172 protein-coding genes, 4 tRNA genes, 2 pseudogenes and 1 riboswitch are annotated in these 195143 nt (G+C 60.2%); of the genes and pseudogenes, 65 read left to right on the forward strand and 113 right to left on the reverse strand.

Features of this window, described 5'->3' with window-relative positions; genetic code table 11:
* The 7 genes from ACB039_RS10135 to ACB039_RS10165 all read right to left on the reverse strand — a co-directional run.
* Positions 1-1749: retention module-containing protein (locus ACB039_RS10135; protein WP_371165581.1), on the reverse strand; the 1749-nt coding region annotated here is incomplete at its 3' end.
* A gap of 269 nt (positions 1750-2018) precedes the next feature.
* Complete coding sequence (locus ACB039_RS10140) at positions 2019-3944, reverse strand: EAL domain-containing protein (RefSeq protein WP_371165582.1); 1926 nt, start codon at positions 3942-3944, stop codon at positions 2019-2021.
* 3 nt (positions 3945-3947) lie between these two features.
* Positions 3948-4718, reverse strand: a complete 771-nt coding sequence (locus ACB039_RS10145) for a transglutaminase-like cysteine peptidase (RefSeq protein ID WP_236544861.1) — start codon at positions 4716-4718, stop codon at positions 3948-3950.
* A 99-nt stretch (positions 4719-4817) separates the two neighbouring features.
* Positions 4818-6149 carry a TolC family outer membrane protein gene (locus tag ACB039_RS10150; RefSeq protein WP_005328118.1) on the reverse strand — a complete coding sequence of 444 codons (1332 nt, stop codon included), beginning with the start codon at positions 6147-6149 and terminating at the stop codon, positions 4818-4820.
* A gap of 35 nt (positions 6150-6184) precedes the next feature.
* Entirely contained in the window at positions 6185-7600 is a 1416-nt protein-coding gene (locus ACB039_RS10155; RefSeq protein ID WP_041205981.1) for an HlyD family type I secretion periplasmic adaptor subunit, read from the reverse strand.
* Positions 7593-9737, reverse strand: coding sequence for a type I secretion system permease/ATPase (locus tag ACB039_RS10160; protein ID WP_218409100.1), 2145 nt, complete (start codon positions 9735-9737; stop codon positions 7593-7595). Before ACB039_RS10160 ends, ACB039_RS10155 begins: the two co-directional genes overlap by 8 nt.
* A 371-nt stretch (positions 9738-10108) precedes the next feature.
* Positions 10109-11044, reverse strand: a complete 936-nt coding sequence (locus ACB039_RS10165) for a TIGR01212 family radical SAM protein (RefSeq protein ID WP_371165583.1) — start codon at positions 11042-11044, stop codon at positions 10109-10111.
* Between the two features lie 612 nt (positions 11045-11656).
* Here ACB039_RS10165 and gltB point away from each other — a divergent pair.
* Entirely contained in the window at positions 11657-16114 is a 4458-nt protein-coding gene (gene gltB, locus ACB039_RS10170) for a glutamate synthase large subunit (protein ID WP_263684753.1), read from the forward strand.
* A gap of 12 nt (positions 16115-16126) precedes the next feature.
* Complete coding sequence (locus ACB039_RS10175; RefSeq protein ID WP_218409102.1) at positions 16127-17542, forward strand: FAD-dependent oxidoreductase; 1416 nt, start codon at positions 16127-16129, stop codon at positions 17540-17542.
* Positions 17543-17620: 78 nt separating this feature from the next.
* Here the strand turns inward: ACB039_RS10175 and ACB039_RS10180 are convergent, their stop codons facing one another.
* Both ACB039_RS10180 and soxR read right to left on the reverse strand, forming a co-directional pair.
* Positions 17621-18199 (reverse strand): O-methyltransferase, encoded by a 579-nt coding sequence (locus ACB039_RS10180; RefSeq protein ID WP_043130220.1) that lies wholly within the window; start codon positions 18197-18199, stop codon positions 17621-17623.
* Between the two features lie 56 nt (positions 18200-18255).
* A pseudogene (gene soxR, locus ACB039_RS10185) lies at positions 18256-18641 on the reverse strand (redox-sensitive transcriptional activator SoxR).
* Between the two features lie 72 nt (positions 18642-18713).
* Here soxR and ACB039_RS10190 point away from each other — a divergent pair.
* Positions 18714-19694 (forward strand): questin oxidase family protein, encoded by a 981-nt coding sequence (locus ACB039_RS10190; protein ID WP_043130219.1) that lies wholly within the window; start codon positions 18714-18716, stop codon positions 19692-19694.
* On the opposite strand, the gene ACB039_RS10195 is transcribed toward ACB039_RS10190, so the two are convergent.
* The 5 genes from ACB039_RS10195 to ACB039_RS10215 form a co-directional block, all read right to left on the reverse strand.
* Positions 19691-20125, reverse strand: coding sequence for a hypothetical protein (locus tag ACB039_RS10195; RefSeq protein WP_043130217.1), 435 nt, complete (start codon positions 20123-20125; stop codon positions 19691-19693). The genes ACB039_RS10190 and ACB039_RS10195 overlap by 4 nt on opposite strands.
* Positions 20126-20167: 42 nt before the next feature.
* Positions 20168-21208 carry a M35 family metallo-endopeptidase gene (locus ACB039_RS10200; protein ID WP_043130216.1) on the reverse strand — a complete coding sequence of 347 codons (1041 nt, stop codon included), beginning with the start codon at positions 21206-21208 and terminating at the stop codon, positions 20168-20170.
* Between the two features lie 321 nt (positions 21209-21529).
* The gene (locus tag ACB039_RS10205) at positions 21530-22168 is read right to left on the reverse strand and encodes a DUF2913 family protein (RefSeq protein ID WP_043130213.1); all 639 of its coding nucleotides are present in this window, start codon (positions 22166-22168) and stop codon (positions 21530-21532) included.
* Positions 22169-22250: 82 nt separating this feature from the next.
* Complete coding sequence (locus tag ACB039_RS10210) at positions 22251-23546, reverse strand: DEAD/DEAH box helicase (protein WP_005328097.1); 1296 nt, start codon at positions 23544-23546, stop codon at positions 22251-22253.
* A 268-nt stretch (positions 23547-23814) separates the two neighbouring features.
* Entirely contained in the window at positions 23815-24465 is a 651-nt protein-coding gene (locus ACB039_RS10215; protein ID WP_042648944.1) for a DedA family protein, read from the reverse strand.
* Between the two features lie 347 nt (positions 24466-24812).
* On the opposite strand from ACB039_RS10215, the gene ACB039_RS10220 reads away from it, so the two are divergent.
* The 3 genes from ACB039_RS10220 to ACB039_RS10230 all read left to right on the forward strand — a co-directional run bounded on the left by ACB039_RS10220 (position 24813) and on the right by ACB039_RS10230 (position 27549).
* Positions 24813-25778 carry a hypothetical protein gene (locus tag ACB039_RS10220; protein WP_371165584.1) on the forward strand — a complete coding sequence of 322 codons (966 nt, stop codon included), beginning with the start codon at positions 24813-24815 and terminating at the stop codon, positions 25776-25778.
* 216 nt (positions 25779-25994) lie between these two features.
* A complete protein-coding gene (locus tag ACB039_RS10225; RefSeq protein ID WP_043130210.1) occupies positions 25995-26621 on the forward strand; it encodes a topoisomerase DNA-binding C4 zinc finger domain-containing protein in 627 nt (208 codons plus the stop codon).
* Positions 26622-26643: 22 nt separating this feature from the next.
* On the forward strand, positions 26644-27549 hold the full coding sequence (locus ACB039_RS10230) for an NERD domain-containing protein (protein ID WP_317842380.1): 906 nt from the start codon (positions 26644-26646) through the stop codon (positions 27547-27549).
* A 66-nt stretch (positions 27550-27615) separates the two neighbouring features.
* Here the strand turns inward: ACB039_RS10230 and ACB039_RS10235 are convergent, their stop codons facing one another.
* Positions 27616-28722, reverse strand: a complete 1107-nt coding sequence (locus tag ACB039_RS10235; RefSeq protein ID WP_371165659.1) for a DUF1615 domain-containing protein — start codon at positions 28720-28722, stop codon at positions 27616-27618.
* A gap of 353 nt (positions 28723-29075) precedes the next feature.
* Here ACB039_RS10235 and ACB039_RS10240 point away from each other — a divergent pair, with 353 nt between their 5' ends.
* Positions 29076-30119 carry a sterol desaturase family protein gene (locus ACB039_RS10240; RefSeq protein ID WP_043130206.1) on the forward strand — a complete coding sequence of 348 codons (1044 nt, stop codon included), beginning with the start codon at positions 29076-29078 and terminating at the stop codon, positions 30117-30119.
* Positions 30120-30164: 45 nt separating this feature from the next.
* Here the strand turns inward: ACB039_RS10240 and leuA are convergent, their stop codons facing one another.
* From leuA to dapB, 4 genes are all read right to left on the reverse strand, one after another.
* Entirely contained in the window at positions 30165-31823 is a 1659-nt protein-coding gene (gene leuA / locus ACB039_RS10245) for a 2-isopropylmalate synthase (protein WP_371165585.1), read from the reverse strand.
* Between the two features lie 523 nt (positions 31824-32346).
* Positions 32347-35571: a carbamoyl-phosphate synthase large subunit gene (gene carB, locus ACB039_RS10250; protein ID WP_005328082.1), complete on the reverse strand. Its 3225-nt coding sequence runs from the start codon at positions 35569-35571 to the stop codon at positions 32347-32349.
* A gap of 16 nt (positions 35572-35587) precedes the next feature.
* Positions 35588-36724 (reverse strand): glutamine-hydrolyzing carbamoyl-phosphate synthase small subunit, encoded by a 1137-nt coding sequence (gene carA / locus ACB039_RS10255; protein ID WP_371165586.1) that lies wholly within the window; start codon positions 36722-36724, stop codon positions 35588-35590.
* A 668-nt stretch (positions 36725-37392) separates the two neighbouring features.
* Positions 37393-38205 carry a 4-hydroxy-tetrahydrodipicolinate reductase gene (gene dapB, locus ACB039_RS10260; RefSeq protein WP_041206990.1) on the reverse strand — a complete coding sequence of 271 codons (813 nt, stop codon included), beginning with the start codon at positions 38203-38205 and terminating at the stop codon, positions 37393-37395.
* A 321-nt stretch (positions 38206-38526) separates the two neighbouring features.
* Here dapB and ACB039_RS10265 point away from each other — a divergent pair, with 321 nt between their 5' ends.
* The 4 genes from ACB039_RS10265 to serA all read left to right on the forward strand — a co-directional run bounded on the left by ACB039_RS10265 (position 38527) and on the right by serA (position 43014).
* Entirely contained in the window at positions 38527-39873 is a 1347-nt protein-coding gene (locus ACB039_RS10265) for a Na+/H+ antiporter NhaC family protein (protein ID WP_005328073.1), read from the forward strand.
* 234 nt (positions 39874-40107) lie between these two features.
* Entirely contained in the window at positions 40108-40704 is a 597-nt protein-coding gene (locus ACB039_RS10270) for a 5-formyltetrahydrofolate cyclo-ligase (protein WP_005328071.1), read from the forward strand.
* Between the two features lie 171 nt (positions 40705-40875).
* The gene (gene rpiA, locus ACB039_RS10275) at positions 40876-41529 is read left to right on the forward strand and encodes a ribose-5-phosphate isomerase RpiA (RefSeq protein ID WP_005328069.1); all 654 of its coding nucleotides are present in this window, start codon (positions 40876-40878) and stop codon (positions 41527-41529) included.
* Between the two features lie 252 nt (positions 41530-41781).
* Positions 41782-43014, forward strand: coding sequence for a phosphoglycerate dehydrogenase (gene serA / locus ACB039_RS10280; protein WP_317842376.1), 1233 nt, complete (start codon positions 41782-41784; stop codon positions 43012-43014).
* Between the two features lie 84 nt (positions 43015-43098).
* Here serA and ACB039_RS10285 read toward each other — a convergent pair whose 3' ends face one another.
* Positions 43099-43479: a diacylglycerol kinase gene (locus ACB039_RS10285; protein ID WP_005328065.1), complete on the reverse strand. Its 381-nt coding sequence runs from the start codon at positions 43477-43479 to the stop codon at positions 43099-43101.
* Positions 43480-43619: 140 nt separating this feature from the next.
* Between ACB039_RS10285 and ACB039_RS10290 the strand changes: the two genes are divergently transcribed.
* Positions 43620-44684 (forward strand): 3-deoxy-7-phosphoheptulonate synthase, encoded by a 1065-nt coding sequence (locus ACB039_RS10290; protein ID WP_371165587.1) that lies wholly within the window; start codon positions 43620-43622, stop codon positions 44682-44684.
* Positions 44685-44861: 177 nt separating this feature from the next.
* Here the strand turns inward: ACB039_RS10290 and ACB039_RS10295 are convergent, their stop codons facing one another.
* The 3 genes from ACB039_RS10295 to ACB039_RS10305 all read right to left on the reverse strand — a co-directional run bounded on the left by ACB039_RS10295 (position 44862) and on the right by ACB039_RS10305 (position 47458).
* The gene (locus ACB039_RS10295) at positions 44862-45647 is read right to left on the reverse strand and encodes an ATP-binding cassette domain-containing protein (protein WP_371165588.1); all 786 of its coding nucleotides are present in this window, start codon (positions 45645-45647) and stop codon (positions 44862-44864) included.
* Positions 45634-46641: a vitamin B12 ABC transporter permease BtuC gene (btuC, locus tag ACB039_RS10300; RefSeq protein ID WP_371165589.1), complete on the reverse strand. Its 1008-nt coding sequence runs from the start codon at positions 46639-46641 to the stop codon at positions 45634-45636. Before btuC ends, ACB039_RS10295 begins: the two co-directional genes overlap by 14 nt.
* An 85-nt stretch (positions 46642-46726) precedes the next feature.
* Positions 46727-47458, reverse strand: coding sequence for a substrate-binding periplasmic protein (locus tag ACB039_RS10305; protein WP_371165590.1), 732 nt, complete (start codon positions 47456-47458; stop codon positions 46727-46729).
* A gap of 112 nt (positions 47459-47570) precedes the next feature.
* Here ACB039_RS10305 and ACB039_RS10310 point away from each other — a divergent pair, with 112 nt between their 5' ends.
* The 3 genes from ACB039_RS10310 (at position 47571) to glgC (ending at position 50664) form a co-directional block, all read left to right on the forward strand.
* On the forward strand, positions 47571-47927 hold the full coding sequence (locus ACB039_RS10310) for a DMT family protein (RefSeq protein ID WP_005328056.1): 357 nt from the start codon (positions 47571-47573) through the stop codon (positions 47925-47927).
* Between the two features lie 54 nt (positions 47928-47981).
* Positions 47982-49121 (forward strand): type IVa pilus ATPase TapW, encoded by a 1140-nt coding sequence (gene tapW / locus ACB039_RS10315; RefSeq protein ID WP_171276387.1) that lies wholly within the window; start codon positions 47982-47984, stop codon positions 49119-49121.
* A gap of 271 nt (positions 49122-49392) precedes the next feature.
* Positions 49393-50664: a glucose-1-phosphate adenylyltransferase gene (glgC, locus tag ACB039_RS10320; protein ID WP_041205992.1), complete on the forward strand. Its 1272-nt coding sequence runs from the start codon at positions 49393-49395 to the stop codon at positions 50662-50664.
* A 101-nt stretch (positions 50665-50765) separates the two neighbouring features.
* Here glgC and ACB039_RS10325 read toward each other — a convergent pair whose 3' ends face one another.
* From ACB039_RS10325 to ACB039_RS10335, 3 genes are read right to left on the reverse strand one after another with little or no spacing between them, the layout of a single operon-like run.
* Complete coding sequence (locus tag ACB039_RS10325) at positions 50766-51008, reverse strand: FeoC-like transcriptional regulator (RefSeq protein WP_371165591.1); 243 nt, start codon at positions 51006-51008, stop codon at positions 50766-50768.
* 43 nt (positions 51009-51051) lie between these two features.
* Complete coding sequence (gene feoB / locus ACB039_RS10330; protein WP_371165592.1) at positions 51052-53322, reverse strand: Fe(2+) transporter permease subunit FeoB; 2271 nt, start codon at positions 53320-53322, stop codon at positions 51052-51054.
* A complete protein-coding gene (locus ACB039_RS10335) occupies positions 53319-53546 on the reverse strand; it encodes a FeoA family protein (RefSeq protein WP_171276390.1) in 228 nt (75 codons plus the stop codon). The genes feoB and ACB039_RS10335 overlap by 4 nt, the downstream gene beginning before the upstream one ends.
* Positions 53547-53666: 120 nt before the next feature.
* On the opposite strand from ACB039_RS10335, the gene ACB039_RS10340 reads away from it, so the two are divergent.
* The 7 genes from ACB039_RS10340 (at position 53667) to ACB039_RS10370 (ending at position 59235) form a co-directional block, all read left to right on the forward strand.
* Positions 53667-53996 carry a translation initiation factor gene (locus ACB039_RS10340; protein ID WP_371165593.1) on the forward strand — a complete coding sequence of 110 codons (330 nt, stop codon included), beginning with the start codon at positions 53667-53669 and terminating at the stop codon, positions 53994-53996.
* Positions 53997-54240: 244 nt separating this feature from the next.
* Positions 54241-54798, forward strand: coding sequence for a TMEM165/GDT1 family protein (locus ACB039_RS10345; protein WP_041205993.1), 558 nt, complete (start codon positions 54241-54243; stop codon positions 54796-54798).
* A 205-nt stretch (positions 54799-55003) separates the two neighbouring features.
* Positions 55004-55942, forward strand: a complete 939-nt coding sequence (locus ACB039_RS10350) for a DUF2157 domain-containing protein (RefSeq protein ID WP_371165594.1) — start codon at positions 55004-55006, stop codon at positions 55940-55942.
* Positions 55943-56035: 93 nt separating this feature from the next.
* Positions 56036-57043 (forward strand): DUF4401 domain-containing protein, encoded by a 1008-nt coding sequence (locus ACB039_RS10355; protein ID WP_371165595.1) that lies wholly within the window; start codon positions 56036-56038, stop codon positions 57041-57043.
* Between the two features lie 216 nt (positions 57044-57259).
* The gene (locus tag ACB039_RS10360; RefSeq protein WP_042648949.1) at positions 57260-57757 is read left to right on the forward strand and encodes a GDYXXLXY domain-containing protein; all 498 of its coding nucleotides are present in this window, start codon (positions 57260-57262) and stop codon (positions 57755-57757) included.
* Positions 57758-57951: 194 nt separating this feature from the next.
* A complete protein-coding gene (locus ACB039_RS10365; RefSeq protein WP_371165660.1) occupies positions 57952-58704 on the forward strand; it encodes a substrate-binding periplasmic protein in 753 nt (250 codons plus the stop codon).
* A gap of 252 nt (positions 58705-58956) precedes the next feature.
* Complete coding sequence (locus ACB039_RS10370) at positions 58957-59235, forward strand: hypothetical protein (RefSeq protein ID WP_371165596.1); 279 nt, start codon at positions 58957-58959, stop codon at positions 59233-59235.
* A gap of 111 nt (positions 59236-59346) precedes the next feature.
* Here the strand turns inward: ACB039_RS10370 and ACB039_RS10375 are convergent, their stop codons facing one another.
* Together ACB039_RS10375 and ACB039_RS10380 are read right to left on the reverse strand one after the other, a co-directional pair.
* Positions 59347-59634, reverse strand: coding sequence for a hypothetical protein (locus tag ACB039_RS10375; protein ID WP_371165597.1), 288 nt, complete (start codon positions 59632-59634; stop codon positions 59347-59349).
* 131 nt (positions 59635-59765) lie between these two features.
* Positions 59766-60779, reverse strand: coding sequence for a GGDEF domain-containing protein (locus tag ACB039_RS10380; RefSeq protein ID WP_371165598.1), 1014 nt, complete (start codon positions 60777-60779; stop codon positions 59766-59768).
* 1499 nt (positions 60780-62278) lie between these two features.
* On the opposite strand from ACB039_RS10380, the gene ACB039_RS10385 reads away from it, so the two are divergent.
* Positions 62279-63541 carry an AAA family ATPase gene (locus ACB039_RS10385; protein ID WP_371165599.1) on the forward strand — a complete coding sequence of 421 codons (1263 nt, stop codon included), beginning with the start codon at positions 62279-62281 and terminating at the stop codon, positions 63539-63541.
* Positions 63538-64377: a DUF4435 domain-containing protein gene (locus tag ACB039_RS10390; protein ID WP_371165600.1), complete on the forward strand. Its 840-nt coding sequence runs from the start codon at positions 63538-63540 to the stop codon at positions 64375-64377. The genes ACB039_RS10385 and ACB039_RS10390 overlap by 4 nt, the downstream gene beginning before the upstream one ends.
* 129 nt (positions 64378-64506) lie before the next feature.
* Here ACB039_RS10390 and cysS read toward each other — a convergent pair whose 3' ends face one another.
* Complete coding sequence (gene cysS / locus ACB039_RS10395; RefSeq protein ID WP_371165601.1) at positions 64507-65883, reverse strand: cysteine--tRNA ligase; 1377 nt, start codon at positions 65881-65883, stop codon at positions 64507-64509.
* A gap of 190 nt (positions 65884-66073) precedes the next feature.
* Between cysS and ACB039_RS10400 the strand changes: the two genes are divergently transcribed.
* The 4 genes from ACB039_RS10400 (at position 66074) to ACB039_RS10415 (ending at position 68370) form a co-directional block, all read left to right on the forward strand.
* On the forward strand, positions 66074-66571 hold the full coding sequence (locus ACB039_RS10400) for a peptidylprolyl isomerase (protein ID WP_005330899.1): 498 nt from the start codon (positions 66074-66076) through the stop codon (positions 66569-66571).
* Positions 66561-67274, forward strand: a complete 714-nt coding sequence (locus tag ACB039_RS10405; RefSeq protein ID WP_371165602.1) for a DUF4269 domain-containing protein — start codon at positions 66561-66563, stop codon at positions 67272-67274. Before ACB039_RS10400 ends, ACB039_RS10405 begins: the two co-directional genes overlap by 11 nt.
* Positions 67271-67999 (forward strand): UDP-2,3-diacylglucosamine diphosphatase, encoded by a 729-nt coding sequence (gene lpxH, locus ACB039_RS10410; protein ID WP_371165603.1) that lies wholly within the window; start codon positions 67271-67273, stop codon positions 67997-67999. The genes ACB039_RS10405 and lpxH overlap by 4 nt, the downstream gene beginning before the upstream one ends.
* A gap of 122 nt (positions 68000-68121) precedes the next feature.
* Entirely contained in the window at positions 68122-68370 is a 249-nt protein-coding gene (locus tag ACB039_RS10415; protein WP_042649749.1) for a GlsB/YeaQ/YmgE family stress response membrane protein, read from the forward strand.
* A 207-nt stretch (positions 68371-68577) separates the two neighbouring features.
* Here ACB039_RS10415 and ACB039_RS10420 read toward each other — a convergent pair whose 3' ends face one another.
* From ACB039_RS10420 to ACB039_RS10480, 13 genes are all read right to left on the reverse strand, one after another.
* A complete protein-coding gene (locus ACB039_RS10420; RefSeq protein ID WP_371165604.1) occupies positions 68578-69201 on the reverse strand; it encodes a glutathione S-transferase family protein in 624 nt (207 codons plus the stop codon).
* Between the two features lie 329 nt (positions 69202-69530).
* Positions 69531-70238, reverse strand: coding sequence for an Ig-like domain-containing protein (locus ACB039_RS10425; RefSeq protein ID WP_371165605.1), 708 nt, complete (start codon positions 70236-70238; stop codon positions 69531-69533).
* Positions 70239-70969: 731 nt separating this feature from the next.
* Positions 70970-71056, reverse strand: a tRNA-Leu gene (locus tag ACB039_RS10430).
* 40 nt (positions 71057-71096) lie between these two features.
* Positions 71097-71170 (reverse strand) — tRNA-Cys (locus ACB039_RS10435).
* A 35-nt stretch (positions 71171-71205) separates the two neighbouring features.
* A tRNA-Gly gene (locus tag ACB039_RS10440) sits at positions 71206-71281 on the reverse strand.
* Between the two features lie 181 nt (positions 71282-71462).
* Positions 71463-72017, reverse strand: coding sequence for a CDP-diacylglycerol--glycerol-3-phosphate 3-phosphatidyltransferase (gene pgsA, locus ACB039_RS10445; RefSeq protein WP_041206001.1), 555 nt, complete (start codon positions 72015-72017; stop codon positions 71463-71465).
* 293 nt (positions 72018-72310) lie between these two features.
* Positions 72311-74164: an excinuclease ABC subunit UvrC gene (uvrC, locus tag ACB039_RS10450; protein ID WP_171268862.1), complete on the reverse strand. Its 1854-nt coding sequence runs from the start codon at positions 74162-74164 to the stop codon at positions 72311-72313.
* A gap of 111 nt (positions 74165-74275) precedes the next feature.
* Positions 74276-74920, reverse strand: a complete 645-nt coding sequence (gene uvrY, locus ACB039_RS10455) for a UvrY/SirA/GacA family response regulator transcription factor (RefSeq protein WP_041206003.1) — start codon at positions 74918-74920, stop codon at positions 74276-74278.
* A gap of 210 nt (positions 74921-75130) precedes the next feature.
* Positions 75131-75880, reverse strand: a complete 750-nt coding sequence (gene kdsB / locus ACB039_RS10460) for a 3-deoxy-manno-octulosonate cytidylyltransferase (protein WP_270823797.1) — start codon at positions 75878-75880, stop codon at positions 75131-75133.
* The gene (locus ACB039_RS10465; protein WP_005331987.1) at positions 75877-76077 is read right to left on the reverse strand and encodes a Trm112 family protein; all 201 of its coding nucleotides are present in this window, start codon (positions 76075-76077) and stop codon (positions 75877-75879) included. Before ACB039_RS10465 ends, kdsB begins: the two co-directional genes overlap by 4 nt.
* Positions 76078-76230: 153 nt before the next feature.
* Complete coding sequence (gene lpxK / locus ACB039_RS10470) at positions 76231-77226, reverse strand: tetraacyldisaccharide 4'-kinase (protein ID WP_317842359.1); 996 nt, start codon at positions 77224-77226, stop codon at positions 76231-76233.
* Positions 77226-78995, reverse strand: coding sequence for a lipid A ABC transporter ATP-binding protein/permease MsbA (gene msbA / locus ACB039_RS10475; protein WP_371165606.1), 1770 nt, complete (start codon positions 78993-78995; stop codon positions 77226-77228). Before msbA ends, lpxK begins: the two co-directional genes overlap by 1 nt.
* A gap of 116 nt (positions 78996-79111) precedes the next feature.
* On the reverse strand, positions 79112-81367 hold the full coding sequence (locus ACB039_RS10480) for a DNA internalization-related competence protein ComEC/Rec2 (protein ID WP_371165661.1): 2256 nt from the start codon (positions 81365-81367) through the stop codon (positions 79112-79114).
* 28 nt (positions 81368-81395) lie between these two features.
* Here ACB039_RS10480 and ACB039_RS10485 point away from each other — a divergent pair, with 28 nt between their 5' ends.
* The 3 genes from ACB039_RS10485 (at position 81396) to ACB039_RS10495 (ending at position 84025) form a co-directional block, all read left to right on the forward strand.
* Complete coding sequence (locus tag ACB039_RS10485; protein WP_005331307.1) at positions 81396-81914, forward strand: DUF2062 domain-containing protein; 519 nt, start codon at positions 81396-81398, stop codon at positions 81912-81914.
* The gene (locus ACB039_RS10490) at positions 81908-82402 is read left to right on the forward strand and encodes a DUF2062 domain-containing protein (protein ID WP_371165607.1); all 495 of its coding nucleotides are present in this window, start codon (positions 81908-81910) and stop codon (positions 82400-82402) included. Before ACB039_RS10485 ends, ACB039_RS10490 begins: the two co-directional genes overlap by 7 nt.
* A 117-nt stretch (positions 82403-82519) precedes the next feature.
* Positions 82520-84025 carry a helicase HerA-like domain-containing protein gene (locus tag ACB039_RS10495; protein ID WP_371165608.1) on the forward strand — a complete coding sequence of 502 codons (1506 nt, stop codon included), beginning with the start codon at positions 82520-82522 and terminating at the stop codon, positions 84023-84025.
* A gap of 160 nt (positions 84026-84185) precedes the next feature.
* On the opposite strand, the gene ACB039_RS10500 is transcribed toward ACB039_RS10495, so the two are convergent.
* The 3 genes from ACB039_RS10500 to ACB039_RS10510 all read right to left on the reverse strand — a co-directional run bounded on the left by ACB039_RS10500 (position 84186) and on the right by ACB039_RS10510 (position 87703).
* Positions 84186-85376: an amino acid aminotransferase gene (locus ACB039_RS10500; protein WP_371165609.1), complete on the reverse strand. Its 1191-nt coding sequence runs from the start codon at positions 85374-85376 to the stop codon at positions 84186-84188.
* Positions 85377-85521: 145 nt separating this feature from the next.
* A complete protein-coding gene (locus ACB039_RS10505; RefSeq protein ID WP_371165610.1) occupies positions 85522-86463 on the reverse strand; it encodes a hypothetical protein in 942 nt (313 codons plus the stop codon).
* 202 nt (positions 86464-86665) lie between these two features.
* The gene (locus ACB039_RS10510; protein ID WP_182788479.1) at positions 86666-87703 is read right to left on the reverse strand and encodes a porin; all 1038 of its coding nucleotides are present in this window, start codon (positions 87701-87703) and stop codon (positions 86666-86668) included.
* 385 nt (positions 87704-88088) lie between these two features.
* Between ACB039_RS10510 and dinG the strand changes: the two genes are divergently transcribed.
* The 3 genes from dinG (at position 88089) to ACB039_RS10525 (ending at position 91935) form a co-directional block, all read left to right on the forward strand.
* Positions 88089-90161: an ATP-dependent DNA helicase DinG gene (gene dinG / locus ACB039_RS10515; protein WP_139751177.1), complete on the forward strand. Its 2073-nt coding sequence runs from the start codon at positions 88089-88091 to the stop codon at positions 90159-90161.
* A gap of 144 nt (positions 90162-90305) precedes the next feature.
* Positions 90306-90965, forward strand: coding sequence for a DUF2057 family protein (locus ACB039_RS10520; RefSeq protein WP_371165611.1), 660 nt, complete (start codon positions 90306-90308; stop codon positions 90963-90965).
* Between the two features lie 73 nt (positions 90966-91038).
* Positions 91039-91935 (forward strand): histone deacetylase, encoded by an 897-nt coding sequence (locus ACB039_RS10525; RefSeq protein WP_371165612.1) that lies wholly within the window; start codon positions 91039-91041, stop codon positions 91933-91935.
* Between the two features lie 172 nt (positions 91936-92107).
* Here ACB039_RS10525 and ACB039_RS10530 read toward each other — a convergent pair whose 3' ends face one another.
* Complete coding sequence (locus ACB039_RS10530) at positions 92108-93256, reverse strand: MFS transporter (protein WP_139751180.1); 1149 nt, start codon at positions 93254-93256, stop codon at positions 92108-92110.
* 240 nt (positions 93257-93496) lie between these two features.
* Entirely contained in the window at positions 93497-94447 is a 951-nt protein-coding gene (gene ylqF, locus ACB039_RS10535; RefSeq protein ID WP_371165613.1) for a ribosome biogenesis GTPase YlqF, read from the reverse strand.
* A 326-nt stretch (positions 94448-94773) separates the two neighbouring features.
* On the opposite strand from ylqF, the gene ACB039_RS10540 reads away from it, so the two are divergent.
* The 8 genes from ACB039_RS10540 to ACB039_RS10575 all read left to right on the forward strand — a co-directional run bounded on the left by ACB039_RS10540 (position 94774) and on the right by ACB039_RS10575 (position 103410).
* Entirely contained in the window at positions 94774-96165 is a 1392-nt protein-coding gene (locus ACB039_RS10540) for an alkaline phosphatase (RefSeq protein WP_371165614.1), read from the forward strand.
* Positions 96166-96188: 23 nt separating this feature from the next.
* Positions 96189-97556 carry an alkaline phosphatase gene (locus ACB039_RS10545; RefSeq protein WP_371165615.1) on the forward strand — a complete coding sequence of 456 codons (1368 nt, stop codon included), beginning with the start codon at positions 96189-96191 and terminating at the stop codon, positions 97554-97556.
* Between the two features lie 50 nt (positions 97557-97606).
* Positions 97607-98290 carry a hypothetical protein gene (locus ACB039_RS10550; protein ID WP_371165616.1) on the forward strand — a complete coding sequence of 228 codons (684 nt, stop codon included), beginning with the start codon at positions 97607-97609 and terminating at the stop codon, positions 98288-98290.
* An 83-nt stretch (positions 98291-98373) separates the two neighbouring features.
* Positions 98374-99108: an ABC transporter substrate-binding protein gene (locus ACB039_RS10555; protein WP_193354199.1), complete on the forward strand. Its 735-nt coding sequence runs from the start codon at positions 98374-98376 to the stop codon at positions 99106-99108.
* Between the two features lie 226 nt (positions 99109-99334).
* Positions 99335-99730 (forward strand): nucleoside diphosphate kinase regulator, encoded by a 396-nt coding sequence (gene rnk, locus ACB039_RS10560; protein WP_041206035.1) that lies wholly within the window; start codon positions 99335-99337, stop codon positions 99728-99730.
* A gap of 216 nt (positions 99731-99946) precedes the next feature.
* A complete protein-coding gene (gene uhpA, locus ACB039_RS10565) occupies positions 99947-100537 on the forward strand; it encodes a transcriptional regulator UhpA (RefSeq protein WP_005329071.1) in 591 nt (196 codons plus the stop codon).
* Positions 100534-102054, forward strand: a complete 1521-nt coding sequence (gene uhpB / locus ACB039_RS10570) for a signal transduction histidine-protein kinase/phosphatase UhpB (protein ID WP_371165617.1) — start codon at positions 100534-100536, stop codon at positions 102052-102054. The genes uhpA and uhpB overlap by 4 nt, the downstream gene beginning before the upstream one ends.
* Positions 102055-102075: 21 nt before the next feature.
* Entirely contained in the window at positions 102076-103410 is a 1335-nt protein-coding gene (locus tag ACB039_RS10575) for an MFS transporter (protein ID WP_182788467.1), read from the forward strand.
* A gap of 10 nt (positions 103411-103420) precedes the next feature.
* On the opposite strand, the gene ACB039_RS10580 is transcribed toward ACB039_RS10575, so the two are convergent.
* On the reverse strand, positions 103421-104548 hold the full coding sequence (locus tag ACB039_RS10580) for a GGDEF domain-containing protein (RefSeq protein WP_371165618.1): 1128 nt from the start codon (positions 104546-104548) through the stop codon (positions 103421-103423).
* A gap of 480 nt (positions 104549-105028) precedes the next feature.
* Between ACB039_RS10580 and ACB039_RS10585 the strand changes: the two genes are divergently transcribed.
* From ACB039_RS10585 to ACB039_RS10605, 5 genes are all read left to right on the forward strand, one after another.
* Positions 105029-105829: a transporter substrate-binding domain-containing protein gene (locus tag ACB039_RS10585; protein ID WP_171276417.1), complete on the forward strand. Its 801-nt coding sequence runs from the start codon at positions 105029-105031 to the stop codon at positions 105827-105829.
* 97 nt (positions 105830-105926) lie between these two features.
* The gene (locus ACB039_RS10590; protein WP_171276418.1) at positions 105927-106886 is read left to right on the forward strand and encodes an amino acid ABC transporter permease; all 960 of its coding nucleotides are present in this window, start codon (positions 105927-105929) and stop codon (positions 106884-106886) included.
* On the forward strand, positions 106870-106992 hold the full coding sequence (locus ACB039_RS10595; RefSeq protein WP_371165619.1) for a hypothetical protein: 123 nt from the start codon (positions 106870-106872) through the stop codon (positions 106990-106992). Before ACB039_RS10590 ends, ACB039_RS10595 begins: the two co-directional genes overlap by 17 nt.
* Positions 106976-107719 (forward strand): amino acid ABC transporter ATP-binding protein, encoded by a 744-nt coding sequence (locus tag ACB039_RS10600; protein WP_041206038.1) that lies wholly within the window; start codon positions 106976-106978, stop codon positions 107717-107719. Before ACB039_RS10595 ends, ACB039_RS10600 begins: the two co-directional genes overlap by 17 nt.
* Positions 107720-107918: 199 nt before the next feature.
* Positions 107919-108758 (forward strand): sterol desaturase family protein, encoded by an 840-nt coding sequence (locus tag ACB039_RS10605; protein ID WP_263684700.1) that lies wholly within the window; start codon positions 107919-107921, stop codon positions 108756-108758.
* Positions 108759-108820: 62 nt separating this feature from the next.
* Here ACB039_RS10605 and ACB039_RS10610 read toward each other — a convergent pair whose 3' ends face one another.
* The 12 genes from ACB039_RS10610 to ACB039_RS10665 form a co-directional block, all read right to left on the reverse strand.
* Complete coding sequence (locus tag ACB039_RS10610; protein WP_371165620.1) at positions 108821-110221, reverse strand: basic amino acid/polyamine antiporter; 1401 nt, start codon at positions 110219-110221, stop codon at positions 108821-108823.
* Between the two features lie 9 nt (positions 110222-110230).
* Positions 110231-111133 (reverse strand): homocysteine S-methyltransferase family protein, encoded by a 903-nt coding sequence (locus ACB039_RS10615; RefSeq protein ID WP_371165621.1) that lies wholly within the window; start codon positions 111131-111133, stop codon positions 110231-110233.
* Positions 111134-111395: 262 nt separating this feature from the next.
* Complete coding sequence (locus ACB039_RS10620) at positions 111396-111938, reverse strand: hypothetical protein (protein ID WP_162627170.1); 543 nt, start codon at positions 111936-111938, stop codon at positions 111396-111398.
* Between the two features lie 19 nt (positions 111939-111957).
* Positions 111958-112113: a hypothetical protein gene (locus ACB039_RS10625; protein ID WP_307764459.1), complete on the reverse strand. Its 156-nt coding sequence runs from the start codon at positions 112111-112113 to the stop codon at positions 111958-111960.
* The gene (locus tag ACB039_RS10630) at positions 112110-112268 is read right to left on the reverse strand and encodes a hypothetical protein (protein WP_371165622.1); all 159 of its coding nucleotides are present in this window, start codon (positions 112266-112268) and stop codon (positions 112110-112112) included. The genes ACB039_RS10625 and ACB039_RS10630 overlap by 4 nt, the downstream gene beginning before the upstream one ends.
* Positions 112265-113587, reverse strand: coding sequence for a hemolysin family protein (locus ACB039_RS10635; RefSeq protein WP_371165623.1), 1323 nt, complete (start codon positions 113585-113587; stop codon positions 112265-112267). The genes ACB039_RS10630 and ACB039_RS10635 overlap by 4 nt, the downstream gene beginning before the upstream one ends.
* Before the next feature lie 192 nt (positions 113588-113779).
* Positions 113780-114490 carry a phosphate signaling complex protein PhoU gene (phoU, locus tag ACB039_RS10640; RefSeq protein WP_139751100.1) on the reverse strand — a complete coding sequence of 237 codons (711 nt, stop codon included), beginning with the start codon at positions 114488-114490 and terminating at the stop codon, positions 113780-113782.
* Positions 114491-114580: 90 nt separating this feature from the next.
* Positions 114581-115399: a phosphate ABC transporter ATP-binding protein PstB gene (gene pstB, locus ACB039_RS10645; protein ID WP_005328825.1), complete on the reverse strand. Its 819-nt coding sequence runs from the start codon at positions 115397-115399 to the stop codon at positions 114581-114583.
* Positions 115400-115509: 110 nt separating this feature from the next.
* Complete coding sequence (gene pstA, locus ACB039_RS10650) at positions 115510-117159, reverse strand: phosphate ABC transporter permease PstA (protein WP_106886380.1); 1650 nt, start codon at positions 117157-117159, stop codon at positions 115510-115512.
* A gap of 51 nt (positions 117160-117210) precedes the next feature.
* Positions 117211-119448 carry a phosphate ABC transporter permease gene (locus ACB039_RS10655; RefSeq protein WP_371165624.1) on the reverse strand — a complete coding sequence of 746 codons (2238 nt, stop codon included), beginning with the start codon at positions 119446-119448 and terminating at the stop codon, positions 117211-117213.
* A 205-nt stretch (positions 119449-119653) separates the two neighbouring features.
* Positions 119654-120193 carry a tRNA adenosine(34) deaminase TadA gene (gene tadA, locus ACB039_RS10660; protein ID WP_371165625.1) on the reverse strand — a complete coding sequence of 180 codons (540 nt, stop codon included), beginning with the start codon at positions 120191-120193 and terminating at the stop codon, positions 119654-119656.
* A complete protein-coding gene (locus ACB039_RS10665; protein WP_371165626.1) occupies positions 120190-120381 on the reverse strand; it encodes a hypothetical protein in 192 nt (63 codons plus the stop codon). Before ACB039_RS10665 ends, tadA begins: the two co-directional genes overlap by 4 nt.
* A 224-nt stretch (positions 120382-120605) precedes the next feature.
* Between ACB039_RS10665 and ACB039_RS10670 the strand changes: the two genes are divergently transcribed.
* The 4 genes from ACB039_RS10670 to aceA all read left to right on the forward strand — a co-directional run bounded on the left by ACB039_RS10670 (position 120606) and on the right by aceA (position 124779).
* Positions 120606-120682 (forward strand) — tRNA-Pro (locus ACB039_RS10670).
* Between the two features lie 258 nt (positions 120683-120940).
* Positions 120941-121081 carry a hypothetical protein gene (locus ACB039_RS10675; RefSeq protein ID WP_163135121.1) on the forward strand — a complete coding sequence of 47 codons (141 nt, stop codon included), beginning with the start codon at positions 120941-120943 and terminating at the stop codon, positions 121079-121081.
* Between the two features lie 703 nt (positions 121082-121784).
* On the forward strand, positions 121785-123392 hold the full coding sequence (gene aceB, locus ACB039_RS10680) for a malate synthase A (protein WP_371165627.1): 1608 nt from the start codon (positions 121785-121787) through the stop codon (positions 123390-123392).
* A 73-nt stretch (positions 123393-123465) separates the two neighbouring features.
* Positions 123466-124779, forward strand: a complete 1314-nt coding sequence (gene aceA, locus ACB039_RS10685) for an isocitrate lyase (RefSeq protein ID WP_111910109.1) — start codon at positions 123466-123468, stop codon at positions 124777-124779.
* Between the two features lie 110 nt (positions 124780-124889).
* On the opposite strand, the gene hda is transcribed toward aceA, so the two are convergent.
* The 3 genes from hda to upp all read right to left on the reverse strand — a co-directional run bounded on the left by hda (position 124890) and on the right by upp (position 127492).
* Entirely contained in the window at positions 124890-125591 is a 702-nt protein-coding gene (gene hda, locus ACB039_RS10690) for a DnaA inactivator Hda (RefSeq protein WP_371165628.1), read from the reverse strand.
* Between the two features lie 102 nt (positions 125592-125693).
* Complete coding sequence (locus ACB039_RS10695) at positions 125694-126722, reverse strand: DUF2066 domain-containing protein (protein WP_371165629.1); 1029 nt, start codon at positions 126720-126722, stop codon at positions 125694-125696.
* 143 nt (positions 126723-126865) lie between these two features.
* Positions 126866-127492 carry a uracil phosphoribosyltransferase gene (gene upp, locus ACB039_RS10700; RefSeq protein ID WP_371165630.1) on the reverse strand — a complete coding sequence of 209 codons (627 nt, stop codon included), beginning with the start codon at positions 127490-127492 and terminating at the stop codon, positions 126866-126868.
* A gap of 175 nt (positions 127493-127667) precedes the next feature.
* Here upp and purM point away from each other — a divergent pair, with 175 nt between their 5' ends.
* Entirely contained in the window at positions 127668-128705 is a 1038-nt protein-coding gene (gene purM, locus ACB039_RS10705; RefSeq protein WP_106886372.1) for a phosphoribosylformylglycinamidine cyclo-ligase, read from the forward strand.
* Positions 128706-128713: 8 nt separating this feature from the next.
* Positions 128714-129352 carry a phosphoribosylglycinamide formyltransferase gene (gene purN / locus ACB039_RS10710; RefSeq protein WP_371165631.1) on the forward strand — a complete coding sequence of 213 codons (639 nt, stop codon included), beginning with the start codon at positions 128714-128716 and terminating at the stop codon, positions 129350-129352.
* Positions 129353-129472: 120 nt separating this feature from the next.
* On the opposite strand, the gene ACB039_RS10715 is transcribed toward purN, so the two are convergent.
* The 5 genes from ACB039_RS10715 to ACB039_RS10735 form a co-directional block, all read right to left on the reverse strand.
* The gene (locus tag ACB039_RS10715; protein ID WP_226172269.1) at positions 129473-130234 is read right to left on the reverse strand and encodes a Nif3-like dinuclear metal center hexameric protein; all 762 of its coding nucleotides are present in this window, start codon (positions 130232-130234) and stop codon (positions 129473-129475) included.
* Positions 130235-130376: 142 nt separating this feature from the next.
* Entirely contained in the window at positions 130377-131711 is a 1335-nt protein-coding gene (locus ACB039_RS10720; protein ID WP_139751088.1) for a sigma-54 dependent transcriptional regulator, read from the reverse strand.
* 55 nt (positions 131712-131766) lie between these two features.
* On the reverse strand, positions 131767-132801 hold the full coding sequence (locus tag ACB039_RS10725; RefSeq protein WP_043128822.1) for a PAS domain-containing sensor histidine kinase: 1035 nt from the start codon (positions 132799-132801) through the stop codon (positions 131767-131769).
* A 105-nt stretch (positions 132802-132906) separates the two neighbouring features.
* Positions 132907-134328 carry a sigma-54 dependent transcriptional regulator gene (locus ACB039_RS10730; RefSeq protein WP_371165662.1) on the reverse strand — a complete coding sequence of 474 codons (1422 nt, stop codon included), beginning with the start codon at positions 134326-134328 and terminating at the stop codon, positions 132907-132909.
* Between the two features lie 244 nt (positions 134329-134572).
* A complete protein-coding gene (locus ACB039_RS10735) occupies positions 134573-135421 on the reverse strand; it encodes a DUF2726 domain-containing protein (protein WP_371165632.1) in 849 nt (282 codons plus the stop codon).
* A 270-nt stretch (positions 135422-135691) separates the two neighbouring features.
* Here ACB039_RS10735 and ACB039_RS10740 point away from each other — a divergent pair, with 270 nt between their 5' ends.
* The 3 genes from ACB039_RS10740 to ppx all read left to right on the forward strand — a co-directional run bounded on the left by ACB039_RS10740 (position 135692) and on the right by ppx (position 139830).
* Positions 135692-136204, forward strand: coding sequence for a glycine cleavage system protein R (locus tag ACB039_RS10740; RefSeq protein ID WP_106886366.1), 513 nt, complete (start codon positions 135692-135694; stop codon positions 136202-136204).
* 76 nt (positions 136205-136280) lie between these two features.
* Positions 136281-138350, forward strand: coding sequence for a polyphosphate kinase 1 (gene ppk1 / locus ACB039_RS10745; RefSeq protein ID WP_371165633.1), 2070 nt, complete (start codon positions 136281-136283; stop codon positions 138348-138350).
* A complete protein-coding gene (ppx, locus tag ACB039_RS10750) occupies positions 138340-139830 on the forward strand; it encodes an exopolyphosphatase (protein WP_371165634.1) in 1491 nt (496 codons plus the stop codon). Before ppk1 ends, ppx begins: the two co-directional genes overlap by 11 nt.
* 58 nt (positions 139831-139888) lie before the next feature.
* Here the strand turns inward: ppx and mgtE are convergent, their stop codons facing one another.
* The 14 genes from mgtE to ACB039_RS10820 all read right to left on the reverse strand — a co-directional run bounded on the left by mgtE (position 139889) and on the right by ACB039_RS10820 (position 154492).
* Complete coding sequence (gene mgtE / locus ACB039_RS10755; RefSeq protein WP_371165635.1) at positions 139889-141232, reverse strand: magnesium transporter; 1344 nt, start codon at positions 141230-141232, stop codon at positions 139889-139891.
* Positions 141233-141356: 124 nt separating this feature from the next.
* Positions 141357-141526: riboswitch (M-box (ykoK) riboswitch) on the reverse strand.
* A gap of 180 nt (positions 141527-141706) precedes the next feature.
* Positions 141707-142915, reverse strand: a complete 1209-nt coding sequence (gene flgL, locus ACB039_RS10760) for a flagellar hook-associated protein FlgL (protein WP_371165636.1) — start codon at positions 142913-142915, stop codon at positions 141707-141709.
* Between the two features lie 3 nt (positions 142916-142918).
* Positions 142919-144907 (reverse strand): flagellar basal body rod C-terminal domain-containing protein, encoded by a 1989-nt coding sequence (locus tag ACB039_RS10765; protein ID WP_371165637.1) that lies wholly within the window; start codon positions 144905-144907, stop codon positions 142919-142921.
* A 3-nt stretch (positions 144908-144910) separates the two neighbouring features.
* Positions 144911-146023, reverse strand: a complete 1113-nt coding sequence (flgJ, locus tag ACB039_RS10770) for a flagellar assembly peptidoglycan hydrolase FlgJ (RefSeq protein WP_218409221.1) — start codon at positions 146021-146023, stop codon at positions 144911-144913.
* Between the two features lie 46 nt (positions 146024-146069).
* Positions 146070-147167 carry a flagellar basal body P-ring protein FlgI gene (locus ACB039_RS10775; protein ID WP_041206051.1) on the reverse strand — a complete coding sequence of 366 codons (1098 nt, stop codon included), beginning with the start codon at positions 147165-147167 and terminating at the stop codon, positions 146070-146072.
* Positions 147168-147228: 61 nt separating this feature from the next.
* The gene (flgH, locus tag ACB039_RS10780) at positions 147229-147900 is read right to left on the reverse strand and encodes a flagellar basal body L-ring protein FlgH (RefSeq protein ID WP_041206052.1); all 672 of its coding nucleotides are present in this window, start codon (positions 147898-147900) and stop codon (positions 147229-147231) included.
* 26 nt (positions 147901-147926) lie between these two features.
* Positions 147927-148715: a flagellar basal-body rod protein FlgG gene (gene flgG, locus ACB039_RS10785; protein ID WP_005329779.1), complete on the reverse strand. Its 789-nt coding sequence runs from the start codon at positions 148713-148715 to the stop codon at positions 147927-147929.
* A gap of 14 nt (positions 148716-148729) precedes the next feature.
* Entirely contained in the window at positions 148730-149476 is a 747-nt protein-coding gene (flgF, locus tag ACB039_RS10790; RefSeq protein WP_005329778.1) for a flagellar basal-body rod protein FlgF, read from the reverse strand.
* 146 nt (positions 149477-149622) lie between these two features.
* Positions 149623-150999, reverse strand: a complete 1377-nt coding sequence (gene flgE, locus ACB039_RS10795) for a flagellar hook protein FlgE (protein ID WP_139751078.1) — start codon at positions 150997-150999, stop codon at positions 149623-149625.
* Between the two features lie 10 nt (positions 151000-151009).
* Positions 151010-151753 (reverse strand): flagellar hook assembly protein FlgD, encoded by a 744-nt coding sequence (locus ACB039_RS10800; protein ID WP_042648969.1) that lies wholly within the window; start codon positions 151751-151753, stop codon positions 151010-151012.
* A gap of 105 nt (positions 151754-151858) precedes the next feature.
* Complete coding sequence (gene flgC, locus ACB039_RS10805; RefSeq protein ID WP_005329775.1) at positions 151859-152278, reverse strand: flagellar basal body rod protein FlgC; 420 nt, start codon at positions 152276-152278, stop codon at positions 151859-151861.
* Positions 152278-152676 (reverse strand): flagellar basal body rod protein FlgB, encoded by a 399-nt coding sequence (gene flgB, locus ACB039_RS10810; protein ID WP_005329774.1) that lies wholly within the window; start codon positions 152674-152676, stop codon positions 152278-152280. The genes flgC and flgB overlap by 1 nt, the downstream gene beginning before the upstream one ends.
* A gap of 62 nt (positions 152677-152738) precedes the next feature.
* The gene (locus ACB039_RS10815) at positions 152739-153563 is read right to left on the reverse strand and encodes a protein-glutamate O-methyltransferase CheR (protein WP_005329773.1); all 825 of its coding nucleotides are present in this window, start codon (positions 153561-153563) and stop codon (positions 152739-152741) included.
* A gap of 17 nt (positions 153564-153580) precedes the next feature.
* Entirely contained in the window at positions 153581-154492 is a 912-nt protein-coding gene (locus ACB039_RS10820) for a chemotaxis protein CheV (RefSeq protein WP_371165638.1), read from the reverse strand.
* 237 nt (positions 154493-154729) lie between these two features.
* Between ACB039_RS10820 and flgA the strand changes: the two genes are divergently transcribed.
* The 3 genes from flgA to ACB039_RS10835 all read left to right on the forward strand — a co-directional run bounded on the left by flgA (position 154730) and on the right by ACB039_RS10835 (position 156163).
* Positions 154730-155335, forward strand: a complete 606-nt coding sequence (flgA, locus tag ACB039_RS10825; protein ID WP_371165663.1) for a flagellar basal body P-ring formation chaperone FlgA — start codon at positions 154730-154732, stop codon at positions 155333-155335.
* Between the two features lie 94 nt (positions 155336-155429).
* Positions 155430-155750 carry a flagellar biosynthesis anti-sigma factor FlgM gene (flgM, locus tag ACB039_RS10830; protein ID WP_371165639.1) on the forward strand — a complete coding sequence of 107 codons (321 nt, stop codon included), beginning with the start codon at positions 155430-155432 and terminating at the stop codon, positions 155748-155750.
* Positions 155747-156163 carry a flagella synthesis protein FlgN gene (locus ACB039_RS10835; RefSeq protein WP_005329757.1) on the forward strand — a complete coding sequence of 139 codons (417 nt, stop codon included), beginning with the start codon at positions 155747-155749 and terminating at the stop codon, positions 156161-156163. The genes flgM and ACB039_RS10835 overlap by 4 nt, the downstream gene beginning before the upstream one ends.
* Before the next feature lie 33 nt (positions 156164-156196).
* Here the strand turns inward: ACB039_RS10835 and yfcE are convergent, their stop codons facing one another.
* On the reverse strand, positions 156197-156751 hold the full coding sequence (yfcE, locus tag ACB039_RS10840) for a phosphodiesterase (RefSeq protein ID WP_371165640.1): 555 nt from the start codon (positions 156749-156751) through the stop codon (positions 156197-156199).
* A 10-nt stretch (positions 156752-156761) separates the two neighbouring features.
* Positions 156762-158399, reverse strand: coding sequence for a peptide ABC transporter substrate-binding protein (locus tag ACB039_RS10845; RefSeq protein WP_371165641.1), 1638 nt, complete (start codon positions 158397-158399; stop codon positions 156762-156764).
* A 298-nt stretch (positions 158400-158697) separates the two neighbouring features.
* Here ACB039_RS10845 and ACB039_RS10850 point away from each other — a divergent pair, with 298 nt between their 5' ends.
* Entirely contained in the window at positions 158698-159600 is a 903-nt protein-coding gene (locus ACB039_RS10850) for a DMT family transporter (protein WP_005329750.1), read from the forward strand.
* A gap of 181 nt (positions 159601-159781) precedes the next feature.
* Here ACB039_RS10850 and rsuA read toward each other — a convergent pair whose 3' ends face one another.
* Positions 159782-160474: a 16S rRNA pseudouridine(516) synthase RsuA gene (gene rsuA, locus ACB039_RS10855; RefSeq protein WP_182788412.1), complete on the reverse strand. Its 693-nt coding sequence runs from the start codon at positions 160472-160474 to the stop codon at positions 159782-159784.
* A 173-nt stretch (positions 160475-160647) separates the two neighbouring features.
* On the opposite strand from rsuA, the gene ACB039_RS10860 reads away from it, so the two are divergent.
* Entirely contained in the window at positions 160648-161835 is a 1188-nt protein-coding gene (locus tag ACB039_RS10860) for an HD-GYP domain-containing protein (RefSeq protein ID WP_182788410.1), read from the forward strand.
* Here the strand turns inward: ACB039_RS10860 and ACB039_RS10865 are convergent.
* Complete coding sequence (locus tag ACB039_RS10865; RefSeq protein ID WP_005331455.1) at positions 161832-162020, reverse strand: hypothetical protein; 189 nt, start codon at positions 162018-162020, stop codon at positions 161832-161834. The genes ACB039_RS10860 and ACB039_RS10865 overlap by 4 nt on opposite strands.
* 215 nt (positions 162021-162235) lie before the next feature.
* Between ACB039_RS10865 and ACB039_RS10870 the strand changes: the two genes are divergently transcribed.
* Positions 162236-163129: an EamA family transporter gene (locus ACB039_RS10870; protein WP_182788408.1), complete on the forward strand. Its 894-nt coding sequence runs from the start codon at positions 162236-162238 to the stop codon at positions 163127-163129.
* A 137-nt stretch (positions 163130-163266) separates the two neighbouring features.
* Positions 163267-165072: an extracellular solute-binding protein gene (locus ACB039_RS10875; RefSeq protein WP_182788871.1), complete on the forward strand. Its 1806-nt coding sequence runs from the start codon at positions 163267-163269 to the stop codon at positions 165070-165072.
* Positions 165073-165159: 87 nt separating this feature from the next.
* On the opposite strand, the gene ACB039_RS10880 is transcribed toward ACB039_RS10875, so the two are convergent.
* On the reverse strand, positions 165160-165552 hold the full coding sequence (locus ACB039_RS10880; protein WP_005331447.1) for a DUF2750 domain-containing protein: 393 nt from the start codon (positions 165550-165552) through the stop codon (positions 165160-165162).
* A gap of 94 nt (positions 165553-165646) precedes the next feature.
* Positions 165647-166204 (reverse strand): hypothetical protein, encoded by a 558-nt coding sequence (locus ACB039_RS10885; RefSeq protein WP_182788407.1) that lies wholly within the window; start codon positions 166202-166204, stop codon positions 165647-165649.
* A gap of 248 nt (positions 166205-166452) precedes the next feature.
* Here ACB039_RS10885 and ACB039_RS10890 point away from each other — a divergent pair, with 248 nt between their 5' ends.
* On the forward strand, positions 166453-166701 hold the full coding sequence (locus tag ACB039_RS10890; RefSeq protein ID WP_139434838.1) for a TIGR02647 family protein: 249 nt from the start codon (positions 166453-166455) through the stop codon (positions 166699-166701).
* Here the strand turns inward: ACB039_RS10890 and ACB039_RS10895 are convergent.
* The 7 genes from ACB039_RS10895 to ACB039_RS10925 form a co-directional block, all read right to left on the reverse strand.
* Entirely contained in the window at positions 166688-166984 is a 297-nt protein-coding gene (locus ACB039_RS10895; protein WP_283942512.1) for a hypothetical protein, read from the reverse strand. The two genes, ACB039_RS10890 and ACB039_RS10895, sit on opposite strands and share 14 nt — an antisense overlap.
* A 95-nt stretch (positions 166985-167079) precedes the next feature.
* Positions 167080-167289 carry a cold-shock protein gene (locus ACB039_RS10900; RefSeq protein ID WP_005331438.1) on the reverse strand — a complete coding sequence of 70 codons (210 nt, stop codon included), beginning with the start codon at positions 167287-167289 and terminating at the stop codon, positions 167080-167082.
* Between the two features lie 205 nt (positions 167290-167494).
* Positions 167495-168595: a dihydrolipoamide acetyltransferase family protein gene (locus ACB039_RS10905; RefSeq protein ID WP_182788405.1), complete on the reverse strand. Its 1101-nt coding sequence runs from the start codon at positions 168593-168595 to the stop codon at positions 167495-167497.
* 94 nt (positions 168596-168689) lie between these two features.
* The gene (locus tag ACB039_RS10910; protein ID WP_182788403.1) at positions 168690-169676 is read right to left on the reverse strand and encodes an alpha-ketoacid dehydrogenase subunit beta; all 987 of its coding nucleotides are present in this window, start codon (positions 169674-169676) and stop codon (positions 168690-168692) included.
* Complete coding sequence (gene pdhA, locus ACB039_RS10915) at positions 169669-170766, reverse strand: pyruvate dehydrogenase (acetyl-transferring) E1 component subunit alpha (RefSeq protein ID WP_371165642.1); 1098 nt, start codon at positions 170764-170766, stop codon at positions 169669-169671. Before pdhA ends, ACB039_RS10910 begins: the two co-directional genes overlap by 8 nt.
* Positions 170767-171027: 261 nt before the next feature.
* A complete protein-coding gene (gene astE / locus ACB039_RS10920) occupies positions 171028-172044 on the reverse strand; it encodes a succinylglutamate desuccinylase (protein WP_103244600.1) in 1017 nt (338 codons plus the stop codon).
* 272 nt (positions 172045-172316) lie between these two features.
* Positions 172317-172526 carry a DUF1127 domain-containing protein gene (locus ACB039_RS10925; protein WP_010675316.1) on the reverse strand — a complete coding sequence of 70 codons (210 nt, stop codon included), beginning with the start codon at positions 172524-172526 and terminating at the stop codon, positions 172317-172319.
* A 523-nt stretch (positions 172527-173049) separates the two neighbouring features.
* On the opposite strand from ACB039_RS10925, the gene ACB039_RS10930 reads away from it, so the two are divergent.
* A complete protein-coding gene (locus ACB039_RS10930) occupies positions 173050-173943 on the forward strand; it encodes a DNA replication terminus site-binding protein (RefSeq protein ID WP_371165643.1) in 894 nt (297 codons plus the stop codon).
* A gap of 93 nt (positions 173944-174036) precedes the next feature.
* On the opposite strand, the gene ACB039_RS10935 is transcribed toward ACB039_RS10930, so the two are convergent.
* The 18 genes and pseudogenes from ACB039_RS10935 to ACB039_RS11020 all read right to left on the reverse strand — a co-directional run.
* Complete coding sequence (locus tag ACB039_RS10935) at positions 174037-177873, reverse strand: DEAD/DEAH box helicase (RefSeq protein ID WP_371165644.1); 3837 nt, start codon at positions 177871-177873, stop codon at positions 174037-174039.
* Between the two features lie 205 nt (positions 177874-178078).
* The gene (locus ACB039_RS10940) at positions 178079-178732 is read right to left on the reverse strand and encodes a YceH family protein (RefSeq protein ID WP_182788396.1); all 654 of its coding nucleotides are present in this window, start codon (positions 178730-178732) and stop codon (positions 178079-178081) included.
* Between the two features lie 174 nt (positions 178733-178906).
* Positions 178907-179365, reverse strand: a complete 459-nt coding sequence (locus tag ACB039_RS10945) for a glycine zipper 2TM domain-containing protein (RefSeq protein WP_371165645.1) — start codon at positions 179363-179365, stop codon at positions 178907-178909.
* Between the two features lie 176 nt (positions 179366-179541).
* Positions 179542-181248: a Wzy polymerase domain-containing protein gene (locus tag ACB039_RS10950; protein WP_371165646.1), complete on the reverse strand. Its 1707-nt coding sequence runs from the start codon at positions 181246-181248 to the stop codon at positions 179542-179544.
* 99 nt (positions 181249-181347) lie between these two features.
* Positions 181348-182430 carry an LPS O-antigen chain length determinant protein WzzB gene (locus ACB039_RS10955; RefSeq protein WP_371165647.1) on the reverse strand — a complete coding sequence of 361 codons (1083 nt, stop codon included), beginning with the start codon at positions 182428-182430 and terminating at the stop codon, positions 181348-181350.
* Between the two features lie 110 nt (positions 182431-182540).
* Positions 182541-183593 (reverse strand): UDP-N-acetylglucosamine--undecaprenyl-phosphate N-acetylglucosaminephosphotransferase, encoded by a 1053-nt coding sequence (gene wecA, locus ACB039_RS10960; protein ID WP_371165648.1) that lies wholly within the window; start codon positions 183591-183593, stop codon positions 182541-182543.
* A 413-nt stretch (positions 183594-184006) separates the two neighbouring features.
* Positions 184007-184446 (reverse strand): annotated as a pseudogene (locus tag ACB039_RS10965) (transposase).
* On the reverse strand, positions 184373-184660 hold the full coding sequence (locus tag ACB039_RS10970; protein ID WP_371165664.1) for a transposase: 288 nt from the start codon (positions 184658-184660) through the stop codon (positions 184373-184375). Before ACB039_RS10970 ends, ACB039_RS10965 begins: the two are co-directional and overlap by 74 nt.
* 231 nt (positions 184661-184891) lie before the next feature.
* On the reverse strand, positions 184892-185788 hold the full coding sequence (locus tag ACB039_RS10975) for a glycosyltransferase (protein ID WP_371165649.1): 897 nt from the start codon (positions 185786-185788) through the stop codon (positions 184892-184894).
* A 2-nt stretch (positions 185789-185790) separates the two neighbouring features.
* Positions 185791-186927, reverse strand: a complete 1137-nt coding sequence (locus tag ACB039_RS10980; protein ID WP_371165650.1) for a glycoside hydrolase family 99-like domain-containing protein — start codon at positions 186925-186927, stop codon at positions 185791-185793.
* Entirely contained in the window at positions 186917-187765 is an 849-nt protein-coding gene (locus ACB039_RS10985; RefSeq protein ID WP_371165651.1) for a glycosyltransferase, read from the reverse strand. Before ACB039_RS10985 ends, ACB039_RS10980 begins: the two co-directional genes overlap by 11 nt.
* 14 nt (positions 187766-187779) lie before the next feature.
* Positions 187780-188802: an EpsG family protein gene (locus tag ACB039_RS10990; protein ID WP_371165652.1), complete on the reverse strand. Its 1023-nt coding sequence runs from the start codon at positions 188800-188802 to the stop codon at positions 187780-187782.
* The gene (locus ACB039_RS10995; protein WP_371165653.1) at positions 188799-189722 is read right to left on the reverse strand and encodes a glycosyltransferase family A protein; all 924 of its coding nucleotides are present in this window, start codon (positions 189720-189722) and stop codon (positions 188799-188801) included. The genes ACB039_RS10990 and ACB039_RS10995 overlap by 4 nt, the downstream gene beginning before the upstream one ends.
* A gap of 73 nt (positions 189723-189795) precedes the next feature.
* On the reverse strand, positions 189796-190947 hold the full coding sequence (locus ACB039_RS11000; RefSeq protein ID WP_371165654.1) for a polysaccharide pyruvyl transferase family protein: 1152 nt from the start codon (positions 190945-190947) through the stop codon (positions 189796-189798).
* Between the two features lie 53 nt (positions 190948-191000).
* Positions 191001-192365, reverse strand: coding sequence for a Coenzyme F420 hydrogenase/dehydrogenase, beta subunit C-terminal domain (locus ACB039_RS11005; protein ID WP_371165655.1), 1365 nt, complete (start codon positions 192363-192365; stop codon positions 191001-191003).
* A 16-nt stretch (positions 192366-192381) separates the two neighbouring features.
* A complete protein-coding gene (locus ACB039_RS11010; protein ID WP_371165656.1) occupies positions 192382-193899 on the reverse strand; it encodes a lipopolysaccharide biosynthesis protein in 1518 nt (505 codons plus the stop codon).
* 102 nt (positions 193900-194001) lie between these two features.
* On the reverse strand, positions 194002-194550 hold the full coding sequence (rfbC, locus tag ACB039_RS11015; protein WP_371165657.1) for a dTDP-4-dehydrorhamnose 3,5-epimerase: 549 nt from the start codon (positions 194548-194550) through the stop codon (positions 194002-194004).
* A gap of 49 nt (positions 194551-194599) precedes the next feature.
* Positions 194600-195143, reverse strand: a 544-nt coding sequence (locus ACB039_RS11020) for a sugar phosphate nucleotidyltransferase (RefSeq protein ID WP_371165658.1), incomplete at its 5' end; no start/stop codon positions are given.

Raw genomic sequence — 195143 nt, forward strand, 5'->3', positions numbered from 1 at the left:
CGTCTCCGTGTTGGCCGCCGCATTGGACCCGTCCGGATTGAGGCCCGACTCGTACACCTGGTGGTCCGGCCCCGTCGCCGCTGCCGTCACCACGCTCGAGCTGTCATCCGCCCCCTTGATGTTGATGGTCAGCTTGGCAATGCTCTCATCCCCATCCGCATCCTTCATCGTGTACCAGACGTCGTAGCTCAGGTTCGAGCCCGCCGTCAGCGCCTGCGTGGCCGCCTTGCTATTGTCCAGCACATAGGTCCAGGCGCCGGTGACCGGGTCCTGGGTAAAGGTACCGTAACTGTTCAGCGCGGCGACCGCCGCTCCGTTGTCATGCCCGCTCGCGCTCCACCCCACGAACACCGCCGGGGTGTCCGCCCCGCCAGCGTCGTTGCTCAGCACGTTGCCATTCAGGCTGCCCGCCACATCCTCGGTCAGGGTCCCCCCTGCGTCATTGGCGGCCGTCGGCACATCGTCGAGTATCACCACATCCAGGCTGGCGCTGGTGCTGTCGCCATCGCTATCTGTCAGTACAACATTGAAACTCTCGGTCAGAGCCGTGTCATTGGCAGGCTGGTTGTGGGTCTCGTTATCGCTCAGGGTGTAGCTGTAAGCCACCGTGCCGGCGCCTGTCACCGGGTTGTAGCTGATACCTGTCACCAGCAACTGATTGCCCAGAGGGCTTGGGATCCCCTGCGGGAAACTGGTGATGACCTGGCCGTTACTGATCAGTACCACGCCACCCAGAGCCAGGCTCTGGATACCATCTGCCGCATTGAAGGTGAAGACACCACTCTTGGTCAGGTTCGCAGTATCCGGGCTGCTGCCATCTGCCAGTGCAGCTTCATTCAGGACAATCTCACCACCGTCTACTTGCAAACCTTCCAGGGAAACGGGTTCATCCACGGGAGTAATGGTAACCGTCAGTATGGAGACATCCGTATCGGCACCATCGGTCACAACGTAGTTGACCGGAGGCACTGATCCTGAGTAGTTCAGGGCCGGCGTAAAGGTATAGGAGCCATCGGCATTGATGATGAGGGTGCCTATCCCGTCCAATGAACTCTCGACGCCAGCCGAAATACCGGTGTTGCTGCCCCAGCTATAAGAGACAATCGACGCATCGAGCGGGCCATCCGAGTTGCTGCTGTTGGTCAGCAGGTTGCCACTGATGGCTTGGTCTTCCTGGGTGACGGCAGACTCATCCAGATCATCAAGATCATTCTCGGGCAGGAGATCGTCTTCCTGAAGGACATTCTGCTCAGGCAAGGTGTCATAGCTGGTATCGAATCCGGCAGCGGCAATGGTTGCATCACCAATACGATCGATGACGACAAAGCCGCCGTTGCCGCTGGCTCCCGCTACCCCGCCGATGCCACCGCCGCCACCCGCTGCAGGTGCCCCGCCGGCTGCCGCAGCCTCAAAGTTTTGAGTCGGGTCGACCCCTTGCAAGATGGATTGTTGCAAGGCCGCAATTTCCGGCGACACCTCTGGCGAGCCCGCCTGACGATTGGCGACCGATGAGGAGGGTTGTCCATCGGCGGGAATATCCGGGCCAGCAGGGGCTGCATCGGCCGGAGCCGGGCTGTCATCGTAGGGTGCCAACATCAATTTGGCATCGTCGGCAATATTGAGTCTGGCTCCCGGCTGCAATATCTCGCCAGGCTGGAGAGGACGGCTGCTGCCATCGGCAAGCAGGATCTGAACATTGCCTTCTACGGAAGAGACGACGACGGTTTTGTCGATGATTTGGGTGCGCATATCCATTGCTCCAGGGTGACAGATCTTGATGCCTACACTCTAGATGCGCGTCCATCAGGCTTCAGTTGCAAAAATGTACAACATTGAATCTGTTTGGCTTCATCCGATGCAGCGAATCGAATGAATTTTTTTTACACAGGTAAATCAATAAACTAACAACACATTTTTCAGACCTTCTGCATACTCATCGAACAAAAGCTCCTCCATATATTCTAAATAGATATAAAAAAGGGCCCTTATTGGGGCCCGTTTCAGTATAGGGGTATGACTCACGGCAGTGGGAATGCCGGATGAACGAAACCCTGATAACCGTCTATGTGCAGACGGGCCAGCATCTCAACCTGCTGTTGATCCTCCACTCGGGTGGCAATGGTCGTTACACCCGCATTGTGGGCCGCCCTGCAGACCGCGGCCAGGAAGGACGTATCCGCTCCCGGCTCCATGATCTGGCTGGTATAGCCATGATCAACCTTGACGTAGGCAGGGGCCAGCTCCTCCAGATACCCAAGGGACTGGAAGTGGCGACCATAGTGATCAACCCCCCACAGGAAGCCATGCTCTCGCAGCACATCGACCAGGTTGGTCACATGCTGCTTGTGTTTCATGATGGCGGCCTCTGGGATCTCGAACAGCAGTTTATCCTTCAACTCGCCGTTCACGGCCAGATAGCCTCTCAGCCAGGTCAGGAACTCATCCGAGCAGAGTGATCCTGCGGTAATATTGACCGCCAATACCAGCTCGGATTGCTGCTTGAACAAGGGCAAGCAGGCCTCCAGTATGGTCTTGTCAAACTCGGCGCCCATCTGGAACTGCTCGATGGCAGGCAAGAACTGGCCAGCGAAGTAGTCGCTTCCATCTCGCGAGATGGCAGCGAACAGCTCGGCATGCAGGCGTGTGCCATCATCGAAGCGACAAGCAGGCTGTGCCTTGAAGCGCCACAGGTTTCTGGCCATTGCATCCTGCACCAGATCACGCCAGGCGAGACGTCCCATCAAACCTTGATCCGCGCCCCCTTCCATGACGACGGCACCCCGTCGCTCGTTGCGGGCCTTGCCCAGCGCATTGTCCGCCTTGGTCAGCAGGGCAGAGAGATCATCATTGCCATCACGACCGGCGATCCCGACCACGGAGAGTGCACCGCTCTCACCCATGGGATTGACCACCAGATCGGCGATACGGCTATTGATCAGCTCCGCCAGCTCCTTGAGTTGTGACAGATCATCGGTAGGGCATAGCAAGGCGTATTCGGTAGCCGAAATCCGGGCCAGCGCCGCACCATCCCAGCCATCCAGCAACTCTCTGAGCACCTGGGCGATGGATTTGACCATGTTGTCCCTCGCGGCAAACCCTTCTTCACGATAGAGATCGTCCAGCATGTCGACGGCCACCAACATGACCCCCCCCTGTCCCGCCTCGGCGATCCAGGCATTGACCTGCCCCACGAAGTAGGAACGGTTGCCAAGCCCGGAGACTGCATCCACATAGACGCGGGCGCGCAGATTCTCGGCTTCATCGGCCTGCTCCTTGAACTGCACCGCCAGCTTGCTCGAGAGGGTATTGATGGCCTGCACCACCTGTTTCAACTCGCGACTCTTGGGCTCGGGAATGGTGTGCCCGAAATGGTGAAGCTCTATCTCGACCGCCTGATCGCAAATGAGCTTGAGCGGTTTGAGCAGGTAGTTGAGTGCCCGCATCAGCAGTATGGTGGTGATCAGGAAGCCCACAAGGAACCAGGTCGCCAGCTCGCTCATCCCCTTCCAGAGCTCGTAGTAGGCCTGTCCCGGATGGCCCACGATCTTCAGCTTGCCCAGTTGCAACCAGCCCGACGTCAGAATGGATTCGTTGGATACCTCAGGGAAGAGGCTCAGCCCGATGAACCACTGCGGCACCCCTTGAATGTTGCTGCTGTTCTCGAGTTCGATGACATCCTTGGAAGCCAGCAGATCCAGGCGAACCAACCGATAGTAGCCACCGTCGAACACGGCCTTCATGACGGATTCGGCACTCACCTTGTCCCCGTTCTCTAGATAAGGTGTCAACGCCAGACCCAGGGCAGTGGAGGTGTTGATGACGGTAGTTTCCTGCTGCTGCGCCAGATAGTTGCGAGTCGAATTGAACTGTACCCAATAGGTGGCAGCAAACAGCAATCCGAACAGTAACAGCATGGTTGCCAATAGTTGTCTGTAGAGCGTCATAGGTTAATCATCCAAATTCACCACAGGCCGAGCCAATCGCCCTGAAGTCATGCGATTGCGTAAGTCAGTCCATAATCCCAAGCGGGATGATTGCCCGGCCAGTTCCCCTTGACCACGCGCCTTCATCAACCACAAGTGACTACCGTTAAAGCTGTAAATTGGCATCAGATCCGCCCGCTGATTGGCCGGGCGAATGGCGCCGACAATATTGTCCAGAATGAGAGGGACTGATGCGGGCGTTTCATAATAGGCAACAACCATATGAAACTGGTTATAATCCAATGCCTTGACATATACCATCCGCATTTTTTCATCCGGAATGCCAAGTTCAAGCAGCGTAAAGTACTTGGAAATGCTGAAGTCTTCACAATCTCCACCAGCCGCCCCCAAAAACTCCAGCGGGGTCGCCCAATAATCCTTCTTGTGCCACAGCTTGATGTCATCGATAAATTGCATCTGATTGAAAAACTGGTTCACCTTCTCCAGCTTCTGCCGCTCTGCCAGACCCGCAGTCCGGCTCTGAAGGGCCAGAGTGCGCCAGCTGGTGACTCGCTTGCCTGCACGAGGGCCATACGTCTCCTCCGCCCGCTTGACCAGCGTCAGATCTTCTGGTGACAAAGGCTGGCTGGCGCTTAGCAGCAGAGGGATCGACAACAGAACCAGCCATAGCAGGTGGAGCCGCCAACGTTGCACGGGGCGGATGGACCATGCTGGCCAAAAGAGCCTGAAGCTCCCAGCCTTGTACCACGATGTCACATGTTTCCCCTGCGGCATTCCATCGCAATCTTCAGTTGAAAACCAGATTTATAAAAGAATGACTGCAGCAAGCTGCAGCCATTTTTTCTGACTGAGATGGCATCAGCACGATAACCATCAGTTGTTGTTGGCCTGCCACTCGGCGGGCGGCTGGACATTCATGGCATTGAGCAGTCCCCCGGTGGCATTGAGGATACGGTAATCCGCCAACAGGGAATCATACTCGGCCGTGATGTAGCTGCGACGGGCCTCGAACAGTTCGTTTTCCGTGTTCAGCACGTCCAGCAAGGTCCGTTGTCCCAGACCAAACTGCTTCTTGTACGCCTGTACGGTGTCGTAGCTGGCGTCCACGTGCTCTTTCAGGAAGACCTTCTGCTTGGCCAGCGACTCCTTGGCATTCCAGGCGAGGCGGGTTCCCTCTTCCACCTGACGGAAGGCGTTCAGGTGAATATCTTTTGCCTGGGAATAGAGTGCCGAGGTGGCCTTGCTTTCTGCCAGATCGGAACCACCACGGAACAGGTTGTAACGCATCCGGACCATGGCGGTAAGATCGTCGTTACGCCCCTTGACCGCATCGATATCCTCGTTCCAGTTCTGATCCACCTCGAAGGCCACATTCGGGTAGAACCCGGACTTGGATCCTTCATGCTGATACTTGGCTTCTTCGATGTCTTGCAGAGAGGACAACAGGGTCGGGTGAACCTCGGTAGCCGTCTTCAGTGCATCTTCCAGGGTGGCGGGGAGTAACTGGCTGTTGGGGGCCGGTAGCACCAGATCCTTGGGCACTTCGTTCACGACACGGATGAACTCGCTCTCGGCATCCCGGTAGTTGTTCTCTGCCGCAGCCTGGTTGGAGTAGGCCCGCGCAACACGCCCATCGATCTGGGTCTGGTCCGCCGTCGAACCAAGACCGGAATCGGTCCGTTTCTGGATGTCGCTACGGATCTGCTCGTGGGTTTCGAGGTTCTGCTTGGACAGTTCCAGGATCTCCTGCTGACGCAGCATGTTGAGGTACACCTCGGCCACACGCAGCGCCGTGTTCTCCGCCTCGGAGATCATGGCAAGACGCTGGGCCTGGGCGGCGGCATCGGTCCGTGCCACGTTGCTGCTGACATCGAAACCGTCAAACAGCATCTGGCGCAGGCTGATCCCGGCCTCCTTGCGGGTCATGGAATCATCGATCGTCTGCGAGTTGGCGCCCGCCGCACGGGTCGAGGGGCTGTCGGTCTTCTCGTAACCCACGCCGCCACGTAGATCGATGGTGGGATAGTAGCCGCCCTTGGCTCCATCATGCTGATACAGTCGTGCCTGATAGAGATCAAAAGCTTCCTTGATTTTCGGATGGGTAGCCAGTGACTGTGCCACTGACTGTTCCAGTGTTTGTGCCTGGCTCAGGCCCGGGAACAGTATGGTGCCACTAACCAGCATGGCAACAATCGTCTTCTTCATGGTATCTCCAGTCATGTTGTTTTTAGATTGTTGGCTTATCGTTCTCTCAGTGCCGACTGCTTAGCCCTCAAGATGGGTTTCAGCAAGTAGTCTAGGACACTCTTTTTACCAGTAATAATATCTGCACTGGCTAACATACCGGGGATGATGGGAAGTGCGTTAAGCTCATCGCCCAGATAACTCTTCTCGGTGCGCACCCGAACCAGATAGAAGGAGTTGCCCTCCTCATCCTGGATCGAGTCGGCGCTTATCTGCTCAACCTTGCCATGTAAACCTCCATAAACAGTGAAATCATAAGCGGTTATCTTGACCACGGCCTCCAGCCCGGGTCGCAGGAACGCGATGTCCTTGGGTGATACTTTGGCTTCCACCAGCAAGGTATCTTCCAGCGGCACTATCTCCATCAGATCCATGCCCGGCTGAACAACCCCGCCCAGAGTATTGATCTTGAGCTTCTTGATAGTGCCCTTGAGAGGTGCAATTACGCTGGTGCGATCGACCCTGTCTCGCAGACCGACCTGGCCCTCTGACAACTGGCTCAGCTTGCCCTGGCGTTCATTGAGCTCGGTCTGGGAGTCCGCTCTGAACTTCAAGGCAATATCGTTGCGTTTGGAGATGGTTTCCCGCAGCACGGAGTTGAGTTTGGGGATGAGCAACCGGTTGGCTTCCAGCTCTCCCTGCATCTCGTTGACCTGCCGTTCCAGTTTGATTAGCTCCACTTGGGGAACTATACCCTCTTTTGCGAGAGGCCGACTGATGTTCAGCTCCTGACGGGCCAAATCTACGCTGCGGCTCACTGTCCTGATCTTGGCATTGAGCTCTATGGTCTCCTGCTCCTTCTGCTCGATCTGCTGACCGAGTATGTAGAGCTGGTTGTTCAAATTGTTGAGCCTCTCGTCCTGTACCGACTTTTCACGGGCCACGTATTCCGCAAAGACATTTTCGAATCCTTCGGGGAAGACGATGGGCTGCTTGTCGATGACCACCTGCTCACGCCAGCCGAGGTTGGGTTCTCGCTTTACCACCACACTGCGAATCTCGGCACGCAGGCGGGCGATGTCGCCCTTGAGGATCACCAGCTCCTGTTCACGCTCGCGAAAGTCCGACTTGAAGCGGGTATCGTCGATGCGCAGCAGAGGCTGCCCCTTTTCGACTATGTCCCCCTCCTTGACGAAGATCTCCTTGACGATCCCCCCTTCCAGGTTCTGGATCACCTGCAACTGGCGAGATGGGATCACCTTGCCCTGGCCGATGGTGACTTCGTCAAGCTCGGCCCAGGCTGCCCAGACAATGGCGCTCATGAAAAACAGGAAACAGGCCCAGAGCAGCACCCTGGCGCGGGTTGGTGTGCTCAGCAAGACAGCGGCGGCACCGTCGTCGACATACTCGAGGTGCTCGGGAGCGGGCAACACCTTGTCTGATGCCGTTCTCTTGAACCAGTTGTTAGCCATTGGCCGTCTCCTGCACCCGCACCTTGCCTTCCTTCAGTTGTTGCAGCACCGCCTCTTTGGGGCCGTCAGCCACTATCTTCCCCTGTTCCACGACGATGACCCGGGAAGCCACATCCAGCATGGAGGTCTTGTGGGTGATGAGGATCAGGGTAGTTTCGGGCCCCAGCCTTGCCAGCTCCTGCTTCACATGCATCTCTGACTGGTTGTCCATGTTGGACGTGGGCTCATCCATCACCAGAATGGGCGGATCGTTGAGCAGGGCACGGGCCAGTAAAATGGCCTGACGCTGACCACCGGAGAGCTGGCGCCCACCCTCGCCTATCTGCCTGTCCAGCCCATTGGGATCCCGATTGGTAAAGTTGGTGACACCGGCCCGCTTGGCGGCGCGAACCACCCGGGCATCGTCTACCAGCGGGTTGCCCAGCATGATGTTGTCTCGCACCGAGCCAAAGAACAGGGTCACATCCTGCGGCACACAGCCGATATTGCGGCGGATGGCGGCAGGCGGCAGTTGATCCAGCTCGAAGCCATCGAGGCGCACCAGACCATCAGTGGGTCGGTAGAGTCCCATCAACAGCTTCTCCAGGGTGGTCTTGCCCGCCCCTATCCGGCCTATGATGGCGACTTTTTCCCCCGGCTCGATACGCAGGTTGATGTTGTGCAGGGTGCTGCTTTCCATGCCCGGGTACTTGAAAGAGACGTTCTCGAACTCGATACGCCCCTGGATGACAGGATGGTGGATGTACTGCCTGCCCTCCTCCTGCTCGCCCGGCGTCATCATGATCTTCTCTAGGATCTCCAAGGCAGACTTGGCCTGGTTGTAGCGGGTCGACAGCACGGAGAGCTGCACCATGGGTGCGATGGCGCGGCTGGACAGCATGACTGCAGCAATCATGCCTCCCATGGTCACCAGCCCTTCGGAAATCTGGTAGACCCCGACAATGACCAGTCCTACGGTCACCACCTGCTGGATATAACTCGCCAGAGAGGACATGGAGTTGGTGATGCGTCGTGTTTGCACACCCCAGGTCGAAATGTGGGACACCGCCTGCTCCCAACGATGCTGGAACATGCTCTCTGCGCCGAAAATCTTGACGGTCTCAAGGCCGGATATGCTCTCGATCAGGTTGGCATTCTTCTGGGAAGCCAGGCGAGAGCCCTCCTCAATGGACTGCTTGAGGGGTGCCTGGATGTAGAAGCTGTAAGCCACCAGGATCAGCATGGCGACGATGGGCACCACCACCATGACACCGGCAAACAGCCAGATGATGAAGAGGAAGAAGACCGCAAACGGCAGATCAATCAGGGTCGATACGGTGGCGGAGGTGAAGAACTCCCGCACCGATTCAAACTCCTGCAGATGCTTGGCAAACGCCCCCGTCGAGGCCGGGCGGGACTCCATCTTCATCCCCATGACCTTGGCAAAGATCTTGGCCGACAGCAGCACGTCCGATTTCTTGCCGGCAATATCGATGAAGTAGCTGCGCAACTGGCGCATCACGAAATCGAAGGTGAACACTACCATGGCCCCCACCGCCAGCACCCAGAGGGAGTCGAATGCCAGGTTGGGGACTATCTTGTCGTAGACATTCATGGTGAACAGGGGGCTGGCCACCGCAAAGAGGTTGATGAGGATGGAGGCAATCAGCACATCGCGATAGATGCCGCGGGATTCAAACAACGTGCTCCAGAACCAGTGACCATCCCGGGTCTCCAGCACCTTGGGGGAGCGCTCATCGAACTTGAACTGCTTCTTGACGAAGAACAGCCGGCCATTGTATTCGTCGCCCAGCTGGGCGGTGCTGACCCACTGCGCCGCGTCACCGGCCTGGGGGAAGATGACCTTGGCCTGGCTCCTGTCCTTGCTCCATTCCAGCAGGATGCAGGCGCCGCCATGGCGCGTCTGCAAGACGCAGGGCAACAGCAGGGGGGATATCTGTTCGAGTGGCTGGATGACCTCACGGGCGGACAGACCGCCACGTTCGGCAGCGCGGCTGAAGAGTGCCGTGCTCAGACGGCCCGAGACCAGTGGCAAACCCGTTGTGAGGGCATCCTGGCTATTGGGCACACCATAAAAACGGGTCAAAAAGACCAGGCACTCCAGTAGCTCATCTATATGGCTGGTTTCTGCTTGCATAGCATCCTGTCAAAACATGATTCAGACGGTTGTCGCAGGGAATACATCACCCGGAACCCGGTGGCGACCTGTGAACGCAGAGCAGCTTCCATCATCGCGAACCGACAACCCAATTAGCGCACTGAGCAGTGACATCGAATATCATCGCCAGACTCGCACATCGTCAAGCCGGAACGAAAGGAGCCAAGCACGTCATTTAATAACGGCAAGGGGGGCGAGATATCCTGCCGGGTACATTAATTACTAAAGAGTTATTGATAACAATATCTTTTTCAAGCCGACCATCTTATCAAGGCGACTTGAACGAAACTATACTGCAAAGACTGAATTTCATCTAATAACCCTCTGTTTTTTTAATGAAATTAGAGTCGTCACTGATGAGCACAAGCGAGTGAGAAGGGTCGGCCCAACGCACTCCCCTGTGGGCCGGTTCGAGCCAGCTCAGTGGCAATCTCAGCCATGGCGATCCAGCGATTCTCGCACCAGGCAGGCGCCAGCAGGGTCGGACGGCGGGCCGACGCCGAGATCCTGTGATAAACCACCTCGGGCGGAGTCTGCTGGATCATGGCAACCGCCGCTTCGACATATTGCTCCAGGCTCAAGACGTCGAGCCGCCCCGCCTGCCACGCCTTGCCAAGGATGCTCCCCTCCACCACATGGAGCGGATGCAGCTTGATCCCCTCGATCCCGGTCGCAACGATGCGATGCAGAGTATCGAGACTGTCCATCGGCACCTCACCGGGCAAACCGACAATCAGATGGGCACAGACCTTGATGCCCCTTGCGTGGGCCCGGCTAACCGCGTCTTCATAGGCGGCGTAGCCGTGACCCCGGTTGATCCGTTGCAATGTCTTGTCATTGGCGCTCTGCAGCCCCAACTCCAGCCATACCTCGTAGCCACGGGCCTGATACCCCGCCAGCAGATCCAGCACCGCATCCGGCACACAGTCTGGCCTGGTACCCACGCAGAGCCCCACCATGTCGCTGACCGACAGCGCCTCCTCATACATGCGTTGCAGGTACTCCACCTCGGCATAGGTGCTGGTATAGGCCTGAAAGTAGGCGAGATAACGCTTGGCACGGGTCACTTCGTCCCGGCGGGCCAGCAATTGCTGCACCACCGAGAGCTGCTGGGCCGACTCGTCGGCAAAAGAAGAAACATTGCAGAAGGTGCAGCCGCCGCGGCCCAGGGTGCCATCCCGGTTGGGGCAGGTGAAGGCGCCGTGGATGGAGAGTTTGTGGATTTTCTGACCGTGGCGCTGCTTGAGATCCTGGCCGAATGTATTGATGAGTTCGTGTAACTGCATGACACCTCCAATATGAGCTGTCATTGTACTGGCACGGGCCCCACGCCAGACTGAGCTGGATCAAGCCGTCCCGCCGCCAAAAATCATATAAATATTCACATTGCGTGCGATAAATACCCACAGACAGGATTTTAAGGTTACTTTTGGAAACCACTGGCCTCATACAAAGAGGGAAAACGGAAGCAATTCATCCCCTCTAACCAGCTGTTAGTACTGAAAAAATCTCCCATAGCCCGCATACAAATAAATGCAAGATGCAGGATCCTGAAATGTGATCCCCGCCCACCCCTGACGGAATGGATTGGTAAAATTACTACAGTTCAGTGACGCGAAGCAGTCAACCACCAAACTCTCCATTATCAGCCCAATAAACTTTAAAAAATTAAATTAATAGATTTTTATATAGATAAAATCGAATTGAATCTCTAAAACCCGTATTTTGTTATGGCAGTGTAACATTGCAAACAAGCGGGATGTCCAATTGACCTTGCTCGAAAATCCCATTAGTTTGGAGATTCGCCACCTCAGGCGGACGGAACCACAAGAGCCAATCGCAATTTATGCAATCTGTTGATGACAGTGCGATGGAAGGCCGAGCAAGGGAGAAATGCAATGTCACTATATGATCCAAAGCTGGAGAGGGATAACTGTGGCTTCGGCCTGTTGGCCCACATGGAAGGGGAAGCCAGCCACAAGCTTGTCCGTCTCGCGATGTCAGCCTTGGCTCGCATGCAGCACCGCGGCGGCATCTCCGCCGACGGCAAGACCGGCGACGGCTGCGGCCTGTTGCTGCAAAAACCCGACAGCTTCTATCGCGCTGTCGCCGAAGAGAAGGGATGGCACCTGGGCCGCAACTATGCGGTGGGCATGTTGTTCCTCAACCCGGATCCCGTATTGGCCCAGCAGACCCGCGACATCATCGACGAGGAGCTGGAGAGAGAGACCCTGAGTCTGGTCGGATGGCGCAAGGTGCCCATCGATACCAATGTGCTCGGTCCCATCGCCAAGGCCTCCCTGCCCAGCATCGAACAGGTCTTTGTCAACGCGCCGCCAGGCTGGGTCGACAAGGATCTCGAGCGCCGTCTCTACATCGTGCGCCGCCGTATCGAGAAACGCATCAGCGATGACTACTTCTATGTGGTCAGCCTCTCCAACCTGGTCACCGTCTATAAAGGACTGTGCATGCCGGTGGATTTGCCGCGTTTCTATCTGGATCTCGCCGACATCCGCATGCAGGCAGCCATCTGCGTGTTCCACCAGCGTTTCTCCACCAACACCAGCCCGCGCTGGCCGCTGGCGCAGCCATTCCGCTACCTCGCCCACAACGGCGAGATCAACACCATCGCTGGCAACCGCCAGTGGGCCAAGGCGCGCAGCTACAAGTTCGCCACTCCGCTGATCCCGGATCTGCAAGAGGCCGCCCCCTTCGTCAACACCACAGGGTCGGATTCCTCCAGCCTCGACAACATGCTGGATCTCTTCCTGGCAGGTGGTATGGACCTGTTCCGCGCCATGCGCCTGCTGATCCCGCCTGCATGGCAGAAGCACCCGAACATGGATGACGACCTGCGCGCCTTCTATGACTTCAACTCCATGCACATGGAGCCCTGGGACGGCCCGGCCGGCATCGTCATGACCGACGGCCGCTACGCCACTTGCGCGCTGGACCGCAACGGCCTGCGCCCGGCCCGTTACGTCATCACCAAGGACAAGTTCATCACGCTGGCCTCCGAAGTGGGTACCTGGGACTACACCCCGGACGAAGTGCTGGAGAAGGGCCGGGTCGGCCCGGGCGAGCTGTTCGTGGTGGATACCAGCAACGGCAAGATCTGGACCAGCTTCGAGATCGATGACGATCTCAAGAGCCGCCACACCTACAAGCAGTGGATGGACAAGCACTGCAAGCGACTGGTGCCGTTCGAGCAGATGGATGACGCCAGCACAGGTGCACGCGAATTCCCGGACGATCAGCTAAAGACCTATCAGAAACTGTTCGGCTACTCCTATGAGGAGCTGGATCAAATCATCCGCGTGCTCGGCGAGAATGGCCAGGAGGCGGTGGGTTCCATGGGGGATGACACCCCGATGGCGGTGCTCTCCTCCAGCCAGCGTACCCTGTACGACTACTTCCGCCAGATGTTCGCCCAGGTGACCAACCCGCCCATCGACCCGCTGCGGGAAAACCACGTCATGTCGCTGGCCACCTGTATCGGCCGCGAGCAGAACGTATTCAACGAGACCTTCGGCCACGCCCACCGGGTGCTGTTCCAGTCGCCTATCCTGCTCTACTCCGACTTTCACCAGCTGTTGGCACTGGAAGGGGAACACTACCGCCATGCGGTGCTGAGCCTCAACTACCTGCCCGAAGAGGGGCTGCAGGCGGCCCTCGAGCGCCTGTGCAACGAGGCGGCCGACAAGGCGCGCAATGGCACCGTGCTGCTGGTGCTGTCGGACCGGGACATCAGTGCCGACACCCTGCCCATCCCGGCCGCCATGGCGGTGGGGGCGGTGCAGCGCACCCTGGTGGACAACAACCTGCGCTGCGACGCCAACATCCTGGTGGAAACCGCGAGCGTGCGCGACCCGCACCACTTCGCCGTGCTGCTGGGCTTTGGCGCCACCGCCATCTACCCCTATCTCGCCTACGAAACCCTCGCCAAACAGGTAGAAGAAGGCGTGCTCAAGATGAGCCTGCGCCAGGCCATGCTCAACTACCGCAACGGCATCAACAAGGGCCTCTACAAGGTGATGTCCAAGATGGGCATCAGCACGGTGGCGAGCTACCGCTGCTCCCAGTTGTTCGAAGCCGTGGGGCTGTCCAGCTCCGTGGTCGAACTCTGCTTCCGCGGCGTATCGAGCCGCATTCAGGGAGCCGACTTCACCGACATCCAGCAGGATCAGGTCAATCTGGCGCGCCAGGCCTGGCTCGGCCGCAAGCCCTTGACCCAGGGTGGTCTCTTGAAATTCGTCCACGGCGGCGAGTACCACACCTACAACCCGGATGTGGTGCAGACCCTGCAGGTGGCGGTGCGCTCCGGCAACTACGCCGATTACAAGGAGTACGCCCGCCTGGTGAACGAGCGCCCGGTGGCGACCCTGCGCGATCTGCTGGTGCTCAAGCAGGGCACCACCCCGGTGGCGCTGGAGCAGGTTGAGCCCGCGGCCAAGCTGTTCCCCCGCTTCGACTCCGCCGCCATGTCCATAGGCGCGCTGGGCCCCGAGGCCCACGAGGCGCTGGCGGTGGCCATGAACCGCCTCGGCGGTCAGAGCAACTCCGGCGAAGGCGGCGAGGATCCCAAGCGCTTCGGTACCGAGAAGAATTCGCGCATCAAGCAGGTGGCGTCCGGTCGTTTTGGCGTCACTCCCCACTACCTGATGAACGCCGACGTGGTGCAGATAAAAGTGGCTCAGGGCGCCAAGCCCGGCGAGGGTGGCCAGCTGCCCGGTGACAAGGTGACGGCCCAGATAGCCAAGCTGCGCTACTCCGTACCCGGCGTGACCCTGATCTCCCCGCCGCCCCACCACGACATCTACTCCATCGAGGATCTGGCCCAGCTCATCTTCGACATCAAGCAGATCAACCCGGACTGCCTGGTGTCGGTCAAGCTGGTCTCCGAACCCGGCGTCGGCACTATCGCCTGCGGCGTGGCCAAGGCCTACGCGGACTTCATCACCGTCTCTGGCTATGACGGCGGTACCGGCGCCAGCCCGCTGAGCTCGGTCAAGTATGCCGGCTCCCCCTGGGAGCTGGGGCTGGCCGAAACCCAGCAGGCCCTGGTGGCCAACGGCCTGCGCCACAAGGTGCGCCTGCAGGTGGATGGCGGTCTCAAGACCGGTCTGGACATCATCAAGGCGGCCATCCTCGGCGCCGAGAGCTTTGGTTTTGGCACCGGCCCCATGGTGGCGCTCGGCTGTAAATACCTGCGCATCTGCCACCTGAACAACTGCGCCACCGGCGTTGCCACTCAGGATGAGAAGCTGCGTCGCGAGCACTTCACCGGCCTGCCGGAGATGGTGATGAACTACTTCAAGTTCATCGCAGAAGAGACCCGCGAGCTGATGGCCGAGCTTGGCGTCACCCAGCTCACCGATCTCATCGGTCGTACCGATCTGCTGGAAGCCCTGCCCGGCCTCACCGCCCGTCAGGCCAAGCTGGACTTGTCTGGCATTCTGGCAAGCCCGGTGGCACCGGCAGGCTCCAGCCTGTTCAGCCAGCAGCACAACCCCACCTTCGACAAGGGGCCGCTGAACCTCAAGATGGTGGAGGATCTGCTGGAGGCGGTGGAAAACATGAGCGGTGGCGAATTCCGCTACGACATCCGCAACACCGACCGCTCCGTGGGGGCGCGCCTCTCTGGCGAGATCGTGAAACGCCACGGCAACCAGGGCATGGCCGCCGATCCGGTCAAGGTGCACTTCAACGGCACCGCAGGCCAGAGCTTCGGCGTCTGGAACGCGGGTGGCCTCGAGATGATACTCACGGGTGACGCCAACGACTACGTGGGCAAAGGGATGACAGGCGGCAAGCTGGTGGTCAAACCCCACGTCGGCGTGGCGTTCAAGTCCCACGAGGCGGCCATCATAGGCAACACCTGCCTCTACGGTGCCACCGGCGGCAAGCTCTACGCCGCAGGCACCGCGGGTGAGCGCTTCGCGGTGCGCAACTCAGGGGCGCTGGCGGTAGTCGAGGGGATTGGCGACAACGGCTGTGAGTACATGACCGGCGGCATCGTCACCGTACTCGGTACCACTGGCGTCAACTTCGCGGCAGGCATGACAGGGGGCTTTGCCTACGTGCTCGACGAGTGCGGCAACTTCGCCAAGCGCACCAACCCCGAGCTGGTGGAACTGCTGGACGTGGCGGATCTTGCCATCCATCAGGAGCACCTGCGCGGCATCATCACGGCGCACCTCAACGAGACAGGCAGCTCGCGCGCCGAGGAGATCCTGGCCAACTTCGACTCCTATGTGCCCAAGTTCAGGCTGATCAAGCCCAAGTCCAGCGACGTCAAGTCCCTGCTTGGTCACACCAGCCGCTCTAGTGCAGAACTCAGAATCCAGGCGCAATAAGGAGGGAACCCTATGAGCCAGAACGTATTCCAGTTTATCGATGTCCAGCGGGTCGACCCGCCCAAGAAGCCGCTCAAGATCCGCAAGATCCAGTTTGTGGAGATCTACGAGCCCTTCAACCAGGCCCAGGTCGGCATGCAGGCGGATCGCTGCCTCGACTGCGGCAACCCCTATTGCGAGTGGAAGTGCCCGGTGCACAACTACATCCCCAACTGGCTGAAACTGGCCAACGAGGGGCGCATTCTGGAGGCGGTGGAGCTCTCCCACCAGACCAACAGCCTGCCGGAAGTGTGTGGCCGCGTCTGCCCGCAAGACAGACTCTGTGAGGGTGCCTGCACCCTCAACGACAGATTCGGCGCCGTGACCATAGGCAACATCGAAAAATACATCACCGACAAGGCGTTCGAGATGGGCTGGCGCCCGGATCTCTCCAAGGTGGTGAAGACCGGCAAGCGGGTTGCCGTCATCGGTGCGGGCCCGGCCGGCCTCGCCTGTGCCGATGTGCTGGCGCGCAACGGCGTCACCCCTGTGGTGTTCGACAAGTACCCCGAAATCGGCGGTCTGCTGACCTTCGGCATCCCCTCCTTCAAGCTGGAAAAAGAGGTGATGCAGCGCCGCCGCGAGATCTTCGAGGGGATGGGCGTTGAATTCCGTCTCGAGACCGAAGTGGGCCGTGACGTTACCTTCGCAGACCTCCTTGGCGAGTTCGATGCTGTCTTCCTCGGGGTCGGCACCTACAAGTACATGAAGGGCGGCTTCGAGAACGAAACGGCCCCCGGCGTGTACGACGCCCTGCCCTACCTCATCTCCAACGCCAACCGGCTGCTGGGTTTCGAGAAGGCCCAGGCCGATTACATCGACTTCGCCGGCAAGCAGGTGGTGGTACTCGGCGGTGGCGATACCGCCATGGACTGCGTCCGTACCGCCATCCGTCAGGGGGCCGACCGGGTGATCTGCGCCTACCGCCGCGATGCCGAGAACATGCCAGGCTCCAAGCGAGAGGTGAAGAACGCCCAGGAGGAAGGGGTGGAATTTATGTTCAACCTTCAACCGGTGGGCGTCGAGCTGGACGCCCAGGGCCGCACCTGCGGCATCAAGGTGGTGAGCACCGAGCTTGGCGCCCCCGATGCCAACGGCCGTCGCAATCCGGTGGTGATCGAGGGTTCCGAGCAGGTGCTGGCCGCCGATGCGGTGGTGATGGCGTTTGGCTTCCAGCCCAACCCCCAGCCCTGGATGGCGGAACACGGCATCGAGCTCGACAACCGGGATCGCATCAAGGCTCCCGAGCAGGCCGAGCATGCCTTCCAGACCAGCAACCCCAAGGTGTTCGCCGGTGGCGACGCAGTGCGCGGCTCGGATCTGGTGGTGACCGCCATCTACGAGGGCCGCAAGGCCGCCGAAGGGATCATGGACTACCTGGCCGTGTAAACTGCCGGTTAAGGTCTCAAGCAAACAGCCCCGCCAATGCGGGGCTGTTCTTTTATGTCTCACCCAGGGTGACAGCCCCTAGCGCCTCACAGCCAAAAACTCCCCCTTGCCCACCGGTACCAGGGCGGTCAGGAAGGCCGGATCCTGCGCCACTTCTGCCATCCAGTCGTTCATCTCCTCCCGGTGGGAGATGGCGTTGTCCACCACCAGCAGGCCGCGAGGGGCAAGCAAGCGTTGGATCTCGGGCCACCAGGCCTGGTAGTGCCGGCGATCGGAGTCGAGGAAGATAAGCTGATAAGCGGCCGCTGGCAGGGTGGGCAGCAGCGTGCCTGCCTCGCCTGCCAACTGCTCAATCCAGAGTTCGAGCCCCGCACGCTGGAAGTTATGCGCCGCCAGCGCCAGCTTGCCCTCGTCCCGCTCTATGGTGGTGACCCTGCCACCCAGCCTCTTGACCGCCTCGGCCAGCCAGAGGGTGGAGTAGCCGTTGGAGGTGCCGATCTCCAGCACGGCGTCGGCCCCCCTCGTCTGCACCAGCAGCGCCAGCAGCTCACCGGTATCCCGGGTGATGTTGAGCATCTTGTGGCCGCGAGCCTGCTGCTCGCCGTCATTTTGTGCGCCAAAGCGCTCCAGCTCCCGTTTGAGTTGTTCCAGTTCCATGTTTCCTCCTTGAAAGTCATCCAGGCTGACCCGGCACTGCCCATGGCCTTCGCGGTTCAATCGGTGACGGGGGGCAGATCCCCCAGCAAATAACGGGGGCCGCAGCCCCCTGAGACGGCTTGGTCCTGCGGGTTGTAGAGAGCGCAGTGCTCCAGCGACAGACAGCCACAGCCGATGCAGGCAGTGAGCTTGCGCTTCATCAGTTGCAGGGCGGCTATGCGGCTGTCCAACAGCGTTTGCCACTGGCCGGCGATCCGCTCCCAGTCGTGGCGATCCGGCGTGCGACCATCGGGCAACCCGCTGAGAGCACCCGCTATCTCGTCGAGGGTGAGGCCCATCCCTTGCGCCACCCGGATAAAGGCGATGCGGCGCAGCACATCCTGGGGGTAGAGACGCCGGCACGTTTGGCTATCTGGCCTATGGCCAGCCATTTGCGATCCATCTTCGTCCTTGATCTCAAGTTAACTTCAACTTGCATAATCCTGTCTCCCCCGACAAAAGGAGTCAAACGATAATGGATCATCTCTACCCCCTGCTCGATGCCAACCAGACCTTCGCCCTCAATGGTCGCGGCACCACCAACCACTGTCCCATGGCGCTGCATGCCCTGCACGAGATGGGGGCCAGCCCCCGGCAGTTGCAGCGCTTCTTTACCCATTGGCAGACCACTCAAGCCCTGCCCGCCGGGGTGGGCAACCAGGGTGAAGAGGAGGAGACCCGGTTCGTGGCACTGCGCCAGCAACTGCTGACCCGATTCGCCGAAGAGGGTTGGCTGCCATGCTTCAAAGAGCTGCTGGTGCAGCGTTTCTCCCCGGCAGGCGGCGCCTTTCATCCCCTCATCCGCTTCGCCTGCGCGCTGGAAAACGGCCACTTGGGGGAACAGGCGGCAGCGCTGGCCGCCTGGCAGTGCAAGGCCCTGATCCTGCCAACGGGGACGGGCGCCCCCTGCCGGGACGTCACCCGCCTGCTGGCGGGGCTGGCGGCCCATTGGGAGGGATCGCGCTGGCAGGGAGAGTGGATCACCGCACGCCTGCGGCAGGTGGCAACCGATCCCCGCTGGCCGGAGTCGCTGCCGCGCAGCCTCGATGATGGGGAAGATGTGCTGGCACAGCTGGCCGAGGCCGCTCTGCCCCTCTACTGGCAGACCGGTAACTTCACCGTCTTGCATATGGTGACCGGCAGCCGGGCCGCCGCCATCATCGCCCGTCACCTGCCGGATGAGCTGAAGGACGCCTGGCAGAGCCTGATGTGGCAGGCGGTGGCCGCCGCCTACATCACAGTCGGGGCTCCAGGGTTGCAGACCCAGCGCTGGCCGGATACGACCGGGCTGGATTGGGCGCAGGTGTTGCCGCGGGCAATCGAGAGCCTGGATGACCATGTGATCAAGCTGGTGCACTGTTGCTGGCGGGAGCAGACGCACTCACCCCATTATCTGGCGGTCGCCGCCCGCGCGGTGGGGTTGCTGGACGCGGCGTCTCAACCTCAACGCCCCTAAGGCGCTACTACCCGGATAAAATCGATGGCGGGACAGCTTGGCGCCAGACCCCGGGTCAGCGCCAGCGGCTGGACACGGTAGCTGAGCCGGTAGCTGCCCGGCTGCGACAGATCGTAGGCCTGCGCCAGATCCGCATCGGCATGGCTCTGCTCCCCCGGTCCCAGCAGGAGGAAGTCGCCATCACCGGGCGCGCCACGCTTGGCAAGCGGTCCCCGGTAAGGCAACGGCCTGCCATCTCGGGTGAGGTCGATGGCATCGGCAAACCACCCCTCGAAGGGGGTGAACCAGGTCAATACCTCGAGTGGCTCCCCCCCCTTGTTGGTCAAGGTCATCACCAGGGGCAGTGGCTCGTTCACCCCGCTCTCGGCGCTGACCGACAGTTCGCACTGCAAGGGGGCCAGTGCCAGGGTGGTGAGCAGGAGTGTCATCATGGTGCCTCCGTCAAAAAAGGGGCCATTCGGCCCCTTCACAGATTAATTTTCGCTCGGGGTATTCTCGGCGAAGTATTCGTGGTTGTCGGCGTTGTTCAGCGCCTTGACCGGATCCGTGCTCGCCAGATTGCGGGCATTGGTCTGACCGTATCCCAGATCGTCGGTGCCCGCCACCACGTTGAAGTGGCTCAGCTCGTGGACTATGGTGCCTGCGCGGGAATCTGTCCCGGTGACGGGCGCCGTCCAGAAGCTCTTGCACAGGTAGACCTTGTAGGGCTGATCCGGATAGACGTAGGCAAAGTAGCTCTGTTTGCAGCCGCAGTCGAAGGTGAGCGGCTTGTTGTCGATGGCATCCTTGATCTTGCTGAAGTGGGTCTCAGCCTGGTTCCAGCGAGAGGCGTCATAGGCGCCAAACCAGCTGCGGTAACGCTGGCCATCGGGCTTATCCACCGCCAGGTAACTGCTGGAGTTGTTGGTAATGCCGCTGGCGGCATCGAGCGCGGTGAGGATGTCGCTCTTCTGGGTGTTGCTGCAACGGCCGCTGAAGCTGACCGAGGCGGTCACCGCCTGGGGCTCGGCTACCGCCGCCTTGGCGAGCACCCGATCGTCAGCCACCCCTTCCACCCACAGGGTCACGACATTGGATTCGCTCCCCTGGGCCTGCTTGGCCTTGGCGGCCTTCGCCCCCTGTGGCAGCGTCGGCAGCCGGTAACGGATGCTGTACTGGCCCTGGGCGCTCATGTCGTAGAGACCGGAAACCTCGGCCTGCAGCGTCAGGCTCTGGCCTGCCTTGAGCAGCTGGAAGTCCTTGTCGGTTGGCGCCGCCCGCTTGATCAGGGCCCCCTCGTAGCCGACCTTCTCGCCGTCGCGCTCAACCAAAAACAGGGGGGCATCTTCGCTACCCGGCAGCTGCCACTTGAGCAAGCGGATGGGCTTGTCACCCGTGTTGGTCAGGGTCAGGTTGACACGCACATCGTCGGTGCTGCCCTCCACCAGAGTGAGCCTGGCGTCGAGCCCGGCGGCGCAGAGCGGAGAGGCCAGCACGCTGGCCAGCAGCAGGGCAAGGGGGGTTGCTTTCATCATGTTTCCTCATTCATTGAGTAGCGCCATCAGGCGGTTTGCTTCCATATGGCCCTCTTTGGGGCCAAACCACCCTAGAGCAGAACGTCTGCGTCACCATCTCACCATATGGGTGACGTCCCCCATCAGAGGGGGACGGGCGGACAAACCATTCAAATGCGACAAAAATAGCCGACTGCCGCACCAGGGCAGCACACAGGTATGGGCCCCCTTCCCGTCGCTCACCCAGCCGTCATGGCCTGTCCCGCTGACGGTCAGCCATAAAAAACCCCGGCACGGGGCCGGGGTGATAAGGCGGGCATGGGCGTCCGCCCGTGATAAGGCTCAGGCCTCTGCCAGGAGCGCCAGGGCGGGCTGGGCATTGCCCGGCACCAGCCGGTAGGCCTTGTGGTGCTTGACCAGGGTGCTCTTCTTGTCACCCTGGCTCAGCAGCAGCCCCAGCTTGAAGGCCGCCTCGGCCAGCTGCTTTTCATCCCCGCGCACATAGAGGGTAAGAGGCTTTACCAGCTCTCCCCCCTCGATATGGCCCAGATACTCGCTGGCGGAGATAACCAGGCTGGACTGGCCCTGGCTCAGCAGCCGCTGCCTGGCGCTCAGTTCGCTGTCGGTAAACACCAGCCAACCCGCGCTCTCCAGCTCGGCGACCAGGGTGGCGAGCCTGGCGCCCAACTGCCCGGGCTCAGCCATGGCCCTGCCGTACTGGCAGACGATGCGTGAAAGCAGCCCCTTGAGATCGGCCCCGGCCCCCAGGGTGCGACCCAGCTGCACCCAGGCTTTCAAATCCTCCATCACCAGGCGGGAGAAGCGTTTCTCCTTGAGGGAGTCCGCCATCCAGGTGCAGAGGAAGTGGCTCTCTTGCGCCGGGGTGCGCTTGCCCGCCTTCTGCTCTGCGGTGCGGGCCAGCTCGGCCAGGCTCTGGGTGGCCATGTCGAGCAGGGCCTCATTGTAGGTGCTAAGGGTCATGGGCGATCCTCGGGTTGAAAACAGAGATGGCAAAGGCGCCCATGGCGCCTTTGCGGTTCAATAGAGAGGGTGGTCGAGGCCCTTACTTGCCCTGGCGGGGTTTCTTGGCGGCCGCCAGACGCTTGAGACGCTGACCCTGCAGCTTGGCTTCGGCCATCACCTGGGCGGCGGCGTTGTCTTCCCGCTGCGGGCGCTTGCCGAAACGGCGGCGCTCCTGCAACTGCTTGATCAGCTCGTCACGGCTGCTCACCTCGTAGCCCGGCACCATGATGCGGCGGATCTTCTGGCCGATCAGCGCCTCGATCTCCAGCAGGGTACGCTCCTCTTCACGGCTGACGAAGGAGACGGCCATGCCGCTCTTGCCGGCGCGGCCGGTACGGCCGATGCGGTGGACATAATCTTCCGCCAGGAAGGGCAGATCGTAGTTGACCACGTACTGCAGATCCGGGATGTCCAGACCACGGGCGGCCACTTCGGTGGCCACCAGCACCCGCACCTTGCCTTCCATGAACTCGCGCAGGGCGCGGCGACGGCTGCCCTGGGCCTTCTCGCCATGGACCACGGCGGACTTGATGCCATCGAGGTTCAGCTCTTCCACCAGCACGTCACAGCTCTCGCGGGTACTGGCGAACACCAGCACCTGTTGCCAGTTCTGCTTGCCGATGAGCTCGGAGAGCAGCTCGCGCTTGCGCTTCTGCTCCACCGGATAGACGGTGTGGCTGACGGTATCGGCGGTGGAGTTCTGCTTGTTGACGCTGATGATCTGCGGTCTGTCCAGCATCAAGTTGGCCAGCTTCTTCACGGCGTCGGAGAAGGTGGCGGAGAACAGCAGGTTCTGACGAGTCTTGCTCACCGCTTGCAGGATCTGCTGCACATCGGCACTGAAGCCCATGTCAAGGATGCGATCCGCTTCGTCCAGCACCAGGGTCTCGACACCGGAGAGGCTGAGGTTGCAGGCGGTCAGGTGCTCGAGCAGCCGGCCCGGGGTCGCCACTATGATGTGCGCCCCCGCCTTGAGTTTGCGGGCCTGCACATCCTGCTTGCCACCGCCGACCAGGGTCAGCACGCTGATGTCCAGATACTTGGCGAAGTCGTTGATGTTGCTCGCCACCTGGGCGGCCAGCTCGCGAGTCGGGGTCAGGATCAGCACCCGGGCGTTGGAAGGCTGGGCCGGGGCCGGGTTATCCACCAGACGTTGCAGTATGGGCAGCGCAAAGGCTGCCGTCTTGCCGGTCCCGGTCTGGGCGCTGGCCAGCACGTCGCTGCCACGGCGGATGGTCGGGATCGCCTGCTGCTGCACAGGGGTCATCTCCTGATAACCGCACTCTGAGACGGCACGCAAAATCTCGGGGGCAAAATCGAACGATTCAAATCTCATAATGGGTTCCTGTGTTCCAGCTGAGCTGTAGTTGGCTTAAGTGGCCTGGGCCGGCGTGTGGCACGGCCTCGGCGAGGCTTGGGGCCAAGGACGGCTGGGTCTGACATGACATCAGAAGATGAGCCGGAAAATGGCGGGCGCGAAGTGTAACAGATAGGCATCAGGATTTCCGCCTCAAATGGCCTGTATTTTTACGCCACCAGAGCGAGTCGCCTGACCAGGGCGGTCGGGGACAAGGGACGAGCGGCAGGCCCGTCCCTTGAGCAACTCAGCGCGCTCTCTTGGCCGAGCGCTTGAACAGCCGCATGCCGATGGCGGCCACGGCGATGACGAAGAGGGCGAAGGAGGTCACCAGCAGACACTTGGTCAACAGTTCATGGTGGTCAGCCAGCAGCGGCGTCGCCATCATGAACTTGCCGACCATGCTGAGGGCCAGGGCCCAGAGGAAGGCGCTGGCAAAGCTGGTCATGGCCACCCGCAGCAGGTTCAGGCGGGAGATCCCCATCAGCATGGGCGTCAGCACCCTGACGAAGGGGATGAAACGGGAGACGAACATGGCCCAGAAGCCATAGCGATCGAGCAGCCGGGAGGCGCGGGGCAGGCTGCCCTCCGGGATAACCCGCTCCACCTGGCCCATGAAGCGGGTGCCATGAAGTGCATGGCCCTGCCAATACGCCATCACGCTGCCGACCCCCGCGGCCAGGGGCAGATAGAGGAACACCACCTCGGGCCCGAGCACCCCCATGCCCACCAGACCACCGGCCAATAGCACCAGGCTGTCCCCCGGCAGGGGCAGAAACACGAAGCTCGATTCGAGAAAGAGGATCACCACCAGACAGGTGACGAGCAGACCGACTGCCTGCAGTTGTATTAATTGCTCAAAGTCCTGATGCCATATGGCAAGCAGCATGTCCTGCATCTGGTATGACTCCCATCAACGTAATGCGCATCCGTCATGACGGCCCGTAGGCCCGGTCTGGCTACCCCTCCCTGGTACCGCCCCCATATGTTCCTGCGGGAGGCCCGTTATACACCCGGGGAACTGAACAATAAATTAATGTCTGCCATTTATGTGGATACACCGTCATCCGGCACCGGCAACCCGGTGCGCTGACGGCAAGGTGCTCTCGCCACAGGCGTCCCGTCCTGCGCCACAAAACGGCAAAGAATATAGTCAGTTGGCGCCGAGGTGGGCTGCCATGACGATGGAAAAACCGTTACAGTGTAAGGACTCCTCAATGGACGAGGAGGTACACGGAGCTAGGTATGGTGCATCCCCCCTCTTCTCATTTTCATGCAGGCATACTGCTGCTGGCCGGGCTTTCACTCTGCAACCAGGCCGCTCACGCCAATGATGAGACCCTCATTCAACAGCGGGCCAACGCGGTGGTCTCATTGATGAGCTTCACCGTGGTACCGGACATCACCGCCAGCAACCTGGACATCGGCAGCGGCACCAACGAGCAGTCGGCGCTGACCATCACCCAGCTCGGTGGCGGCGCCACCATGAGCGAGGGCTTTCCCATCTATCTCGAGGGCACCCTGGGGTACAGCCGCTACGATCCCCAGTTCGTGTTCACCGACGGCAACGAGACCCGCACCATCCCCGTCAAGTGGAACAGTCTGAGCGCCACCGGCGGCATAGGGTGGGATTTCAGCCTGCACCGCGATCGCTTTGGCGGCAATCTGGTGCTGCGCCCCATCGCCAACTTCACCCTGGGCACCGTGGCGAGCGATCTGCGCATCGGCGCCGCCCTGATCGAATACAGGACGGGCAGAAACCTCGACTTCCTCGATGGCGGCAACCTCAACGTCTATGGACTGGGGGGATCCCTCATGCTCGACTACGAGCTCTTCTCCAAGTCCCAGGACATCGACGCCGAGCTGCGCTACTCCTATCAGCATCTGCAAAGTTTCACCGGCACCGCCGACAGCGTCACCGGCCAGGCCGAGGCGGAGAACCTCGGGCTCTACCTGCGTCGCCGGGCACCGCTCTTCACCTGGACCCTGCTGGATCGCCCGCTGCGCTATGTGCTGGAGGGCGCCAGAACCGAGTACCTGGGAGAGCAACGAGGCCTGCTCGGCTTCAACAGCCTCAACTCCCTGGGCCTTGGCCTCGAGCTCGACAGCAGCAAATACGACATCTTCATCACCCGCACCCGGCTGGTGGCCCGCTATATGTTCAGCCACAACACCAGCGGCTACTCCATCGGGCTGGCGATGAGTTTCTAACGCGGCATGGCGACATGACCCGTCCCCATATCCAAATCTCTGACTGAACGCACATTTGACTCAATTGCCGCTATCAGGCCCCACCTGTATCTCCTAGCATGGTGATGCGGGACGGCGATGGAGACGTGAAGCAGATCCATACCGAGGATTGAGGTCAGGCTTGCTGCCTACTGTGACCAAAGAACACATGAGATTGCCAAGGATAGGGAGCTTGTTATGGCCAAATTTCTGAATACCAGCGCAACCAACTATTTCCTCGAGGAGCTGATAAAGGATGCCAAGGAGCGGTTAATTCTGATCAGCCCCTTCCTCAAGCTCAATGACAGGATCAAGGAGCTGCTGACCGACAAGAACCGGCTCAAGATCGATGTCCGTATCGTCTACGGCAAAAGCGAACTCCAGCCGGAAGAGATCAGTTGGCTCAAGGAGCTCACCTATATCCGCACCAGCTTTTGCAAGAACCTCCATGCCAAGTGCTACCTCAATGAAGAGATGTGCATCATTGCCAGCCTGAACCTCTACGAATTCAGCCAGGTAAATAACAACGAGATGGGCGTCTTGATTCTGCGCTCGGACGATGGAGAGCTCTACCGCGATGCCTATGCCGAAGCACAGCGGATCATCCGGATCAGTGAAGAGGTTCGCATATCGCTGGAAAGAGTCGCCAACAACAGTGACGAAAGCGAAGCTGCGGTGGTCAATGCCGGGCCAGCACCAACCTGCCCCAAATGCGGTACCACAATGGTATTGCGAACCAGCAAGCGGGGAGATACCAAAGGCAACTCATTTTGGGGCTGTCCGGGATACCCCAAGTGTCGAAGCCTGATTTCTATCGAGGGTTAACCCTCAATGAAGGAAGAGTGAAATGGACGTCACTGCCATTATTTACCCTTTGCTCGGCCAGCTCTGGTATCTGCTGCCACTGCTGTTGATCGCGACGCTCGTCAAAAGCCCCTGGTTCAAGGGCATGATCGGGGAGTGGCTTATCAACGTCAGCATCCGGCTCTTTCTCGACCAGCGGGAATATCACCTGCTCAAAGATGTGACCCTGCCCATCCCCCAGGGCAGCACCCAGGGCAGCACTCAGATCGACCATGTGCTCGTCTCCCGCTTCGGGATATTCGTGATTGAGACCAAGAACATGAAGGGCTGGATATTCGGCAATCCGGCCCAAAAGAACTGGACCCAGCAGATCTATCGCCGCAAGCACAGCTTCCAGAATCCCCTGCACCAGAACCATCTGCACATGATGACCCTCAAATCCCTGCTGGGGGTGGCGGATCATCAGCTCCACTCCGTCATCTACTTCATTGGCGACTGCACCTTCAAGACCCCCATGCCGGACAACGTGATGAACCGCGGGCTGATCCGCCATATCAAAGGAAAAACCACCCAAGTATTGGCCCCTGCCGAGGTCACGCAAGTGGTCGAGACCATCCAGCAAGGGCGGCTGGTGGCAAACTGGCAGACCCGCAGGCAGCATGTGGCCCAGCTAAAGGCGCGTCATGGCGAATCATCACGCAAGCCGTTTTCCACCAAGGCAGTGCCTGACGAAAAGGGCGCTGCGCCCTCCCCTGTCACCATCCAACCGCTCGGTGATCCGAGTCCGCCTTGCCCCAGATGTGGCAATGCCATGGTCTTGCGTACCGCCAGCCGGGGAGAAAACAGAGGCAATCAGTTTTGGGGATGCAGCGGATACCCAACATGCCGGGGGATGCAATCCCTTGAGAAGACGCGCCATGGCGCGGCGACACAGGACAGCAGAGCCTGACCCCTGAACATGCAGTTGGAACTGAAACAAGGGCGGCCACTTGGCCGCCCTTGTTGTCTCTGACTGTCAGCGAATGGTCGCCATCTTTCTGACACAGGCCTGCTCCCTGTCATCCACCCGCTTGGCGAACCACGCGGTGGTGAGGTTGCGGGTGATCTTGGGGCTCTTCAGCTGGATGCCGGGCAGCACGGCGCGGGGCTGCCGTTTGCCCGCCTGCCGGTCAGCCAGGGTGAAGACCCGATGATAGAGGTCGGTCTTGGCAAAATCGGCACTGTCCCCCTTGAGCAGGCTCTGGTGGATGGCCTGCTTGCTCATGTTGACGCGGCTGGCGATGCTGTGCACCGCGAGCTCGGTCTTGCCGGGCAGATCTGAGTCGTAGCGGACCAGATCCCCGTCCAGGGCCAGGGGCTTGCCGCTGACCCGGCTCACCGCGGCCTGGAAGGCGGCGTTGCGGCTCGCATACCAGCCCGCATTGAAGTCGACGAAACGGTAGAGGGTGTCCGGGTAGTCAGCGGGATAACCGAAGATATGTTTGGTGCCAAACCAGATGCCGCCCCGGCGGGTGAACACCTCGTGGCGGATGGACTCCTTGACCGGATAGGGATAGCCGCGGGCGTTGGCCTCGGCGAAGGCGATGCTGACCTGCATGGGGCCGCCGGTGCGCACCGGATTGAGGTTGCCAAACAGCTGCTTGCCCATGGGCACGGCGCCTATCATATCCTCGAAGATCTCGCTCATCTCCCGCTCGGTGCGAAGGGCATCGATGCGCGCGGCATAGCTCTTGCCAGTGGGAGACTTGATGGAGAGCGCCGTGCGCACCACGAATTCGGGGATCAGCAGCTTGGCGGCCCTGGCGTTGATCTCCTTCCAGGCTATCTTGCCAAGACCGGGCACCACGGGATCCGCCTGATAGGTGGCCTCCTGCTCCGCCACCGCCAGCACTGAGCAGACATTGTGGTCGCTCACCGTCAGCCCCTGGGTGCTGAGCGCCGTCACCACGTCGTTGGCCCAACCCGGCTTGTCCTGCACCTGGCGCGGCAGGAAGCGCACGATGCGGGTCTTCATGTCCGCGGGCTTGCGCGGCTGCATGGCTTTGGGCTGGTTGGCGATGACGGCCGCCTCCTCGACAGGAGCGGTCGGTTCACTGGCACAACCCGCCAGCAACACGGCCATCAGCAGCGGCAGGGGGATCAGGGCGCGCGCAGAAGAGACAACACGAGAAGGAGAGGCAAAACAGGGAGAGAATGTCATGAAGGCTTCCGATAGAGAGCGGGGGCCGGGCCCTCATTCATCACGGATGAAAGGCCCCGAACGCAAACAGGTGCCCATTGTAGAGGATTGGCTCGCCCGGCTAAAGCCTCCAACTCGAGCTTGGGCCAGCACCGGGGAATAGGGCGTAGCGGCATGACGACAGGTGGCGTGAGCCTGTGCACAGGTCCCATCTGCCAAACCTCGAACAATGGCTTTTATTGATAGTCATTTCTATTTAGAATGCCGCCGACCGACACGCCCGCGGCATGGAGCCCATGGACAAGCTGACCCCCCTCTTCGACCCCCTGCAGCGACTGCTGATCACCCCGCTCTGGCAGAGTCTGTCGGGGCTGTTCGATCTCAACGGGCGCCTGGGCTTTGTTTTCCTGCTGATCTCGGGCACCGTCGCCTACCTGCTCTATCTGCACCGCCGTCGCCAGGGAGATCCCGAAACCCGCAGCTTTCGCCACTTCCTGGGGGGCCGGGCCGTCTGGTTGCACCCCTCGGCCCTGCTCGATTACCAGTACTACCTGGTGCGCGCCCTGCTGCACGTGGCGGTGATCCTGCCTGTCCTGACCCTGCTTCACCCCTGGCTGCTGCAAACCGGGGACGTGCAATCGGCACTGACCCGGCTCTGGGGTGAGCGCCCGAGGCTCGCCGAGGCGAGCTGGCTGATGATGCTCTATGGCCTGGGGGTCTTCCTCATCAGTGACTTCGTCCATTACTGGCTGCACCGCGCCTTTCACAGCCGCTGGCTGTGGGAGTTTCACAAGGTACACCACAGCGCGACCGTGATGGTGCCGCCAACGGCGAGCCGCATCCACCTGGTGGAGAAGCTGTGCGAGATGCTGGTCAAGGGGAGCTGCCTCGCCCTCTACGGCGGCATCTTCCATTGGCTCTGTGGCGGCACAGTGCGCCCCTACACCCTGTTTGGCATCAGCTACCTGGTGCTCATCTTCAACGCCCTGGCCGCCAACCTGCGCCACACCCACATCTGGCTCTCCTTCGGCCCCAGGCTCGAGCACCTGCTCAACAGCCCGGCGCAGCACCAGATCCATCACAGCCGGGATCCCCGCCACTTCAACCACAACTTCGGCACCAATCTCTCCCTCTGGGACTGGTGGTTCGGCACCCTCTATGTGACCAGCAGCCAGCCCGAGCCGCTCTCCTTCGGGGTGGGCCCGAGAGACAACGAACGCTACAGCCGGTTAAGTGCCCTGATCCTGCGCCCCTTCCTGGTGACGGTGCGCAAGATCTGGCGTGCCCTGCCCCGCCCCCGCAAGCCGCAAGCCGCTGGTGGATTGAGCAAGGCCCCATAAAGCACAACGCCACCCTGAGGTGGCGTTGTTGTTGGCGGACATGGCTCAGGCGCTTTGGCGCAGGGCGCGGATCTGGGCGGCGCCGTTGATCACCGCCTGCAGGGAGGCGTTGACCACGTCACGGCCGATGGCCACCCCGCACATGCGGGTACCGTCGACACTCAGCAACACATAGGCGGCGGCGCGGGATTCGGTGCCGGCGCTGAGGGCATGTTCGGAGTAGTCGAGCACATCTATGTGCATGCCGGTCTGGCGCTCCCAACCGTTGACCAGCGCAGTGATGGCCCCCTCCCCCTCACCGCAGAGCTGCAAGCTGCCATCCGGGGTCTGCAGCTCGAGGCGCAGGGTCTCCTGGCTGTCGTGACCGAGCTGGAAGCGGCCGATACGATAACCGTGCAGCGGCTCGAGGTAATGCTGTTCGAACAGGGCGCGGATCTGCTCCGGGCTGATTTCGCTGCTGCTCGCCTCAGCCTGGGCCTGGACCCGACGGCTGAAGTCGATCTGCAGCCAGCGCGGCAGTTGCAGGCCGAGGTCGCGCTCCAGCAGATAGGTGACCCCTCCCTTGCCGGACTGGCTGTTGATGCGGATCACCGCCTCGTAGCTGCGACCGAGATCGGCAGGATCGATCGGCAGATAGGCCACGTCCCAGTATGCATCGGGCTTCTCGGCCGCCAGAGATTTGCGAATCGCATCCTGATGGCTGCCGGAGAACGCCGTGTAGACCAGCTCGCCAGCATAGGGGTGGCGCGGGTGCAGGGCTATCTGGGTGCAGGCCCCCACGGTCGCAACTATGGCATCCATGTCAGAGAGATCCAGCTCGGGATCGATGCCCTGGCTGTAGAGGTTCATGGCCATGGTGACGATATCCATGTTGCCGGTACGCTCGCCGTTGCCAAGCAGGGTGCCCTCGATGCGATCCGCCCCCGCCAGCACCGCCAGCTCGGCCGCCGCCACCCCGCAGCCCCGATCGTTGTGGGTATGGATGGAGATGCTCACCTCGGGGCGCGCCCTGAGGTGGCGGCAGAACCACTCCACCTGATCCGCAAACACGTTGGGGGTGCTCACCTCCACGGTGGCGGGCAGGTTCAGGATCATGGGGCGGGAGGCCGATCGCCACTGGTCGATGACGGCGTCGCACACCTCCACCACGAACTCCACCTCTGTGCTGCTGAAGCTCTCGGGGGAGTACTGGAAGCTCCACTCGGTGCCTGGGTTGCGGGCCGCGTATTCCCGTACCCAGCGCGCCCCCTGCACGGCGATGGCCTTGACCCCTTCCCGCCCGGTGTTGAACACATAGTTGCGCTGGGTCGGGTTGACCGAGTTGTACACATGAACGATGGCCCGCTTCGCCCCCTTGAGGGACTCGAAGGTACGGGCGATGAGATCTTCCCGGGCCTGCACCAGCACCTGGATGGTGACATCCTCCGGAATGAGATTGCGCTCGATGAGTTCGCGCACGAAGTCAAAGTCCGGCTGGGAGGCGGCCGGGAAGCCCACCTCGATATGCTTGAAGCCGACATGAATCATCAGCGCCCACATCTGCAGCTTCTGGGCCACCGTCATGGGCTCGACCAGCGCCTGGTTGCCGTCCCGCAGATCCACGGCGCACCAGAGCGGCGCGCGCTCAAGCACCCGATTGGGCCACTGTCTGTCAGCCAACGCAATGACGGGGGCCGGGCGGTATTTGCGATGATCGAAGCTCATATTCAGATTCCCTTGGCAGATATGCTGAGGCGCCAGGCGACCGGGCAGGTAACAGAGGGAGCAAGAAGGGGGAGCGGGCTGGCGCGATAACGCTGGCCCTGACTGGCAGTGCGGCGGTAACCCCACAACCGGTTTCCATTGGCCCCTTCTGGTGGAAGGGGCCGACCAGGCTGGCGCGATAACGCCGGCCCTGATCCTCTCGCAACCCTCTGACACTGAATGCTTGCCGGTGCGGACGACCTTGTTTGCTCACGCATGTGATGAGAAACCAGTATAGGGAGGCGCTCGGGGTGAGTGATTGCGAAGATTGTTGTCAATGGCACAAAATAGGCAATTTATGATTGAATTAAGCCAATTTAAGGGGGTTTATCACCCTTGCTTCTCGCTGTTTACGCCACCCCGTGCATGAGGAGCCGATGCGCCCGGGATCCGCCGCCCCCGCCAAAAGAAACACCCCGCCATCGCTGGCGGGGTGTTGTCAGGCTTGCATCCAGGGCCGTAAGCCACCCTGGCCGCGCGCACCTTAGCGGTGCTTGACCCTGTGGTGCAGCTCCTGCACCGAGTTCACGTTGGCGGTGGCATCGACGCTGATAGCCATGCAGGTGGCGAAGGCCGCGTGCAGCGTGGTGGTGTAGGCCACCTTGTGCTGCAGGGCGCCGCGGCGCAGCTGCTTGGAATCCTGAATCGCCTGACGGCCCTCGGCGGTGTTGACGATGTAGGTGTACTCGCCATTCTTGATGCGATCCAGAATGTGCGGACGGCCTTCATGCACCTTGTTCACCAGACGCGGGTTGATGCTCGCTTCCCCCAGGGTCACGGCAGTGCCGTGGGTGGCGTCGAGCTCATAGCCCAGCTCCAGCAATTTGGCGGCCAGGTTCACCACCCGCTCCTTGTCGCCGTGACGCACGGAGAGCAGGGCGCGACCTTCGCTCGGCACCTGGTGACCGGCACCCAGCTGGGCCTTGGCGTAAGCCTCGGCAAAGCTGCTGCCCACCCCCATCACCTCGCCGGTGGAGCGCATTTCCGGCCCCAGCAGCGGGTCGACACCCGGGAACTTGGCAAACGGCAGCACCACTTCTTTGACCGAGTAGTAGGGCGGGATGATCTCGGTGGTGAAACCTTGCTCCTGCAGGCTCTGACCGGCCATAACCCGGGCGGCGATCTTCGCCAGCGGCGCACCGGTGGCCTTGGAGACGAAGGGCACGGTACGGGCGGCACGGGGGTTCACCTCGATGAGGTAGATCTCGTTGTCCTTCACCGCGAACTGCACGTTCATCAGGCCGACCACGCCGAGCTCCAGCGCCAGCTTGCGCACCTGCTCACGCATCTCGTCCTGGATGGCCTTGGACAGGGTGTAGGGCGGCAGGGAGCAGGCGGAGTCACCGGAGTGGATACCGGCCTGCTCGATGTGCTCCATGATGCCGCCGATGACCACGTCAACGCCGTCACAGATGGCGTCCACGTCCACCTCGGTGGCGTCGTCCAGGAAGCGGTCCAGCAGCACCGGCGACTCGTTGGAGACACTCACGGCCTCCGCGAAGTAGCGACGCAGATCCTGCTCGTCATAGACGATTTCCATGGCGCGGCCACCCAGCACGTAGGAGGGGCGAACCACCAGCGGGTAAGTGATGCGGGCGGCGACCTGCACAGCCTGCTCCAGCGCAGTGACGGTGCCATTTTCCGGCTGCTTGAGGCCAAGGCGCTCGACGGCGGACTGGAAGCGCTCGCGGTCTTCGGCACGGTCGATGGCATCCGGGCTGGTGCCGATGACAGGCACGCCGTTCGCTTCCAGGGCACGGGCAAGCTTGAGCGGAGTCTGACCGCCGTACTGGACGATGACGCCTTTCGGGTTTTCGACGCGCACGATTTCCAGCACGTCTTCCAGGGTCACCGGCTCGAAGTAGAGACGGTCGGAGGTGTCGTAATCGGTGGAGACGGTCTCCGGGTTGCAGTTGACCATGATGGTCTCGTAACCGTCTTCGCGCAGGGCCAGGGCCGCGTGCACACAGCAGTAGTCGAACTCGATGCCCTGACCGATGCGGTTCGGGCCGCCGCCGATGATCATGATCTTGTCGCGATTGGTCGGCGCCGCTTCGCACTCCTCGTCATAGCTGGAGTACATGTAGGCGGTGTTGGTGGCGAACTCGGCGGCGCAGGTATCGACCCGCTTGTAGACCGGGAAGATGTTGTGGCGGGCACGGGCCTTGCGTACCTCGCCCTCGGCCACGCCGAGGATCTTGGCCAGACGGGCGTCGGCGAAGCCCTTGCGCTTCAGGGTGCGCAGGAAGTCGGCGTCCAGGCCGGCCATGCCGCGCTCTTTCACCTGCTCTTCCAGCTTCACCAGCTCTTCAATCTGCACCAGGAACCAGGGGTCAATCTTGGTCAGCTTGAAGATGCCGTCCATGGAGAGACCGGCGCGGAACGCATCGGCGATGTACCAGATCCGGTCGCAACCGGCATCCTGCAGCTCGTGGCGGATGCGGGTCAGAGAGTCGGGGGTATTGAGATCCACCATGGGGTCGAAGCCGGTCTTGCCGGTCTCTAGGCTGCGCAGGGCCTTGTGCAGGGACTCCTGGAAGTTGCGGCCAATGGCCATCACTTCACCCACGGACTTCATCTGGGTGGTGAGACGGTCGTTGGCACCGGCAAACTTCTCGAAGTTGAAGCGCGGGATCTTGGTGACCACGTAGTCAATCGCCGGCTCGAAGGAGGCCGGGGTGCGACCGCCGGTGATGTCGTTCATCAGCTCGTCCAGGGTGTAACCGATGGCGAGCTTGGCGGCGATCTTGGCGATGGGGAAACCGGTCGCCTTGGAGGCGAGCGCGGAGGAGCGGGACACCCGCGGGTTCATCTCGATGATGACCATGCGGCCATCTTTGGGATTGATGCCGAACTGGACGTTGGAGCCGCCGGTCTCGACGCCGATCTCGCGCAGCACCGCCATGGAGGCGTTGCGCATTAGCTGGTACTCCTTGTCGGTCAGCGTCTGGGCTGGCGCGACCGTGATGGAGTCACCGGTGTGGATGCCCATGGGGTCGAAGTTTTCGATGGCGCAGACGATGATGCAGTTGTCGTTGCGATCCCGCACCACTTCCATCTCGTACTCTTTCCAGCCGATCAGGGACTCATCGATGAGCAGCTCCTTGGTCGGGGAGAGATCCAGGCCGCGCTCGCAGATCTCGACGAACTCTTCGGTGTTGTAGGCGATGCCGCCACCGGAGCCACCCATGGTGAAGGAGGGACGGATGATGCAGGGGAAGCCGACCATCTGCTGCACCTTCCACGCCTCTTCCATGTTGTGGGCGATGCCGGCGCGCGGGCACTCCAGGCCGATGCTCTTCATGGCGATGTCGAAGCGACGACGATCTTCCGCCTTGTCGATGGCATCGGCGGTGGCACCTATCATCTCCACACCGAACTCGGCCAGCACGCCGTGCTTCTCCAGATCCAGCGCGCAGTTGAGCGCGGTCTGGCCACCCATGGTGGGCAGCACCGCATCCGGACGCTCTTTCTTGATGATCTCGCGCACCACTTCCCAGGTGATGGGCTCGATGTAGGTGGCGTCCGCCATCTCGGGGTCGGTCATGATGGTGGCCGGGTTGGAGTTCACCAGGATGACGCGGTATCCCTCCTCGCGCAGAGCCTTGCAGGCCTGGGCGCCGGAGTAGTCGAATTCGCAGGCCTGACCGATGACGATGGGGCCGGCGCCGAGGATCAGGATGCTCTGTAGGTCGTTACGTTTTGGCATGGCTCTCTTTATCCTCTTAGGCGCGATACTGCTTAATCAATTCAATAAAGTGGTCGAACAGACCGGCACAGTCGTGGGGGCCCGGGCTCGCTTCGGGGTGACCCTGGAAGCTGAAGGCTGGACGATCGGTGCGATGTATGCCCTGCAGGGAGCCGTCGAACAGGGAGACGTGAGTGGCACGCAGGCACTCCGGCAGGCTGTTCTCGTCCACCGCAAACCCGTGGTTCTGGGCGGTGATCATGACGGTGTTGTCGTCCAGGCTCTTCACCGGGTGGTTGGCACCGTGGTGACCGAACTTCATCTTGACTGTCTTGGCGCCGGAGGCCAGACCCAGCAGCTGGTGACCCAGGCAGATGCCGAACACCGGGGTGTTGGTCCCAAGGAAGGTCTTGATGGCCTCGATGGCGTAGTCGCACGGCTCGGGGTCACCGGGGCCGTTGGAGAGGAAGATGCCATCCGGGTTCATCGCCAGCACCTCGGCGGCCGGGGTCTTGGCCGGCACTACTGTCAGGCGGCAGCCGCGGTCCACCAGCATGCGCAGGATGTTGCGCTTGACGCCAAAGTCGTAGGCCACCACGTGGTACTTGAGCTCATCGGCCGCCGGGGTGACGTGCCCCTTGCCGAGCTGCCAGCTGCCTTCAGTCCAGCTGTAGGATTCGCTGACGGTCACTTCCTTGGCCAGGTCCATCCCCTTCAGACCGGGGAAGGCGCGGGCCTGGCTCAGGGCATGGGCTTCATCGAGCTGCTTGCCGGCCAGGATGCAACCGGCCTGGGCACCCTTCTCCCGCAGGATGCGGGTCAGTTTGCGGGTGTCGATGTCGGCGATGCCAACGATGTTGTGAGACTTGAGGTAATCGGAGAGGGATTGCTGATTGCGGAAATTGGAGGCAAGTATCGGAAGGTCCCGGATGATCAATCCCTGCGCGTGGATTTGACTGGACTCTTCATCTTCGCTGTTGGTGCCGGTGTTGCCTATATGGGGGTAAGTGAGGGTGACTATCTGACGGGAATAAGAGGGATCGGTGAGGATTTCCTGATAGCCCGTCATCGACGTATTGAAAACCACTTCACCAACGGGACATCCCTCGGCGCCTATCGACACGCCTTTGAACACAGTTCCATCTTCCAGCACTAGCAATGCAGTGTGATTCAAGACAACCTCCAGTTATTTAGCTTTAAATTCAGCAATTTACCTGGGTGTTGCGGGTCCGGACGCTGTTTGAAACAGGGCTCAAACCCGGCAGATTTCTGGCAAATTGGGCGCATTCTACTTAAAAACGATCTCATTTCAACGTCTTTTCTCGTTTGAAATGCATCTAAATTCAATAAACAAGCAACATTACCCATTATCTATGCACTGAGGTGCTTTGCAACCCCCTCCCCAAAAAGAAAAGCCAAAACCCGAAACAAAAGCACACACCCATGCCACCCAGCAGACAAAAAACGATATTTTATCGTTAATAAACAGACAAGTACGAATTTAAAAAACAAACAACTCAAGCCAAAAAGTGCCATTTGGCGATAGAAAACTGACTACTAAAAATAGAAAACGTTTTTCTTTGATTGCATTTTTAGTCTGTTTGACCGGATGTGAAAAAAGCGGGCTGCAGGGAAAATTGAGACCCAATCCCGTTACCCTCTGATGACATTTTTGTCGCAGGAGTGTGGCGCAGAAATAGGAAGGGGGAGATTTAGGCTGGTTCACCACAAAAGCGGTGCTTAATGCTCATTTTTACAAAAACCATAAACAAGACCCCGGCGAGCCGGGGTCTGACAACCAGAGTGAGGAGAGGAGAGCCCTGGTCAGGCTCCCGCTACACCCTATTTGAGGTCGAGTACGTCCTGCATGTCGTAGAGACCCGCCCCCTGCTGGCCGAGCCACTTGCCTGCCCGCACGGCGCCATTGGCAAACGTCAGGCGGCTCGAAGCCTTGTGGCTTATCTCCACCCGCTCGCCGATGTCGGCAAACATGACGGTGTGCTCCCCCACCAGATCTCCGGCGCGGATGGTGGCAAAGCCGATGGTGTTGCGATCCCGCTCGCCGGTGATCCCCTCGCGGCCATAGACGGCGCACTCTTTGAGATCCCGGCCCAGGGTTTTCGCCACCACTTCCCCCATGGAGAGCGCGGTGCCGGATGGCGCATCCACCTTGTGTCTATGGTGCCCCTCGATGATCTCGATGTCGGTGTACTCCCCCATCACCTTGGCGGCCTGTTCCAGCAGCTTGAACACCAGGTTGACGCCGACCGAGTAGTTGGACGCGAACACGATGCCGATCTGCTTGCCCGCCTCGTGCAGCGCGGCCTTGCCTGCGTCGTCGAAGCCGGTGGTGCCTATCACCATCTGCTTGCCGTGGGCCAGGGCGAAGGCCAGGTTGGCCAGGGTCACCTCGGGACGGGTAAAGTCGATGATGAGATCAAACTCATCGCGCACCTTGTCCAGGCTGTCGCTGATGACGACCCCAAGCCGACCCAGGCCATTGAGTTCACCCGCATCCAGGCCTATCACGGCAGAGCCAGGTCGCTCCAGCGCCGCACCGACCACCACGCCCTCGGCGTTGGTGATGGCCTCCAGCAGCACCTTGCCCATACGACCATTACAGCCCATCACGGCCACACGGATCGGATTGTCCATCTCCACCCTCTCATCTCTTTATTTTGGAAAGAGACCGTTTTACCAGCCCGCGCCGGCTTTGAAAAGCCCTCCGTGGCCGTCGTCTCGGCGCCGCCATATCAACAATAAATATCGGAAAAGTCCGAATAATTGACGGATTTAATCAGCACATCAGAATCACAAAAGAAAAAGACTTATCCATCTGGACGTCTATCTTGACCGAATGCCCCCGACTCACTATTGTGAGCCCCCCATAGCGGCAGGATGCCTACCCTGTGTCCGAGCATACCCGGGCCAACACAGGCTGCGACAGGAGGTCATTGTTCAAGTTTCGAGGAACACATGATCCAGACCCAACCCAGTGCCAGAGCCCTGCTGCCCCTTCTGGTCTTTCTTGCTCTCTTCATCGGTACCGGCACCTGGCTGACCCTGCAGGGGGTCGAGTTTGCCTTCTACCAGTTGCCCGCCCCCGTGGCCGCCCTGCCCGCCGTCATGCTGGCGCTGATGCTGGGCAAGGAGGGCTTCAACAAGAACCTTGAAACCTTCTTCAAGGGGGTGGGTGACAGCAACATCATGGCCATGTGCCTCATCTATCTGCTGGCGGGCGCCTTCGCCACCGTGGCCAAGGCCACCGGCGGGGTGGATGCCACCGTCGCCCTCGGCCTCTCCCTGATCCCGGGCTGGTTCCTGCTGCCGGGGCTCTTCCTCATCTCCGCCTTCATTGCCACCGCCATGGGCACCTCCATGGGCACCATAGGGGCAGTGGCACCCGTAGCCCTCGGCGTCGCCCAGGCCACCGGCATAGACCCCGTACTGATGGCGGGCACCATTCTCTCCGGCGCCATGTTCGGCGACAACCTCTCCATCATCTCGGACACCACCATAGCGGCGACCCGCAGCCAGGGCTGCGAGATGAAGGACAAGTTCCGCGAGAACGTCAAGATTGCCGCCCCCGCCGCCGTGCTGGTGATCCTGCTCTACCTGCTGCTGGGCTCCACCGGTGAGGCCCCCGCCGCCAACGCCAGCGCTGACCTGCTCAAGGTGATGCCCTACCTGCTGATCCTGGTGCTGGCGCTCGGTGGCATGAACGTCTTCGTGGTGCTCGGCCTTGGCATCCTGGCCGCCGGTGGCGTTGGGCTTGTCGGAGGCTATCCCCTCGGCCAGTTCAGCAAGGACATCTATCAGGGCTTCACCAGCATGCAGGAGATCTTCCTGCTCTCCATGCTGATCGGCGGCCTCGGCGCCCTGATGGAGCGCCAGGGGGGGCTGGCCTGGATCAGCGCACGCATCGCGGCCCTGATCGCCCGCTTCACCCGTGCCCACGACGGTGAGCAAAACGAGAAGGCGGCCGAGCTCGGCATCGCCGGTGTGGTCGGGCTCACCAACCTCTGTACCGCCAACAATACGGTTGCCATCATAGTGGCGAGCAAGGTGGCCCGGGACCTGGCAGAGCAGCACGGGGTCACCCCGCGCCGCGCCGCCTCGATGCTGGACATCTTCTCCTGCGTGGTACAAGGCCTCATCCCCTGGGGTGCCCAGGCGCTGCTGCTCGGCTCCATCTTCGCCCTCTCGCCGCTCTCGGTCGTGAGCATGAGCTTCTACCCCATGGCGCTGGCCCTGGCCGCCCTCGTCGCCGTCTTTATCAAGCATCAGGTGCGCGGCGGCGCCGATCATCGACAAGTCGCCTGATCATCACCTTCTACCACTCAGACCTGGGGCTGGCCGCCATAGTCGCGGCGTTCGTCAAGCACCAACTGCGCACGGCGACCGAGCCCTCTCCCCAGAGCTGAATCAGGGCCCTCGCTGGCCGGGGACTATCCCGTCGTCCCCGGCCAGATCCCGGCACCGTCCCTTCCCCGCTTTTCATCCCGATGGCCCCTTGTTAAGGTAACCCAGCCCTTTAGTTCCACCACAGGAGCCCCCATGTCCGATACCCAGCCCGAACGCCAAAGCCTGCGCCAGCTCATCCGCCAGCGCAGAAAGAGCCTGAGTCAGGCCGAGCAGCAGGCGGCGGCCCAGCAACTGGTCACGCGCTTCCAGGAACACCCCGAGATCCAGGGGGCCAGACGCATCGCCCTCTACCTGGCCAATGACGGCGAGCTCGATCCCCTGCCCGCCATTCACTGGCTCTGGAGCCAGCGCAAGGAGGTCTACCTGCCGGTGCTGCACCCCTTCACCCCGGGTCACCTGCTCTTCTTGCGCTACACCGCCACCAGCCCCATGACCCGCAACCGCTATGGCATCGCCGAGCCCGAGCTCGATGTGCAGCAGGTGCTACCCCACAGCATGCTGGATCTCATCTGCACCCCGCTGGTGGCCTTCGATGCCGAGGGCAACCGGCTCGGCATGGGAGGCGGCTATTACGATCGCACCCTGGCCTGCTGGCACGAGCACGGGCTGGGTCCAAGGCCGCTGGGTCTTGCCCACGACTGCCAGCAGGTGGAGTCAGTGCCCCAGGCGCAGTGGGACGTGCCGCTTCCCCAGATCATCACCCCCGCCCGCTGCTGGCGCTTCTCCTAGCAAGTTTTGCCCTGCTGCCGGGGGGCTGACCCCTCTTCCCCCTCCCCTTGGCTCAATAAACAGGCAAACGATTTACATCTTGGGGCTTTTTGCCCCGGAACGTGACCGCCATGGTCGCTCTGGGCAGGATGCTTGGATATAATGCGCCCGCTTTTTCCATAAGGATCCATCATGACTCAAGATGAAATGAAGAAGGCGGCCGGTTGGGCTGCGCTCAAATACGTGGTACCCGGCACCATAGTCGGGGTGGGCACCGGCTCTACCGTCAATCACTTCATCGACGCACTGGCGACCATGAAGGACGAGATCAAGGGCGCGGTATCGAGCTCCATCGCCTCTACCGAGCGCCTCAAGGGGTTCGGCATCCCGGTGTTTGATCTCAACGACATCGATGCCCTCTCCGTCTACGTGGATGGCGCCGACGAGATCAACGGAACCCGCGACATGATCAAGGGGGGCGGCGCCGCCCTGACCCGCGAGAAGATAGTCGCGGCCGTGGCCGACCAGTTCATCTGCATCATCGACAACACCAAGACAGTCGAGGTGCTGGGCCAGTTCCCGCTGCCGGTGGAGGTGATCCCCATGGCCCGTGAATACGTGGCCCGCGAGATCAGGAAGCTTGGTGGCAACCCGGTGTGGCGTGAGGGTGTGGTGACCGACAACGGCAACATCATCCTGGACGTCAAGGGCATGGCCATCACCGATGCCAAAGGGCTGGAAGTGCAGCTCAACGCCATCGTGGGCGTGGTCACCAACGGCCTGTTCGCCCATCGCGGCGCCGACGTGGTACTGATTGGCACGCCAGAGGGCGTCGTCACGCAATAAGGCTGACTGCGGGAGGGAACGCGGGTCACCAGACCCCCATTATTACCCCCGCGAATGGACAACGGCGCCTGATGGCGCCGTTTCTATTTATCCCTCAATGGCTTGTAGCAACATCGCTGCAAAAAACGTTGATAACTTCAAAGAATTTGACTTTCGTCACAAATATTCCCTCTCCCAAACGTTTTTGCTACTTTACGGTTTTCTTCACACTGCAAGCCTGAGCGCATTTTTCAAAACAATAGAGGGAACGTCATGACAGCCAAGTTTTCGCTGGACAAGGATAAGATCAAGGTACTGCTGCTGGAGGGAGTGCATCCCAACACGGTGGAGACCTTTCGGGCAGCCGGCTACACCAATGTTGAGTATCTGAAGACCTCCCTGTCGGAAGAGGATCTGGTCGAACGTATTCGTGACGTGCATTTCGTGGGCCTGCGTTCACGTACCCAGATCACCGAGAAGGTGCTGGATGCCGCCGGCAAGCTGGTCGCCATCGGCTGCTTCTGCATCGGCACCAACCAGGTTTCCCTGGATGCCGCCCACGTGCGTGGCATTCCCGTCTTCAACGCCCCCTTCTCCAACACCCGCTCCGTGGCCGAACTGGTACTGGGGGAGATCCTGCTGCTGCTGCGCGGCATCCCCGAGAAGAACGCCAAGTGCCATCGCGGCGTCTGGGAGAAGCTCGCCAACCGTTCGGTGGAAGCCCGCGGCAAGAAGCTCGGCATCATCGGCTACGGCCACATCGGCACCCAGCTTGGCATCATCGCCGAGATGATCGGCATGAAGGTCTACTACTACGACATCGAGAACAAGCTCTCTCTGGGCAACGCCATCCAAGTACCGAACCTGGTGGAGCTGCTCAACATGTCTGACGTCATCAGCCTGCACGTGCCGGAGACCGCCTCCACCAAGGATCTCATCGGCGCCGAGCAGCTGCGCATGATGAAACCGGGCGCCATCTTCATCAACGCCTCCCGCGGTACCGTAGTGGACATCGACGCCCTGGCCGACGTCATCAAGAGCGGTCACCTCTCCGGTGCCGCCATCGACGTCTTCCCGAGCGAGCCCAAGTCCAACGACGAGGAGTTCCTGACCCCGCTGCGCGGCCTGGACAACGTGATCCTGACCCCCCACATCGGCGGTTCGACGCAAGAGGCCCAGGAGAACATCGGTCTGGAAGTGGCCAACAAGCTGGTCAAGTACTCAGACAACGGCTCCACCCTCTCCGCCGTCAACTTCCCGGAAGTCTCCCTGCCGGGCCACAAGGGTTCCAGCCGCCTGTTGCACATCCACCGCAACCAGCCGGGCGTGATGAACCAGATCAACCAGATCTTCGCCGACGAGGGGATCAACATCGCCGGCCAGTACCTGCAGACCAGCAGCGAGATCGGCTATGTGGTGATCGACGTGGAAACCGAGCACAGCGAGAAGGCGCTCTCCCGTCTCAAGGAGATCAACGGCACCATACGTGCCCGGATCCTGCACTGATGCCCTGAGCCCAGCGCCAGGCCAGCAAAAAGCCCGTCTCGATGACGGGCTTTTTTATGTCAGGAGAAAGGTTGCTCTCGCAAGCTACCACCAGCCGAGCAGATTGCGGCCAATCAAGGCGCCCCACACCAGGGCATTGAGGGCCAGCGCGATGAAGACGGCAGCGGAACCGAGATCCTTGGCGCGCCCCGATAGCTCGTGATGCTCGGAGCCGATGCGATCCACCACCGCCTCGATGGCGGAGTTGAGCACCTCGACGATCACCACCAGCCAGCTGATGCAGATGAGCAGCAGGATCTCGTTGAGGGAGTTGCCGAGCCAGCCGGCCAGCGGCATCAGAGCCAAGACAAGCACCAGCTCCTGGCGGAAGGCCGCCTCGTTAATCCAGGCCGACTTGAGACCCTTCATGCTGTAACCGGTTGCGTTGATGATACGGGTAACCCCGGTCGCGCCTGGCTTTGCCACGATAACTACCTCATTTGAAATGGCTTTTAGGCTCACATCCTATCAGAGCCGCCCAAGGTTTCCATCGGGAGAGTTTTGCTTTATTTTATTCCCTTGCATTTCGGCATCCCGCCCCCTTATTCACTCGAGAATTGAGTCGTATGTCCATTCACACCGATGAATTGCGCACCCGTCGCCTGGAGTCCCTGATCACTCCGAGCGAGCTGGCGCACGCCTTCCCGTTAAACGACACCGTCGCCCAGAACCTGCTGGATGCCCGCCACGATGTAGAAGCTATTCTGGCCGGTGAGGATCAGCGCCTGCTGGTCATCGTCGGCCCCTGCTCCATCCACGATCCGGCCGCCGCCCGTGAATACGCCCAGCGCCTCAACACCCTGCGCGAGCAATATAAAGAGAGCCTGTGCATAGTGATGCGCACCTACTTCGAGAAGCCGCGCACTATCGTCGGCTGGAAGGGACTCATCAACGATCCGCGCCTCGACGGCAGCTTCGACGTGAACGAGGGGCTGAAGCTGGCCCGCCAGCTGCTGGTGGACATCAACGAGATGGGCATGCCCACCGCCACCGAATTCCTCGACATGGTGACCGGCCAGTACATCAGCGACCTCATCACCTGGGGCGCCATAGGTGCGCGCACCACAGAATCTCAGGTGCACCGCGAGATGGCCTCCGCCCTCTCCTGTCCGGTGGGCTTCAAGAACGGCACCGACGGCAACACCCGCATCGCCATCGATGCGGTGCGCGCCTCCCGCCACAGCCACATCTTCTATTCCCCGGACAAGGACGGCAAGATGACCATCTACCGCACCGCCGGCAACCCCTATGGCCACGTGATCCTGCGCGGAGGCCACAGACCCAATTACGACACCGCCAGTGTCGACGAGGCGTGCGAAGCGCTGGCCGACGTGGGCCTGCCCGAGCGGCTGGTGGTGGATTTCAGCCACGGCAACAGCATGAAGGATCACCGTCGCCAACTGCTGGTGGCACAGGACATCTGTGATCAGCTGCGCCGCGGTCGCACCGGCATCGCCGGCATCATGGCCGAGAGCTTCCTGGTGGAAGGGCGTCAGGACGTGGAGAACGGCTGCGCCGCCACCTTCGGCCAGAGCATCACCGATGCCTGCCTCTCCTGGGAAGACACCGAAACCCTGCTGGCCATGCTGGCCGAGGCGGCGGCTGTGCGTCTGAGCAAACAGCTGGTTTGAACAACTAAACGTTCTGCTCAGCGATACAAAGGGCCAGACATCCCGGATGTCTGGCCCTTTGATTTTCCCGGTAAACGTTGAGTCTCAGGGCTGGTTAGCCGCTTCGCGCTATCCAGCCCGGGCGCTCCTTCTCCCTTCTCCCCTCTCGGGAGAAGGGTCGGGGATGAGGGGGCAGCCTCACAGGCTCGGCATAAACCAGACCCGGCCCGCCGCCTCGACGCGATCCGTCTTGATCTGGAACACCCGCTCCAGCAAGGCTTCGTCGATGACATCCACGCCCCCCTCACTCACCACCCGCCCTTGTTGCAGACAGAGGATGCGATCCGCCCAGTCGATGGCCAGGTTGATGTCGTGGATGGCGATCACCACCAGCAGGCCTTGCCGGGAGAGGCGCTTGAGCAGCCGCAGCAGGGCCAGCTGATGGTGCAGATCCAGTCCCGCTAACGGCTCGTCCAGCAGCAGCACCCGCCCATCGGTGTTGAGACCTGGCCACAGTTGCAGCAGGGTGCGGGCGATCAGCACCCGCTGCTGCTCCCCGCCGGAGAGGCGGCTGAAGTCCCGCGCCAGCAGGGCATCGAGCTCCAGCGCGGCGCAGATCTCGGCCACCGCCCTCCCCTGTGCCTCGGGCAACCCCTCCTCATCCAGTCCCAGACTCAACACCTGGAACACCGGAATATGGAACAGCTGGGGCTGGCGCTGGGGCAGCATGGCGCGGCGCCTGGCAAGCTCGGGCCAGCTCAGGTCGGTGAGCACTTCGCCACCCAGCAGCACGGCGCCTTCGGCGGGCAGAATGCCGGCCAGGGCGCCGAGCAGAGTCGACTTGCCGCTGCCGTTGGGGCCGAGCAGCGCCACCAGCTGGCCCCCCGCCCAGGCAAGATCCAGGGGGGAGAGCCGCGCGGGGATCCCGAGGGCCCGCGCCTCCAGCAGCCAGAGGGGATCGGAGGAGGACTTAACGGGAGACATCGGCATCTTGCCTCAGCAGCAGGTAGATGAAGAGCGGCGCTCCCACCGAGGCGGTGATGACGCCGATGGGCAGCTCACCGGCCTGAAGGGCCGAGCGCGCCACCAGATCGGCACCGAGCAGCAGGGCGCCGCCTCCCAGCGCCGAGGCGGGCAGCAGGAAGCGCTGATCGCTGCCGCCGCACAGTCGCAGCAGGTGAGGCACCACCAGGCCGACGAAGCCGATGACACCGCACAGGGACACCGCCACCCCGGTGAGCAGGCAGACCGCCAGCACCAGCCGCACCCGCATGCGGTCCACGTTCATCCCCATCAGCCTGGCCTGGGTCTCCCCCAGCAGCAGTTGTTGCAGTGCCCGGCCCTGCCAGCAGAGCCAGCCCAGGGTCAGCGGCAGCACCAGCCACCACCAGGCGAGCTGCTGGCTGCCATAAGAGAGGCTGCCCATCATCCAGAACATGAATTCCCGCAGGGAGCCGTCGTCGGCAAAATACATCAGCCAGGTCATGGCCGCATTGGTGAGAATGCCGATGGCCACCCCGAACAGCAGCAACCGGGTGTGGCCGAGCCGGGCCCGGCGTGCCAGGTGGATGAGCAACATGGTGACCACCAGGGCGCCGCCGAAGGATGCCAGGGATAACCCCCAGCCCGGCAGATAGACGCCGAGGGACTTGGCTACCGCCATCGCCATCATGGCGGCGAGACCCGCCCCGCTCGAGACGCCGAGCAGGCCGGGCTCGGCCACAGGGTTGTGCAGCATCACCTGCAACACGGCGCCACCACAGGCGAGCGCCGCCCCCGCCAGCAGGGCCAGCAGAGCGCGCGGCAGGCGCAGCTCCAGCAAGATGCGCAACTCCAGCTCCCCCAGAGGCTGCCAGGGCAGCAGCACGAACTCCCCCAGGGCAAGGGAGAGCAGAAAGAGGGAGAGCACGAGCAGCGACAGGGCGATCAGCCAACGGCGCTGCCAGCGCTGCTGACGATGGATGAGAGCGAGATACACGCGGGATCCCCGAAATGAGACAGCTGCCGCCCCGACCCGGGGCCAGCAGGAAAGCTGCATGATAACAGCGCGTTACCACCCAAGGTCAAGGCTGGTAAGGCTTGGCCAGCGTCGCGACCTCGCCGCTCTCCACCATGGCCTGCAACGCCTGCGCCAGCACAGGCCCGAGCGCATGATGAGGTGAGTGCTTGCTCATGCCCAGATAGAGCACCACGGGATGGGGCGGGCGGTAGTCCGCCTTCATGAGGCCGGCGTCGTTGCGCTGGCTCAGGGCGTAATCCACCTGGCAGTCGGTGCCTATCATCAGGGACAGATGGCCCCGTTCCACCATGCGCAGCAACTGATCCTCGGTCGGCACCCCATGCTTGTCGAGCTGGCTGTCATCGTCGAAGGGGGTGAAATAGGCCGAGTTGAGCACATAGCCTATCTCTCGGCCACGCAGATCAGCGTAGGTTTTCAGGGGAGCCACCGCCGCCGCCTTGCCGTAGAAGGCCGGCCGGCACTGGTAATAGGGCGGTTGCAGGTAATCGATGAAAGCTGCCCGCTCTCGCGTATGGGCCAACCCTATCATCAAGTCCGCCTGACCGGTTTGCATCTGCTTGAGTGCCCGTCCCCAGGGCACCCGTTTGAGGGTGAGCGCGATGCCGCTGCGAGCCTGCAACTGGTGCAGAATGTCGATATCCAGACCATGGAACTCGTCGTTCTGCACGAGCATGCGAAACGGGGGCCAGACATCGGTCACCACCGTCAGGGTTGGCGCCCCTTGCACCCAGCAGGCAAACAACAGACCAAGCACTCCCCAGCTTGTCTTGCCCATCCAGTTTCAACCTTCTGTTGCCACATCCTTGTGGCATAAAAATACCCTCAAGCCCCACTTATGGAAACCCATGGAGTCGAGATAAAATGCATTGATTTCAAAGGAGAACCTAATGAACCCTATCATGACCAGTATCGGTCTGCTGATCTGCAGCAACGTCTTCATGACCTTCGCCTGGTATGCCCATCTCAAGAGCATGAACCACAAGCCCTGGATCATCGCCGCCCTGGTGAGCTGGGGTATCGCCCTGTTCGAGTACCTGCTGCAAGTGCCCGCAAACCGTATCGGCCACACCGTGCTGACGGTCGGTCAGCTCAAGATCCTGCAGGAGGTGATCACCCTCACCGTGTTCGTCCCCTTCTCCATCTTCTATCTGAAGGAAGACCTGAAGTGGGACTACCTCTGGGCGGGCCTGTGCATCCTGGGCGCGGTGTTTTTTGTGTTTCGCGAGAAACTGACCGGTGCCTGAGGCTGTACACTCAAGCACATTGATCCCCCATCCCTTTGAGTGACGAGGCAACACATGGAATTGCGAGACATGCTACAGATCCTGGCCAAGCAGGATGGCTCCGACCTCTATCTCTCCACCGGGGCCCCCCCCTGCGCCAAGTTCAATGGCGCCCTGCGCCCCTTGAACGAAGTGCCGCTCGAGCCCGGCGAAGTGGCCAGGATCGCCGCCGATCTCATGGACTCGGAGCAGAAGCAGCAGTTCGAGAAGGAGCTGGAGATGAACCTCGCCATCTCCCTGCCCCAGATAGGCCGGTTTCGGGTCAACATCTTCAAGCAGCGCAACGAAGTCTCTCTGGTGGCGCGCAACATCAAGACCGAGATACCCCGTTTCGAGGATCTCAAACTCCCCCCGGTGCTGCTCGACACCATCATGGAGAAGCGCGGCCTGGTGCTGTTCGTCGGCGGCACCGGCTCGGGCAAGTCCACCTCGCTCGCGGCCCTCATCGACCATCGCAACCGCAACAGCGGTGGCCACATCATCACCATCGAGGATCCGGTGGAGTTCGTCCATCGCCACCGCAAGAGCATCATCAACCAGCGAGAGGTGGGGGTGGACACCCGCAGCTTCCACGCGGCCCTGAAGAACACCCTGCGCCAGGCACCGGACGTCATCCTCATCGGTGAGATCCGTGACCGGGAGACCATGGAACATGCGCTGGCCTTCTCGGAGACCGGGCATCTGGCCATCTCCACCCTGCACGCCAACAACGCCAACCAGGCGCTGGACCGCATCATCAACTTCTTCCCCGAGGAGCGCAGGCCCCAGCTGCTCAACGATCTTGGCAACAACCTCAAGGCCTTCGTCTCCCAGCGGCTGGTGAAGACCACCGAGGGCGGCCGCCGGGCGGCGGTGGAGGTCATGATCGGCACCCACACCATTCGCGATCTCATCAAGCGCGGCGAGTTTGGCGGCCTCAAGGATATCATGGAGAAATCCAGGGCCCTTGGCATGGTCACCTTCGACAGCACCCTGTTCGATCTGGTGGTGGAGGGGGTGATCGACGAGGAGGAGGCGGTCAAGAACGCCGATTCCCAGAACAACCTGCGCCTCAAGATCAAGCTGTGGAAGGAGAAGGGGCAGATAGGCAACAGTGCGGAGGCCAGCGGCTGGAGCCTGGAGCCCAGCAAGGATGAGAACAACGATATCTTCTAGTCAGGCGCGACCCCTCCCCCGCTGAGCACACAGCCGCCCTCGCGGCTGTGTGCTCAATGACCGCGCGGCCGATGCCTCTCCTCTGCACTCACCTCTTTGCCCTTCATCCGGCCACAGGGTGAGCCATCCCCCCGGAGCAATGACGCTCGCCACATAAATGACAAAAAAATCAACTTAAGCCCAAGCCCTGCCATCAATGTGGTTGAAAACCCTTTCAAACGGGCCTCAAAAGAGGCACCATTGATGAGGTATATCAATAAAGGGGTATTCAATGTTGTTACAACCAGCCAACACAGCAAGGTCCAGACAGTTATTGAACGAGACCATGGCGTTGGTGTTAGCCGGGGGGCGAGGCAGTCGGCTCCAGCAGTTGACAGACAACAGGGCAAAACCGGCCGTGCATTTTGGCGGCAAGTTCCGCATCATCGACTTCGTCCTCTCCAACTGCATCAACTCCGGGATCCGCCGGATCGGCGTGGTCACCCAGTACAAATCCCACAGTCTGCTGCGTCACCTGCAATCAGGCTGGTCCTTCCTGCGCTACCAGATGAACGAATTCATCGAACTGCTGCCGGCCCAGCAGCGCATTGACGAAGTCAGCTGGTATCGCGGCACCGCCGATGCGGTCTACCAGAACATGGACATCATTCGCGAGCACGGCCCCAAATACGTGGTGGTGCTGGCGGGCGATCACATCTACAAGATGGATTACGCCGCCATGCTGCTCGATCACGTCAACCTGGGCAGCCGGGTGACCGTGGCCTGCATCGAGGTGCCGCGCCGCGAGGCCCGCGCCTTTGGCGTGATGGCGGTGGATGAGAGCCGCAAGATCAACGCCTTCGTCGAGAAGCCCGCCGACCCGCCCGCCATGCCGGGCAAACCCGACACCGCGCTGGCCTCGATGGGGGTCTACATCTTCGACGCCGACTACCTCTACCAACTGCTGGAAGAGGATCTCGCCAACGAGCAGTCCCACCACGACTTTGGCATGGACGTGATCCCGCGGGTGGTCAAGGAGGGTACCGCCTATGCCCATCCGTTCAGCCTCTCCTGCGTCGGCTGCTGCCCGCAGAAGCGTCCCTACTGGCGCGACGTGGGCACGGTGGACTCCTTCTGGGAGGCGAACATGGATCTCGCCTCGGTGACGCCCGAGCTCGACATCTACGATCAGGACTGGCCCATCTGGACCAGTCAGAGGATGACGGCCCCCGCCAAGTTCGTGCAGGATCAAAACGGCCAGCACGGCATGACCATCAACTCCCTGTTCGCCGGTGGCACCATCGTCAGCGGCTCCTTTATCGTCAGCTCTGTGCTGTTCACCAACGTGCGGATCGACTCCTTCTGCACCCTGGATCAGGCGGTGATCTTCCCCGGGGTCGAGATCGGGGCCGGCTGCCGGTTGCGCCGGGTGGTGATCGACAAGGGCTGCACCCTGCCCGAAGGCCTGGTGGTGGGCGAAAATGCCGATGAGGATGCCCGCCGCTTCTACCGCTCCGAGCAGGGCATAGTGCTGGTCACCCAGGAGATGCTGGCCAGGCTGTGATGGCCCGGATGGCCCTCCCCGCCAAGACAGCAAGAGACACAACAAGAGACCCGCCATCGGCGGGTCTCTTGTTGTCAGCTGACGCTCTCTGGCGACAGTGCTCAGCGCTGCTGTACCAGGCCTATCCGGCCTGGTTCGCACCACTCGAACATCACCTCCTCGCTCTTGCCGCAGCAACTGCCGCCGCACGCCCGGGTCTCCCGTTTGGTCACGCGGCCCTTGCGCATCCAGACGCCGAGCATGGCCTCCACCGCATCCTCCGAGGTGTGGAAGTGGCGTGCCAGCTCCCGCCGGCTCACCCTCTGCTGCGCCGCCAGATAGTCACCCAGCTCTCGCAATATCATGGCGTGACCTCCCCCTGATGGGTCAATCTGCTCTTCTGCGCCGTCACAGGGTCACCACCTTGCGGGCGACTATGTCCCCGTGGCGGCGGCCAAGCCACCACAGCAGCACCAGGGAGATCCCGTAGCTCAGGGTCCAGAACAGGCTCTGCTCGGGGTGAGCGGCGAAGGTCGCCAGCTGATAGAAGAGGGTGGCGCACATGAAGGCCATGTAGTTGCACCAGGCGGCGGTGAACAGGGCCCATTGACGGCCGGTCTCACGTACCAGGGCGCCCATGGCGGCGGCACAGGGCATGTAGAGCAGCACGAACAGCAGGTAGGCAAAGGCACCGGCCGCCCCGTCGAAGTGGGTCTGCATGTTGCCATAGGTGGAGGTGTCCACCTCCTGGGCCTCGGCGGCCGCCTGCTGATCTGCCAGCTCCCCGACCCTGAGCCCCATGGGATCGGCGGGATCGATGTCCGCCAGGTTCGCGGGAATGGTGGCCAGCGCCTCCTTCAGGCTGCCCAGCAGGGAGTATTCACTCGCCTCCTCGTCACCGGCGCCGCCGGCGTAGAGGCTGTTGAGGGTGGCGACCACCGCCTCCTTGGCGAAGATGCCGGTCAGGATGCCGACCGTGGCCTGCCAGTTGTCGTCACGGATACCGATGGGATGCAGCACCGGCGTCACCGTCTGGCTGAGCTGGCTCAACACCGAACGCTCCTGATCCTGGTTGCCGAAGCTGCCGTCGGTACCGAGCGAGTTGAGCACGCTCAGCACCGCCACCATCAGCACTATGGTCTTGCCCGCGCCGAAGATGAAGCCCTTGAGTTTTTGCCAGGTACGCAGTCCCACATCTACCGGACGGGGCCACTCGTAGTCCGGCATCTCCATCACCATGGAGTCGCTCTTGCCCGGCAGCAGAGTGCTGCGCAGGAAGAGGCCGGTGAGCACCGCCACCAGGATGCCGAGCAGGTAGAGACCAAACACCAGGTTCTGGCCGGATTCGGGGAAGAAGGCCACCGCGAACAGGGCATAGACCGGCAGCCGGGCGCCGCACGACATGAAGGGCGCCATGGCCGAGGTCATCAGCCTTTCGCGCTCCGACCCCAGGGTGCGGGTCGCCATCACCGCAGGCACGGTGCAACCGAAGCCCATCAGCATGGGAACGAACGCCTTGCCGGGCAGCCCGAGGCGGCGCATCAGGGCATCCACCACGAAGGCGGCGCGAGCCAGGTAGCCCGAGCTCTCCAGCACGGCGAGGAACAGGAAGAGGCAGCCCACCACGGGGATGAAGGTCGCCACCGTCTGCAGGCCGGCGCCGACGCCGTCCGCCAGCACGGCTCCCAGCCAGTCGGGGGCCGCAGCCAGCCCCAGCAGGTGGTGCACCCCGTCCACGAACAGGGCGCCCCCCAGGATGTCGAAGAAGTCGATGAAGGCGCTGCCCACCTTGATGGCGAACATGAACATCAGGTACATCACCAGCAGGAAGAAGGGGATGCCCACCCAGCGGTTGAGCAGCGCCCTGTCCAGCCACTCGCTCTGGGCGACCGTGAGCTTGCCCTGCTGACGGCACGCCTGCTGGCTCCAGTGGTGGATGTGGCCATAGCGCAGATCAGCCAGTTGCAGATCGATGTCCTGGGCGTGGTGGGCACGGCTCACCACGTTGCCAGCCGCCGCCTGCTGACCCGCCGCCAGGGTCTCCTGCATGGCGATGTCCTCCTCCAGCAGGCGCAGGGCACGGCCACGGTCGCTGAGGTGATGAGGGGCAAGCAGGGTCTCGAGCTCGGCGATGTCGGCTTCCAGCGGCTGGCCGTAATCCAGCACCAGGACGGGCTGGGGCTGGCCGATGAACCGGTGGATCTGCTCCTTGAAGGCCGCCACCTGCTGGCGATTGTGGGCCGACAGCGACACCACCGGGCAACCGAGCGCCTGGCCGAGCAGCCCCTCGTCTATGGTGATGCGGCGCTTTTGCAGCAGATCCATCTTGTTGAGTACCACCACCATGGGCAGGCCCAGCTCCCGCAGTTGCAGGGTGAGATAGAGGGAGCGCTCCAGATTGGCGGCGTCGATGACGTTGAGCAGCAGGTCCGGCTGCTGGCCCTGCACGAAGCGGCTGGCGATCTGCTCGTCCAGGCTCGCCTCCTGATTGGCCAGGGAGTAGATGCCGGGCAGGTCCATCAGGGTGTAATTCTGCCCCTTGGCGGAAAATTCGCCCATCTTCTTGTCGACGGTGACCCCGCTCCAGTTGCCCACCTGCTGGCGGGCACCGGTCAGGGCGTTGAACAGCGAGGTCTTGCCGCTGTTAGGGTTGCCGACGGTTACCAGGGAGTAGTTCATACCGGTTCGACCTCGATGTGCTGGGCCAGGCTCTTTTGCATGGAGAGGCAGATGCCCTGGCACTGGACCTGGAGCGGATCCCCCAGGGGGGCCGCCCGCAGATAGAGGATCTCGGTCTGGGGCAGCAGCCCCATCACCATCAGCTTGCGTCGCAAGGTACGGCCAAGCTGGTTCATGTTCTTGATGCGAGCACGCTGCCCCGGCGACAACTCTGTGAGTACCATGACGGGCTCCTGAAGTTAAACAAGAATAATTCGCTTTTAGTGGGAGGGATTATAAGCTGTGCCCCCAACATTTATTTGCGTAAAATCAAACTCCGCTTAGCTAACCGACAAAGTATTGCCATGAGTCACGACAACAACAGCCGCCTGGTCTACAGCACGGACGGCGGTATGATCAAGGAATCCGCCCCCACCCAGAGCGCCTCCCCCTTCCCCGCCGACGGCACCGTGCGCATCCGGCGCGAGACCAAGGGGCGCAAGGGCGCCGGGGTCATTACCATCCACGGTGTGCCAGCCGACCAGCAGAAAACCATCGCCACCCTGCTCAAGAAGAAGTGCGGTACCGGCGGCGGCCTCAAGGAGGGGGTCATCGAGATCCAGGGGGATAAACGGGACCTTATCAAGGCCGAGCTGGAGAAGGCCGGTTTCAGCGTCAAGCTGGTGGGCGGTTGATCTGCTTGTCTCTCCCGCACTTTTTCCCTAGAATGCCGGCTCCCATCGAGGGGGAGTAGTCTCGCCACGGGTTCCGACCCGGTGCGCGATCCTGATCAACATACTTGGTGCCAACTCACCATGGTCAGGATGATCCGGGCAATGCCGGATTTGACAAGACCTTTGACGGGCCAGTGCCAATACCGGGGACGGATGGCGCAGGCTTGTCTTTGGTTTATAACAATTCCGTCCCCCGGTCATATTTATGGAAGCCTTGTTAACCTCAACCCTGAGCGTGGCCATCGCCGAGATCGGCGACAAGACACAGCTCCTGGCGTTGCTGCTCATCTGTCGTTTTCGCAAACCCTGGCCCATCATCGCCGGCATGCTGGTCGCCACCCTGCTCAACCACGCGGGTGCCGCCTGGATAGGGGAGTTCATCAGTCGCTGGATGGATCCCAAGGTGATGACCTGGCTGGTCGCCGGTGCCTTCATCGCCATGGCGGTCTGGATCCTGGTGCCGGACAAGATGGACGATGAAGAGAGTTCCCTCGACAAATACGGTCCCTTCATGGCCACCTTCGTGCTGTTCTTCATCGCCGAAATCGGCGACAAGACCCAGATAGCCACTGTGCTGCTGGCGGCCAAGTACGACTCCCTGACTCAAGTCATCACCGGCACTACCATCGGCATGATGCTGGCCAACGTACCCGTGGTGCTGCTTGGCAAGCTGGGTGCCGACAAGCTGCCCCTCAAGGGGATCCGCATCGCCTGCGCCATCCTCTTCGTGGGTCTGGGCGCCAGCACCCTGATCTTCGTCTGACGCGCCAGCAACGAGAGGATAGGATGGGCGTGAGCACTCACCCATATCCCCGTCTGCCCGCCATCAGAGCCCCCTCCTCCCGGTCGGGGCTTTTTTGTTGCCCCTGCCCTGCCCCTGTCGCTTCAGCGCCAGCGGGGTCTGCCCCGGGGCACGGCGCCGTGCCATAATGCCTTACTATTCAGGCACGACGGCTTCAGGAGCCCCCATGCACCTCACCTCAAGACAGACCTTGCTCGACTGGGTCAGACGCGGTCGTCTCCCCCGGGAGTCATTGCCCGCCGCCCTCGCCCTCTGCGATCTGCCCCCGGCCCCGGTGCGCTGGCAGTGGCTGTTCGACAGGCTGCTGCTCTGGCTCGGCTGCCTCTGCCTCGGGGCGGGCCTGGTGTTCTTCGTCGCCTTCAACTGGCAGGCGCTGGGCCGCCTCTCACGCCTCGCCCTGCTGGAGCTGCCCCTGCTCGCCATGCTGCTGGTGCTCTGGCGCAAGCCCCTGGCCGACACCCCGCGCCAGGCCCTGTTGCTGGCCCTGGCCCTCAACATAGGCGCCCTGCTGGCCCTGGTGGGTCAGACCTACCAGACCGGTGCCGATCCCTGGCAGCTCTTCGCCACTTGGGCCCTGTTGTTGCTGCCCCTGGCGGCGCTCGGCAGAAGCCCGCTGCTCTGGACCCTCGCCTGGCTGCTCGGCCAGCTGGCGCTGGTGCTCTACTGGCGCCTCGGCCTCATCGATCTCTTCTTCTCCTTCAATGAGGAGGCCCTCGGCTGGTGCCTGACCCTGCTCAACGCCGCCCTCTGGGGTCTGCTCATCCTGACCCCCGCGCGTCTGGGGCTCATGCCCTCCTGGCTCCCGGGGCTGGCCGCCGGGCTCGGAGTCACTCTGCTGGCCCTGCTGGCGCTGTTCGATGCTGCCTCCCCCTGGGTCTGGCCTGCCTGGCTCGCGTGGCTTGGCGCCGCCTACCTGCGCTGGCACCACAGATTTATCGCCGGGCTCGCCATGGGGTGTCTGAGCCTTATCGCCATCACTCTCGCGGCGCTGGGCAAGTGGATGGAGCCGGACATGAACGGCTTTTTGCTGCTATCCCTGATCGCCATCGGCCTCTCGGTCCTCGCCAGTCGCTGGCTGCAACAACAACGGAGGTCCCATGCCTGAGCCGATCCTCTGGTCACCCCTGCTGGCCATCCCATCGCCATCGGACTTTCATGGTCATGGCCAGCCGCTGGCTGCAACAACAACGGAGGCAGCATGTCTGATCTGAGTCCTTGGGAGAGGCTGCGGGCCGCCCATCTGGTGGAGGGCGACGCCCCTCAAGACGAGCAGCCGCACTGGTCGAGCCGTTTCCTGCTCGGCATGGTGGGCTGGCTGGCCGCCCTCTTCCTGCTGTTCTTCCTGTTCATGGCCTTCGAGAGCCTGATCCGCGAGCCAAACCACGCCCTCGTCATGGGCACCCTGCTGATGGCCGCCGCCCTCGGCCTCAACCGCCTGGCCCGGCGTAGCGATCTCTGGGATCAGTTCGTGCTGGCGCTCGCGCTCGCGGCCGATGCCTGGCTGCTCTATGGTCTCATCGACCAGATTGACCCCCACTCGGCGCCACTCTGGCTGGGACTAGCCCTGCTGTCGCTGGCCATCGCCGCCCTGTTCGAGCACTGGCTGGTTCGCCTGTTCCACAGCTTCGCCACCGCCATTTTGCTGACCATGGGGCTCGCCTGCCTCGGCCTGCAACTGCTGGCCCTGCCGCTGGTGATGGCCGCCCTCACCTTCTGCTGGCTGCAGGCCGAGCGCGACCCAGAACGCCACTCGCTCTATGAATCCCTCACCCTGGGGCTGGCACTCTCCCTGCTGGTGCTGGGTCGACTGCATCATCCCCTGTGGGACGGCGGCGCCAGCGTGCTCGACGAGCTGGGCCACTCCCGCCTGCCGCTTATGCTCAATCCCCTGCTCTGCGCCGCCCTGCTGCTCGCCGTCATGGTCCGCCTCAAGCTGCCGCTGCTATACGGCCTGCCGCTGGTGGTGATCAGCGCCCTCATCCCCGGCATGGGGGCCGGCGCCCTGGTGCTGGTGCTCGGCTTCTATGCCGCCAGTCTCGGGCTCATGACCCTGGCCGGCTTGCTGTTGCTCGGCTTTGGCTCCCTCTACTACTACGATCTCGGGCTGACCCTGATGACCAAATCCTGGCTGCTGCTGGGCTCGGGTGCCCTGCTGCTCGGCGCCCGCCAGTTGTTGAACATCCTCGGCAAGGAGATCGCCTCATGAGATACCCTGGCCTCTTGCTGACCCGCCTCGCCACATTGCCGGGCTCCAGCCCCCTGTTGCTCGGCGACGACCAAGGGTTCAAACACCAGCGTGGGAGTATCCCCTCATGAGACGCTTTGCCCTCTTGCTGACCGGCCTCGCCACACAGCCGGACTCCGGTCCCCGGTTGCTCGGCGATGACCAAGGGCTCAAACATCTGCATGGGAGTATCCCCTCATGAGACGTCTTGGTTTCTTTCTGACAGGCCTCGCCATCCTGGTGGGCATCAATGTCACCGTCTGGCGTTTCGAGCACGCTATAAGCAGCGGCGAGACCGTGCTACTGGAGCTGGCCCCGGTCGATCCCCGCTCCCTGATGCAGGGGGACTATATGCGCCTGAGTTACGCCCTTGCCCGCCAGTTGGGGAGTCCGCATCAGGAGGGCGCCGCCGCCCAGATCCTGGTCATCCGCCTCGATGAGCAACAAGTGGCGCAGCGCGTGGAAGGGGGCAGAACCGACGCCCTGGCCCCGGACCAGCGGCTGCTGCTGGCCCGCTGGCAGCAGGGCCAGTGGCGGATAGGGCCGGATGCCTTCTTCTTCGAGGAGGGGACGGGCGAGCAGTACGAGCAGGCGCGCTACGGCGAATTCCGGCTGCAGCCGGACGGCGGGACCCTGCTGGTCGGCCTGCGGGACGAGGCGCTCAAGCCCATAGGCCACACCCGTCCGGCCTGGTGATGCGCCATCCGGGGAGCGCATTCCCGCCTCCTCTCTTGCGCCGCACCGGGGGGCAGCCGCGGTTGTTCGCCCCCTCGGGTGGCGAAACCCCGTGGCTTGACAACACTTGAAGCTGGGCACTCGGCAGCAGGACGGTCAGGATGAGAACAGGGATGCCAGGGATCACACGCACGCTCGGGGGCACCATCACGGGCATGGCCGCCCTGCTGGCGACACTCTGGGGCGGGCCGGGGGAGATGGGAAAGGCCAACGCCAGCCCGGCCCTTGGCAAGCTGCATTACCTCAGCGAAGAGTACAAACCCTATAACTTCACCGGGGAAGATGGCACCCCCAGCGGCTTTGCCATCGAGCTGCTGCACCTGGTGTGGCAGAAGACGGGCACGCCGCCCCAGGCGATCAGCATCCTCCCCTGGGCCCGGGGCTACTACCTGCTGACCCAGAAGCCCAACGTGGTGCTCTTCGCCACCGCCCGCACCGAGGCGCGGGATCCCCTGTTCAAGTGGGCCTGCCCCATCGGCTATGCCGAAATCGTGCTGATGGGGCTGGCCAGCCATCCCCTCAAGCTCACCCGGCTGGAAGATGCCCAGCAGCACACCATAGGCGCCGTGCGTGCCGACGTAGGGGAGCAGTTGCTGCTCAACAACGGCTTCGACGAGCAGAAGATAATGACCGCCAACCGCCTTCCCCAGGCCCTGCGGATGCTCACCTCGGGCCGGGTCGACCTCATCTCCAGCAACAAGGCCACCTTGATGGATCTCATCCAGGCCCAGCAGCTGGATCCCGCCCAGTTCGAGGTGCGCTGGGTGCTGAGCTCCGAGCAGTTCTGCTTCGCCTTCAGCCACCCGGTGGACGATGCCCTGGTCAAGGAGTTCCAGCACGGCCTGACCCAGGTGCTGGCCAGCAGCGAGTTCCAGCGGATCCAGCACAAGTACTTCCCGATCCCCTGACGTTCAGCGCCACGACAAGGAGCCGGGATGGGCTCCTCTCTTTTTCTGGGCCTGGCATGCCCGCCACGCCCTTCTCGGCCGCTCCCCGCCTCGACGGCCGCTGGCTCCCTCACAAACACCATGGAATGTCAGACGCTGATCACCACAAGGGGTGACGCGGAGCGTCCCGGCTCCGTAAAATGGTGCCGGGAGCCTGTTGGCCCCACTCTCCCGGTGCAGATGGCACTTTGTTTGGACATATCAGGACTGAACATGCATAAAACAGTGAAGTGGTTGATGGGTGCCTCGGTGTGCGCCCTGTTGATGGCGTGCGGCGGCGACAAGACCACGGGCAAGGCCTGTCTCGGCGCCAACAATGACTCTCTGGTGGAGGGGATGCAGGACAAATGCAAGGCGGGTGACACGGTTGCCACCAAGCACCCGGCCTATTTCTGCGACTTCAACTACGCCGTCGCCTACAACAGTTACAACTCCGCCATCTGCGTCTACTCGGGGGCATTGAAACCGGAGCGCACCACCGAGAAGTCATAGCTAGGCAGGCTCACCGGGAGGTCGCCATCAGGCCGCAGAGCCAGGGCCCGGATTGCCGGGGCCCGTCGGGCAAAGAGAGACGCCATGGCGGCGCCCCTTATTTGAGCCACATCATTTGACCCGCATCAGGCGGTGGCGCTGCCCGCCAAACTCCAGCTGGACTACCTGGGATCGCGCCATGGCATCGACCCGGGCCAGCATCTCGGCGCTGTAGCCCTTGCGGTGCATCCACTGCATGGGCTCCTCGAAGCTGCCCTCGTTGACGATGAAGGTATCGGTGTAGGCATCCTTGATGATGCTGACCACCCAGATGCGCTGCTGAAACTCCGAAAGTTCCGCAAAGAGGGTGGCCATTTTCGCCGCCAGGGCGCGGAGCTGGCCGATAACGCGGTTTGCCATGGTAGAGGGTGCCTGTGTTGAGGAAGACGCATCCTAGCATCCCGGGCGCGGGGGCAACAATGCGCGGCATCAAGGGCGCGGAACCTGGCCTCATTCCCATGGGCCGGGGCGCCCTGGATGCAAGGTTCCCGTCACCCCAGCGCGCGGCGCTGGCGCTTGACTTCATACATGCTCGCATCGGCCTGGCGCAGGGCCTCGTCCACGCTGGTGTGCGCCGGATCGACCGCCACCACTCCCACGCTGGCCCCGGGGTAGTGCAGCACCCGGGACTGGATCGGCAACTGCAGCACGCTGTGCTCGAACAGCCGATGCCGGAAGCGTTGTACCGCCGCCTCGAGCGTCTCCTCCCCCGGGATCGGGCCCATGCCCACGACGACGAACTCATCGCCCCCCATCCGCGCCAACATGTCGCCACGACGCAGGGCCGACCCCAGCTGACGCGCCATGGTGGTCAGCAGCCGATCCCCCGCCTCGTGACCGTGGGTATCGTTGATCTGCTTGAAACCGTCGAGATCGATAAAGGCGATGAGCACAGGGTGCCCGGCCCGATCCGAGAGGGAGAACAGCCGGGTCAGCTCCTGCATCAGGGCCCGGCGGTTCGGCAGCCCGGTCAGAGGATCGCAGAGCGCCTGGCGTGACAGCTCGTCGTTGGCCCGCTGCAACTGCAGCAGCAATTGCTCTCGCTCCACATGCTCGGCGATAAGCCTCGCGAAGAAGGCAACCAGCTCCTCGGAGCCGGCTACCAGGGGTTTTTGCTCGGCGCTGGCGCCACACAGGGTGCCGTAGAGCGCGCCGGACGAGGTGCGCACCGGGCTGCTCAGATAGGTGCGAATGCCCATGGCCCTGGCCGCCTGCGAATCCCCCCAGCACTCGGTGACGTTGTCGGTAAACAGGCGCCCCTCATCGATGGCCCGCCGGCACAGGGTATCGCTCCAGTCCACCGCCGCCCCCTCCGGGATCTGCAGCCCGGCCACGTTGCGGGCATAACGGATATGCTGGGTGCTCTGCCCGACATCGATCTCGGTAAGATAGGTCGACTCCAGCCCGGTCACCGCTTCGAGCATCTCCAGCAGGGGCCGGGTCAGGCTCTCCAGATCCCGCGCCGCCGTGACCCGCTCCGACAGGGTCTGCAATATCTTGTCCATGCCTCTCTCCACTACCTGCATGTGATGGGCGACCACCTTAGCCAACCCGGGGCACGCCAGACAAGTGCGAGAAAGGGGTAGGCCGGGGAAATACCACCCCGTTCACACTTTGGCGCGCCCACCGCCACGGTCTGACGCCTCGCCCCGCCCTTGGCGTGCGGCCGTAACTTTGAACCAGCGCAAAAAACCTGTCGATTCTGACACTTGAGTCAGCAATATCCATGGATCGGGCCCCGTCGGCTCCGTAGGATGGGGGTGGGTGCCCGTTGGCCCCTTTTCATATGCCAGGGTCAGCGGCGCATTGTGGTAGCGACAGCCAGGGGCGGTAGCGTCGTTGGCGGATGCCAGCCCGGCATCCCGCGCCTCGGCAAGGTGCGAGGGTTCCACCCTCGATGGGGTTTCCGACGACCCCGTGACAAGTAGGGTCGAGTAGGGTCGATTAGCGAAGCGTAATCGTCCGCGGTAACAATCCCCTCTCCCCTTGCGGGAGAGGCGTAGGGTGCAATAAGCGCAACGCATTACACCAGGGTAACAATTCCCTCTCCCCTTGCGGGAGAGGCGTAGGGTGCAATAAGCGGAGCGTATTGCACCACGGTAACCATCCCCTTCTCCCCCTGCGGGAAAGGCGTAGGGTGCAATAAGCGGAGCGCATTGCACCACGGTAACAATTCCCTCTCCCCTTGCGGGAGAGGGTTAGGGTGAGGGGTTGGGTAACTTGGGCATGGCTTCGCCATGCAGGACACGAGGGCGCAGCCCTCGACGGGGTTTCGGCTTGATCCCCTCTCCCCTTGGGGGAGAGGGCTGGGGTGAGGGGTTCGGTAACGTCATTGCCCTGCAACAAGGTATTGGCATGGCTTCGCCGTGCAGGACACGAGGGCGCTGCCCTCGACGGGGTTTCGCCCGCCCTTCGGGCTTGGGCGAGTGACTTTTCTTTGCGTGGCCAAAGAAAAGTCACCAAAAGAAAGGCCACCCCCGCTTGTTCGCCCTCCTGCGTCGGGTGCCCTCGGTTCCCCCCTTTGTCCAACGGCACGCGCCGATGGACTTTGACCTTCGCCATCCCTGGCGTCGGTCAAAGTCCGCTGCGGACATCCTTGTCCTTGCGCCAAACCGGGCCGAGCGTTGCTCGTCCAATTCCGGTTTGGCCCCTGGCACAGCGGCGCTCGCTCGGCGTCCTGCCTCGCGGCCTGGACAAACGGGCTCACCTCGGCGAACAACAGGGGGGAAGACCTACTCTTAGCACCACAGAGTACATACTAGATACAAATAATCTGCTAACACCGATCACCTCTGTGAGATGCCCTAAATAAAATCAGCTTATATAGATAAAGATAAAAAACTGTCATTTAACAAAGCATCAAGTAATCCCCATCCAGTTAATGACTCCCAACACTATTGCAACGCAAATATTTCAGCGAAATATCACACACTAAAAATGCTACTAAAACTCACAATAAAAAATCATAAAATGTCTCAGCAGACTTAATTTAATAGAGGGTATTATGTATAAAATAAAATCGATAAAGATATCTGGGTTTTGGGGAGAGCATACCCTTGAGGCTGATTTTTATAGCACTGTCAATGTAATTATTGGTAGAAACGGCTCAGGTAAAACCACATTCATGAGTATTCTTCATGCCATTTTAACTGTAGATATTGAGTGGTTATACGGTTTCGAATTTTGCGACGTAGAAATAAAACTCATCGCTGGCAAAAGGTCAAAAACCATAAGAGTAAAGAAATCCATATCTGACGAATTCAGATTCCCTCTCGTTGAATACTATATCTCTAGAAGCAAATATACATTACGTGTTGTGGGTCCAGAAGACAATATTCCCTTGCACTTCAGAAGAAGAATCGCTGAAGAGTCAGAACTGATAAGAAATACTATGGGAGAACTTGTAAATATTACAACCCTGTCCGTATATAGAATTAAAAAAGACTATGATCAGAATCGCAGGGACCGACAGGAATTTAAAAACATATCTCCTGTAGATTTGATTTTACAAGACTTAGTTCAGCGATTAACGACATACCAACTTGAATTATCTGATAAAGCAAGAGCTGTGTCATCTCACTTGCAGAGAAAAGTATTAACATCACTTTTATATACAGGAGAAAGCGAACAGAGAACTGGGTTCACATTGAATTTTGATAAAAAAACCGAAAAAGACAATCTAATTAGCGCTTATAGACAACTTGGAATACTTGATAATAAGGTCCGTAACGACATCAACAATCATATCGAGAAAGTTGCGGAAAGTATCGCAAGGATGCGAGTTTCCCTTCAAAATGCAGACAAAGATGCACCAATTGACTTTGATTTCGGACCTTTAGAGAAAGTTAAACAAACAAGCAACGTAGTTCGCATGTCATTAGATGCCGAAAAAGAAGAGAAAGAGATATTTAAACAGCGAGATGATTTTTTAAAAATACTTAAAACTTTCATTACTGACAAAACATTTGAATTTAAAAATGGTCACTTAACAGTTAAGCGAAATGGTGATATTCCTATTGAGAAGCTCTCATCAGGCGAAAAACAGCTGATAATTTTATTTGCTGAAGCTTTACTCCAGCGCCAAGCTCCATATATATTCATTGCCGATGAACCTGAACTTTCCCTCCACATAACTTGGCAAAGGGAAATATTGCCAGCAATAAACCAATTGAATCCAAATGCACAGCTGATTGTTGCAACTCACTCACCAGAGGTCGCAGGTAAATACTCTGACAAGCTCATCGATATGGAGGACCTACTTAAATGAGTGATGTTGAGTATTCTAAAGATGCCGTAAATGTTCTAAATAGATTCCATAGATGTAAAAAGCTGGTCTATGTTGAGGGGGACGATGACATACTTTTCTGGGAAACATTATTCCAACACTTCAAATTGGCAGATATAAAAATAGAAGTGAAAGACGGTTCTAGTGAACTGGACAAATACACCGAACGATTAATATCTGAAGACTTAAACATTATCATTGCGAGGGACTCAGATTACAAAGTACTATCAGGTAAAATACCAAAGCACAACCGAATAATTACAACCTATGGATATTCTATTGAAAACACTCTATATCTCCCTAGGTCAGTTATAGAAATAACCAAGTTATGGATTAGAGATAGCTCACTTGAGAGCTCGATATTTGAGCAGTGGATGAGTGGTATCTCTCAACATTTGGAAGAGTTAATTAGTTTTGACGTTGCAAATGAGTATTACGAACTCTATATAGACGTTATTGGTGATAACTGCACTCGCTACATGAAGACTCAGTCATGCGATAATTTAGATCTAAATAAGGTCGCCGCTCATATCAAAAAGCTAAAGCCCCAATTTAGTAATGAACAAATAACATTTGCATCCGAACTGATATCAAAATCAGGAATAGATTTAAATGAGATCATGAGAGGGCATTTTTTGCAATCCGCTGTATTAAAATTCATTAGCAACCAAATAAATAAAAAAGGATTGAGTTACAAGCTATCACACTCTGCATTGTACACAAATGCAATCCAAGAATTAAAAACCACTTTTGATTACACCCATAAACATTTTGAACACTATTCAAGCTCAATCACTAAGTTAATTGAATACCCTTAATCACCCAGCTTGAAATGTTAAATTTTATTCTCGAAACGGCTATTATTATTTATACCGTAAAAAAAACCGCAGCCCAGGGCTGCGGCTTTTTATTGGTTTAACCTGTTGGCACCAACAGGGCCACCGCCCTTATGCACGGCGCCAGCTGGTCTTGCCGGCGCTGTCTTCCAGCACGATTCCCATCTCGGTGAGACGAGCTCTAGCTGCGTCGGCGGCTGCCCAGTTCTTGTCGGCACGGGCCTGATTGCGCTGGGCGATCAGTTGCTCGATCTCGGCCACTTCGTCGTCCGCTTCATTGCCCTTGAGGAAGGCGTCCGGGTCTTGTTGCAGTATGCCGAGCACGGCGCCCAGTTCACGCAGGCGGGCACCCAGGCCAGCGGCGACAGCGATGTCTTCGGCCTTCTGGCGGTTGATCTCGCGCACCAGGTCGAACAGGGCGGAGTAGGCTTCCGGGGTGTTGAAGTCGTCGTCCATGGCATCGACAAAGCGGGCCACCTGCTCGTCGCCACCGGCGGCGGCAGCCACCGGCAGGTCGCGCAGGGCGGTGTACATCCGCTCCAGGGCGGCGCGGGCCTGCTTCAGGTTATCTTCCGAGTAGTTGAGCTGGCTGCGGTAGTGGCCGGACATCAGGAAGTAACGCACGGTTTCGGCATCAAAATGGGCCAGGACGTCGCGGATGGTGAAGAAGTTGCCAAGGGACTTGGACATCTTCTCCTTGTCCACCATCACCATGCCGCTGTGCATCCAGGTGTTGACGTAGTCGCCACCGTGGGCGCAGCAGGACTGGGCGATCTCGTTCTCGTGGTGGGGGAACTGCAGGTCGGAACCGCCGCCGTGGATGTCGAAGTGGTTGCCAAGGTGCTTGGAGTTCATGGCGGAGCACTCGATGTGCCAGCCGGGGCGACCCGGGCCCCAGGGGCTGTCCCAGGTCGGCTCGCCGGGCTTGGACATCTTCCACAGCACGAAGTCCAGCGGGTTGCGCTTGGCTTCGACCACGTCGACCCGGGCGCCGGCCTGCAACTGCTCCAGATCCTGGCCGGAGAGCTTGCCGTAGTCGGCGAAGGACTCGACGATGAACATGACGTCGCCATTGTCCGCCACGTAGGCGTGCTCTTTTTCCAGCAGGGTTTCGACCAGGGCGATGATTTCACCAATGTGCTGGGTGGCGCGGGGTTCGATGTCAGGGCGCAGCATGCCGAGGGCGTCGAAGTCCTGGTGCATGTCGCCGATCAGGCGTTCGGTGAGATCGTCGCAGGTGACCCGAGTCTCGGCGGCGCGCTTGATGATCTTGTCATCCACGTCGGTGATGTTGCGCACATAGGTGAGATCGTAACCGGCGTAACGCAGGTAGCGGGCCACCACGTCGAAGGAGACGAAGGTGCGGCCGTGGCCGATATGACAGTGATCGTAGATAGTGACGCCACACACATACATGCCCACCTTGCCCGGGTGGATAGGTTTGAATTCTTCTTTTTGACGAGTGAGTGTGTTGTATATCTTCAGCATCTTATGACCACTGCCTGTGAGTAAAATGGTCTGACATTCTAACCGCATCCGGTGGAGAAAACGAGGCAGAAAAAGCGCCGGATCCCCCATGCCATCTATGCCGCAGGCCCCTGATGGGCTAGAATTGCCACCACTTTATGCCATACACCTGCGGGCACCTCATCGCCCGCATCAAATGAAAGGACATATCATGGTTACTCTGCACACCAACCACGGCGACATCACTCTGACCCTGAACGCGGAAAAAGCCCCCGAGACCGTGGCCAACTTCCTGCAATACTGCCGTGACGGTCACTACGACAACACCATCTTCCACCGCGTCATCGACGGCTTCATGATCCAGGGCGGCGGCTATGCTCCTGGCTTTGAAGAGAAAGAGACCCGCGCCCCCATCAAGAACGAGGCGGCCAACGGCCTGTCCAACAAGATTGGCACCATCGCCATGGCCCGCACCAGCGAGCCGCACTCCGCCAGCGCCCAGTTCTTCATCAACGTGAACAACAACGACTTCCTGGACTTCAAGTCCGCCACCACCCAGGGCTTCGGCTACTGCGTGTTCGGTGAAGTCACCGCTGGCATGGACGTGGTCAACAAGATCAAGGGCGTCAAGACCGGCAACTCAGGCCGCATGCATCAGGACGTACCGGTTGAAGACGTGGTCATCACCAAGGTCACCCTTGCTGACTGATTGTTTTCTACTGCGTAGCGATGAAACTGCGGCCCCGGCCGCAGTTTTTCCATCTGCGCAGGCCAGCCCTGCCAACTGGCGCCGCCTCGACTATCTGGCCCGGGGCAATCCCCGCCAGCGCTCCGCCCACGCCCTGCTAAGCAGTGGTGTGTGGGATACGCTGGGGCGCCTGTGCCAGGACGTGGCCCTGGTGAGCACGGTCGCCATCGGGCTCGACCTGCCCGGCAGCGATCTCGACATCCTCTGCCAGCACCCGGACCCCGCGCGCCTCGCCGCCCTCTTGCGTGAGCAGGGCTGGACGGTCAGGGGCAAGGGGAACCAGGTGTGGCTGATGGAGCAGACCCTGACCGGCCCGGACCAGGCGCGCTGGCCGGTGGAGCTCTATGTCACCCCGGCCCGGCTTGAGACGCTCAACGGCTGGCGTCACCTCAGCCTGATGGCCGCCCTGCTGGGGCACTTTGGCCACGACTTCCATCAGGCCGTGCTGCGTCTTCGCCTCGGGGCAGGGCTCAAAGGGGAGGCCGCCATCTGTCGTCTGCTAGGGCTTTGCGGCGATCCTTACGTCGCGCTGCTGACCCTGGAGGGGCGCAACCTTGCCGAGCTCCACTGGCAGGCACGATCCCTGAGCGACTCGCCCACGCCGGCAGGCACCCCTGCCCCCCTTTGCCCGGATCCCTTCAAGAGCACTCATCCCACATCATGAGCACCCTTTTTATCAGTGACCTTCACCTGTGTGCCCAGCGGCCCGACATGACAGCCGCACTGGTGCGTTTTCTCGAGCGCGATGCCCCCAAGGCCGATGCCCTCTATGTGCTGGGTGATCTGTTCGAATTCTGGATTGGCGACGACGATCCCAACCCGCTCCACCACCAGGTGGCCGAGGCCTTCCTGGCCCTGAGCCGGCAGAACGTGCCCATCTACTTCATTCACGGCAACCGCGACTTCCTGCTGGGCAAGGCCTTTGCCAAACGGGCGGGCATGACGCTGCTCGGCGACCCCTGCGTCATCGATCTCTACGGGGAGCGGGTGCTGCTGAGCCACGGGGATCTGCTCTGCACCCTGGATCTCGGCTATCAGAAGTTTCGCCGCATCACCCAGCAGAAATGGCTGCGCTGGCTCTTCCTGCGCCAGCCGCTCACCCGCCGCCAGGTCATCGCCTGCAAGATGCGGGGCCAGAGCCAGATGGAGAATGCCGGCAAGCCCCAGACCATCATGGACGTGACCCCGGCGGCGGTCGATGCCCTGCTGCGCCAACACAGCTGCCGCCTGATGATCCACGGCCACACCCACAGGCCCGCCGTCCATGACTTCATGCTGGACGGCAAGCCGGCGCGGCGCATCGTGCTGGGAGACTGGTTCGAGCAGGGATCGGTGCTGAGCTGCTCTCCGCAGGGCCAGCGGCTCGAGAGCCGCCCCCTCCCCGAGTGACGCCTTGCCAGCGGAGATAAGGGGTGCCCTTATGACCACTTACGCCCCCCCCTCTTTGGGCAGGAGGCAACACTGAACCCTGCATATACTCTGTGTCTGTGCACACACATGAGGACGAGATGATGGGATTTCTGACCTGGGTGGTATTGGGATTGATCGTCGGCATCCTGGCCAAGTGGATCATGCCTGGCAAGGATGGGGGCGGTTTCTTCATGACGGTGATCCTGGGGGTCGTCGGCGCCATGGTGGGGGGCTATGTCGGCACTCTGCTCGGCATGGGAACGGTGACCGGCTTCAACCTGCCGAGCATCCTCATCGCCACCGTCGGTGCCTTGATCGTGCTGTTTGTCTACAACAAGATCCGCAGCTGACCTGCCTCCCGACACACCTCGTGTACGCCCCTCGCGGGCCAGGATCCGAAACCCCGTGTTTCGGATTTTTTATGGGCGAGCCGCACCTTTTGCCCCGATGCCCGCTAACAGGGCAAGTCGCCCAGCCCAGGGCCCGGGGTTCTGGCGCGAAGCGCTGACCTGTCAAGGTTGGCAGGTGCGGCACTGCGGTCGATCTTGCGCTGCCGCTTATGGCATCCCGTTATTGCCATACAGACAGAAGCCGGGGCGCTCGCTCAAGCGCACGTAGTAATCGCTCACCGCCGCGAGTGGCGGGCGTTCGAAGGGCGTATGGAACCAGCGATTCACCGACAGGCCGATGGGAATGTCCGCCAGCGAGAAGCGGCTCCCGGCCACATAGCCGCCAGTGACCTCGAGCTGCCTGTCCAGGATCTGCATGTACCTGGACCACTCGGCACAACTCGCCTCGATCGCCTGGCTGTCCTGATGGGCGGAGGAGATCCTCACCAGCGACATGAAGGCGTAGATCCAGGCGCGATTCAAGTCCGATGCCTGCCAATCGATCCACTGATCGACCATCGCCCGCGCCCGCGCCTCGGCGGGATAGAGCGAGCCGTCACCATAGCGCGTCGTCAGATATCGGATGATGCTGTTGGATTCCCACAGGGTGAAGTCTCCATCCCGGATGACCGGCACCATGGCGTTCGGGTTCAACGCCAGAAACTCGGCGCTCCGGGTGGACTGGAAGCCACTCCCCCACTCCTCCCGCTCGAAAGGGAGATCCAGCTCGGCGCAGGTCCACAACACCTTGCGCACATTGATTGACGACGCCTTGCCCAAGATCCGTAACATCGCTTCGCCCTCCCGTGGAAAAGATCGAGCTTCCATGAAGCACACCGTACCGGTCAAGGGAGAAAGCGACGGCCGTGGCACCCATTTCTGTCCGTCATCACCATCCACGTCATGACGCCGTTGCTTGGCCCGGCCATGCCTTGGCAACCTTGGGGGACCCAGTGAGCAGGATGGAATGATGGGCGGAGCGCATCAGCAGTGCCCCCTTGGTACAGGCGGGGCCCGGTAACGCGAGGTGACACAGGGAGGATGAGGGAAAAGAGTGGCAGAGCCGGCGCCCTGCCGTCATGGTCACACTGGTAGGCGATTACCCGTTACCACAACGCCAGTCACGGAGTCACGGTCAAGTCTGCGGTGGCAGAGAAGTTCTGCCCATTGAGCATCCCGCTCGCGCTGACAGTAGTGGCCCCCGCGCCGACGGCGGTCGCGACCCCTTTACTGCCGATCGTGTTGCTGACGGTGGCGACGGCCTCATCACTGCTGCTCCAGCTCAGGGCCGGGTTGTAGGTCAGATCGATGATGCTGCCATCGGAGAGCGTCGCCTTGGCGGCAAAGACGGTCATGACTATCGGTTGTGATGCCGAGGGCGGCATGCTGGTGGCGATCGCCGGGGTAAGGGTCAGATCGGAGACAACGGCATCTGTCACCTCCAGTTTGGCGCTTGCCTCAAAGACCCTGCCATTCCCGGTCCCTGTGGCCTTGATGCTGGCTATCCCGGCCCCCACGGCAGTGGCACGCCCCGTCTCGTCGACGGTGGCAATGCTGGCATCACTGCTGCTCCAGTTCACGGTCACATCGGCTGCGGCCTCCGCGGTCGAGCCATCGCTCAGGGTGACCTGGGCAATCAGTTGTTGTTGTAATCCTGCCGGGATACGGCTCTCCGAGGGGGTGACTTGCAGGCTGGTGATCTGTGCTGCGTCTGTTCCATTACCTCCGCCGCTCCCACTGGGCACGGGCACCATGGTTTCGGTATCACAGCCACCTAAAAACAGCGTCCACGTGCTGAGGAGCACGTATCTCATCTTGAGCACACTCATAATGGATTCCTTCAGGTTTGTGTTCGTTCAATTTTCGTCCCCGTCTGGTCTGGCTTTGTTGAAGTTCAATCGAGAGGTTCCTTGGTGATAAAGCGCCAAGCGTACGACAGCTTCCGCCGCTGCGCGCGCAAGGGGTGGCGCAAAAAATGAGGCTATCCGGACATAACGACCCCGCTCAACAATCGGTTGCTGATGCCCTCCTAGCCAACCGAATCCCCCCTTTTTCCAGTGAAATCGTGGCCCAGCCACGGCAGTTGCATGCTATCAATTTGATTCGGTGGGAGCAGGCGGGATCGAGACAGCGGTAAGAGCCGTAGGCAATGGCAAGCAGGCACAGCCTCGAATAAGGCTCCATTCCCCATGCCAAGTTCGCAGCCGACGTCTAAGTATTTTTTCTTCTATCCAACCATCTCTTCCGACGATATTGCATTGGATAGCCCCAGATGGGGCGAAAACGAGATGAGGGTGACACCGGCTCGAGGATGACGGCGGGATCACGCGGTCGTGTCCGCCACAAGGCCAGCCCGATGAGCAGAGGCCCGGACCGTTAATCCAGATGGTAACCCCCCATCGACTCGGCATTGACCCTTGGCTACGGCTGGGCTTCGGGAGCTACGGGGAGTAAAGCTGGCATACCTGCCGAAATAAGGCCGTGTGGACCAAGTGTGGGCATTGACGCAAAAACAAAAAGGCCACTATCGCTAGTGGCCTTCGTAAGTCTTTGATTTTAATGGTGCCTGAGGCCGGAATCGAACCGGCACGACGCGAACGTCGAGGGATTTTAAATCCCTTGTGTCTACCGATTTCACCACTCAGGCACCGCAATCGGTATCAAGTCCGCGTACGGGCTTGTCAATATGGAGGCACGTTCCGGAGTCGAACCGGACTAAACGGATTTGCAATCCGCTGCATAACCGCTTTGCTAACGCGCCATGCAAAAGAGAGTTGGCTCTCGATTGTCTGAATTTGGAGCGGGAAACGAGACTCGAACTCGCGACCCCGACCTTGGCAAGGTCGTGCTCTACCAACTGAGCTATTCCCGCATTGGTCTGGCTGACTGCCTGACTACGAGAACGCATTCTAGCGATGTTCCTCGTCCAGTCAACCAAAAACATTTAATACGCTGATCGTTCGGGCATTTTTTGCCCTTCCCCCACATTTTTGCCACTCATGGCCGTTTCCCGGCCCCAACGGCAAGGAAACAACCATTTGCCCATGGGCAGACTAGAAGCGGGAGTGGTAGGTCAGATCGCCCCAGGCGGCCTTCATGTACTGGAACATGGACCAGAACGTCAGCACGGTGGCGACATAGAGCAGCACGTAGGAGAGCCACACCATCCAGATGTCGTACTGCCAGATGAGGCCGGTCAGCGACACCATCTGGATCATGGTCTTCCACTTGCCAATCCAGCTGACCGCCACCGAGGAGCGCTTGCCGAGCTCAGCCATCCATTCGCGCAGGGCGGAGATGATGATCTCACGGCCAATCATGGTCATGGCCGGGATGGTGACCCAGATGGTGTTGTAGTGTTCGACGATGACCACCAGGGCCGCGGCCACCATGATCTTGTCGGCAACAGGATCGAGGAAGGCGCCGAAGGCGGTGGACTGGTTCAGCTTGCGGGCGAGATAACCATCAAACCAGTCGGTCGCGGCCGCCAGGATGAAGACAAGCGCGGCAGCCAGGTAGGACCACTGATAGGGAAGGTAGAACAGGATGACGAAGACGGGGATGAGCAAAATCCGAAAAAACGTCAGCAGGTTAGGAATATTTGTCATTATTTTCAGCCACTTCTTGTATGCCGCTACATGGTAGCCCCAAGCCGATCACCGTTGCAACCGGACAGGCGCCCGCCTTGGTCTATTAATCCATCAATAACCTCAGGATGCATGCCATTATGGCATTTGCGGGCCCCCTGCGTCACGGCTCTTGTGCGGCCGGAGCCGGTTTGCGGGATCCACATCAACTGCAAGCCACTCTGGGTTGCCCTGGTCAGACCCACTCCTGACTGATGCCGGATATCCGATTGCTCCGAACGCCGCCAACCCGGAATAAGCCTTTTTATTCAGGGTTAGAGCGAGTGCAGGGCGTCGTGGATGGACTGGGCAAGCTCCTGGCTGATGCCGGGCACCTTGGCGAGCTCGTCCACCCCTGCCTTCTTTACCTCCTGCAAGCCGCCCAGATATTTGAGCAGCGCCTGCCGCCGCTTGGGCCCCACCCCCGGGATATCTTCCAGGGTACTGGTGGTGCGGGCTTTCGCCCGTCTCGCGCGGTGGCCTGTGATGGCAAAACGGTGGGATTCATCGCGAATGTGCTGAATGAGGTGCAAAGCGGGCATATCTGCCGGCAGGTGCAGCTCTTCGTGGCTCTCCCCTAGGATAAGGGTCTCCAGCCCCGCCTTGCGGGTCACCCCCTTGGCGATACCCACCAGCAGCGGGTATTTGCCACCCAGAAACTCCAGCTGGCGCGCTAGGATCTCCTCGGCGCGGCGCAACTGGCCGAGACCACCATCGATAAACAGCACGTCAGGCACCTTGTCCGGCTCCTGCTGCTTGCCAAAGCGCCGCTCCAGCGCCTGCTCCATGGCGGCGTAGTCATCCCCGCCGGTGATGCCGTCGATATTGAAGCGCCGATACTCGGAGCTGAGCGGTCCCTCCCGGTTGAACACCACACAGGAGGCCACGGTGCGCTCCCCCATGGTGTGGGAGATATCGAAACACTCCATGCGGGCGATGGGACGCTCCAGCTCCAGCAGCTCCTCCAGCTGGTCGTAGCGGGCGGTGATGGTGCTCTTGTGGGCGAGGCGCGAGCGCAGCGCGGTCTGAGCATTGATGGAGGCGAGCTTGATGAAGCGGGCCCGCTCGGCGCGGGTACGGCTCTGCACCCGCACCTTGTAGCCGGCGGTCTGGCTCAGGGTCTCGGCAATGACATTCTCGTCTTCAAGCGCCACGTCCAGCAGCACCTCGCTCGGGATCTGCCGCCCCCCCTGCCCCGACAGATAGAACTGCAGCAGGAAGGATTGCACCACTTCGTCGAGGGGGGTATCGGCCGGCACTTTCGGGAAGTAGCTGCGCGAGCCCAGCACCTTGCCCTGACGGATGAAGAGCACGTGGATGCAGGCGGTTCCCTGTTCGAAGGCCACCCCCACCACGTCGAGCTCGTCCAGCACGTTGCCGCTCACCGACTGCTGCTCGGTGACCCGGCGCAGGGCCTGGATCTGATCCCGGTAGCGGGCCGCCTCCTCGAAGCGCAGATCGCCGCTGGCGGACTCCATCTTGCCGACCAGCTCTCCTATCACCTGCTGGTTCTTGCCCGCCAGGAACAGCTTGGCCAGCTCCACCTGCTGGGCATATTCGGCCTCACTCACCAGCCCCGCCACGCAGGGGCCGGCGCAGCGCTTGAGCTGATAGAGAAGACAGGGACGGCTGCGGTTGGCGTAGACTGCGTCTTCGCACTGGCGCACCGGGAAAATCTTCTGCATCAGGTGCAGGCTCTCGCGCACCGCACCGCCGGAGGGGTAAGGGCCGAAGTACTCCCCCTTCACCTTGCGGGCACCACGATGCACACCGATGCGCGGGTGCTGGTGCGCCGTGATGATGATCCAGGGGTAGGACTTGTCATCCCGCAGCAGCACGTTGTAGCGCGGCTGGTACTGCTTGATGAGGTTGTGCTCGAGGATCAGCGCCTCTGTCTCGGTGTGGGTGACCGTGACCTGGATGTCGGCGATCTGGCGCACCAGGGTGCGGGTCTTGATGCTGTCGACATTGGTGCGAAAGTAGGAGGCGAGCCGCTTTTTCAGATCCTTGGCCTTGCCCACGTAGATGACGGTACCGCCGCCGTCGTACATGCGGTAGACGCCGCTCTGGTGGGTAACGGCGCTCAAGAATGCCTTGCTGTCAAAATGGGGCTCGGAAGAAAAGGTCATCGGCAACTCGACTCACGGATGAATGCAAAAAGACGGGGAGAGCATACTGCGCCGGGGCGGCAAAAAGCAAAAAGGCGGCACAGGCCGCCTTTGATGGCTACACGCCGCCCGTTACAGGGTGTCGGCATCCAGCATGCCATAGCGAATGGCCAGGTGGGTCAGCTCCACGTCACCGTTGATGTTCAGCTTGCTGAACAGCCGGTAGCGGTAGCTGTTGACCGTCTTCGGGCTCAGGTTCAGTTGCTCGGAGATGTCGGTCACCTTCTGCCCCTTGGTGATCATCATCATGATCTGCAGCTCACGCTCGGAGAGGGACTTGAAGGGATTCTCGTCCGCCGAGGCAAACTGGCTGAGGGCCATCTGCTGGGCGATTTCGGGGGAAATGTAACGCTGGCCGGAGTGCACCAGGCGAATGGCGTGGATCATCTCGTCCGGCGCGGCCCCCTTGGTGAGATAACCGGCGGCCCCCGCCTGCATCACCTTGGTGGGGAACGGATTCTCGGAATGAATGGTCAGCACAATGATGCGCACATCGGGCCGGATCCGCAGGATCTTGCGGGTCGCCTCCAGGCCGCCGATGCCCGGCATGTTCATGTCCATCAGGATCACGTCAGGGTGATGCTGCCGACAGAAGGCCACGGCGGTTTCCCCGCTCTGTGCCTCGCCCACCACCTTGATCCCGCGGACATCTTCCAAAATGCGTCTTATCCCTGTACGCACCAACTCATGATCATCGACCAGGAATACATTAATCACCCAAACACCCCGTTTTTTATCTCGTTATATGCCAGTTAGGGTTAACACGGCGTCTTGCATCATAACCAAACTCGTTGATTTGGCAAACCATGGCCGGGAAAAGTTTGAAAGCGCTCGTAAAAGCCGTTTTAAATCAAATTATTATATAAATAATCAACGAAAAAACGGCGCCTGAAGGCGCCGTGTCGGTCAACTTTCGTGCAGCCAGCCTCAGTTGGCCAGCAGGGCACGCACCTTGTCGAGATCGGTCTGGGTATCCACCCCGACCGGGGGGGCCTCAAGCGCCTGGGCCACGTGGATCTTCTCCCCGTACCAGAGCACCCGCAGCTGCTCCAGCGCCTCGACCTGCTCGAGCGCGCTCGGCGCCCAGTCCACGTAACGCTGGATGAAACCGGCGCGATAGGCATAGATGCCGATGTGGCGCTGATAGTGATTGCCAATCTGCTCATGGCTCTTGGCAAAGCGATCCCTGTCCCAGGGAATGCTGGCGCGGCTGAAGTAGAGGGCGTAACCATCCTTGTCCGTCACCACCTTGACCGCATTGGGGTTGAACGCCTCTTCGGCATCCTTGATCGGCACCGACAGGGTCGCCATCGGCGCCGTGGCAGCGGCCAGATTGTCCGCCACCTGACGGATGATGACGGGCGGAATGAGCGGCTCATCCCCCTGCACGTTGACGATGATGGTATCGGCGGCAAAGCCGTAGTGACGGCACACCTCGGCCAGTCGCTCGGTGCCGGACTGGTGATCCGGTGAGGTCATGCACACCTCGACGCCGGTTGCCTGCAGCGCCTGCCGCACCCGCTCATCGTCGGTGGCGACGATCACCCGATCGGCGCCCGATTGCAGGGCCTTCTCCACCACGTGCTGCACCATGGGCTTGCCATGGATGTCCGCCAGCGGCTTGCCCGGCAAGCGGGTCGAGGCGTAACGGGCCGGAATGACGACGACGAAACTCATGGCTTCAGCTCTTCCAGGGGCAGATGACGCGCCCGGTTCTCCAGGAGGACGGGGATCCCCTCCTCCAGGGGATAGGCCAGTCTGTCGAAACGGCAGATCAGCTCATGGGCAGCCTTGTCCGATTGCGGTTGATAGTGCAGCTTCCCCTTGCAAACCGGGCAGGCGATGATGTCGAGCAATTTGATATCCAGTGCCAAAACGAAACTCCTTCAACGATGTCGAGCAAGCGACGATCTCGGACGGGCTAGGCTGCCGAGCAGTTTAATGTTCCATCGCCGGAGCCGGAACCCGGCTCCTTGCAACGGCGCCGCACGAGCGATGACGTCGTGCAGGCGATGATCTTGCGCCATTCAATGTGCATGGTCAGGGCCGGGTGCCTGCAGCGGGGTCAACCGCTGCAGCAGGGTATCGAGCAGGGCGGCGGGCAACTCGGCGCTCACCGGCAGATACCACCAGTGCGGCGGCGCGAAGGCCCGGCACTTGACCGCATCCTTCTCCGTCATCAGCAGGGGGCGCGCACCGAAGCGGGCGAGCAGCTCATCCCGATCAAAGGCCTGATGATCCGCATAACCGACACGCTCTGCCAGCTCATAACCGAGTCCGGTCAGGGTGGCAAAGAAGCGGGGAGGATGGCCTATGCCCGCCAGTGCATCCACAGGTCCGGTGAGAGGCGCCTCGAGGGGCGCATCGTCGCACACGCGGTGCGGCGCGGCCGCCACCAGCGCCATGGGGTATTCCCCCTGGGCCGGAGTGCCACCGTTGCAGATGATGGCATCGACCCGCTTGAGGCGAGTCATGGGTTCGCGCAGCGGCCCCATGGGCAGCAGGCAGCCATTGCCGAAGCGCCGGGCCCCATCCACCACCACCAGTTCGATGTCCCGGGCCAGGGCATAGTGCTGCAGACCGTCGTCGGTGATGATGATGTCCACCTCGCCGCTTTGCTCCAGCAGCCGTACCGCATCGGCGCGCTTGGGCGCCACCACCACGGGGCAGCCGCAGCGCCTTGCGATGAGCACCGGCTCATCCCCCGCCTGGGCGGTGGTGCTCTGCTTATCGAGCCGATAAGGGTAATGGGGCGCCTTGCCACCGTAACCCCGGCTGACCACGCCGGGGCGCCAGCCACGGGCTTGCAGCTGTTCTACCAGCCAGACCACCACAGGGGTCTTGCCGTTGCCACCGACCGAGATATTGCCCACCACGATCACCGGCAGGCTGGCGCGATAGGTGCTGAACCAGCCACGCCGGTAGGCGAAGCGGCGCCCGCCGCTGACGAGGGCAAACAGCAGGGCCAAGGGGGCCAGCGCCCAGCGCCAGCCACTCTTGCCGTACCAGAGACGCTCCAGCATCAGCCCTTGTTGCTCACAGCGACGTTGCCAAACTGAATGGCCCGCAACTGGGCATACGTGCCCTGTTGGGCCATCAGGGCGTCATGGTTGCCGCGCTCGACGATATGACCCTCGTCGATCACCAGGATCTCGTCCGCCTTCTCGATGGTGGAGAGACGATGGGCGATCACCAGGGAGGTGCGCGCCTTGCACAGCTCGTCGATGGCCGCCTGGATGTGGCGCTCGGACTCGGTATCCAGTGCCGAGGTGGCCTCGTCCAGCAGCAGTACCGGGGAGTCACGCAGCAGGGCGCGGGCGATGGCGATGCGCTGGCGCTGACCACCGGACAACGAAGCGCCATTCTCGCCGATGACGGTGTCATAGCCTTCCGGCATCTTGCGCACGAACTCGTCGGCATGGGCGATGCGGGCGGCATGCTGGATCTCTTCCCGGCTGTACTTCTCTTCTGCCGCATAGGCAATGTTGTTGGCCACGGAGTCGTTGAACAGGTGGACATGCTGGGAGACCAGGGCGTACTGCTTGCGCAGCTCGCTCAACTTGTATTCACGGATGTTGACGCCGTCCAGCAGGATCTCCCCTTGCTCTATGTCATAGAAGCGGGTCAAGAGGCTCGCGATGGTGCTCTTGCCGGAGCCGGAGCGACCCACCAGGGCCACGGACTTGCCCGCCTCCACCTTGAAGCTGATGTTGTGCAGCGCCGGGGTATCCTTGGTCGGGTAGGTGAAGGTGACGTTGCGAAACTCGATCTCCCCACGGGCCCGCTCCAGGGTGCGGGTGCCTGTGTCCTGCTCCGGGGTGGAGTCCAGCAGACCGAACAGGCTCTGGCAGGCGGTGATGCCGCGCTGGAACTGGTTGTTCACGTCGGTCAGACTTTTCAGCGGCTTGAGCAGCATCATCATGGAGGTGACCATGACGGTGAAGGTGCCCGCGGTCAGGGTCGCCTTGACCGAGTCTATGGTCGCCACGTAGAGGAAGACCGCCAGGGCAACCGAGGCCACCATCTGGACTATGGGGCTGCCGATGGCGTCGGCCGCGACCATCTTCATGGTCTGCTGGCGCATCCGGTTGCTGACGGTGAAGAAGCGCTTGTCCTCCACCTGCTGGCCACCGAACATCAGCACCTCTTTATGGCCCTTGAGCATCTGCTCGGTGGAGGTGGTGATGTCACCCACCGCCTGCTGGATGTGACGGCTGATCTTGCGAAAACGACGGCTGATGAGACCGATGAGCACACCCACCACTGGGCCGACCACCAGGAAGATCACCGACAGCTGCCAGGAGTGCCAGAACATCAGGCCGAGCAGGCCGATGACAGTCGCCCCTTCCCGCACCAGGGAGACCAGGGTCGAGCTCGCGGCAGAGGAGACCTGACCGGCGTCATAGGTCACCTTGGAGAGCAGGTTGCCGGTATTCTGGCGGTCGAAGAAGCTCATGGGCATGGCCATCAGGTGGCTGAATACCTGCTGCTGCAGCCGCATCACCACATGGTTGCCGACCCAGGCCATGCAGTAGTTGGAGAGGAAGGCGGCACAACCGCGCAGGGCGACGATACCGAGCACGAAGAAGGGCATCCACTTGAGCACGCTGCTGTCGTTGCCGTTGAGGCCCTGATCGATGAGCGGCTTGATGGAGTAGACGAAGGTGGTATCCACGGCCGCATAACCCAGCATGCCGATGATGCCGCCCACCAGCCCCAGTTTGCGATCCCGGACATAACCGAGCAGGCGTTTGAAGACAGGCCAGCTCTCTTGTGAGGTTTCTTGTTGCATGAATAGCCGTTAATAAGGGAAATGACGGGGTATTCTAGCCAAAGCGCAGGATTACACCAAGCGTTGCCATCGCCCCAGCCCAATCCCAAAGAGAAATGACAGCTGAGGGAGTGGCCCTAGCGCCATAACCTGGGTTGCCACCAGTGGCCATTGCGCCTGTACCAGGGGCCCTGCTCGCGCTCGGCCCGGATCTCGAGCCCTCCCTCCCCCGCCTCGATCAGGATGGCGCCATCCTGCCCCGTCACCCATTGACGGGCCCCCTCGTATCTAGCCACCACTTCGGGGCGGGGAAACTGCCACTGGTTTCTGTCGCCAGCGCTGTGGATGACGACATCCGGGTTCACCGCCGCCACGAAGCCCGGGGTCGAGGAGGTGCGGCTGCCATGGTGAGGGCTCACCAACACAGTGCTGGAGAGGGTGCTGATGTCAGCACTGGAAAATGTGCTGGCGAGCTCCTCTCCTTCTCCCTTCTCTTCCAGGGCCAGCAGGCGGCGCTCCGCCCCCTGCTCTATGTCACCGCTGAGCAGGATGCGATGCCGGCCGTCGCTTATCTGCACCACGCAACTGTCGTTGTTGCGCCCCGCCCCCGGCCGCTCGGGCCAGAGCACGCGCACCTCCAGCCCCTGCCAGTGCCAACGCTGACCGCGGCGACACAGCGCAGTGCTGTGGGAGAAGCCGAACGAGGAGAGCTCGCGGCGCACCGGCATCGCCTGCAGCATGGCGCGTCGATTGCCCGCATGATCCCTGTCCTTGTGGCTGATGATGAGGGCATCGAGCACCCGCACATCGAGGCGGCTCAGCACGGGCAGTATGGCGGCCTCCGCCATGTTGTAGCCGCCGGGGTAGCTATTCCCGGTGTCATAGAGGATGCCGCGCTCGCCACGGGTGACGAGCACCGACAAGCCCTGCCCCACGTCCAGCACCCGCACCTGCCAGGGAGTGGGAGCAGGCCAGGCTCCCAGCAACAGGGCGGCCCCCACCGGGAGCAGCAGACCGCGCCCTCCCGGCAACAGCCAGGCCCCCCACAGCAGCACCAGCAAGGCGCTGACGGGCATCAGCCAACCGGGGACAGGCCACCAGAGCTGCAGATGGTCCGCCAGCAGGCCGAGCCCCCACAACACCCACATCAGCCCCAGATCGGACAACCAGAACAGGGCATGAGCCAGGGCGGTGGAGAGCGGCGCCAGCAGCACGCCGATCAGCGCCAGTGGAATAATGCCAAGGCAGAACAGCGGCAATGCCAGCAGATTAAGCAGGAGCGCCAGCGGAGCCATGCCCTCGAACAGCAGCAGTTGCAGGGGCAGCAGCCCCAGTAGCAGCAGGATCTGCAGCCGCACCAGTCCGGGGCGCACGTGCAGCAGGCTCGCCAGCAACAGCAGGGCCACCGCCATGAAGGAGAGCCAGAAACCGGCCGAGTAGAGGGCGAAGGGATCCCAGAGCACGAGCACCACGAAGGCCCACAGCCAGATGCGGTGGCTGGGCCAGTCCCGTTTCAACCAGCGCAGCAGGCTCCACACCAGCACCATGATGAGGGCCCGCTCGGTCGCCACCGCAAATCCCGCCAGCCAGCTGTAGACGGCAGCAAACAAGAGGGAGACCAGAATGGCCCCCCGCAGCCCCAACAGCCGCCCCAGCCACCAGCCGAGCACCGCTACCAGGGCGATATGCTGGCCCGAGATGGCGATGATGTGGGTCAGGCCGCTGCCGCGAAACAGATCCCACTGGGCATCCGTGATGCCCCCCTGCTCCCCGAAGCTGAGCGCCGCCAGCAAGGGGGCCTGCTCCAGCCCCTGCCAGGCGCTGCTGGCCATGGCCAGCCAGCGCTCGCGCATCCCGGGGGCCGCCCCCTGGACCTCGATGAGACGGCGCAGGTTGCCGGTCGCCGTGATCCCCTTGCCAAGCAGCAGGCGCCGCCCGTCCATGCCCGCCTCGTTGGCCAGTCCATGGGCGGGCTTGAGGGAGCTCACCAGGGTGATGCGACTGCCGGCCGGCAAAGGGGGCAACCCTTGGTAGGCGTTGATCCTGACGAGGGGGGATATCGCGAGGGGCTGCTCGTCCAGCGTCTCGACCCGCAGCAGCAGGCGGGCAAATTTATCTCGCGGTTTATCGCCCGAGGACTCCGTACTTTGCACCCGTGCGGTTATGATGTGGCTGGTCTGTGTCTCCAGCTTGTCCAGCCAGGCCAGCCGATACTGCAGGTTCAGCTGCATCCAGAGCACGCCGAGCACCAGAAACAAGAGCCGCCAGTGACGGCCATGGGCGAGCAGGATGGCGAGGGCCAGCAGCGCGCCGCCCCATGCGCTAGAGGGTAACCAGGGCCAGAGCAGTGAGGAGCTTGCCCCCAGGGCAAACGACAACAGACGCAGATCCATGGAGCAAGTATTTAGCAAGGTTTCAAACATGCCCAAACGACTCATAAAACGCTGGCTGCCCGATCAGGACAAGCTCAAGGAACACAAGCACTTGCGGCTGTTCGGCAAGCTGCTGCTCGATGCCAACCTCTGGCACCTCAACCGCCGCTCCGCCGCCGGTGCCTTCGCGGTCGGCCTCTTCATGGCCTGGATCCCCCTCCCCTGCCAGATGCTGCTGGCGGCCGGTGGCGCCATCCTCTTTAGGGTCAATCTGCCCCTCTCGGTCGCCCTGGTCTGGCTCTCCAACCCAGTCACCATGCCGCCGCTGTTCTATGGCGCCTATCTGGTGGGCTGCCAGTTGCTCGGCCACCCCGCCCAGCACATCGATATCCAGTTCACCTGGGCATGGCTGGTCTCGGTATTTGAAACCCTGGCCCCGCCGCTGCTGCTGGGATCTCTGGTGCTCGCGCTCTTGAGTTCGCTGCTGGGTTACACCCTCATCCGCACCTTCTGGCGCATCAATACTGTGCGCCAGTGGCAGAAGCGCAAGGGGGCGCGGGCATGCTGAGCCGCTGGCTGGTCCGTATCAAGATAAACCCCGACACCCTGCGCCAGCAGAAGTGGTTCGCCCTGTTTGGTGAGCGCCTGCTTACCCCCGCCCTCTGGCAGGGCGGCACCCGGGCACTCAGCGGCGCCGTGGCGGCCGGCCTCTTCGCCAGCTGGATCCCCGTGCCCATGCACTCCCTGGTGGCGGTCGGACTGGCGCTGGCATTTGGCCTCAACCTGCCGCTGGCCCTGCTGGCGGTCTGGTTCAACAACCCGCTGACGCTGCCCTTCATGTACCTCTGGGCCTATCGCACCGGCTGCCTGGTGCTGCACCAGCCCCCTGAGCCGTTTCACCTCACCTGGTCATTGCACTGGCTGGAGCACGAGGCGGCAACCCTGGTGCCCCCCTTCCTGCTCGGCAGTCTGTTGCTGGCGGTGCTGACCGCCGCCACCGGGGCCCTGCTCACCCTGTTGACGCTGCAGCTGGCCAGGCTGAGCCGCGCCCGCTGAGCGGCATCCTGGCTCGCCACAGGGCGCCATTCACCCCGCCTTGCCATCGTTTGGCTCTGCCACCACACTCCTTATAGCCCTCAGCTTGCCGCTGCCTGCCAAGACAAGGAGTTCACCATGGCCCAACCACTGACGCTGGCCTATGCCAATGGCCAACCCATCGCCCTGCTGCCCGCCATGGCCAACCGCCACGGCCTCATCACAGGCGCCACCGGGACCGGCAAGACAGTCACCCTGCAGGTGCTGGCAGAGGGGTTCTCCCGCCTCGGGGTGCCGGTCTTTCTGGCGGATGTGAAGGGGGATCTCAGTGGCCTTGGCGCCGCCGGCACCCCGTCGACCAAGCTGGATGCCCGGCTGGCCCAGCTCGGCATTCCGACTCCCGCCTTCGCCGCCAGCCCCACCCTGTTCTGGGATCTCTTCGCCGAGCAGGGGCACCCGGTGCGAGCCACCATCTCCGATATGGGGCCTCTGCTGCTGGCCCGTCTGCTCGGCCTCAACGACACCCAGAGCGGGGTGCTGGAGCTGGTGTTCAAGGTGGCAGACGACGAGGGCCTGCTGCTGCTCGATCTGAAAGATTTGCGCGCCATGGTGCAGTTTGCCGGAGTCAACGCCAAATCCCTCACCACTCGCTATGGCAATGTGTCCACCGCCTCCATCGGCGCCATCCTGCGCAACCTGCTCACCCTGGAGAGCGCGGGAGGGGACCACTTCTTCGGCGAGCCCATGCTGGACATTCAGGATCTGCTGCAGACCGACGGGGCCGGCCACGGCCACATCAATGTGCTGGCGGCCGGCAAGCTCACCCAGTCCAGCCGGCTCTATGCCTGCTTCCTGCTCTGGCTGCTCTCCGAGCTGTTCGAGCAACTGCCCGAGGTGGGGGATCCCGATAAACCCGTGTTGGTGTTCTTCTTCGATGAGGCACATCTCTTGTTCAACGACGCCCCCAAGGCGCTGCTGGAAAAAATTGAACTGGTGGTGCGCCTCATCCGCTCGAAAGGGGTCGGCGTCTACTTCGTGACCCAGAGCCCGGCCGACATTCCCGACAGCGTGCTGGGGCAGCTCGGCAACCGGGTGCAGCATGCCCTGCGCGCCTTTACCCCGAGCGATCAGAAGGCGGTGCGCATCGCCGCCAACACCCTGCGCGCCAACCCGGCCTTCGACGCGGCCGGCGTCATCACCGAGCTCGGGGTGGGCGAGGCCCTGGTCTCCCTGCTCGATGAGAAGGGGCGCCCCTGCGTGGTGGAGCGCGCCTTCATCGCCCCGCCCGCCAGTCGCATAGGTCCCCTGAACGACGCCGAGCGGCAGGTCCTGATCCAGGGGTCAGTGCTCCACGGCAGATACGAGACTCGCGAGGATCGTGAATCCGCCTTCGAGCGCCTCAATGGCGGGGCACCAACCGCCTCAGCTGATGTCCCCCAGACCCCGTCGGAGCAGGGTGGCGGATTGCTCGATGCCCTCAACGGCATCCTGTTCAGGCGCACAGGCCCGCGCGGTGGCCAGCATGACGGCGTGGTGCAGACCGCCGCCAAGAGCGTGGCCCGCACCCTGGGCAACGAGGTGGGTCGTCAGTTGGTACGGGGGGTGCTCGGCTCTCTGCTCGGGGGCAGCAAACGGCGCCGATGATGCCGGAAAACAGGCATGAAAAAGCCCGCCAGAGGACACCTGGCGGGCTTTTTATCGAGCGGGAGCAATGCAATTGACGCGGATGATCCCTTCTTCTCTCTTACAACGCCTCGACAATGGCATCACTCGGGAGATCGCACTCCCGCAACCCTCACTGTCCTTACAGCACCTTGGCGATGGCATCGCACAGGGGATCTATGTTGGCTCGGGTAATACCGGCCACGCTGATCCGGCCGGAGCCGACGATATAGATGGCAAACTCGCTCTTGAGACGCTCCACCTGATCCTTGGAGAGACCGGAGAAGGAGAACATGCCGTTCTGCTCGCGGATGAAGCTGAAGTCCTGGCTCACACCGAGGGCAGCCAACTTCTCTACCAGCAGTTCGCGCATCTCGCGAATACGCACCCGCATTGCCGCCACCTCTTCCACCCACTCGGCATAGAGGGCCGGATCGCTGACGATGGTAGTCACCACGGCGGCGCCGTGTGACGGCGGGTTGGAGTAGTTGGCTCGGATGACGGTCTTGACCTGGGTGAAGGCCACATCGGCAATCGCCTTGGTCGCGCTGACCAGGGTGAAGGCACCGACCCGCTCGTTGTAGAGGCCGAAGTTCTTGGAGAAGGAACTCGCCACCAGCAGCTCGTCATGGCACTCGGCGAAGATGCGCAACCCTTCGGCATCTTCCTCTATACCACGGGCAAAACCCTGATAGGCGAAGTCAAACAGCGGCAGCCAGCCGGCGGCGGCGCTCTGTTTGGCCAGGGCGCGCCACTGATCAGCTGTGGGGTCAATGCCGGTCGGGTTGTGGCAGCAGCCGTGCAGCAGCACCAGATCGCCGGCCTGCGCTTCGCAGAGCGAGGCCTGCATGGCGGCAAAGTCGAGACCCTTGGTCGCCGCATCGTAGTACTTGTACCACTTGACGGTGAGGCCGGCGGCCTGGAACACGCTGACGTGGTTGGCCCAGGTGGGATCGGAGATCCAGATGGTCTTGGCCAGACCGTTGCGCACCACGAACTCGGCGGCGATGCGCAGGGCACCGGTACCACCCGGTGCCTGGGCTGTCTTGGCGCGGCCGCTGGCGACCAGGGCGGAGTCCTGCCCGAACAGCAGTTGCTGTACTATGCGGCCATATTCGATATTGCCTTCAATACCGAGGTAGTTCTTGGTCTTCTCGTCGGTGAGCAGCTTCTGCTCGGCTTTCTTGACGCAATGAAGGATAGGAGTGGCACCGGTCTCATCCTTGTAGATCCCGACCCCCAGATTGATCTTGTGGCTGCGAGAGTCGGCACGGAAGGCTTCGGTCAGGCCCAGGATCGGATCCGCTGGGGCGGCAACAACCTTTTCAAACATGGTATTCCCTGTATTCCGTTGAGTTCGTTGGCTGGCAAAGTAGATTGGCAAACAAAAGCGCCCCTTTGGCGAGCGCTCCGTCAACTCTTTATACCACTGCCTTCCATAGGGGAAAACCGCTTTCTCAACGGGGATGGCGGCCCCGTCAGCCGATGGCATGCCAGCCCGATGCCAGGGCACACACCTCGGCCGACAAGCCGCGGTTGGACTCCACCAGATCGCTGCACCACACCCGCAATGGACGGGGGATCCGGCTCGGCTCCCAGGGACGCGCGTCCTGCAGAGGGGCGGCATAGGCCTCCTTGATGGGAGCCAGATCCCGGGGCAGCCACCAGCTTGCCGGGCGCCCCAGCCGCTGGGCCAGCGCCTGCACCCGATCCACCCCGGCAGGGTCGAGAGCGGTGAGATGGCTCCACAGCACATTGGGCGGCAAAGCGGCCACCACCTGCTGCAGGGCTAGGGAGGCCGATGGGGGTGCCCACACCAGCAAGCAGCCTGACTCAAGAAGAAGCTCGGCAAAGGCGCCGACGCTGTCGGTGGTGATCACCCGCTCGATATTCCCCTCCCCCCACAGGATCTTGCCAAGATCCGCAAGGGTACGCTCAGGCAGGGCCACTTCACCGAGGGCCTGCAGCCAGGGCGCCGCGTCGATCAGGGTACCGCTGCTAAAAAAGAGGCTGAATGGCTGGGCGGAGCGCAGGCGCAACAGCTGATCGGCACAGAGCCGAATGCCCTTGTCCTCAAAGTCGATCTGCTCGTTGGGGGTGAAGTTCACATCTGACTTGCGATAGAGCGCCGCCAGCACCCGCTCGTTAACCTGCTCCCCCAACTGCCAACCCTGAGCATGAAGCCACTCCTCGGGCTCGGGGGGAGCGGTGGCGATCTCGGCCAGCATCAACTCACGGGTGAGATAGCGCCGTCCGGCCGGTGTGAGCTCATAGCTATTGCTGCCATGGGCGAGCAGCAGCTGGTTATCCTTGAGCAGACCCATCAGCGGTTGCCACTGGCGGCCACGGATCACCACAGGCGAGTGGCCCAGCAACTGCTGCGCCAACGCCCGCCACTCGGGGTGACTGAAATCGATCACACGCATCCTTCCCTGTCGGCAGACCATCTTTCAACGAATTGAATAATCTAGCGATTTACGAGGGGGGAGCCAAGGGCGGAAAAGAGACAACGTGACCTGGCGCAGGGCCAAACGGCGGGGAATGAGGAAGGTGAAAGACAGATAAAACAAAACGGCCAAGCAAGCTTGGCCGTTTATCAACTAAATCCGTACTAAGACTGGATTAGAAGTTGTATTGCAGGGCAACAGTGAACTCGTCGTCCTTGTCATTGATACCCTGAATCTTGTACTCAGTGTATGCCTTGAACTTGGAAGTGAAGTTGTACTGAACACCCAGCAGGGTTTCGTCAACGATGTCTTCGTAGGAAGAACCGGAAGAGTTGGACAGCACCTTGCCTTCGGCAAAGTTGTAGCCAGCCAGGAAGGTCCAGGCGTCTACGTTGTAGGAGGCAGCCAGCTCGTAGCCACGGCCCTTGTCCTTGTTGCTACCTTGGGTGGTGTTGTCGTAGCTCAGGTCACCCTGGGTGTACATACCAGCGAAGTAGAAACCGTTGATGGCGTAGTGTGCGCCCAGGGCCCACTCTTTCTTGTCGCCAGAAGCGCTGGAAGCGGTGCTTTCCAGGTCGGAGTAAGCGTAACCGGCATTCAGGCCCAGACCGAAGTCGAAGTCATAACCGGCAGCAGCGGCGTAGCCGTAGTTGCGCTTGGCGTTCGGACCATAGATGGCGTCTTCTTTGATGCCTTGACCGATGTCAGTAACCTTGACGGCTTTGTCATCGTTGGTCTGATAGGACAGTTTGCCCTTGAAGCCACCGAAGGTGTTGGAGTAGATGATCTGGCCTTCTTGACGACCGTCATAGAAGTTACCTACGTCACCCCATTCGTTGAAGATATCGGTCGGCTCCAGCACGTCGTAGAACGCGGTGTCGGTCTGGCCGAAGATGATCTTGCCGTACTGGGTACCGTCGAAACCGACGTAGATGTGACGGGAGTCAAACTTGTTGGCGGAGTTCTCAGCAGAAACTTGCCATTCGGTCTTGGCGATACCGGACCAGGTGTTGTTCAGTGCAACTTTACCGGACCAGCCCAGACGGGAGGAACCAACCAGTTCTGCGTCGGTGTCGTCGTGCTCGCCGTACATGTTGGCTTGTACACGGCCGTAGATATCAAAGGAAGTGCCGTCTTTGTCATAAACGACTGCGGCGTTAGCGGCAGATGCGAACAGAGCCGGGATAGCGATAGCCAGAATTGTCTTTTTCATAGTTGTTTCCAATGCCTACTGTAATTAAACACTAAGTCCTTGTTATTCCCTGTGTTAGCGATGTTCTTTGCATCACTATGCCGCCGAGACTATCACCGGGTTTTACGATCCGCAACGAAAAAACTTGGAACTTTTTGAGAAAACCATAGTCATAGGGAAAAAATTGTGAGCTGAATCCCATATTGTTTGCCCTCCTAGGGAAAACGTTTACAGCGATACTCGCTGCCTGAATCGCCCTTTTTTGGTGGTTTATTGCACGTGCCGCTCACCCCATAACATAAGTGCGGAACCTGACCCCTAACCCCTGCCTCGCCTTGCCTCGACCCAGGGCGCCTGTTGCGGGTATCCTGTGGCCATTCATCCCAGACACGGCCACGCCCCATTCATGCTATCGACTCGCCTCAAAGCCACCATTCGCAATACCTATCGACAGATTGCCGATGGTTTACCCGGTTTTGTGCCGCGCAAGGAGCAGAATTTTCTGGTGGCCGAAATCGCCAAGACGCTCACCGGTGAGTATGAGAAGAGTCGCCGCATCCTGGTGGCCGAGGCGGGCACCGGTATCGGCAAATCCCTCTCCTACGCCCAGGGCGCCATCCCTGTGGCACGGCTCACCCAGAAGAAACTGGTGATCTCCACGGCCACCGTCGCCCTGCAGGAACAGCTGATCCACAAGGATCTGCCGTTCTATCATCGCCACAGCGAGCTGCCGTTTCGCTTCATGCTGGTCAAGGGGCGTCAGCGTTACTGCTGTGAACATCTGCTTGAACAAGCGGCAAGCGGCGCCGAGATGGCCAATTTCGAACTCGACTTCGGTAGTTTGAGCAAGCACAAGCCGTCAGATTCTGACAAGGAACGCTATCAGGCGCTGTGGCAGGCCTACACCGAGGGGAAGTGGGACGGGGACAGGGACAACTGGCCCAAGCCCATTCCGGATCTGTGTTGGGATCGCATCGCCGCCGATCGCCACAGCTGCAACAAGGCGCTCAGCCACCATCAGCACTGCCCCTTCCACCGTGCCCGCAACGACATGGACGCTGCCGACGTGCTGGTGGTCAACCATGCCCTGCTGCTCTCCGACCTCACCATGGGCGGCGGTATCATATTGCCGCCGCCGGATGAGTGTATCTATGTGCTGGATGAGGCTCATCACCTGCCGACCATAGCCCGGGATCACGGTGCCGCCTCGGCCAGCATCAAGGGGTCCCGCCGCTGGCTGGAAAAACTGGTGCAGAGCGCCGGCAAGCTGGCCAGGGCGCTGAACAAAGAGAGCTTGATCGACCCCCAGCTCAAGCTGCAGGATGCCCTGGCCTCCCTGCAGCCGGATCTCAAGGCGCTGGAGCAGTGGCTCGCCGGCAACGATCACCTGTTTGGCAGCGAGCAGCACCACAGATTTGCCGAGGGGGTCCTGCCCGATCCCCTGCCCATGCTGGCCGAAAACTTGAAGGAGGCGAGCAAGAAGGCGCTGCGGGCGCTGGACAGGATGCAGGGCGCCATCGGCGAGGCACTCAAAGACGGCGAAATCCGTCGCAAGGAGGCCGAGCCCCTGCTGGCGGAGAGCGGCTTTCACCTGCAGCGGCTGGAGAGTTTCTGCGCCCTGTGGGAGATGCTGAGCCGTCATGTGCCGTCGGGCAAGACACCGCTGGCCCGTTGGATGGCCAGGAGTGAGGATGGGGACATCTGGCTGCACGCCTCCCCCATCGAGGTGGGTTATCTGCTGGAAGAGTGGCTCTGGTCCCGCTGTCTGGGCGCCGTGCTGGTCTCGGCCACCCTCACCGCTCTCTCCTCCTTCAGCTATTTCCGCCACCAGGTGGGGCTCAAAGAGCATGACGGCACCCGTTATCTGCGCCTGCGCTCTCCTTTCGAGTACCACAAGGCCGAGCTTTATCTGCCAAAAATGACCCATGAACCGAGCGCTCCCGGCTTTACCCAGGAGCTGGTCGATACCCTGCCCCGTCTGCTGGCGGGCAAGGAGGCGAGCCTGGTGCTCTTCTCCTCCTACCGCCAGATGAACGAGGTGGCAGTGGGGCTGCGGGCCAAGGGCCTCTCCCTGCTGGTACAGGGGGAAGCGTCGCGCAACGCTCTGCTCACCCTGCACAAACAGAAGTGCGACGGCGGTCAGGCCAGCATATTGTTTGGTACCGGCAGCTTCTCGGAAGGGCTGGACCTCCCCGGTCACTACCTCACCAACCTGGTGATCACCAAGCTGCCCTTCGCGGTGCCGAACTCCCCGGTGGAAGAAGCGACCGCCGAGTGGGTCGAAAAACGCGGCGGCAACCCCTTCTTGCAACTGACGGTACCGGAGGCGTCCCGCAAACTGATCCAGGCCTGTGGTCGTCTGATCCGCAAGGAAGCCGATCGGGGCCGGGTAACCATTCTCGATCGGCGCCTACTCACCAAGCGCTACGGCAAGGGCTTGCTCGATGCGCTGCCCCCTTTCACCCGGCGTATCGAATGAGGCATGTCGGGTTTATTTGACAGATGCGTCAGCAAGCTGACTGCCGGGCGGCTCCATAAACGGCTATTGCTGCTGTGGGGCAAACCTGTAAAAATGAGCCCCTATTTTTCAGTGGGCAATCGCCTGACTGTTCAAGGAGATGAAATGAAACTGACTGTTCTGGTGCCGGCCCTGGCTGGTCTGTTGTGGGCAGGTAGCGCCCTGGCTGATAGCCAACTGGAAATAAGCAATCCCTACGTGGTCCAGCTGATCGATGGCGAGTCCATCAATCCCAAGCTGCTGGACAAGAGCAGCAGCTTCCCCATCAGTGCCGGCAAGCACCAGGTGGTGGTAGCCTTCGAAGGCAACTACTCCAGCCGCAGCGAGATCAAGCTGGTGACCGCCGAGCCCCTGGTGATCAACTTCACCGCTGGTGACAACCAGAAGCTGGTGCTGGATTTCAAGAAGCCCCGTAACGAATCTGAAGCCCAGCAATTCGTGAAACAGCAGAAAGTCGTGCTCAAGGACAAGGTCAGCGGTCAGGCCCTGGCCAGCGAACAGTTCATCATGCCAAAAGTGGGTGGCTTCCAGCTGACCCGTGACTATCAGCAGGAGCTGCTGAAGATGGGCAAGGCCTTCAACCAGCCAGCCACCGTTGCCGTCTCCAGTGCTGCCGTGATGGCCGCCGCCAGCGCGCCGGTCGAAGTGGCGCCGAGCAAGGCTCAGAGCAATCCGGAAGCCCTGACCCAGCTGCAGAGCTGGTACAACAAGGCCGATGCGGAGACCCGCAAAGCCTTCCAGATCTGGGTGATCCAGCAGCAATAAGGGCGCAGCGCGTCGCTTTATGCATAGAGGGGAGCCTGGCTCCCCTTTTTCATATCAGTTCGGGCCTATTGCCATGTCCCTGCGCATCTTCTACCACCCCTATTACTCCTCCCTGACGCTGCCCGAGCGCCACCGCTTTCCCCTGGCCAAGTACCAGGCGCTGTTTGAGCACCTGGGCAGTCTAGGTTATCCGCTGGCAGAGGCCGCGCCCGCCACGCCTGAGCAGATAAAAAGAGTGCACGACGCCGGCTATGTGGAAGCGGCCCTTGCCGGCACCCTGGATGACGGCGCCATCCGCAGGCTCGGTTTTCCCTGGTCACCCATGCTGATTGAACGCACCCTGCGCTCGGTCGGGACCACCGTCGCCGCCAGCCGTCACGCCCTCGAGCAGGGCTGCGGCCTGCAGATCTCCGGCGGCTACCATCACGCTCACAGGGACTTTGGCAGCGGCTTCTGCCTGTTCAACGATCTGGTGATAGCGGCCCGGGCCTGCCTCGACGAGGGGCGCTGCGAGCAGGTGCTCATCGTGGATCTCGATGTCCACCAAGGAGATGGCAGCGCCGCCCTGTGCACGGGGAGCCGGGACATCATCACCCTCTCCCTGCATGGCGAGCACAACTTCCCCCACCACAAACCCGCCTCCCATCTGGACTTCGCCCTGCCAAGCGGCATGCAGGACGACGCCTACCTCGAGACCCTGAGCCAGGCGCTGAATCTGGCGCTGCGCCTCTACCGCCCCGATCTCATCCTCTACCAGGCCGGGGTCGACGTGCACCAGGCCGACGAGCTCGGCTACCTCTCCCTGAGCGACGCCGGGGTGCGTCAGCGGGACGCCATGGTGTTTGACTGTGCGATAAGCAACGGTCTGCCCATCGCCGCCGTACCGGGAGGCGGTTATCGGCGCGACTGGCGGCAGTTGATCCCGCTGCACCTCTCCCTGTTCGAAGAGGCGAAAAAACGCTATGGCTAGCGCCCCTTTTCCCCTCGCCAGCCCCTGATAACAACAAGGCGGCCCCGGGGCCGCCTCTTCTTATATAGGGCACAGCTGCTATAGGGCACAGCTGCGTTTTGCAGTGCCTGTCACCAGAGACAGGACAGCGTCATGCCTGGCGCTCGGCGTCCCTTCCCATCAGACACAGCCATCAGGCATGGGCCACCGGCGTCGGATGCTCACTCATGGGGCGCAGCAACATCAGCAGATAGATGAAGGACACGCTGGCGATCATGATAAACAGCAGGTTATCCGAGTAGTGCTGCATCAAGAGCGCGGTATAGGCAGGGCCCAGCAGGCTGCCTATGGTGTAGCTCAGCAGCAGCGCCTGATTCATCGCCACCAGCTGATGCTGCTCGACCCTCTCGCAGGCCCAGGCCATGGCCACCGGATAGAGGGTAAAACCGGCGGCGCCCAGGATGAAGAGCGCCGGTCCCATCGCCAGGTTGCCGAGCATCGCCAAGGCGCCCAGGATGACCACCAGCACCTGCATCCGCAGTACCGGCAAACGACCGAACCTGTCTGCCAGACGGCCGGCGGGCCACTGCCCCAGGATGCCGGCGCTCACCATCACCGCCATCCAGTAACCGATACCGGCATCACTCACCCCCTGATGGTTCAGGTAGAGCGGCATCAGGCCATAGAGCGACCCCAACACGATGCCGGAGATGATGCAGCCATTGACCCCAAGGCGCGCCTGACGCAGGCGCAGCATGGGCCACACCCGGGTTGCCCCCTGCGGCTCCCCCTGCTCGCTGACAATGCGGGTGAACAAGAGCGGCAGGATAGCGGCCAGTACCAGGCCAGTCACCCAGGGCAGCACATCCATCAGCGCGGTCGGCAGCGTGCTGACCAGCAGTTGCCCGAGCACAGTCCCCAGGTAATAGACCATCATGTAGGCGGCGAGCAGACGCCCCCGGTTGCGCGCGTTGCCGCTGCACATCAGCGCACTCTCCACCACCACCCAGATCATGGCGCAGCCGATGCCGGCGATGAAGCGCCAGGTGAGCCAGCTCCAGAACCCCAGGGTGACTCCTAAGCCCACACAGCCTGCGGCAAAGATCAGGGATGCCAGGTAGTAGCTGCGGTTGAACCCGGCGCGTTTGATCAGCGCCCCCGCCAGCAGGGTCCCCAGCAGGTTGCCGCAAAAATAGGCGGAGCCGACCATGCCCACCTGCCAGGTCGGAAGCTGGTCATGGGCGAGCCAGAGCGGCACCAGGGTATTCAACACCGCGATGGCCAGGGTCAACAGCAGCAGGCCACAGAGCAATAACAGCACTGGCCGGGAGTATGTGGTCATGGATAAAACCGTGGGGAGAGTCAAAATGCGAGCGCATCATGCCACTGCCAAAGCCATTGTCAATCGGCGCTGAGCCGTGGCGGTGGTGTTTTTCTGCGCGCAGACTCTACAGCCTGGATCTGAGCCGCGAGGTGCCCGCTGGCGGCCAAGGCGCTCCGCCATTTAGGCCGATACCCTGTCCATTGAAAAACGAAGAGGCGACCCCGGGGTCGCCTCCTCTTTCTACCAGCACAATAGACGCTATTTCTGACGCTTTCTGGCGTACTTGCGACGGGCCCGCGCCTGGCGCTCCTCTTCTCGCTCGGCCTTCTCCTTGGCCTTCTGCTCCGCCTCCTCGGCCGCCAGCACGATCTCGGCGCTCACCATCTCCGGGGTCTCCAGGGAGATGCGCCCCAGCATGCCTGAGCGGAACTCGTTGACCAGGATCTCGGAGGCCTTGTGCAGATCCGCCAGGCCGCCCTTGCGCATGAAACCGCGCTGGCGGGCGATGAGCTCCAGCAGCTCGATCTCGGTTTCCGGCAGCTCGCTCAGCTGGTAGCGCGCCTTGATGCGCTCCGGGTAGGCCTTGATGAAGTAATCGGCGGCGAACATGGCGATGTCGGCGTAGTCAAACACCGTGTCCTTGATGGCCGCTGTGATGGCCAGCCGGTAGCCACAGGAGGGCGGGTTGAGCTTGGGCCAGAGGAAGCCCGGGGTATCGGTCAGGATGACGTTGTTGTCCAGCTTGATCCGCTGCTGGGACTTGGTCACCCCCGCCTCGTTGCCGGTCCGGGCGATGATGCGCCCCGCCAGGGTGTTGATCAGGGTGGACTTGCCCACGTTGGGGATGCCCATGATCATGGCCCGCACCCCGCGTAGGTCGAAGTTGCGCTCCGGCAGCATCTCGTGGCACAGGGTCAGCAGCGCCTTGATCTTCTCCGGCTCCTGCTGGGTCAGGGGCAACGCCTTGATCCCCTTCCCTTGTTCCATGTGCGCCACCCACAGCTCGGTGATCGCCGGATCGGCGAGATCCGCCTTGTTCAGCACCTTGATGACGGGAGTATCCCCACGCAGCTCGGGCACCAGGGGGTTCTCGCTGGAGAAGGGGATGCGGGCATCGAGCATCTCGATGATGACATCGACCTGGGGCATGACCTCGGCAATTTCTTTGCGGGCCTTGTGCATGTGGCCGGGGAACCAGTTGATGGACATATCCGTTACTCTCTCATTGGGGATGCGGGCTCCCGCTGGGGGCTGCGGGCGCCTGGTGATGCGCCAAACCGCTGGCACTCATCGCAAGGGGGCGCATTTTACCTGCTGCGGCCCCGATTTGACAGGCCATTGTGGCCACGGGCGTGCATGGCAACAACACTGGTGCCACCACGGCCGGCGACGGCAGAGGCCCGAACAGCAATCAATAACTCATTGATACAACATAACATTTATCTGTCACCTTCACCGTATTGTCATCCAGACTCACTAAAAGTGTCATCTGCCCCCTCTAGGCTGCGCTCAGGTTTTACAAGGAGCGAACCCCAATGAGAAACATGGCAGGACTTGCAGTGATGATAGGCGCCACCCTGGTCGCCGGCTGCAACTCCAACAATGACAGCAGCACCCCAGAGCCCAGCGCCAAAAACGTCATCTTCTTCCTCGGCGACGGCATGGGCCTCAACACCCTGACCGCCGCCCGCATCTACGGCGTCGGGGAAGAGGGCAGCCTCACCATCGACACCCTGCCGGAGACGGCCTTCATCAAGACCTTCTCCCACGACGCCCAGGTCACCGACTCGGCCCCCTCCATGGCGGCCTACATGACCGGGGTCAAGAGCAACAACGGCGTCATCAGCATGGACAGCGACGCCACCTATGAGAGCGACTGCAGCAAGAGCGCCGGCAAGCCGGTCACCACCCTGCTGGAGCTGGCCAAGGCCGACGGCCGCGGCACCGGCGTGGTCACCAGTACCCGGGTGACCCACGCCACCCCGGCCGCCACCTATGCCCACATCTGCAACCGGGATCTGGAAAATGACATCGCCGCCCAGCTGGTGCCGGGCGGTGCTGGTTACAACGGCGCCCTGAAAGAGGGGCTGGACGTGGTGCTCGGCGGCGGCAGCAGCTTCTTCTTGCCCAAGGCCGACAAGGGCAAGCGGGAGGACGGCCGCAACCTCATCGACGAGATGCAGGCCAAGGGCTACCAGTTTGCCAGCACCCTGGACGAGCTGAACCAGGCCGAGGCGGGCAAGCCGCTGCTGGGGCTGTTTGGTTCGAGCCACATGAAATATGACCTGGACCGGCCTGCCAGCGAGCCGTCGCTGGCCCAGATGACCCTGGCCGCGATCAAGCAGCTCAAGGATAAAGAGAAGGGCTACTTCCTGATGGTGGAAGGGGGTCGCATCGATCACGCCCTGCACGACACCAACGCCAAGCGCGCCCTGCAGGATACCCTCGCCTTCGACGACGCCATCAAGGCCACCCTGGACGAGGTGAAGAAAACCGACCCCGAGCTGAAAAACACCCTGATCGTGGTCACCGCCGACCATGACCACACCCTGGTACTCAACGGGTACGCCAAGCGCACCGGCAAGACCACGGCCGGCAACCCCGGGGTGCTCGGGCTGGTGAAGAACTACGAGACCGGCGAGCCGAGCAAGGACAGCGACGGCATGCCCTACACCATCATCGGCTTTGGCAACGGCTACAACCGGGTGGATGGCCCGCGCAGCAGCGTGGCGCCGCTCGACGATGCCACCGTCTCGGCCGACGACTATCACCAGGAGGTGGTGGTCAAGGTGGGCGAGATCGGCAACGAGACCCACGGCGGCACCGACGTCTTCCTCGGCGCCATAGGCCAGGGAGCTGACAGCTTCCACGGTTCACTCGATAACACCGCCGTGTTCGGCAAGGTCAAGGCTGCGGCCAAGCTGTGAGGATCATTCCCGTGAGAAAAATCATGAACAAAACCCTGGTGTGCACCGCCCTGTTCGCCACCCTCGGCGGCCTGTCCCAGGCCCAGGCCAGCGACGCCAAGAACGTCATCCTCTTTATCGGCGACGGCATGGGCCCCAGCGTGCTCACCGCCACCCGCCTCTACAAGGTGGGAGAAGAAGGCAACCTCGAGATCATGTCGCTGCCACGCAGCGCCCGCATCAAGACCTTCTCCCACGACGCCCAGACCACGGATTCGGCCCCCTCCATGGCGGCCTACACCACCGGCGTCAAGATGAACAACGAGGTGATCGCCATGAGCAGCGACACCAAGGCCGTGGCACCGTCCAAGGATGCCAACGGCAACAAGGGCATCAACAACTGCACCGGCGACAACGGCACCCCGGTGCCGACCATACTCGAGCTCGCCAAGGCGGCGGGCAAATCGGTCGGGGCCGTCACCACCACCGAGCTGACCCATGCCACCCCGGCGGCTACGTACGCACACATCTGTCACCGGGATGCCGCCTACGCCATCGCCGAGCAGGCGGTGCCGGGCGGGGCCGGCTTCAACGCCGCGCTCGGGGACGGGGTGGACGTGCTGATGGGGGGTGGTGCCAATCACTGGACCCCCTACAGCGCCAGCAACAAGAGGGGCAGAGCCGATGGCCGGGATCTCACTGCCGAGCTCGGTGCCCAGGGCTATCAGTACGTCACCACCCAGAGCGATCTCGCCAAGATAGAGAGCGGCAAGGTGCTGGGTCTGTTCAGCGCCAAGTCCCACCTCGACTACGAACTGGACCGCGTCGCCAAGGGGGCGGCCAATACCCAGCCGTCCCTCTCCGAGATGACCGCCAAGGCGATCGATCTGCTCAGCCAGAACAGCCAGGGCTACTTCCTGATGGTGGAGGGAGGCCGCATCGACCACGCCCTGCACGCCACCAACGCCAAGCGTTCCCTCACCGATGCGGTGGCACTGGACGAGGCGGTCAAGACGGCGCTGGGCAAGGTGGATCTTGCAGATACCCTGATCGTGGTCACCGCCGACCACGATCACACCATGACCATCAACGGCTACGCCGCCAAGGGCAACCCTGTGCTGGATCTGGTGAAAAATGGCGACGGCTCGACCCAGAACGACGTGGATGGCAAGCCCTTCACCACGCTAGTGTTCGGCAACGGTCCGAACCGAGCTGACGTGCGCCCCACCCTCACCAGCGACCAGGTGATGGCGGACGACTACCTGCAGGAGACCGGGGTCAAGCTCGGCTCCGAGACCCACGGCGGCGGCGATGTGATGCTGTTCGCGGATGGCGCTGGCAGCGGCCGCTTCAAGGGCACCCTCGACAACACCCTGGTGTTCGGCAAGCTCAAGGAGGCGCTCGGTCTGTAAGGCACAGGGCCCGGTGTCACGCCGGGCCCTCTCCTGACGAGCGATCACCCATGATGCGATTGTTACTTTCGATATGGCTCCTTGGCTGTACCCTCTCCTTTCCCCTGCTGGCCGATGAGGCACCCGATCTGGCCGCCCGCATCCGCTATCAGGACAGGATCACCGGCAGCGATGGCATAGCCCGGGAGAGCGTCTGGCAGGAGAAGTGGCTGCGAGTGGGCAACCAGGTGTGGAGCCAGCGGCTCATCCCTCTGCCCCTTGCCCGAGCCTACCACGCCACTCACGACGCCACGCCCGGCCACAAGCACTTTACCCACCAGATGGCGGCGCGCTGGGTCACCCTGGATGACGGGGGCGACCTGCAACTGCGCTACGCCGACGCCTGGCACAACCAGCTGGTGGAGGTGCCGCCGGAAGAGTATGGCCAGGTGGCCTTCAAACCGGATTGGGAGCGGATCCGCTACCTCGTCAACCCGGCCCTGCTGCAGGAGATGACCCCGCTCGATGAGCAGGCACCCGAGCAGGCCCGCTGGTACGAAAAGCGCGAGGGCAAGCAGCGCACCCGCATCCTCTGGTCGAGCCGCTGGCAGTTGCCGCTGGTGGTGGAGTCGGCGAGCCTCGACGGCTACCGCAGCTACCGGATGGAGGTGACCCTCAAACCCCTGCCAAGGCAGTTGCCCTGGCAGCAGCTGGGCGGCTACCAGACCCTGGATCTGCGCGACTTCTTCGACTGACCCATCCTCTTCCCCCAATGGGTTGGCTGACTTGGGGTAACGGGATGTTACACTCTGTGTACTCATCCCTGACCCGGCCTTCTATGCGTCTTCCCCTACTGCTTTTATTCTGCTGCGCCCTTCTCTTCCCGGGCCCCGGCGCCCACGCCGTGGTGGTCCTGGCCGCAGACGTTCCCCCTTATGTCATCCGCTCCCAGCAGGGGGCCCCGAGCGGCATGGCCATCGAGGTGCTGGAGGAGGCGGCCCGCCGCCTTCAGGAGCCGCTGGAGATCGAGCTGATGCCGCTGGCTCGTGCCCTCAGTCAGACCCGCCACCGACCGGATGTGCTATTGCTGCCGCCGGCCAGAAATGCCCAGCGCGAGCCTCTGTTCCTCTGGATTGCCCCCCTGCTGGAGGAGGCCTTCGTACTGGTCAGCCACCGCCAGCACCACCCGGCCCCCCTCTCCGTCAAGGAGGTGGCCGGCCTGACCCTGGGGGCCTTGCGCGGCTCTCATGGTCAGAGCCTGATCCAGCCTCTGGAGGAAGTGACCCGGGAGCTGGTCACCGAGGAGGTCAGCAACGCCAGCAAGCTGGCGAGGGGTCGCATCCAGGGCTGGGCGGTGGCCTGGAATACCGCCCGCTACAACCAGCAGCGGGCTGGCTTGCCCCTGGCGGATCTGGTGCGCGGCGACACTTTGCAACAGAGCGCCCTCTATCTGGCCGCCAGCCCGCTGTTTCCTGCGGCAGAGGCGCTGCGCTGGCGCAAGGCGATTGAGGGAATGCGCGAGGATGGCAGCCTGGCACGCATCCTCAAGCAGTACGATTATCAGGCGCCCTGACACCGGCCGGGCATTTGCCAAAGCCATTCAGAATGGTTATGGTATCCCCATGAAAGCGCTCATGATTTTTTCCAGCCTGCTCACACCCCGTTGAGCCCCCGCCCTCGCCCCTGACCGCGAGTCGCTCGGGGGCATCGCGTTTGCGATCTATTCTCACAATCCGAACCCTTTTTCGACCAGCTTGCCCGTCATCCTGGTCCTGTCAGCCATTGATAAGGAATACCCAATGCAACAGCCTCATCTCGTCATCTCCAGCCTGGATCTGGATCGCATCGAGCAACTGCTCGGCAACCACCCGCAACACCTGGCCCTGCAGGAGGAGCTGGACCGCGCCGAGATCCGCGACCCGGCCGACATGCCGCCGGACGTGGTGACCATGAACAGCACGGTGCGCTTCAAGATGCAGAACAGCGGCAACGACTTCTGCCTGACCCTGGTCTACCCGAAGGACGTGCAGGGGGACGAGTCGAAGATCTCCGTGCTGGCGCCGGTCGGCAGCGCCCTGCTGGGATTGAAGGTGGGTGACAGCATCGCCTGGCCGGGCCCGGCCGGGCGCACCATACAGGTGGAGATCCTGGAAGTGGTCTATCAGCCGGAGCGCGCGGGCGAGCTGCACCGCTGACCGGGCCGGGGACGCTCTGCCCGCCACCGAGACGAGCAGAGCGTACCCTTCCTTTTATTGCAGCCCGTGTATTGCCGCCCGCGCCCCATGCCCAGACAGGCCGTGCATCGCCGCCTCATCCTGTTCAGACGTTCTCCTCCCCCTTGAGCCAAGTGGCGAGCGGGAGTATCTTGTTGGCCGCGCCAGCGCCCTGGCCGCAGATTTCAGGCTGACATCATGATAAAGATTGCCCTCATCGACGATCACCAGATCGTCCGCTCCGGCTTTGCCCAGTTGCTCAATCTCGAACCCGATCTGCGGGTGGTCGCCGAATTTGGCTCCGCCGCCGACGCCCTAGCCGGGTTGCCCGGCAGCGGGGCCCGGGTCTGCGTCTGTGATATCTCGATGCCCGACCAATCGGGGCTGGAGCTCCTCAAGCAGCTCCCATCCGGCCTCGCGGTAGTGATGCTCTCGGTCCACGACAGCCCGGCCCTCATCGAGCAGGCGCTGCAGACCGGTGCCAAGGGATTTCTCTCCAAGCGTTGCAGCCCGGATGAGCTGATCGCTGCCGTGCGTACCGCCGCCCAGGGGGGCTGCTACCTGACCCCGGATATCGCCCAGAAGCTGGCCAACAGCAGCCGGGATCCCCTCACCAATCGGGAGCGGGAGATTGCCCAGTTGCTGGCCCAGGGGCTGGAGGTGAAGAGCATCGCCGAGCAGCTCGGTCTCTCCCCCAAGACGGTGCATGTGCACCGCGCCAACCTGATGGACAAGCTCAAGGTCAGCAACAACGTCGAGCTGGCCCACCGCATGCTGGACAGCTGGTGATCTCCCGTTTTGCCAGCTATGTCGCCATCGCGCTGGCGGTCAGCTTCATCTTTGCAGCCGGCTGGTTTTGCCTCTGGAGCATCAGCCTGCATCTGGCGGGTGGCCCGGCGCTGGCGGTGCTGCTGTTCCCCTTTGGCCTGCGCCTCGGGCTGCTGCTGCAAAGTCCCGGCCACTACTGGCCGCCGCTATTATTGTGCGAAGGGCTGTTGCTCTACTGGCTCAATCTGGAGGTGGGGCTGCCCCACTGGCCATGGCTGGTCGCCGGCAGCCTGCTCACCCTGTTGCCGCTGTTCATTGCCCGTCACCAGCAGGTACGCAACGACTGGCAACAGTTGTTGCTGCTGCTCGCCACCGTCACGGCGGCGGCGCTGTTGCAAGCCCTGCTCTGGCATCTGGCGGGGGAGGATGGCCTCTCGGCACTGCTGCTCAGCCTGACCGGCGGTCTCACCCTCACCTCCACCTGCATGCTGATCTGGCACTACCTCACCCGCGCCACCTGGGTGCCGCTGGGGCCTGCGCTGGTGGATCAACCGGTGGACTGGCGTTTTCGCCATCTGGTCTGGTACCTGCTGCTGTTCGTATTGAGCCTCTGGCTGCAACTGGGGTTGCCCAACTCGCTGGTGCGCTTCACGCCGTTTTGTCTCGCCATCCCCATCATCGCCATGGCGTGGCGCTACGGCTGGCAGGGGGCGCTGCTCGCCACCCTGATGAACACCATAGCCCTGTTGGCGAGCCAGGCCTGGCATGATCATCCCCTCGACCTGCTGCTCTCCCTGCTGGCCCAGAGCCTCACCGGCCTGCTGCTCGGCGCCGGGATCCAGCGCCAGCGCGAGCTCAATCAGGCGCTGACCCGCCAGCTCGCCCACAATCGCCAGCTCACCGAGCGGCTGCTGGAAACCGAGGAGAGCATCCGCAAGGAGGTGGCGCGCGAGCTGCACGACGATATCGGCCAGACCATCACCGCCATTCGTACCCAGGCCGGGATCGTGCGCCGGCTCGCCCCCGACAATGCCGGGGTGGGCCAGAGCAGCGCCCTGATCGACACCCTGTCGCTCGGGATCTACGACGCGGTGCGCGGCCTGCTCGGGCGGCTACGCCCGCGCCAGCTCGACGACATGACCCTGGAGCAGGCGGTACGCAGCCTACTGCGGGAGCTGGAGCTGGAGCGCCGCGGCATCGTTACCCGGCTGGAGTGGCAGCTGGCGGATGGGGATCTCTCCGATGCCCAGCGGGTCACCCTGTTTCGGGTCTGTCAGGAGGGGCTCAACAACGTGGTCAAACATGCCAACGCCCACTCGGTCACCATCCGCGCCCGGGCCAGCGGCGAGCAGTTGCAACTGGTGCTGGAAGATGATGGCCGCGGCCTGCCACAGAGTCGCCCGCAGCAGGGCTATGGCCTGCTCGGCATTCGCGAGCGGGTGCAGGCGCTCGGGGGCAGTCTGCAACTCTCCTGCATCCACGGCACCCAGCTGACGGTCAACCTGCCCAGTCGCAGACGGGAGGAGAGTCATGACTGATCACCACCAGAGGGCCAGCCTGTGCTGAGTTTTATGAGAAGCGCGCCACCTCAGCCACTCATTCGTGATCAGGCCGAGATCGACGCCACCTATCGTCACTGGCGGCTGCACCTGCTGCTGACCATGTATCTGGGCTACGCGGTCTTCTACTTCACCCGCAAGAGCTTCAACTTCGCCATGCCGGACATGCTGGCGAGCGGCATGCTGGACAAATCCGACATCGGCATGCTCTGGACCCTGTTCTACATCACCTACGGCTGTTCCAAGTTCTTCTCCGGCATCATCAGCGACCGCGCCAACCCACGCTACTTCATGGGGATTGGCCTGATGGCGACCGGCGTCATCAATATACTGTTCGGCCTCTCGTCGGCACTCTGGATGTTTGCCGCCCTCTGGGTCGCCAACGCCTTCTTTCAGGGCTGGGGTTGGCCCCCCTGCTCCAAGCTGCTCACCAGCTGGTATTCGCGTACCGAGCGCGGGGTCTGGTGGTCGGCCTGGAACACCGCCCACAACGTCGGCGGGGCACTCATCCCCCTCATCGTCAGCACCATTGCCCTGCAGCATGGCTGGCGCTACGGCATGATAGTGCCAGGGGTTATCGCCATCGTCGCGGGGTTGTTCCTCTGCTGGCGGCTGCGGGATACCCCGGCCGCCATGGGACTGCCCACGGTGGGAGTGTGGCGCAATGATGCCATGGAGCTGGCCCAGCAGACCCAAGATGCGGGGCTCTCCCACCGCCAGATCCTGCGCAAATATGTGCTGGGCAACCCCTATATCTGGCTGCTGGCCTGCTGTTACGTGCTGGTTTATGTGGTGCGCACCGCCATCAATGACTGGGGCAATCTCTATATGACCGAGCAGCGCGGCTTCAATCTGATGAGCGCCAACTCGGCCATCTCCATGTTCGAGGTGGGGGGCTTTATCGGGGCCCTAGTGGCGGGCTGGGGATCGGACAAGCTGTTCAACGGCAACCGCGGGCCCATGAACCTTATCTTTGCGGTGGGGATCCTGCTGGCGGTGGGATCGCTGTGGCTGATGCCCTTCTTCAGCTACGTGATGCAGGCGGCCTGCTTCTTCACCATCGGCTTCTTCGTGTTTGGCCCCCAGATGCTGATCGGCATGGCGGCGGCGGAGTGCTCTCACAAAAACGCGGCTGGGGCGGCCACCGGCTTTGTCGGACTGTTTGCCTACATGGGGGCGGCGCTGTCGGGCTATCCGCTCGCCAAGGTGATGGAGATCTGGCACTGGAACGGCTTCTTCGTGGTCATCTCGGTGGCGGCCGGGGTCTCGGCCCTGCTGCTGCTCCCCTTCCTCAAAGCCCAGGCACCGCGAGCCCTCGTCACCGAGCCGGGCTGATCACAACAGCTCAGGCCGGCAGGCAGACCCGGTTCTTGCCGCTGCGCTTGGCCCGATAGAGGGCGCGATCCGCCTGACCGAACAGGGTATCGAGATGCCAGCCCCGGGCATAGGGCACCAGCCCCAGGCTGGCGGTGACCTGGATGCCGTCCAGGGGCAGCGTCGCTATCCCCTGGCGGATCTGCTCGCAGCGGGCCTGCTGGGCCAGGGCATCCCCCTCGGGCAGCAGCAGCACGAACTCCTCGCCGCCGAAGCGACTGGCCACCAGATCCCCCTGACCGGCCAGATAGGCACCCACTGCCGCCAGTACCCTGTCCCCCACCTCGTGACCGTGACGATCGTTGATCTGCTTGAAGTCATCGAGATCCAGCACCACCAGCGCCCCCTGTTTGGGTGCAGTCACACAGCGCTCCATAAAGCCACGCCGGTTGAGCAGGCCCGTCAGGGGATCCTGGCTGGCCTGCCGACGCAGGGCCAGTGCCCGGTACTGGGTACAGAGCAGCAACACCCCGAAGGTGGAGAGGTAGTTGCCCATCAACATGGAGAGAAAGGGCAGTACATTGACCACGTGCTTGTCCATCAGCACCCGCGCCTCGCCGCTGAGCAGGGAGCCCATGCGCACCAGGTTGAAGCCATAGAGCAGAATGTTGACCACGGTAAACACCAGCACCGCCGGCAGGTAGGCCGGATAGCCATGACGCCAGATGAGCACCACCACCACGGCCCCCAGCACCATGTAGCTCAGGCAGGCCAGCAACACCCTGGGGGCCATATGGTCGTTGAACAGCACGCTCCAGCAGAGGAACAGCAGGTAGATCAGCATGAAGAGTGCGAATGCCCGCCAGTTCGGCGACTCGCCGAAGAAGCGTTGCAGCGCCAGTGGCATCAGGGCAATGCAGAGGGTGATGAGCAGGTTGGCCAGCCAGATCCCCGCCATGTGCGGCGCGAACGCCTGCAGGAAGAACATCGACTGGGCCGCCAGGGCACAGAGGCTGGACCACCACCAGAGTCCGAGGCCCGGGATCTCCCTGTGGGTCGACCAGATGATGGAGAGGGTGATGAATCCCAGGCTGTAGCCCCCGAGAGCCATGAACATCAGTGTGAATATGTCCAGATTGAGCAGAATTGAGGCGTCCATTCCCGAACCTTCCAATGGGGATGGCTGAGTATATGGGAAGCCCATGACAAGACACAGAGGGAGCCTTCTGGCGCAATAAAATATTTTCCGGGTCTCTGCTTGGCCGCCCCGTCATCCAGCCTGATGTCATGCACTTAAGGTTCGTTCGGCCCCAGATTTCCCGCTTGTCATACAGCAAAATGCCTGCCAACTATTTTTGCACTTGAACCCGCGCCATTAGATAGATATGTTGTTTTCATGTGGTTTTATGAGCCGTGCCACGAGGAAAAAACGTCACTAACCTATTGAGTCGTCTGACACAATCGGATTTTGGTACATTTTTCACTCAACCCACGAAGAATAGAATCCCATATGGGGCTTTTGCCTCAATCAAGACAATAATCCTGTCTTGCCTGTTGCCGGATGCAGCAGTCTCTTGTGCCACGGAGTCGCACGGGAGCAGGTTCAAGGCCGAACACACTTACGACAGAGACGTCACTTATGATCAAAAAGCTCATTCTCTCTACCCTGCTGCTGTGCGGGCTCGCCAATGCCGCTCCCAGCTCTGCCCCTAGTTCCACTCTGGATGCCGTGCTGGAGCGCGGTGTGCTGCGGGTCGGCTTCGACGCCGGCTATCAACCCTTCGAAATGACCAACAAGCAGGGCCAGTACATCGGCTTCGACGTGGATCTCGCCAAGATGGTCGCCAAAGAGATGGGCGTGAAGGTGGAGTTCGTCAACACCGCCTGGGACGGCATCATCCCGGCACTGCTGACCGACAAGTTCGACGTCATCATGGGCGGCATGACGGTCACCCCCCAGCGCAACCTGCGCGTCAACTTCGCCGATCCCTACATCGTCGTGGGCCAGACCATTGTCCTGCGCAAGGACAAGGCGGGCGAGATCAAGTCCTTCCAGGACCTCAACGATCCCAAGTACAAGATCGCGGTCAAGCTCGGCACCACCGGCGAGCAGGCGGTCAAGCGCATGATCCCCAAGGCCACCCTGCTGCAGTTTGAAACCCAGGACGACGCCAAGCTGGAAGTGATCAACGGCAAGGTCGACGCCTTCGTCTACGACCTGCCCTACAACGCCATCTTTGCCTCCCAGAACACCGGTGCCGTGGTGCACCTGGACAAGCCGTTCACCTTCGAGCCGCTGGCCTGGGCGATCCGCAAGGGGGATCAGGACACCCTCAACTGGTTCAACAACTACCTGCGCCAGATCAAGGGCGACGGCAGCTACGACCGTCTCTACAAGAAGTGGTTCGAATCCAACGCCTGGCTGAACCAGCTCAAATAACCTCTCAAGGGGCGGCTCGCCGCCCCTTCACGCAGACTCCCACACAATAACGACAAGAGAGGTTGTGACAGTGATCAACCCCAAAATCACAAGACAGATGGAAAAACAGCCCAACCTGCTGCTCTGGCACGGGGTCTTCCTGCTGATGGTGCTGGCCGCCATCTTTGGCATCTACAAGGCCGTGCAGGCAGTAGATTACACCTGGCGCTGGGAACGCATTCCCCAGTACATCGCCTACCAGGCCGAGCAGAAACAGTACGCAGAATTTGACGGCACAGTGGTGACCGGCACCACAGCCGCAGAGAAGGGGCAACTCTTCCTGCAAGACGATCTCGACCCCAACCGTCGCCAGGCCATCGCCAGCACGGGTGCCCAGGTTGCCGAAGGGGATACCGTCTTCCTCGGTGACACCCTGGATGTGCAACTGAGCTGGACCGCCGGTCCCATCGCCTGGGGTGTCTGGGTCACGGTCAAGCTCTCCCTGGTGGCGGGCGTCTTCGCCATCCTGCTGGGCACCCTGGCGGGCCTCGCCCGCCTCTCCCCCAATCCCGCCCTGCGCAACCTGGCGGTCACCTATGTGGAGCTCATTCGCGGCACCCCGCTGCTGGTGCAGATCTTCATCGTCTATTTCTTTATCGGCACTGTACTCAATCTGGATCGCTTCACCGCCGGGGTGGCGGCGCTCGCTGTCTTCACCGGCGCCTATGTGGCCGAAATCGTGCGGGCCGGCATCAGCTCCATCCACAAGGGGCAGATGGAGGCGGGCAGAAGCCTCGGCATGACTGCGGCCCAGACCATGCGCTACGTGATCCTGCCCCAGGCATTCAAGCGGGTGCTGCCGCCGCTCGCGGGCCAGTTCATCAACCTCATCAAGGACTCCTCCCTGGTCTCGGTCATCTCCATCACGGATCTCACCAAGGCGGGACGGGAGGTGGTCAGCTCCACCTTCAGCCCGTTCGAGGTGTGGTTCACCGTGGCCCTGCTCTACCTGGTGCTGACTGGCACTCTCTCCTTCCTGGTACGTCGTCTGGAGGTGAAATATGCGAAAAGCAACTGATCCCATTATCAAGGCTCAACCTGTGTCGAGAAGTGCTGCCATCACCGGCACGCCCCGCGCCTTCCTGGTACGCCGTCTCGAGGTGAAATATGCGAAAAGCAACTGATCCCATTATCAAAGCGAGCGGTGTAGAGAAGTTCTACGGCACCGAGGTGCACGCCCTCAAGAACGTCAGCACCCAGGTAGCGGAAGGAGAAGTGGTGGTGATAGTGGGTCCGAGCGGATCCGGAAAATCCACCTTCCTGCGCACCCTCAACCAGCTCGAGACCATCAACGACGGCCATATCGAGGTCGATGGCATCAGCCTGACCGAGCCCGGGGATGTCAACAAGCTCCGGGAAGAGGTGGGCATGGTGTTCCAGTCCTTCAACCTCTTCCCCCACTTGAACGTGCTGGACAACATCAGCCTCGCCCCCCAGAAGGTGCGGGGGTTGTCGCGCAAGGAGGCCGAGGACAGAGCCAAGGCGCTGCTGTTGAAAGTCGGGCTGTCCAACAAGGCCCAGAGCTACCCGTCCCAGCTCTCCGGCGGCCAGCAGCAGCGGGTGGCCATCGCCCGGGCGCTCGCCATGCAGCCGCGCATCATGCTGTTTGACGAGCCCACCAGCGCCCTGGATCCCGAGATGGTGGGCGAGGTACTGGACGTCATGAAGGGCCTGGCCAAAGAGGGCATGACCATGGTGGTGGTGACCCACGAGATGGGCTTCGCCCGGGAAGTGGCGGACAGGGTACTGTTCATGGAGAGCGGCGAGCTGCTGGTGGACGAGAAGCCCACTGACTTCTTCGACAATCCTCCCTCGCCGCGTCTGCGCCAGTTCCTGAGCCAGGTGCTCTGACGCTGACAGCCGTAGAAAGCAGAAGAGGGAGCCCTGGGCTCCCTCTTCACTATTCTCACCTCGCCATCTCCCCCCTGATCCTTAACGAAGCAAGACGTCGTCATCTGGCTGCCCGTCGCGCGGACGGTGACAGGATGTTAATGAAATTTTAAATCCATTCGGTATGCTGGAATCCAACTGGTCCAACCGGATGCCTCACATGGATGTGCAACTGCTGCTGCTCTACCTCTCCCCCGTCTTTCTGGCCTTCGTCGGCTGGGAGATGCTCTATCTGCGCAAGCACGGCGCGGCCTTTCCCACCGCCACCTACCAGTGGCGGGACTTGTTCGCCAACGCCGCCCTGGCGCTGATGCATCAGGGGGGAGATGCCCTGACAGCCATCGCCATCGCCTACCTCTATGACGCGCTGTGGGGCTGGCGGCTGCTGGATATCGAGCTGAACCTCTGGAGCGTGCTGCTGCTCTTCCTGTTGCAGGATCTCTGCTACTGGCTGTTCCACTTTGCCAGCCACCACGTGCGCTGGCTGTGGGCCTCCCACGTGGTGCACCACAGCTCGGAGCGGCTCAACCTCTCCACCGCCTTTCGCCAGAGTCTGATGTACCCCGTCTCCGGCATGTGGCTGTTCTGGATCCCCATGATCCTCATCGGCTTCCCCCCCGAGGCCGTGGTCGCCACAGTGCTCCTCAGCCTGGGCTTTCAGTTCTTCGTCCACACCCAGGTGGTGGGCAAGCTCGGCAAGCTGGAGTGGATCCTCAATACCCCTTCCCACCACAGGGTGCACCACGCCAGCAACGCCAAGTACATAGACCGCAACTTCGCCGGGGTGCTGATCATCTGGGATCGGCTGTTTGGTACCTTCGTGGAAGAGGACCCCACCGAGCCCTGTCGCTTCGGTATCACCAAGCCCGTCCACAGCTTCAACCCCCTTACCCTCACCTTCCACGAGTGGCGCGACATGCTGCGCGACGCCCGCGGCCTGCCCTGGTCAGAGAAGCTCAAGGTGCTGTTTGGCAAACCGGCGGGCCCGGGGAGCACCTGAGCCACACGCCACAAAAAAGAGAGCGCCCTTGGGCGCTCTCTTGCATTTGATCGTCAGGTCCCTCAGACGTGGGCAAAGGACCAGATGGCGGGCACCAGGCTCACCAGGGTTATCCCGGCCAGCAGCCGCTCGCGCAGGCTGAGCCGCTGCTCCGCCCCGAGCTGACGGCGACTGTAGAGAAACAGCAGCAGACCCGGCCCGTAGAGCAGCAAGGAGAGCAGCAGATACTCCACCCCGGCGGCATAGAGCAGCCAGAGACCATAACAGCTCGACACCAGTGCCACCGCCCGCACCAGGCCATTGCCCTCTCCACTCAAGGAGAGCTTGAGCAGGAAGAGGCCGATCAACAGGTAGGGCACCAGTATCATGGAGGTGGAGATGAGCAGCAGGTTGGTATACCCCTTGCCCAGCAGCCACACCAGCAGCAGGCAGCCCTGCACCGTCAGGCTGGTGAGCCAGAGGGACGCTATGGGGGTGCCGTTGCGGTTCTGGCGCCGGAAGATGGCCGGGAAGGCGCCGTGGCGCGCCGCGCTGAAGGGCACCTCGGCCGAGAACAGGGTCCAGCTCACGTAGGAGGCGAGCACGGAGACGATGAGACCGACGCTGATCAGCACCTTGCCCCAGGAGCCTGTCATCTGGGCCATCAGCCCCGCCATGGAGGGGTTGGGCAGGGCCGCGAGCTCGGGGCGACTCAATATCCCGAGCGCCAGCACAGAGATGAGCACATAGAGCAGCAGCGCCAGCACCACCCCGAGCACGGTGGCCGTACCCACATCCCGCTTGTTTCTCGCCCGGGCCGAGAGCACCGCCGCCCCCTCGATGCCGGTGAAGACCCAGAGGGTGATGAGCATGGTGTTGCGCACCTGCTCGGAGACCGGCACCGCCAGGGTGCTGCCCTGCTGATCCGCCGCGAAGGTGACCGGATCGAACCAGTAGCAGGCGAACAGGATGAACAGCAGCAGCGGCAGGCTCTTGGCCAGGGTCGCCACCAGGTTGAACAGGGCCGCCTGCTGCACGCCGCGGGCCACCAGCAGGTGCACCGCCCAGAGGATGCAGGACTCGCCGATGAAGGCCGCCAGGGTGTTGCCCTCACCGAACCACACCTGTTCCGGCGTATCGACGAAGCTGCCCAGCGCCGCGAAGGCGATCACCAGATAACCCACCACGCCGATGGTGGCGCAGAGCCAATAGCCCCAGGCGGAGAAGAAGCCCACCAGATCCCCAAAGCCGGCGCGGGCATAGCTGTAGATGCCACCGTCTAGCTCGGGTCTTAGCCGCGACAGATAGAGGAAGCTCGCGGCGAGCGCCAGAATGCCCACCCCGGTGACACCCCAGCCGATCAGCACGGCGCGGGCCCCCGCCACCTCGGCCATGTTCTGGGGCAGGCTGAAGATCCCCGCCCCCACCATGGAGCTGAACACCAGGGCGGTGAGGGACCAGAGGCCTATCTTGCTCTCTTTCATGGGATCTCCTTAGCGCAGCCGGCTGGTCAGGGCCTGGATGTGCTCCGGGCCTATGCCGCAGCAGCCGCCGATGAGGGAGGCCCCGGTACCGCGCCAACGCTCGGCCCAGCCGAGGTAATCCTGTGGCCCCAGATCGGCGCGGATCTCGTCCAGCCCGTCGTTGGCGGTGGCCTCCTTGGGCTGGGGCGGGAAGGCGTTGGCATAGGCGCCGAGGCGAATGTCGGTGCGGCCCAGTGCCTGCAAGCCGGCGCTCGCCACCTTGAGCGCCCCTTCGATCACCTCGGGCTGGCAGCAGTTGAACAGGATGGCGCTCACCCCGACCGGCACCAGTGCAGTGACGGCATCGGCCACCCGCTCACCGGAGCGCAGTCTGGGTTCGCTCCCCGGCGCCTCGTCCTCCAGGGTGAAGGAGACCCAGAACGGCTTGCCATCCTCGGGCAGCAGCGCCTTGAGGGCCAGCGGCTCGGCGATCAGGCTCATGGTCTCGGCCAGCCAGAGATCCACCCGGGGAGCCAGGCCCCGGATCAGCGGCGTCGCCAGCTCGCTCACCCTGTCCGCCTCGAACAGGTCGGCACGGTAGGAGCCAAACAGTGGTGGCAGGGAGCCGGCCACCTGCACGGCGCCAGCCTGCCCGTCGGCCACGTCGCGGGCCAGCTGCCCGGCCAGGGCTGCAAGCCGCTCGCCATCCGCGGCGAAGCGCTCGTCACCGATATGAAAGGGCACCAGGGCATAGCTGTTGGTGGTGATGACACGGGCACCGCTCGCCACATAGGCCTGATGCACCTCGCGCACCGTCTCTGGTGCTTCCATCAGGGCCAGGGCGGACCACTCCGGCTGGCGAAACGGTGCGCCCCGCCGTGCCAGCTCACGCCCCATGCCGCCATCCAGTACCCACAAATCCTTTGTATCCATCTCTGTCTCTCTGCGTGTCCCCGTCATGACGGGTGTTTATTGTGTGAAAAAACATTAAGCCATCAAAACATCTAGACGGCTATAAGTCCTGTGCATCATGGCGCAAAGCAGAGGGAGAGGCAATCGGGAACTACGAACAAATCTGAGCAAGCTCAGGATGATAGCGGCAAAGGGAGACCCCGCATCCTTGCCACCCAGGGCCTGAACGAAAAGAGGCCACCCCTGGGGGTGGCCTCTTGTGAAGCATGGATGGGCTGACGACTCAGCGCCCTGCCAGTACCCGCTTGGTCTGCTTGACCCAGTCGGAGACTCGCCCCTGCTGGGGGAATCCTTGCCAGATCTGCTCCCACTGGGCCGGGCTCAGGGGGCGGCCCAGCCTGCGCTGCACCCCGGCATAGAGATAGTCGTGGGCCGTGGTACGGGCCTGGGCCGAGGTGAGGAACTTGGCCACAGGGTCGGTCAGGCGCACGTCCCGCATGCCGAGCAAGGGGTAATCGCTGTGCACCGCCGCCAGCATGGTCTCACGCATGGCCGACTCGATGTAGCCACGGGCGAACAGGGCGGTCACCGACTCCAGCGACCCCTGATCAGGACCATGGTACTCCTCATCGAACACCGGGCTCGGCTCTGCCACTGCGCTTTGCACCACTGCATCAGGGTCCGGCTGCGGCGCCACCACGGCGGCCTTGGGGGCCACTGGCTTGGGGGCGGCGGCGGGTTTGCGGGGAGCGCTCTGGCTGCAGGCCCCCAGCGCCAGGGCGAGAGCCACACAGCTCAACGCACGGGAATAAGACGGCATCTTCATGACTCCTTGGTAACTCCTTTCACGATTCCAGGGCGGGTTTCTCGGCCAGCACAGGCTCCACCCGGGTGACCAGCAGCTGGTCGATCTTGTAGCTGTCGATGTCGACCACTTCGAACTTGTAGCCCGCGTATTTCACCGACATCAGGCGCGCTTGGAGAGCCTGGTATCCAATCATATCGCAGGATCCATGGGTTTCTCGGTCAGCACGGGTTCGACCCGGGTGACCAGCAACTGATCGATCTTGTAGCTGTCGATGTCGACCACTTCGAACTTGTAACCCACGTATTTCACCGACACCAGGCGCGCTTGGAGAGCCTGGTATCCAATCACATCGCAGGATCCATGGGTTTCTCGGTCAGCACGGGTTCGACCCGGGTCACCAGCAGCTGGTCGATCTTGTAGCTGTCGATGTCGACCACTTCGAACTTGTAGCCCGCGTATTTCACCGAGTCGGTGCGCTTGGGGATCTTGCGCAGCATGAACATGATGAAACCGGCGATGGTCTCGTAGTTCTGGCTCTCCGGGAACTCCTCGATGTCGAAGGCCCGCATCACGTCCGAGATGGGGGTGACCCCGTCCACCAGCCAGGAGTTCTCGTCCCGCTGGACTATCTGCTCTTCCACCACGTGGGTGGCCCACTCCCCCATGACGGTGCTCATCAGGTCATTCATGGTGACTATGCCCACCACCAGGGCGTACTCGTTCATCACCACGGCGAAGTCGCCCCTGTGGTTCTTGAAGTACTCCATCGCCTCGTAGAGGTTGAGGGTGTCGGGAATGATGATGACGTTCTGCACCAGGGAGCCGCTGTTGAGATCGATGCTCTGACCGCTGATGACGCGGATCAGCAGCTCCTTGGCGTCCACGAACCCCTTGATGCTGTCGAGGTTGTGGTCACAGACCAGGAACTTGTTGTGGGGGTGCTCGGCTATCTTCGCCTTGATGCTCTCCTCCCCCTCCTGCAGGGTGAAGTAGATGAGGCTCTCCCGCGCCGTCATGGCGGAGGTGACGCCGAGGGACTGCAGCTCGAACACGTTCTCGATGAGCTGATGCTCCTCGCGCTGGATGACGCCGGCCTCGGCACCCGCGTCCATCACAGCGTAGATGTCGTCCGAGGTGATCTCGTCGTTGCGCACCATGGAGACCCGCAGCAGGCGGAACAGGGCGTTGGCCAGACCGTTGAAGAACCACACCAGCGGCATCAGCAGGGTCACGCACAGCAGCATGGGGCGCACTACCACCACGGCGATCCGCTCCGGCATGGTCATGGCGAGGCGCTTGGGCATCAGATCGGCGATCAGGATAAACATGCCGGTGACGAACACGAAGGAGGCCGCAGAGCTTATCTGGCCGAGCCAGGGGCCCTGATAGAAGCCGGCAACGAACTGCTTGATGGCGGGGTTCAGGGCGGATTCGCCCAGGATGCCGCCCAGGATGGCGACCGTATTGAGGCCTATCTGCACCACGGTAAAGAAGTTACCCGGCTGGGCCTGCAGTGCCAGCACTTTTTCGGCATGGCGATTGCCCTCGTCGGCCATCACCTGCAACTTGATCTTGCGGGAGGCGGCGAGAGAGATCTCGGAGAGCGAGAAGAACACACTGCCGGCGACCAGCAGCATCAGAAAGAACAAACTATCGGCAAAACTCATGATTAACCTATTGCGACAGCCGCCTTAGCACAAGACGGCAAACTGGGCCCGGGAAACCGGACCGTGACTCCATCCGGGACTCACACAGGGGCAATATTCTAGCAGAAAAGCGCCCCGTGGGGCGCGTTATCTTAAGCCGCCCCCCAATGCAATAAAAAAGGCGCTCAACGCGCCTTTTTATTCATCGTGGATTCAATGCTTGCCGAGCAGGTCGCTCAGTTCATCCGCCTTGGTGTGGCGTACGTCCTTGCCCTTGACGTAATAGACGATGTATTCGCAGATGTGCTGGCAGCGATCGCCGACCCGCTCTATGGCGCGCGCCGCCCACAGGACGTTGAGTACCTGGGGGATGGTGCGGGGATCTTCCATCATGTAGGTCATCAGCTCGCGGATGATGGACTCGTACTCCCGATCCACCTTGTCGTCTTCCTTGTAGACGGTGATGGCCGCCTCCAGATCCATGCGGGCGAAGGCGTCGAGCACGTCGTGCAGCATCTTGATGGTGCGACGGCCCATGTTCTCGAGCGACACCAACGGCGGCTGCGGCTTGTTGGCGTTGTCGGTCAGCATGCGGGCTATCTTGTCCGCCACATCGCCGATGCGCTCCAGATCCGTGATGGTCTTGATGATGGCCATCACCAGGCGCAGGTCGGACGCAGTAGGCTGGCGCTTGGCGATGATGCGGGTGCACTCCTCGTCGATGGCCACTTCCATGGCGTTGACCTTGTGGTCGTTGGCCACTATCTTGCGCGCCGCATCCAGATCCTGGATGTGAATGGCGGAGATGGCGTCGGTCAGCTGCTGCTCCACCAGACCGCCCATCACCAGCACCTGGTTGCGCACGTTCTCGAGCTCGGCATTGAACTGACCGGAGATGTGTTTATTGAGGTTCATATTGTCCATACAAATAATCCTTGTTGCTCCGATTATGCCTTAGCCGTTGAACCGACCGCCAATCTGTTTCTTGTGGTTCATGTCAGTCATCCTCATCTCTTAACCGTAACGACCGGTGATGTAGTCCTCGGTCTTCTTCTTGGCCGGGGTGGTGAAGATGGTGTTGGTGTTCGAGTACTCGATGAGCTCGCCCATGTACATGAAGGCGGTCTGATCCGACACCCGCGCCGCCTGCTGCATGTTGTGGGTCACTATCACCACGGTGAACTGGCTCTTGAGCTCGTTGATCAGCTCCTCGATGGTGAGGGTAGAGATGGGGTCGAGCGCCGAAGTCGGTTCATCGAGCAACAGCACTTCCGGCTCGATGGCGATGGCACGGGCGATCACCAGACGCTGCTGCTGACCACCTGAGAGGCCGAATGCGTTGTCGTGCAGGCGATCCTTCACCTCTTCCCACAGCGCCGCGCCGCGCAGTGAACGCTCGGCGGCCTCGTCCAGGGTGCGGCGGTCGTTGATGCCCTGCAGGCGCAGGCCATAGACCACGTTCTCGTAGATGGATTTCGGGAAGGGGTTCGGGCGCTGGAACACCATGCCCACCTGACGGCGCAGGGCGGAGACATCCACGCTCTTGTCGTAGATGTTGTGGCCGTGCAGCTGGATCTCCCCCTCGATGCGGCAGATCTCCACCAGGTCGTTCATCCGGTTGATGCAGCGCAGCAGGGTGGACTTGCCACAGCCGGACGGGCCGATAAAGGCGGTGACCTGGCCTTTGGGGATCTTCATGTTGACGTTGAACAGTGCCTGCTTGTTGCCGTAGTACAGGTTGAGATCCTTGACCTCCAGGGCGGTCTGCTCCGGGCTCAGGTTGAGCAGGTCCAGGGCGGTATGCTGGGTCGAAGTCGGTGTTACGTTGATCATCTGTTACCTCAAATTCTCTTTGTGGCGGCGGGCACTCTCGTTGCCCGCGGCCTGAACGCTTGGCTGGCAGGGAACCCTGTTCCCGGCCCGTCTCTGTGGTAGCTGGTCTATCAATGCTCCAGCGACCGGAATTTCTCGCGCAGGTGGTTACGAATACCGATAGCCGTCAGGTTGAGGCCCACTATCACAGTCACCAGCAGGAAGGAGGTGGCATAGACCAGGGGCCGTGCCGCCTCGACGTTCGGGCTCTGGAAGCCGACGTCATAGATGTGGAAGCCCAGGTGCATGAACTTGCGCTCCACGTGCAAGTACGGGAAGTTGCCATCCATCGGCAACGTGGGAGCAAGCTTCACCACCCCCACCAGCATCAGCGGTGCCACTTCACCGGCGGCCCGGGCTATCGCCAGGATGAGGCCTGTCATGATGGCCGGGCTCGCCATGGGCAGCACTATGCGCCACAGGGTCTCGGCCTGGGTGGCCCCCAGGGCCAGGGAGCCCTGGCGTATGGTGCTCGGGATCCGCGCCAGCCCCTCTTCGGTGGAGACGATCACCACCGGCAGGGTCAGGATGGCCAGGGTCAGCGCCGACCAGATGACGCCGGGGGAGCCAAAGGTCGGGCTCGGCAGCGCTTCCGGGTAGAACAGCTGGTCTAACGAACCACCGAGCGTGTAGACGAAGAAGCCGAGGCCAAACACGCCGTAGACGATGGAGGGCACACCCGCCAGGTTGATCACCGCGATGCGGATGATCTTGGTCAGGCTGTTCTTGCCCGCGTACTCGTGCAGGTAGACAGCGGCCACCACGCCGAGGGGTGTCACTATGATGGCCATCAGCAACACCATGAAGACGGTGCCGAAGATGGCGGGGAAGACGCCGCCCTCGGTGTTGGCCTCACGGGGATCGTCGGAGACGAACTTGCCAATCTGGTGGAACCAGTGTCCTACCTTGGCGGGCAGGCTCATGTCGTTGGGCCAGACCACGTCCAGCACCTTGGACATGGGCATGGTCACCAGCTCGCCACGCATATCCTTGACGGTAATGGCGTCACGATCCGCCTGGGCGCGCAGGGAGAAGAGCTCCTTCTCCAGCACCAGATAGCGATCGTTCAGGGCCTGGCGCTGCGCGGCGAGATCCGCCTTGAGCGCGTCGGTCAGCTCCCCTTCCAGCTCCGCCTTGCGCTCTTTCAGACGCAGTCGCTCCAGCTGGTAGTTGATGCCGCCGATGTCTCCCTTTTGCAGATCGTTGGCCTGCTCCGACAGGGCGTTGGCACGAGCCAGCACCCGCTGCAGGGCAGGATGCAGATCTGCCGTCAGCTCCTTGCCATCCTCTTTCACCGAGGTGATGTAACCGTAGAAGTTGCCGTTGGTGGCACGCTCCACCATGGCGAGCTCGGCCGGCTGGCTCTGGGACTTGATGTCGGTCTCCAGCACCCAGCGAAAATCGAGGTCGACAAACTCACGGTTGCCGGTCTTGACCAGATAACGGGTCAGCAGCTCGCGCTCTTCCCCCTCCAGCGCCTGGCCCGCGGCGCGCAGCCGCTCCACTGGTACCATCTCGCGGTCGTTGATCTCGCCGATCAGCACGCTCTTGTTGCCGCTGGCATCTTCAAGCTGCCACTCATAGATGGGGTGCGGCCAGAAGTAGACCAGACCACGCCAGCCGATCAGCAGCAACAGACCCAGTACGGCTACCAGACTCAGGCTGACGGCGCCGCCTGTCATCCAGATCCAGGGGGCCCCTGATTTAAACCACTTACCCATTGTTGATTCCTTGTCCATATACAGAACGCCGCTTTTTAAGAGAACGGCTCATTACAGAGAGCTGTATTTTTCGCGCAACCGCTGACGAATGAACTCGGCCAGGGTGTTGAACATAAAGGTGAACACAAAGAGGACGAAGGCCGCGAGGAAGAGCACCCGGTAGTGGGAACTGCCCACTTCCGACTCCGGCATCTCCACCGCTATGTTCGCCGCCAGGGTACGCAGCCCCTGGAACATGGAGAAGTCCATGATGGGGGTGTTGCCGGTGGCCATCAGCACTATCATGGTCTCGCCCACGGCGCGGCCCAGGCCCATCATCACCGCCGAGAAGATGCCCGGACTCGCGGTCAGGATCACCACCCGGCTCAGGGTCTGCCAAGGGGTGGCGCCGAGCGCCAGCGAGCCCTGAGTCAGGTGCTTGGGCACCGAGAAGACCGCATCTTCGGCGATGGAGAAGATGGTGGGTATGACGGCGAAGCCCATGGCGATACCGACCACCAGGGAGTTGCGCTGGTCAAACTTGATGCCCATCTCGTGGGTCAGCCAGATGCGCGAATCGCCGTGCATGAAGGCATTCTCGATGAGCGGGCTCAAGGCGAAGGCGCCCCAGCCAATCAGCAACAGCACAGGAATGAGCAGGATGGCGTGCCAGCCCTCCGGCAGCCAGGACTTGCCGCGCTCCGGCAGGTAGTTCCACACCAGGGCGGTGAGCAACATGCCCATGGGCAGCAACAGCAGCAGCAGGATCACCCCGGGCAGCGCACCCTCGATGATGGGTGCCAGCCACAGGCCCGCCAGGAAGCCGAGGATAACGGTCGGCAGCGCCGCCATGATCTCCACCGTCGGCTTGACGTATTTGCGCAGGCCCGCCGACATGAAGTAGGCGGTGTAGATGGCACCGGCCACGCCGAGCGGTACCGCAAACAGCATGGCGTAGAAGGAGGCCTTGAGGGTCCCGAATACCAGGGGCACCAGGCTCAGCTTGGCTTCGAAGTCGTTGCTGGCAGAGGTGGACTGCCACACATACATGGGCTCGGGATAACCTTCGTACCACACCTCCTGCCACAGGGCAGACCAGGTCACCTCGGGGTGATCGTTCTCCACCTCAAAGACCTTGAAGTCATTCCCCTGCTGGGTCAGCAGCAGGTTGTGGCGGGGAGAGATGGCCAAGGCCGCCAGGGCGCCGCCTTCTATGGTCTCGCCGAGCAGCTTAGCCTCGCCGGTGGCGTGGAAGAAGTTGATGGTGCCGTCTTTGGCGGCGCTGATGAAGCCCTTGCGGAAATGCTCGGGGGTCAGCAGCGCGACCGGGCCGTCGCCCTTGAAGTCACGAATCTGGGTGAACTGGCGCTTGCCGTCCTTCGCCACCTCGAACCACTGGGAGATGACGCCATTGTCATTGCCCACCAGCAGGGAGGAGGCGCCGGAGAGCAGGGCAACCTGGGTCACGTCGGCGTTGGGGGCATTGATCTCCATGACGTCGCGCAGGGAGATGTCGCTCAGGTTGTGGATGTCATAGACCGACAGGCGATTGCCTTCACGCACGAACAGGATGCGCAGGTTGGGGGTCAGCAGCATCTGATCCACGTGACGAGGCAGGGAAGGAATGGCGTAGTTCTGGCTGCTCCACTCGACTTCCCCGGAGAGGAAGTTCTCCTCACCGCTCATCACCGTCATCACGCCGCGGCCATCCTCGGTCACGGCGGCGGTGGCCATCTTGTCCTTGGTCGCCTCGAACACCATGCGGGTCAGCGCCTTGCCTTGGGGATCTATCACCACAGGCTCTTCGCCGAAGGGATATTGCAGGCTGGGCTCGATGACGCGCACGTCGTTCGGGTAGGAGACCTTGAACGAGGGCTGCACCACAGTGGCCTTGCCGTCGGCAAAGCCATAGGCGATGAGCTTCTGGCCCGGTGCCGGCACGGCGACGGCGGTGACGTCACCGGCGACACTGGCCTGGCCCAGCACCTGGCCCACCTTGACGCCGCCATCCGCCTTGACGGCGAAGAAGCCGACCTGACCCTGGTCGTTGAAGCGATACCCTATCTCGTTCTGCTCCTCGACCCCGAGCCAGGCCGTCTTGCCCTGCGTCGGCAGGGTAAAGGAGGAGGTTGCCTCTACGCTGGCGCCATTGAAGATGGGTTTCACCACATAGAGCAGGTAGAAGAAGATAAGCAGCAGGGCCACCAGTACCAGGGCTCCCCCTGTGGTGACGCCGTATTTGGCCAATTTATCCTTGATCCGGCGTTTTCTACTGCCCGCCATGACCAGGTTTAACGATTCCGATGACATGCAAGACCTCAATGTGAGCTAGGCTTGGCGGCATTATATGGCGGTTGCATGACAGTTTTGTTACATCAAGAGCCTCTGTGAAGAGGTTATTTCAGGGGGGATACAGGCAGGAGATTGAGGGCAAGCAGCAGTGCCAACCTTCTGTTTTATATGAGGATGTGTGAAGAAATTCAGAGCGGGGGCAAGACGATGCCCCTCGTCCGCCTCAGAGGGTGGGGCCACCACTTTGTTTCAGCGCCTCTCTGGCCGCCTTCTTCTCGGCGCGCCGCCGCTTGAAGAAGTCCGACAGCTGGGCCGAGCAGGCCTCTGCCAGCACCCCCCCCGTCAATGCCACTCTGTGGTTGTGGCGCGGGTCCTGTAAAATGTCGAACACCGAGCCCGCCGCCCCCGTCTTGAGATCCTGCGCCCCGTAGACCACCCGCTTCACCCGGCTATGGATGAGGGCGCCGGCACACATGCAGCAGGGCTCCAGAGTCACATAAAGGGTGGTATCGAGCAGCCGGTAGTTCTGCTGCGTGATGCCAGCGGCGCGGATCGCCATGATCTCCGCATGGGCGCAGGCGTCATGGGCGCTGATGGAGCGGTTCCACCCCTCGCCGACCACCTCGTCCCCCAGCACCAGCACGGCACCGACCGGGATTTCGCCTATCCCTTCCGCCCTGGCCGCCAAGGCCATAGCATGACGCATCCAGCGCTCGTCCTGCCGTGCCTGATCAAAGACATCATTGTTTTCTGATGGCGTCACGCCCTTACCTCTCTGTCGCTATGCAACCTGCGCACCTCGGACAACAGCACAGTGCCGACCAGGATCTCACCCGTTTCCCCTTCCGCCCTGGCCGCCAAGGCCATGGCATGATGCATCCAGCGCTCGTCCTGGGTGATCTGCATCTCGGCTGCGTTCTTCTGTGCTGGCTCCACGGCCGTTCCTCTCATTTATCTGTATTCATCATCAAAGACGGCCCTGTCCGCTCGGCCCGGATACAGGGCCACCGGCACCGGGCGAGGTGGGCGGCGATTATGCCAAAACTCCCGCCAAGGCCCAAGTTGCATCTTGGTTGAGCAATAAAGAAGCAATCGGCATCTCCCTGATAAAAAAGGAGTTGCACCCTTAGGATCATCCTATTAGACTCCTTTCCCGTCAGCCGAGCTGACTCCGTCGGTGTGTAGCGCAGCCAGGTAGCGCATCTGCATGGGGTGTAGAGGGTCGGAGGTTCGAATCCTCTCACACCGACCATTTTCCCCGAAAATAGCCCAGTCAAACGACTGGGCTATTTTTTTGCCTGTTTTCTGCCCGTCCCCTGCACGCCCTCTTCTTATATCTCCCCTGTATCTTGCACAGAGGCCGTGCCGGCATAAATTTTATACAGAACCACTTGAAGCTTTCATAAAGTCCCGCTAGGATACGCAACTTTTCCGCCGGCCATCAGACAGGGAGGTGGCGTCAGGGTGAGGGAATCACCAACCGGCTTGCAATCCATTGAGGCAAGCACCCATGAATCAAGCAGTCGACACACAGCCCGATCAGCCCCTTCTCTCCTCACCCCATTCCGATCCCGAATCCACCGACACCGGCCTCGGCGGCACAGTGCATCTGGACGTGATCGATCTCGCCGCGCCGGATGATGACTACTGAGGCGGATCTGGCCCAGTCCCTCTCCAACCCTGCGGACGAAAGGCCGGTTTTGCTGTCCGGCACCCCGTCCTGACCCGGCTAAAAAGCCGTCAACGAAAATAACCATAAAATGCTGATAAACATCCAGGGATTGGTGTTATTCACTACTCCGTTCCCCGTCATCTCCCTCCCCCCTGCTCCAACCCCTTGATACAAACCTACGTTATTGCTCGTCATTTCCACCACACGCTCTGCGCTGCCCCCGCCTCGCAAGATTTGACCATTTTGTTTTAAACAGCAGTTCACCTGTCAATGGCTTCACATGCCAGATGCCGACTGTGTTGGCAGCAGGCATTTCATACAGCTGTTTTCGCAAAGCCTGGAGTAAGGTCGGGATTTGTTTTTGCATTGGTAATTTTATTACGTAATTAATTACATTTTTGATGTGCCGCACCTGGCTCTTTCATCCCCCCTGACGGCCTTGCCAGCCGAGAGCATAACCATCTGCGTAGAGCTTTTATGCTAATCTTATAAATACTTTAAAAACATAAACTTAAACACCAACCAAAAACACCCGTTTTAAAAATCAAGTTGACGAACCAAGCATTATTTTGCACCTTATGAGTCGTGTTACCCCGCTGTTACGGGGAGTTTGAGAGAAAGGGATATAGACGTTAGTCGTAGTTAGTAAGTTCAAAATGTAACTTTCAAAGGAGTGAAACCTATGTCGGCACCGGCCCAGACCATCAGCAGCACCCGTCTGCATATCCAAGGCGAGATGCTTCCCGATTACGCGCAGATCCTGACGCCGGATGCGGTGGCCCTGGTATCCGAACTGGTGGAACGCTTCGCTCCTCAGCGCAATGAGCTGCTGAAACAACGGGTGGCTCGCCAGGCCCGCATCGATGGCGGCGAGTTGCCGGACTTCCTGCCAGAAACCGCCCACATCCGTGCCGGTGACTGGACCATTCGCGGCATCCCCGCCGATCTGCAAGACAGGCGTGTGGAGATCACCGGCCCGGTCGAGCGCAAGATGGTCATCAATGCCCTCAACGCCAATGTCAAAGTGTTCATGGCGGACTTCGAGGACTCACTGGCGCCGGCCTGGAACAAGGTGATCGAGGGGCAAATCAACCTGCGCGATGCGGTCAACGGCACCGTCTCCTACACCAGCCCCGAGGGCAAGGCCTATACCCTGAACCTGGATCCGGCCGTCCTCATCTGCCGGGTCCGTGGTCTGCACCTGCCGGAAAAACACGTCACCTTCGATGGTGCGCCCATCCCGGGCGGCCTGTTAGACTTTGCACTCTACTTCCTGCACAACCATCAGGCGCTGCTGGCCAAGGGGTCAGGTCCCTACTTCTACCTGCCCAAGTTGCAGAGCCATCTGGAAGGGCGTTGGTGGAGCGAGGTGTTCGCCTGGACCGAGGACAGGTTCGGTCTGCCCCGCGGCACCATCAAGGCCACCGTGCTGATCGAAACCCTGCCGGCGGTGTTCGAAATGGACGAGCTGCTCTATCAGATGAAGGATCACATAGTGGCGCTGAACTGCGGCCGCTGGGACTACATCTTCAGCTACATCAAGACCTTGAAGAACCACCCTGACCGCGTCCTGCCGGACCGCCAGGTGGTCACCATGGACAAGCCCTTCCTGTCTGCTTATTCACGGCTGCTGATCAAGACCTGCCACAAGCGCGGCGCCTTGGCCATGGGTGGCATGGCGGCCTTCATTCCGGCCAAAGATCCGGCAGTGAACGCCGAGGTCTTCGCCAAGGTGAAAGCGGACAAGGAGCGTGAAGCCAGCAACGGCCACGACGGCACCTGGGTTGCCCACCCCGGCCTCGCCGATACCGCCATGGCGGTGTTCAACGCCGCCATCCCGGCTGGCGCCAAAAACCAGCTCGGCGTGCTGCGCGAGCAGGATGCTCCCATCACGGCGGCGGATCTGCTGGCCCCCTGCGAGGGCGAGCGTACCGAGGCTGGCATGCGCACCAATATCCGGGTCGCCCTGCAGTACCTGGAAGCCTGGATCAACGGCAACGGCTGCGTACCCATCTACGGTCTGATGGAAGATGCCGCCACCGCCGAAATATCCCGCACCTCCATCTGGCAGTGGATACGACACGGCAAGAGCCTGTCGAACGGCAAGGTGGTGACCAAAGCGCTGTTCCGCCAGATGCTGGCCGAGGAGCAGGAGGTGGTCAAAGCAGAGGTGGGCGATGCCCGCTGGCAGGCAGGGCGCTTTGCCGAGGCAGGCGAGCTGATGGAGCAGATCACCTGCGCCGACACTCTGATCGATTTTCTGACGCTGCCCGGATACGAGCGGCTCTGAATCACGGGCCCCGGGCGGGGCTCGCCAATAACAAGTCAATGGAAACGTGAAATCAATGAAAGAGGGAACTGATATGGCACTGACCCGTGAGCAACAGATCCAGGCTATCGAGAAAGACTGGGCGGAAAACCCCCGCTGGAAAGGGATCAAACGCGGCTACAGCGCCGAAGACGTGGTGAACCTGCGTGGCAGCCTGCAGCCAGCACACACCCTGGCCCAGCGTGGCGCCGACAAGCTGTGGGAGCTGATCCACGGCGGCGCCAAGAAAGGTTATGTAAACTGCCTCGGCGCCCTGACCGGCGGTCAGGCGGTGCAGCAGGCCAAGGCGGGCATAGAGGCCATCTACCTCTCCGGCTGGCAGGTGGCGGCGGACAACAACCTCTCCTCCACCATGTACCCGGATCAGTCCCTCTACCCGGCAAATTCGGTACCGTCCGTGGTGGAGCGCATCAACAACTCCTTCGCCCGTGCCGACCAGATCCAGTGGGCCAACAAGGTGGGCCCGCAGGATGCCGGCTTCATCGACTACTTCCTGCCGATAGTGGCGGATGCCGAAGCCGGTTTCGGCGGCGTGCTGAACGCCTTCGAGCTGATGAAAGGCATGATTGAAGCGGGCGCCGCCGGCGTGCACTTCGAAGATCAGCTGGCCTCGGTCAAGAAGTGCGGTCATATGGGTGGCAAGGTGCTGGTGCCGAGCCAGGAAGCGGTGCAAAAACTGATCGCCGCCCGTCTGGCCGCCGACGTCTGTGGCACCACCACCCTGGTGATCGCCCGTACCGACGCCAACGCCGCCGACCTGCTGACCACGGACGCCGATCCCTACGATGCCGGCTTCCTGACCGGGGAGCGTACCGCCGAGGGCTTCTACAAGGTGCAGGCCGGTATCGAGCAGGCCATCTCCCGCGGCCTGGCCTACGCCCCTTACGCCGACATGGTGTGGTGTGAAACCGCCAAGCCGGACCTGGACGAGGCACGTCAGTTTGCCGAAGCCATCAAGGCCCAGTACCCGGACAAGATCCTGGCCTACAACTGCTCCCCGAGCTTCAACTGGAAGAAGAACCTGGACGATGCCACCATAGCCCGCTTCCAGCAGGAGTTGTCCGACATGGGCTACAAGTACCAGTTCATCACCCTCGCGGGCATCCACAACATGTGGTTCCACATGTACGAGCTGGCCTACCAGTACGCCCGTGGCGAAGGGATGAAGCACTACGTCGAGATGGTGCAGCAGCCGGAATTTGCCGCCGCCGAGCGTGGCTACACCTTCGTGGCACACCAGCAGGAAGTCGGTACCGGTTACTTCGACAAGGTGACCACCGTCATTCAGGGTGGCCAATCTTCAGTGACAGCCCTGACCGGCTCCACCGAAGAAGATCAGTTCCACTAATCACCCTATGACGCGAGCCACCTCGCTCGAACAAAAACCCCGGCCTGGTGCCGGGGTTTCTTTTTGCTCGCCACTCAAGGATGTGGCGCAGACAGGCTATCACCATTGGCTCAGAGTTCGAGGATCTCTTTGACAAAGGGGATGGTGAGCTTGCGCTTGGCGCGAAATGAAGCGTTGTCGAGCTGATTGAGGGTGGTGAGCAGAGTGCGCATGTCGCGGGACAAGCGGTTGAGCAGGAAACGGCCCACATCGATGGGCAGTTTGAAGCCCCGCAGCTCGGCACGCAGCTGCAGGGCACTGAGCTTGCCTTCGTCATCGAGCTCGTCGAGATGGAAACTCACTCCCCAGTCGAGGCGGGAGGCGAGATCCGGCAGTTGCAGCCCCAGCTTGCGCGGCGCGCTGCAGCCGGTGACCACCAGGGTCCCCTCGCCCTTCTCCTTCCAACGGTTGTAGAAGTCGAACAAAGCCCGCTCCCAGAGCCCATTGCCGGCGATGGCTTCCAGGCTGTCGAGACAGACCAGGGGCAGACTTTCGAGGGCGTCGAGCATGCTGGGATCCAGCTGTTCGAACTGATCCAGGGAGAGATAGGCGGCGGCAGCGTCGCGGGCATTGACCTCGGCGCAGGTGGCGTGCAGCAGGTGGGAGCGTCCGGAGCCCTTGGCTCCCCAGAAATAGAGGAAAGGAGCGCCCTGACCGATGGCCGCATTCTTGAGGGCGGTGATCAGATGGGCGTTATTGCCGGGATAGAAACTGACGAAGGTTTCATCATCCGGTAATTGTACGGCTAAAGACAGTTGGGCCGGTTGCTTCACTCGTTGGGCTTTGACTGTGATATTTGCGGGCAAGTGTATCACCAGAGCGGCAGATAGAGAACCGCCCGGGTCATGCCGGGCGGTCTGGAAATTCCCCTGGGATCAGGGCTGCGACCATTGGTAACGCAGACCGCTCTCATTGTCTTCGATCTGGTGCAGGCGACTCTCCAGTTGCAGTCCCCTTACCAGCTCGGCCTTGTCCCCTTGAAGCGACAGGTTGAAGGTGACCTTGTCCCCCTCCAGCTTGCCGATCGCCACCTTGGTGACGCTGGCCATGCCCTGCAACATCTTCTGTATCTGGATCATGCCGTCGATGCCGGACAACCCTTCCACCACCAGGGTCTGGCTGGAGACGACCCCGGACAGGCGAGTGCCGTACTGCTGCACCAGCCAGCCCGCCAGGGCATCGGCCATGCCCTGCGCCACCTCGGCCTGGGTGCCTGAGCCGGCCCCCTTGGTCAGCTCGGTCAGCTCTGCGCCGCCCGAAGCCCCCGGCTTGGCGCCATAGAGCCCCCAGTCGATGCTCCACTTCTCCCCTTCCGGCGTCAGCTTGCCCAGCACCACCATCTCGGCGCCATAGCGCTCGCTCGCCTTGAGGATGGGGTCGGCGAAACGACCCCAGACATCGGTGGCGCTGACCGCCATGTTGTCATCGAGGTCCATCAGCGGGATGCTGACCGGCAACCCCATGGCCTGGGCCTGACCGCGCAGGGCGGCGGACCAGCCGTCGCTGGACTGATCCGGCAGGATGCGACGCTCCCCTTCATCTATTACCAGCCAGATCGCCATTTGCGGGCGAACGGGCCCGAGCAGGGGGAACTTGCTCTGGCCTACCAGGGCATTGACCTTGGCCACGTTGAAATCGGCCTTGAGAAACTTGACCGGCCCCACATCCTGATAGCCGTAGTGCTGCACATAGTCACCGGGCGCCGCCAGCGCCTTGGCCACCTCGGGCTGGGTGAGGATGTCGCGCCTGCCGGTCACCTTGACGAGCACCTCCCCCAATGCCTGGAACTGGGCGGCCGTCATGTCGCCGCTGGTTGGCGCCTTGCCCTGATAGAGGTCGGTCACCTGGGCAGCCGACACCATGAGTGGCAGACAGCAGAGGAGAGTCGCTAAGCGTTTCAGCATAAAGAAGATTCTCGAAATGGGGGATACTGCTTATGGTAGCGGCAAGGCGCGCATGGCAGCAAGCAGGAGGGCGGGATAAACGACGAAGCCGGCAAGGTGCCGGCTCCGTTTGCGCTCAGAGAGAGCGGCTATGACGTCAGGGGTTACTTGGTGCCGAAGATCTTGTCACCGGCATCCCCCAGACCCGGGACTATGTAGCCCTTCTCGTTCAGCCCCTGGTCGATGGAGGCGCAGAACAGCTCCACGTCGGGGTGAGCGGCTTCCAGCGCCTTGATCCCTTCCGGGGCGGCAACCAGCACCAGCACCTTGATGGACTGGCAACCCTTCTTTTTCAGCAGGTCGATGGTGGCTATCATGGAGCCGCCGGTGGCCAGCATGGGGTCGATGACCAGGGCCAGACGCTCTTCGATGTTGCTGACGATCTTCTCGAAATAGGGAACCGGCTGCAGGGTCTCTTCATCGCGGTAGATACCGACCACGCTGACACGGGCACTCGGCATGTGCTCGAGCACGCCATCCATCATGCCAAGACCGGCGCGCAGTATGGGCACGACTGTGACCTTCTTGCCCTTGATCTGGTCAACTTCCACTGGCCCGTCCCAACCATCGATGGTAACTTTCTCGGTTTCGAAGTCAGAGGTCGCTTCGTAGGTCAACAGACTGCCCACTTCCTTGGCCAGTTCACGGAAACGCTTGGTGCTGATGTCGCCTTCGCGCATCAGGCCGATCTTGTGCTTGACCAGGGGGTGTTTGACTTCAACGACTTTCATTATTATCTCCTCGAACCGGCGCCAAAAAATCGCGGAATCATACAACAAAAGCCACGGCTTGTAGAGCTTTTCCACGTAAAAACGCGCAAACGATTTTCTTTCTGCTTTTACCCGCCCGCTGGTAGAATACGCCCCGAATTTTACCCTCCACTTCTCTATATGACGGGGAATACGCGTGACTGACAAAACCTCACTGAGCTACAAGGATGCTGGCGTAGATATCGATGCCGGCAATGCACTGGTTGAACGTATCAAGGGCGTGTCAAAGCGCACTCGTCGTCCTGAAGTCCTTGGTGGTCTTGGCGGCTTTGGGGCCCTGTGTCAAATCCCTGCTGGCTACAAGGAGCCGGTACTGGTATCCGGTACCGACGGTGTGGGCACCAAGCTGCGTCTGGCCATCGACCTGAAGAAGCACGACACTGTGGGCATCGATCTGGTGGCCATGTGCGTCAATGACCTCATCGTGCAAGGCGCCGAACCCCTGTTCTTCCTCGACTACTATGCCACCGGCAAGCTGGATGTGGACACCGCCGCCGCCGTGGTCACCGGCATAGGTGCAGGCTGCGAGCAGTCCGGTTGCGCCCTGGTGGGCGGCGAGACCGCCGAGATGCCAGGCATGTATGAAGGGGAAGACTACGACATCGCCGGTTTCTGCGTCGGTGTGGTGGAGAAGAGCGAAATCATCGACGGCAGCAAGGTCGGCGAAGGGGATGCCCTGATCGCCCTGGCCGCGAGCGGCCCCCACTCCAACGGTTTCTCCCTGGTGCGCAAGATCCTGGAGGTCTCCCAGGCCGACGTGCATCAGCCGCTGGGTGAGACCACCCTGGCCAATGCCCTGCTGGAGCCGACCCGCATCTATGTGAAGCCGGTGCTCAAGCTCATCAAGGAGTGCGAGATCCACGCCCTGTCCCACATCACAGGTGGCGGCTTCTGGGAGAACATCCCCCGCGTGCTGCCCGCCAATACCCAGGCGGTGATCGACGAGCAGAGCTGGCAGTGGCCGGCGGTGTTCAGCTGGCTGCAGCAGGCCGGCAACGTCACCCGTCACGAGATGTACCGCACCTTCAACTGCGGCGTCGGCATGATCATCGCCCTGCCGGCGGATCAGCTGGACAAGGCGCTGGCCCTGCTCAAGGCCGAAGGCGAGAACGCCTGGCACATAGGCCACATCGCCAAGGCGGCCGATGGCGAAGAGCAAGTCATCATAAAATGACCTCTCCCATGAAACGGATCCTGGTGCTGATCTCCGGCAACGGCAGCAACCTGCAGACCATTCTCGACCACTGCGCCAGCGGCAAGGTTGCCGGTGAGGTGGTCGGCGTCATCAGCAACAGGGCCGATGCCTATGGTCTGGTTCGCGCCAAAGAAGCCGGAGTGGCGACAGCCATCCTGGCCCAGCAGCAGTTTGCCAGTCGGGAAGAGTATGACGTCGCCCTGCTCGCCCTGATGGCGGACTATCAGCCGGATCTGGTGGTGCTGGCCGGTTTTATGCGGATATTGAGCGCCGATCTGGTGCGTCACTTCGCCGGGCGGATGATCAACATCCACCCCTCGTTGCTGCCGAAATACCAGGGGCTGCACACCCACCAGCGCGCCATCGACGATGGGGAGCGCGAGCACGGCGCCAGCGTCCACTTCGTCACCGAGGAGCTGGACGGCGGCCCTGTTATCCTGCAGGCTCGCGTCCCCATCTTCGAAGGGGACAGTGCCGACGAGGTGGCCGCCCGGGTCCAGGTCCAGGAACACAGCATCTACCCCCTGGTGGTGCAGTGGTTCTGCGAGGGACGGCTCAAGATGCAGGAGGGCGCAGCCCTGCTGGATGACGTCCTGCTCGGCCCGGCGGGTTATGCCAGCGAGTAACCGCTGCTCGCTGCATGCAAAATGTAACAAAGGGAGGCTTTGGCCTCCCTTGTCATTTCTGCATATCGACGCCATGACATGCATTCATGTCAGATGACGCCGCTATGCGGCTAATCGACCCTATACCGGATTGTCGATATCGATAAAGGTTACTTCCAGCCCGTGCACGGTGGCGAGCCACTCCCCCAGCGCCTTGACGCCGTAACGCTCGGTGGCGTGATGACCAGCTGCGTAGAAGTGCATGCCCATCTCGCGAGCGGTGTGGATGGTCTGCTCTGAAGCCTCACCCGAAATGAAGGCATCGATGCCCTGCTCTGCCGCTTGGTTGATATAGCTCTGACCGCCGCCGGTGCACCAGGCCACTGAGCTGATGAGCTCGGGGCCGCTGTCGCCACAATGGAGCGGCTCGCGACCGAGCCGTTCGGCAATCAGTTTGGCAAAGTCAGCTCCGCTCATGGGCTCTTCCAACTTGCCCACCATGGCGACGCTCTTGCTGTTCCAGGGTTCGAGACCACGGCGCACCTTGATGCCGAGCAGTCTGGCGAGCTGGGCGTTGTTGCCCACCTCGGGGTGCACGTCCAGCGGCAGGTGGTAGGCAAACAGGTTGATATCGTGGGTCAGCAGGGTCTTGAGGCGGCGCTGCTTCATGCCGGTGATCTGGGGCGGTTCCCCGCTCCAGAAGTAGCCGTGATGGACTAGGATGGCATCGGCATCCAGGGCCACGGCCGCATCGATCAGGGCCTGGCTGGCGGTAACGCCGGTGACCACCCGGCGAATGCGCTCGCGCCCCTCCACCTGCAACCCGTTGGGACAGTAGTCCTTGATGGCATGAGGCTCGAGCAGGTGATTGAGCACGGTTTCCAGTTTGCGATGAGAGATCATAGGAGTCCCTTGTAAAGGCGCTGCTCCCCTTTGTCTGCGATCAGGTTCTTGTCTGCAGTCACAACGGGGCCCAGGCTCATGATGCCGAGGGCCCCATGATAATCGAGCCTGGCCAGCAAGGCCATGACACCGGCAACAGGTGCTAGGCGGGCAGCTCTATGCCGGCGTCACGCATCTGGGCCAGCTTGTAGCGCAGGGTGCGCGGGCTGATGCCGAGCTTGTCGGCCACCTCCTTGCGGCTGCCGTTGCACTCCTGCAGGGTGTCCAGGATGATCTGGTGCTCCTGCTGCTTGAGCTCGCCGCCGAGCCCCTCCCCCGACAGACGCTCGAGGGGGCGCACCAGCTCCTCGTCCGTCTCCTCCAGGATCAGATGTTCGCAATCGATGAGACCTTCGGGGCAGAGGATCAGGGCCCGCTGCACCACGTTGTCCAGCTCGCGCACGTTGCCGGGCCAGGGGTGGGTCAGCAGGCGCTCGCGCGCCGCATCGGCCAGCTGCGGTGTCGGCAGACCCTGCTGACTGGCATGGAGTGCCAGCAGGTGCTCCGCCAGGGGCAGTATGTCGCCGGGCCGCTCCCAGAGGGAGGTCCAGCGCAGAGGGAAGACGTTGAGACGGTAGTAGAGATCTTCACGAAACAGGCCGTCCTGCACCGCTTTCTTCAGATCCCGGTTGCTGGTGGCGATGACCCGCACGTCCAGCGGGATCATCTTGCGGCTGCCGAGCCGCTCCACCTCTTTCTCCTGCAATACTCGCAGCAGCTTGGCCTGCAGCCCCAGATCCATCTCGGTGATCTCGTCGAGCAGCAGTGTGCCGCCCTGGGCCTGCTCGAACTTGCCGGGGCACCCCTGCACGGCGCCGGTGAAGGCCCCCTTCTCGTAGCCGAACAGGGTCGCCTCCAGCATGTTCTCCGGGATGGCGGCGCAGTTGATGGCGACGAAGGCCTGCTCGGCCCGGCTGGAGTTGTCGTGGATGTAGCGGGCCAGCACCTCTTTGCCCGTCCCGCTCGGGCCTGTCACCATGACGGTGGCCTCGCTTCTGGCCACCCGGGTCGCCAGCTGGAACAGCTCGGCGGTCCTGGGATCCCCGTACACCACGGCGCGCTTCTCCACCTTCTGGGCCGGCACATAGCGGCTGACCTGGTTGAGCAGCACCTCGGGGGAAAACGGCTTGGCCAGATAGTCGATGGCCCCTTCGCGCATGGCGCGCACGGCCCCGTCGATGTTGGCGTAGGCGGTCATCAGGAGCACAGGTACCTGGGGATATTGCTGGCGGATGTTGGCCAGCAGGGTGAGGCCGTCCATGCCTCCCATCTGGATGTCAGAGATCACCATGTCGAAGCGTTGGCGAGAGAGCGCCAGCAGGGCCCGCTCGCCGCTGTCCACCTCGCGGCACTCGTAACCGCCGAGCAGCAGGGTATCTACCAGCGCCTCGCGCAGGCCGTTGTCGTCTTCCACCACCAGAATACGGGCCTGGGTCATGCCACACCTCCAACCACGGGCCCGCAGGCCTTGCACCACAGGGACAAGATGGGATTCATGCTACACCTCCAAGCTGCACCGCTTGTTGATGCAGGGGGAACGACAGGGTAAAACAGGTTCCTTCTCCGGGCACCGAGGCCACGCTGACCTCCCCCTGATGGGCACGCACCACAGATTGCACCACGGCAAGCCCGAGGCCTGTGCCCTGGGAGCGGGTGGTGAAGAAGGGTTCGAAGATCTGGTTGAGCAGCTGGGCAGGCATCCCCTTGCCATTGTCGAGGACGCGCATCTCTACCCGGTTACCGCTGCGCACCGCGCTCACCAAGAGCGAATCGGCTCCGGCCTGCCGGGCGTTGGCGATGAGGTTGTTGATGGCACCGGCCAGCGCACTGCTGTTGGCGAGCAGGCAGAGATCCGGCTCAGGCGCCTCCATGTGCAGCGCGCAGCCCTGCTGCTGGCAGAAGGCCTCGGCACCGGCCTGCACCTCCGCCAGCAGCCCCTGTACCGAGACAGGAGCTACCACCTGGTTGTCGCCGTTGCGGGCAAACAGCAGTATGTCGTTTATCTGCTTCTCGAGATCCTGCAAGCGAGCCATCAACTTTTGCTGGAACTGGGTGCGGGATTCCGGTTTCAGGGTGCGGTTCGCGAGGTTGGCTGCATAGAGCATGGCGGCGGAGAGGGGGGTGCGGATCTGGTGCGCCAGAGAGGCCGCCATATTGCCCAGGGCCGACAACCGTTTCATGTGGTTGACCCTGTCCTGCAACTGGCGGGTCTCGGTGAGATCCGTGATGAACACCAGCTGGCCGGGCTGATCCGGCAGCGGCTGGGTGGAGAGTTGCACCCGGCGACCATCGCGCAGGGAGATCTCGTGGCCATCGTCTTCCCTGGGCTGGAAACAGCGGGCGATGATCTGGCGCCAGGCCTGTCCCTCCAGCGGCTCCCCCAGCAGGGTCAGGGCAGCTGGGTTGGCGCGAGTGATCCGCCCCTCCCCATCGAGCAGCAGCACGCCGGTCGGCAGTGCCGTGAAGATGGCATAAAGCTGACTCACTTCGTGTGACTGGAGCGGGTTGTCCTGCTGCGAGATTGTCATAAAGCTGACCTCAAACTGGCGATTGGGTCAGCTTATTCAATTTCCATGCCAGTAAATTATTTGTTATATATCAATATCTTGACCATATCCGTCAAAGCATTGACCTCAATTGTCCTTGCTCATGCCGTATTTTTTCATCTTCTCCACCAGCGTGGTGCGGCGCATGCTCAGCAGGTCGGCGGCGCGGGCCACCACTCCATCCTGGGACTCCAGCGCCTGGCGGATCAACTCCACCTCGAGATCCGCCAGCATCTCCTTGAGATTGAGCCCCTCCTGGGGTAGCTGCATGGGTAGCGGCGCGGCAAGGCCGGGATCCAGCACTGGGGGCGTCTGGAACACGGCGGCCAAGGCATCCCGCTCGTCCATCTCGGTCAACCGCTCGTCCCTGGGCTCGCACGGCAGCAGACGGTAGCGGCCCGGCAAGTCGGCCACGTCGATGATCTGGTTCGGGTAGAGGATCAGCAGCCGCTCGATGAGGTTCGACAATTCGCGGACGTTGCCAGGCCAGGGGTACTGCATCAGGGACTCCATGGCCCGCTGGGTCAGGCGGATGATCCCCCTGTGCTGCTCCCCGTGGCGGTTGAGCAGCTCCTGCAAAAGCAGGGGAATATCGTCGCAACGCTCGCGCAGGGGCGGCGTCTCGATGGGGAATACGTTGAGGCGATAGTAGAGATCTTCGCGAAAACCCTGGGTGCGGATCATCGCCTCCAGATCCCTGTGGGTCGCCGCTATGATACGCACATCGGCCTGGATGGGCTTGCCGCCACCGACCCTGTCGAACAGTCGCTCCTGCAGCACCCGCAGCAACTTGACCTGCATCGGCAGCGGCATGTCACCGATCTCGTCGAGGAACAGGGTGCCCCCCTGGGCCAGCTCGAAGCGACCGCGACGGGCGGCGATGGCGCCGGTGAAGGCCCCTTTCTCGTGGCCGAACAGCTCGCTCTCCAGGAGCTCAGCCGGAATGGCGCCGCAGTTGATGGGCACGAAGGGGCCGGCGCTTCTGGCAGAGAGCTCGTGAATGGCGCGGGCCACCACCTCCTTGCCGGTCCCGGACTCCCCCAGGATCAGCACGTTGGCATCTGTCTGTGCCACCTGGCCGATGAGGCGGCGCACCTCCTGGATCCCACGCCCCTTGCCCACCAGCAGTCGCAACAGGGTCTGGCCCTTGTCGTGCACCTGCTGACGGGGATGGAGGGAGATGAAGGCCTGACAGAAGTGCAGGTGACGGGTCAGGGACTCGTAGGTATAGGGCTCGTCGCTGCCACCGATGAAGTTGCTGTTGGGGTGATCCGCAGGCATCAGGGAGAGGAAGGGGATGCGGGGGAAGGCGGCGAGCAGCTCGCCGAGGGTGCGCTCCAGCAGCTTGCCCGTCAGTATCCCTTGCAGCGGGCCGGAGGACTCGATGGCCACATCGAGATCGGCTTCCACTACCTCCTGCCAGGGGATCCCCATGAAGGAGAGCACGGTTCCCAGTTGCTGACGCCGCGCTTCATCGGCATCCACGATCAGCACACCCATAGCCATCATATCCATATTCTCACACCTGAAGCCAAGTTATTGTTTTTAAACTACTTATGATAGTTAGCTATGCACAATGTCATAAAGGCCACAAAGTGCCAAAATTCTGGCGGTTTGTCAAAACTTGTCGCGTTTGGCGCGGCCCGGGCGGGATGGGGATCACATTCGGACAGCCGCTGTCGGCCAGGCGCCCGGGGTGGAACGCGGTGCAGGAGAGGCAAGGCGCCGGCCGCAGCCGGCGCCAGAGCGGGGATCAGTGCCTGGCCTGCTCCTGGGGGGCGGCGTAACGGCACTCGGGGAAACGGCTGCAGGCCAGGAACAGACGGCCGGCATGGGGACCCTTCTTCGCTTCCCGGGCCACCAGGGGCGCCGCGCAGCGGGGGCAATGGGGCACAGAGGCGGAGGCCTCCTCCTCCTCTTCATCCGGGCCGATGAAGGGGTTGTCCATCAGCACCGGTTCCTGCTCGTCAGGCTGGGGCGGCTCGGCCTGTGGCGACCTGGACATGCGCCCCCCGTGGTGGGATGCACTCAAGTCCACCCCGTCGAGCAGCAAGGGATTGAAGGTCGGCTCGCGACGCTCCCCCGGCAACAGCTCCTCCACCGGGAGACTCGTCTTGACCAGCAGGGGCAACAACTGCTCGCGCAGCTCGTCGACCTGGTAATGGCTGCTGGCCGGGATCTGCAGCAGAGGCAGGCCCGCACTGTCACAGGCGGACTTCAGGAAGAGATCCCGCACCTTGCGCTTCTGGTGGCGATGGGCGCTGTCATCGAGTTCGACGGCGCACAGGAAGGAGAGATCCGTCGGGTGGCAGAGCAGATAGTCAAAGCGCTTGGCGCTGATCATGTCGAACGCCTGCTGCCATTTGCCTTTGCCCAGCCGCGCCTGCGGGGTCAGCACATCCGCCACCCTGACCTTGGCAAAGACCCGGGCCTGGTCGCCGACCGCCAGATCCAGCACCCCGAGGAAGGCGCGCTCCGCCGGGCTGAACAGGGTCTCCTGCAGCTCATAGGGCTCGGTCTTGCCCCTCTTGCTCCTGCGCCAGAGGATCACCAGCAGGAGCAACACCAACAACACGGATCCCGATACGACAAGGCTATTCATAAACACATACCCCGTTCACAAGACATATCCAGTTCATCAAACACGAAGGGGCAACACTCTACCACGGGGGAACCCCGGCAGGCAGAGCTGAAATCAACGCCGCTCGGGCATTCGCGTTTTTTCACTAAATTTGCGTGGGGCGGGCTTCATATGGCCTGTCGCAGCAGGCACAATGCTAGAGCCTATGGACGTTTCGGCGCACAGAAGATACCGCAACGGTCGCGGCGAAACGTCAACTGACCCCAAGCAGTCCCATTCAAGGAGAGCAGGATGCAAAAGCAATTGGTCGTCACCGTGATCGGCGCAGACAAGCCCGGCATCGTCGAGAGCCTGGCCGACACCATCACCCGTCAGCAGGGCAACTGGCTGGCCAGCTCCATGAGCGAACTGGCGGGGCAATTTGCCGGCATTTTGCACGTCGCCGTGCCGGATGAACACTATCGCAGCCTGTGCGAGGCACTGGTGATGCTGCCGGGTCTCACCGTGAGCTTCGCCGAAGGCCAGCTCAGCCCCGAACCCGCCCACCAGCTGATGCTGAGCGTCACCGGTAACGACAGACCCGGCATAGTCCACGAGGTAGCCAGCATTCTGCGCCAGCTCAACATCAACGTCGCCGACCTCACCACGGGATGCGAGCCCGCCCCCCACTCCGGGGCCCCGCTCTTCTATGCACATGCTTTGGTGGCCCTGCCGCCCCAGCTCGAACTCGACGATCTGATCACCGCGCTGGAGTCCCTCTCCGACGATCTGGTGGTCGACATCGATCACGATCTGACCGAATAGCGCGGGTTGTCATAAATTTGTCATGGTTTGACGCCATAACTTCCGCGCAGACGCAACCTGAGCACAGAGGCACCAGATGAGCACCGACAGGCAGTATGAAGAGAAAGAGCTTAGCTGGCTCTCATTCAATGAACGGGTGTTGCAAGAGGCAATGGACAAGACGGTCCCCCTCATCGAGCGGGTCCGTTTTCTGGGGATCTTCTCCTCCAACCAGGACGAGTTCTTCAAGGTCCGGGTCTCTGACGTCAAGCGCCGCATCCTCATCAACGAGGTGCACGGTGGCGACGACGAGGCCAAGGTGTTGCTGCGCGCCATCCAGCAGAAGGTGATGGCACTCGGCGAGGCGTTTGACAACACCTACAAGGAGTTGCTGATCGCCCTGGCCCGCCACAACATCTTCCTGGTGAATGAAAACCAGCTCTCCGAGGCGATCCAGCAGTGGCTGCGGATCTTCTTCAAGGAGAAGGTGCTGCGTCATATCATCCCCATCCTCCTCAACAAGGAGGTCAACCCGGTCAAGTTCCTCAAAGACGAGCACACCTATCTCGCCGTCGAGATGAAGAAGAACGGCCAAGTGATCCAGTACGCCCTGGTGGAGGTGCCGACCGACGACCTGCCCCGCTTCTTCCAGCTGCCGCCGGAGGGGACCCGCCGCAAGAAGCAGATCATCATCCTGGACAACGTCATCCGCTTCTGCCTGGACGAGATCTTCAAGGGCTTCTTCGACTACGACGAGATAGCGGCCTATGCGGTCAAGCTGACCCGGGATGCCGAGTACGATCTCTCCGACCAGCTGGATCTGAGCCTGGTGGACAAGATGAGTGATGGCCTGAAGCAGCGCCTCACCGCCATGCCGGTGCGCTTCGTCTACGAGCGGGAGATGCCCGCCGCCATGATAAGTTTCTTGAAGCTCAAGCTGCAGATCAGCTCCTACGACGCCATCATGCCGGGCGGGCGCTATCACAACTTCAAGGATTTCATCGGTTTCCCCAACGTGGGCCGGGACTATCTGGAAAACCCCAAGCTGCCGGCCCTGGATTGCCGTGATTTCGATGGCTTCGTCAACGCCTTCGACGCCATCACCAAGCAGGACATACTGCTCTACTACCCCTACCACAAGTTCCACCACTTCACCGAGCTGGTACGCCAGGCGGCGTTCGATCCGGCGGTGAGCGCCATTCGCATCAATATCTACCGGGTTGCCAAGAAGTCACGGATCATCCACTCCCTCATCGACGCCGCCAACAACGGCAAGAAGGTGACAGTGGTGGTGGAGCTGCGCGCCCGCTTCGACGAGGCGGCCAACATCGACTGGGCTAATATCCTGACCGATGCGGGGGTCAAGGTGGTGTTCGGGGTGCCGAGCCTCAAGATCCACTCCAAGCTCTGCCTCATCACCCGCCATGAAAATGGCGAGGCGGTGCGCTACGCCCATATCGGCACCGGCAACTTCAACGAGAAGACCGCCAAGATCTACACCGACTTCTCCCTGCTGACCCGCCATCCGGACATCACCGCCGAGGTGGAGGGGGTATTCGAATACATCGAGTACCCCTATAAACGTTACAAATTCAACCACTTGCTGGTCTCCCCCATCAACTGCCGTCGCCAGCTCTATCGTCTCATCGACAACGAGCTGGCCAACGCCAAGGCGGGCCAGCCCTGCGGTATCACCCTCAAGATCAACAACCTGGTGGACAGAGACCTCATCAACCGACTCTATGCCGCCGGTCAGGCCGGGGTGCCCATCCAGATGATCATCCGTGGCATGTGCGCGCTGCGTCCCGGGGTGCCTGGCCTCAGTGACAACATCCAGGTCATCAGCATCATCGACCGCTTCCTCGAGCATCCGCGGGTCATGGTGTTCCACAACAAGGGCAATCCCCAGTTGTTCATCTCCAGTGCCGACTGGATGAGCCGCAACATCGACGGCCGGATCGAGGTGGGTACCCCCATCTACGACGAGCGGCTGAAACAGCGCATCCTGGACATCCTCGATCTGCAGCTGAGCGACACCTGCAAGGCGCGGGTCATCGATGCCGACCAGAAGAACGAATACGTGAAGCGGGGCAACCGCCGCAAGGTTCGCTCCCAGGTTGCGATTTACGACTATCTCAAACGTATCGAGTCAAACAATGGACAATAGTCTGTACGCCGCTGTCGATCTGGGGTCGAACAGCTTCCACATGGTCATCGCCCGCCTCAACGAGGGGCGGATGCAGATCGTCGATCGCATCAAGGAGCGGGTTCGCCTCGCCGAGGGGATGGATGAGCAGCGCCGCATGTCGGCAGAGGCCATGGCACGGGGGCTCGACTGCCTCGCTCTGTTCGCCGAGCGCCTCACCAACATCAAGCCGGATCAGATCCGCATCGCCGGCACCTACACATTGCGCCGAGCCAGCAATGCCCGCGACTTCGTGCGCGAGGCGGCCGAGGTGCTGAACCACCCCATAGAGATCATCAGCGGCCAGGAAGAAGCCCGCCTCATCTATCAGGGGGTCGCCCATACCCAGCACATCGAGGGCCAGGTGCTGGTGGTGGACATAGGCGGCGGCAGCACCGAACTCATCATCGGTGAGGGATTCGAACACAAGGCCCTCACCAGCCGCAAGATGGGCTGCGTCAGCTTCACCCAGAGCTTCTTTGGGAACAGCAAGCTGAGCGAAAAGGCCTTCAACGGCGCCGTGCTGGAGGCGCAGCACCAGCTCGCTCCCATCATCAACCAGTACCGCAAGCTGGGCTGGCAGAGCTGTCTCGGCAGCTCGGGCTCCATTCGAACCGTGCGCGACGTCTTGCAGGGGGAGGAGTGGACCGATGGCGCCATCACGCTAGCGGGACTGGAGCGGCTGAAAGAAGAGATGCTCAAGCACAAGCGGGTCGACCAGCTCAAACTCGCCGGCCTCACCGAGGAGCGCCAGGGAGTCTTTGCCGCCGCCGTGGCCATACTGCTCGGGCTCTTCACCTCATTGCCCATCGAGCGGATGGAGTACTCCGACGGTGCCCTGCGCGAGGGGCTGCTCTATGAGTTCGAGGAGCGACTGCAGCACCACGACATTCGCGAGCGCACCGCGCTGGCCCTCAGCTCCCACTATCACATCGACAAGCGCCAGGCCACTCGGGTGGAGCGGAGCGTCCTCGATCTGTTCGACGCCCTGAGCGACCCCTGGGAGATGCCCATCGAGCCCTATCGCGCCATCCTCGGCTGGGCGGCGCGGCTGCACGAGATTGGCCTGGCCATCAACTACAGCGGCATCCATCGTCACTCAGCCTACATTCTGCAAAACACGGATCTGCCCGGTTTCAACCAGGACGATCAGGCCCTGCTGGCGGCCCTGGTGCGCTTCCAGCGCAAGGGGCTCAAGCTCTCGGAGCTGCCCGCCCTGCCCAACCACGACGAACAGACGGTGCTGCGCTGCATCCGCATCCTGCGCCTCGCGGTGGCGGCCCACCACAGGCGCCAGGACAACCTGCTGCCGGAGTGGCGGGTGCAGGCCGCCGGGGATCAGCTGGTGGTCACCCTGCCCACCGACTGGTGCGAAGAGAACCGCCTGCTGATCCAGAACCTGGAGAAGGAGCACCGCTATTGCCAGGAGCAGGGCTGGCCCCTGCTGTTCCAGCTCGGGTGATCGTTCACCTCAAACGAGAAAAGGCAGCCGATGGCTGCCTTCTTGCTTTCAGTCTATGTCACTGCAGCTCGGGCAGCAGCCACTTGGCGATTTCGAAATAGATGATGAGGCCGGTGCCATCCACCAGGGTGGAGATGAAGGGGGCAGAGACCACGGCCGGATCGATGCGCAAGCGACGCAGCACCATGGGGATGATGGAGGCGACAGTGGCGCTCCAGAGCACGATGGCGATGATGGTGAGGGTGACCACCATGCCGATCTGGGGACCCACCCCCAGGCTCCAGGCCCGTACCCAGGCGGCAATCGCAATGGCGACCGAGATGAGCAGACCGGTGGAGAGCTCTTTTCTGAGCACTGTACCGAGGTTCTTCAGGCTCACCTCCCCCACCGCCATGGCCCGCACTATGGTGGTGGTGATCTGGGTGCCGCTGTTGCCGCCGGTGCCGATCAGCAGGGGGATGAAGAAGGCCAGGGCGATGGCCGCCTCCAGCTGCTCCTCGAAGGCCCGCAGCACTGTGCCCGTGTAAGCTTCCGCCACGAACAGGATGAGCAGCCAGCCCACCCGCTTGCGCCACAGCTGCCAGGGAGTTGCCTGCAGATAGGGGGTGTCCAGGGGGGATGAGCCCCCCTGCAACTCCGCATCCTCGGTGGATTCGAGCTCCAGGATGTCGGCGGCGTCATCCACGTGGAAGACCCCCACCAGGCGCCCCTGATCCTCCACCGGCAGGGTCGAGATGTCACGATCGATCAGCAGGCGGGCGGCCAGCTCCTGATCCGCCCGGGCGTTGATCCGCACCACCTCCCGCTCCATCAGCTCGCTCACCGGTCGCAGGGGATCGGCGATCAGCAGGGACTTGAGGGAGACGCTGCCGAGCAGGCGCTGCTCGCCGTCGACCACATAGAGGTGCTGAAACAGCTGAGCCTTGTCCCAGGCGTCATGGATCCGCCGCTTGGCGCTCTCCACCGTGGTTCCCTGATCGACGGCCAGGTATTCGTGGCGCATGTTGGCACCGACCGACTCGCTCGGCCAGTCCAGCAAGGAGGCATAGATGGCCTGCGCCTGGGTCGGGAAGCGGCTCAGCAGCCTGTTGCGATCCTGAGAGCCCAGCCTGCGCAAGATGGCCACCATCTCGCGCCGGGGAATGGCCTCCTGCAGCACGCCCACTATGCTGCCATGCAGGCGCAGCAGCAGCTGGCCTGCGCTCTCCGCCGACAGGGCGCCGAGCAGGGCGGCCCCTCGCGGCACAGGCAGGGTATCGAAGACGCAGTTGAGCTCTTCCGGGCGCAGGGTCAGCAGTTGATCGGCCCGCTGCACCGGGTCCAGGTTGTGGTCGAGCCAGCCCTGCAGGGCGGCGAGATCGAGCAGTTGATGACGGTTGAGCAGGGTGTGTGTTTTCTTCATCACAGATATCCTCATGTGATTTCAGGCAGGGCCTGAAGGCAACCGGCTCACACCGGTCGCTGTCGACAAGAAAACAGCAATTTGATTGACGAGTAACAGGCAGGAAATGACGCCGTCCGGCGTGTTTTCATCCCCACGTACCAGCTTTAGCACTGCATAACGTATCCGGCATGCCGGAAGCCACTTGGGTTGACACCTTAATCCGATGAAAACTGTCCTGATCTTGGGCGTCTCTGGACGTCGTGAGATCAGTGGCCTGTGTTTATGCAGGAGCCTCGCCTAACGAGATGCTGCGAAAAATACGCGCCACCTGGGTGGTGCGGGCGGCATCATCGGCGCCGGGGCGGGTCGAGTCAAGGCTCGTGGGGCCCCTGGCAACGGGTTGTTACAAATTGGGCGGGAAGCGGGCCACCCATGAAAAGAGCGCGACCCCGGGCCTGGGCCACGGGGGAGCGTGCGATCAACGGGTAGATATCAGCGGATATAGTCGAACAGGGTCAGCTTGCTTATTTTGCTGAAGGCGAGCTGGGAGGCGCTCATGGCCGCGTCCTCCTTGGAGAGCGCCGCAATCACCTCGTACATGTCCGCCTCGGATACCTTGGCCCGCGCCTGCTGGTTCAAGGTGCTGAGGCCATCGTTCGACCCCATCACCTGCTCCAGGCTGTTCATCCGGCCTCCCAGCTCACCGAGCCCCCTGTCTATCTTGGTTCTGGCGTTGTTCATGTGGGTGGTGGCATCCGCCACCGCCAGCTGGAAACCGTCCGCCGAGAGGCTGGGGTCGCGCAGGGCAGTGAGGAAATCGGACATGCCGTTGAGCACGCTGTCGTTCTTCGGCTTGTCCAGCATGAAGGTCTGATCCGCCCCCCCTGCCGGCAGATCCAGGCTCAACTCCAGCCCGTTGAAGGCGATCTTGTTGCCCGCGCTGTAGCCCCCGTTTTGCACGACTGTGCCGCCGCTGTCCGTGATCTCGTAAGTATCCGGCGGGCCCGCGACCGTGCTCACGGTGAACGAATTGCTGGCAAGAGATGAGTCATAATTGTTGCGATAGAAGCTCTCGAAATTGCCCTGGTCCCCCACCCCTACCTGGATGTTGGCGCTGGTGCCACTGGCGGTGCGCCGGGTCGCCACCATCTCGAACAGATCGAAGCCGGAGTCATTGGCCGGGATCTGCACCGTGGGGGAGACCTGGATGCTGCGCTGCCCCGTGTCCCCCTGGAACACATAGTTGCCGCTCCCATCTTTCACGAAGGGCTGGGTCTTGCTCTGGTTGCCGCCGAAGATGAACTCCCCCTGAGAGTTCTTGCTGTTCATCAGATCGAACATCTGCTTTTGCAGCCCCTCCAGTTCGCTTGCGATGGCGTTCCGCTCCTCCGAGCCCATGGCCGAGCTGTTCGCCTTCTGGATCAGGGTCTGGGCGCTCAGCATGGCGTTGTTGATGGAGGTGAGCACTGTCTCCTCGTGGCCCAGGCTGTTCTCCAGCAGGCTGCCGTTGACGCCGTACTGCTTGAAGAGATCGATCTCCTTGGTCAGCGCCATCTTCTGGCCCATGCCAGAGGGGTCTTCCCCCGCCCGGGAGAACTTCTCCCCCGTCATCAGCTGTTCATAGGCGGTATTCTGACGCTCGCTCACCTTGCTCATGGAGGCAAGGTTGCGGTCGTAGATCATGTTGGTGGTGATGCGCATGGGTTACCTCACGGACGACAGCAGGGTATCGAAGATGGTCTTGGCGGTATTGACTATCTGGGCCGAGGCGGCGTAGGACTGCTGGAAGCGGATGAGGTTGGCCGCCTCCTCCTCCAGGTTGACACCGGAGACGCTCTCGAAGATGGCGGTGCTCTGGGTCAGCTTGGCCTCGTTGGCCTGCAGCAACGTCTTGGCCTGGCTGGCCTTGTTGCCCACCCCGGTCACCAGGCCACTGTAGGCATCGTTGAAGGTCATCTTGTCGTTGCTGGTGGCGGCGTTGTTGTTCTTTCGCACCAGCTCCTTGTTCTGCAGCTCCGCCAGTGCCAGCCCGTTGGCGTTGTCGGCAAAGCCATCCTTGTTGTAACTCAGAGTGAAGCTGTCGTTGGCCTCCACCTTGCCGGTGATGCTGAAGTCGTAGCCCGGGGTCGGGGCCGGCACTATGGGGGTCCCCAACGGCATCTCGAGGGCGGCCATCAGGTTCTGCCCCTTGCTGGAGGCGGGTGCGACCCCGAGCAGGTTGTTGTTCTTGTCATAGACCTCGTAGTTGCCGCTGTCGTCGATCTTGATAACCTGAGGGGCGCTCGGGTCAAGGGTGTTGGTGCCAAAACCCGACCCGGCCCCTGTGTTGTAGACGCTGTTGACCTTGATCTCGCCCGAGCCCAGGTTCTGGGCGTTCTTGTCCGCCTTGATGGGGGATGCCAGCGCGATGTCTTCCGGCCGGGTGATCGCGGCCTCGAGGTTGGCTGCGGCATGCCTGGTGGGTTGCAGCACTATCTTGTCGCCCCCGACCGGAGTGCCGGACAGGTCGATCTCGATGCCGTGCCCGGCCACCTCGAACTTGGCGGGGGGCGTGGTGCCGGTCGCCACCGAGGTTCGCTGGCCTGAGCCGTCGATGGAGAAGACCTCGTAACCGGTGGCACTGTTGAACTGCACTTCGTAGTCGAAGGTGGTCACTTCCGAACCCTTGCCAGGCACGAAGTTGACGCTGGCCGCGCCGTTGCCCTGGTTGCCGGCATAGGGGAGCCCCTGGCTCCCCTTGAGGGAGAAGAGATCCCCCCCCAGCTCGTTGTCCAGATCCATGCCGAGACGATTCTGCTGGTTCATGGCATCGGCCATGGCGACCGCCAGCTGGCCCAGCTCCCGCTTGGCGGGCTCCAGATCGTTGCGCGCCGTGAAGAGGCCGCCGATGGCCCCTCCCAGATCCTTGTCATTGATGTTGGCCTGGTTGGCCCCCAGGGTCAGCTGAAGCCTCGCATCCCGGGAGTCCGGGCTGCCCGGCACCACCTTGAACTGGGCCACGCCGCCGTCCAGCACCAGGGAGTGCCCCGTGCTCATGTTGACCAGCATGCTGCCGTTGGGTTGGGTCACGGTGCGGACTTCCATCTTCTCGGAGAGCTGGCGGATCGCCTCGTCACGCTGATCGAACAGCATCAGGTTCTCTTCCGGCGAGCCCTGGGTGCGGATGATGGCCTGATTCAGATCGTTGATGCTGCTCAGCAGGCTGTTCACCCTGTCCGTCTCGTCCCCTATGGTGGCGTTGATGGTGTCGCTCTGCTTGTCGAGCTGGGCGGAGAGGGTGTGGAAGCGGTCCACCATGCCGTTGAGCTCGCTCAGGGTGGTCTTGCGCCCGCCCACTTCCGCCGGCGATTCGTTGGCGGTGTGGAAGGCCTTGAAGTAGGAGGTGATGGTGGTGCCCACGCTGTTGCTGGCATCCCCCAGCAGGCTGTCGATCTGGAACAGCTGATCGTAGCGCGAGCCTGCGGCATGGTAGGCGGAGGTATCCCGGCGCACCTCAGCCTGGGCGTAGGCGTTGATGACCCGCTCGCTCACCATGTCGCCCGTGCCCAATCCGACGGAATTGGTGTAGATCAGGGTGCGTTCACGTACATAGCCCTGGCTGTTGACGTTCACTATGTTGTTGCTGGTGGTCTGCAGCAGCCGCTGCTGGGCCAACACACCCGAAGTCCCGATTCCAAGCAGATCGCTTGCCATAGCTTACAGCTCCATCTCTGTGTTCCTGGTCGCAGTGTTGCCGGGTGACGAGTAGCCGGCGATGGCATCACTGCGCAATACCTGTTTCAGTTTGCTGGCGTACTGGGGATCGGTGGCATAACCGGCCTGCTGCAGCGCCTCGAAGTAGCGATCCGGGCTGTCCACTTTGGCCAGCGCGCCCTTGTAGCGGGTCCCCGAGGTCAGGAAGTCCACATAGTCGTTGAAGCTCTCTTCAAACGATTCGTAGGAGCGAAACGCCGCCTTCTGCCGCGACGCCACTCCTTGCTCGTACTCCAGGGTGCTCACCACGGCCCTGGGTCCTTCCCAGCGCGGATCCGCCTTGATGCCGAACAAGTTGTGGCTCATCTGTCCCTCCCCGTCCTTGATCACCCGCTTGCCCCAGCCACTCTCAAGGGCGGCCTGGGCCACCAGTACCGCCGGGCTCAGCCCCAGCTTGTCCGCCGCCTTCTTGGCCAGCGGCATCAGGCGCTCGACGAACTCTTCCGGACTGTCAAACACCTTTGCGCTCCCGTCCAGGGCCGATGCCCGCGGGCTGCTGCCCATGGGTGGCACGGTGCGATGGGGGCGTCTGGGCAGGGTCAACGGAGGCTCGGCCCCATTTACCCCTCCCTTCATCTCGTTCTTCATTTCGTTATCAGCAAAATCTTTGCCAACTTTGGAGGCTGCGATCAGATCGTTGGAGGCGCTGGGGGGTTGATAGGGTTTGTAGACCCGCTCGGTGCGCTGGGGCAACTTGAGGACCCGGCCGTCATTGTGGGTAAAGGTCTTCTCGGGGGAGAACTGCTTGGCCACCATCTCGGCAATGCCCAGCCCCCCCTTGCTCGACATGTCCGCGACCCGCTGCTCATCCAGCATCCCCTCGTAGAACTGGGTGTAACTGCTGTTCATCGGGTTGTCTTCGGTCAGCACCGAGTTGGCCTGGCGCATCCCCTTGAACAGGGTCTGGGTGAAGATGGACTCGAACTGGCGGGCAGCCGCCATCAGTGCCTCTTGCTTCCCTTCCTTGCTCAGGCTCATCTGGCGCAGCTTGTCCAGGTTCTGAACGTCCTGCACCATGCCAAGATTGATACCGCTCTGGGTGTCGAACTCTGCCATAACCTACCTCTTTGCCGCCCGTGGCAACCGCTTGCCGCTCAAGAAATTACAAAATGACCAGTTGACCCTGGATCGCACCCGCCTGCTGCAGGGCCTCCAGGATCGCCATCAGATCGCCGGGGGCGACCCCCACCTGATTCACCGCCCGCACCAGATCGTCCAGGGTCGCGCCGGTGTCGAGCTTGAACATACGTCCCGGCTCCTGCTGCACGTTGATGGTGGAGTTGTTGGTGACGGCCGTCTGCCCGCCGGCCAGCGGATTGGGCTGGGAGACCTGCTGGTTTTCGGCGATGGTGACCGTCAGCCCCCCATGGCTGATGGCGGCTGGCCGCAACTTGACCTCGCTGCCAATGACGATGGTGCCGGTGCGCGAGTTGACGATGATCTTGGCGGACTCGGTGGCCGGATCCACTTCCAGATTTTCGATGGTGGCGAGGTAAGAGACTCGCTGACTCGGATCCCGCGGCGCGAACACCTTGATCGAAGTCGCGTCCAGCGCCTGGGCCGTGTTCGGGCCCACCAGATCGTTGACCACGTCGGCTACCCGCCGGGCAGTGGTAAAATCTGGCCGGTTCAGGTTGAAGGTGATGGTGTCCCCCTGGGCGAAGGAGTTCGGCACCTCACGCTCCACGGTCGCCCCGTTGGCGATGCGCCCCACGGTCGGGGTATTGACCACTACCTTGGAGCCATCCGCCCCCTCGGCCCCGAGACCACCGACCACCAGGCTGCCCTGGGCCACCGCATAGACGCGGCCATCCAGCCCCTTGAGGAAGGTCTGGAGCAGGGTGCCGCCCCGCAGGCTCTTCGCCTCGCCGATGGCGGAGACGGTGACGTCTATGGTCTGACCCGGCTTGGAGAAGGGGGGCAGATCGGCGTGGATGGCGACCGGCGCCACATCCTTGATCTTGGGCTTGATGTTGTCCGGCACCTTGATGCCGAAGTTGTTGAGCATGGTCCTGAAGGTCTGCTCGGTGAAGGCGTTGTTCTTCTCGCCCGTGCCGGGCAGGCCCACCACCAGACCGTAGCCGATCAACTGGTTGCTGCGCACCCCTTCCACCGAGCTGAGATCCTTGATGCGGGAGGCGTGCGCCAGCCCGAACGGCAAGATACAGCACAGCAGGCCGAGCAAACGGAGTCGGTTCATGACATCTCCTGACTAAACCATCCTGGCCCCGGGTCTTCGTTGGCGACCCGGGGTCCGAGTATTAAATGGGCCACCAGGGGCCGTTGAAGAAGCTGGTCAGCCACCCCTGTTCCTGGGTGTTGGCCAGATCGCCGGTGCCACCGTAATGGATGCGCGCGTTGGCGACCCGCTGGGACGAGACGCTGTTCTCCGAGCTCACGTCCTCCGGGCGCACCAGTCCGGTGATGCGGATATATTCGTTGCCGTTGTTGAGCATGATCCACTTCTCGCCACGGACCAACAGGTTACCGTTCGGCAATACCTTGACCACGCTGACCGAGATGTTGCCCTGCAGACTGTTGCTCTGGTCCGCCTTGGCCTGACCCTTGAACGCACTGCTCTGGCCGATGGAGGCGGACAGGTCATAGGGGCTCGCCGTCACCGGCACCCCGCCCAGGGTGACGGGCTCCAGCTCCATCTTGTTGTCCTTGCCGCTCTGGGTGTTGGCCTTCTTCGACGCCGAGGTCGACTCCGCCAGCTCGATGGTGATGATGTCGCCCACCCGATGGGCCTTGATGTCCGAGTAAATGCCGTTGACCTGCTCGGGCTGGAAGATGGCCCCGGTCGGGCGCACCGACACCGGCTCCGACTCGCCATACACGGGGGCGAATTCGGGGTCGTCGGGCCTGGCGGTATTGGGGGTGCTGCTGCAGCCTGCCAACATCAGCAGGCCCAGCATCCAGATGGCTTTCATCATGCGTCTCCGCTTAGGTGGCTGGATTAGGTGCGCTGGGTCAGGAAGGACATCATCGAGTCAACTGCCGAGATGACCTTGGAGTTCATCTCATAGACCCGCTGGGCCTGGATCAGGTTTACCAGCTCCTCGGTCACGTTGACGTTGGAGGTCTCCAGCATCCCCTGCTTGATGACTCCGAGCCCGTCCGCACCGGCCGTCCCCTGGATGGGGGCGCCGCTGGACTGGGTCTCGACGAAGAGGTTCTCCCCCATGGGTTGCAGACCGGTGGGGTTGACGAAATCCGTGGTATTGATCTGGCCCACCACCTGAGACTGACCATCCCCCTTGAGCTGTACCGACACCTGACCATCCTCCCCCACCGTCACGCTCTGGGCGTTCTCGGGGATCTGGATCTCCGGCTGCAGCGGGTAGCCGTTGCCCGGGGTGACGATGGTGCCCTCGTCATTGAGGGTAAACTGGCCGTTGCGGGTGTAGGCCGCGCTGCCGTCCGGCAGCTGGATTTCGAAGTAACCACGGCCGCTTATCATCAGATCCAGGGAGTTGTCCGTGGTCTGGACGTTGCCCTGACTGTGGTTTTTCTGGGTGGCGACCACCTTGGCCCCCGCCCCCAACATCAGGCCGGAGGGCAGTTCGGTGTCTGCCGAGGAGCGGCCACCGGGCTGGTTGACGTTTTGATAGAGCAGATCCTCGAAGATGGCGCGAGCCTTCTTGTAGCCCACGGTGCTGGCGTTCGCCAGGTTGTTCGAGGTGACCGATATGTTGGTCTGCTGGGCATCGAGGCCGGTCTTGCTGATCCAGAGTGCAGGATTCATGGGGTACTCCTTGATTAGCTGATACGCAGCAGCTGGGTTTGTGCCTCGTCGTTCTCCTCGGCGGTCTTCATGATCTTGACCTGAGTTTCAAACTGACGTTGCAAGCGAATAAGGTTGGTCATCTCGTCGACCACGTTGACGTTGCTCCCCTCGAGGGAACCGGCGATCAGGCCCACATCGGCAGACGCGGCCTCCGCCTGGCCATCCTTGCGACGAAACAGGCCATCCTGGCCCTTCTCCACCGCATCGCTCGGCGGATTGACCAGCTTGATGCGCTGGAAATCCTCCGGCAGGTTGGCGGCGGCGCCCTCGGGACGGCCGCTGATGGTGCCATCCCGGTTGATCTCGATCTTCTCCATGGGCAATGGCAGCACGATGGGCTGACCGGCGTCATCCACCACATTGAGCCCGGTCGAGGTCTGCAGATTGCCGGTGGCATTGAGCTGCAGGTTGCCCATGCGGGTATAGGCCTCGGCACCGTTGGGATCCTGCACCGCAATCCAGCCCGAACCGTCAACGGCGACGTCAAGATCCCGGCCCGTGGTCTGCAGCAGGCCGTGCTGCAGATTCTGACCCGGTCGCTCCGTCATGGCGAACACCCGCGTGGGCAGTCCTTCTCCAAACGCCTGCATGCTGCGCGCCTGCTCGAAATCAGACTTGAAGCCGATGGTGTTGGCATTGGCCAGGTTGTTGCCACGCACAGCCAAGCTGTTCATGTTCTCCTTGGCCCCGGACATGGCGATATAAAGCAGGTGATCCATGGGATCCTCCGTCAAACAGATGACTCTCGCAGGACAACTGCAAATTGAGTGCCAAGAGATATGGGAAGGACGAAGCAGAGGAGGAAAAAACGCCGCATCGGAAACGACAAGGGGCGCATGAGCGCCCCTTGTCACCGCGAAAAACCTTAGCGGATCTGCAGTATGTTCTGCTGCAGCGAGCTGTTCACTTCCAGCGAACGGGAGTTGGCCTGGAAGTTGCGCTGGGCGGTGATGAGATCCACCAGCTCTGTGGTCAAGTCCACGTTGGACTGCTCCAGCGCCGACGACTTGATGGAACCGAAGGTGCCGGAGTTCGGGGTGCCTGGCAGGGCATCACCGGAGAGCAGGGACTGGCGCCAGGAGGTGTCCCCCACCTGGGTCAGCCCCTGGGAGTTGGCGAACTTGGCCATGGCCACCATGGCCACCTTGACGGTGGTGGCGTTGCTGTAAGTGGCGGAGACTATGCCGTCCGCCCCGATCTCCACCTTGGTCAGCCGACCGACGGTGGAGCCATCCTGGGTCAGTTTGCTCACTTCAAATGGGGAGGCGTACTGGGTCACGGTGCCGAGCTTTAATTCAAACTGCTGAGTCCCATCGGCGCCGTTGCTTATGATACCGGCACCTGGCTCCCCTGTGCCCGGTGTGCCTCCAGCAGGTGAACCTAATGAGACAGTCTTGATCACCGCAGGATCGGTCGGAGTGACCATCTTGCCGGAGGCATCGAAGGTCATACGCGCACTCTTGGGCGCCTGGCTGACGCCGGTGGCCATGGTGGTGTCCACACCACCCGCCACGTCGATGGGCTTGTCCCCCTCATACATGTACATGCGCCAGGCGGTCGGTACGACTGGCTTGGTCAGATCGGCGGGATCCGCCTCCTTGACGAAGTACTGGGTGATGGTGTGCGGCTCCCCCAGGGAGTCGTATACCACCACCGAAGTGGAGGAGGAGTAGGTGCTCGAATCCTTGGGGTCGAATTGGGAGGCATTGACATCCATCAGCGTTTTCGTGCTGGAAGGCAGGTTGAAGCCAGCCTCGACCGTCGTGGTCTGCACCGGCTCGCCGGCCTTGTCCGGGATCTGGATGGGCTTGGTGGCGTTGATGCTCACCGCCTTGGGGGTGCCATCGGCATTGATCTCGTACCCCTGCAGGTAACCGCCGGAGTTGCTGACCATGTAGCTGCTTTCGTTGAGCTTGAAGGCGCCGGATCGGGTGTAGCTGCGATCCAGGTTGGTCAGGCCATCGGAAGTCACGAAGAAGCCGTTGCCCTGGATGGCGAGATCCAGCGCATTGTTGGTGAATTGCAGCGCCCCCTGGTGGAATTGCTGCGCCACCGCCCCCGTCGCCACCCCGTTGCCGACCTGGGTCTTGGCGTTGACGAAGATGGAGTTGGCGTAGACATCGGCGAACTCGGCGCGGGACTCCTTGAAGCCGGTGGTATTGACGTTGGCAATGTTGTTCGCGGTGACGTTCAGGTCTTTCTGAGCCGCATTGATGCCGCTGAGGGCATTGTTGAATGACATGTCTTTCTCCTTAGATCACTGCGTTAGAGGTCGGGGTCGGCGTCGGGGTCGTGGCCGACTTGCCGGACGTCCCGCCAATTTCCAATACATCGGTCAGATAGATGCCACCCAGTCCCTTGAGCTTGAGGGTACTGGGGTTGGTGCTGGTGCCCAGGGTGACACTCTCCACCTTGGCATAGGTCAGCGCCGGCACGCTCTCGGACTTGCCATCCACGGTGGCGTGCGCTTCTATCGAATACTTGCCGCTCTTGGCGGCATTGCCCGATTTGTCCAGGCCATCCCACTCGAAGGCCACGTTTCCCTTATGGTCCCCTTCGAGGGAGAACTCCTTGATCACCTGGCCGCTCTCGTCCTTCACCGTCACCTTGACGTTGCTGCCACCGTCCCCGGTGGCGATGACGCCGGAGAGGGTGCCGCCCTTCTCCACATACCCCGTGTTGGAGGGGATGAGCACGTTCTGGCCCACCAGGGCAGAGGCCTGCAACGCCTGGCTGGAGGTCATCAGGCTGTTGAGGCTCTCCATCTGGGTGGAAAGGCTGCTGATCCCCTGGGAGGTCGACATCGAGGTCATCTGGGACAACATCTGGGCGTTGTCCACCGGCTTGAACGGATCCTGATAGGAGAGCTGCATGGTCAGCAGCTTCAGGAAGGACTCCTGATCCAGTTCCTTCTTCTGGGTCGTGGTGTTGGTCGTATTGGTCTGGGCGGCCGTCGTCCGGTTGACGCCCAGCAGGCTGTCATAGGTATCTGCCACTTATGATTCCCCCTCTGTCCGGGTTTGCCGCACGCCGTACGGGTCGACCCCATGGCCGCAGTCATGCAGGCCGTCACAAGTCTCAGTCATCTGGGTTCACCTCTATCAGGACTTGCCGAGGCCAAGGGTCTGCTGCAGCATTTTCTTTGCCGCATCAGCAACCTGGACGTTGGTCTGGTAACTGCGGGAGGCGGCGATCATGTCCGCCATCTCCTCCACCATGTTGACGTTGGGCTTGAAGATGAAGCCATCCTTGTCCGCCATGGGGTGGTTCGGGTTGTACTCCTTGAGCAGGGGCGCATCGCTCTCGACGATGCCCTTCACATCCACCCCCACCGAGGCCTGCTTGTCGGACATGGCCTGATCCAGCTGGGCGGCAAAGACTGGCCGCCTGGCATGGTAAGTTTTTTCCACGCTGGAGCTGACGCTGTCGGCGTTGGCCATGTTGCTGGCCACCGTATTGAGGCGGACGGACTGCGCGCTCATGGCAGAGCCTGCAATGTCAAAGACCTTGAACAAACTCATTACTGATCTCCTTTCAACGCCTTGAGCAGGCCGCTTATCTTGCCATTCATGAATTCGAGGGAGGCCTGGTACTCAAGGCTGTTGCGCAAGAACTCGCTGCGCTCCTGCTGCACATCCACGGTATTGCCGTCACCGGTATCCGGTTGCAGGGGGTTGCGATACTGGGTCGACCCGGGGGCATCCATCTGCAAGGCGAAATGCTTCTCGCTGGTGGTGGACAGCCCGAACCCTTGCTGGCTCTGGGCATCCTGCAACGCCTGGGAGAAGTTGATGTCACGGGCCTTGAAGCCCGGCGTGTCCGCGTTGGCGATGTTGCTCGATAACACCTCCGCACGCTTGGCGCGAACGCTCAGCGTGTACTGGTGAACACCGAATGCCTTGTCGAATGAAATTGCCATAGCGCACCTCCTGCTTCACGAATGTTTAGCAAGAGGTGTGCCAAAGAGGGACGAGGGGGGAGTTATTTGACCTTGTAGACGATGCCGGGGTTGCAGCGGATCATCTCGAACTTGTCGGTGAGGCCCGCTAGGGACTCCGAGGCCCCCAGCATCAGATAGCCGCCAGGATTGAGGCTGCTGGCAAACTGGTTGAGGATCTTGGACTTCACCTCTGGCGCAAAGTAGATGAGCACGTTGCGGCAGAAGATGATGTCAAACTTGCCGAGCAGGCTGTAACTCTCCAGCAGGTTCAGGGGCCGGAAGCTGGTCAATTTTCTGACACGCTCCGATACCCGCATCTTGTTGTCGCCGCAGGGCTCAAAAAACAGCCGCTTGCGCTCGGGAGAGAGGCCGCGGGCCAGTGCCAGGCTGTCATACACCCCTTCCTTGCACTGGTTGAGCATGGTGCTGGAGATATCGGTCCCCACTATCTGCACCCCGCCCGGCAAGGTGCCGGGGCGTTTGACCTGCTGCTCCAGCGCCGTCATGGCGATGGAGTAAGGCTCCTGCCCGGAGGAGGAAGCCGCAGACCAGATCTTGATGGGACGACCACTCTTGCCGAGCTCGGGGAAAATCTTGTCGCTCAGCAGCTGGAACGGGTAGGTATCGCGAAACCACAGGGTTTCATTGGTGGTCATGGCATCGACCACAGCCATCTTGAGCTCCCGTTCACGCACGTTCATCGCCCGGGTCACCAGTTCAGACAGACTCTCGATACCAAACTGAGTCATCAAGGGCGACAGACGGCTCTTGACCAGATACTGTTTGTTGTCACCCAGCACTATGCCGCTTTGCTGCGCCAGAAAATTGCTGAATTGCCTGTATAAGTCGTCCGAAAGTGTCTTCATGCAGTTGTTCTTCTTTATTAGAGAGCGCCTTGTACGGCCTTGGCCAATTCATCAGGCTGGAATTTGGCAATGAAGTTGTTCGCGCCAACTTTCTGCACCATGGCCTGATTGAACACCCCACTGAGGGATGTGTGCAGGATAACATGCAAATCCTTGAGTTTGGGATTGTTGCGGATCTCGGCGGTGAAGGTGTAGCCATCCATCTCCGGCATCTCGATGTCGGAGATGACCAGGGCAATCTGGTCGAGGATGGGGCCCTGCTTGGCCATCTCCAGCAGCATGTTGAGGGCCTCGCGCCCATCCTTGGCCAGCACGCACTGCACCCCTATGGCCTCCAGCGCCCGCTGTACCTGCTTGCGCGCCACCGAAGAGTCGTCGGCGACCAGCACAGGACGGCCGTGGGGATTGCGCTCCACGCTGGCTTCCACCAGCTCGGCACTCACCTCGGTGGAGACAGGCGAGATCTCGTTGAGAATGCGCTCCACATCCAGGATCTCCACCAGCTCGCCATCCACCTCGGTCACCGCCGTCATGTAGTTGATGCGACCGGCGCCCTTGGGGGGCGGCAGTATGGACTCCCAGTTCATGTTGATGATGCGCTCGACCGAATGGACCAGGAACCCCTGAACGGATCTGTTGTACTCGGAGATGATGATGAAGCACTTGGAGATGTCCTGGATGGGGCGCTTGCCCATCGCCATGCTGAGATCGATCACCGAGATGGTCTGGCCGCGAATGTGCGCCACACCGCGAATGCAGGAGTTGAGCTTGGGCATGACGGTCAAGGGAGGGCACTGCAGCACCTCACGTACCTTGAATACGTTGATGCCAAATCTTTGACGTCCGTTGAGACGAAACAGCAGCAGCTCCAACCGGTTTTGTCCCACCAGCTGGGTCCGTTGGTTGACCGAGTCCAGAATACTCGCCATAAACACTCCCTAAAAAAACGCTTGGCACTGATCGTGCATGTTGTGTGTGCATGCACATTGGCTTGCATCAGACTATCGATGTCTCGACAACCGAAATCTGCAGCAAGCATAGTTAACTGCGATGGTGTACGTGAACAACTTATCGACCGGTAAGCAAAAATGATTAATAGACTTTTCCTCATCTTACTGCCGTTTTGCAGCCTCTCTCACGCCCTGGCATCCGAGGTGAGCGACTATCTGCAGGAGCAGGCACAGGCGTTCGTCCTCGACCAGCTGGATGTCCCCCTCGATGCCCAGGCCGAGGTGACCGCCGGTACCATAGATGAGCGCCTCCCCCTGAACCACTGCGAAGAGGGGCTGACTATCTCCCTCCCGGCCAAGATGGAGATCCGCCGCAACACCACCGTCTACCTCAAGTGCGAGGGAGACAAACCCTGGGATCTCTATCTCCCGGTGCGGGTCAGCATCCAGAAACCCTATGTCACTGTCGCGGCTCCCGTGGCCAAGGGGGACATACTGAGCGAGTCCATGCTGACCCTGGCCTACCAGGATCAGACCCTGATCCGCGGTGACTATCTCACCGACCCGGCCGCCCTCATCGGAGTGCGCAGCAAGCGTGAGCTCAAGCCGGGCCAGCCAATCAGGCTCACCCAGGTCTGCGTGGTCTGCAAGGGGGACCAGGTCACCCTGAGTGCGGAAAACAGCAGCATGCAGATCAAAACCATGGCCCGAGCCTTGCAAGATGGCAGCTTCGGAGACATGATCAGACTCGTCAACATTCGTTCGGGCAGAGCGGTGCAGGGCCAGGTGAGTGCCGTCGGCTCTGTGGTGGTCACATTCTGACTGCTTTATTAATGCAGCAATTTTTTTCTAAAGTTCTGACCGCCGTCACCGATAAACAGGTAAGCGAACAGCAAAGCAGACGAAGGTAAATCGTATGGCTATCAACAATATCAACAACTTGGCAAACAGCCGGTTGCAAAACAGTGGGACCAGTCAAGGTGTAGCCACCAAGTCCGCGACCTCTGCCGAGAGCAATCGCGCGGCGACCGTCAAGACCGACTCTGTCTCCTTGACCAGTGAGGCGCAGCAATTGCAACAGATGCAGAAGACCCTCAACACCGCCTCCACCGGTAGCGAGAGCCGCGTCGAAAGCCTGAAGAAGGCCGTGGCCAGTGGTGAATACAAGGTCAACAGCGAAGCCGTGGCCAGGAAGATGTTCAGCTTCGAAGCGGATCTGGACAAACGGCTGGGATGATGGAACTGCCTTCGCTGCTGCACGCCCAGGACGACAACCTCTCCCAGATGCAAGGTTTGCTGGCAGAGGAGTTTGACCTGCTCAAGGCACACCGGGCCCTGGCCTTGCCGGCGCTGGCCGAGCGCAAGCAGCAACTGCTTGAGGCCATCGAGACCCTGGACAAGACATTGGCCGAGCTGCCCGATCTGCAGCAACAACTCGGCGCCTTCCCGACCCAGTTGCAGGCCCTGCAAGCCAAGCTGGAAGCCTGTCAGGAGCAGAACAACCTCAACGGTCGGCTGCTCGAGCTCAGCATCATCTCCAATCGCCGGCTGGCGAGCTTCCTCAGCAAGCTGCGTGACAGCAACTCCCTGACCTATGACGCCAAGGGCAATACCCGCTCGGGCACCCGCTCCCTGGGGATCAAGGCCTAATTCTCTCTCCTTCCTTCTCTTGATGCCCTGCCGTCAGAGCACCAGTTCCATCAGTGTCGTCCCGTCGCGGCAGGCGTGAATGCTCATGACGCCATCCTCATACCGGCCATAGCTGGCTGCCCATTCTCCCCTCGGAAAACAGATGGATCCCGGGTTCACCAGCACCAGTTCCCCTTCTTGCCGCGCTTCTCGTCGCAACATGGGCAGGTGGGTATGGCCGCTGATGAAGAGGCTGCCCGCCGGCAAGGGCACCGCCTCGGGATCATAGAGATGACCGTGGCTGACGAACCAGCGCCGCCCGTCCACCAGCAACTGGTTATAGGGGGCCATGATGGGGAAGTGCAGCAGCATCTGATCCACCTCCGAATCGCAGTTGCCCCGTACCGCCATGATCAGGGGGGCAAGCTGGTTGAGCCGCGCCGCCACGGCGGCAGGCTCATACCCCGCCGGCAGCGGATTGCGCGGGCCGTGGTTGAGCAGATCCCCCAGCAACAGATAGTGATCCGGCTGCCAGGGAGCGAGCTGCGCCAGCACCTGCTCCAGGGCAGGCAGGCTGCCGTGCAGATCGGAAATGATGGCTATCTTCATCGCGCACTCCTCATGGCTGGCTGAAGTAGAGATCCTTGGTGGCGATGGCCCCCTTCAGGTTGCTGCTCGGCAGGCCGCGCAGGGCGGGGTCCACCAGCCTCATCTGGTTGTAGTGATAGACGGGGATGACGGGCATCTCTTCCATCAGCAGTTGCTCGGCCTTGCGGTAAAGCCCGGTTCGTGCGCTGCCATCCAGCGTGTCTGCGGCCTGTTGCAACAGGCCGTCGAAGGCCGGATTGCAATAGCCACTCTCGTTCTGGGGATCCAAACAGCGGAAACTGCCCAGCATGGACGAGGGCTCCACGTAATCACCAAACAAGAATGAGCGGGCCAGCATGAAATCACCGCTGTCCTTGGCAACCTGATAGGCATTCCACTCCATGTTGTTGAGAGTGATCTCCACTCCCAGCGGCTTCCACATGGCCGCGACCGCCAGGGCCAGCTTCTTGTGGTTCTCCGAGGTGTTGTAGGTCAGCGTCAACTTGAGCGGGTGGGCACTGTTGTAGCCCGCCTCCGTCAGCAAGGCGGCGGCCCTGGCCAGACGGGTCGGCATATCCTCCAGGGCCAGCGCCGACCCCAGCTCTTGATAGTCCGGCATGCCGGGCAGCAGCGACCAGGCTGGCCGCTCCCCCTGGCCACTCACCTTCTCGGTCAACAGGCGGCGATCGACGGCCATGGAGAGCGCCTGTCGCACCCGCACATCCTGCAATTCGGGGCGGCGCAGGTTGAAGGTATAGAGGTAGGTGCCCAGCAGCGGCAGGCCCCAAATCCGCTCCGGGGTCTCCGCCATGGTCTTCTGGTAGTATTCCAGCGCCACCCTGTTGGTGAGCTGGATCTCCCCCGCCTCGTAGCGCAGCCGCTCCGCATGCTGGGAGGCGAGGGGCAGATAGGTCACCCGCTGGATCCGGGTATGGGCATCATCCCAGTACTGGACGTTGCGCTCGGCTTCGATCCGTTCGTTCGGCACCCAGTTAACCAACCTGTAGGGACCGTTGCTCACCATCTTGCCAGGCTGGGTCCACTGCTTGCCAAACTGGGCGATGGCCCGCTCGTTGACCGGCACGAAGGGGCGCTGGCTGATGAGTTGCAGGAAGTAGGGCACGGGCCGCTCCAGGATCACCTTGAGGATCTGGTCGCTCTCGGCCTCCACCCCCAGGGCATCGAGATCGAGTGCACCGGCATAGATGGACTGGGCGTTGTTGATGCCGGTCGCGAGCAAGAGGCCGGCGGAGGGCGAGGCTTGCTCCGGGCTCAGCAGACGCCGCCAGGCGTAGACAAAATCCCGGGCGGTGAGCGGCTCGCCATTGGACCACTTGAGCTGCGGGCGCAGGAAAAAGCGCCACACCAGACCATCCTCACTGGTCTCCCAGCGCAGAGCCTGAGCCGGCACTATCCTGCCCTGCCCATCCTCGCTCACCAACCCCTCGAACAAGTCCACCAGCACCACCTCCCCCGGGAAACCGGAGCGGATCTGGGCAGGGTCGAGGGACTCGGGTTCGGCGCCGTTACCCTTGACCAGGGTCTGCCTGTCTGACAGGGCAGGCTGCTGCACCACTGTGGTCGCCTGCAACGGCGGCGCCAGCATCAGTCCGAGCAACAAGGGAGAGAGCCAGCGACGGGCTGGCCGGGCGGCGAAACGGTAAAGCATGACATCAACCTCGTTCAATTCACTTTATTTCAAGAAGGGGGAAGGCCGGCGGCGCGCCTGGAAACGAATGCATGATGCCGCGCTTGTTATCCCCGAAGACGCCCCGTATTGTATCGGGCCTGCCCGGCAGATGGAGTCTTTCGGGCTATTTTTTCAGGTTTTTTTTCCCAACTATCAGCCGCGGGTGCGCAAGACAGCCTGAGGGCTCCTCGACTCGCCTCGCATGAAGGCCTGTCAGGCTGACATGGAGCTCGATACTGGCATCCGCCCGGCTGATTTCTACGTTTCAGGGGTCTTTATGGGGTATGAGTGGCTGGCGCTGGCCGCCGCCAGTTTATGGGCCGTCGCCGCCCTGATTTCCGTCAAACCGGCGCGCCATCTGGGGGCCTTTGCCTACAGCCGCTGGCGGATGTTTCTGGTCAGTCTGATGCTGGCCAGCGCCAGCCTGATCACGGGGGGCTGGCAGACTCTCACCGAGAGCGCCCTGCCACTGCTGGCGTTGTCGGGGCTCATCGGCATCTTCGTCGGCGACACCGCCCTGTTCGCCTGCATGAACCGACTGGGGCCCAGACGCAGTGGCTTGCTGTTCTCCTGCCATGCGCTCTTCTCCGCCCTGCTCGGGCTCTGGTTGTTTGGCGAACAACTCGGTGGCTGGCGTCTGGTGGGGGCCTTGCTGGTGCTGGCCGGGGTCATGCTTGCCATCCTGTTCGGCCGCCGTGGCAACGCGCAGCAGCACAACGAGTGGGAGCAGGTGCGCGGCCACCTCGCCGTCGGCATCGCGCTCGGCCTGACCGCAGCCCTGTGTCAGAGCCTGGGGGCCATCATCGCCAAGCCGGTGATGATGGCTGGCGACGTGGACGCAGTGAGCGCCTCCGGTATCCGCATGGGGAGCGCCCTGCTGGCACACTGTGCCTTGCGGGTGCTGAGGGTGCCGCTGGCCATGCCCCACAACCCCATCAACCGTCAGGTGCTTGGCATGATAGGCATCAACGGCTTCCTGGCGATGGCGCTGGGGATGACGCTCATCCTGGTGGCCCTGCGTCAGGGAGACGTGGGCATGGTGGCCATCCTCTCCTCCACCACGCCGGTCATCCTGCTGCCCCTGTTGTGGTGGCACTCAGGGATGCGCCCTGCCCTGCCCGCCTGGGCCGGCGCCCTGCTGGCCACCCTGGGCACGGCACTGGTACTGGGAGCGGGGTAAGTCGGAGGTTGCTGTTGTGCTTCGCTCAGCGCCAACCTACGCCCAATTCTCAGGATCGTCCGAATACGCTTCGCTATTCGAACCTACAAAATTCAATTGGTTATGTAGGTTCGATTAGCCGCGTCGCAGCGTAATCGGACGCAGTAACATCATTGCGAACGTTCGCCATCGGATGGCGTGATTAGAACTGGGCAACTTCCTCGGCAGTCAGCTCCCGGTATTCCCCCGGTGCCAGCTCTTCGTCCAGACAGAGCGCCCCGATCCGCTCCCGATGCAGCCCTATCACCTTGTTGCCGATAGCGGCAAACATCCGCTTCACCTGGTGGTACTTGCCCTCGTGAATGGTCAGCCTGGCCTCGCACTCCCCCAGGATCTCCAGCTGGGCAGGGCGAGTCTTGTCGGTCTCGTTACGCAGGTAGACGCCGTCTTCAAACAGCGAGATGGCCTCTTCGCTCACGGGGTCGGCCAGCCAGACGTGATAGGTCTTGGCGCACTCGTGGCGCGGCGAAGTGATGCGATGGGACCACTTGCCGTCGTCGGTGATCAGCACCAGGCCTGTGGTGTCGAGATCGAGCCGGCCCACCACGTGCAACTTGCCCATGGCGGGCTCATCAAGCAGATGGAAGACGGTGGCATGATCGGGGTCTTCGTTGGAGCAAACGTAGCCTTCCGGCTTGTGCAGCATGAAGTAGCGATTCTGCTGATTCAGGGTCAAGGTCACGCCATCAAACTCGATCAGGCTCTGCTCATTGATGTGGAACGCGGGCTGCTTGACCAGGATCCCGTCCACCATCACCTCCCCCTGACGGATCAGCTTGCCCGCCTGGGAACGGGTCAAATCGGAGCAATCGCAAAGAAATTTATCGAGCCGCATGCACAAAACCTCGGAATCCAACGTTATCAAGGGGCGTCATTATATAGGCCGGTCCCCACAACGCCAGCACTAAGGGAGAAGTTAGGCAGATGGCGCCTGACGCCATGATGTGCCGGTGATAGACTGCCGGCAGCGCGCCGACACCACGCATAATAATAATCCCAGGAAGCCCCATGAAGCCGACTCAGCCTCATCCCGTCATCCCCGTCAACCAGCTGCGACCTGGCATGTACGTAATAGCCATCGCCAGCCAGACCGGTGCCATGGAGATCGCCCAGACGGGGCTGGTGACCACCCGTCAGCAGGTGGATGTGCTGATCCGGCGCGGCGTGCTGACGGTGAAGGTGGATCTCGCCCGCAGCAAGCTGCCCGGGATAGCGCAGGTCATCTCCCCGAGCCCGGCCCACAGCGCCGGCTCGGTGCGTCCCGCAGGCAGTGGCGAAGGGCGCGAGCTCAAGATCCGCCGGCTTTATCAAGAGGCGCGCGAGCTGCAGGGCAAGTTCATTCGCCATCTCAAGGCCGGGGAGCCCATCGACATCACGCCGCTGGCCGCGGTCGCCGAGGAGATGGTGGACACCATGTTCACCCATGGCGACGCCATGCTCTGTCTGGCACGGATCCGGGCCAAGGATGCCTACCTGATGGAGCACTCAATGAACGTGGCCATCCTGCTGGCGAATTTCGGTCGTTACCTCGGGCTTGATCGCAGCGTGCTCAAGGAGCTGACCCTGGGCGGCCTGCTCCACGACGTGGGCAAGATCATGACCCCGGACGAGGTGCTCAACAAACCGGGCAAGCTGACCGACGAGGAGTTTGGCGTGATGCGCCAGCACGTGGTGCACAGTTACGACATCCTCAGCAATACCGCCGGTATTACCCCCACCATGCTGGAGGTGGCCGCCAACCACCACGAGCGCCTCGATGGCACCGGCTATCCGCAGCGACTCAAGGGCGACCAGCTCTCCCTCTACACCCGCATGAGCGGCATCGTCGATGTCTACGATGCGGTGACGGCCGACAGGGTCTACAAGCAGGGAATGCAGCCGACCCAGGCGTTTCGTATTCTGCTCAAAGGCATCAATCAGCACTTTGATGCCGAGCTGGTCACCAAGTTCATCAAGTGCATGGGGGTCTATCCGGTGGGCACCCTGGTGCAGCTCTCCAACCAGCGGCTGGCGGTCGTGATGCAGCGCAACGAGCAGCAGCCGCTCAAGCCGATGGTCAAGGTGATCTACCACGCCACCCAGCGCCACTACCTTGAGGTGCAGTGGCTGGATCTTGCCAGAAACGGGGGACAGGAGAGCATAGAGAGCACAGTCGATCCCAAGGAGTTTGGCATCAACCTGGCCAACTTCGTCTAGCGAGCCTGGGACTCCGGTGCCTGCTCGCGGCAATAGCGGAGGAGGAACTCCTCATCCAGCGGGGAGAGATCGAAGCGTACGCAGGCCTCTTCGATGGCCCGGATGTCGTGTTCATGGTGTTCGCTGAGCCAGCGTACGGCGCGGCGCAGATCCTCACCATGGGGCAGCAGGGTATGGTCGCTCATGGGACACCTCCAGTCAGCCATAGGTAGCCGCCCATCGTATCGGGCGCTCTCCTACTAGCTTAGTCTTCCCCCGGCGTGCCGCCCTCTTTGCTCGAACTACCCGGAGCGATCGCACGCCACCTCGCTTGCGGCTTGACGCCGACCACCCTGTCGAGGGTATGCTCGTTCCCTTCCGACGCCATCTCATGGCCCTGCTTCTCACACAAGGACGCTGTATGCAAGCCAAGGACAAGTGTCTGGCCGCCCTGGTCATTCTCTGCTGGGGACTCAACTTCGTGGCGATCAAATGGGGGCTAGAGGGCATACCGCCGCTGCTGCTGGGGGCGCTGCGCTTCGTCGGGGTGGTCTTCCCCGCCATCTTGCTGGTGCCCAGACCCGCCATGCCCTGGCGCTGGCTGCTGGCCTATGGCGGCGCCATCAGCCTGGGGCAGTTTGCCTTCCTGTTTTGCGCCATGAAGTTCGGCATGCCGGCGGGCATGGCCTCGCTGGTGCTGCAATCCCAGGTGGTGTTCACCCTGCTGTTCGCCATGATCTGGCTGGGGGAGCGCTGGCAACCCCACCACTGGGTGGCGCTGCCCCTGGCGGGGGCCGGTCTCTATCTCATCGCCACCCATGGCGAAGGCAACCTGACCCTGCTCGGCTTCGTGCTGACGCTGTGCGCCGCCGCCTGCTGGGGCCTGGGCAACGTCATCAATCGCCAGATTGGGCTGCGTTACCAGACCGCTCTGCCGAGCCTTATCGCCTGGGGCGGCCTGGTGCCCATACTGCCCTTCTTCGCGCTCTCCTGGCTGTTCGAGGGGCCCGATGTCATTGCCACCAGCCTGCTCAACTTCAGCTGGCAGGGGTTCTTGTGCGTGCTCTATCTGTCGCTGGTCGCCACCTGGCTTGGCTACGGTCTCTGGGGGCGGCTGCTGATGCGCTATCCGGTGGCCCAGGTGGCGCCACTCTCCCTGCTGGTGCCCTGCGTTGGCATGGTGGCGGCCGCCCTGCTGCTCGATGAGCACCCCACGGCCCTGCAGTGGCTGGGATCCGGCCTGGTGCTGCTCGGCTTCGTGGTCCATCTGCTGGGCGGAAAAATGAAGCTGTTCAAGGCACAAGCCGAGCATTGACCTCGATGGGGAAACTTCCCATGATGAAGCAGGCCCTCCCGGGCCTCACGGCTTGACCCCGGCAGGACGCCAACCATCAGGAGAGCAAGGACATGCTGCACAGTTCACCCTCGGTCATCCCCCCTTTGCCCCGTGTCATGCGGGTCGCGGCCATGATGCTCCCCCTCTGCTGGAGCGCCTTCGGCTGGAGCGCCACCCTGCCGGCAGATCTCAAGTGGGAGAGCAATGACACCGACCCCGTCTATGCCGACCCGCAAGCCAAACGGGGCGGCACCTTCCGTGACTTCATGTCGAGCTTCCCGCTCACCTTGCGCAAGTACGGGCCCGACTCCAACGGCGGCTTCGCCGGTTACGTCCGCGAAACCAATCTGCCCCTGCTCGCCACCCATCCGGTGACCGGCAATCCCATTCCCATGCTTGCCAGCGCATGGGCCTTCGGCGCCGACCACAAGACCCTCTATTTTCGCCTCAACCCCAAGGCGCGCTGGTCGGACGGCCAGCCCGTCACCGCCGATGACTGGCTCTTCACCCTCAAGATGATGCGCAGCAAGGAGATAAGCGACCCCTGGTACAACAACTACTACAGCACCCAGATAAGCGAGGTGACCAAGTTCGACGATCACACCCTCGCCATCACCAGCGGCACCGAGAAGAGCCGGGAGGATTTGCTGGAATCCCTGCCGTTCAGCCCGGAGCCGAGCCATGCCATCAGGCTCACGGCCAACTGGGTCAAGGAGTACAACTGGAAGGTGCTGCCGGTCACAGGCGCCTACCAGATTGGCGAGCTGAAGAAGGGCAAGTCGGTCACCTTCAACCGGGTCAAGGATTGGTGGGGTGACGGGGAGCGCTACTTCCAGCACCGCTTCAACCCGGACCGGATAGAGATCAAGGTGCTCAGGGATCAGAACATCGCCTGGCAGCACTTCCTGCGCGGCGATCTCGACACCTTCCCGCTGGTCATGCCCAACTGGTGGCACGACAAGAGCAAGACAGCGGAATTCGAGAAGGGCTATATCGAACGGCTCTGGTTCTACAACCAGACGCCGCAGTCCCCCATGGGGCTTTACCTCAACACCGCCGACCCGCTGCTCAAGGATCTCAATGTGCGGCTCGGCATCCAGTACGCCCTCGCCCTCGACAAGATGATCGCCACCCTGCTGCGGGGGGACTACCAACGCCTCAACAGCTACGGCTCGGGCCAGGGAGCCTTTACCAACACCGACATCAAGGCACGCCCCTTCGATCCCAAGCTAGCGCGGGACTACTTCACCAAGGCGGGCTTCACCAAGACGGGACCGGATGGCATCTTGCAAAACGACAGGGGCCAACCCCTCTCCCTCAGCATCACCTACACCACGGCCGAGCATGCCCAGCGCCTGACCTTGCTGCGGGAAGAGGCGAAGAAGGCGGGTCTCAATCTGGAGCTCAATCTGATGGATGCCTCCGCCGGCTTCAAATCCATGCTGGAGAAGAAGCACCAGAGCGCCTGGATGGCCTGGAGCAGTGGCCGCTATCCCGCCTACTGGGAGCACTTCCACAAGGTCAACGCCAACAAGCCCCAGACCAACAACATCATGAACCTCGATGACGACGCCATCTCGGCCCTGGTGGAGCAATATGACAAGGCCTTCGACTTCGGCAAGAAGGCCGAACTCTCACGGCAGATCCAGCAGCGGCTCTATGAGCTGGCCAGCTTCGTCCCCGCCTATCAGGTCCCCTATACCCGGGCAGGTGCCTGGCGCTGGATAAAACTGCCCAAGACACCGGCAACGCCCCAGAGCGATCTGCTCTACTGGCCCCTGGATGGCGCCAACTCGGGCTACAGCTTCGGCGGCCTGCTCTGGATTGACGAACAGCGGAAAGCGGAGACGAAAGCCGCCATCAAGCAGGGCAAAACCTTCCCTCCCGTCACTGTGATCGACACCCGCTACCAACAACCCTGAGCCGGCTCCGCGCTCTGGCTCGGCGCAAACAAAAGACCCCGCACTGTGGCGGGGTCTTTTTTTGTGGCAGCAGCGCCTGGACGGGACTTAGCCGCGCTTGGCCTGCTTTTGCGCGATGGCGTCGGCCACGTCGGCCGGATCCAGCACTATGCCTTCCTGCTCCGGGGTCGGGAACACGGCCACGCAGAGTTCGTCCTGCTCCATGCCGTCGACCCAGCGATCCAGCCACACCTTGAGGGTGATGGACTGCGGCTTGCAATCTGCCCACTCGCCTTCGGCCCAGGCCTTGGCGTATTCCGGATGCGGCCAGACAGGGATACAGTCTTCGTCTTCGGTGGTCAGCATCATGACGCCGTGCTCGTCGGTCAGAACAAACAGCTCCTCGTGCTCGACCAGCTTGCTGATGAAGTGATCAAAGCGGTAGTCGGCGTTCAGTTGCAGCGCGGCATTGCGCTCGGTGTCGCTAAGTTCATAGCTCATTGGTCAAGTCTCTCATTCAATAAAGGGCGACATGTTCACATCTTGCTGGCGCCTTGTCCAGCAAGAGTGCTCAGTCGCTCTTGTTTCGGCTATCTCAGCCCAGCGCCGGGGTCACCAGGGTGATCTCCGCCGTCTCGCAGAAACGCTGGCGCAGCCAGTAAGCGGCCTCCACCTCGACGAAACAGAGTTGATCCCGCCCGGCCTGCACGCCTTGCATGATCTGTTCGAAGCGTGCCTGTTGCTGCTGTTCCCAGGCGGCCGCCAGCCTGGTGCCATGGGCTTCATCCACCACCTCGCGGCGCAGCTCGAACAGGTTATCGGTGATCGGGCTGTTGATCTTGCCGGGGCTGTGCCAGTACATCTGCAGGTTGTCCAGCATCTCTTCGTCGTAACTTGCCAGTGCATCCAGCTCGGGAGTCTCCCCCTCGCCGCCGGTCCCGAAATCGCACCACCCCGCCGCCAGAGGGGCCAGGATCTGGGCCCCACCCCCTTTGGCATGCTGGCGCAGGGCGGCGACATCCGCCCCCTTGATGGAAGGCAGCCAGAGATCCCCCTGATGCTCATCGAGCAGGGGGAGCAACAAGGACGGAGTATAAACAGGAAAGCGGGGACCTAGGGTGTGCAGCAGAGATACCAGAGTGACAGTGATCATGAGACGCGCCTTGAGCTGGAAGACCTGGGTTCATACCTGGCCAGGAGGACAAAAGAGAGACCATTCTACCATGTTTAGCGGCACGCGGACTCTGCTCGTCCAGCCAGCCGGGGCGTGATGCATCCGACCAAAAAAGCAGCGTTCGGGCACAGCCGGCCCAGACAAAGCCCAATACTTTGAGCCAGCGCCCACTAAAGTCAAACCGGGAGTGCTAGTTTGCATACATCTTTAGCGTAAGGAGTGCATCCATGAGTGGGATCGACCAGGTTTCTGACGATTTTGTGAATGAGCTGAAAATACTGGCATGCTTTGATCCGGCGAACATGAGTCTGGGGATCAAGTTACGCAGCGACATGTCTGAAGAGCTGTGCCTGGCGGCGCAGCGCCTGCACAGCCAAGGCATGATCAGTGCCGTCGATGGCGGCTATCTGACCCCCTTCGGCATGACCATGCTAGAGCATCTTCAACACCTGCTGGTGGCACTCAAGCCGAATTGAGTTCCTGCGGCGCCCAGAGCGAGAAGTTGAGCAATTCCCAGCGCTTTCCCTGCCGCAGCAGACAAGCAAACAACAAAGGACCTTCGGGTCCTTTTACCTTGCCATCGATCAGCCACTCCCCCGCCCGCTTTGGGACAGGCTGTGCCTTGATCTCCTCGGGCTGCTCAGCCTTGCCCAAACGGACCTGCACGAATTGCTGGCACACGGTTACAGCCTCGCTTGCCACGGGATCCTGCACGGGAGTATTGGCAAGCACCACGGTCAACAAAAGTGATGGGAGCATGATGATGGTCATTGGCAAAGGTGGTTTATGAATATGCCATAAAACAAAAAGCCGTGGCACCAGAGGTACCACGGCTTTCTTAAATTCTGTAAGAATTACAGAGCAGTTACGTTCTCAGCCTGCGGGCCTTTCTGACCTTGGGTCACAGAGAACTGTACGCGCTGACCTTCAGCCAGGGTACGGAAGCCGTTACCGCTGATAGCGCTGAAGTGAACGAAAACGTCCGGGCCGTTTTCTTGCTGGATGAAGCCAAAACCTTTGGTTTCGTTGAAAAACTTAACGGTACCGGTGATCATGTTAGACATATCTTTAACCTGTATTCAAAATAATTACTTATGCTTTTCAGCGGGTAAAGCTCAAAAACGGGATTAACTTATGAACAACAGGAAAAGATGCAAAACATCATATTCATTGACATAACTAACGCCCTTTCAAGCTGGTTTAGATTATACGTGCCTTTGTCGATTACGCAACCAAATTTGCACCCCGCCAAGGGCAGGGTGCAATCACTTACGCATCCGCCGCTTCCAGTGCCTGAACCAGGGCTTTGAGGAAGCGCGCAGCCTCCCCGCCGGTACAGGCTCTGTGGTCAAAAGTCATCGACAAGGGCAGTGCCCGGACCGGCCGCACCTCCCCATGGATGAAGACCACTTTTTCGAACAATTTACCCGCCCCTATGATGGCCACCTGGGGTGGCGTGACGATAGGGCTGGCATAACGGCCTGCGATAGCACCGAAGTTGGTCAGAGTGATGGTCGCCCCCTGCAACATCTCCCGCGGCACGGCGCGCGCCTTCACATCGGCGATCATCCTATCCAGTCCGTGCCGAATGTCCGCCCTCTCCCGCTCGGCCACATTCTCCATGACCGGCACATAGAGCCCGTGTTTGGAGTCGACGGCGATGGCCACATTGACTTCCCTGAACAATCGCCTCGACAGAGTATCCCCGTCAAACCAGGCATTCATGGAGGGTTCGGCACGGCAGGCGACCCCGATGGCCTTGATGAGGCGCACAGTTACGTCCTCGTCTACCCGCCAGTGGCGCAAGTCCACCTCGTCGGTAATGCTGACTGGCACCACCGTCTGATGAGAGTGCTCCATCGCCTTTGCCATGGCTCGGCGCGACCCCTTGAGAAATTCGTTGCCGCTGCTTTGCAGCGCTTCGAAGGCGCTCTGCACGTCTTGCTCGGTCACCATGCCAGCACTGCCGGTACCCTTGAGCCTGTCGATGTCCAGCCCCAGCTTTTGCGCCAGCAGACGCACCGCCGGCATGGCCTGCACCAGGGTGCCACCGGGCGCCATGGTCCCCACCACGAAGTGATCCTCGATGTGGTGCTGATGGGCGCTGACCTTGCCCACCACGGTGCCGTCATCCTCGCCGCCTTCGAACTCAACCAGGGGGGCACCGATGTGAAGAATATCCCCCTCGGCACCACACAACCTGGCGATCACCCCCGCCACCGGCGAGGGTACATCCACCAGCGCCTTGGCAGTTTCCACCGACAGCAGAACCTGATCGACACTCACGGTGTCGCCGGCACTGACCTTCCATTCGACGATCTCGGCCTCGGCCAATCCTTCACCCAGATCCGGTAATTTGAAAAATTTCATGACCAGTTCTCCATCCGCGGGAACATCACCAAAGATTGACCGACTTCATGGCTCTTCCTTGCTCGGGCGCCTTGGCGCCAACAGTTGAGAGACGTCATAGCCACTTGTTCTCCATCAGTTGGTGAGCCGCATCCGCGATATCCTGCTCGGTGATGAGGTAATACTCCTCGTTGCGGTAGTAGGGGACGGCGGCATCCACCCCGGTGAGGCGCTTTGGCGGCGCCTTGAGGGAGATCAACGCCTCCTCGGTGACCCGTGCCACGATTTCGGCACCGACCCCGAAGCTGCCGCACGCCTCGTGCACCACCAGCAGACGCCCTGTCTTGCGCACCGAGGTCAGGATGCTTTCCATGTCCAGCGGCTTGATGGTGGCAAGATCCAGCACCTCGCATTGGATATCCTGTTCCGCCAGCAAGGCGGCGGCTCGCATCACCTCCTGGATGCAGGCCCCCCACGCGACCACGGTGAGATCCCGTCCGGGTCGCAGGGTGAAACACACATCCAGCGGCAGGCCAACGCCGTCATCCACCACGTCCGACTTCATGGAGCGATAGATGCGATCCGGCTCGAAGAACATCACGGGATCCGGGTCGCGAATGGCCGACAGCAACAGGCCATATGCCCGTCTCGGGCTGGAGGGGATGACGACCCTCAGACCCGGAATATGGGCAAACAGGGCTTCGACGCTCTCGCTGTGGTGCTCGGGCGAATGGATTCCGGCACCATAGGGGGAGCGGTAGACGATGGGGCAGGAGAGCCGGCCGCGGGTGCGATTGCGCATGCGCGCCGCCTGGCAGATGATCTGCTCCATGCCGGGGAAAATGAAGCCCTGGAACTGGAATTCGGCCACGGGTTTGAGCCCCTGGGTCGCCATGCCGACCGCCACCCCGGCGATCAGCCCCTCCGCCAGCGGCGTGTCTATCACCCGCTTGAAGCCGAACTTGTCGCGCAGGCCCACGGTGGCGCGAAACACCCCGCCGTTGACTCCCACATCTTCACCCAGCACCACCACGTCGGGGTCGTGCTCCATCTCATGGTGCAATGCCAGATTGACCGCTTCGAGCAGTGTCATGTCACTCATGGTGTGTCTCCCCGCCGCGCTGCTGCATGCCCTTGGCGATGATGCGCTGACGCTGGGCACGATACTCCCTCGGCAGCTCGGCAAACTGATAATCGAGCAGGGTTTCCGGCGCCTGCGCCGTTGTGCCTTCATAAACGGCCACTGCGCGTTCGACCTCGCGGGCCGCCTCGGCCAGCAATGCCTGCTCCTGCTGCTCGTCCCACCAGCCCTGCTCAAACATGAACTGGCGCAGCCGCTTGACCGGTTCCTTGGCCCAGGCAGCTTCCACTTCGGCCGCTTCCCGATAGCGGGTCGCATCATCGGCCGTGGTGTGATCCCCCAACCGATAGCTCACCGCCTCGATCAGGGTAGGCCCCTTGCCGCTGCGGGCCCGCTCGATGGCGGCGCGGGTCGCCTCATAGACGGCCACCACGTCGTTGCCATCGACCTGCAGGCTGCGCACTCCGGCCCCTATGCCCTTCTGGGCCAGGGTAGGCGCGCTCGACTGCAGCTTGCGTGGCACCGAGATGGCCCACTGGTTGTTGTTGATGATCATCACCATGGGCAGGTGCCAGACACCGGCGCAGTTGAGCCCTTCGAAAAAATCACCCTTGGAGGTGCCGCCATCGCCTATGGTCACCACGGCGACCCTGGGCTGGTTGCGCAGCTTGAAGGCGGCCGCTATGCCAGCGGCATGAGTGATCTGGGTGGCGATGGGGACGCAGATGGGCAAATCTTCCGACAACTCGCCATCGGCCTTGTAGAAGACACTGCCCCTTTCATCTCCGCCCCAATATTGCAGGTTCTGCTCCATGGGCACGCCCCGCACATAGAGGGTGGGCATGTCCCGGTAGTAGGGCACATAGACATCCTCCGGCCGCATGGCGAGACCGACCCCAATCCCCACCGCCTCTGCCCCCAGATGGGAGGGAAAGGTGCCGAGTTTGCCGGTTCGCTGCAGTGCTATCGCTTTCTTGTCGTAACTGCGCACCATCACCATGTTGCGGTAGAAGGTGTGCAGCATCGCCTTGTCCAGCCAGGTCGGTAGTGTCGCGACCGGGCGCCCCTCCTCATCGAGGTAACGAAGGAAGGGGATGTCGACATGGGTCATAACTGGCTCCTTGCCGTTGTCAGCGTCACCACCATGAGGTGACCCTTAGAATGTAAATAATATGTTAAGCAAAGGGCAACGGGATTCAGTCAGGTAAGACCAGTAGAAACTTCTTTAATTTCAGAAAGAAGAGGATATTTTCGGCGAGCAGAAACGAAGAAGGGAGCCCTTTCGGGCTCCCTGTCGAAGCGGGTTCGGGATCACGCCTGTATTTGGCACGCCGCCAAGGGCGCAGGATTGGCGTGAAAAAATGGGCTCAGATCACTCCCACAAACGGGTCGGCACCACCAGCAGCATGGTACGTTGGCCGATGGCCACGTTGGCGTTGGGGAAGACCACCGCTTCCCGCGGTTTCTCTACCCTGTATTGCCGATCTCCGTCTTCCGCCAGCACAAACCCCTGGGGAAATTCGGTGAAATTGTCCACGTCGCTGGCAAACAGGAAACGAAACTCGGCCGTTTGCTTGTTGATCACCCTATCGATGGCAAAAATCGTGAAGTCATCCGCCCGCCAGGGCTCTAGCATCACCTCATCCCGGGTCACCAGCTCCTGCAACGCCTGACGCACTTCGATGAAGCGGGTCATGTCGTTCTCGCCAAAGGGGCGCACCTTGCCGAGCTCCACCGTGAAGGCATGGGCGCCATGCTGGTGCGAGCTGTAATAGCTGAAGGTGGTGGTCGGGCCGCTCGAGAGCAGTATGGTGCGCACCCCGCAAGCCCCGAGGAACTGCACCTGCTCCTTGCAGTGCGGCCGCTCGTGGGGGAAGGGATAGACGGCAAACTTCTCGTGGCGGGAGCCGCGAATGGCGGTGTGCAGATCGTAGTGATAACGGGGCCTGGCGGGGTCGGCAAAGAAGCGGCTCACATACTGCTCCAGACGCATGGCGCGAATGCGCTCCCTGTTGCACAGCCCCTCCCCCTTGCTGTGAGCGCCCGAGAAGAGCCGATTCATGTTCTCTTCCACCTCTCGCACCCCCTGGTTCATGGCGGCGGGGTTGCCAAAGAGGAACAGCACCCGGTGGCAGGCCTGGATCTCCCCGCTGAGCAGCCGGGTCAGCAACTGGTTGCAGATCTCGATGGGGGCTGTCTCGTTACCATGAATGCCGCAGGAGAGCACTATGTCCTTGCGCCCGCCAGGCGACGTCCCTGTGGGTTCCAGGCAGAGTACGCCAGTGTCCCACACACTCACCCGGGTGCCGTTGGCCAGGTCGAAGGCAAAAGGATCGAGCTGCCACTCGTGGCGGCGGGTCAGAGCCAAAAAGTCATGCTGGGGAATCATCCATCTCACCCTCTTGTCTGGAATGCTATGGCCGGATTATACGCAAGGCAGCCGGGCTTAAAATCAGTTTTTAAACAAATTCAAACAGTAAGGATACAAAGTTGGCGAGGGATGATGACAAATCATGCCGCAGGGGGCAAACAGAAGGAAAAACAGACAAGGGGGAAAACAGGAAACGGCAACAGGGGAAAAATCAGGCCCGTCTGGGGGCGAAGAGCATCAGGCAGAGTAGTTCAGATCAGCAAGAAAACGAGGCATCCATGCCCGGCTGATCAACCACGCCAAAATGGCTTGGTGGTCTCTTGATAGCGGTCGGCTTCGTTCAGACCGATGTCCTTGAGCAGGTAGGCGGGCAGCTCGGAGAGCTGGCGACGACTGCGGCTGCGTTCCAGCCAGGTCAGGACGGTCATCTTGACGCGAGCAACCAGATTCGATTCGCTGGAATGCTGGTAACCGGCTTCGGTATAAGTCATGTTGGCCATGATATGGCTCCTCTCTCTAGTTCTGCGCAAGGCTCGGATTTGATGCGCAAAGCTTAGTCAGGGCGAGGAGGTGCCTCAATTGACGAATTTTGATACATGGGATTAGTAAAAGTAATGGCTAATCTCGCCATGGGGTGAAACACAAAGCGTTGATTTATATGTAAAATATTAACCAGACATTCCCTCCCTCTGCCCAACAGCATTTTCTCCTGCATCATCTGCTTCTAAGTATGCAGTTTCCCACATTAGCTATGCAGAGCCCGAGTGCCAGACAGGGCGTGGCTACCTCGGCCCAGGCGCCAATTGTTAATCATTGGATCACTTAAAGATCGTTATTTAACAGGATGATACAGACAGGCAACCCTCGGAAGGCGACCAGGGCTGCCGCCTCCGGACGGCGCTTGAAAGGCGGCACTTGGCGCCTTCCCGTCATACTGGTATGGTTATTTATACAGTAGTTCAATCATGCTCCCAGATCTCCACCTTTCGGGTGACGGATTGGGGGAACAGACAGGATATGCCGATGGACACCTTTACCCCCACCGCCGCCCTGCGTCAACAGATGGACGCGCTGGAAGACGCCCTTGCCCGTCTCGCCAGACAGCTCGGCCAGCTCGAGTTGCTGGAGGCCCATGTCTATCCCCTGCCCGCCGTGCCACAAGGGGAAGAGCACGATCCCATCGAGGCCATCGAAGTGGGCTATCTCTCGGGCGAGGCGGCGCTGGCCGCCACCCTGACCGCCTATCAGGATCACAGCGCCCGCCCAGGCTGCTCCACCAAGGCGACTCACCGGCTGCCTGGCTGGTTGCGCTTCCCCGCCGCCTGCGCCTCCCTGTTGCAGCCGCTGCTCGACGAGATCAACGGCCACAAGCTCGCCTTCAAGGCCCTGGTACAGGCCGCCGGCGGGCGGGACGAGAAGTTCGAACTGGTGCACAGCGCTCTACCCGGGGTCATCACCCTGCAGGTCTATCGCAAGCTCACTCTGCTCACCGGAGAGCTGCATTCCCTCGGCTTCACCTGGGCCGACAAGCAGAGCATCAGCCGCCTCAGCCGCGAGCAGGTGCTGGAAATGCTGGAGCGCAGCCGCCGCTATGTGCCGGCACTCTCCAGCAACGAGGAGTGGAGCAAGATGGTGGATCAGGAGGTGTATGACATCCGCCGCCTACCTGCGGATGTGCAGCTGCGGATCCGCCGGCCGGTCAAGACCCATCCCATGATCAACCTGCTCTGGCAGGACAGGGCGCCGCGCAAGCAGCAGCTCAAGGCGAGCCTGCCCCTGCTGCTTTGCTCGGATACCCAACCCGCCGTCACCCATCTGGGCCACTATCCGCCCAAGCTGCGCCAGGCGCGGCGGGATCGCAAGATTGGCGGCGAAGCCATCATAGAGCGGCTGCACCTCTACCGTTATCAGGGCTAGCGCCTCCTGGCCAGAGCCATGAGTCCCTGAAACAGAGAGGGGGATGGCCACCAGGACCATCCCCCTCTCGCACACAGGCAACCAGCACAGCTCCTAGCTCATCAGCAGGGCGCGCAAGCTCTCCACATCCAGGCCGCGCACCTCGGACTGGCCGCTCAAGAGGCCATCGGCCAGGGCCCGCTTCTCGTCGTGCAGCGCCACTATCTTCTCTTCCACCGTCTGCTCACACACCAGTCGATAGACGGTCACCGGCTGGGTCTGCCCCATGCGATGGGCCCGATCGCTCGCCTGATCCTCCACCGCCGGGTTCCACCAGGGATCCAGGTGCAACACGGTATCGGCCTGGGTCAGGTTGAGACCCGTGCCCCCCGCCTTGAGGCTGATGAGGAACAGGGGAACAGGGTCGTGACGGAACCGCAGTATGGACTCCTGACGGGACTTGGCGGAGCAGCCCCCGTCCAGGTAGCAGTAGTCCCATTGCCGCTGCTCGATGCGGGCCCGCAGCAGGCTCAGCAGATCGACAAACTGGCTGAACACCAGCACCCGGTGCCCGCCATCGATGGCTTCGTCCAGCAGCGCCATGGCCTCGTCAAGCTTGCTGCTGGTCTGGGACCACTCCGGCATCACCAGCTTGGGGGAGCAGCAGAGCCGCCGCAGGCGGGTCAGGCCGCTCAGCACGTGCATCAGGGCACGACCATCGGCGCTTTGCACCTGCTGCACCACCTCGCGCCGGGTCGCCTCATAGAGCTGACGCTCCTCGGGGGAGAGGCTGATGTGGTGGATGATCTCGGTCTTGTCCGGCAGCTCGGTCAGCACCTGCTGCTTGAGGCGTCGCAGGATGAAGGGGCTGATCACCGCCCGCAACAGCGCCATGTGCTGAGGATCCTTCACCGCCTTGCCGAAGCGGCGCTTGAACTCGCCGAGGCTGCCGAGCAGGCCCGGGTTGATGAAGGTGAACAGGCTCCACAGCTCCCCCAGGTGGTTCTCGATGGGGGTGCCGGAGAGGGCCAGGCGAAAATCCCCTTCGAGCTGGAACAGCAGCTTGGCCCGCTGGGTGCCGGCATTCTTGATCTGCTGCGCCTCGTCCAGCACCATGCTCGCCCAGCGGCGGGACTTCAGGGACTGGGCCAGGCTGCCGAGCATGCCGTAGTTGACCAGGATGATCTGGCCCGCCCTGGCCTCCTGGATCAGGGTCTCCCGCTCGGCGGGGTTCTCGAACACCACCACCTCCAGCTCGGGGGCAAACCGCGTCACCTCCTCCTGCCAGTTGGTGACCACGGACTTGGGCACCACCACCAGGGCGGGGCCGAGGTGCTGGCGCATGCGCAGCACCATGAGCGCCTGCAGCGTCTTGCCAAGGCCCATGTCATCGGCGAGACAGGCACCGAAGCCATGGTGGGCCAGGGTCGCCATCCAGCGTACCCCCTCCTTCTGATAGTCCCGCAGCGCCGTCAAGAGCTCGGGGGCACACTCCACCTCCTGCTGCCACTCCTGCTGCAGTGAGTGCCAGGCATCATCCCCGGCTGTGGTCACCGCCGACAGCAGGCGGGCCAATGGGTAGGCCAGCTTGTTGTTGATGCGCTGCTCGGTGTCCAGCATGGCCCCCAGCATGGTGAGGCGCTCCACCAGCTTGTCGCTCAGCATCAGACTGGTCTTCTCGTCGAGCTGAACGGTGCGCTGACCCGGGGTCAGCTGGCGCAGGATGAGGCGCAAGTCGAGGATCTGATGCTCGTCCAGCGCCAGCGCGCCCTCCACCTGGAACCAGTCCTGGCGACGCTCGATGCGCAGGCTCAGGGCCGCCTCGTCGAGGCTCTTGAGACGGGCGCTGTCCTGATGCCAGTGAACGACCACTCCGGCGTCCACTAGCTCGGGCAGCGCATTGACCAGGGTCAGTGCCTGCTCACCATCCAGCTTCCATTCGTTGCCCGGCAGGCCGATGGGCAACTGGTTGCGCAGCAACTGGGCCTCGGCCTTCTCGGCGGCCAGATCCCGTTGCCAGTAGTGATAGTCTCTGACCCCCTGGCGCACTATGGCCTCCCCCTTGCCGAGCGGCAACGGCGGCAACTCCCCCTCCCGGGTCACCAGCTGGACCACCAGCTGACCATCCTGCCAGTCCAGCTGGACCGAAGGCACTCCGGGCCAGGGGGTCAGCTCGGCATTGCCACTGAGCCCCTCGACCTGGCTGTGCCAGGGCTGCTCGGGAATGGCGTCCAGGGTGCGTTGCAGCTCGGCGAGCCCGTCCGCTGGCAGCAGCGGTATGGATTCCAGCGCTGGCAGTCTGTCCAGCAGCGCCTGAGGGGTCAGGATGAGCTGCCACAGATCCTGGGCCAGGGGTACGATGTGCGCCCCGCGCGCCGCGGCGGCCGGGCTCAAGACGGCGCTCATGCCCTGCTCGGTGGCGACGATTTGCAACAAGGGGGCACTGATAGCCAGTTGCAGTTTCTGTCCCTTGGCGTTGAACAGGCGCGGATGGCTGGCCAGGGGGGCCCAGGCCTCCCGCGGCAGCTTGCTCATGCCCCGTGGCAGGGTGCGCACCAGCGTCCAGTCCGCCTCGTCGAGCAGGGAGGCATACTGGGTGGAGAGCAGGGCAGGATCGACCCGGCGCCCGGCGGTCCACTCCCCCTTGGTGCTCTGCTTCTGGATCTTGCACTCGAGCTCGGGCCCTTCGGCATGGAGCAGCCATACCAGCCGCTCCTGCGCCTTGCGCACGCCGCTGGAGCGCCCCAGCCCCTGCAACCAGTTGAGCCAACTGGCCGAGGCGGGGGTCTTGTCCTCATCCTCGGCGTCGCTGGTCGCATCGAGAGCCGGAGCGGCACGCAGTTGCTGCAACGGGGGACGCTCGGCCCCCTCCCCCAGCAAGAGGCGCAGCAGATCCTGACAGAAAGCCATCAGGCGATGACGGGGCTCGGCCTCCAGCACGTGGGAGAGATCCCACTTGTGCAGTATGGCCACCTGGGGGCTCTGCTCGCCGTGGCGTGCGAGGGCGCAGAGATCCAGCCAGAGGTAGCCCCAGTGGAGCTCCTCCAGCGGCAGTTGCAGGGTATCGAACAGGCCTATCGCCTGACCGTGACGATCACCGGCCCACTGTCCCAGCAAATCCGAAAGCAGGGGGAAATGGTTGCCAAGGCTGCGCTGCCACTTCTTGCGCTGCTCGCTGGCGAGCACGGGATCGGCCTGCTGCAGCCAGCCAAGCCAGAGCAGGGCGCTGAACATCCTGGGCCAGGGCTCGTGCGCCGCTGGCGCCTGCCCCAACGCGGCAAGCAGCCGCTCCGCCAGAGGTTGTTCATCACTCTGCTCGGCCAACTGTTGCAGAGCTAGCCAGTGAGTGGTCACCTCGCCAGCCAGCGGGCCGCAGAGCCAGTCCCACTCGTTGGCCAGCGCCTCGAGGTGGCTTGCCAGCGCGGGGGCGCAGGCCGCGGTCACGGACGCCAACGGCCAGCGCGCCTCAGGCTCGGCATCGAGCAGGGTCTGCAGGGCGAAATGTTCCAGCAGCAGCTGTTGCCAGGCAGGGCTTGAGCCAGGCAGCAGGAGGTGGGCATCGGGCTGGTCGAGCAGGCTCAAGAGATCCGCACTCTGGTAGTAGGCGGGGATCTGCCCCGCCGCCCCCAGACAGAGTTCGCGCACCACCCCTTGTGCCATCTCCTGACCGGTGACCGAGGGGACCCGCGTCCAGTCCGGCATGGGGCAGGCCCCTGATCGCACCGCCAGGATCAGGGTCAGGGTGCCCTCCGCCGTCAGACTCCACTGCTGCTCGGTGCGCAGCCGTATCAGCCCTTGCTGCTGCAACTGGTTAAGCCGCTCCGTCAGCGCCTGCCCGGGCGAGCGCTGCGCATACAGCGTGTCTTGCAAATAACGGGTACTGGCGGCGCGCTGCAGTTGCAGCTCGCTGAGCAGGGCATGGCAATCCGAAGAGAGGGTGAAGGCTGACATCAGAACTCGCGGGCAGGTGCAAAGGCGGAATTTTAACGGGAAAGCGGCGGCGGCTCGACCCTTAACCGCGAATTAGTACAAAAAAAGCGGTCAGGCTCATAAAAGTGGGGACAGGGGCCGGGCAGACCCTCTTCTGCGGGCGGCCAGCAGGGCATGAAAAAAGGCGCCGCAGCGCCTCTTGATGGGGTAAGCAAACTCACCGGATTCAGCCTTCCAGGTGCGCCAGACGGGCTTCCAGGGTCTGCAACTGCGACTTGAGGCGCTCAACTTCCTCTTCCAGCTGGCTCAGGCGATCGGTGGCAGGAGAGCCATAGCTGCTGGCGGGAGCGGCCTCGGCCAAGGCTTCCAGATCGATTTCGCCGCCAAACAGGTGGGCATAGCGTGATTCCCGCTTGCCCGGCTCCCGGGGCAACTTGACCACATAGGGCCCCCGCTCGACCAGCCCGGCCAGCACCGCATCCACCTGGGTCACATCGTCGAAGCTGCACAGCCGGTTGGTGCGCGAGCGCAGCTCACCCGGAGTCTGGGGGCCACGCAGCAAGAGCTCGCAGATGATGCCAAGTTCTTGGGCACTGAACTTCAGTTCACCGAACTCGGTGTTGCAGAAACGGTGCTGATAGCGAGGCACCCGGGCATTGAAACCGGCGGTGTTGACCACCAGGCGGCGGCGGATCAACTCGTCGATGACGGCGCGAATGTCCAGCTCGGCGAGCTCGAGCACGGGTTCGCGATTGCTCTTCTGATTGCAGGCGTTGACCAGCGCATTGAGAGAGAGAGGGTACTGATCCGGCGTGCAGATCTCTTTCTCTATCAGACAGCCGATCACGCGAGCCTCTAATGGGCCTAGTACTATCTCCATTTCATACTCCCTTGCCAAACAAGACGTTAAGACGGTTATCTTAGCCAAGGCGATCTCGCCGTCCAGTACTGAACCGCATTTTTGCGAGCCGAGGAAACCCTTGATGAAACATCGTACAATCCGGCCGCGGCAAGGGGGCTCGCCCTGGCATCATACCGCCACCAGGCTGTGCCCCTAGACGGACTTGTCGACCCGGGTATCCGTTCCCGTCGTCAGGATGCGAACCTTGTCCCCCTTGTTGAACGTGAGCGCGGGATCCTGATCCTGATCCTGCTTCACGTTGAGCAGTTTTCCCGCCTCGGTCTTGATCAACAGCTCGACCATCTGCTTGCCCTGCACACTCTGCTGGTTGCCCTGGCGGCGACGGGAGGCCTCGGCCCCCGCCACGGCCCCCACAGTAGTCGCGACTGTCTGGCCCGAACCACCGCCAAACTGGCTGCCGACGGCAGCCCCCAGAGCGGCGGCACCTATGGTGCGCAGTGGCCGTGCTCCACCCTGCTGAGGCGCCGCCTCCTGGGTCAGGATGTGGCTCTCTTGCACTGTGCCATATTCCACCTGGGCGCTGGTGCCCGCGAGGGCCGGTGTGCCCATCAGGATGAGCAGGCTGGTAACCATGGATGCAATCTTCTTCACGATGTCGACTCCGATGACGACTGAGACTCGATGGCGCCAGCACCGCGCTTGCGCGGCCCGCCATCTCCATTCGGGAGACTACACCGCCAATCCTGACTGTGAGCTTGCCTGGGATGGAAATGATCACGGCCGCGAGGCGGCCGTGATGGAGTCAGGAACAGTGGTGCCCGGCCCGCTCATGAGGAGGGTTTGGGCTCCAGGGTCGCGGCGACCGACTTGGCCGCCGAGCCGGTGAGCAAGGGCTCACCGGGATAGAGCACCAACGCATCGGCCCGCAGACGGTCGGCCTCTTCGGCCCGCCCCAGCGCATTGAGGGCGATCACCATGTTGGCGTAGATGTTGGCCCTGGGGGTATGGCGCACGAACGCCTGCCCCCAGTCGAGATAGGCTTCCAGCTCCGCCTTGTTGTTGGCCTGCAAACCCACCATCAGGCGCACCGCGTTGACATCAAACTCCACCCGAGTCAACCAGGCCAGGGGATTGACGATGTCGAGCAGCAGCGCCGGCTGCTTGTACCCTCCCCGTTCATACTTGGTCACCACCCAGGCGGTATGCAGGGCCGTCAGCATAAAGGGCACGACAATGAGGGGGATGGCTATGGCCGCGAAGCGCAGCAGCAGCCAGGGACGACAGACATACTCCCGCCAGTTGGCATGGGCCTGCTCTTCCACCTCCGCATCCAGCACATGAATGAGCAGCAGCAGCGCCCACCACAGGACAATGGCGTGATAGAAGGGATATTCGGTCTGGGTGTGCAGCAGTATGGGGAGCACCAACGCCAGCAGCGCCGACCCCTTGACCCAACCGGCTCGACCCAGTCGCCACAGCAAGCCCCCCCCCATCAGCGCCATGCCGAGCATGGGAGCCAGGCCGCCCTCCACCGCCCAGTAGAGGAATTCGTTGTGAGGGTGATCCAGGTTGTATTCGATCTGCACCATGGCGGGATTGAGGGCCTTGTCGGCCATGTAGTGCTGGAGGAATACCGACTCGAAACTACCATAGCCCCAGCCGGTCCAGGGCGCTTCGGCGATCAGCTTGGCGGCATAGGGCCAGTAGATGGATCTCATACCGCCGGACTGATACATCTCAAGCCCCCGCCTGACCCCCGCCATCCAGAACTGGGATGCCAGCCCGAGCGTTATGCCCAGCGCAACCAGCCCCAGCACCCGGCCCAGCTGCCGCTCGCGATTCAACTGTGGCAGCAACAGGATCAGGGCCAAGGCGCCTCCCAGCTGACCCACCCGGGACTGCAGTACCACCAGCAGCAAGGATGTTGCCAGGATCACGCCATGACGCAGTCCCTTGAGCCAGGGATTGGCGTGTCCTCGCATCTGAAGCCAGATAGCCAGCGACAAACCGGTCGCCATGAAGCTCGCCATCACATTGGGTTGTTGGAAGATGCCGTAAGGGCGATTGGCCCGGGTGTCATAGCCTATCCAGTTGCCCGGCACCAGCAGGTAGTACTGCACCAGGCCGAGCAACGCCTCGATGGCCACCGCCCCCAGCAGCAGGTAAAGCAACCGATCCCGTATCTGGCGCTCCAGTTGCCACTGGTATAGGCAGGCGAGAAACAGCAGACCGGCAAACAGCCCCAACAAGCGGGGGATGGCATAGTCCCTGAGCTCGAAGCCCGGATAGGCCATGGGCAGTAACATCAGTAAGCCGCCTAACCACAGGACCGTCAGCAGTGGCGAGACCCTCAGCCGCTGGCTGAGAGTGACCTGCCACAGCCCCAGGGCCATGACCAGGCTCGCGAAGATCCAGCCCCAGGCGTTGAAGGGCAGATAGAGACCGGCCCCGCCCGGGTTGTGCATGAAAAAGTGCATACCCAGCAGCCAATAAAGAATGCTGAGCAAGCCAAAGATCCCTGTTGTTGTCCTCATCGTCCCTGATCCCTGCCGTGTCATTACCATGGTGTCATCACCAAACATCCCATACGCAAAAGGGGGCAACCGCCCCCCCCTTTGTTTACTTCATCGCCATCATACCGACTCTGGCCTGCGAAACGCATGACGCACCAGCACTATGCCCACTCCCAGCATGCCGCCAAGCAGGGTAGCCAATACCACGATCAAGGGGCGCTTGGGTTTGTCGCGGCTCAATGGTTCACTCGGCGAGGCTAGGTAGGCGAAAGACTGGAATGGCAGTGCCTCGATCTTGATGGCCTGGAGGCTGTTCAGTTGCAGACGCAGCGCTCCAATCCCCGGATTCATGAACTCGGGGTTCTTGATCTCCTTGAGGATCTTGAGCTTTTCGGCCAAGGCGCGGGCTCCGAGGTCAATGGCCAAGCTGCCCTGATCTTGCAGGTTCTGCACCGGTGCCTCGATCCCGGCCGCCTTAGTGATACGCAGGCTGTATTCGGTACGCAATATGTCGTCTTGCAACTGCTTGAGGGTATCGATTTTGGCACTTTCGAACTGGGTCTGCAGCGTCTTGATCCGGTTCTGCCAGATGGTGTTGAGCTCCTTGCCCTTGGCCATCGACTCCTGCTGCTGGATGAAATCGATATATTGCTCCAGACGCTGCTTCGCCTCGGTCGCCGTGTCTGCGGCAAAGGAGAGGATGACATCTTCACGCAATTTGTCCGGGGCCTTGGCGCTGATCCCCTCTGCCATTTTTTTGAGCAGCAGCCGCTTGCCTTTCGGGTCAGTGATTCCAGACTGCGCGGCCTCGGCATCCAGATAGCCTTGCTCCATCAGGAACTGACGCTTGTTATTGAAGCTATTGAAGTTGTTTATAAAATCACCGTAAAGCGCCTTCTTGTTGAAGGAGACAAAGGCTGAGGCCGGGATCTTAGCGTTGATCAGCTGGTTGATATTGAGCTCGAGTGATTCCACCTCCTTGAGGGTGGGCTGCTTGATCTCGGCTTGGCTGATCCAGACCTGGGGTGCCAACAGGGCGTAGGCAATACCTGCTGCGGCAAACACGCCTGTGACCAGCAGGATCAGGATCTTCTGGCGCCATAACACCAGGATCAGCTCACGCAGATCGATCTCATCAGAAGCAGCTTGCCAGCCTTGTGGCAGATGAGAGTCAGATCTTGGGGTTATTTCTTTGTTAGTCATAATGACATTCGTATCCTAGTCGATTCAGAGAAGTAATAAAGGTGCCCGGCAAGCTTTATCAGACAATATCAGGGGTATATTTTCAATCGCCAGCACTGGAACTGCCCAATTTAATTAGGCTCACAGGCAGTTTTTGGCTTAATCTTGGCGAGAATACGCCAGATATTGTTAAGCAACTGATAATAGAGAACAAACACCAGAGAAAATAACAACAAGCTGACCCACTCCGGCACTGAGCCATATTCGAGTGCAATGCCCACAACAGCCAGCAGGGCCGCAGTACCGCAAATCACCACCAAGGCTTGATGGGATGAAAGTCCAGCCCGCAGGCAGATATGATGCAGATGCTCGCGATCCGGTCTGAATGGCGAAACGCCTTTACGAATACGCCGTACCATGATGCAGATCATATCCATCAGCGGAATGGCAATTAACCAGAGTGCTGTGACCGGGTTCATTTGTGCCTTTGGCCCCTGAGTGCCCTGCAACAATACCCAGATTACGGTAAAGCCGATCAACATACTACCCGCGTCCCCCATAAAGACCTTTTTGCGCCCCCCAAAGGGGAACCCCAGATTCAGGCAGATATAGGGCACCACCACGATCATCATCATCAGGCAGAAACGGGCCAACGGCAGTTGCCCATCGGCGTAGTGGATATATGAGAGTGCCCCGAAGGTCACCATAGTGAGCCCACCCAATAAACCATCGATACCATCCACCATATTAAAGGCATTAATAGCGCCAAGAACAGCAAATATGGTAACAATATATCCAAGCGGGCCCAAATCGACTTCGTAGCCGAAGAAAATATGACCCAAGCTCTTTAAAGAAAGCCCAGCGGCGAAAATCATCGCACAAGAGATCAGGATCTGCACCACTAACCTGACGCGGTAATCAACATCATATTTATCATCGATTGCCCCCATCATCACCAAGACGGAGGCACAAAGTACATAGATATCCGAATTAATAAGTAACTCAGGTTTAAGCCATAGCGCCAACATCAGCGTAAAATAGATTGAAATCCCCCCCACCAAAGGTACAAGTCCCTGATGTACTTTACGTTCATTAGGGCGGTCCACCAAATTTATTTTTTTTGCCAATTTTCTAAAAAAGAAAAGGATAGCGAAAGAGAAAACAAAGAATAAAATATACTCCATTCCCGGCTCCAAATATGAAAAGATATTATTTAAGTTCCGCCACCACTCCTATTAAGTGAAGTGGTGACTATAACCTGATCAATAAAAACACAAGTATTACTGCCTATTTACATTGGCAGTACTGTTGATATTCCCCTTTCCATATTTTTTATGCCTGAAAGGACTTTATTGCCTAAATCAGCCATTACACCGCAACTATCCTGGCCCCAAATGACAGCTACTCTTTGGGCTACAGGCAGACCAAGGGTATTCAGTTTGTTTATCGCACTCACATATGCCATTACTTACCCCACCTGACCGTTGTATTTTAGAAGACTGATTTTTACCCATCATCAACTGCTTGAATCTATACATCGCCGTCTCCGCTAGCGAGCGACTGTGATACACCGATATCTTCTCCCAGTGCGCCAGCCCTAGTCCTTGCACATCACCAGTACAGCCTCATTTCTCGGGTGTCCCTTTTTCCATAACCCCGCGTTCTTGCGAGGCGGGATAGAGGCTGTCGCTCCTTTGCGCGCTATCAGCCGATGGCTGGCTTTGCTGTCATAGGCACCATCCGTATACACACGGCCCAGCTTGCATCGCAGTGGGTTAATGTCGGCAGCACCTCAGTATCATGGACATTTTCCAGCGACACTTCCGCCGCCACGATATCGTGAGTTGCCGGGTCTACCGCCAGATACAACTTGTGCCAGACCCGCCGCTTTTCGGCGCCATGTTTTCTGACTTTACATTCGCTCTCTCCAAATACCTTCAGGCCGATCGAGTCGATAACCAGGTCAGTAAGGATCACCTTTCGGGGCTGCCGATACGGTGTGGACGCACTTGCTGACACAGCTGTAATTTTGGGCACACCGCAGCATATTCATCAGCTCGAACAGGGAGTCGAATAACCACGGAGTGGCTCGCAGAGTGAGGCTGAAAATCCCCTTGAGCATCAGGAAGGTACAGATGGTCTGGTCGGTGTAGAACTGACTAGGTCCCCGTCGCCCGTGATGGTCCTGGTGGAACCAGTTGTTCATGGCGTTGGCATCAACCCAGAAGGTGAGAAAGCCACGAGAAATCAGAGGTTTGTTGTATTAAGACCAGTTGATGATGGGGTGAAGCGCCTCGCCCATAAATACTGACTTGAAGCGGATAATGGTGATCGGGTCACTGCCTCCTCAGTTAGCTCCATTCAAACCGCATCTATTTGTGGCAATAACGCCGCCTGAAAGCCATCATAATTAGTGATACATCATCATCGAGGAAAATTTCTATGGGATGCTGGTGAACAATTAAAACAAGATGATTAAAAACTAAAATAAATTAAAAAATAAGAAAAATGCTAATGCTAATCTATCTCTCAACCTGCGCCTTAACTGACCCACACGAATCAACAAATAAATATTGCCTTTATATCCATTATTTAACCCGAGTTTTAAAATTGGCATTTCACGCAAGCCTAAATACTCAGAAATACTGAGGACTTGATTTCTATACCATTTACTACTTATCAATTTCAGTCGTTTTTTAGCTGCAGCAAAGCTATTATTAGTGCCGACTTGGTTATTCGCATGTTGCCGATAGAGCATCATAGGCTCAGGATCGATAAACCAACGATACCCACGGCTACGGGAAAAAGCATAAAGCAGCCAGTCGTGCAGCGCAATATCTTCACTTATTTGTTCATAGCATTCAAGTAACCAAGTTTTAAATGCGATGGCTACTTCCCTCTTAAATACATAGGTGCAACCAGGTCCAGCAGCTTCAAATAAAAAATCACACTCACGTTGCGGCTGCGCTTTATCGATTAATGTCTCTTTGCCATCTTCCCAAAAAGCGATGACATTGGAAGAATAACAGTCATATTTTTGTAATTGGTTGATGGCCTTAGCCAATTTATCTTCATGCCAAATATCATCTTGATCGCTGAAAGCTATATAATCATAGCCAGTCAAATCGGTATCAGCTAGTAATCTAAAGAAATTTTTCCCCGCACCACCGAATTTAAAACCATATGGTAATATCGTTATGTTATTATTTTTTGTTGCATATGCTTGACAGATATCAAGCGTTCTATCAGTTGACTCATCTATACTTATATAAATATCAAGAGAAATATTGTTTTGCTCTATTATAGATCTCAGTTGCTCTTCAATCCACTGCTCACCGTTATAGGCCGAGAGTAAAATTGCCACTTTATGTTTATGCATTATTAGTTACTTTCATTTACTTTAAAAGCTTCACGAACAACATCTAATTTCTGATAGCCATTTTTAGTGTCGGCCTCTAGATATGCACTCTCCGACCACTCATTCCATGCATTAATAAAAATAAATCTGTGTTCATGGGTGGCAACTTTTTCCTTTGCAACATCCAATGCCTTTTTAAACAGCTCAATAGAAACTCCCGAAAAAAAAGTTGCTCTTTCTTTATAGCGTGGTGCATTATCCCAATCGGGAAATACTACAGGATATATAGGCTTATTATTAAAGGTTACAGCATCGTCCTTCATGGATAAGATATAATCATTATAATTAAACTTTTTGTATGACTTCTTACTATGTAGACGAGCTATCTTCAACTGAATGCTTTCTGGGCATCTTCTGAGAATTCTCTCTATAAACTTCATATAATTAGATGTTTTTTTGAGTTTACTATTAATAGAAAATCGCGGCTGAAAGTTAACAATCATGTCAAAGTTTTTATATATGCTTCCAGCATCAGATATTTCATAAGCTCGTAGTGCAACAAGATGGATCCCAGAAAAACCATCAAGTCTTGCTTTTTTATTTATGAATTCCACCCACTTATCCAACTTATTAATTAATTCAGCTCTATAAATACAAAGCATGGGCTTATTATTTATTTTTACATATCTTGAGTCAAAGAAAAACATTCTCAGATATTTATAGTGACTTTCCCATATATGCTCATCAGGCTTATGCTCCTGCTCAATAAGTATATCATTAGGTTTACCAATCCATTGTCTTGTCCATGTCTCATTAGCCCAAGTAAAGAAATATTCAATATCAATATTTTTGTTATGATATAGGTTATTAATTGGTGCATCCAAAAGGACTTTGCCATCAAACCAGTAATGATAGAAATTAAATCCTGAAATCCCATATTTTTTGGCTAATGTAGCCTGAGAAGCAATTACATCTGGAGACGATTGGTCATAAAAACCATTTACTGGCAATCGTGGCTGAACCTGCTCTGAATCAACAGCTTTAGCAACCTTTACTAGCTCCCAGTCGGTAAATCCCTCTCCCCACCATTTATTATTTTCAAGCGTCGAATAAAACTGGGGAAAATAAAATGGAAATATACGATACTTTTCATCTTTCATTTGAAAAACCTAATTTAATAGCCGATTTTAAAAAAATAGTATTTCTTCGTTGAAGAGAGATTTTAAAAGCATAAAGTAACATAAATAACTTATATGAAAAGGCTGATTTATTCTGATAGGATAAATATCTTATCCAAAAATAATTCACTCTATTTAATACTCTGGAATAATCCTCACTACAACTATTTTGAGGATGGTTACTCACATCATGCTGTACAGGTATGTTCATTACGCAATAGTCTTCATGTAAAGAAGCATAGTGGTCAAAAAAAACTCTATCCGTACCATAGAAATCAACAAAATCAGGGTATAGAAATCCTGATTTTATAAAGTATCTCCCGGCAACAATTATACCACTGTTTATCACAGATCTATTCTTTGTACTGACTACCCCCACAGTCACATTCGTTAATGGCATATTAAAGTACGAGTAGCTTCTATGCGGACTATATAACTTATCATGGACATATATCAGTGGTGAGAATAAATTTACTTCTGGATGGCTATTTATGTATGAGTATGAGGTCAACAGATAATTAGCAGGTAAATCTGTATCATCGTCAAGAAACAATATATAATCACTTTCTTTTATTTCTTTAATTTCAAGATTATATATTTCTCTCAACGTAAGATTCTGCGGCGTATGTTTATAAGAAACTACAAACTCATTCTTTAGAATATTGATAATTTCAGAATCATAAACAGACGCAAACGAATTATCATAAATTATCAATTCCGCAGGAGAAAAACTAGGTGTTTTCTGTTCAGCCAAAGATAACAGAGTTGGACTATTCTTCATTTCTATATTGAAGATAACAACAACTATTTTAATATTCATAAGCCCCATCGCCTTTAAAAATTATAATCCTTTAAAAGCCCCCCTGCATACATAAATGCGGCAAAACCCAAAAAGCTAAATGCAGCAGGAATTAATATATAAAATTTGAATGTTATTTTTGACAGAATTGGCAATAAAAAAATTATTGAAAATAGAAATAACTGACTGATGCGACCTGAAAATACCGGGATAATGTAGAATAAATACCATGATATTTGAGACATGAACAACATCTTGATAAACAAGACTGTCAGTTTATCTAACTGATGATATTTGGGGAGTATATAACCAATCGATAGAGTTAAAGACACGCATATTAATGGAAACACTCCAAATGGTTTCATACCCGGCCCACTCAACGCAATATTATAGTATAGTGTCAAGTCTTTACTATCAATTAAATATATCAATTTATCAATTACTGGATTCAATAGTTCTAGCCAAGCAATAATGATAGATAGAACCATTACAATAAAAAGTACATATATAGAGATATAGGAGCTAATAAAAGCAAATACAAATAACAATAACAAAGAAGGATGAACCAATACTGAGACTCCAGCAAGAACCATCCAGAATTTACTAGCCGATACGAATCTTAAATACAATGCCCAATAGCCAAGTGCAATAGCTAGACCAGCTCTTATCTGTGTGAAATCATGCAAGTATATAAAAAAACCGACATAGCCAATAAAAATAGCATGACTATAAGTGGGAAACTTTGAAAAAAGATATACTTTTATCGGAACTGATAACGCATATACTGAGAAAATAAAAGATATAGGGAATCCAGCATAATAAACAATCTTTGCAATACAATCGAAGAGATATCCCCCTCTACTGCTTTCATTATACTTAATTGCATCTCTTATATAATCCAGATATTGACCATAGTCAGCATCAACACCTTCACCTCGAAATGAGATTAGCCCCCAATATACAAGCGTCAACAAAATAATTAAGAAGGTGCGAATTATTCGAGAGGGAACAAATGCAGCTGCAACAAAAGATGCTAACCATAATGTATAATATATCATTCTACACCAATATCACTTGTGTCTCTAGCATATTTAGCAACATAGCCTTGCCCATCAAAATGGACAATTCCTTTCCTAAATATATATGTAATCAGGAAATAATATCGCCTAATGAACCACATCCTTTTAATAGTTTTTGAGAATGTCTTATAAAAAAACTGGTATCGTTTATCGCCTAATTTTAAAATTTCTTTTTTTACATCACCACCAACTAAAGTAAAACATTTTATCTTTGAATTAATATGATGAGTTGTCATCTTCTCTGTATTAATATAGAGATGCCAGCCAAGATGCTCTACCGTAATATATCTTGATGTTCGACATGAATATAATTCAGGCCGCAAATAGCGCATATGATCTGGATAAAGACCAGATGAAGGATCAATTGACCAATCATTACGAAATAAAGTAGCTGTTGTATCAACGAAGGATACGTATAGGTCATTTATTTTATGTCTTTCTGAATAGAGGCTCTTCTCTTGTTTGAGGATTTCTTTTAACTCTGAATTTTTCTCCAAATAATCCCAAGATAAGGATAACCCCAACTTCCCTATAGATATATTTTTCTCTAACTGTTCAACTAAGTATGATAACCAGCATGGCTTAGCAGCACAGTGGCTAAAATCAATATCAGCATCTGTTAGAAAAAAGAAGTCACTTTTATGCTCTATTTTTATTTTTTTTATCGTGGTATTAAGCCCAATGACCCAAAGATTACTTTTATTAAAAACTAGTTTTACGTTGCTATACTTTACAGCCAAATCATTTAAAATAAAATGCTGTTCAGCTGAATCAGAGTTATTATCAATTATGTAAATAGTGGTATCTATAGTTACCGTATTGACTATTGACTCAACACATTGCTTTAGAAGAAAACCATCATTGCGAGTCATAACGAGTATTGGCAGCGTAAATAGCATTGAACTCATAATTATATAACACCAAAATAATTTATATTAAATATCCAAGTCAGAATAACTCACCTACATTATATTATATATCATTTAAATTTATCCGCAAAAAAGCCATCGAACTGATACGCATCTCGCTAAGTTTGGCATTGACACTTGCATAATTAATAGGTTTACAATCAGAAAAAAAATTAGTTAACGATTGTTGTTGCTCACACAGACGACCTTCAATTCCTAAACTTGTCAGTAGGCTTTGCAAACGAGCTAGACCACGATCTCTATTGGCAAAACAGATAAATTCTTTATTGAATAAGATTGCCAAGCATACGCAATGAAACGAATCGGTGACGACAAACTTACTGTCACGAATTTTAGCTAACCAGTCAGCGACAGGGATAAAACGATATCCTGTCTCACTCATTTGGTAGTAAATATCTTCTGTTGGAGCTTGAAAAATATCTCCGATATGTTTGATAGCGCTAATAAATGTAGTATCAACATCCAGTTTGTAATAAACCACATTTTCATTTTGTTTGCTAACACCAGCCTTTACTATCACACGCTCAAAAAACTCTACGCCGTTTAATAGCGTAGGATCAAGCACGTGCTGAGCAGTCACACCAAAATGATCACGGCAAATAGCTACTCCAGTCCGTTCACGTACTGAAACCGCACTAAATGTTTTGATTGCGTCATGCACGCGTTTAGTTAGTGCACTGTTTTGAGCTTCTTCCCACTTATCCACCCCAAAGCTGGCAGCGTAAGAGATACGCTTAACGGAATTTGGCAAAAAAGATAAAAAGTATGCCGCAATATCTTGTTGTTTGTTCACAAACATGCTGGGACGCCAAACTTGATCACTGCCCACCACGACAGCAGCGTAGGTCGAACCAATCGTATTTAGCTGGGTTGCTGCGCTGTACGTTTGAGCGCTGCGGGGAATCCAGGTTGTGCGAAATTGTTCAAATACTTCACTTCCGGTGACTTGAGGCTTTATGTAGACCTTTTTACCCAATAGACGCTTGAGAAGTGACTTAATCCCTAACGCCGCTAGCACAGCGACTAATTGTTGGCGCGGTGTTTTTTTCTGCTCAATTTTTGCAGGTATAAAATCAATATGCTCTGCGTTATAGCCAAGTTGCGTCACGACATCGGCTAATGCGGCAGCTTGCAATACAGCACCGTAGTTATGATCTGAGTAGTGGAAATTTAACAATCCAACTTTATTATTCAACACTTAAACCTCACACTATATTGTGCTTAATATAATAGCTATAATGATTTAAATTAAAAATTTACAACCCTATTAATTCTTCGCCATATTGCCCGCTGATAATGATTTAACTTTGTGAGAAGTCTTAAAATAAACAAGTGTTTTTTCATTTTAGTATCAAAAACTGATGCCAATTTTTCTTTTTTCCAGATTTCTAGACTCTTTCTGCGAGAGTTCATCCGCAAAGATTGAATTAACATCAACAATGGAGATGCTAGTTTTTTGTTAAATCTTTTAGGTGGTATGGCACCTTTATCAGTTCTACCATGCTTTATTCTATACGACAAACCATCATGTCGATGATTATAACTACCTTGCTGTGAAGCTAAAAACGTACTTTCAGCTAACTCTTCTATCACTAAAGTACCATCCATCATGCCAGATTTAATGATATCATCCGCTAGTAATGAACGAGTTACGAGTACATTATGCCCACGGCCATCTCGTACATATGGCTCTAACCAAGCATCACCAACAGATAAATCGGCTAGTTCTGTTGTCACATCATCACAAAAATCACAAGCGTTAGCTTTAAATAAACCAGTACCCCACATGTCACCAACATTACGCATTTTAATGGTTTGCTGGCTGTTATTTCTATCTAAACAACCATATGCATAATCTGAAGCGGTACTATCATTATCTTTAATTCTAAATTCAGGTTTACTAAAATCCTTTACTGAAACACCTGCTTTACTGGCTAAATACTCCGCAAAGAAAGCACTTTTTACTCCCCCACAAATAATACCTATGATAAAACCAACTTTATCATAAAAAGCAGGATCGTAAACTTGCGCAAGTCGAATGGCTTTAATAAAGCAGGCTACCCCAACAATAGCAACCTTGCCATTTAATTTTGCTATATCCTTCAGAGCATCAGCAAGGGTAACTGGATAATATCTAGTCTTGGCAGCATCAACTAACTCATCAATTGAACTGATAATAGAATATTGATAATGCTCCATCGCTTGTCCAGTTTTTACAGAAATTACATGCTGAACTTCACCACGGCGCATTAATTCCGTTAACGTGTAAGTGGCAATACCACCAGAGGACGAAGTTAAACGATGCACAACTGAATAACCTGCATAGGTACTAATATAACGACCGATTTTATTATGTTGCTTATGAGCTTGGGTTAAAAACAACTCAGAAATTTCATTTTCCGTTTTGACTTTGTCATCTGGCTTAGGATTAAATGGGCAAACTTTGATAGCATTTTCATCTACCTCTTGCAAATCATCAACATTTGCATTATAAAAACCGAAGTCATTCATCTTCATACTAATAGCGCCGGTCTTACATTGTGTTGCACACATACCACAACCGATACACATATCATTTTCGACCACAGCTTTTATCATAGCATTGCTATTCATTCCTTCACCCACCTAATTAATTTAGAATATTTTTAATCTTATTAAAAACAAACGTTCGCTCTTGGCTATCAATGCCTATTGTGAGTATAAATAAAAGAATCACAGACCAATGTAATATACAGCTAACGGCAAAGTTTATAATGATATTCCCATATAAGGCTGGTATCGCATTTGCTAAAGACAATGATAACCCGAAAACCATTATGACTTTATAAAATAAATTCTTAAACTTAGCCAATATCCCATAAAATATTCTGGACATTAAAAAAACACGAACAAACAAGGCCGCAAGAGATATTATGATGCTGATCCACATTGTCACTTGTGCATTATATCCCAAGCTTAAAAACAGGTATGATAACGGTAAGTTACACAATATCAATCCTCCGACAACTATCTGGTATTTTTTTATTTTTCCGGTCGCTTGAAATGCAGTCATTAATGTACCAGATAATGAGATAATTAATGAATCAATTATAATTAAACGACAGAATGTAGCTGAATAATCAGGTAACACACCTAGCCAGATGTTTAATATTGTCTCAGCTTGTAACAGGAATGGAACAGATAAGAAATATAATAAAAAGAAACAATATTTAGCACCAGAAAAGACCAGCTGCAACATATAATCATGGTTGTCAGTAGCGTATGACTTGATGATCTGAGGATTAATTGACATCTGTAAGCTACTTACAAAACCAGTAACAGCACTATTAACTTGAAAAGCAATGGCACGCGCAGCATTGATCGTTGCACCAAAAAATAGGTTCAGTAAAATGTTAATTCCTTGGTTAGTCGCTACCGCCGCTACATTACCAAATAAGTTCCAACCGGTATAACTAAACAAGGTTTTAAATAAATCGGCATTCCAATACCAACTAAATCTAGTTACCGTGAACTGCCAGCGGGCATACGCATAATAACAAACCAAGATAAGCAGACTCACCACGGCCAGCAACAATGCATATAGTTGCAGCTTGTCGCCATCATATGCAGCCAATAGAAAAACCACTGTTAACTTAAGCAATACATCGACAATGCTGATATAAGCAAACGCGCTCATCTTTTCATGGGCAATAATCGCTGCGTTATAGGGCACACCCAACACGGTGCAGCAAAACGAGAACAAGGCACACTGGAATACCCAATTGGCGGCAGCTAAGCGATCTGGCGGGATAACCAATTGAGTATTGACAAACCACAGCCCCAAGGTTTGCGCCACAAAAATAACAATGAGCACAATCAACAAATGAATATTGAGGCTCATCTTAAATATCTTGGCTAACTGCTCAAGGTTATTTCTTCCCAATTCAAATGCCAAAAAGCGCTGAGAGGCAGAAGACATAGCACCACTTAAAAACGCCATCATGGTAACAACCCCACCGACTACGTTATAAATACCAAAATCCTCCACCCCCAAATTATTGAGGACCACCCGCGAGGTATATAGAGTTACTCCGAGGGTTAACAGCATCCTAAAATAAAGAAACAGCGTATTCTTAACAATACGCCGATTGTTACTTGAGTTCGTCATTTATTTCAACTTTATATTGACAAGAGTATTTTTATTAATCACCAACTTATATGAATAGAATTAAAGCTCACATTATTTTTTATCTCATTGGTATCAGCATTTTTAATTAAACATAAGTGCCGAACTAAAATCTACCGCTTCGTGATCGTTCTTCGATAGACTGACCTCGCCTTCAAAAGGCCATTCAATTGCTACTTGCGGATCATCCCACCGGATTGAGCCTTCACTCTGCGGTGCATAGTAATTGGTTGTCTTATACAAAAACTCTGCAGTCTCGCTCAGAGTTACAAACCCATGAGCAAACCCTTCCGGGATCCACAGTTGACGTTTGTTGTCACCAGAAAGATGTACACCCACCCATTGTCCGAAGGTCGGTGAGCTTTTTCTGATATCCACTGCAACATCAAACACCTCACCCGCGACACAGCGCACCAGTTTCCCCTGGGCGTGGGGAGGCAGTTGATAGTGCAAGCCGCGTAATACGCCTTTGGATGATTTGGAGTGGTTATCTTGTACAAAGGTCACGCTACGACCTATGGCCGCTTCGAATTGCTGGTGATTAAAACTCTCAAAGAAAAAACCACGGTCATCGCCGAACACTTTCGGCTCAAAGATAAAAACATCGGGGATCTTGGTTTGAATAACATTCATCATGAATACCTGGTGTATAAATGGGGCTGATAGCCCCATGGGGACATTATTACTTCAGCATTTTCAACAGATACTGACCGTAGGCGTTCTTTTTCAACGGCTCCGCCAGTTTCATCACCTGCTCGGCAGTGATAAAGCCTTTGTGGAACGCAATTTCTTCAGGACATGCCACTTTCAATCCCTGGCGATGTTCGATGGTCTGAATAAAGTTGCTCGCCTCAATCAGGCTTTCATGGGTACCGGTATCGAGCCAGGCATAGCCACGGCCCATCATGGCGACCGACAAATTCCCCTGCTCAAGGTAGATACGGTTCACGTCGGTAATTTCCAGCTCACCACGAGGAGAAGGCTTCAGGCTCTTCGCAATCTCCACCACGCTGTTATCGTAGAAATAGAGGCCGGTCACTGCATAGTTGCTCTTGGGCTCGAGTGGCTTCTCTTCCAGAGAAATCGCCGTTCCCTGCTTATCAAACTCCACCACGCCATAGCGCTCTGGATCATGTACGTGATAGGCAAACACGGTGGCGCCATAAGGCTTGGCTGCGGCTGCCTCCAACTGTTTCTGCAGGTCGTGGCCATAGAAGATATTGTCA

It is taken from the genome of Aeromonas sp. S2(2024), from assembly GCF_041402505.1.
Classification (GTDB): Bacteria; Pseudomonadota; Gammaproteobacteria; order Enterobacterales; family Aeromonadaceae; genus Aeromonas; species Aeromonas media.

Excerpts from the sequence above, each read along its gene's own strand:
- ACB039_RS10140 (WP_371165582.1), bottom strand. The coding sequence starts at position 3,944 with ATGACGCTCTACAGACAACTATTGGCAACCATGCTGTTACTGTTCGGA.
- ACB039_RS10145 (WP_236544861.1), bottom strand. The coding sequence starts at position 4,718 with ATGCCGCAGGGGAAACATGTGACATCGTGGTACAAGGCTGGGAGCTTC.
- ACB039_RS10150 (WP_005328118.1), bottom strand. The coding sequence starts at position 6,149 with ATGAAGAAGACGATTGTTGCCATGCTGGTTAGTGGCACCATACTGTTC.
- ACB039_RS10155 (WP_041205981.1), bottom strand. The coding sequence starts at position 7,600 with ATGGCTAACAACTGGTTCAAGAGAACGGCATCAGACAAGGTGTTGCCC.
- ACB039_RS10160 (WP_218409100.1), bottom strand. The coding sequence starts at position 9,737 with ATGCAAGCAGAAACCAGCCATATAGATGAGCTACTGGAGTGCCTGGTC.
- ACB039_RS10165 (WP_371165583.1), bottom strand. The coding sequence starts at position 11,044 with ATGCAGTTACACGAACTCATCAATACATTCGGCCAGGATCTCAAGCAG.
- gltB (WP_263684753.1), top strand. The coding sequence starts at position 11,657 with ATGTCACTATATGATCCAAAGCTGGAGAGGGATAACTGTGGCTTCGGC.
- ACB039_RS10175 (WP_218409102.1), top strand. The coding sequence starts at position 16,127 with ATGAGCCAGAACGTATTCCAGTTTATCGATGTCCAGCGGGTCGACCCG.
- ACB039_RS10180 (WP_043130220.1), bottom strand. The coding sequence starts at position 18,199 with ATGGAACTGGAACAACTCAAACGGGAGCTGGAGCGCTTTGGCGCACAA.
- ACB039_RS10190 (WP_043130219.1), top strand. The coding sequence starts at position 18,714 with ATGGATCATCTCTACCCCCTGCTCGATGCCAACCAGACCTTCGCCCTC.
- ACB039_RS10195 (WP_043130217.1), bottom strand. The coding sequence starts at position 20,125 with ATGATGACACTCCTGCTCACCACCCTGGCACTGGCCCCCTTGCAGTGC.
- ACB039_RS10200 (WP_043130216.1), bottom strand. The coding sequence starts at position 21,208 with ATGATGAAAGCAACCCCCCTTGCCCTGCTGCTGGCCAGCGTGCTGGCC.
- ACB039_RS10205 (WP_043130213.1), bottom strand. The coding sequence starts at position 22,168 with ATGACCCTTAGCACCTACAATGAGGCCCTGCTCGACATGGCCACCCAG.
- ACB039_RS10210 (WP_005328097.1), bottom strand. The coding sequence starts at position 23,546 with ATGAGATTTGAATCGTTCGATTTTGCCCCCGAGATTTTGCGTGCCGTC.
- ACB039_RS10215 (WP_042648944.1), bottom strand. The coding sequence starts at position 24,465 with ATGCAGGACATGCTGCTTGCCATATGGCATCAGGACTTTGAGCAATTA.
- ACB039_RS10220 (WP_371165584.1), top strand. The coding sequence starts at position 24,813 with ATGGTGCATCCCCCCTCTTCTCATTTTCATGCAGGCATACTGCTGCTG.
- ACB039_RS10225 (WP_043130210.1), top strand. The coding sequence starts at position 25,995 with ATGGCCAAATTTCTGAATACCAGCGCAACCAACTATTTCCTCGAGGAG.
- ACB039_RS10230 (WP_317842380.1), top strand. The coding sequence starts at position 26,644 with ATGGACGTCACTGCCATTATTTACCCTTTGCTCGGCCAGCTCTGGTAT.
- ACB039_RS10235 (WP_371165659.1), bottom strand. The coding sequence starts at position 28,722 with ATGGCCGTGTTGCTGGCGGGTTGTGCCAGTGAACCGACCGCTCCTGTC.
- ACB039_RS10240 (WP_043130206.1), top strand. The coding sequence starts at position 29,076 with ATGGACAAGCTGACCCCCCTCTTCGACCCCCTGCAGCGACTGCTGATC.
- leuA (WP_371165585.1), bottom strand. The coding sequence starts at position 31,823 with ATGAGCTTCGATCATCGCAAATACCGCCCGGCCCCCGTCATTGCGTTG.
- carB (WP_005328082.1), bottom strand. The coding sequence starts at position 35,571 with ATGCCAAAACGTAACGACCTACAGAGCATCCTGATCCTCGGCGCCGGC.
- dapB (WP_041206990.1), bottom strand. The coding sequence starts at position 38,205 with ATGGACAATCCGATCCGTGTGGCCGTGATGGGCTGTAATGGTCGTATG.
- ACB039_RS10265 (WP_005328073.1), top strand. The coding sequence starts at position 38,527 with ATGATCCAGACCCAACCCAGTGCCAGAGCCCTGCTGCCCCTTCTGGTC.
- ACB039_RS10270 (WP_005328071.1), top strand. The coding sequence starts at position 40,108 with ATGTCCGATACCCAGCCCGAACGCCAAAGCCTGCGCCAGCTCATCCGC.
- rpiA (WP_005328069.1), top strand. The coding sequence starts at position 40,876 with ATGACTCAAGATGAAATGAAGAAGGCGGCCGGTTGGGCTGCGCTCAAA.
- serA (WP_317842376.1), top strand. The coding sequence starts at position 41,782 with ATGACAGCCAAGTTTTCGCTGGACAAGGATAAGATCAAGGTACTGCTG.
- ACB039_RS10290 (WP_371165587.1), top strand. The coding sequence starts at position 43,620 with ATGTCCATTCACACCGATGAATTGCGCACCCGTCGCCTGGAGTCCCTG.
- ACB039_RS10295 (WP_371165588.1), bottom strand. The coding sequence starts at position 45,647 with ATGTCTCCCGTTAAGTCCTCCTCCGATCCCCTCTGGCTGCTGGAGGCG.
- ACB039_RS10305 (WP_371165590.1), bottom strand. The coding sequence starts at position 47,458 with ATGGGCAAGACAAGCTGGGGAGTGCTTGGTCTGTTGTTTGCCTGCTGG.
- ACB039_RS10310 (WP_005328056.1), top strand. The coding sequence starts at position 47,571 with ATGAACCCTATCATGACCAGTATCGGTCTGCTGATCTGCAGCAACGTC.
- tapW (WP_171276387.1), top strand. The coding sequence starts at position 47,982 with ATGGAATTGCGAGACATGCTACAGATCCTGGCCAAGCAGGATGGCTCC.
- glgC (WP_041205992.1), top strand. The coding sequence starts at position 49,393 with ATGTTGTTACAACCAGCCAACACAGCAAGGTCCAGACAGTTATTGAAC.
- ACB039_RS10325 (WP_371165591.1), bottom strand. The coding sequence starts at position 51,008 with ATGATATTGCGAGAGCTGGGTGACTATCTGGCGGCGCAGCAGAGGGTG.
- feoB (WP_371165592.1), bottom strand. The coding sequence starts at position 53,322 with ATGAACTACTCCCTGGTAACCGTCGGCAACCCTAACAGCGGCAAGACC.
- ACB039_RS10335 (WP_171276390.1), bottom strand. The coding sequence starts at position 53,546 with ATGGTACTCACAGAGTTGTCGCCGGGGCAGCGTGCTCGCATCAAGAAC.
- ACB039_RS10340 (WP_371165593.1), top strand. The coding sequence starts at position 53,667 with ATGAGTCACGACAACAACAGCCGCCTGGTCTACAGCACGGACGGCGGT.
- ACB039_RS10345 (WP_041205993.1), top strand. The coding sequence starts at position 54,241 with ATGGAAGCCTTGTTAACCTCAACCCTGAGCGTGGCCATCGCCGAGATC.
- ACB039_RS10350 (WP_371165594.1), top strand. The coding sequence starts at position 55,004 with ATGCACCTCACCTCAAGACAGACCTTGCTCGACTGGGTCAGACGCGGT.
- ACB039_RS10355 (WP_371165595.1), top strand. The coding sequence starts at position 56,036 with ATGTCTGATCTGAGTCCTTGGGAGAGGCTGCGGGCCGCCCATCTGGTG.
- ACB039_RS10360 (WP_042648949.1), top strand. The coding sequence starts at position 57,260 with ATGAGACGTCTTGGTTTCTTTCTGACAGGCCTCGCCATCCTGGTGGGC.
- ACB039_RS10365 (WP_371165660.1), top strand. The coding sequence starts at position 57,952 with ATGGCCGCCCTGCTGGCGACACTCTGGGGCGGGCCGGGGGAGATGGGA.
- ACB039_RS10370 (WP_371165596.1), top strand. The coding sequence starts at position 58,957 with ATGCATAAAACAGTGAAGTGGTTGATGGGTGCCTCGGTGTGCGCCCTG.
- ACB039_RS10375 (WP_371165597.1), bottom strand. The coding sequence starts at position 59,634 with ATGGCAAACCGCGTTATCGGCCAGCTCCGCGCCCTGGCGGCGAAAATG.
- ACB039_RS10380 (WP_371165598.1), bottom strand. The coding sequence starts at position 60,779 with ATGGACAAGATATTGCAGACCCTGTCGGAGCGGGTCACGGCGGCGCGG.
- ACB039_RS10385 (WP_371165599.1), top strand. The coding sequence starts at position 62,279 with ATGTATAAAATAAAATCGATAAAGATATCTGGGTTTTGGGGAGAGCAT.
- ACB039_RS10390 (WP_371165600.1), top strand. The coding sequence starts at position 63,538 with ATGAGTGATGTTGAGTATTCTAAAGATGCCGTAAATGTTCTAAATAGA.
- cysS (WP_371165601.1), bottom strand. The coding sequence starts at position 65,883 with ATGCTGAAGATATACAACACACTCACTCGTCAAAAAGAAGAATTCAAA.
- ACB039_RS10400 (WP_005330899.1), top strand. The coding sequence starts at position 66,074 with ATGGTTACTCTGCACACCAACCACGGCGACATCACTCTGACCCTGAAC.
- lpxH (WP_371165603.1), top strand. The coding sequence starts at position 67,271 with ATGAGCACCCTTTTTATCAGTGACCTTCACCTGTGTGCCCAGCGGCCC.
- ACB039_RS10415 (WP_042649749.1), top strand. The coding sequence starts at position 68,122 with ATGGGATTTCTGACCTGGGTGGTATTGGGATTGATCGTCGGCATCCTG.
- ACB039_RS10420 (WP_371165604.1), bottom strand. The coding sequence starts at position 69,201 with ATGTTACGGATCTTGGGCAAGGCGTCGTCAATCAATGTGCGCAAGGTG.
- ACB039_RS10425 (WP_371165605.1), bottom strand. The coding sequence starts at position 70,238 with ATGAGTGTGCTCAAGATGAGATACGTGCTCCTCAGCACGTGGACGCTG.
- pgsA (WP_041206001.1), bottom strand. The coding sequence starts at position 72,017 with ATGACAAATATTCCTAACCTGCTGACGTTTTTTCGGATTTTGCTCATC.
- uvrC (WP_171268862.1), bottom strand. The coding sequence starts at position 74,164 with ATGACCTTTTCTTCCGAGCCCCATTTTGACAGCAAGGCATTCTTGAGC.
- kdsB (WP_270823797.1), bottom strand. The coding sequence starts at position 75,880 with ATGAGTTTCGTCGTCGTCATTCCGGCCCGTTACGCCTCGACCCGCTTG.
- lpxK (WP_317842359.1), bottom strand. The coding sequence starts at position 77,226 with ATGCTGGAGCGTCTCTGGTACGGCAAGAGTGGCTGGCGCTGGGCGCTG.
- msbA (WP_371165606.1), bottom strand. The coding sequence starts at position 78,995 with ATGCAACAAGAAACCTCACAAGAGAGCTGGCCTGTCTTCAAACGCCTG.
- ACB039_RS10480 (WP_371165661.1), bottom strand. The coding sequence starts at position 81,367 with ATGGATCTGCGTCTGTTGTCGTTTGCCCTGGGGGCAAGCTCCTCACTG.
- ACB039_RS10485 (WP_005331307.1), top strand. The coding sequence starts at position 81,396 with ATGCCCAAACGACTCATAAAACGCTGGCTGCCCGATCAGGACAAGCTC.
- ACB039_RS10490 (WP_371165607.1), top strand. The coding sequence starts at position 81,908 with ATGCTGAGCCGCTGGCTGGTCCGTATCAAGATAAACCCCGACACCCTG.
- ACB039_RS10495 (WP_371165608.1), top strand. The coding sequence starts at position 82,520 with ATGGCCCAACCACTGACGCTGGCCTATGCCAATGGCCAACCCATCGCC.
- ACB039_RS10500 (WP_371165609.1), bottom strand. The coding sequence starts at position 85,376 with ATGTTTGAAAAGGTTGTTGCCGCCCCAGCGGATCCGATCCTGGGCCTG.
- ACB039_RS10510 (WP_182788479.1), bottom strand. The coding sequence starts at position 87,703 with ATGAAAAAGACAATTCTGGCTATCGCTATCCCGGCTCTGTTCGCATCT.
- dinG (WP_139751177.1), top strand. The coding sequence starts at position 88,089 with ATGCTATCGACTCGCCTCAAAGCCACCATTCGCAATACCTATCGACAG.
- ACB039_RS10520 (WP_371165611.1), top strand. The coding sequence starts at position 90,306 with ATGAAACTGACTGTTCTGGTGCCGGCCCTGGCTGGTCTGTTGTGGGCA.
- ACB039_RS10525 (WP_371165612.1), top strand. The coding sequence starts at position 91,039 with ATGTCCCTGCGCATCTTCTACCACCCCTATTACTCCTCCCTGACGCTG.
- ACB039_RS10530 (WP_139751180.1), bottom strand. The coding sequence starts at position 93,256 with ATGACCACATACTCCCGGCCAGTGCTGTTATTGCTCTGTGGCCTGCTG.
- ylqF (WP_371165613.1), bottom strand. The coding sequence starts at position 94,447 with ATGTCCATCAACTGGTTCCCCGGCCACATGCACAAGGCCCGCAAAGAA.
- ACB039_RS10540 (WP_371165614.1), top strand. The coding sequence starts at position 94,774 with ATGAGAAACATGGCAGGACTTGCAGTGATGATAGGCGCCACCCTGGTC.
- ACB039_RS10545 (WP_371165615.1), top strand. The coding sequence starts at position 96,189 with ATGAACAAAACCCTGGTGTGCACCGCCCTGTTCGCCACCCTCGGCGGC.
- ACB039_RS10550 (WP_371165616.1), top strand. The coding sequence starts at position 97,607 with ATGATGCGATTGTTACTTTCGATATGGCTCCTTGGCTGTACCCTCTCC.
- ACB039_RS10555 (WP_193354199.1), top strand. The coding sequence starts at position 98,374 with ATGCGTCTTCCCCTACTGCTTTTATTCTGCTGCGCCCTTCTCTTCCCG.
- rnk (WP_041206035.1), top strand. The coding sequence starts at position 99,335 with ATGCAACAGCCTCATCTCGTCATCTCCAGCCTGGATCTGGATCGCATC.
- uhpA (WP_005329071.1), top strand. The coding sequence starts at position 99,947 with ATGATAAAGATTGCCCTCATCGACGATCACCAGATCGTCCGCTCCGGC.
- ACB039_RS10580 (WP_371165618.1), bottom strand. The coding sequence starts at position 104,548 with ATGGACGCCTCAATTCTGCTCAATCTGGACATATTCACACTGATGTTC.
- ACB039_RS10585 (WP_171276417.1), top strand. The coding sequence starts at position 105,029 with ATGATCAAAAAGCTCATTCTCTCTACCCTGCTGCTGTGCGGGCTCGCC.
- ACB039_RS10590 (WP_171276418.1), top strand. The coding sequence starts at position 105,927 with ATGGAAAAACAGCCCAACCTGCTGCTCTGGCACGGGGTCTTCCTGCTG.
- ACB039_RS10595 (WP_371165619.1), top strand. The coding sequence starts at position 106,870 with ATGCGAAAAGCAACTGATCCCATTATCAAGGCTCAACCTGTGTCGAGA.
- ACB039_RS10600 (WP_041206038.1), top strand. The coding sequence starts at position 106,976 with ATGCGAAAAGCAACTGATCCCATTATCAAAGCGAGCGGTGTAGAGAAG.
- ACB039_RS10605 (WP_263684700.1), top strand. The coding sequence starts at position 107,919 with ATGGATGTGCAACTGCTGCTGCTCTACCTCTCCCCCGTCTTTCTGGCC.
- ACB039_RS10610 (WP_371165620.1), bottom strand. The coding sequence starts at position 110,221 with ATGAAAGAGAGCAAGATAGGCCTCTGGTCCCTCACCGCCCTGGTGTTC.
- ACB039_RS10615 (WP_371165621.1), bottom strand. The coding sequence starts at position 111,133 with ATGGATACAAAGGATTTGTGGGTACTGGATGGCGGCATGGGGCGTGAG.
- ACB039_RS10620 (WP_162627170.1), bottom strand. The coding sequence starts at position 111,938 with ATGAAGATGCCGTCTTATTCCCGTGCGTTGAGCTGTGTGGCTCTCGCC.
- ACB039_RS10625 (WP_307764459.1), bottom strand. The coding sequence starts at position 112,113 with ATGATTGGATACCAGGCTCTCCAAGCGCGCCTGATGTCGGTGAAATAC.
- ACB039_RS10635 (WP_371165623.1), bottom strand. The coding sequence starts at position 113,587 with ATGAGTTTTGCCGATAGTTTGTTCTTTCTGATGCTGCTGGTCGCCGGC.
- phoU (WP_139751100.1), bottom strand. The coding sequence starts at position 114,490 with ATGGACAATATGAACCTCAATAAACACATCTCCGGTCAGTTCAATGCC.
- pstB (WP_005328825.1), bottom strand. The coding sequence starts at position 115,399 with ATGATCAACGTAACACCGACTTCGACCCAGCATACCGCCCTGGACCTG.
- pstA (WP_106886380.1), bottom strand. The coding sequence starts at position 117,159 with ATGGGTAAGTGGTTTAAATCAGGGGCCCCCTGGATCTGGATGACAGGC.
- ACB039_RS10655 (WP_371165624.1), bottom strand. The coding sequence starts at position 119,448 with ATGTCATCGGAATCGTTAAACCTGGTCATGGCGGGCAGTAGAAAACGC.
- ACB039_RS10665 (WP_371165626.1), bottom strand. The coding sequence starts at position 120,381 with ATGAGAGGAACGGCCGTGGAGCCAGCACAGAAGAACGCAGCCGAGATG.
- ACB039_RS10675 (WP_163135121.1), top strand. The coding sequence starts at position 120,941 with ATGAATCAAGCAGTCGACACACAGCCCGATCAGCCCCTTCTCTCCTCA.
- aceB (WP_371165627.1), top strand. The coding sequence starts at position 121,785 with ATGTCGGCACCGGCCCAGACCATCAGCAGCACCCGTCTGCATATCCAA.
- aceA (WP_111910109.1), top strand. The coding sequence starts at position 123,466 with ATGGCACTGACCCGTGAGCAACAGATCCAGGCTATCGAGAAAGACTGG.
- ACB039_RS10695 (WP_371165629.1), bottom strand. The coding sequence starts at position 126,722 with ATGCTGAAACGCTTAGCGACTCTCCTCTGCTGTCTGCCACTCATGGTG.
- upp (WP_371165630.1), bottom strand. The coding sequence starts at position 127,492 with ATGAAAGTCGTTGAAGTCAAACACCCCCTGGTCAAGCACAAGATCGGC.
- purN (WP_371165631.1), top strand. The coding sequence starts at position 128,714 with ATGAAACGGATCCTGGTGCTGATCTCCGGCAACGGCAGCAACCTGCAG.
- ACB039_RS10715 (WP_226172269.1), bottom strand. The coding sequence starts at position 130,234 with ATGATCTCTCATCGCAAACTGGAAACCGTGCTCAATCACCTGCTCGAG.
- ACB039_RS10720 (WP_139751088.1), bottom strand. The coding sequence starts at position 131,711 with ATGACCCAGGCCCGTATTCTGGTGGTGGAAGACGACAACGGCCTGCGC.
- ACB039_RS10725 (WP_043128822.1), bottom strand. The coding sequence starts at position 132,801 with ATGACAATCTCGCAGCAGGACAACCCGCTCCAGTCACACGAAGTGAGT.
- ACB039_RS10730 (WP_371165662.1), bottom strand. The coding sequence starts at position 134,328 with ATGATGGCTATGGGTGTGCTGATCGTGGATGCCGATGAAGCGCGGCGT.
- ACB039_RS10735 (WP_371165632.1), bottom strand. The coding sequence starts at position 135,421 with ATGAATAGCCTTGTCGTATCGGGATCCGTGTTGTTGGTGTTGCTCCTG.
- ACB039_RS10740 (WP_106886366.1), top strand. The coding sequence starts at position 135,692 with ATGCAAAAGCAATTGGTCGTCACCGTGATCGGCGCAGACAAGCCCGGC.
- ppk1 (WP_371165633.1), top strand. The coding sequence starts at position 136,281 with ATGAGCACCGACAGGCAGTATGAAGAGAAAGAGCTTAGCTGGCTCTCA.
- ppx (WP_371165634.1), top strand. The coding sequence starts at position 138,340 with ATGGACAATAGTCTGTACGCCGCTGTCGATCTGGGGTCGAACAGCTTC.
- mgtE (WP_371165635.1), bottom strand. The coding sequence starts at position 141,232 with ATGAAGAAAACACACACCCTGCTCAACCGTCATCAACTGCTCGATCTC.
- flgL (WP_371165636.1), bottom strand. The coding sequence starts at position 142,915 with ATGCGCATCACCACCAACATGATCTACGACCGCAACCTTGCCTCCATG.
- ACB039_RS10765 (WP_371165637.1), bottom strand. The coding sequence starts at position 144,907 with ATGGCAAGCGATCTGCTTGGAATCGGGACTTCGGGTGTGTTGGCCCAG.
- flgJ (WP_218409221.1), bottom strand. The coding sequence starts at position 146,023 with ATGGCAGAGTTCGACACCCAGAGCGGTATCAATCTTGGCATGGTGCAG.
- ACB039_RS10775 (WP_041206051.1), bottom strand. The coding sequence starts at position 147,167 with ATGAACCGACTCCGTTTGCTCGGCCTGCTGTGCTGTATCTTGCCGTTC.
- flgH (WP_041206052.1), bottom strand. The coding sequence starts at position 147,900 with ATGAAAGCCATCTGGATGCTGGGCCTGCTGATGTTGGCAGGCTGCAGC.
- flgG (WP_005329779.1), bottom strand. The coding sequence starts at position 148,715 with ATGAATCCTGCACTCTGGATCAGCAAGACCGGCCTCGATGCCCAGCAG.
- flgF (WP_005329778.1), bottom strand. The coding sequence starts at position 149,476 with ATGGATCACCTGCTTTATATCGCCATGTCCGGGGCCAAGGAGAACATG.
- flgE (WP_139751078.1), bottom strand. The coding sequence starts at position 150,999 with ATGTCATTCAACAATGCCCTCAGCGGCATCAATGCGGCTCAGAAAGAC.
- flgC (WP_005329775.1), bottom strand. The coding sequence starts at position 152,278 with ATGAGTTTGTTCAAGGTCTTTGACATTGCAGGCTCTGCCATGAGCGCG.
- flgB (WP_005329774.1), bottom strand. The coding sequence starts at position 152,676 with ATGGCAATTTCATTCGACAAGGCATTCGGTGTTCACCAGTACACGCTG.
- ACB039_RS10815 (WP_005329773.1), bottom strand. The coding sequence starts at position 153,563 with ATGAAGACACTTTCGGACGACTTATACAGGCAATTCAGCAATTTTCTG.
- ACB039_RS10820 (WP_371165638.1), bottom strand. The coding sequence starts at position 154,492 with ATGGCGAGTATTCTGGACTCGGTCAACCAACGGACCCAGCTGGTGGGA.
- flgM (WP_371165639.1), top strand. The coding sequence starts at position 155,430 with ATGGCTATCAACAATATCAACAACTTGGCAAACAGCCGGTTGCAAAAC.
- ACB039_RS10835 (WP_005329757.1), top strand. The coding sequence starts at position 155,747 with ATGATGGAACTGCCTTCGCTGCTGCACGCCCAGGACGACAACCTCTCC.
- yfcE (WP_371165640.1), bottom strand. The coding sequence starts at position 156,751 with ATGAAGATAGCCATCATTTCCGATCTGCACGGCAGCCTGCCTGCCCTG.
- ACB039_RS10845 (WP_371165641.1), bottom strand. The coding sequence starts at position 158,399 with ATGCTTTACCGTTTCGCCGCCCGGCCAGCCCGTCGCTGGCTCTCTCCC.
- ACB039_RS10850 (WP_005329750.1), top strand. The coding sequence starts at position 158,698 with ATGGGGTATGAGTGGCTGGCGCTGGCCGCCGCCAGTTTATGGGCCGTC.
- rsuA (WP_182788412.1), bottom strand. The coding sequence starts at position 160,474 with ATGCGGCTCGATAAATTTCTTTGCGATTGCTCCGATTTGACCCGTTCC.
- ACB039_RS10860 (WP_182788410.1), top strand. The coding sequence starts at position 160,648 with ATGAAGCCGACTCAGCCTCATCCCGTCATCCCCGTCAACCAGCTGCGA.
- ACB039_RS10865 (WP_005331455.1), bottom strand. The coding sequence starts at position 162,020 with ATGAGCGACCATACCCTGCTGCCCCATGGTGAGGATCTGCGCCGCGCC.
- ACB039_RS10870 (WP_182788408.1), top strand. The coding sequence starts at position 162,236 with ATGCAAGCCAAGGACAAGTGTCTGGCCGCCCTGGTCATTCTCTGCTGG.
- ACB039_RS10875 (WP_182788871.1), top strand. The coding sequence starts at position 163,267 with ATGCGGGTCGCGGCCATGATGCTCCCCCTCTGCTGGAGCGCCTTCGGC.
- ACB039_RS10880 (WP_005331447.1), bottom strand. The coding sequence starts at position 165,552 with ATGAGCTATGAACTTAGCGACACCGAGCGCAATGCCGCGCTGCAACTG.
- ACB039_RS10885 (WP_182788407.1), bottom strand. The coding sequence starts at position 166,204 with ATGATCACTGTCACTCTGGTATCTCTGCTGCACACCCTAGGTCCCCGC.
- ACB039_RS10890 (WP_139434838.1), top strand. The coding sequence starts at position 166,453 with ATGAGTGGGATCGACCAGGTTTCTGACGATTTTGTGAATGAGCTGAAA.
- ACB039_RS10895 (WP_283942512.1), bottom strand. The coding sequence starts at position 166,984 with ATGCTCCCATCACTTTTGTTGACCGTGGTGCTTGCCAATACTCCCGTG.
- ACB039_RS10900 (WP_005331438.1), bottom strand. The coding sequence starts at position 167,289 with ATGTCTAACATGATCACCGGTACCGTTAAGTTTTTCAACGAAACCAAA.
- ACB039_RS10905 (WP_182788405.1), bottom strand. The coding sequence starts at position 168,595 with ATGAAATTTTTCAAATTACCGGATCTGGGTGAAGGATTGGCCGAGGCC.
- ACB039_RS10910 (WP_182788403.1), bottom strand. The coding sequence starts at position 169,676 with ATGAGTGACATGACACTGCTCGAAGCGGTCAATCTGGCATTGCACCAT.
- pdhA (WP_371165642.1), bottom strand. The coding sequence starts at position 170,766 with ATGACCCATGTCGACATCCCCTTCCTTCGTTACCTCGATGAGGAGGGG.
- astE (WP_103244600.1), bottom strand. The coding sequence starts at position 172,044 with ATGATTCCCCAGCATGACTTTTTGGCTCTGACCCGCCGCCACGAGTGG.
- ACB039_RS10925 (WP_010675316.1), bottom strand. The coding sequence starts at position 172,526 with ATGGCCAACATGACTTATACCGAAGCCGGTTACCAGCATTCCAGCGAA.
- ACB039_RS10930 (WP_371165643.1), top strand. The coding sequence starts at position 173,050 with ATGGACACCTTTACCCCCACCGCCGCCCTGCGTCAACAGATGGACGCG.
- ACB039_RS10935 (WP_371165644.1), bottom strand. The coding sequence starts at position 177,873 with ATGTCAGCCTTCACCCTCTCTTCGGATTGCCATGCCCTGCTCAGCGAG.
- ACB039_RS10940 (WP_182788396.1), bottom strand. The coding sequence starts at position 178,732 with ATGGAGATAGTACTAGGCCCATTAGAGGCTCGCGTGATCGGCTGTCTG.
- ACB039_RS10950 (WP_371165646.1), bottom strand. The coding sequence starts at position 181,248 with ATGAGGACAACAACAGGGATCTTTGGCTTGCTCAGCATTCTTTATTGG.
- ACB039_RS10955 (WP_371165647.1), bottom strand. The coding sequence starts at position 182,430 with ATGACTAACAAAGAAATAACCCCAAGATCTGACTCTCATCTGCCACAA.
- wecA (WP_371165648.1), bottom strand. The coding sequence starts at position 183,593 with ATGGAGTATATTTTATTCTTTGTTTTCTCTTTCGCTATCCTTTTCTTT.
- ACB039_RS10975 (WP_371165649.1), bottom strand. The coding sequence starts at position 185,788 with ATGCATAAACATAAAGTGGCAATTTTACTCTCGGCCTATAACGGTGAG.
- ACB039_RS10980 (WP_371165650.1), bottom strand. The coding sequence starts at position 186,927 with ATGAAAGATGAAAAGTATCGTATATTTCCATTTTATTTTCCCCAGTTT.
- ACB039_RS10985 (WP_371165651.1), bottom strand. The coding sequence starts at position 187,765 with ATGAATATTAAAATAGTTGTTGTTATCTTCAATATAGAAATGAAGAAT.
- ACB039_RS10990 (WP_371165652.1), bottom strand. The coding sequence starts at position 188,802 with ATGATATATTATACATTATGGTTAGCATCTTTTGTTGCAGCTGCATTT.
- ACB039_RS10995 (WP_371165653.1), bottom strand. The coding sequence starts at position 189,722 with ATGCTATTTACGCTGCCAATACTCGTTATGACTCGCAATGATGGTTTT.
- ACB039_RS11005 (WP_371165655.1), bottom strand. The coding sequence starts at position 192,365 with ATGAATAGCAATGCTATGATAAAAGCTGTGGTCGAAAATGATATGTGT.
- ACB039_RS11010 (WP_371165656.1), bottom strand. The coding sequence starts at position 193,899 with ATGACGAACTCAAGTAACAATCGGCGTATTGTTAAGAATACGCTGTTT.
- rfbC (WP_371165657.1), bottom strand. The coding sequence starts at position 194,550 with ATGAATGTTATTCAAACCAAGATCCCCGATGTTTTTATCTTTGAGCCG.